Here is a 218331-nt window from a genome sequence, read left to right as displayed (position 1 = left end):
GCTCTGACTTCTATCCGTCACTTTGGCTCTTCTTTCCGTCGCTTTTGTCTTTCTTTCCGTCGTTTGGACGACTCTTTCCGTCACTCTGGCAATTCGATCCGTCGCTCTGATTTCTATCCGTCACTTTGGCTCTTCCTCTTCCATCCCTCGCTTCTGTCTTTCATTCCGTCGTTCGGACGACTCTATCCATCGCTCGAACTACACTATCCATTAGTCAAACTACGCTCAATAAAAAAACTACACTAGATTAAATCTCTAGTGTAGTCTTCCCATTAAATATTCTTCAGCGGAATTGTTTTTTTGATTTTTATAAATTGAATAAGCATTGCGATTCGCCAAGGAAGTAACATCGCGAACGCTAGAATCCAAAACATTCCTGCTAATTCACCAACGTCAATGGAGCTACTTAATATCATTTTTGCAATTACACGGAACACTAACAGTCCGATTAGTATAAAAACGAATGCTTTTGAACGTTTTAAATAAATATCTTGACCTTTTACTTCAAATTTAGAAGTGGCTATTAAGATTGTCGAAAACACAATGCCGACTGCTACTGCTTCTAGAATTTGCATGGGTGGCACTCGAAATTGTTCGAATAAAAACATTAACGCACCTGAAGACATCGCAATAGGTGGAATGATAATTTTCTTCTCATTTGTCGGTTTCTTAGATGCTCGCATACGTATAACCATGACAAAGGTACCCATAAAAATGGCCATTATGGTCGAACCTATTACATAATAGTGAGAAGGGATATTGCTAAACATAAAAAGTCCTCCTCTAATGTCATTAACAATTTTGTCCAAGTAATTGATCAACTACAGCTCTTAATCTTTCTGGTTCGAAAGGCTTTGTTATAAAATCTTTCGCACCACTTTCAATTGCTTCCACAATTAACTTCTGTTGCCCTAAAGCTGTAATCATAATAATTTTTGCATCTGGAAATTCAGGGATGATTTCTTTTACTGCTGCAATACCTGTCATAACGGGCATTGTTACATCCATCGTTACAAGATCTGGTTGTAACTCACGATACATCGCCACAGCTTCTTTACCATTTGCTGCCTTACCGACTACCTCATAACCCCATTCAGTAAACATATTACTTATTGCAACACGCATAAAGAGCGTATCATCCACTACTAAAACTGTAGGCACATGTTCATCTCCCTCCACGTTAAGGTACGGTATGCCTCTTTAGTTTAGCAGATTAGAAGCCTGTAAATCCACCGAAAATAGGCTCTAAAATGCGTGTTATATACGTTAATCCATCAAAGAATAACAATACACCAACGACAATCATAATATAACCGCCGATTTTCACAATTTTTTGGCTGTGTGTACGAATCCAAGTCATACGTGCTATAAAGAAAGATAACAAGAAGAACGGAATCGCAAAGCCTAAATAATAAGCTAACATATAGCTAAATCCTGCACTTGGATTTGTTCCAGCCAACATGATAATTGACATTAAGATCGGGCCTGTACACGGCGTCCATCCTGCCGCAAAAGCGATTCCGATTAATAGTGATCCCAAATAACCAGATGGTCGGTTTTTAAATTGGAATTTTCGGTCCTTCATTAAAAAGTCAATTTGTAGTAATCCCACAATCATTAATCCAAATACAACGATTAAGATGGCACCAATCTGACGTAATAATGTTTGATAATTAAGGAAAAACTCTTTTGCAAAAGATGCGCCTAGTCCAATCATAATAAAAATAATTGAAAATCCTAGTAAAAAGAAGAGGGTGTGCATAATAGCACGCTTTTGCATCATGCCTCGTTCCGATTTTAGCTCATCTAATGTCATACCTGTTATGTATGATAAAAATGCGGGATATAGCGGTAGGGTACATGGTGAAATAAAGCTTAAAAACCCTGCACCTAAAGCTAAAAATAAGTTAATATCAGTTTCCATATTTTCTCACTCGCTCCTTACAGTTACTGCCTCCATCGTACCAAAAAACACTGTAAATTGCGCCCTTCCTGTTTGTGAACGTTTCATGTCAAAAAGGTGTTTAAAAAGTGAAGTATTATCATATTAGCATACAAATTTATTGTTCAAACTTTAGTACATCAACGTGTATTTGTTCATGTACTTTTGCATTATGCGCCCCCCTTATATTATCTGTCAACAAAATTTATCATTATTCTGCATTCCAAGTTATGTAATTCTAAGCAGATCTACAAGACACTAGCGACAGACCTAGAGCCGTGTGCATTTATTGACAGGGTCCTGTTGTAAAGGCGTTACCTGCAGCTTCTTGTAGAGTTGTAGTACCTGTTTTATTTATATAAAGTATTTTAGTGAGTAAATTTCTTTTCTTCATGTATAATAAAAAACAATAGAACCATTGATAGAGATAAATGGGGTGTAGTCCTTGGAATTAAGAAAAATCAAACCAAAAAAAATATATGAGGAAGTATCCGAAATCCTCTATGAAAAAATTAGAGCTGGCGAGTTGAAGCCGGGTGACCGACTTGATTCAGTAGAACAACTTGCTGAACAATTACAAGTAAGCAGATCTGCCATCCGAGAAGCTCTTTCCGCTTTAAAAGCAATGGGGCTTATTGATATAAAACAAGGTTCAGGTACATTTGTTAAAAGTAATCAATCCAATCAGCTCGATTTCCCCTTATCAACTGCCATTTTAACAAATAAGCAAGATATCTCACATTTGTTAGAAGTACGTAAAATTATCGAAGTAGGTACAGCGGCTAGCGCAGCCATTCATCGAACAGAAGAAGACATACAGTCAATGATGCAAATTTTAGATGAGATGAAACAAGTACAAGGAGATGGAGAGCTAGGAGAAAAAGTGGATTTTCAATTTCACGCTGCCATTTCTGCAGCATCTCAAAACCCCCTACTTACAACTATATTGGACCAGGTTTCAGGTTTAATGATCGAAACGATGAAAGAGACACGCCGTATTTGGTTGTACTCTAAAAAAATTACAAGTGAAAAGCTGTATGATGAACATATGCAAATTTTCCTCGCGATTAAACAGCAAAATGAAGAGCTCGCAAAACATGCTATGACTTCGCATTTAAGTAATGTGGAGAAGGTTTTAATGCAATATTTTGAAACAACTGAATCTATGAAATAACAGCAGCTGCCTAATTAAAAAATAGGCAGCTTTTGAATTTTTTGAAAATTAATAATAAACACCTTTTATTCATCTGAACAGTTGTAGTATTATAAAAACTAAGTCATCAGATGACCTGTTGAATTTCGGGTAATAGAGATGAAAAGGAGCGATTGTCATGAAAGTAACACTTTTTGCTACTTGTTTAGTTGATATGTTTCAAGGTGATGTAGGAAAAGCCGTTGTTGAAGTTCTCGAAAGGCTCGGCTGTGACCTAGACTTTCCTGAAAATCAAATTTGTTGCGGGCAGCCTGCATACAATAGTGGCTATGTAAAAGAATCTAAAAATGCTATGAAAAAAATGATCACAGCTTTTGAACATGCTGAATACGTCGTCTCCCCTTCTGGTTCCTGCGCTTATATGTTTAAGGAATATCCAGAAGTGTTTAAGGGAGATCCTGTTTGGGAGCCAAAAGCGCAAGCATTGGCAGATAAAACATATGAATTTACAGAGTTTATCGTAGATGTATTAAAGGTCGAGGATGTAGGTGCACATTTAGAGGGCAAGGCTACTTATCATACCTCCTGTCATATGACACGTCTACTTGGTGTTACAGATGCACCTTTTAAATTATTAAATCAAGTTAAAGGCTTACAGTATGTAGAACTCCCAGGAAAAGATCGATGTTGTGGATTTGGCGGAACATTTTCAGTAAAAATGGGCAATATTTCAGGAGAAATGGTCAATGAAAAAGTACAAAATGTTGAAGAAACGGGGGCTGACATTTTAATCGGTGCCGATGCTGGTTGCTTAATCAATATTGGCGGCCGAATTAACCGTCAAGGTAAGCCTATTAAAGTCATGCATATTGCGGAAGTATTAAATTGCCACTAGGAGGGGGTAAAAGAAATGTCCATGAAAACAAGTGATGAACGCTTTAACCATCGAGTATCGAAAGAATTAGAAAATACGTTTATGCGCGGAGCTGTGTCAAGCGCACAGGAGCGCTTTCAAACACGTCGGCTAAAACAAGCTGATGAGCTCGGACATTGGGAGGAATGGCGCTCTCACGGAGAAGAAATTCGAAAGCATGTGTTAGCGAACTTAGATTATTACTTATATCAGCTAAGTGAAAACGTCTCTAAAAGAGGTGGACATGTTTACTTTGCGCAAACAGCGAAAGAAGCGACAGACTATATTCAAAGTATCGCTAAAAAGAAAAATGCTGCTAAAATTGTGAAATCAAAATCTATGGTGACAGAGGAAATTGATTTAAACGCTGCTTTAGAAAAGCTCGGGTGTGAGGTCATTGAAACAGATCTTGGAGAGTACATTTTGCAAGTAGATGATCACGAGCCACCCTCTCATATCGTTGCTCCAGCTTTGCATAAAAATAAGGAGCAGATTCGTGACATTTTTAAAGAAAAACAAGGTTATGAGAAAACCGAAAAGCCTGAAGAACTAGCTCTATATGTCCGTGAAAAGTTAAGAAATGAATATTTAACAGCAGACATTGGCATCACAGGCTGTAACTTTGCTATTGCCGAGAGCGGCTCGATTACGCTCGTGACAAATGAAGGGAACGCAGATCTAGTAACAGCCTTGCCGAAAACGCAAATTACGGTAATGGGGATGGAAAGAATTGTTCCTACATTTGAAGAGATGGAAGTGCTAGTAAGCTTATTAACAAGAAGCGCAGTTGGGCAAAAGCTAACAAGCTATATTACTACATTAACGGGGATCAAAGATGAAGGTGACACAGATGGACCAGAGGAATTCCATTTAGTAATCGTCGATAATGGACGTTCTGATATTTTAGGCAGTGAGTTCCAGCCTATTTTACAATGTATTCGCTGTGCAGCCTGTGTTAATGCTTGTCCTGTTTATCGTCATGTTGGTGGGCATGCTTATGGTTCTATCTATTCTGGGCCAGTAGGTGTCGTTCTTTCACCATTATTAGGGGGCTATGAGGATTTTAAAGAGTTACCATATGCCTCCACATTATGTGGTGCCTGCACTGATGCTTGTCCTGTTAAAATACCGTTACATCAGCTTATTCATAGACATCGACAAGTAATTGTTGAAAATGAAGGTAAAGCTCCTGTATCAGAAAAGTTATTAATGAAGGCCTTTGGTTTAGGTGCTTCCTCCCCTACCCTATATAAAATGGCGACAAAAATGGCTTCACCAGCAATGGCTCCATTTACAAAAGATCAGAAAATTTCAAATGGCCCAGGCCCACTAAAAGCATGGACGGAAGCAAGGGATTTTCCAGCCCCAAATAAAGATAATTTCCGCGACTGGTTTAAACACCGCCAAAGAGGAGGCGATGAAAAATGACAGGTACTATTGAAAATAGAGATGTATTTTTATCAAACATTGCGAAACAACTTGGACGTGAACCAAAAACAGAACTTGCACGACCTACATGGCAGTATCAACCACAAGATCGAGTTCTAAAAGAAGCAACAAAAGATGAGTTAGTAGAGGTTTTAGTTGAACAATGCAAAAATATTCATACGGATATTGTCATTTCAAATACAACTAACCTTCCTGCAGATTTACAAAAAGTAGTTAAAAATTATGGAGGTCATTCTGTTATAACATGGAAAGACGAGCGTTTCCAAAGCTATGGCCTATCATCATTGATGACCGAGCAATGGCCTAAAGAAAATATTCAGCTGTATGAATGGAACTCGGAGCAGCAAGAGGAAAATATTCGACAGGCTGAAAAAGCGAACATTGGCATTACAATTAGTGAAATAACATTAGCAGAATCAGGAACTGCTGTACTTTTTAGTGATACGGATAAAGGTAGATCGGTTAGCTTTTTACCAGAGAAGTCTATTATTTTAATTCCTAAAAGCACCATCGTTCCACGAATGACTCAAGCAGCTCGTTGGATTAGCGAAAAGGTCAGAAATGGCGAGCAAATTGCATCCTGCATCAACTTTATAACAGGACCAAGTAATTCTGCAGATATCGAAATGATTCTTATTGTTGGTGTACACGGACCAGTTAAAGCCACTTATATTGTGATTGAGGATCAGTAGATCAATTTCTCCTTGGCTGAATGAAGATAAACCAGGCATACTTCGCGCTGAAGAAATGCCTGGTTTTCTATGTTGCAACTGATAATCTCGCTGATGGATGGTTACGGAATCGCTGATAAAACTACAACTATCGCTGATAAACTCTCACTAATCGCCGATAAAACTGCTATTATCGCTGATAAACCCTCACTAATCGCTGATAAAACAGCGCTTTTCGCCGATACATTAATTTGCTACACTCTCAGCTACTATCTTTTGTTCATAAAACTCTGGATGTGCTTCTTTTAAGACAGATGTTCGTAGCATAACTAGTGATATCGTCACGATAATTACACTCGTGATAAGTAAAATAATCGTTGCTGGGAAAGTATCGTACAAGATGCCGTAAACGACCATACCAATCGGCATCATTGACATTGCCATTGTTTCCATTAATCCTAATACGCGTCCACGGTATTCTTCGGAAATCAGCCTTTGCATATAAACCCCAATTGGCATGTTAATCCCCATTTCAAAAATAGCGAAAATAAAGTAGACTACAATATAAAAGATAACGATGGCTAAATAGGATAAATTCGTTACTAATGGAACAACAGCTAGACCTAAGCTGCTAGCCAACAGCAATAAGCTGACTTTAGAAAAACGTAGTGGCGCCTTAACCTCTTTCCGTGTAGCGAAAACGAGGGAAGCAACAAGCATTCCAAGCGCACCCGAAGCCTCTATAAAACCAAAATGAGTTGATTTTACTTTTAGTAATTCAATAATAATATAGGTCCCCCCAACAACGATGGCAGAGAAAAACAAATTAATCCATAGTGAAAGCCACATTACTGTTTTAACAACTTTTTGTTGCTTAATATAACGAAAGCCGCTAGCAAGCCCAGCCCATATCTTTTCCTTTTCTACAGTCTGTTCTCTTGTACTATAGAGAGTAAAATTCATAGTTGCTTCTAAGCAAAACGCAATCACATAGGCCACTAAATGTACAAGTAAAAATGCTTCCATGGAGAAAAATCCATACATCATTCCCCCGATGACTGGCCCCCCAATTGCTGCAATCGACACTGACATTTGATTGAATGACATTGCTTTCTGTAGGCGTTCTGGATTTACTAGTGTTGCGATAGAGGAAGAAAATGTTACACCTGAAAAGGCTGAGCATATTGTATTAAAAACTGTTGCTATATAAATGGCATAAATCGACAAACCGACTATTTCTGTATAGAGGAGTAACCCACTAACAGTCAATATTGTACCTGCTTGAGCTAATAAAATTGTGCGTTTCTTTGAATAATTATCAGCTACATAACCTGCCAGTGGTGCGACTAATGCTCGAGGCAAAATGGAACATATCATTGTTGTCGCAAAACTCATCGCTGACCCTGTCAATGCCAAAATATATAAACCTATCCCAAACGACAGTACATTAGACCCTAACAACGAGATCATTTTACTGGCTGTAAATGTCCATAAATGATACGTCGCCTTTTTATATTTTGCCGCTTCATTCATCTAAAAATCCCCCTATACTTTAATTAGGTTAAAAAGTTTAATTTAATTAAACAAAATATAACATACCTTCCTCTTTTCACGCAACAAAAAGTTTAATATAATTAAACAAAGGACATGTTTTAATAAGGAGGCAAGGCAGTGGACTCTTTAGGCACACGAATTCGCAAATTAAGGAAGGAACGAAAATTAACATTAGAGGCACTTGCTGGTGATCGTCTAACAAAAGGTATGTTAAGCCAAATTGAAAATGATAAGGCCAAGCCTTCGATGGAAAGTCTTGATTATATAGCGGAACGTTTAGGCGTAAAAGCTAGTGAATTGCTTGAACAAGTAACCCCCTCTTCCATACGTCATCTTTTAGAGCATGTAGAAATTTTATTTGCTGAATTAAAACTTGGTAATACAGATAATGTACAGCAAATTGTAGAGATGATTAAGCCTTATGTAGAAGAGCTTTCGCTTAGTTATGAGGCAGGGCGTTTACTGTATATATATGCAGCAGCACAACATCATGCGAGATTAACGACCTGGGAATCACCGCTTCAACAGGCACGCATTATGTTTAAAGAAATTAATTTACTAAGTCATTGGTTTGAAACCTATATTTTACAGTTGGGCATATTATCGGAAGAACGAAAGTACAAAATGGCTTATTCTTGTATTTTGCATGCGAAAGAAGAAGTTGAGCAGGAAAATTACCAATTAGATTCGAGAGATACTGTGAAAATGGCTTATTATATTAGCGTTTTTCAGTTAGCAATTGGCGAATATGAAGAAGGTAAACAGCTTATATATGAGACCATTACCAATGCACATAAAAATCAATTTTACTCTTATATAGATGATATGTATCGTATTGGGGCGTTTTGTGCCATGATTGACCATGATTTCGAGCAAGTAGAGCATATGCTGAAGAAGCTAGAGCAGTATCGGATTTTTGCCGAACAAATGAGTGTGGATGCTTTGATTTTCGTATTAAGAGCGCATTATTATAACAATTACACGCACGATTATCAGCAGGCACTAGAAGAAATAGAGCGTTTTGGTACACTTATGCATGATAGCTCGGTTATTTTCGAAAAAAACTTTTACTATTCAGAAAAAGGAAAATCCTTATATTTACTAGGTCAATATGAAGAAGCTAAGGAAGCATTTGAACAGTTTACAAACAATCCTCCATTCATCTTACATCCCTTTGACATATTAAGTTTAAATGAGAGCTTTTCCTATAAAGCTCTTTGCTATGCACACTTCGGTGAGTTAACAACAGCCTACGAAATCGCAAAAATGGCCTATATGGATTCTCAGGATTTAATCAATCTGCCCTATAAAGAAAAAATTGAGGAAACATATTATTCAATTAAAGCACAAATTAATTCGGTTCAATAGATAAAAGGGAATGCACATTTAAAAATTTATGTGCATTCCCTTCAGACTTTTAGCTCGATTTATCTCTCTTTATTTCCTTCTGAATCTTGCGAAGAGCTTTTTTCGAACCGCGCTCTATATCATGCTGAAGCTTTCGTTCTTTATAGTCCACAAACAATGTCTCTACATCATATCCTTCAGGGTATAATTCTGTTGCCGGTAGCTCTAATGCCAGACGCTTGACATTTACCTTTATGAATTCTTCCTCATAGAACACAACAATATTATAGAAATTATCCATCTCTTGATAAACAATTCCAACGTCATCATGGTCTAACAGCTTCACACGATCTCCCTTTTTAAAATCATACTTTACTTTTGTTCTCTCTTGCTCAATCTTAGGCTTCTTGATTTTACTATCATTTACTCGCTCTAGTAGGTAATCCTTATTGTCAATATAGCCCTTCGCTCTTTGTAATACAGTTTCACGTATATTCATTTTCTTAGAAATCCATAGGGCGTTACTTTCTCCAGATGTTCCGATCACTAATTTATACAAAGGTTCTAATGTTTCACTATTAAAACGCATAGCCGCATTCATAAAATCACTATGCATTTCAGAGAAACGCTTAATTTCTCCATAGTGAGTAGTTGCCACTGTCATACAGCCCATATGATAGAACTCCTCTAAAATGGAAATCGCCAGTGCTGCTCCTTCATTTGGTTCCGTACCGCTTCCTATTTCATCAAATAGCAAAAGAGTATTATTATTGGATGCCCTCATAATATCTGAAAGATTTTTCATATGGGATGAAAACGTACTAAGTGCATTTTCAATACTTTGATTGTCCCCAATGTCTACAAAAATATGATCAAATACAGCTATTTCAGTACCTTTATCTGCAACAATATGGAAGCCTGACATAGTAGCCAATGTTAACAAGCCAATGGTTTTTAGGACAACGGTTTTACCACCAGCATTCGGTCCTGTAATGATTAAGCTGCGATAGTCTTTACCAATTTCAAAATGAAGTGGCACCGCCTCACCTGTTAACAGTGGATGCTTACAATTAACAAGCTTAATATAGCCATAATCATTTAAGTTCGGTTCTATGCCTCCAATATGCTTGCTAAACTTAGCTTTGGCAAACACCATATCATACTGGCTAATTAACTCCATGTTGATATTGATTTCACGGATATTTTCCATTAGTAGCCCAGATAATGTCGCCAAAATTTGATATTCCTCTACCGCTTCTTCTGCTTTCAAAGTGGCCAATTCCACATTTAATTTAGTTACTGTACTTGGCTCCATAAAGACCGTTGCACCTTTAGACGAAACCTCCACAATTGTCCCTTGCACATGATTTTTATAGGAAGCTTTAATGGGAATCGTGTATCGATCATCCTTTTTACTTATAAAAAATTCCTGGATATATGTTTTATTTGCACTATTATTCAAAAATTTAGTTAAGCGGTCTTTAATTTTTTCCTCTGTTGTTTCAATATGAATTCGGATACGCTTTAACTCTCTACTAGCAGCTGAATCAACACGATTAGCTTTTATAGCAAAGTTAATTTCCTCTTCCACACTTTTAAATTCAGACATCGAATTAGCATAGGATGCAAGTACTGGCGCAAAAAATTCCTTTTCCAGCATAAACTTTTTAATTCTTCTACAGCCTCTTAAAAAGTCTGAGATGCTAACCAATTCACTAGGGTCTAAAATAATTCCCTTTTCAAGTTTTTTAATCGTATTGTCAATATTTGATACCCCTAAAAACGGAACATGACCTTCCGCATCTAAAATTGCTCGTGCCTCTGTCGTTTCATTCAAACGATTTTTAACTACTGTCAAGTTTGGGCTCGGCGTTAATTTATCTAATAACTGTTTACCTAATCCACTGACACAGTATGATTTAACGATTTCCTTCAATTCATTGTATTGTAACTTCTCAAAAGTAGTATGATTCATTTTAAATTCTCCTCACTATGATTTTTCCATAATCATTCATGAAGATACCTACTCATTAGATATCAATGATTTTTTATTCAATTAAAAAAGACAAAAAAGCTGTGGGGATCCCACAGCTTTTTACATTACAAGGCATGTGTAAGAAGCATCGTGAAAAAGACCTCATCAAAATGAAGTACATTCAGAGCATTACACGCTTTATAAAGTATTGTAGGTATCTTCATAGGTATCGAAATAAATCCACGACTAAATAAGGGGTCACTTTATGACACAAATCCCCTGTCGTCATTAAATTTATTTCATTAAGTTGTTCCTATTTAGAACCTACCGCACTCATCAAAAAGCACCTCTCATTAATTTATAATATTCATCATTGTTATCTAATTGATTGACATAATATTACTATATGCTGACAAAAAAGTAAAGTTGCTTATTTTTGTCTAACATGGACTAGCGATTTGCTTATGTTCGTTTTTTCTTTGGATATTCAAAAAATAAGATACAAATTGCTATGATAATTTGTTAATAACAAACAAAAAAACTACAAATAAGCAGCCTAGACCAATCATTATGTAAATTATTTTAGTAACCTCATAAGGTAATTTATCTAACCAAAGTGCTAAAAAGTCCCAAAGAATAGAGCCACTTCCACCAACACCTACATCATCATGTACTTTCGGATTATGTCGGATTCCAAAAATTAAGAAACCTATTCCTAAGATTAACAATACAATACTCATACTTTCCAAAGCATTTTGCCTCTCTAATAGTCTAAAAATTACCTCTTCTTTAAATAAGAATTTAGATGACCTAATCTTTTAAACTTTTTATCGTACGATTTTCTTCTATTTAAATTATCTAGCCAGAAAGTCGCTTTTTCCAAGTCACCATTCTTAATAAAAGCTTTTATAATTTTATTAAAATTGGGGCTGTATCGAAATTCTTCACGCTCTACGATACTCAATCCTTTATGAAAATTATCTGAAGCCTCTTTATACTCCTTTAACTCTGAGTATAATAGCCCGATATAAATATATGCACTTGATATTTCCCTACGAGTCAATGGCTGTTTCAGAGCATTCGTCATTATATCAATCGCTTTATTTTTCATAAGAAAAACATCATATAGATTGGCTTTTCTGACTATACGAATATACTTTCTTGACGCTTTATCTTTTGATGAATTATTTATCTTTATTTCCCCCAGTTACTTTCCCAGCAATATAAACAAAATTGAATCTAAAGCCGTCATCAAATATTTCTTCTCAAGTTGTATTATATAGCTATCCGTTCCATGCACCATCTTCTTCCACATGACTTATTTTTGCACAAAGATAACCAACTATATATTCTCTACTTGTCATTTCTTCAACATCTTGATTAGCAACTAGTTCTTCTATAGCTTCCGAAATAATGTGCCATAATTCTGTGGTTTCATATATGGATGAATCATTTTATTCACTACTTTCTATTTTTGACCGAATTTGTTTTCTTTTTTATTTGACCCCCCTGGAATTCCTTACTGTATAATCTCCCTAGTTTGAATACCAGAAATATATTACCATACATATATTTCATAGTTATATGGCAATTTTTAGGAGGGGTTTTATTACAATCTCCAAAAGGTTAATCCATACAAAAAGGACCTGTAGAAAATTTCTACAAGTCCTTTTTTAGGCAGATTTATGATGTGCTCTTCTCACTTCAATGATTTTCGAACCTGAAAACAGTAGTAAGGCTGCCCAAATAATGCTAAATGCTAATAGCTCTATTTGACTAAACGGTTCTTTGTAAAGCACGATCCCTAAAACTAACACAATCGTTGGGGATACGTATTGAATAAAGCCTAATAAATAGAGTGGAATATTTTGTGCACCTTTTGCAAATAAAATTAATGGCACTGCTGTCACTATACCACTCACAATCATGAGGATGTCTGTTTGCACATCAACATGTAAAAATGAGGCTTGATTCGTTGTAAAAAGGTAAATATAGTAGCCTAATGCAAACGGTAGAATAAATAACGTTTCTATGGCTAGACCTCTTGTCGCATCAAGCGTAATTTTCTTTTTCAAAACACCGTAAATGGCGAAGGATAAAGCAATAAGAAGTGCTACCCATGGGATTGACCCATAATTAATCGTTAAAATAATTACTGCGATAAAGGCAATTCCTGTAGCTGCCCATTGCGCACGACTAAGTGCTTCTTTAAAGAAAATAACCCCAAAAATAACTGACAGTAAAGGATTAATATAATAGCCTAAGCTCGTTTCAATTAAGTGGTTATGAGTAACTGCCCAAATATATAAATACCAGTTCATTGAAATAACAAATGAAGCTCCAGCAAGCTGCCAAAAATGCTTTTGGTGTGACCACAAATATTTTAAGTCTGCGAGAAGATCCTTGCGCATTCCAAATACTATTACTGTTAGTACTGTAAAGACAAAGGACCAAATGACGCGCGATAATAAAATTTCCATACTCGGCACATGCTCAAGCAACTTCCAATAAAGCGGAAACGCCCCCCAAAAAGCATAGGCTAAAAATGCCGACAAAACCCCTTTTTTCTCATTTGACATTGCCTCAAACTCTCCTACTCCGTAAGAATCTATACGACTTTGCGTAATCACCATTTAAAGAATAGACTAATTATAGGACTTTGATTGGAAAGTGTAAATGCCAAATTTTAATAAATTGGTAGTAATGAACGTTACTCTTTATGTTCAGATTCAAGCTCAGAAATATATTTACGCACCATACTATAGCTGATATCAGGATTAATTTGACGTTTAATACGAATATGAATTTCTTTAATACCAACACCCTGCTCTCGCATATCGCGAATCATAGATTTTAACGGTCCAGACAGTGATTCCTTAGATAAAGCAGTATGTTTACTTAATTCAATTAAAAGCACTGTATTTTGTCGGCGAATTTCCTTCAGCTCTTCAACGACACAATTATATTCCATTAACTTTTTTTGCAAGACCGCATTTTGCTGCTTCATTTTTTGCATATCATCTATAAGCTGTACATTTTGTTTTTTAAAATTTTTTTGATCCTGCTCCAAATCATGTTGCTTCTCATCTAAATTTTTATGTAAAGTATGATATAGCTCTTCTATATGCATCAATTCTTGATAGCGACTTTGCGATAACAGCATCAGTGTTTCTGTTATATCAATAGAAAGTGTTCCATCTTTTAACGTTGCACACGATAATGTAGTTGGATTTATTTTGTTCATAGACTTTTCTTCACTCCATCACTAATTAGTTCGTGTAATGGCATAGCTTTGTTTAACATTTTTCCGCTTCCTTTGAAAAAAATTTTCATTGGTCTAATTATCATATTAATTTCTATTTTGTCAATATAAAAAAGCTTCTTGCAAAAAGAGATGCAAGAAGCTTCAAGATTACATTTTTTTCAGTTTTTCGTATTCAAGTTGCAGACGTTCGATACGTTTACGGCCTTCCTCACGATTTCTCGCTGTTTCGGCTTGAATTTGCTTCGTTTCTTGAATACCAGACATAATTGTTTGCCAAGTCGTTTCAATTGTTTCGATTTTAATGCTTGGGCTACCAGCCGCACGCGCGATATTAACACTGTTTTTACTAATATTTTCGGCATTACGTACAAGCATTTCATTCGTACGTCGGTCTAATTCAATCATTGAATCTGAAATAAGCTTTTGGCGCTTTAACGTCACCGCATGAATAAGTCCTTGCTTGAATATAGGAATTGTCGTCACAAACGCAGAGTTAATTTTAGCAATTAAATGGTTATTCCCTTGCTGCATTAATCGAATTTGTGGGGCAGACTGGAATGAAACTTGTTGCGCCATTTCTAAATCATAACGGCGTTGTTCTAGTAAATCTACCGCACGTAGCATCGTTTCGTATTCCATTGCCGCTAATTGATCGCCTGTTTGTGCTTTTTGTTCTAGTGCTGGTAATGATGAACGTACTTCATCTGTTTTCACTTCAATTGCCGCAATAAATTTACTTAAAGTTTGGAAATAGTTTAAGTTTTGATCATATAAGTTTTCAAGATCAATTGTATTACGTTTCATTTCACCTTCGTATTTTTGAACTTCATGGAAAATGACATCCACTTCTTTATTCATGCTGTCATATTTGGATAGAAACTTTTCTAATTGTTCCTTTCCCTTACTGAACAGCTTCGTAAGGAAGCCTCCTTTTTTGTCCTCTGCAAAATCTTGAGGATCAAATTTATCCATTATTCTATTTAAATTATTTAATAATACACTTGATTCCTCAAGCTTACTTGTTTTCATCGTTGCTAGCATTTTATCTGAAAAAGTAGAAATACCATTCGCAGTTTCTTTTCCTAGCTCTAGCATAGCAATTTGGTCTTTGACATCAATTTTTTGTGCTAATGCATGGACCTCAGGATCTTGCTTTAACGCAAGTTGATTTTGAGCAATTTGTGATAGCTCTTGCTCAGAAACAAGTACTGGTTTTTTTGGCTCTTGCTCCACCTGTAATAATGGATTAGGCTGTAATAATGGATTTTCTGATGCGAATGGATCCTTTGATTTTAATAGGTCGTTGTCGAATTCAGACATAAAAGTTTTACCCCCTGCGATTTATCTCTTTTATTTACATACGATTTCAAGCTGAAAAAGTTTCATTTTAGTCAAGCCTTACAAAATAAGAGTCACTATATATATAAGAACCCTCTTGAAGTTCTAGTTGAAAGCTATAATGAGCTGTGTTACTACTATTGACAAAAAGCTTTAAATGCTCACGATTATTTAAGATTTTTGCCAATTCATCACTCATAGGTAGCTGCTGCTCAAGCTTCACAAAGAACTGTTCTTTCTCCTCGTGTGTTGCTAGGCGTTGAATTGGTGATTTTTTTAATAAAGATTCAATCTTTGCTTGAGATAACATAGCTTCACCCTCTTATATAAATTATAGCTTGTTTCATTAGGAAATTCGACTGAATCCACGAAATACTTTACATTGTTTTCTATTATTAGCATATTTGGGTTGCAGACCATAACATGGGCTTGATTTTATGTGTGAAAACAAAGCGACACAACATCATGAAGATTTCCTTGACCATTCAATACTATAAAAAAAGCAGCTACTTTATGTAGCTGCTTTCCACATCATGTTGTCACTTTTAACACGGTTTTAATTTTCTTAATAACGCCACCTGAACTATAAGTTAGCACACTGCGTTTATAGAATGATATGCTGAATAAATAAGCTACAATAATTGTCGCTATTAAAATACCTAGCGATATAAGTGGTACCATTACTCCTATATCAGTAGCCCCGATACGCATCGGCATGACCATTCCTGACGTAAATGGAATATAAGAGAATATCTTAATCAAAATTGTATCTGGATTGCCAATCCCTGAGATCATAACATAGAAACCTATTAATGTAATCATCATGGCTGGCATTAATACTTGACCTGCTTCTTCAACTTTAGACACTAAAGAACCGAATAATGCCCCAACAATTAAATAAAGAATAATTGTTAATAGCAGGAATAGAATTGCATATATCACGTAACTTATCGATAATTCTTTAACAATGCTAGCTGCCATATCCCAAATAACGCCGTTCTTCGCAAATTTTGCATAGATTAGGAAGACAACTGCAATAATACCCATCTGTGTTAATGCGAGTAATAGTACACCAGCAATTTTTGCTTTAAAATGGGTAGCTGGCTTTACACTTACTAGTAGCATTTCCATTGCACGTGAACCTTTTTCAGATGCAATTTCCGTTGTAATCATAGACAGGAATGTAGAAATAAAGAAATAGATTAAAATACCAACTGCATAAGATACCCATAATCCTGATTGTTTTTCTTCTTCGCTTTTACCGTCAGCAGTTTGTTTATTTAAGTTTTTATTAGAAATAATCGTTTTTGCACCAATAATTTGAGTTGCTTGGTCTGGTGTTAGTGATAACTGTTGTACGGTATAATTTTGGCCAGCAAGTTGCAGTATCGAATTTAACGCTGCTTGATCATTTAATTTCAACGGCGTGAAAGTGGCAATTTCAGCATTTAGCTGACCATTTTGATCTGTTATTTTAATGATTGCATCTAGCTTTTCGTCCTTGACCTTTTTCTCTAGCGCCGATATATTTGATTCATTTTGTATAAATTTCATATCGCCATTTGATACAAAGAGACCGCTTAAATCGGCTGTTGTTTCATTGACGATTGCAATTTGTTGTGCATGATCACTGCCTGTAAAAAGCTCTTTAATATCCGACCAGAAAATTGCGACAGACATCCCCAGTATATAAATGCATGTCATTACAACAAAGGATTTTGATTTTAATTTTGATTTGTAAAGCTGTTTCATTAATAAATTAAACTTCGACAATGTTGCCACCTACCTTATCCTTAAAGATCTCATCTAACGATAAGTAATCTAAACTAAATTTTTCAATATATTTACCATTCGAAAGCTGTTCGAAAATGCTTTGCGCAAAGCTCTCATCCTCTAGAGTGAGCACTGTTTGCTCTTTCTCTTCTCGAACATCCTTGACACCTTCTAGTGCCAATAATTGAGTTGTCGACCACTCTGTACGTACTGCTAATCTTGTTTTTCCGTATTGTTTCTTTAAATCTACTAGACTACCTGAGAATAACGAGACTCCACGTTTTAATAGACAAAGATGATCGCATAGTTCCTCTACGTTATCCATTTGGTGACTGGAGAACAAAATCGTCGTACCCTGGTCTTTTAAAAGCAAGATGGCATCCTTTAGTAAATCTTTATTCACGGGATCAAGTCCACTGAATGGTTCGTCTAGAATTAAGAACTGCGGTTTATGAATAAAGCTAGCAATCAGTTGTACTTTTTGCTGATTCCCTTTTGATAAAGTTTCAGCCTTATCTTTCCGTCTATCTTCGAGCTCAAATCGGCTAATCCAGAAGTCAATGTCCTTCTTTAACTCCGACTTTTTCATTCCACGTAGCTCGCCAAAAAAGTGAAGCTGATCCTCTACCTTCATCGTCGGAAAAATGCCTCGCTCCTCTGGTAAATAGCCAAGTATATCACGGTTGATGGCATTAACGGGTTTGCCATCCCATGTAATAGTGCCAGCCGTTGTCTCCTGTAAATCTAAAATCATTCGGAACGTCGTTGTCTTACCGGCTCCGTTTTGTCCAATCAGCCCAAAAATCTCCCCTTTTTTAATAGTAAAGTTAAGATTATCGACCGCTGTGAAATCTTTGTATTTCTTTGTGACACGCTCTAATTGTAATGTCATCTTTTTTCCTCCTTAGCCTTCAAATATATGTAATTCTCGTTGTAGTCCTTTTTTACGTTTTTCAACCTTCAAAATCTGCATACACATAATCATTACGACTACAAAATTTAAGAACGAAACTCCCGTGTTTAAGAATCTTTCTGTTGATTCACCAAGTCCAATATAAAGATTGATAAATCCAATTGATAGATTAAGAAATGTTACTGCTATAAAAAGACGGCTTATTGATTTTAAGTATTTTATTTTTGTAGAACTATCTGAAAATAATTCAAATGGACCTTCAGATTTCTTTTTGCGGTAATAAGCCCATACTCCAAATTTTGAAACAAACTCAATATTCATCGTTTCTAAAAAATCAAAGTAGTCCTGACCTTTACCTTTGACTAGTTCATTGCGATAAATGTATTGTCCAGGTTCCCCTTTTTCAAAAATGAAGTAACCCAACATTGTACGATTTAGATGCCAACCTTGTTCCGCCATTTCATTAACCCACGCTTCTTCTTGTTCATAATCAAGAAAAAAACGATACACTCTTTTTTTCATAAAGTACCACCTCCATTCTATTAATCTTATAAAACTGATACGAACTCCTGGTTAAATATGCGCCTTAAAAGTAGTTTTTATAACTATGCATTTAAATTAATCGATTTTTCTGATTTCCCGGAAAATAATTTTGAAGCAAATACGAAATCCCATACTAATGAAGCTTTCTTATTAAGTACTATAAGCACATTAGTTTATGCAACTATTTTTCAGCCATGCCTTCTCCTATATTAATCTGTAAACAGATACAAATCCTTCTTCAATTTATTGCGCACACGCACAAGTTTTAATAATGGAATAGAAAATAACACGACTACAAGAATATTAGTGATATTCATTGATAATTTAATCCAATCTATTGCCTGTGCTGAAAAAATCCCACTTAGACCAATTACACCTATAATCAAATTTAGAAGGATGAGCGATATTAGCAGAGAAATTTTTTGAGAAAGCTTACTAATTTTATTTTTCTTATCAGAGTAAAGTTCAAAAGGTCCATCATTTGCTGGCTTTCTAAAGAATACGAAATTGCCAGAACGATCTACCTGTTCAATTCCCGAGGACTTTAGAAATTCTAAGTATTCGTCTTCATATGAGGCACCAAATCGCTCCAATTCATCATACCGATAAATATAGCTACTTGGATCCCCACGTTCGAACGTAAAACGTATCCAAGTGAACTTTTTTAAATGCCAACCTTGGCTTGCCATATCGTTAACCCATTTCTCAATATCATAGGGGTTAACGACAAATCGATATTTATCCATTTGTTCCATCCCCCTTTGTTATACGGATGCCATTGTCAAAAAGTTCCCTTAATCTCAAAATTTCGTATTCAATTACTTTTTTTCCACTATCTGTAATGATATATTCCTTCTTTCGTCCATCACCATCTAGCGCCTCAATCCATCCTCGCTCGAGTAATGTTTTGATTGCTCCATATATCGTCCCCGCTCCAAGCCGAACGCGACCATTGCTCATTTCCTCTACCAGTTGCATGATGCCGTAACCATGCCTTGCATCAAATAAAGCTAATAAAATATAATAAACGCCTTCTGTTAATGGCGGATGCTCTTGAGTCATATAATTCCCCCTTTTTATATCGCCAAACAATATATCGTCTAACGATATACTTAAAATATATCAGCAGACGATATAGTTGTCAATACTGTTTTTTCCATAAAAAGTTACTAAAGATTTTCATATACGCAGTGTGACACTATGTTGTTGATTTGATTCACCTTGAGTGATTTTCGTGGCAACCCGAGCAGTTCTTCTTGTCCCCAAACGTTATTTGATTTCCAATGTCTGTTAATATTTTTATTGCATAAGGAATTGCTCTATGCTAGCATGTAAGTAATTACTTGCATGAAAGGAAGAATACTATTGTCAACAAAAAGCACCGCAGAAAGAATCCTTGATGCAGCTTTACAACTCGTTAGTGAGAAGGGCTATACTGCGGCAACAACTAAAGCAATAGCTGATTTAGCTGGGGTCAATGAAGTAACAATTTTTCGCCATTTCGGTAACAAGCGTGGTATTTTGAAAGCCATTATTGAGCAATTTTCCTATTTTCCTCTTTTGCAGGAAGAGATCAATAAAAATGTTACATGGGAATTGGAAACGGATTTACTAAATTTCTCTGTAAAGCATTTTAATTTTTTAATGTCTATTAAGGACTTTGTGATGATTGGCTTTAAGGAAGCGATGCAGTTCCCTGAAATTAATGAAGAGATTGCTAATATCCCTCTCCATATTAAAAATGAGCTAATTCATTATCTGCAGGAAATGCATGAAAGAGGGAAAATTAGAGAGATTGATTTTGAAGCAGCAGCGTTATCCCTTATCGCTGTTAATTTTGGTCATTTTATTTCACGGGCACGTTTAGGAACAATCGTTTCTGATATGCCAACTGAAATATTGTTAAAAACGAGCATTTCAATTTTTTCTAGGGGATTGGCTCCCTAGAAAAAATTTTTCCTTTCGATGCAAGTAAGTACTTACTTATATAGGAGGTCAATAATGAAAGGTTTACAAGCTTTATTTAAAATTCGAGAGACTTATATTGGCATTGTCATTACAATTGCATTTCAGGTAATTTTCTTTTCCGTATGGATGACTGCCTATGATGGTGTAAATGACAGAACAGAAAATTTAAAGATTGGACTAATTAGTGAAGATACTGGGATGGGTCAACAAGTAGTAAATGAAATAAAAGGAAAACTACCTTTTACAATAGAAAATTACACCTCTCTAGACAAAGCTGAGCAAGAATTAAATCAACGTGATATCCATATGATTATTCATATTCCAGGCAACTTTACGAGTCAATTAAAAGCAGGTAAAGAGGCTGAAATTATTTACTCTATCAATCAAGCAAATCCAAGTATCGCCAAAAATATGATGGACGGCGTAGCCAAGCAACTAACTGAGGAAATTAACCATAATATTTATCCTTTACAGCAAGGCAAGACCATTGAGGTATTTTCTCAAAAGTTCTCACAGCTTCCACTAGAGCAAAATACAGCACAACAAATTAACGAAGCCGTTGCTACAACAATTATGAGTTTAAAGGATCATACGATAGGTTCTACTATTATTAAAACGAATAATGTTGAAGAGTTTGCAGCGAATTTTGTGCCATTGATGGTTATTATTTCGTCGTTCGTTGGTGCAATGGTAATGATTATGCAGCATCAGCAGGCTGCACAACTTGTACAAGATTCAATTTCGAAATGGCAATTGTTCCTAGCAAGACAGCTTATTAATATCGGTGTAGCCTTCACCCTACCGCTTTTAACTATTGGCTTAATGCATCTATTTAATATTTCAAGTAAAGCAAACTTTTTAACAGTTTATCTTTTTCAAGCATTAATGTTTTGGGCTTTCCTCTGCTTGGCACAAGCCTTTATTATAATTTTTGGTAATTTGGGTATGATTTTTAATATTTGTGCTCTTTCGATTCAGCTTGTTACTTCAGGTGCTCTTGTTCCACAAGCAATGTTATCTGATTTTTACAATAAACTAGCGTCACTACTTCCAGCTACTTATGGAGCAGATGGCTATTACACAATTATCTTTGGTGGAAGCACAGATAATTTAATGAGTAATAGTAGTTCGTTAGGAATGATCATTGCTGTAACATTGGGCATTTCTGCAATGGCTGTTGCTTTTAGAAGATCAAAAGTAAAAAGAGAAAGTGAGCAAATCTCCCCTGCCACTGTTCAATAATATTGTCAAAAAGCGATGTACTAATGATGAGTTAGTACATCGCTTTTAAAGTTTAATCACAAAGCGGTCATGATATTTTTTAGTATGATGTGGAACTTTAAATAAAGGTGATTTTCGTTCAAGACTAGTCGAAAATTAGAGTCGCCTCCTCCGTTTATATTGTTGCTGTCGCACAGAAATCATTTGTTGCCTGTCGCTATATCAGAACGAAGAATCCAGTAGCTAATAGACTTTTTTCTTATTTTTGGAACTAAAAGTTTAAAGGGATAGCTTTATGCTCTCCCTTTTTGATACCATATTTTTTAATAAGAGAAAGAGCAGGAGGAAAAAGTGCCTCTAAAATTAGTTGTAGGGTTAGGTAGAGCCAACTTATGTTTGGAATCTTCCAACGGATCGATATCACTTAAACTAAAAGAGGCAGGCTCAAAATGAAGTGGACTTTTTAAGTTGGAAGGGAAATGTATGATGAAAAAAATAGAAATTGGTTTGTTTGCAATTGGTATAGTAATGGCGTTAATAGGTATGCCTTATTTATTGGGATATTCAACAAATGAATTTTTAAAGTATCCTTTGTATTTAGGATTGATATTAATGGTTGTCCCTATTCCTATAAAAATATCAAAAAGAAAGTAATTTGAATTAATGAATAGCACCGACAAATGATAGATTTTGTTCGAAATTTAGTTTGTCGACATTCTGAACACAAATCCAAGAGAGTCTGTACGTGCTTGATAGAGATTTTTTAAACGAGTATTAAGATTATTTTTTTGATCTGACGACTGCTTAGTAGACGTCTTTATATCTTTTAATAATTTTATTTTGGTTATTGTTAAGAGTCGAATTTGAGTCATTTGTCGTTGATATGACAGCGTTTCGAGTCTAATCCTGATGTTGATTTTAATGTTTACTTAGACTATTTTGTTCCACTCTTCTATCCTATTCTCCATCACTTTTCACCAATTCGCAAAATAGCCGCAAGTTGTTTATTCAAGGTACTTACGCTATCCGCAAAATCTTGGCGATACCATTGAATGATTAGGCCGATGATTGCGTTTGCTTGATAAGCACTATAATACTCAATGGATATCTCATCATGTATTTTATTATGGACTGTGATATCCCTTTTTAGCAGAGAGAAAATTCCATCAAATAACATGTAATAGTATGTCAAAGGCACATTTTTTGAAAAAACAATGCGATAGAACATTTTGAAGCGCTCAATATGATGAAAAATACGAATTGTCTTTGGATCTATTTGGTTTTTATCCAATGTTGTGACTGCACGGTACGGTTCCTCATAGGAATTATGCAAGTCCTCCATGATTTCATGAAAATATTCCTCAAATAGCCCTTCCTTTTGCTCATAGTGCAAGTAGAAGGTACCCCTGTTCACCTTTGCCACCCGACAAAGTTCTGCGATTGTTATATTTTCTAAAGGTTTCTCACTTAATAAAGTTAGTAAAGCATTATGTAATGCTTGCTTCGTTTTGACAACCCTTAAATCGTTAGCGCTCATATTTTTTATCCCCTTACTAAACAGATTTTTTCATATGTGTTGATTATTGAACAGTTCTGAGTTTTTTGCGCATTGAAATCGCTTACAAATCTATTATATTATTTTAATGAACACATGTTCAATATCTAACATAATATATAAATCGAAACAATCATAAATAATAGGAGGTTTTTGTGATGAGATTAGAAGGTAAAGTAGCAATCGTAACAGGCGCGGCGTCAGGTATGGGTAAAGCAATCGCAGAAGGTTATGCAAAAGAAGGAGCAAAGGTCGTAGTTTCTGACTTAAATTTAGAAGGTGCACAAGCAGTTGTTGAAGGTATCGAAGCAACTGGTGGCACAGCGATCGCTGTTCAAACAAATGTCGCTTCAACAGAAGACTTACAACGCTTATTTGATGAAACAAAAGATGCTTATGGCAAATTAGATATTTTAGTGAATAATGCTGGTATTATGGATGGTATGGAGCCAGTTGGTGAAGTTTCTGATGAACGATGGGACAAATTATTCGCGGTAAACACTACTGCTGTTATGCGTTCAATGCGTATGGCGACAGAGATTTTCCTTGCTCAAGGACATGGTGTCTTTGTTAACAATATTTCTGCTGGCGGTCTATATGGAGCACGTGCTGGGGCTGCCTACACTGCTTCTAAGCATGCTGTTGTTGGTCTCACTAAAAACACGGCATTTATGTATGCAGATAAAAATATTCGCTGTAATGGTATCGCTCCAGGTGCAGTTATCACAAACATTGCTTCTACTATGACAAATGTGAGTCAAACAGGTGCAGCTCGCCAAGCACTAGGTTTATCCATTAACCCTCGTGCTGGACAACCTGAGGAAATCGCTCAGCTTGCTATTTTCCTTGGCTCAGATGAAGCAAGCTTTGTCAACGGACAAGTAATTGCTGTTGATGGTGGTTGGACAGCTTACTAAGTTTTAACATACGAAAAAGCACGCACATGAAATTCAATTGTGCGTGCTTTTTTTTCATTTTAAATTAAATCTTTTACACTCTTTTTGCTGGAATTAAATAGCCAATCAAAGCACCAATTAACGCTGGTAATATCCATCCTAAGCCTATATCGTATAAAGGTAAAAAGTTCGAATAAGCTTTCTCAATCGCATCAAAAATACTTAATTTCGTTGTAGGAATGCTAACTACTAATGCTTTATAGCCATCAATGAAACTAATAAAAATTGTAAAAATCATAGTAATCGCATATACCGTTTGCTTATTTTTAAATAGTGATGAACATAATGCAAGGACAATTAAGACAATTGCTAGCGGATATAAGAACATCAGCACTGGAATGGCAAACTTAATAATATTCGTTAATCCGAAGTTGGCAATTGTAAATGATACAGCGCACAATAACAAAACAAACCATTTATAGCTTATTTTTGGGAACACTTCGTGAAAAAACTCACTACAAGATGTGATTAAGCCAATACTTGTTTTTAAACAAGCAAGGACAATAATAACTGCCAATAAAATAGCCCCAAATGAGCCAAAATAGTGATCTGCCACTGCAGCAAATATTAAACCACCGTTATCAAATGTACCAACAGCATCAATACTCGATGCCCCCATATACGTTATTAAACCGTATATTAACATCATTAATACCATGGCAAAAATACCAGATTTCCACGTTGTTTTAGCAATTCCCTTTCTATCAGTTATTCCTGCGCTTTTAATCGCGTTAATAACGACAATACCAAAAGCTAATGAGGCTAACGCATCCATTGTGTTATAGCCTTCTTTAAAGCCTGTCATAAATGCCGAATCAATATAGTCTCCCATAGGCTGCTGGAAATGCCCCATTGGTTTTACAATACTAATAATAATTAAAATAAATAACACAATCAAAAATGCTGGTGTTAAATATTTTCCGATATAATCCATAATTTTCGCTGGATTCAATGAGAAATAAAAAACGATGGCAAAAAATACGAAGCTAAATAAAGCAAGGAAAAGTGTTGTATGCTCAGCTTGTATATATGGTTCAAAGCCGACAACAAACGGAACTGTTGCTGTACGTGGGATCGCAAAAAAAGGACCGATCGTTAAATAGAGAGCTAATGAAAAGATGACACCGAATATAGGGTGAACACGATTCGCTAAGTCACGCAAACCGTTACTACCTGATAAACCAATAGCTAAAATACCTAGAAACGGTAAACCGATAGCTGTTACTAAAAATCCAATTAGGCCAAACCAAAAGTTGGTTCCTGCTAATTGTCCAAGCTGAATTGGAAAAATAAGATTCCCCGCTCCAAAAAACAGTCCGAAAAGCATCGTACCAATGACTGCATATGTTGAAAAAGGTATTTTCTGTTGCATTTTGATGTACTCCTTAGATGTATTTAACCATTGCAAATAATTTAAATAGAGATTTCCTTGCTACAATTCCACTATGGTATCAGGCATTTATTTTAAAAACAATAGTTTTTTCTTTTATAATCGTTAATTGTACAGTTCTTAGCTTTTAGTAGACAAAACTAAAAGAGCTGTCTGCTGACAGCCCCTTAGTTTGCTACTGACCACTCTACATGATCTAAAAACTTGTATACGTCCTCGTACACTTTGTCACGCTCTTTGTCTAATGTAATAATATGACCAGAATTTTCATACCAAATGATCTCTTTATCATCTGTTTCCACAGTGTTTAGAATGAATGGTGCACTTTCTTGATAAAGTTCATCATCTAATGAACCTTGTAATACTAATGTAGGTGCTTTGATTGTAGATAATTCATCGCGTGTTTCTGTAGTTAAACGTGTCACACCATCCAATGAATCCTTAGGTGTAATACGTAATTCATGTAATTCTGAAATAATTTGATCTTTTGATTTATTTTCAAAATGTTTATATAAACGAGCGTAATGATATAAACGTGTAAATAAGCCTTTTGAGTTATCGCGTGTGATTGGTGCACACATGGCAACACATGCTTTCACAGGAAACGTCTCTGCTACTTTTAACGAAAATACGCCGCCAAGTGAAATTCCTACTACCGCGATTTCTTCATGACCATTACTTTTTAGGAAGTTATAACCTTCCACAACATCGTTCCACCAGTCTTCTGGTCTTGTTTCAAGTAATGCTTCTGGCTCTACGCCATGCCCACTATAAATCGGTGCATGAACTGTATAACCACGTTTTGATAAAAATTCACCTAGCTTTTTTACATCTTTTGTGCTACCTGTGAATCCATGCAGTAATAGTACGGCTTTTTTGCCTCCCTCAATTGTTAGAGGTTGTGGCTTTGATAAATTCATTTTATAATATCCCCTTCACGGAAACTTGTAATTGTGTAATTTATGTGTCTATCTTAACACCCTTTATTCATAATGTACAATTTATAGTTTTTATCATATTAATGTCTTTTGTGCATTAATGATGTGAGGTTAATGGCTGTTATATCACACTTTCTGCTACTTTCATTGTGCATTCTTCATTTTACGTACTCCGTTTTTTAAAAATTTTTTATCCCGCATTAACGGGCAGTATTTTATCTGTACTGAAAATGAAGCAAAACTCAGCGAAAGCAAAGAAGTTAGGTGGGAGATAACTGCCCGTAAATGCCCGATTGGTGAAGACTAATAATCAGTGGGAAAAACCCCCACTGATTAAGTTTCACTTTATCCCGCATTAACGGGCAGTATTTTATCTGTACTGAAAATGAAGCAAAACTCAGCGAAAGTAAAAAAGTTATGCGAGAGATAAACTGCCCGTAAATGCCCGATTGGTGAAGACTTATAATCAGTGGGAAAAACCCCCGCTGATTAAGTTTCACTTGATGTGCCTATACTTCCTATTCTTTTACCGTTATAATGCAGTTAACTCAAAAATAACGGGAATTGAGGTAAAAAAATGGAATGGCAGCAATTAGAATATTTCGTAGCAGTAGCAAAGCTTGAGCATATGACTCGTGCTGCTGAAGCATTAGCTATTTCTCAACCTGCATTAAGTCGTTCGATTTCAAAGCTTGAAGAAGAATTAGGAGTACCCTTGTTCGACCGACAAGGACGTTCGATTATGCTCAACCGATATGGCGAGCTTTTTTTGTATCGTGTCCAACGCATGCGTAAGGAATACGAAAAAGCAGTTCTAGAATTACAGGAGCTTAATAACCCAGAGCTAGGAGATGTATCACTCGGCTTTTTACATACACTAGGGACTAGCATCGTACCTGATTTGATCCGCGCTTTCCGTCAGAACCATCCGCATATACGCTTTCACTTTACACAAAATTACTCACATTCCCAGCTTAAGCAATTGCTCGCGGGAGAGTTAGACCTTTGCTTACTTGCAGCGATTGACACAGAGCCACCTGTTTGCTGGAAGGAGCTGTGGCGTGATGAGCTTTATATTATGGTGCCTGTCGACCATCCCTTCGCCAATCGGAAAAGCATTAAAATGAAGGAACTTGAACATGAGAATTTTGTTCTTCTAAAAAAGGGTTACGCATTGCGCCGTACAGCTGATAGATTATTAAATGATGCAGGTATCAAACCGAAGATTACTTTTGAAGGTGATGAGGTATCAACAGTAGCTGGTTTTGTAGGTGCTGGCCTCGGCGTGTCGTTACTGCCTGTTGACGAAGACTTGAATCCAAATAAATTGGCGAAAATTCGTGTGGAGGATATGGTTTGTGAACGGATAATAGGTATGGCTTGGATTGAAAATCGATACCTTCCACCATCAGCACGACAATTTCAGCAATTTGTATTCGATTTTTACGATAAAAAATAATGGAAAGCTTCTATCATTCATAAAAATGGTCTATAGCAGAAAAGTGAGTAAGATTGTTACTCACTTTTCTTAATATGTTCAAATGGATTTGGGAAAAGTCAGTGTAACTGATGTCCCCTCATCTAATTGGCTTTCAATAGATAATTTGCCATGATAGTTGTCCATCAATTTTTGTGCAATGGATAACCCAATTCCATATCCCCCCTTTTTTCGATTACGTGATTTTTCCACTCGATAAAAACGGTTTGTAACAAAAGGTATATCTTCTTCAGGAATACCGATTCCAAAATCTTGCACAGTCAATTCATGCTGATGATAATAGATGTTTACTTTTTTTTCATCATTTGAATACTTAATAGCGTTATCGATTAATATTGTAAGTACTTGTTCAAGATGCCCTTCTGTTATGGCCAATGCTTCACTTTTAGTTATTTGAAGCGAAAAAGAGAAATCTGCATGGGTAATTTGAAAATCATTGATAACTTTTTCTATAATATATTGAGGATTCTCCAATATAATTGAGACATTCTTGATTTTTTCTGAATCTAGTCTAGATAATTCTAATAAATCCTTTACCAGTTTTTCCATTCGATTCACTTCTTTTAAAGATGAATTCAATGATTTATCTAACACTTCAGGATCATTTTTTCCCCAACGATTTAACATCATTAAATTTCCATTCAACACCGAAATCGGCGTTCTTAATTCATGTGAAGCATCTTCCACGAACTGTTTTTGTTGATTAAATGAAGTTTCTAATTGATCCATCAGTTCATTAAAGTGATTTGCTAATTCTGCAATTTCATCTTGCGCAGGCTGTACTTGCACCCTTTCTTTTAAACCAAACTTTTTAATTCTAGTAAGCGTTTGGGAAATATCTTGTATCGATCTAACGATTTGTTTCGAAATGAATAGCGCCCCTACTAAACTTAAGAAAACTGCACCAATCCCTGACAAAAACATAACTAGTCCAAATTGTGCTAATAAATTATCGAAAATCTCCATATTACGAATAATTTCAACTACAAAATTTGTACCATTTATAGGCTCGCGATACACTAACAGTCGGTCGTCACCTGTTTTGATTAATTCAAAGTGTCCGTTTTGAACTGAGTGAGAAGGTACTTGCAATAATTCTTCTTCACTAACAGCGATAATACTTTTCCCGTTTTTATCCAATATACGAATGGTCTCTGATTTTTCATTAATGGAATGAATGAACGATTTATTTTCCTTAATAAACTGGCTAGAGAGCTTTTGGTCATCATAAAGATTTTGTATAGCTATCATCTTATTTTCAATCGACTGTTCTTCATAATGAACCATCCAACTGTTCATCACAAAATATTGCAATATATTATAGGAAACGAATAAGCCAATCATCATTACCGTTGTCCATAAAATAACTTTTGTTTTTAGCTTTAACGATTTCATCATTTCATTACATACCCGACGCCACGAACCGAATGAATATAAAGATCTTCATCATTTTGAAGTTTATTGCGCAAATATCTAACATAGACATCTACAACATTCGTTTCCACTTCCGTCTCATATCCCCAGATTTTTTCCAATATCAATTCTCGAGAAAGTACGTGATTTACATTTTGTAAAAATATTAAGAGGAGTTCATATTCTCTTTTTGTCAAAGGTATTTCTTCAGTCTCTTTCATAACCGTTCGAGACATCGTATCAACTTGTATTTCTTTAAATTTTAAGTGCTTGATAACATTCTTTTCATATCGTTCATTTCGACGAAAAATCACGCGCATTCTCGCTAATAGTTCTTCAATTGAAAAAGGCTTAGACATATAATCGTCAGCTCCTACATCCAAGCCCATCACACGATCCATAATGCTATCTCTCGCAGTAAGCATAATTATTGGCGTTTCTTTCACAAGCCGAATTCTTCTACAAATTTCTGTACCATTTAAATGAGGTAGCATTAAATCTAAGAGAATAAGGTCGAAATGTTGATTCAGTGCTGTTTCCAGCCCTTTACGTCCATCATGGATAACCGTCACATCGAAGCCTTCGTGTGTAAGTTCTAATTCTAAAAATTCCGTAATTCTTTCCTCGTCCTCTATGATTAATACTTTCTTCAAATGTGAACCCTCCTAAGATTTATACTATTTACATGTTACCGGATTATAGAAAAACTAACAATTCCCGAAGTTCTGTGTTTAATACGTTTGATTTATAGCTAGGATCATTTTCCGATACCTATTGCGAGTAGACTAACTGGTTGCATAATAAAGAGCAGGAGTTCATCTATTTTCCATCCTATAATCTCCATTTTAAAGAGATATTATTGCAACTACCTACAAAAAGTGACAAAAGAAAAAAGGAAGGGTCTTCACCCATTCCTTTAATTGATACGATTAATCGTTTTCTTCTGCTCCATCATCTTCATTTTCCGCTTCCACTTTCACTACTTTACCTGAAGCAGCATCGATTTTTACATCTTTCACATCGCCAGATGAAGTTTTTATTTCAAAACCGTAAACCACAACACCGTCTTCATCTTCTAATTCAGATTTTTGCACTGTTCCTGTAACATTTTCAAGAGCAATCTCTTGGGCTTTTTCTACTGATAATTTTGCTTTTGCTTGCAGTTCAGCAATGTTATCGTCATCCTTTTCAGTTTCTACCTGACTAGTTTCCACTTTATCGCTACTAGCAAATGCAGAAGTGATGACATAATTACCTGCAAACGCGCCTCCAATAAATGTTGCTGCTAAAACTGGAATCATTAATTTCTTTATCATTTTGAGTTCCTCCTAAAAATTATTGTAAAGTTTTCTTACAGTCCCTATTCTGACAGGTCGTTATGAAAAGTTTAGGAGAATGCTTTAAGAGTTCAATAAATTTTTAATGAGTATTTTCTCATTTTGAGGTTCACTACAAGACAATTTTCTGCAACATCAAAAACCACCTTCTCCATAAGAAAGGTGGTTGCTGCAAAGAAATTTATTTTCCTACATATTTTACTTGATAAGAATGCATATCTTTTGTATCTCCATTAATCTCAAAAAGCCCCTGATTTGCAAGGGTCATTAAGCGTTTTTCCACAAACTCTTCACTTAAATAATCATCAATTGCACCAATTGTTTCACCGATGATACGCATCGGTATTAGCCATTCCTCATTTAGTTCGGCATGTGCTCTTTCCGCACATTCCAAAATGATAGGATCCAATGCATCTTCCGCTACATGTACTATTCCATCTTGCCAAACTCGCAGTGTACTAGGGTTTTGTTTCAGCTCTTCCCATTCCTTTGCAAGTTGCTGACACTCATCAATAGAAAACCGCTTTGCCTCTGAACGGAGCTTCATTAACAAGTCTGACGCAAGTTCACCTGTTTGACGAATCATCATGTTTGGCTGTACACGTTTCAAGCCCTCTGTAACATCAATCCCATATACCATACTACATTTATTAATCAACTCGCTCATGACAAAACGTAACCCAATCTCTTCATGAGTACTTTGGCTGTACCAAACCCAGACATCAACATCGCACGGTAAACCTGCAATTCTTTTCTTCCAAGCATTCTGAAGATCCTCGTACAATTCACGTTCTTCATTGTCCCTAAAAATATAGGATTCTAACCAGCTTTTTCGTTCTTCTGGGCTGCTTAATGGACCAATCGAAAAAATCTCATTGACAGAAAGCACAGTCTCATCTCGTTGTAAATGATGTTGTCGTATCGCATGTTTTATCGAACCTTGTGTAGATAAGCTAAACGTTATATGTAAAATCGCCATGAAAATCCCCCTCTTTTACTGTTTACTCAGCGCTATTTGTATTCCAATAAAAGTAAAAAGCACACCTTGAATCATATTTAATCGTTTAGCAATTGCAGGCTTCCCAATAATTACTTTTCTTACTTTACCTGCAAAAACACTAAATAATGAGAATAGTATAAGCGCTTGTACTAAAAATACAATACCCAAAATTAACATCTGTAAACCTACATGGCCATTAGAAGGATTTACAAACTGTGGCAATAGTGCTAAGAAAAATAAAGAAACTTTTGGATTTAAAATATTCATGAAAATACCTTTTCGATATAACGTCACATAGGCATGTACATTTTGCTGTTCCAATGTGAATGGATCGCCTTTCGCACGAAACGATTGCCATGCTAAATACAATAGATACGCTGCTCCTGCAAACTTAACAATGGAAAAAATAACTGTTGATTGATAAATAATAGCCGAGATACCGAGAACAGCCGCACCTATATGAACGAGCAAACCTGTACACAGACCAAGTGATGTCGCTATACCAGCCTTTTTATCCTGTGTAATGCTTTGTGCAAGAACAAATAAATTATCTGGTCCTGGCATTAGTGTTAAAATAATTGCTGCTCCTAAAAACGCCAATATCGTTGAAAATGCCAATACTACCCCTTCTTTCCATTACTTTTAAATAGGTTCAACTAAATACATGACATACGTTTTAACAAAATATCATACCCTGATTTCGGTAATGAACAATTACTTTTAGAAAAGAACCATTATAAAATATTTTTTCCATTATACTACACGACGACGCACTCTTCTAAATTTTTACAAGAAAAATTATTCATTTCAATTAAGCTCGTTTAAACAACACTTTTCTCCTTTAATACCTTATAATGAATAATATCATAACGTAAAAGTCGTATTGTTTTGGAGAAAGAGGTGTTTGTCGGTGGCAGTAAGTGATATTGTAAAGCAATATGAAGACGAGCAAGGACATGTCTATTATAAAATGAAAACACATGATATCGAGGTACAGGCTGCACAAAATTCAGGGTTAGCGCCAGTTATTACTTATTTTATGGGTGAAAAAGAGATTACTGATGATATTCGAAGTTTGCGTTTTAGCCCTCGCCCTCCCTCAAGTTATATTCAAGATTACGATGAGTTTCAAACAATGCTTTATGCAAAAGAACAAAGTGCCATCAACGAACTATATGAACAAATAAGTATAAAACCGAAAAATATGTCTTCAGGAAAACAAATATTATGGAGCTTTTTTGTGATTGTTATGGCAATGCTCCCACTATTAGTCGCAATCTGGTGGTACAAGTAAACAAAGTTTCGTTAATTTCCCACTCATACTTTACCCTCGATTGTTCAGTATTACATCTTCCTATTAACATTCCTAATTAGCTTGACATACTTGCTAAAGTAGTGCATTCTTTATTCAATTACTTTTTGAGAAATGGAACATCAACTAAAATGGGCCATTCAAAAAAGATGTTGAATTATATAATAAAAGCGAACGAAGACTAATACCTAGAAACTACTTGATCAGAGAGCGATGCCCATCGGCTGTAAGGCATTGTACAAGAAAGACTAAAGAACCTACTTCGTAAAAACGTCCTAGCTAAACTAGGCGCAGTCTCAAGCGTTATGAGCAAAGTGGAATGTCAATGACGTTCAATGTAGGTGGTACCACGGAAAGCAAACCTTTTCGTCCTAATTTATTAGGATGAAAAGGTTTTTTTATTTTTAACTTCTTTCAGCAATCAAACATCCGCTGAAATAGAGGAACTCAGTCTAAGAACGCCACGTCATGTGGCAATTTATCTGTGCGAAAGCGTAGCGACAGCGGCAATTATGCCGAGGCATAATTGCTTATGGAAGTGTAATGGTGAATTGGAGGTATTGCTATGGAAAGAAAAAGGATCGTCGTCAAAATTGGGAGTAGCTCCTTAACAAATGCAAAAGGTGAAATTGATAAAATTCGTTTAATGGACCATGTTCAAGCGATAGCTGAATTAAAAAAATACGGTCATGAAGTATTGCTTGTTTCATCAGGTGCAGTTGCAGCAGGCTTTAAGCAGCTAGGGTACCCTTCTCGACCCGTTACAGTAAAAGGTAAACAGGCTGCAGCGGCGGTTGGGCAAAGTTTACTTATTCAAACCTACAATGCTTTGTTTAGCATTTATGATATTGTACCTGCACAAATTTTACTAACACGCACTGATTTTTCAAAAAAAGAGCGCTATAAAAATGCTTATGCCACATTTGAGGAATTATTAGAGCGCTCCATACTGCCAATCATTAACGAAAATGATACGGTATCTGTCAGCGAATTAACCTTTGGAGATAACGACATGTTATCGGCACTAGTAAGTGGTCTTGTTCATGCCGATCAGCTCATTATCTTAACTGACATCAATGGCTTGTATAACGCCAATCCAAATAAAAACCCAGATGCCAAACGTATTGATCGTTTAACAGAGGTATCTGATGAGATGCTAGGCTTCGCAGATGGTGCAGGTTCGAAGGTCGGTACAGGTGGTATGGAATCAAAATTATTGGCAGCTCGAGCAGCTTTAAATGCAGGTGTTAAGGTGTTTATCGGAACTGGTCACGGTGCGAATAAGCTTGTTGACATCGCAGAAGGACGTGGTGATGGTACGTATGTTGAGCATGACGCGCTTGCTATTTTAACAAATAATAAACAGTGGATTGCACTCACGGAAGTATCTGGTAAAATTTTTATAGATAGCGGTGCTGAACATGCATTATTAGCAAATGGGAAAAGCTTGTTGCCTGCTGGTGTATATCGTGTCGAAGGCGACTTCGCAAATGGCGACGTTGTCGAGGTCTATAGTGACAATGGACTGCTGGGCCGCGGTGAAGTCTTATATTCTTCCCTCGAGTTAGCACATGCGATGGGAAAACGTACAGATGAGTTAGCGAACTATCCAATCGAGGTCATTCACCGAGATAAATGGCTAAAAATCCAAACAAATTAAGGAGGAAATCACATGACTAGTGAAGTGCAACAAAAGGGAAAGCTAGCAAAGGCCGCAAGTTATATTTTAAATATTAAAACAACTTGTGAAAAAAATGAGGCTCTCACAAAAATTGCCGAACAATTAATAATTGACCAAGATACTATCATTGCTGAAAATGCAAAGGATTTAGCTCATGGCGAGAAACAAGGAATGCCCGCTTCTACACTTGATCGCATCATGCTAAACAAAGAACGAGTAGAAGCTATGTCAAGTGCCATTCAGTTACTTGTTGAATTAAATGATCCAGTAGGCAGTCTCTTAGAGCGAATAGAAAAAGATAATGGATTACTGATTGAAAAGCGTCTAGTGCCAATTGGCGTTATCGGTATGATTTACGAGGCACGACCTAATGTAACAGTGGATGCGGCAACATTATCATTGAAAACAGGCAATGCAGTCATTTTACGTGGTAGCTCTTCTGCCAAATTTTCTAATGTAGCTCTTGTGGCAAGTATTCATCGTGCCCTTAGCAAAACGTCTATCCCTGTGAACGCTGTACAATTAATCGAGGATACAAATCGTGAAACTGTTAAAGAATTATTCCATTTAAAAAAATACTTAGATGTATTGATTCCTCGTGGCGGAAAGGCACTTATTGACTTAGTAGTGAATGAAGCCACTGTACCAGTACTAGAAACAGGTGCTGGTAACTGTCATATTTATGTGGACCAAACGGCCGATTACATAAAAACAGAAAAAATTTGTATCAATGCGAAAACACAACGTCCTTCGGTTTGTAATGCAGCAGAAAGCTTACTTATCCATCCTGATTGGTTTAGTAAGCACGGCAAACAGCTACTAAGTGCATTGCATCGAGCCGGTGTGACAATTATCGGTGATGATACCGTTTGTCAAGCTCTTGATTTCGCTCAACTAGCGACAGCAGAAGACTATGCAACTGAATATTTAGATTTAAAAATAAGCGTTAAAATTGTGGAAAACGTTTATGAAGCAATCGAACATATTAATCAATACGGCACGAACCACTCTGAAGCCATCATGACAGAGGATCAGTTAGTAGCAGATACTTTCTTAAATAGCGTGGATGCTTCAGCTGTTTATCACAATGCCTCCACTCGCTTCACAGACGGCTTTGAATTTGGCTACGGTGCAGAAATCGGCATTAGTACGCAAAAATTACACGCTCGCGGACCAATGGGTTTACCTGCGTTAACATCTACAAAGTATTACATTCACGGTAACGGCCAAATCCGAGAATAATTGTAGACTATGAATGAAAAGCCGACAGCGTATGTCAACTGTCGGCTTTCTTTCCTTATTTTTTTGCAGAGACGGGAGCGGCTTCTATCTGATTAGATTCTACTGTTAGCTGAGCGGATTCAGATTCTACCTGAGCAAATTCTTCTCCTAGCTGAGGGTTCCAAACTCTACCTGAGCGAAAAACTTTGAGAACGGAGCGAAATAACGTTAAGTCTCCCCTACTTTCACAAGCGACAAGAATGATAATAATTTTATAGAAAGGAGGTTTTGGATGAACATATCAGCGATTATCAAACTAACTGTTTCAATGGCCCTTTTTGGCTCTATTGGATTTTTTACCGTTCATACTGGCGTACCTGCTACCGAACTAGTATTTATTAGATGTATTTGCGCTACCATCTTTCTAGGAGGAATGTGGCTTATCACAGGTGGTCATAAAACAGAGATATGGGATAAAAAAGAAATATTACGTACACTTCTATGCGGTGTCTTTATTGTCTTAAACTGGGTATTTTTATTTAAAGCCTTTGAAGAAATGTCAATTTCCATTGCCATTTCTATCTATAATTTAGCACCAATATTCGTATTAATATTTGGGGCATTGTTTTTAAAAGAAAAGATGACTATTCAAGCATTGTTAGCAACATTAACTTGTTTTATTGGCAGTATGTTCATTATTGGCTTAAATAATTTTATTACACTCTCTGAATTTATGAAATCCGGCTTTATTTGGGCATTACTGTCTGCATTGTTTTACGCGTTTACGATGCTTACAAGTAAAACAATCACAAAGCTTAGCTCCTATGCATTAACATATATCCAAACTACAGTCGGAATTATCATACTATTGCCATTTGTCAATTTTTCGCTATTTGAAGGCTTAACGACAACAAACTGGCTATATATTTTAGGAACAGGCTTTATTCATACAGGATTTGTTTACTATTTATTTTTTGATAGTATTCGGAGCCTCTCTACTATTCTAGTTTCAGTATTAGTATTTGTAGACCCAGTTGTGGCTATATTGCTTGATATGCTGTTGCTTGATTTTATGCCGAGCTTCATGCAAACAATTGGTATTGTATTAATTTTTGGTGGCATTTTTAACACAATTTACGTACCAAAGAAAAAGCGTGTGTCTCAGGCCTAATCCTTATTTATCTTCATTCAGCGGATGTTTTTTGTGGCGAAAGCGACGCGTCAGCTACAAATGTCTTTTGTACCGAAAGCGTAGCGACAGGTACAGAAGACTCCCACCTTTAAAGGTGAAGAGATGAATGTGGGTGTACTTCCTTTTCAGTGGATATATTCTCACACAGACTGGAATAGAGGAACTCAGTCTAAGAACGCAAAGGGCAAGGTGACGGATAGGTCGAGCAGATCGACGGATAGAAATGAAGGCGACGGAACAGACTGGCAGAACGACGGATGCAAAGTGCTTAGTGACGGAAAGGTTGGACAGAGCGACGGATAGAAAAGACAAAACGACGGAAAGCCCACGTCATGTGGCAATTTTTCTGTGCGAAAGCGAAGCGACAGCAACATTTTATTTATAGGAGGTTTTTCCGTGAGTAAACTTTTCGCAATTGGTGAATTATTAATTGATTTTACACCTACTGAACAAAATGCTTCCCTTGCTACAGTTGAGCAATTTACTAAAAATGCTGGTGGGGCCCCTGCTAATGTTGCAGCTGTTTGCGCAAAGCTTGGGCAACAGGCGGCCCTCATTACACAGGTAGGTCAGGATGCTTTTGGAGATTTTCTCGTAGAAACATTAAAAAAAGCCGAAGTCGATACGAACTATATTGTTCAAACTGTTGAGGGTGAAACGAGTCTAGCCTTTGTTTCCCTGACAAGTGATGGAGGCCGTGACTTTTTATTTTATCGCCGCCACGCAGCAGATTTACTTTACAGCAAAGAGCAACTCCCACCTAATCTATTAACAGATAAAGATATTCTTCATTTTTGTTCAGTTAATTTAGTGGCAAGCCCAATGAAACATGCACATGAGGCCTTTATTGAACAGGCTCATCAGGCAGGTAGTCTTGTTTCATTTGATCCAAATGTTCGCTTGCCACTATGGCATGATGAGAATGCATGTCGTCAAACCATTTTAGAATTTTTACCGAAGACCCATATCGTTAAATTGTCCGAGGAGGAACTTTTATTTTTAACAGCGATTGAGGATGAGGAAACAGCAGTCCATTCATTATTTCAAGGGAAAGTACAAGTACTCATAATTACTCGTGGCGCAGAAGGTGCAAGTCTTTATACTAAAAAGCTTCATGTCAAAGTGCCAGCTGACAAAGTTCATGCGATTGATACTACTGGAGCGGGTGATGCCTTTATTGGAGCATTGTTAGCTATTCTCCTAAGCAAGCAGGTTACAGCAATCAATCTAATAGACTTTTTTCAGCAGCAGGCTATCCCCCTCCTTACATTCGCGAATCGCTATGCAGGAGCTTCGACAGAAAAACATGGGGCCATTGCATCTTACCTTACCAAGAAAGAATTGACATTTAAAAATAATATGTTCTTTTAAATATTTGAGGAGGCGCTTCGATGAAATCTATTACAAAAAAACGAACTAAAGCATTTCTAATTGATTTGGCAATTTCAACGGCTGTCACGGCTGGAGTGGAATATGTCCTGCGAAAAAAAGTAAAAAACGAGGCCGTTCATGCCATTATCACACCGACTGTCGTTATGTGGTCACTTGAATTTGCACAATTACGTAAAAAAGGCCAAACAGTTGGCTACAAAAAAATGGGGCTAGTTCTTGAAAATGAAACTGGGAGTAAGCTGACTTCCACTCAAATTATGAAACGAATGGCTTACCGTGACTCAATTAGCACATTCGATTACTTGAAAAATCCAAAAGCATTCGAACAACAAAATGGACAACTTCTTCCTCACGATAGCTTCTCATGTACTGTTGTTAAGGAGGTCTAGCAAAATAGGGCTGCTCAAAAAATAACTTGGGTAGCCTGTTTTTATTGAAGGAGAGGATACTCTTGAAATTAGATCATGTTGTTGAGGTTTTACTTGAAAGTTTAAAAGATGATCACTATATTGAAGCTGTATTTTTACGAGGATCAATGGCTAGAGAAGAGCAAGATGAATTTTCAGATATCGATATTTATTGTGTTGTGAATGAAGAAAATATCAAAGCATTTTTGCCCAACCGCAACCAACATATTGAAGCTTATAAGAAAACATTATTCGTTGATGACATCTATATTATAGCCCCTCAGCTATTAGTCGTATATGAAGATATGATTCATATTGATTTATTTACAGTAACTCCCTCTGAAATAAGTAATAAAGATGCAATTAAAATATTATTTGATCCAAATAGAATCCTTACAGCTAAACAGAAAAATACAACGTTGGCATTAACTCCACTTGAATTTCAAGATGCTGTAGATGATACGGTTTGGTATTTGTATCAATATTATTGGAGTACAAAACGCGGAAATGAGATTTGGTGTGTTCACTTACTGCGGAATAGCTTAGAACACTTCGCTAAAGTACTGCTGTATAAATATTGTCCTGAGCGGGCTTTACTTGGACTTAAAGCGTTATATAATTCATTACCCACTGACCCATTAAATGAGATAGACGATATCATGAATTGTATGAGCCTTGTAACACATGAGATGGCAGTAATGAAATTAGTGAACTTCTTCGAAAACGAATCAGATTGGATATTTGAAAATGTGCCGAATAAAGAAAAAATTAAGCCATTATGGGAGAAAACAAAAGAGCTATTGCACTAAAAGAAAAATAGCAAACTAATATTATATCTAGTTTGCTATTTTTCAAGAATAAAACGTTGAATGTCACCTGACAAAATCGCTGTATCTGACGGGTACCAAAAATATGTATTTCCGTCATATTGTAAACTGTATTTATAAGCAATAGATTCATCCGTGTATAAGATAATAGCGTAGCTAATTGGATCTCTAGTACTTGTATCTGGTTCAAATGTTGGAGCCTTCTTACTGTTTGAAAGGATTTCCAGAAAGTCGTCTATTTCAGTTTTATCCACAAAAGCAGCAATTTGCTTTTTTCCCTCTGGTGTAAAAAATTTATATAGTTCAATCTTTTTTACTTGATCTAAAGGTACATGATCAAAGTACCATTTATACTCTGTACTTTCTCTAGTGAAATAAATTCGATAACCATTAATAGCTGATTGATCCTTTACTGCTATAACATCATCTTCTCCTTTAACAGAGTAAAGTTTAGTTCCTTTTTCTTGAAATGCAGCATCTCCATCTTTTAGCTTATAAGATGAATTAGAAACATTATCTGCTACTTTAAATTGAACTTCTCCTAATTCTTTTTCTATTAATGATTTATCTGCTAATATACCATTGTTAATACCATCATATTCAATACCGTTCCATTTGATAAAATCTACCCAGTCAATTACTATTTGACTGCCTCCAAACGGTATTGATTGACAGCCCATAAGGAAAATTAAGAAAAAGCTAAGCGTTACCCATTTCTTCACTTTATCACCCCTTTTAGAATATTAGACTTTCCATATCCTAAAAAATTACAATTCTAACTAGAATGATGATAATTTGATGTAGCCTTTCTTCTAATATTTTCTCAATACTCGGCATAAAACCGGACTTCTTAAACTCATACATCTAACTCCCTATTCAATTACTTTTTCATTAAAATATGTGGGATACCACAATCCATAAATTCTTCTCCCGCACGTTTATAGCCTAATTTTTCATAAAAGCCTTCTGCATAAGATTGAGCATTTAATTTAAATTTTGATAACCCTTTTTCAAGTGCAATCTCCTCTAACTTTTGGATAATGACTTTACCAAGGCCAAATTTACGGAAGTCCTTCAGTAAACAAATACGCTCTAGTTTGCCGTAACCATCAACAACTCGCAGTCTACCAGTACCAACAGGTTGATCGTTATAGTACACAAGAATATGATCACATGCTGCATCTAGTGTATCGAATTCATCAAATTCTTCTTCCTCTGGTACCTTTTGCTCCTCTATAAAAACTTTTTGACGAATGGCAAATGCTGTTTGTAAATCTTGTTCATCTGTAATTTTTTTCGTGTTCATTTTTATATTCCTCCTCGTTTTTTGCTGTTAGGAGCGTACTCTCCGTTGATAGAACTTTGTTTTCCGCCGGTAGAGCCGTATGCTTCGCCGCTAAAACTGCTTTTTCCGCCGCTAAAGCCGTCCTCTTCGCCGCTAAAGACGCTTTGCGGAACCTCCACCTGTAGATATGAAGTGAAATTTCCTTGCATGGATGATAATATATAGTATAGAGCATTTTTTATTGCAAATACAATAATTTTTTCGGAGGCAATCAATGAAGGAAATTTTGCGAGATATTGGTGCGATTGCGCGGGCACTTGATTCCATTAGTAATATTGAGTTTAAAGAACTCGATTTAACAAAGGGACAATATTTGTATGTCACTCGCATCTGTGAAAACCCTGGTATTATTCAGGAAAAGGTTGCGGAACTATTGAAGGTAGATCGCACAACTGCCTCCCGAGCGATTCAAAAGTTAGAAACAAAAGGCTTTGTAGAAAAGCGTAATGAAATTGGTAACAAGAAAAACAAACAGCTTTTCCCAACAGAAAAAAGTCTAAAGATTTATCCATTGTTAAAGCGAGAAGGAGACTATTCGAATGCTAGAGCATTAGATGGTTTTTCTCCTGAAGAAATTGACAGTATTCACGACTTATTAATTCGTATTCGTCAAAACATTGAAACTGATTGGGAATATGTAAAAAAAGGTCATAAACGAAATTATTAAAGGCGATTCCTTGCGCTTCTGAGCATTTGGAATCGCCTTTCTTTGTGAAGAATACCTTTTTAAATACAGCGACCATAAAAATTGTCAAAGTGAACTCCTTCCCTTCACTATTTTAATGATGATATAGCAAGCCTACGTTCATTGTCTTTAATTGTAATATGATCGCTCCACGCCATACATCTGTCCGCCTCTATCCCCGAGAACCCTTATTCAACTAATTTACTCTATTATTCTAGTTAATGTTGAAAATTTCTGATTAATCTAACATAATTATTAAAGTACATTCGAAGGGTAGGTGCTTATTTATGTCGAAACATCCTCTACTTGTACGTGATGTATTAAAGCGAAAGCATTTTGAATCTGCCAAGCTAATCGCAGGACAACAAGGCCTAAATCGACAAGTACTATGGACACATATTTTAGAAATAAAAGATTTTGATACTTTAATAAATGGCGGTGAGCTCATATTAACAACCGGTGTAGGTTTACAGTTAGAGCGTGAAACACAAATTGCTTACTTACAAAACCTTATTCGTAACGGTGCTGCAGCTCTTTGTATTGAGATTGGTGATTATTTTAATTATGTCCCTGCAGAACTAGTTGCAATGGCTAATGCTCATGATTTTCCTATCATCATTTTTGAAGAGGTTGTAAGATTTATCGATATTACGCAGGATCTACATACTTACATTATTAATCAGCATCAGCAAGCATTAACACAGCTTGATACGATATCAAGGACTTTTATGGAATTGTCGTTAATGCCAAATGGGATTTTAAAAATTTTACAGGTGCTTCATCAAGATACAGATGCATTATTTTTATTTGTCTCTGAAGATACAAAAAGCTTTTATTATCCAATAGAAGCCAAAAAGTATTTACAACTTATGGAGGACCACTGTCAGCAACTAGAATTACATGAACCCATACAACTACTGTCCATTGATAAAGATCATTTCGTCATCATTCCAGTCAACGGACTTGGACAAGTATGGGGCTATTTATGTATGCGTTCTGCACTGCCGAAACCAAGTGATTATACATTGTTAAACCTTGAACGTGCAACGATGTCTATTGCCCAAATATTAATGCGTAATCGAATGCTACAGGAACGGCAGCAAAGTCGTGAGGATGAATTTATCCTCGCCTTAATACAAGGAGAACCCATTGATCTTCAGTATTATCAAAGTTATTTGCCGATGGAAAGTCGCAACTTATTTTATCGCGTAGTCGTGTTTAATATGCTTGATTATGTCAATACCTTTTCAGAGGAAGACTGGCAAGAAATACAGCTACAAAATGTCATGTTTGTTCGCTCCATCCTAAAAAAACTTGGCTTTTTCCCTACCGTTTCGGTTCGCCAGCATGAAATTATTATCCTTGCATTTTACATTGCTGCAGATGATATTAAGATAAATATTGACTCTTTTAAACAAGCTATACAGCAGATTATTACTCGAAAAACACCACAGCTTTTCGAGCAAATAACCCTTACCTTTGGTATTAGCAATGTTTATCAATCCATTAACAGCGTACAGCAAGGCTATAAAGAGGCAAAAACAACCATTCAAATGCAACACAATGAACTTGCTTCTTCTATTTACTACAAGGATTTAGGTGTTTACAGATTGTTATTACATCAGGATCATGCTGCCCTTTTGCAATACGTTAAAGATTATTTACAAGAAATACTGTTGATTGATCAAAAGAATGGTAATGACCTTTATCAAACGCTCTGTGTTTATTTAGCATGCAATGGTGCTAAAAATGATACAGCTGAACAATTATTTATTGTCCGTCAAACACTCTATAAACGAATTGAACGACTAGAAAATATTTTAGGAGCTGACTTTTTACAGGCCCCTCACCGTCTCAATATAGAAATAGCGGTGAAGGCCTATGAATTATTGAAAAAAACAGCACCAGATATTTTACGCTTTTGAACGTGGATCCATAAAATCACGTAACGCATTGCTAAGCATATACAAGCCTAATACAAGTACTGTAATGGCTCCACCTGGCGCATAAGTGTACCAAGGGGCTCCAACTAAATAAGCTTGTGAATCTTTTAACATTCGTCCCCAACTAGGGTTTGGTGGCTGCACGCCAAGCCCTAAATAACTCAGTGCTGCCTCCGCAAGCATCGCAGTTGCAAAGGTTACAGTTGCGGCGACGATAATCTGCGATGAAATATTGGGTAAAATATGACGAAACATAATGCTATAAGGTTTTACGCCGATTAGCTTTGCTGCTAAGACATATTCAGTGTCACGATGTTGGACGAATCCACTACGTGCAATTCTAGCAATGGCCGGTATGGCAATAATGCCTAATGCAATAGCTGTATTAACAATCCCTGGTCCAAATACCGCAACGAGCATTAAAGCTAATATAATTCCTGGAAAGGCCATTAATGCATCCATCATGCGCATAAAAATTTCATCGATCCAGCCTCCTACATACCCCGCTATACCCCCAATTAAAATACCAAAAATTGTTCCGATAAATACTGTCAGTAGACCGACTGTAAAGGCCGTTTGTGTTCCTTTCATAATACGGCTAAAAATATCACGACCAAATTCATCCGTACCAAAAAAATAATCACTACTTGGGCTACGTAATTTTTGAGGTATATTCATCGAGTTCACATCATGCGGTGTATAAAAAAAGCTGATAATCATTACGATTAGAAAACCGACAATGACTAGTAGACCAATGATTAAATTGATATTTTTCATGTACCTTTGTATATTTTTCATCGTATCCACCTCGCTCATCGTAATCGGATTCTAGGATCTAACACAGAATATAAAATATCGACCATAAAATTGATCATGACCACTGCAACAGTAATATACATTACGATTCCCTGTACTAATGGAAAATCACGATTACTAATAGCCGTGATGAGGAGTTGACCAACACCTGGGAGTGAAAATACTTGCTCCACAATAATCGTTCCAGCAACAACTTCAGCCATGATTAATCCAAATACCGTTAATATTGGAATCATCGAATTTTTTAAGACATGCTTATACATAACATTTTGCTCAGACATCCCTTTACTGCGAACCGTACGAACATAATCGAGCTGAACTTGCTCTAAAATAGCCGTACGAACATAGCGGAAATTGACCGCAATTTGTGGAATCGCAATTGTTAACGCTGGTAGAACGAGCGTACTTAACGCTCCTGCTACACTTTGCGTCCACGGAATATACCCACTTATTTTAAAGAAGCTGAACTGCATGCCAATATATAAAATGAGTATCATGCCAAGCCAGAAAGAAGGAATGGCCATGCCAACTTGCGTCACTGTCGACAACGACACATCACTGAGCTTATTTTGTCTTCTCGCCGCAAACATCCCCAAGGGTAAGGAAATGAGTAACACGATTAATAGGGTGAGCCCAGCCAATGACATCGTTACAGGTAGTCTGTCAAACAGTAATTCTTTTACTGGCATTGAAAAACGAATGGAATTTCCTAATTCCCCTGTCAATAATCCCTTCATCCAATCTGTATATTGCTCATAAAGGGGGCGATTCAAGCCAAGCTCTGATCGCAAATTTTCAATTTGTGTGGGATCCGCTTCAGTGCCTAACATTGTCCGAACCGGATCACCAGGTAAAATTTGAAAAACACCGAATGTAATTATCGACACTAGAAGGATGGTTATTATTAACAGGATGAATCGACGTAATATATACATCATCTAGCGCTCATCCCTTTCTAGTCAGAAAATTTAACCTCAGACATATCATGGAACCAGAACGGGTAGCTCTTTAATCCAGTAACTTTTTTATTGGAACCCCAAACAATCTGATAATCTGCGATGTAAACCGCTGCTGCTTGCTCAGCTAAAATTTCCTGTGCACGATGGTAATAATCAATTTGTTTTGCCTGATCTTTTTCCTTTAAAACGTCTGCCATAATTTTGTCGTATTCATCATTTTTAAATTTGAAGAAGTTTTCACCATCATTTGTTGAAATGTAATCATTTAAAATTTCATAGGCAGATGCACGACCTGTTAAATCGATCGTTGTCATTTGATAGTCGCGACCAAAGTAAACTCGATCTAGCCAAATGCCCCATTCTACAACCTCAATTTCCACATCAATACCGATTTCCTTTAAATTAGCCGCTACGATTTGCGCGATATTTGAATACATATCATTATGCGAAGACACTGTAATTTTTGTTTTAAAGCCATTAGGATAGCCCGCTTCTGCTAATAATGCTTTGGCTTTTTCCACATCACGCTTATACATATTTTCTAAGCCTTTCTTTTGATAGTCCCCCATCGCTGGACTCATATTTGAACCAAGTGGTACCGCATAGCCTGCAAACACTGAGTCAATAATATCGGACTTACTAATAGCGTAGTTCATTGCTTGACGTACCTTTACATTATCAAAAGGTGCTTTCGTTTCATTAAATGTCACGATTAATGATGAGTTATTGTTTTGATGAGATAAGCTATAGTTATTTTCTACTTCACTTACGCGCTGCCAAGGTACACTCGTTAAATCGACTTCATTGGCCATTAAACTCATAATCGCCGCTTGATCATCCGATTGGAAGGTAAACGTCACTTTATTCAAGTATGGTAACCCTTCCTTCCAGTAGTGTTCATTTTTCTTCAATTCTAAATTAGTACCTGGAGAGTATTTTACATAAGCAAATGGTCCAGTACCTATTGGGTTTTCATTATGCTTTCCATCATTGCTTTTTGGTAAGATGGCTGATTGTCGAGCAGTTAATGAATATAAGAAGTTGGAATTCGGCTCCTTTAGCTTGATCACAAATGTATTGGCATCTGGTGCTTCCGTTGACGCAACATTATCAAAGCTGTTTGACATCTTTTCGCCACCGCTTTTCCCCATTAAACGATCAAATGAATACTGAATATCCTCAACAGTTAAATCCTCACCATTATGAAATTTCACACCTGGACGAATTTTGAATGTATATGTTAAACCATCCTCAGATATGTCATAGCTTTCGGCTAGCCCTTCTTTTAAAGTACCATCAGTTTCTGGTGCCATCAGTCCTTCAAAAATATTGAGAATCATTTGGTACGATATAGATGCTGTTGCTTTATGTGGATCTAAAAAATCTGGATCATCATTCACACGTACTACGATTTCTTGAGGTAAATCTGCTACTGACTTTCCACCAGAACTTGCATCTTTTCCGTCATCACTTGAACAGGCACTTATTAGTAAACCTACTATCAATATCAACAACAGCATCAACCAATTGTTCTTCAGCCTCATGTCATTTCCCCCTATCCCCTATGTGTTCATTATTTGAATGCTTTTAAAGCTTTCTATTTCAGCTAATTTATCAGCAGCTTTAATGCCAGCAATGATTGCTTCCTCCATAGCTCTTGTAGCCAAATGGCCCAAATAGTCAACTGGATATGTTTTATCTCCTGTACCTAGCACGAAAATCGTATCTCCATCCAGCATTGTGTGAACAGGATAAATCGTCCGTGCGAGAGCATTTTGTGTAAGCTGGGCTATTTTTTTCGCCTCTGCTTTTGTCAGCCTGGCATTCACTGCAATGACACCGATTGTCGTATTCGTACCCGACAATCCTTCCGATTGCACATACTCCTCTAAATAAGTACAGCAATCAATCCATTCCCCTGTTTTTAGATCCCTTGCACCTGCTAGCGTTTCTCTTGTATTAGGATCTTTTACATCCCCAACAGCGTTGACAGCAACTATGGCGCCAACTACAACACCCTCTTTGCCAGCTATAGAGGCACTACCTAGCCCCCCTTTCATACAAAATTGAGGACCTGCCAATTTCCCTACAGTCGCTCCATAACCAGCTCCTGTATTACCATTTGCAAATGGACCAACAACCGCACTCCTAGCCGCTTCATAGCCCATTGGAGCAGTAGGTCTTGTCTTTGGATCACCGATAAATAGATCGAACAGTACAGCACTAGGAACAATTGGAATGGTAGCAACACCTGCATCCACACCAATACCCTGTTCCTCTAAAAATTGCATTACTCCTGTCGCAGCATCCAATCCGAATGCACTTCCTCCGGACAAGCAAATCCCATGTACATGATCAATTTCATTAATAGGATCAAGTGCATCAGTCTCTCGAGTGCCTGGTGCTGAGCCTCTTACATCGACACCGCAAACTGCACCATCTTCCACTAAAATCGCTGTACATCCAGTAATGCCTTCACTATTTTCTGCATGCCCAACCTTAACTCCTGGCACATCTGTAATATTTCCAAACATAATACACACCTCACAGAAGACTAAATTTTCAGTTTATTTATCATATAAAAAGCATGCTACCCGTTGATGTTTATTTTCTTCCTGAAGTACAGGTCGTTCCTGATGGCATCTTTCCATCACATATGGACAACGTGTATGAAACACACAGCCTACAGGAGGATTCATAGGGCTTGGCAATTCTCCCTGTAACGATATTTCTTGTTTCGGTTTATCAAAATCGATAACTGGAATGGCTGATAGCAGTGCCTGCGTATATGGATGCAGGGGATTCGCATATAATTCTTTCTTCGCACCAATTTCCACTACCCTCCCTAAATACAACACAGCCACTCGATCGCTAATATGTTTCACAACACTTAAATCATGTGAAATAAATAAATAGGTCAAATGAAATTCATCCTGTAAATCCATCATTAAGTTCAAGACCTGTGACTGCACCGAAACATCTAGTGCAGACACAGGCTCATCCGCAATAATGAACTCTGGATGAATAGCAAGAGCCCGCGCAATCCCGATTCGTTGTCTTTGGCCGCCGGAAAATTCATGCGGGAACTTTTGCATAGCATCTTCTGGTAGACCAACCTTTTGTAAAAGCTCCTTTACACGTTCTTTGCGTTGCTCTTTCGTTAATGTTAGTTGCAGCTTCATCGGCTCTTCGATTATGGCACCTATTCGCATACGAGGATTGAGTGATGCAAAAGGATCCTGAAAAATCATTTGCATTTGATTACGATAGGTTTGCAGCTTACTTCCCTTTAACTGCTGAATGGGCTGTCCTTTATAGAAAATTTCTCCCTCGGTCGGTTCTATGAGTTTTAAAATAGTTCGCCCAAACGTAGATTTTCCGGAGCCGGATTCTCCTACGATCCCAAGCGTCTCGCCACGGAAAATTTCAAGAGAAATATCATCGACTGCTTTAATGACCTTTTTCTCTTCCTTCATTGACTTACGTTTCACAGGAAAGTAGGCTTTTAAATGATTAATTTCAAGCAAAACTTCTTTCTTCGTCATGATCAAGCGCCCCCTTCTCCGTAAATAAATGACAGCGCACTTTATGCTCGTCTTGAATATGGATTACCTCTGGCTGCACCTCATGGCATTGTTCCATCGCAAATGGACAGCGTGGTGCAAAGCGACAGCCCTCTGGTAACGCATAAGCTGGTGGAACAGTGCCTGGGATTGACGGCAATCTTTTAACATCTGCGTCTAGATTAGGCATTGTTTTTAAAAGAGCAGTTGTATACGGATGCTTTGGATTCATAAAAAGCTCTCGCACGGGTGCTTCTTCTACGATTTGTCCAGCATACATGACCATAACGCGATCTGCCGTTTCTGCTACAACGCTCATATCATGCGTAATAAATAATATAGCCGAATGATGTTCTTCCTTCATCTTCATCATAAGATTTAAAATTTGTGCCTGTACGGTTACATCAAGTGCCGTTGTCGGCTCATCCGCAATCAGCAGCTGAGGATTATTGGACATTGCAATCGCAATCATGACACGCTGGCGCATACCACCTGATAATTGGTGCGGATATTCAATAATCACCTTTTCTGCATTGGCAATACCAACTTCTTTTAAAAGCTGTAGTGATTTCTCCCACGCTTCTTTTTTTGAAATCCTTTGGTGTCTACGAATTCCTTCCATCATTTGATTACCGATTGTAAAAACTGGATCTAATGATGTCATTGGCTCTTGAAAAATCATACTAATTTCATTGCCTCTTATAGTGCTCATCTCTTTATTTTTATAGTCTAAGAGATTTTTACCATTCAATTTAATCGTACCAGCTGAAATTTCTCCTGGAGGTATGGGCAATAATCGCATAATTGATAACGATGTAATACTTTTACCGCTTCCAGACTCACCTACAAGCGCAACCGTCTCTCCCTTACGAATCGCAAAGCTCACATCATCAACAACTTTCGCCTGCTGACCATTTTTTAAATGGAATTTTATTTTTAAATGACTTACCTCTAGGAGCACTTGTTTTTCTTTTGGCTGTTCCATATGCATACCTCCATCTCATATTTGATTTGGTAGTGCATAGCGAATTGCGATATTTTTCATTTGCGTATAATTTCTCAACGCGACAAAACCTTTTTCTCGACCAATGCCGCTCTTTTTATAGCCACCAAACGGCATTTGAATTCCGCCTGCTGCTCCATAGTTATTAATAAACACTTGTCCTGCTTGCACTCGACTTGCGACATAATGAGCAGTATCTATATCCTTTGACCATACACCTGCAACTAAACCGTAGTTTGTACTATTCGCTAAGGCAATTGCTTCCTCAACCGTCGTAAATGTCAATACAGTCAACACCGGTCCGAAAATTTCCTCTTGTGCTAGTGCATCATTAGCTTCTACCCCTGCAAGTATTGTTGGTTCAACATAATAGCCTTTTTCATAGCCTTCAATCGTCAGTGTTTCACCACCAGTGACCACATAACCATCTTCCTTCGCCTTTTGCAGCAGTGTTGAAATCTTCGTATATTGTCGTTCATTTAGAAGTGGACCCATATCAACGTCTGCCTCACCCGGACCAACTTTCAATGCTTGGAATTTTTGCACTAATCGTGTCATAAATTTTTCTTTGGCACTCTCTTCAATTAGGAGTCTGGCCCCTGCCGAGCATGTTTGTCCGGCATTCTGAATAATGGCGCGTACAACTCCATCAAGCGATTGCTCCATGTTGGCATCCGCAAAAACAATATTCGGAGATTTTCCACCAAGCTCTAACGTTACAGGTACAACATTTTCAGCAGCTGATTTCATCACCGCAATGCCTGTTGGAACAGAGCCTGTGAACGTAATATGATTGATATCAGGATGAGATGTTAAATACGGCCCAACATCACGACCTAAACCTGTAATATGCTGAAAAATACCTCTTGGCAATTTATCCGCAAACCATTCCGTTATGGCATGTGTAGTTAATGGCGTATCCTCAGCACTTTTGACAATTACTGCATTGCCAGTAGCAATTGCAGCTGCTACACTTCTTGCCGTAATTTGAATAGGATAATTCCAAGGCACGATATGTACGGTAATTCCGACAGGCTCTAATACTACCGCATTTAAAATACCGTCTTCAATGGGAATCGTATCTCCCATTACTTTATCAGCAGCTCCACCATAAAACTCAAAATAGCGTGCTGCCGCTTCAATATCCGCTCTCGCTTGTGTTAACGGCTTTCCAACATCACGACATTCTAATAAACTCCATTCCTCTGCATGCTTGCGTATATAATGGGCGAATTCAACAAGTAGCTGTCCTCGTTCATAGGCCTTTATTTTCCGCCACTCTTCACTTTCAAACGCTACACGTGCAGCACGTACAGCCTCGTCGACATGAGTTTTACTCGCATTCGTAATCTGGGCAATGACTTCACCAGTAGAGGGGTTCATAACATCTACTACTGCCTCCATACTAGCGTGAACCCACTCACCATTTATAAACATCGGAATTTTTTTCACCTTATCCCTCCTAAAGTCCACGACCACCGTCTACATGTAATGTCGTTCCTGTAACCATACTCGCTGCATCAGAGAGTAAATAACTTACTGCTCCTGCAATGTCTGATGGATCTACTAAGCGTCCAAGGGGGACCGATTGAACAAAGACACTTTGCTTTGTTTGCTCGATGTCTGCTCCTTGTGCCGTAAATTGACCGAGCATCTGTGTATCAGCTGGCCCTGGATGAATCGTGTTAACACGTATTTGGAACGGTGCTAGCTCTATAGCCAAACCACGTGTAAAGCTCTCTGCCGCCCCTTTAGAAGCAATATAAGACTGCAAACCTGGGCGTGGACGTACAGCAGAAATGGATGCGATTGTTACAATTGAGCCCTTTTGGCGCTCTTTCATATAAGGAACGACTGCCTTTGTTGTAATAAATAAGCTTTTAACATTGACATCCATTAACCGATTCCACTCGTTCATCGTTACTTGCTCAATCGGTGTTGCTGCCTGTGCTATACCAAGTGCATTAACAAGTCCATCAATCCGTCCATACTTGTCAAAAACCTGCTTGAATACTTCGTTCACACGCTCCTCTTGCAAGACATTAACTTCAAAGCATTGCAAGGCATCCTGCGCTAAATTGCTTAGAGAAGCTACAGATAAATCGAGCCCTACTGCAATATTGCCCTTTGCGAGCTGCTCCTGAATAATGGCTTTTCCCATACCACCGCCAGCACCTGTGACGATGATGACCTGTTGTTCTACTGCCATGCTATACACCCCTTGCCGCTAAATTCATTTTGATAATTTCCTGACAAATCGCATCACCCATTTGTGCCGTTGTCGCCTGTCCACCAATATCTGCGGTTTTCACGATACCTTCTCGAAGTACCGTCTCAATCGCATGAACAATTAGCTCTTCTAAATCCGATCTCCCAATATGTCCAAGTAACAAAGCAAGTGACCAAATTTGTGCGATTGGATTTGCTATGCCCTTTCCTGCAATATCTGGTGCTGACCCATGCACAGGCTCAAACATAGACGGGAATTCCTTTTCTGGATTTAAATTAGCTGACGGTGACAACCCAAGACCACCAACAATGGCTGACCCTAAATCTGATAAAATATCTCCGAATAAATTGGAGGCAACAACAACCTGAAAATCTTGCGGTCGCTCCACGAAATAGGCTACTAAAGCGTCGATATAGATAGATTCTAGCTCTAATGCTGGTGAGCTTTGTACAAGAATTCTCTTAGCATGCTCATCCCAGAACTTCATTGAATGAATAATAGCATTCGATTTTGTCGCACTCGTAATTTTTGTTTTGCCATTTTCATAGGCATAATCACAGGCGGCTTGGACAATTTTTTCAATTCCGATACGTGTCATAATCGTGTTTTGAATCGTCATTTCCTGCGGTTGATTATGATAAATTCGACCACCACTATCGGAATATTCACCCTCGGCATTTTCCCGGAAGATAACAAAATCAATATCCCTTCCGTTGGCAAGCGGTGAAGCTATGCCAGGTAGAGATTTAATCGGCCGGAAATTAACATATTGCTGGAAGCTTTTTCGTATCGGCATAATTAATTCCCATACTGTCACGTCATCTGGAACACGAGCATCTCCAATAGCCCCGAATAATATCGCATCATATTCATTCAATATCTCTAATGCATTGTCTGGCATCATCCGACCGTGCTTGAGGTAATAATCTGAACTCCACGGAAAAATTGTTGTTGCTAATTGTAAAGATGAATCATGTTCCTGAAGAGAATTTAGTACCTTTAGTGCTTCCTCCATAACTTCCTTTCCAATGCCATCGCCAGGAATGACTGCGATCTTTGTGAGAGTCATAGTACATCACCTGCTAAAAACTTTAATGCTGCTAAACGATAAATGGCTGTTGTTTCTGCTAATTCTTCGATATCGACATATTCGTCAATTTGATGGGGAATATCACGATCCCCCGCTCCAACGGTAACTATCGGTACTCCATGCACATGAAGGAACGTTCCATCAGTAGCCCCTGGGACGCCGTTATATTTCGGCTCTTTTTCCGTTACCTCAGCGACTGCCTCATAAATGGCTTGTACAACAGGATCCTCCTTCGCTGTTGCTGTTGCAGGACGGTTATCAAGCACTGTTAGCTCCACTTTAAAATCCGGATCATCTGCTTGCAGACGCTTAATAATTGCCTCGATTTTACCGAGAAGCTCATCATGATCCTGTGCAGGTACAGTACGAATATCAAGCGTCGTCATACAATGATCAGGAATCACATTAATTTGTGCATCCCCTTTTACGGGTGCTCGTAAAATCGTTGGTGTAATAGATGGCCAATTAAGCATCGGATCACGCCCTAAACGTGTTTGCTCTTCTTTTTCCAACTTTTCAAGCTCCACGATAAAGCGTGCCATGCGCCAGTTCGGGTTAATGCCACTCCAAGAAATTGCACCGTGCGCCATTTTACCAAAGATATCTACTTTCAAGCGTATTGCCCCACGTTGTGCGATACAAACATTATTTTCCTCTGGCTCACAGATAATCGCCCCGTCCACATCATCTGCCCAGCCATTTTTTATAAAATGTTTAATACCAAGCATCAGTCCTTCTTCATCACATGGAATACATAAAATAATCTTGCCTGTAAATTCTTCCTGATCCAGTAACAACGACTGACAAGCTGTAATCATACACGCAAGATTTCCTTTTGTATCATTTGTGCCTCGGCCATACATTCGACCATTAATAATTTCTGCACCGAATGGATCGTACGTCCATGATTCCCGATTTCCTTCAGTAACGACATCTGTGTGTCCTTCAAAGAGCAGTGTTTTTCCTGGCTTACCCGAATCAATAATACCAATGACATTCGGCCTACCTGGCACTACCTCCTCTATATGTGTTTCAATCCCGATATCACGTAAATATTGAGCGACAAAATTCGCGACTTCTTGTTCATTGCCATTTGGATCATCTTCTCGGTAAACGCTTTCTATCCGTACTAGCTTTTGTGTAAGCATAATAACTGCTTCTCGGTCACGCATATAAGATTCAGTTATCTTTAAATTCGTTACTGTCATTCAAATGCCTCCTTGTTTTATAGAATATTCTAAAGATCAATTATGCCTCGGCATAATTGCGTCCGGAATCGGCTTTGTGCTTAGGCCTGCAGGATGCAGGTCAGTTAGCCGTTATCGCATGGATGCGATGATTTTAGGCTAACATCCTTTAAGAACTCCTTTCCGATTCCATGACATCCGCCGGAGGCTTTGGGCCAACATGATGTTGGTCACTCAGTCGTTGCCACAGGACGTGGCGTTCTTAGACTGAGTTCCTCTATTTTAGCAGGTGTTTGGACACCTGCTAAAAGAAGTTAAATCATTTTAACATTGTCCTATTAGATAAGTATTTGACACTTTGTTAATAATATATAGAATGCTATTAACTTTTTGTTTAGTAGTAAAAAACTAGAAAACAACAAAATTATCTACTTTATGTTATTTTTTGATAAAAGGAGGAGCTATATTAACAAACACACTTCTTTTTTGAAAAATATACTAAAATGGAATAACTGTCCCATTATCATAACGTGGGGTTGATTTCCGTTCCGGCTGGGCGCTTTGTTGTTGCTGTCGCTACGCTTTCGCACAGAGCAAAGCTTACTGGGGGCGTCCGATGAGCCGCTTGGGCAACAGGATGTTGGTCACGAAGGCGTTATCACAGGATGTGATGGTTTTAGCCTTCGTTCCTCTACCGCTGATCCCCGAGGAGTCGCCCAGCCTCCACTACAATCAACTTATTCGCATGACATAGGTTTTATCAAAATGTCATCTCATTTTTCGGTGATAAAAAATAAATAACTTTTAGTTTTAAGCTGTTTTCGAAAAGATTGTTGCTATTCAACTGACGGAGCAGGTTAGTACAGCGAGGAAGTATGATAAAATCAAACATACTATGCATTTAAGGTGGTTAAAATGAATAAAGTTTTTGTCGTAGATGGAAATAATTTTTCAAGATTTAAGGAATTTTGTAAGGAGTTTTCGAGAGTTGTTCTTTCTGGAAAGTATGAGTGGAGCGGAAACCTCGATGCATTTAATGATATTTTGTTTGGTGGTTTTGGTGAAATTGAAGTCGAGGAAAAATATACAATTATTTGGAGAAATTCCGATAAATCTAAAAGTGATTTAGGATATGAAGAAACAATAATTAAACTTAATGAAAAGTTGAAAAAATGCCATCCAAGTAATGAAAAATATGTACTACAAGAAATAAAGGATGCGAAAATGAACAAGGGTCCAGCTATATTTGACTCAATAAAAGAAATAATCCTTGATAACGAAAATGGAACATTGATATTAGAATAATCCTTATTAAAGTAAACGGTGCTTTAGTACAAGATTGGTAGAGCTTTCAGGTAGCTCTTTTTTCTTATTCAACTCCCATGAAAGAACTTAATCATCTTTCATTATCTGTGGTGAAGTGCTGATTTTAGCGATTCATGGATGGCTAACGGTGCAGTTTAGTTGAAGAATGTTTTTTAACTTGTTGTTCAACAATCGGGCCATTTTGCTGAACAAATTATGCTAAAGTTGAAATAATTGTAAGGCAAAAGAAGGGAGATTCTAATATGGGTTTAGCTTCGGAAATCGCTCGCACTTTACTACCTCTTGCAATAGTAGGTGGAATTGCGGTATTCGTAATTAAAAGAATGGAACGTAAATATAAGAAAGGCTCCTTGGGTAAGAAAAAATCAAAAGGCGCTCAAAATTTATTAGATAGTTTAATACCATTGGGAATGTTGAGTGGTTGTGTTGTTGGTATACTCCTTAGCATATTTTCCCCAATCTCTTTACTTTCTGCAATTACTTTAGGAGCTGGAATAGGTTTCTTATTTGGATACTTTGCTTATGAAATTTATAGCAAAAAAGAATAAAGATTTATAAAGTATACAAAATAAACGTTAATAACGTTCCCAAATGAAAGTTTGGGCGCACATTAAAAAGCCACGAATGTTGTGAAATGAACGTTCGTGGCTTATCTTATGAACATTGTTTATGTGTTGTTTTATGCACTTTTGTTAAAAGTCAGTCATAGCAAAGGTTTTGAAGCATTTGAATTAATGTTGCACCATCGTCTTTGATGAATAAAATCGTGTATAAAAATTGAAGTCTTATCGTTGTAAATCCGCATAAATCTGACGAGCCCCCTTATTGAAGTAACGTAGTGCTTTACTTGAAGATCATTGAGTTGCATAGGTAGCTCTTTTTTTCTTTATTGAACTCCCATGAAAGAACTTAATCATCTTTCATTTTCTGTGGTGTAGCGCTGGTTTTTGCGCTACATGGATGGCTAACGGGGGCAGTTTAGTTTCAGAAGAATAGAGGTTTTGATAACCTTAATGTCGAAAAGAATGTATAACCGCATAAAACAGAAGGAGAGGTACTTTGAAAAAAATTAGGGAAGCAACAAAAGAGGATATGATAGAAATTTATAAGATGGGCTATGATGTTTGGGGAGATAATCTGCCATATGAAGAATATATAACTTTGTGCCAGGCTTCCAATAAGTATAAAAAGGGAAAGTGGTACGTTCTTGAAGCAACAGATACAAAGCAACTATTAAGCTCCCTCATCGTATATGAACTAAATCTTTCTGAAGACCAAATTGTAAAAGGGATTGGTTCAATCGCTACTCCTTTATATTTAAGAAAAAAAGGATATGCTTCTTTATTGGTCAAAGAAACGATAAATAAACTAGAACAGGAAGAAAACTGTAACAACTTTTTCCTTTATAGTGATATTGGGATAGAATTTTACAAAGGATTAGGTTTTATTGTACTACCTAATGATAGTCAAAAATATAAAGACAGTGTTTGTATGTATTACTCAAAAGAAAATGATATCGACTCCATATCACTTGATATCCCCGATTACTTTTAAAGCACTTCCTTATTAAAGTAACGGGTGCTTTACTTAAATAAGGGGAAATGAAATTATGAAAAAACATTGTTGTGAGGATATGACTTTTCATGCAAGTTTCAAGTGTGAAATACATGAGAATCCGTTTGAATGTCCTGATAAAATAATCATTTTTTATGAACAGAATAATGACTACGGTTTGATAATACATGATGGTGGGAAGTCGATTATTAGCATTGATTTTTGTCCTTGGTGTGGTTCGAAACTTTGAATTTTAAATACTTCCTTCTTCAACTATCGGGTGCTTTTATTGAAGAAGAAGATAGCCAAACCAGAAGTAACAAACTTTGAGAAAACAGTCTAGTTTTAAAAACATTGTGCTGCTACTACATTTGAAAGATTTAAGACAAATTGGAACTTCCTAAAGAAATGAAGTCATGCAAGCGACTTCCTTATCGTCATTTTGCCAGCTGGAAAAGGAAGCCATATAGAAATAAGATTTGCACTTGTACAAGGGAAAAAAGTGTATCTTTATTCACTAAATGAAGATGTATACAATTTCGAAACAACAAGTTTGTTTTATCATTTATCAGAGGTTGATATTTTTATTGGAACATTAGTAGAGAATTTTACTTTTTACCAAAAGCAACAATAAAAGAAAACCAGCGTCTCTGTTGAACTACATTCATAGCAGAGAGCTGGTTTATTTCTTTATCCCCATTTACGGGTCACTGATTAAAGTTTCAATTTATTGCTGGCGAGACTCTGTCATTTGCTTCCAAACAGAACCTTTTGCTTCTTCACCCTGTTCGATGCGGGCAATCGCCATTTTTACTTGTAGCTTCACTTCAAACTCTTTATCTTCTGCAGCAGCCTTTAATGCTGCTAATGATTTCTCAGTACCGACCTCATATAAGTACATGGCTGCACGCCAACGAACAAGTTTGTTTTTATCCTGTAATGCCTTCTGCATCGCATCTTCAAACTCCACGAAGCCAAGATCACTCATACAATCTCCTGCAGTTCGACGTACCGCTGCACTTTTGTCCTGTAATGCCTTTTCCAAATATGGAACAACTGCCACATCTTCAATCATTCCTAAATAAACGGTTGCCAGTCGACGGATAGACATTTGCTCATCTTGTAACGCCAATTCTAAAAGTGGTAAATCATCTAGCTCTGGATCTGCCATTTTGTCAAGCAGTTGGAAACGTTTTTCCCATTCCGGTTGCTTAAACTGTTCAACAGTAATTTTTAGCTTAGTTTGCTTCTCAATAGTTTTCTCAGAATCATTAATCATTGCGACAATCTCTGCTAAACGTTCTTCAGAATATGTTACATCGATTTCCTCTTTTACTGCTTCCGCAATTTCCTCAAGCTCTCCATAACGTACGCCATAGTCAATCCACTTACGTTGGAAAATATAATTTTCATCAACTACTGTCTCGATAATTTTATTGAAAGCTTCCACAAAGCGCTCACCACAGCTTACACGGTGCTCACGTTGATTATCAAATACCTTTACTTGAAGTGGTACTTGCTTATAAAACTGCACATGAACGTACACTTCACCATAAAATTCATTGGCTACTTGTTCTGTGTTTACTTCATGTACATCTTCACCTAACACTTGACGAATGCTTGCTAAAATACCTTCCCATGCATACTTTGCGTTACGCTCAACAGCGAAGAAATCTGCTACATGATAAACACCTTTAACACCTTCGATTGCTAAAATCGCTGCTACTTCACCAGTTGCTTCATCTTTATTATCCTTTGTAAAATTATAGCTTTTGCCAAAAGGTAACTCTGTATCAACGACAATCTTCATAGAATTAGGGCTTGGTGTCGGTTCAATTGTAATAATCTTCATGTCTATCGCTCCTTATCCATTTACGATTTCATCTAAATATGACCATCTTTCAATAAGGTGTTCATATTGTGCATTTAGCTCATCTAGCTTCGCCGTTAATTCCTGTAGCTTTGTAAAATCAGCACCAGCGTTGGCAATACCTTCTTCTGTCTCCATAATCGCTGTTTCCGTCTTTTCTATTTCATCAGCAATCGATTCCCATTCTTTTTGCTCTTTAAAGGATAATTTTTTCTTGTCCGATTTAGGCTTTTCGGTCTTAGGTTTTTCGACTTTTGGCGCTTCTACCTTTACAGCGACTTCCTGTTCACGCTTTTGTAAATATTCACTGTAAATATCAAGCGTCTCATTAACATGTCCAAGACCATCTAAAATCCACAGCTTTTTCGCAATTCGATCTAAGAAAAAGCGATCGTGGGATATAGTTATAACGACTCCAGGGAAATGCTCAATGAAATCCTCGAGCACACCTAATGTTTCAATATCCAAATCATTTGTAGGCTCATCTAGTAACAGTACGTTTGGTTGCTCCATTAATAATCGTAATAAATGCAGACGTTTACGCTCACCACCCGATAATTTACCGATAGGTGTACCGTGCGAATGAAGTGGGAATAAGAAACGTTCGAGCATTTGAGCAGCAGAATAACGTACACCCTCTGCATCTGTGATATCATTTGAAGCTTCGCGGATATATTCAATCATGCGCTCATTTTCATTCATTTTTGGTAGAGTTTGTTTAAAATGCGCTAACTTCACTGTCGAACCAACAAGAATTTCACCAGCATCAGGTGGAAGCTCACCTGCTAGCATGTTCAATAATGTTGATTTTCCTACACCATTTGCTCCGATAATACCGATACGATCGCCCTGCTGTAGTAAAAATGAAAAGTGATCCAGGATTTTTTGATGACCAAAAGCCTTTGAAATATTTTCAGCCTCTAAAACCTTCCGACCGAGACGTGTTGTTGCAAGGCCAATTTCAAGAGAAACATCCTCAGATTTACGCTCCAAGTTATCCTCTAAATGCTCGAAGCGCTGGATACGTGCCTTTTGCTTCGTAGAACGCGCTTTCGCTCCACGACGAATCCATTTTAATTCTGAGCGATAGCGGTTACGGTCTTTTTGTGCGGAGGCTGCTTTCATTTCCTCACGAATAGCACGTGCTTCTAAATAATCCCCATAATTCCCAGTATGTCGGTATAATGTTTGATCAGCTAGCTCGTAAATATGAGTAGACAGCTCATCTAAGAAATAACGATCATGGGTAATAAATATAACTGCTCCCTTTAATCGTAACACCATTTCCTGCAGCCACTCCGTTGACTGCACATCCAAATGGTTGGTAGGCTCGTCCAATAAATAAAGATCTGCCGGCTCAATTAATACTTTAGCTAAAGCAACGCGCTTTTGCTGACCACCTGACAGTGTTAATACTTCTTTATCAAACATTTCAATTCCAAACTTCGTAAGTGCTGTCTTAGCGAGTGCATTGACATCCCATGCCTGCTCCTCATCCATACGATGCTGTAAGCTAAATAAAGTTTTTTGTAAACTTTCTGAAGTCGGATTTAATGCAAGTGCAGCAACCGTTTCCTCATATTCACGATTAAGTTTTAAAATAGGTGAATCCCCTGCAAACACTGCTTGTAACACAGTTTCTCCGCTTTCAAAAGTAGGATCCTGTGGTAAATAAGCTACACGGTATTTATTTGGGCGGTCAACATTCATTGAATCCGCTTCGATTTCACCAGCTAAAATAGAAAGCAATGTGGATTTACCAGTACCATTAATACCAATTAGTCCAGCTCGCTCCCCCTCATAAATCGTAAATTCAATATTTTGAAAGAGCGTTTTATCGCCCACTGTTTTCGTTAGATTTTGTACTATTAAATGACTCATTACACTTGTCCATCTCTTTCATTAGGTGTTGTTTGTGTCCATACTACTTTTAATATGTAGTTTATTATTGATATCCATTTTTATCATAACACCAAATGACAGGTAAACAAAGGACAACAAACTCAGCTTAGCTTTCTAAAAACAGGCCTCCTCCATTAACTGCAAAATGAAGACGAGCGAGGGAATAAACTTTCTACTTCACCTATACTTTTGGTTCATTACCAAAAATCGGGATTTAATGTTGGACTTTCCCTCTTCAAGCTCAATTAAAAATCACAAAAAAATATCCGGATAGAAATTATTTCTATCCGGATACAGAAGCAAATTATTTCACCAATAACCAAGAAGCTTCCACCATAGTCCTCCTACTATAACAAAAATTAGGATAGTAACAACGGAAACTACAAATCCAACTGTCCACCATTTTTTTTGATCAATATAACCTGCACCAAAGAAGACCGGTGCTGGACCAGAACCATAATGAGTAGTGGCGCCAAATAAATTACTAAATGCCGCTAATAATATAGCTGCCAACATGGCAGGTGCTCCTGCTTGCAGCATAACAGATAAAAATGCCGCATACATCGCACTAATATGGGCAGTGGAACTCGCAAAGAAATAATGAGAATAGAAATAGACTAATGCTAATATTAAAACAGCCCATATCCAGCTATACCCGGATACAAGTCCACCAACTTCATTACTAAACCACGGAATCAGTCCTAGTTTGTTCATAAAAGATGCCATCATAAATAGTGTTGCAAACCAGATTAGCGTATCCCATGCTCCTTCTTCCTTTTTAATATCTGCCCATGTTAACACATTTAACAATAACAGCAATGAAAGACCTATAAGAGCTGCTGTAGTGGCACTAATGCCTAGGTAGTCTCCGCCAATCCATAACGACAACACAGCTACAAATACTACAATCATTCGTTTTTCAGAACTTTTCAGTGGACCAAATTCATCCAGTTTCTTTTTAGCGATAGCTGCTGCCTCTGGTGTTTCCTTGATTTGAGGCGGATAGATTTTATAAATAACATAAGGAACAACGATTAAAGCCGTTAATCCAGGGACTATCATGGCTACTGCCCAACCAAACCAAGTAATAGTTACTCCAGCTGAATCACTTGCTAACTTAACAATTAGAGGATTTGCTGCCATGGCTGTCATAAACATAGCAGACGTTATTAAATTCCCTTGAAAGCCTACCTTCAAAAGAAAGGCACCCATCTTACGCTCTGTCCCGTCTTCTGGTCTAGATCCGAAAGTATGAGATAGTGATTGGATGATTGGAAATATTACACCACCAGCACGAGCTGTATTACTAGGAATAGCTGGCGCTAATATCAGGTCACTAGCTAGTAAAGAGTAAGACAGACTTAAAGTTTTTTTCCCAAAAAGACGAACAAATACATAGGCAATTCGTTCTCCTAGTCCCGTTTTAATAAATCCACGAGAAATAAAGAAGGCAATAACAATTAGCCAAATCGTTGAATTGCCAAAACCGCTTAATGTCTCTTCAATGGTTAATGTATTCGTTATGGCAATCATAGCCATAGCAATAAAGGATATAGCTCCCATTGGCAATGGTTTCGTTATAAACCCTATAATTGTCGCAACAAAAATAGCAAACAGATGCCACGCTTTTTCCTCTACTCCTGAAGGTACTGGACAAAACCAGATAGCTACGCCAACAGCAAGGGTAATGAAGAAAGGAACCCATTTGACTGCGCTTTTTGCTTCTTCTTTCATGATGTTAAAACTCCTTTGACGGTTACCCCAATGTATTTAAAAGGAGATTTCTCCCACGATCTAATATGTGAATGAAAAATAGACCTAATTCAAGATCCCCATTGTCGAAAAAACATAAGTAATTATATATGCTTTATGTAATGGATGAAAAGAGTTTTAGCTTATTTCTAAGAAAAAAATGATCTCGATTCAGAAATATTCCCCATTTTGTTAATATTATTGAAAAAAAGATACTTTTTTTATAGCATTTTTAACTATATCAAATACATTAAGGTTAGCATTTGCACTTTCCACGGAAAAGATACTCATATCGTTTAAATTAACTTATATGTGAGAATCAATAATCAATCCTCCTACATTCAGACAGTAAAAAAAGTGAAATCACCTCACTTTCTGTCCTGCAAATACAATGTAATAATCTTACAAAGTTCAATTACTCCTTGTTCAAGCTCTTGATGATTTGGAAAGGAATAACTAATTCTCATATGATTATATTGAGGTTCTCCCGGATAACATGCAGAGCTTGGTAAAAAAGAAATGTTGGATTGCTGTGCTTTGAAAAGTACTTCATCTGTATTTCTATCGTTAGGCAAAGACACCCAAATATTTAAACCTCCTTTAGGCATTACCCAAGTAACCCCTTCAGGCGCATACTTTTCCAACAACTTAATCGTTTGATCTCTTCTTACTTCAAGAGCAATACGTAACTTTTCTAAATGTGTGTTCATTCTATTTGAACTTAAAAAAGGAATAAGCGCCTTTTGTGTTAAAAGTGGGCTCCCTAAATCAGCACTAGATTTTGCCGATAATAGCCGTTGGTGAACTGTCCCATTCGATATAATTGCACCAATTCTACAACTAGGCGCTAAAGCTTTACTAAAACCTTTTAAATAGATAACATGACCATTCATATCTAATGATTTGATAGTTGTTGGTGGTGGATTATCATCAAAATAAATTTCATTCCATGAATCATCCTCAATAATAAGGAAGCTATTGTGTTGAGCGAGTTCTAATAACTCGTTTCTTCTAGCTTCGCTTAAAACAGTACCTGTTGGATTATGAAATGTAGGATTTGTATAAACAAGCTTTGGTTTTTTTGTTAAACATAATGAAGCTAAAATATCGGTCTGCATACCTTCTTCATCCATAGGAATAGGAATAATATGTGCTCCCCGATTTCTAAAAACATCAATTGCCGCTGTATATGTGGGCGCTTCCGTAATAACAATGTCTCCTGGCCCAATAAATGTTCTCGCAACTAAATCAATTCCTTGCTGAACACCATTTGTAATGATGATCTCTTGAGGTCTCGTTTGGATTTGACAATATTGTTGTACATGGTTCCGAATTGCCTCTCGAACTGCGTGGTCTCCTTGGACAGGGCCATAGCGTGCTACAATTTGCGGATCTTCCTGTAAAACCTGAAAAATTTCTTTCGATAGGTATGTTGACGGTAATAGTCCTGGATGAATTGTAGCACTAGATAATTTAATCGAATTTTCAGTTCCCAAATTTAACATGTATTGAGAGCGATGAATATAATCTGGGATAGCTAGTTGCCAATTATAATCGGTCTTACTTTTAGTACCAGTTCTCTGTTTCTTCTCTCTAACAAAAGCGCCCTTCCCATGCTTCAATTGAATATAGCCGTTTTTCTCTAACAATGCATAAGCTTTACTTACAGTAACAAGACTAACTTGATTTTCTTTTGAAAAGTTCCGAATTGACGGCAATTGACTACCTTCCTCTAACAAGCCTGCTCGTATCTTTTCCGATAAATTGTCCGAAATCTGATGAATTAACGATTGATCTGATTGACGATTCAGCTTTATTTTCATAGGTCCTCCCACTGTTATACTCGTTGATTGACTGTTATATATATCACTATATATTGTAAAAAGCGTAAGGCAAGCAAAATGATAAGACAAGGAGATTGGTCAAGTATGAACATAATGAAACATGATCAAGAAATTTTTGACAGTATTTTAAATGAAGTCGTACATCATGCTACTAATTTTTTTAATGACCTTGAAGATAGGGCTGTATCTACTCATTCCTACAATCTACCTAAAAATGAACTTCCCGAAATAGGAAGTGGTTCAAGGGCAGCTCTTGATTTTTTCACTCAAAATTATGCGAAAAGCTTAAGTGGCAGTGCTGGTTCAAGATATTTAGGATTTGTAACGGGCGGTGCTACTCCTGCATCCATCATAGGGGATTGGTTAGTTAGTGTTTATGATCAAAACCTATCAAACTCGAAAGATTCAATCGCTGGATACATTGAATTAGAAACGATTGATATGTTAAAAGAATTATTTTTGTTAAGTAATGACTATAGTGGTACCTTCGTAAGTGGGGCCACAATGGCTAATTTCGTAGGTCTTGCTCAAGCAAGAGAATGGATTGCACAACACTATGGAAAAAGCACTTCTATTGATGGTTTATACGATATTCCCCAGATTAAAATAGTGAGTGGTACACCACATTCAAGTATTTTCAAAGCAACCGCTATGCTAGGTATAGGTAGGAAATCTATTCATCAAATTCCCTGTCAGGAAAATCGTGAAGCTATTGATATAACTAAATTACAGGAATATCTTGAACTCCATAAAAATGAACCATGTATTATCGTAGCGAATGCTGGAACGGTTAATACTGTAGACTTTGATGATTTAGTTGCCATCGGAAAATTAAAAACTCAATATAACTTCTGGTTACATGTCGATGCTGCATTTGGCGGTTTTGCAGCTTGTTCTCCACTATATAGAGAATTAATAGAAGGAATGAACTATGCTGACTCAATTACGATTGATGCACATAAATGGCTAAATGTGCCCTACGACTCTGCTATGCAATTTACTCGTCATCAACAGCTGCAGGTGGCAGTGTTTCAAAATAATGCTGCCTATTTAGGAGGCTCGATTGAAAATCCAGATTTTTTTGATCTGACACCCGAAAACTCTCGACGATTCCGTGCTCTACCTGCATGGTTTACGTTAAAAGCATATGGCAAAAAGGGGTACCAACATCTTATTGAGGAAAATGTAAAGCTAGCTAAACAGCTTGGACAAAAAATAGACGATAGTCAATACTTTAAGCTTCTTTCTCCAGTAAGATTAAATGTCGTATGCTTTTCTTTAAATAAAGAATCCATAACGACTGAAATGAACAATCATTTTCTTTCTAATTTAAATCAGCAAGGAAATGTCTTCATGACACCAACTATTTATAATGGAGTTCCTGCAATCCGTGCTGCCTTTAGCAATTGGCGTACAGAAGAAAAAGATATAGCTATTATATGGGAAGCGTTATTATCAACTGTTCAAGATTTCGAATCACAGCTTATAGAAGACGTATAGAGCTTTCCGATTATGATTTTCTTCAATTAATAACAACGTTAGAGAGTAAGATGAAAGCTGGAGAACATTTTTTCTATAGGAAGGGATGATTTTGAAGATTTCACAGTATGTTTTGTTATCAAAATACTAATACCTTAAAGGTCAGTAATAAAGTAGCGGTAGGGTTTTATAGTTATGGTACCATTGCAGACTCATATCCTTCTCGAGCGGTAGCCGAAAAAATTGAAGTAAAAACAACGTACATGTTTTGTTATTTATTCTCCTTCCATAGTAAATGAATCAACATTTTTCAGCCCTAAAAAACCGTTGTCTATTGAAATAGACAACGGTTTTTTTAGTAGCATGAGTAGTTACTCACCTATTTCATTTTGTAATTGCTCTAAAAACTGTACCATAAATTGATGGCGCTCTTCAGCCATTTGCTTGCCCTTTTCTGTAATCATTAAATCCTTCAGCAATAATAACTTCTCATAAAAATGTGTAACTGAGGATGTATTTTTACGACGATACTCCTCCTCTGTCATATCCGTACGTGCATCCTCTTCCTTATCGTAAAGTTTTCGACCCTTAGCCCCACCATAAGCAAACGTGCGTGCAATACCGATTGCCCCAATCGCATCTAAGCGATCTGCATCTCGCACTATTTTTGCTTCGGTAGAAGTTGCTTCTAGCTCATTGCCACCATTAAACGATACTTGTGCGATGCAATCTCGAATATGTTGCTTTTTCTCCTCGCTTAAAGACAGCTCGGCAATTAGTTTATTTTCTTGCTCTTTGCTATCGGTATACTTTTTATCACTTACATCATGCAAAAGCACAGCAATTTTCACGACTTCTGCATCGGCTTCCGGCTCTGTAAATAATATCATTAATGCATTTTGATAAACACGTTCAATGTGTTGAAAATCATGACTAGCATCAAATTGCTCATAAATATCTCGTACTTTGTTCATTAAATTGTTCATATTCTTTGTTCAGTCCCTTCATATTTTATTATACTGTATTGCTTAGAATAGTTAGTAGTTATGTAATCTCTTCGCTCACAAAAAAAAACACACGGAAAGGTGTTTTCAATTGACTAATTTTTCAGAATATTGTAAGATGAATATACAGAACAACTATCTTTGTTCTGTAAGCTCACTATTTCAGTGTTGTACAAGAACTATGTTTTGACAAATTTAACAACTTCAGCGGGATTACAATTGAATATTGTGTTGAAAGATGACGTGCTTATAGAGTAAAGCAATCATCTAAAAAAAACAAATAAAAGTGAACACTTTCCCTTAGAAATTCTTTGTTTTAATCCGCATAGTGAATGTACATGACGAAATAAGTGAACAAACAGTTAGCCTGTTTTCACGACCAAGAAGGCTTTGACCAAATGTCGCAAACGTGTGATATTTTTATCATTAATTGTTGTTACCTTCTTTTATTCATTATCTTGAATATGTGTGAACGTAACTCCTCCCATTAGTGGCAAATAGTACACCAATTTCTTGCCAACATATGCGAAAAGCTGAATCATTAGAGTCGTGCTAACAAAACTAGAGAATTCTTTTTTAGGCAATATTTTTTCCGAATTTCATTTAAGCCGTATATGAAGTATTAAGTTATGAAGGAAGTAGGAACGATAGTTATGTTATGTAATACCAACCCGCTGAAGAAACAATAAAAGCTGCCCATCTTATTTATTGTAGATGATGGCAGCTTTTATTGTTTTTTCAATTTCCATATTAAAGACATATATCTCCTATCTCCCTTTTCCCTACTTTATTCTCCATTTTCCTTCTAAGACACACCTAAGGAAAAAATTATTCTGAACACGGGATAAGGACATGACGAGGCTTGTTAACCTTATCGTTATTTATCATCATGCTTTTGAATTAGCCTTTCTTTAATTTCTTCAATACGCTCCACAGATAAGTTTGTTATTTTACGAATAAAATCAATATCCATACCATTCGCTAAAAGTTTGTTAGCAACATCCTCCTTCACTTCTTTTCTTCCTTTTTCTTTTGCTTTTCCTTTTTCTATCCCCTTTTTCTCTGCCATATACTTCACATCCTCTAACTTCGCCGCTTCATCGAGGATATACTTTAAGCGTGATAGATAGGCAATTACTTCTTCCTGTGATAAACTTAGCTCTTCCCAAACAGCGATAGCCTTGTCAACCTTTTCGTTATTTATCTTCACGACTTTGAATTAGCCTTTCTTTGATTTCTTCAATACGCTCCGTAGATAAGCCTGTTATTGTTATTTTACAAATAAAATCAATATCCATTCCATTCGCTAAAAGTTTGTTAGCGGTTTCTTCTTTTTCTTTTTCTATCCCTTTTTCTACTCCCTGTTGCTCTGCCATATACTTTACATCCTCTATCTTTGCCTCTTCGTCAAGGATATACTTTAAGCGAGATTGATAGGCAATAACATCTTCCTGTGATAAACTTAGCTCTTCCCAAACATTAAATGACTGTAATAAATGTTCGTCCTTCATCGCTAGTTCCTCCAATTCACGATAAACATCATTGTACTCGCCACCAACTTCTTGTTTCATAAAAGCCACTTCTTGGATGGTATTTCGACCAGTTCGATTTAAAATCGCATTAAGAAAAATAATGGTTATATGTTTATTTTTTCACTATTTATAGTCGTACATCAGCTACTTTTTATAGAACAGTTCCAATAACCTCCTCCACTTCCTGCAACAATGCCTTATTTTTCATTGTCGTGCTTAAGTTTAAATTACACTGGTCAACTTGAATAACGGCAACACGCATACCTTCTTTAATGCTTGCGCTAGGGACAGGAATCATTTTGTCCACATCGAAAGTCATGATAAGATCCGGAAATTTGGATTGTATGTTACCCTCTTTCGATAAAGTCATATACTCGTTCCAGAAAGTTAAATGAAAATCCTCAACAGTTAATTTGCCTACATCAAAGCCGTTTTCCTTTGTTAATTTATAATCTTTCACTAGGCCAGATACGATGTGAATCCCATTCAATTGACGCATGACATTTTCCAATTTTTCTTCGCTTGTTTGTCCATTTAGGAAGCAATAGCCGAGCTCGATTGCCTCTGAAATTGCATTCGGGGCTCCATGTTCTTTTAAATAGCCAATTGTTACAGGGTTTCGAGTTACCCCTACCAACCCTCCTGCTAATATAGAAGCATTACGAGCTGTCTTTGCTGTGTTTTGTAAATCACCTTCAACAAAGCCACAAATCGCAAAATCATTTTTTCCACCTGCATAAAATTGAACAGTTTTATAATCTTCTAGCTCATGTAAATTTAAGGAGCCCATAATTCCAGTTGGATGGGCTCGTCCATTACAAGGAGCATCAACGACCGGTACGTTCAATAAAACCGATTGTAGCCAGCCGTTAATGGTCGTAATAGCTCCATTTTCGTTCGTAATAACTCCTTTTAATCGATTATCAGTATACACATTCATATTTCTATAGCTCCAGCATAGTTGTTCATTAGAAATATATTGATCGGCCGCTGAAGGGGCTCCAACCATCGCCACACAAGCGACCAAATCTTCATTATTTAATTCCTTTATATCGATTAACTGAGGTGCACCAGTCGCGAATATTTCCTCAACCAGTTTTAAACCTTCCTCTAGAAGGCCTCCTCCACCGCCTCCGAGTATTGCACCCCCATAGACAGCGGCAATACCATCCTCATAAGATAGAACTTTTACCATCATCCATTACTCCTTTCTATTTTCCTATTTTTAAAATTGAAGAGAAGAAACTATATAAAGCATCTCCAGCAATCACCCCAGCTGCAAATACAGTCATTTCAGATTCTCTCTTACCTTTCGTTACATAAGTGAAAATTACGCGAAGTAAAATACCTAGTAAAACAGCCCATCCAGCAATAGGATTGATCAGTAATAAACCCGTCGCAAACAGGATACCCATTTGTCTCTTTGAACCACCGATCAGTTGAATTAATGCGCCTGGTATCGCCCAAATCAATAATTGTTGAGCAACGTTACCTGTCACACCAGATTGAATTGTAGCAGCATACACATGATTTACAGGTGCCACTAAATCTTGTGCAAAATAAGATTGATAAGAAAGTAAAACAACAATGGCAGAAATAGAGAAGGCTAAAATACCAGCGATCATTTGTTGCTTACGACCTTCTTTTTCTAATGCGGGGTCACTACCATGACCACGTAAAATAAAACCCGTTTTCAAATCATAACCCATATCCGCAAAGGCAACTCCTGTTGCTGCACTATATCCAGCTAATAAAGCAAGTGCTGAAGGCGGAAAACCAATCAAAATTCCGACAATAAGCGTTATAAACGCTACTGCAAATGCTGGGAACCAGCCTGCATGCATGGCTGCAATCCCAACAATCAATTCATGTACAAATGCAGCAATTGTTGCGAAAACAACGAAGCCTATCAACATGCCGAAAGACATATGTGATATCAATCCACTCAAAAGTGCGATTAATACAGCAATCAATAAATAAGCAATAAACCCTGCGCCAAAGCCCTGTCTAATTTCCTTTGAATCTTTAGAATATACAAACTTTTCAGTCTTTTTAGCAGATTTCTTATTTAATAAAGTAAAGCCTACTTGGAATAGCGCCACGATTCCGGCTCCAATCATTACACCATGTGGAATATAATATTCGTTTAAATCTACATTAAATAGTTGAAAAGAATAGCCTCTAAGTAAAAGACCAATCCCAAACATTGTAAGCGCCCAAATATTCCCGATAAACGCTACCCCAAAAGCTGACATTGGAATTTTAAGTACAGCTCCCACAATACCAACAAAAACACCACCGATTAGAACCTTTGCATTATTACCGCCTTTATCTCCAGCTTTAATCGCTTCTGCAGTTGCAACCCCTGGCGGCCAAGTACCTGTGGCTGGGAAAATCTTCGTATCGAAAAATTTATATAATAATAAAGCATCAACAAACATCGCTAAAATAACACCAATAAACAATGGTAATACTAAGTTTTCATAACCTAAAACATACGGAATACCAATTGGCAACATTAAACTATTCGCTGCACTAAAGGTTGCAGATGATATCGCCGTTTGAATAATATTTTGTCTATGAACGGATTTGAACTCGATCAGCTTCCCAATAGGAATCCTTCCTAAAATCATCGCAAATATAGCACCAACAATCGATGTATTAGCAGAAATCCCCAAAGTAGTAATCAGTTGTATCCCAATTATTGCACCAATCACAGATGTTAAAACTACCATTAATAGAGTCACAGGTTCTAAAGTTCTAGGATGTAATACTTTATTATTCATTGAGTCAACTCCTATATATTTATAGTTTTGAGATATGGGATTGAAATTGATGAGTAATTTTTATTAACTCTTCAGATAAATATTTTTCCTTTTAAGCATTTTTATAGCCATAGTGCTTTTCTGCTACTTCAAAAGAAATATATTCATTAAACAAGTCTTTTTCTATCGCTTGAATACTGCGCTCTTTTGGATTGCCATACCCTCCACCTGTGGCTGTAACAAGTTCTATTTTGTCTCCTTTTTGCAACTCATAGTTAGCTAGTACACCAACTGGTCCAAGCTTTGTACCATCTTTTTTATGAATCACTAAATAGTTATGTGAGCCTTCCTTTCCACCATTTAAGCCAAATGGTGAAAATTGATGTCTGCCTAAGTTGACAGAGACCTTTTGTCCATCATGATTAACAGTATACACACGACGTACACCTAAACCGCCTCTAAATTTTCCCGCTCCTGCTCCATCGGAATTTAAGCTATATTCATCAATATGAATACCGTATTTTGTCTCCGCAATCTCAACAGGGAGGTTATACGTTTCTCCATCTCCCATACAATATTGTCCACTTTGTCCATCTTTATCATTTGAGGCTCCCCAACCGCCAACAGATGGCTCTACAATTAAGAATGACTCGTCGTTGTCTGGGTTTTTACCTGTTAAAATAAATGTACAAACAGACTGTAAATGTCCCGCTGAAAGTCTTTCTGGTAAGTGAGGTGCAAGTGCTTTCCAGATTAAATCTGCTGCTCCAATGCGTGCCTCAAAATTCATCGAGACTGGGTGTGGTCGTTTGGCAGAAACAATGGAATTCTCATCTGTAATGATTGTTAACCGTTTAAATATACCTTCATTAATCACATCAATATCATCAAGTAACGCTAAAAACATAACTCTCACACTAGCCATTAATCCAAACTCTGAACAATTTACAGGTACATGAACTGCAGGATGTGAGCCTCTAAAGTCACAAATGAATTTCCCATCATTTATCGTCACCTTTACTTTGATAGGGTAAGGTCCGCCTTTTACTGGATCTCCTTCAATAAAGTCTTCTGCATAAAACTCTCCTTTGGGTAATTGTTGTAGCTCATGCTCGACAATCTTTTCACCCTTGTCCAATAATTTTTCAATTGACAACTTAACAGATTCAGCACCGAATTTCTGACAAAGTTCAGTGATTCGTTTTTCACCAGTTTTTAATGCAGCGACTTGTGCGAACATATCTCCGATTGACAGCTCTGGTAAACGAACATTCGTAGATATAATTTCATAGATTGCTTCATTCAACTCCCCTTTCTGATATAGTTTCACTCCTGGCAACTGTAAGCCTTCTTGATAAATTTCATTGGAATTACTCGTAAACGAACCTGGATCCATTCCACCAACTTCTGTCCAATGAGCTTTATTGGCGGAATAAGCGATAATTTCCCCGTTATGGAAGATCGGTAATACTAAACCAACATCTGATAAATGCGATCCTCCTCCTACATATGGATCATTAATAATGATGACATCGCCTTCGTGTAAATTTTCTCCCCACTTAAACTTTTCAATAACATGTTGAACCATTGGACTTAGCATTCCGATAAAGCTTGTCACACCGTTTCCTTGGCTAATTAAATTACCTTGTGCATCTGTTAAACCACAGGCATAATCTAATACCTCATATATCACTGGACTCATTGATGAACGAGCTAAGGCGACAAACATTTCATCTCCAATGGCTAGCAATGAATCCTGAATAATTTCTACTGCAAAAACGTCTTTTTTCATCACTTACTTCCCCTCCATCTCCACAATCATATTTCCATAAGTATCTATTTCAATAGATTGTTTTTCACTTATAACGACCGTAGATGTAGGATTTTCGACAATTGCAGGCCCAAAAATCACATATCCAGGTACTAACTTTTGTTGATCATAAACATTTACTTCTATCCATCCAGTTCCCTTGACATATAGTTGACGTTTCGATTTTATACATGTAGTTACGTCAACGTTAGAGAAATCTAACTCCTTAAATTGAACTGCTTCATCTTTCCCATAAATAGTGAGATGTAAATTTACTAACTCAATTGGAGTATCTAGTAAATCAAAAGAAAACTCCTGTTTATGTTTAAAATGGAATGCTTCCGCTAAATGACTAAGCTCAGCTTCAGTGATTGTGATATTGGATGCGTTCAATTTTACAGCGTGTTCTTGGCCTTTATAGCGTAAATCGTAATTAATCTCAAAAAGATAATGATCTTTTGATAAGGGAGCCTCTGAATAGGCACTTTCAATAGCTATATCGATATTTTTTTGAATATCAGCTATACGATTGTTATCAAAGTCCATTAAATTTGTTTGAATATAATCTTGTCGGTATTCCGTCATCATCATACCTAATGCTGAAAAAACGGATGACCCGTATGGAATAATCACTTTTTTCATGTTCAGTTCTTCCGCTAAATTAATAGCATGTAGTGGACCACCACCACCAAAGGCAACCATTGTAAAATCCTCTGGATTATATCCTTTACGAATAGAAATTAATTTTAGGGCATTTAACATATTAGAATTTGCAATATCTAGAATTCCTTGCGCTGCCTCTTCAGCTGTAACATGAAATGGTTTAGCAATTGATGCAATAAGTGCCTCTTCAATTTTGTTAATAGAAGCCGGATTATCAAAGTTTTCTAATGACAATCTTCCTAAATAGACATTAGCGTCCGTTATGGTCGGTTGCATGTTTCCTAAGTCATAGGCGACAGGTCCTGGGTTAGCTCCGGCAGAATCTGGGCCGACTTTTAATGAGCCAAATTGATCTACTCTAGCGATGGAACCGCCACCATTTCCAATTTCCACAATATCTACGACAGGTGTTTTAATAGGATAGCCTGCAAATTTTTCATTTCTTTCAATATAGTAATCTGTTGTTACATTTACTTTTCCATTTGTTATGAGGGAACATTTCGCAGTCGTTCCACCAACATCAAAAGCGATAATATTGGATTCATTTAAAAGCTCTCCTAGCTTAGCCGCTCCGAACATCCCTGCAACAGGACCAGATTCCACTAGGTTGATTGGCAGCTCCATTGCTTTTTCAAAACTTGTCGTTCCTCCATTCGATTGCATAATATTTAAATGCTCTGTAATGCCGATCGTACTTAATTTTTCTTTTAAGCTTTTTAAATAAGCGTGAGCAATCGGTTTTACATACGAATTTAAGACAGTAGTATTGGTTCTTTCATATTCTCTATATTCTTTAATCGTTTCGCTTGAAAGTGTTATATACACCTCTGGCCAAATTTTTAGAATCTCTTCTTTTAGTTGTGTTTCATGCATAGGGTTTTTGTAGCCATGAATTAATGAAATGGCGATTGCTTCTACACCTATTTCCTTAAATTTATTTACTATTTGACTTACTTCTTCAATGTTTAATGCTTTCAAAACATTTCCTTTATAATCGATTCGCTCATCGATCTCTTGTCTTAAATAGCGCTCCACAAATGGTGTCGGCTTTTTATATTTAAAATTGTATAAATCTGGTCTATTCCCACGAGCAATTTCTAAAACATCACGGAAGCCTTTCGTCGTTATTAATCCGACTTTGCCTCCTTTTCTTTCTGTTAACGTGTTAATAATGACCGTAGAACCATGAATAAAAGATTCGACCAATGAATCTTCCGTTACATGCCTTTCTAATACATTCAGTATGCCATCCTCAAAATGACCTGGAGTCGTATGCCCTTTGTCAAAATGAAGATTCCCTTTTTCATCCGTATACACTAAATCGGTAAAAGTACCGCCAATATCTGTTGCTATTTTCAAGTCTCCACCCTCTTTGTTTCTATTATAGGTACAGTGTTTCCTTTTAAAATTAAATAAATTATATTCAAAGAAGAAAGAAAATTCAATATATTTTTAAATAAATATTAATTTAACAATACATTCATAGTAAAAATCTACAAAACAGATTGGTGTTCCTACTGTTTCTTTAATAAGATTATGAAAAAGATTCTAGCTATTAATCAGAGTCCTAGATATCACAATTTAGATTAACTAAATAGCCTATTTAACCTACTATTCCACTAAAGGATCAGCATACTAAAAAAAGATAACTCATATATTCTAGGATGAGAGGATGATCATGTTGAAAAGTCTGTTAGAAAATGTGGACTTTTTAGAGAACGTATATCAAATATCTATAGCAGTTCTACTCTTATATTCTGTTTTTTCTGTAAGACTTTTTAAAAAATTAAAACGTGAAAGAAAACTTTCTTTTTTTGAATATACAATGTATATAATCATTCGAATTGCAATTTTTTTATGGTTAGCTGCTTTTTCCTTATTGAATATGGCGGATATTAATTAAAAAAGCTGCCCTTTATAATTTAAAGGAGCAGCTTTGTATGTTGTATTTATTTTTTTCTTTTTTTAGAACAATCCTACCGCATGTCCTTCATTATCAACACCCATACGCAAAGCAGCAGGTGCTTTTGGTAAACCTGGCATTGTCATAATATCCCCAGTTAAGCAAACTAGGAAGCCTGCACCAAGTTTAGGAATGACTTCGCGAATAGTGATTGTAAAGCCTTCTGGACGTCCTAACAATTTCGGTTGGTCCGATAATGAGTATTGTGTTTTGGCCATACAAATCGGTAGTACATCCCAGCCGAATTTTTCGATTTGGGCGATTTGCTTTTTCGCTTGGTCGGTAAATTGCACATCTTTCCCACCATAAACTTTTTGCACAATTGTACGTACTTTTTCCTCAATAGATTCAGTTACATCATATAAAGGTGAGAAATTGTTTTCTTCATCAAGAACAGCTAGCACTTGTTCTGCTAAGGCTAAACCACCTTTTCCGCCTTCCTCCCAGACGTTCGTACGAGCAATGCGAACATGCTTCTCTTGACACCAATTTAATACAGCATCAAGTTCTGCCTCTGTATCTGTTATAAAGCGATTAAGCGCAATAATTGGCTCCACACCAAATGTACGAATCGTCTCGACATGCTTCTCTAGGTTTTCAATTCCTTGTAAAAGTGCCTCTACATTTTCGCCAACTAATTCTGTTTTCTCTACACCGCCATGCATTTTTAATGCACGAATCGTCGCTACGATCACAACTGCACTTGGTTTAAAGCCAGCTTTACGCGCTTTAATGTTCATGAATTTTTCAGCGCCTAAATCTGAACCAAAGCCCGCTTCTGTCACAACAATATCGGCTAATTTACGTGCAGTTTGCGTCGCCATAATCGAGTTACAGCCGTGTGCGATGTTGGCAAATGGCCCACCGTGAATAATGGCAGGTGTCCCCTCAAGTGTTTGCACTAAGTTTGGTTTGAAGGCATCTTTTAATAATAATGTTAAGGCACCTTCTACTTGAAGATCACGCACAAATACAGGCTCACGCTCAAATGTATAGCCGATTACGATACTTGCTAAACGTTCACGTAAATCTTCAATACTTGTAGCTAAACAGAAAACTGCCATAATTTCTGATGCAACAGTAATGTCAAAGCCGTCCTCACGTGGCATCCCTTGAACAGGACCACCGAGACCCACAACAACTTTACGAAGGGCGCGATCATTTAAATCCATTACACGCTTCCAAATAATACGGCGAGGGTCAATGTTTAAAGCATTTCCTTGGTGGATATGATTATCAATAAAGGCTGATAATGCATTATTTGCAGTCGTAATTGCATGAAGGTCACCAGTGAAGTGCAAGTTAATATCCTCCATCGGTACAACCTGTGCGTATCCACCACCTGTTGCTCCACCCTTCACACCCATTACAGGGCCGAGTGATGGCTCACGTAAAGCAACAACAACATTTTTATTCAATTGATGAAGTGCATCAGAAAGTCCAACCGTTACAGTTGATTTCCCTTCACCTGCTGGAGTTGGACTAATGGCTGTAACTAATACAACTTTTGCGTCCTCACCATGTGCTGTTATTTTTAATGGATCTATTTTTGCTTTGTAGCCACCATATTGCTCAAGCGCATCCTCAGGGATACCTGCAGCTTTCGCTATTTCTGTAATAGGCTTCATAACTGCTTGACTAGCGATTTCTAGATCTGTTAAAGGTTGTTTTTTCTTTGTCATTTGGCATCCTACTTTCTATGTTGTTATTTTCCATTATAGACTTTTTTGTGAAAGAAATCATAGTTAGTTATACAAGCATTTCGACAATCAATTGACAACTTTGCTCAATTCATGTATGTTCTTAATGGAAATGCATTTTTTCACATTTTCGCAGGTTATGTCACGACTTAATTGATTTAATTCTACATTTCAAGCGCATGGGAGGCGAATGCTTATGCAACAGGGAATCGTAAAGTGGTTCAATAATGAAAAAGGTTATGGCTTTATTGAATGTGATGATGGAGAAGATGTATTTGTACATTTTACGGGAATCCAAGAGGAAGGCTTCCGTACACTTGAAGAAGGTCAAAAGGTATCATTTGATGTAGTGGAAGGTAATCGAGGACCACAGGCATCAAATGTTGTGAAATTTTAATAACAAAGGAGCTGTTCGTTGGATGAACGGCTCCTTTTTTTCAAATGCTCTTAATTGTATTAGCGTTGCTTTATCTTCTAAATACGATAATTTCAGCGATTGATCCAATAAAATGCTCCTGGAAAAACTAGCGTTTCCTTCGTTCTGTCAGTATCCGTAAGTGTAACCCCAAACGGTCCTTCATTTAAATGGCCAAGCGTCATAGTAGCTGCCGCGACTTCGTCATAAAAATCTAGTCGTATATTTGGCAACTGTAAAGAAATAAACTGTTCTTGTTGTTCAGGCTCTGGTAGTTGTAATACTTCCCTCCACAAATTCACAGTAGCTTGCACATCTTTTACATAAAATTGTACAGATTCCATCGCTATTGATTGATTCGTATCAATAGCTCCGTTTACTTTTAATTGTGCAATACGTTCCTCATCTGTATCAGCCCACTCAATCAAAAATGGAAAATCAATTACCTGCTCTGGCATGCCAAAATGCAATAGCTTCCATTCGACTACGGAGCCATCTGGTCTAGTACGACTACAAGCATCAGGTCCATATACATCAAAGCCAAGTGCACGTAAACGTTGTGCCTCTTCCTCGATTTTTTTTGTACGTAATGCAATTCTTGAAAAACCATAGCGCTCGTTTGCACGTTTAAACGTATAATGTAGGGAATAAGGTAGTTTCACTGCATTTTCAAATAAATTACGATCATAAATTGCTATTTGCTCAATATAGTTTAATCCAAAATAGCTTAACGTATTGTACGTCCCCCACATTGTATGTTGACCACCGTTAACTGTATGGATATTACGTTTATTTAAGAAAATCTTTGTATTCTCTGGCGATTGAACTTGATGAACTAGATGGTCAAAATATAAAGTCATGACTAAATCTCCTTTTTTTCTTTATTATATACTTTACCTGTTAGTTTTGTTGGTTTAAAATAAAATTAAGAATATTATAATTATTGAGAAGTTACTATATTTTATGATATCTATTTTTAACTTCTTTCAGCAAATGTCTTTTGTACCGAAAGCGTAGCGACAGGTACAGAAGTCTCCCACCTCTAAAAGTGGTGAGATGAATACGGTTTTAAGTCACTTTTCAGCGGGTGTCAAACATCCACTGAAATAGAGGAACTCAGTCTAAGAACGCCACGTCCTGTGGCAACGACTGAGTGACCAACATCATGGTGGCCCAAAGCCCGCGGATGTCACAGAATCGGAAAGGAGTTCTTAAAGGATGTTAGCCTAAAATCATCGCATCCATGCGATAACGGCTAACTGACCTGCGTCACGCAGGCCTAAGCACAAAGTCGATTCCGGACGCAATTAGCCGAGGCATAATTGATATGCTCGGCAACGAAATGATTTCGGTGCTGATGGTTCATCAAAAAAGATTTTTCATTTCCGTAAATCAATGAAGAGGTGATTAGAATGACAGACAAAGTAGCTGCTTTTAAACTTGTATTAGGTAATTATCCAACAGGCGTTACAGTTGTCACTGCTTGTAATGACGTAAATGAACCTATTGGCTTAACTGTCAATTCCTTTACGTCAATTTCCATAGATCCACTCCTTATTTTATGGTCGCTCGATAAAAAATCACAGCTGCATCCATATTTTACTGCAGCTCAGAAGTTCGCTGTTAATATTTTAGCGAGCAATCAAGAACACTTATGTACGCTATTTTCAAGTAAAATCCCAGATCGATTCGCCCAGGCTAACTGGTCAACCTCTGCTTTAGGTCTACCAGTTTTGCATGATACTGCAGCCATTTTACAATGCAAAATATCTCAGCAAATTGATGCTGGAGATCATACGATATTTATTGGGCAGGTCCTAGAAATTGATGATTCACAGAAGGAACCCTTACTGTATCATCGCAGACATATTGGTGAAATCCCAAAAAGTTTTTATGAATAGGCTATTGCAAGGAAAATATACGCAAAAACAGGGTGATTCATCGTAATCATCCTGTTTTTTGTCGTATTTTCCAGCCCTTTATCGAAATACTAAGTTTGGTTGATGAAAAAGTAATTCTAGGAGTAATCTAATGAAAAGCCCCTTCAAATTCAGTATAAAGGATAGCCTGCTCAGCAGTACCTAAACAAAAAAATGTCCACAAGGAAATAATTTCTGTGGCCTCCAAACATCCGTTCAACTATCGTCATATCGGTTACTTTTTCTGTGGAAATCTTTGCTTTTCAAGTCTGTTAATTTGCACAATGACACCATCTTGAATCGTAACGTGTACTTCTCCAAATTCCAAATTTTGAATTGCCTTTGCAATTGCCTCTAGTTTTTTGTCATCTACCTTTACCTGTTGAGTCATCCGATACACACCTTCTTTTACCATATTTTTTGTACAAAAGAGACCAACACGTCAATCATAGCTCCCTTATCTCTTAGGTAGCTCTGTTGGACTTGACCTACACTATTTGTTATCGAAGCTTCATTTTGGACCAAGTCCTGCACCTCTTTAGATAAGAATATTACGTTTCTTGGAAATAATTCTATAATTCTGAAAACCTATTGTCAATATAAATATTACAAAACCTAGTTGAATACTATGTAATTAAGAAAAAGGAAGTATTTTTTCGTTTAATTTAGTTATAGCAATATGTATCAATATCGTCTTCATGGTACAAAAAAACAAAAACTGTGCAGATAATATTTACCTCTACACAGTTTTTGTTTTAATCATTTTGCAAAACATCCATCAATGCTTTCGCTGTCTTTTGCTTGCCCATAATCTTTATCGGTTCGCCTTGAGCCGGTACAATCCAATGTGGTTCTTCCCCACCATATAAAGACTGTGAGCTATTAGCTACCATAAACTGAGCGTTGGCCGATTCCATTCGTAGACGTGCACGGGACAGTAAAAATTCCTCATCATCTGTTGCCTCAAGTTTAAAGCCCACTAAAGTAACTTTCGGCTGCCACCCTTTTATTTGACCTAAAACTTTAGGTGCCTTTTTAAAGTGAATGATAGGTGGCTCGTCAGATGGCATTTTACCTGTTTCCTCCATTAAGTTCCCCGATTGGTCATATACTTTGTCAATGAGCCAATCAGAACCTGCCGCTGCCATGATAACGATATCCACCTGTTCTTCCTGAACAGCGTGTCGAACTTTCTCGCCTAAATCTTCAATGCCTTCAAATCGAATGGTACGCATTTTATCTTTATTCGTCGGAAGCTGCGCGAAATAACCATGCATATACAAAACGTTTGCCCCAGCCGCTAGAGCCGCTTCAGCTAAATAACAGCCCATCGACCCTTTCGATAAATTCGTATGCCCACGCACACGATCCCATTTTTCAAGTGTTCCCCCACTTGTAATGAGTACAGTCTTACCTCGCAATGTCCCCATACACTCACCTTTTTTCTAATCAATTTCGCCTTGGCGTAATTGTAGCTGTCGCTTTGCTTTCGCTACAGATAAACAATGCGTCCGGATTTTGAATTGTGCCTAGGCCTGCACGAGGGCCGACACGATGTCGGTCATTTCGGTAATGCCACAGGACGTGGCGTTTTTACCGATGCAGGTCAGTTAGCCGTTTTCGCAGGATGCGAAGGTTTTAGGCTAACATCCTTGTATTCATTCCTTTGAAAATCCGTGACATCCGCCGGAGGCTTTGGGCCAACATGATGTTTTTTGCGTGAAAGCGTAGTGCTAACGCAGCGTCAGCAGCAAATGTTTTCTGTGCGAAAGCGCAGTGCTAACGTAGCGTCAGCAACATGATGTTGGTCACTCAGTCGTGTGTTGCTGTCGCTACGCTTTCGCACAGATAAATTGCCACAGGACGTGGCGTTCTTAGACTGAGTTCCTCTATTTCAGTAGGTGTTTGGACACCCACTGAAAAAGTAATCAAAATTGCATTCATCTCACCATCTTTAGAGGTGGGAATCTTCTGTAGCTGCCGCTTTGCTTTCGCTACAAAATACATTTGCTGAATGAAGATAAATATACAAATACTATTTTAACGTAATGCTATGTGATGCTTCAATGTTGTTTTTATAGAGCTTGTTGCTCTCCACTATAAATTATTTCATATTTTGCTCTTTTAACCAGGAACTTAATATCTCCGCAAATTTCTTCGTTACTGGTGATGCTTGGTGATTCATAGCTAATCCAATTGTGCGATAGCCTCCTTGTTTTAAAGGTATGGCTTTTATCGTAGGTGGTAAGTTATTTATCACTAATTTCGGTAAAATACTAATTCCAAGCTGATGAGAAATCATCGAAATAATCCCTACCTCTTCCGATAATTCAAAGCGAATATTTGGCTTCACGTGATATTGCTCTAACAGTACTTTCACATCATTTGTCCCTTTATATGAAGTCATGATAAATGGCAAATCTTCTAGTTCAACAATATCAATTTCTGCTTTATCATAAAGCGGACTTTTATCGGAGACAATACACAGCAATGGATCCTGCTGTAGTTCAGTATACCGAAATTGCTTAGACTTTTGACCATTTAAAAATCCTGCATCAACCTCTCCACTTAATAGCCATTGTTCAATTTCATAATAATCTCCCTCACGCAATTCAACTTGAATACCAGGAAATTGATTGTCCATAATACGAACAATTTCAGGCATCCAGTTTGAAGAAATACTTGAAATTACACCTATTCGCACTTTTCCACGAGTAACACCAAGTATATGTGCTGCTTCTTGCTCTAACAGTTCCTCTGCATCGAGGACATGTCTCATTGCCCTTAGCATTGCATCTCCTTCACTCGTTAACGTGACACCTGCTCGACTTCTGTGAATGAGTGCAAAGCCGAACTCCTTTTCTAAGCTTGAAACAGCATGACTTACAGCAGATTGGGTTAATCCTAATGCATCTGCTGCTTTTGTAAAGCTAGCTACCTCAGCCACTTTATTCAAAATCTCATATTTGACTAAACTCATTGGCTTGTCCTCTATATACATGAATTTTTTTAATACTAATCATTATAAACATTCGTTTTACTAATCACAATACAAGATATATAGTAAATTTTAGTATGAAAACTGTTTTAGTACACAGAATGTAGGTGAGCATAATGAGTGTCCAAGGAAAAGCAAATTTATTAATGGTTATAGTGACAATGTTTTGGGGATTATCTTATACCTTTATGGTCATGGGGCTTGAAACATTGGCGGTTTATAATGTGGTGGCATTGCGTTGTATCATCGCATTTTTCGCAGCAGGCATCATCTTTTATAAACGCATAATTAAGGTCAATGCTAAAACTTTAAAATATGCAGCTATTCAAGGGTTTCTACTATTCATTGTGTTCGCTCTAAGCTTATTTGGACTAGAAACAACATCTGTATCGAATGCTGGATTTATTTTAAGTCTAACAGTTGTCTTAGTACCTATTTTCAGCAGTTTTATTGAAAAGAAACTACCTTCAAGAGCAGTTAGCTTTGCGATTGTTTGCACAATGCTCGGGATTACAGTGTTAACTGCTCATGGCTCATTTACCTTTCAAAAAGGGGATATTCTAGTAGCCATCGCTGCACTATGTTATTCGATTTACTTACTGTTAAACAGTACATTTACACGGAGCGTTGAATCAATTTCCTATGGCATTTACCAGCTCGGTTTTGCTGGACTTTATGCACTCGTTTTAACATTAATTTTCGAAACACCAACACTTCCAAATTCAACGACTTCTTGGATTGCTATTATAGGACTCGGTGTCATTTGTAGTGCGTTTTGCTTCGTAGGTCAAACTGTTGCACAACAGTTCACTTCCGCTACACATACAGGACTAATATTTTCCTTAGAACCAATTTTTGCAGCGATGTTTGCCATGATGTTTATCGGGGAAGGAATAACGGTAAAATTAATTATAGGTGGTAGCTTTATTCTAATGGGTAACCTTGTTGCTCAATTAGAGCATCTCCATGTATTACGCTTTATTAAAAAACAAGAACATGAAAAAGCTATACATTAATCAGCTTTGAATCCTCCCTATGCAAAAACAGAGTGATGCACGTGCACTCACTCTGTTTTATATAGTTTCTGCGCTTAAATGATGTTCAAGAGGAAACTCTCCCTGTTACACGTGAATCAAGACGACTAGCAATCATCTGATTATGTTGTCATGGATGCAGTTGACTGCTCAGCTAATAATACAATAACACCTTGTTCTACGAGATGAGCATAGTAAGCTGTTTGTCCTTCTGTAAGATCAAATCGCTTTATTCCTTCTGTTACTGCCGATTCACCGGTAAACCATGATTTAAATTGATCTATCCAATTCCCTACCTCATGTGTTTTTACATTAGCATCCCATTTTACATCCTCAAAATGACTTGGATCCTTTGCAATAACGTGAATGTCCTCTATTTGATATGCTTCTAATCGCACACTTTCTAAAATATGAAGCATTTCTTCCCTTGTATGGGCCACTTCAATTTGTGGATTTTGTTCATTTATCATGCTCAATTCCTCCTAATCTGTATGGCTTACTAGGTATCTACCCTTCCTATATAAAAATAAAACTCATTTTGCCCATTCTTTATAGAACTGTAATATATGTTATCTCTTTGCGATACATGTTCACGTTTTGAAACATTGGTTATGTACTTTTATGAAACGTCAAAAAAATAGACAATGGGAACTCACTAAAGAGTTCCCATTGCCTATCATTTACTTGCGGTTATTTGTGCCCAAGGAAGGCTTTCAACATCCATGTATGCTTTTCAAGGGACTGGAACATAGCATTTAGTAAATCCTCTGTTCGATCGTCCCCTTCTTCTGCCGCAAGCTCCATTGTTGAATTTAAAGCTTTCATAAGTTTTTGGAAATCGGCAATAGTTGTAACCACCATTTCCTCTGTCGTCTCATTCCCTGTCGCTTCCTCTACACAGGATAGCTCAAGATGTTCTTTTAATGTAGCAACTGGTTTTCCATCTTTCGAAAGAATGCGCTCTGCAATTTCATCTAAATTTAACGTTGTTTCATTATATAATTCTTCAAATTTTGCATGTAGTGTAAAGAAGGAATTTCCCGTAACATACCAATGATAATTGTGCAATTTCGTATAAAGTACAGACCATGTAGCGACAAGCTTATTCAATTGTTTGTTTAAGTTTTGTGTCATTATTTCTCCTCCAATGTGCCAGTTGTTCTAGCCTTTAGTATGCGTTGCAAAGTATACTGGCTATACACACATTTTTCTCATTAACACAAACAATTTTTAAGGACATTTGTAAATACAAAAACCATCACATTTCCACTACAAAGCCATTCCTAAAAAACAGATGTATTCCATCAATTAGACGTTAAAAACTTACAACAAACCTAATAATGGATTGTCATTTTTATCTTTCTACACAATTAGATTATTTTAGTTCCTTACGAATTTCCTTTATCTTTGTCACTGGAAGCTTTGAAACTTCAGCAATCCAATCATCGTCAGCACCCGTTTCAATCAAACCACTGATTATTTGTTTAATGGTTTGTTCGATTCCTTGCTCAAATCCTTCTTGCCTTTCTAATTCCAAAACTGCAGCAAGTGTCGGCGGTAGATCTCCTTTATATAGATGCAAAACTTCTTCCTCCTCTAATTTCCTCTTTTACATCTCTTACAAACTTTTCAGACATAGCTCTTGGTAGTTTCAATAAATAATCAATAAAATAAAGCAACGCACTTACTTCTGTTCGTTTATCATTATTTAATGACCACTCTTTTCTTAACAAAGCTCTTTTGTAAGTACTACGATGGCTCATTTCGTTTTTTGTTCTATTCAAATAAATAGATGCTAGTAACGCTTTACTAAGTAGCTTCGGGGATTTTTTCAATTCTTCTTCATCAAAATCTGAAACAACAAATTTATTAAAAGTATACATAATTTCTGTACCATAAAACTTTTCAAGATACTGATTCGTGCTTTTAGTACTCTTACCTGTAAAAATAGCAATTGCTACAATCTTCTTACCATAGCGATCACTGATACGATAAAAGTATTCAAACATACGCTTCGCAAAATGCACTTCATCAATAGTTTGGACTTCTGTATGGACGAGAATCCATTGTTCTTTCCCATTTTTCAGATGAACCTTCGCAATTTGATCAGCTACCTTGCGCCCTTGACGATGCTCAATAATTTCTTTGAAAAGCTCTTGCTGTAAAAACTCAACTTGCTTTGAAAAATCTACTTCTTCATGTAAATCTGGCAAAAAGAACAACAAAAAATCTTCAAACAAATCCGCAATTAACTTTTTCCATAAATTATCTTGATTCACGTGACTAAGCTTATACACATCTGGTTTCTCACAAACTAACTGCATTATAATTACATCCCCCCCTTTACCTTAAATCCATTATAGCTAACACGAACATAAGTTTCTATATTATTTTTATATTTTTATGAACATTAAAACTATTCTCTATTATTATTTCACTTTCCGAAATAGTTTCGTTATAATGGAATCACTTACTTAAAAAGGGGTGTTAATTAATGGAGGTATTACCATTACGAAAAGATGTACCAGTGGAACAAACATGGGATTTAACAAATTTACTTGAAAATGACGCGGATTTTGAGCCTGCTTTAGCGCAGCTTGTGGAAGATGCAAGAAATTTTGAACGTACGTATCAAGGTACAATTACGGATGCCCAAAAGGTAATTGATGTTTTAACAGCCTATGAAGCACTATATGAAAGCATAGTTCCTATTGGTACTTATGCAAGCTTGAATAATCAAGCTGATCATACAGATAACGAAGCCCAAATGCGTGCTGCAAAATATGGTACGGCAGTCGGAAAAATAAGTAGTACATTTTCTTTCGTACGCAGTGAATTACTAGCACTAGATGAGTCTATTTTAGAGGAAGCTGCTACATTGAGCCCTAATTATAAAGTCTATTTAGAGGAATTATTAAAACAAAAGCCTCATCAGCTGCATCCAGAGGTAGAAAAAGCACTAGCTGCATTTAGCTCTACTTTTGATGCACCATATGAAACGTATAATACAACAAAGCTTGTAGATATGCATTTTGGAGAGTTTGAGGCCAATGGCGAAAAACATCCACTTAGTTTTGTATTATACGAAAATGACTGGGAGTTTGACGCTGATACAAAAGTACGCCATGCTGCATTCCAAGCATTTTCGAATAAATTACGCGATTATCAGCACACAACTGCGAAAATCTATAACACACACATTCAACAGGAAAAAACAATGGCTGATTTACGAGGTTTTGATTCTGTCATTGACTATTTATTATTTGATCAAGATGTTGATCGTACGCTTTATAATCGTCAAATAGATCTGATTACGAAAGAGCTTGCACCTCATATGCGCCGTTACGCAAAGCTTATTCAACAAGCAAATGGCATTGAAAAAATGACATTTGCTGATTTAAAGATCGCCCTTGATCCAGACTATGATCCGAAATTAACAATGGCTGAAGCAAAAGAATATGTTGAAAAAGCATTAGACGTTATGGGTGAGGATTACAAAGAGATGATCGAAAAGGCGTTTAACGAACGCTGGATTGATTATGCACCAAACAAAGGAAAATCGACTGGGGCATTCTGTTCAAGTCCATATGGTAGTCATCCGTATATTTTAATGTCTTGGAATGAACGTATGAATGAGGTATTCACTTTAATTCATGAGCTTGGGCACGCAGGTCATTTTGTGAATGCACATGCCCATCAATCTTATTTTAACAGTCGTCCTTCGTTATACTTCATCGAGGCACCATCGACAATGAATGAAATGCTACTAGCTAATTATTTATTAACTCATAACGATGATCTTCGCTTCAAACGTTGGGTTATTTCAAACATTGTGTCTAAAACGTATTATCATAACTTCGTCACACACTTACTAGAGGCAGCTTATCAACGAAAAGTGTATGAATTAATCGACGCTGGAGAAGCTGTGAATGCTACCGTTTTAAATCAATTAAAACGCTCAGTATTAGAAGATTTCTGGGGTGACACTGTCGATATTACTGAGGGAGCCGAGCTTACTTGGATGCGTCAACCACACTATTATATGGGCCTATATCCATACACATATAGCGCTGGCTTAACAATTTCTACACAAGTATCCAAGCGGATCTTAAAAGAAGGTAAGACGGCTGTAGATGAATGGTTAGCAGTCCTTCAAGCTGGAGGTACGAAATCGCCTGTAGAGCTAGCTCAAATGGCGGGTGTCGATGTTACAACAGACCAGCCGCTTCGAGATACGATTGCTTACATTGGTCACCTTATTGAAGAGCTTGAACGATTAACGACAGAAATGGAAGCTATCAAAGGCTAAACATTGCGATAACCATCTATGCTATTTCTAAAGCGTAGATGGTTTTCTTTTTTTAGTTCTAAGCTGGTAATTTCGTACATATACTAGAATCAGGGCGTCCATCCACATTTTTTGATTTTTCTAAATAGACTATCATTTTCCTTCGTACAAATGTACCGTTATTATTAAATGTATGCAATTTATTTAGCAATATTCGACTAACAATTTTCAAAGGAAGTGTTTCTAATTATGGTAAAACGTAATGATCCATGCCCATGCGGTAGCGGCAAAAAATATAAAAAATGTTGTGAAGGTAAACAGCAGGTTACAGTAGAAGCTGTAGCAATCGAAGAATTAGAGCGTGTACTACAAACATTTTACTTAGAATATCCAGAACGCAAAGATGTTCGTGCCTATATCGAACATGTAGGTACATGGCAGCCTAAATTAGAGAGCGTACTACAAAGAGAGCTAATTGAGGCGATCGCGTTAGACGACTTCTTCTTCCATCAAGAGCCATCTATTTGGAAAGGTTACTTAAAGAAAACAAAGAAAAAAACGGTAAGACCTTCTACAGTAAAAGTGTTAGAAGAATGGTCACAACCCCAACTATTTATTGGTTCCGTGTCAATTGTAGAAGAAAAATATTTCAAAGCTACACATGTGTTAACAAATGAAGAAATTTATATTCGTCGTGAAAATGACAAACCAATCCCTGAAGGTATGCATGTTTTTGCATTCATCTTACCAGATGGTACCAAAAAATCAGAGTATTATTTAGCTGTTTCAACGCTTATCTTCTTCCCGGAAGATCATGCAAAGGTATTTGAGCAGTTTAAGCAAAATTTTGAGGCTTCTGAGAAGAAGGTTGGTGCATTCTTAAAAGAAGAGCATTTATCCTTCTGGGAGTTACTTGTGTCGAACGGTTATAAAGGCGAGGAATTCACAAACTTTGAGAGCAATGTAATCACACAAGTTAAAGATTTCCTTGAGCAAAATGAGCGAGAAACAGCTCCTATGTTAGAGCTTTTAGAGGACTATTTAATTGAAGGACAACCATCTGCGCGCAAAGAGGCTGCCATTGCTGCTGGCGCGATTCGATATGGTCAAGAAAAAGAGCTATTCGAGTCGCTATCAATGACAGTAAAAGAAATTGCAGCGACGTTCGATATTTCAGCTTCCTCTCTCACAAAATACTACCAAGATTTAAGTAACTATGCTTCAGCTAAATAATGATTAAAATAGCGCCACACGCTCTAAGCAATCTTTGGAGTGTGCGGCGCATTTTAGTCTACATAGAAAAAAGCTACAGTTGTTATCGGCAGTGAGCCGACAACAAAGTAGCTTTTTCTATGGTAACCAACCAATACTATTTTTTCCGAACATATTGTTATTTATGCATCGAATTTAGTAAATATGATTATTTATTGATCAAAAATGAAACTTTTATCATTAAGCTTTACTTTATTTAAACATAGTCCGTTTAGACCTATGATTGCTTTGCCACAGTTGAAAAGACATTTCTGTTATATGTTAAAAACATTATTTACTATATACCTTCAAGAGCTCTTCTCCGAGAAATTGTAGTCGCTCTCCTACTGAGCAGGCTTTAATACAGAAACGATGAGCTCCAGGTTTCCCACGCTCTTTTCGTAATTGCTTTATCACTAAGCAATCAGCACAATACGTATCATGCAGTTCATCAATATCTTTCATAACCGTCACTTTATCCAAATTGAACTCTCACTCCTTTCACGTCCAAATTTCGCTTCTTACTATTATGAAGTGAACATTTTGAACAAGCAACTATTTTGTTTTTCCATTTAACATCTACTTAGATATTGTGAAAAAGCACTATTGATGTACAATTAAAGTAAAATCTAAATCAAAAAGTAGGGATTTTATGTTAGAAGTATATATAGATGCTGCTAGTGCAGGAAATCCTGGCCCCAGTGGTATTGGCATATTTATTAAAGGCGAAGGCCATCATATACAAATCAGTGAGTATATAGGGCAAGCCAATAATCATATTGCTGAGTTTACTGCCTTAGTACGTGGCCTTGAAGAAGCACTAAAGCTAAGTTCAAACCTAGTCTCAGTGCGCTCTGATTCAAAAATTGTTGTTGCCTCTATGGAAAAAGAATATGTGAAAAATGAGGAATTTAAACCTTATCTTGAGCAGGCACTTACACTTGCGAGTAGCTTCGATTTATTTTTCATCAAATGGATTCCAGATACGCAAAATAAAGCTGCAGATGCACTTGCACGTAAAGCAATTCAAAAAGAAAAAAATTAAACTATGGGGACTGTCCCTTGCCTTACCAAGAGTCGGTCTCCCCCCTTCACTTCATTCAGATACTTAATATCCCCCAATATTTCATTTTTATCATCTTCGTTTTCATATATAAACAAAATATATGCTCATAAAGAACCGCATAGAAATCGCCAAGTCCTCATCCATTTAACTTACACACATGGTATATATATACAAATATCACCCCTGATTTTTGATGATGAGCCATAAAGTAATATATTTCCCAATTATTATTAGTATAATTTGTATCCTTAATGTTATTTTATTGACATACTATTGTAATATTACAATGTTAATATCATATATATATTAAGCTTTTAAAGTTTTTAGGAGGATACATATTATGAAAAAGAATAAAAAGTATAGATGGGGATTGAAATTAGCTACATTGGCTTTAAGTTCATCTGTACTTTTTTCAACAATTGACACAGCATCAGCGGCAACTTATACAGTAAAATCTGGTGATTCTTTATGGAAGATTGCCAATCAGTACGGTGTTACTTATCAAACATTGATGAAATGGAATAACTTATCTTCTTCAACAATTCGCGTTGGACAAAAGTTAAACCTTAATACCCCACTCACATCATCAACAATATCAACACCTACACCTAAACCAACAGCTGCAGCTAAACCTAAACCAACAGTTACAGTTACACCTAAACCAACAACTAACCTAGTGCAAGTTGCTAAACAACAATTAGGCGTAAAATACACATTTGGTGGAAGCAAACCGAGTACAGGTTTTGATTGCTCAGGCTATGTTACTTACGTATATAATAATGCTGGTATTTCGACAGCTCGTAAGTCAGCAGCTGGTTTTTACAGTACAGCTAAAAAAGTAAGTTCACCTCAAGTAGGCGATTTAGTATTTTTCTCTAATACATATAAAGCTGGTATCTCACATGTAGGCATTTATATAGGAAATAATCAAATGATTAGCGCAAGTGACGGTGGTGTTTCAGTTGCTAACATCAATAGCACTTATTGGAAAAAGCACTTTACTGGATATGGTCGTATATAGTGAATAACAAAAACAGTTGGGATGTCCCAACTGTTTTTTTCTTTATACATGTGCTACTTTTTTCGATTTTATTTTTATCAATTATGCCTCGGCATAATTGCGTCCGGAATCGGCTTTGTGCTTAGGCCTGCGTGATGCAGTTCAGTTAGCCGTTATCGCATGGATGCGATGATTTTAGGCTAACATCCTTTAAGAACTCCTTTCCGATTCCGTGATATCCGCCGGAGGCTTTAATTTCTTTCAGCAGGTTTTTGGACACCCGCTGAAAAGTAACTTAAACCAACATTCACCTCACCCCCTATAGAGGTGGGAGACTTCTGCTGAAAGAAATTAAACGTATTAAATAAATGATAAAGACAACAACTAGTAAGCCTGCTCCAGCTAGATATACAGAAGAATAGCCTGCTTGCACTGCCACCATTCCTAAAATATAAGAGCCTAGTGCAATGCCAATGTCAAACATCGTAAAGTACGTTGCGGTTGCATAACCACTGCGTGTATGTGACGCAGACTGTACAGCTAATGCTTGTAAGCTTGTAGTCACTGCTCCGTAGCCAAATCCAATAAAGATGGCTGCAAATAAAAATAATGCCGGACCTGAGACAAATGCAAGCATAACAAGACCGATAGCAAAGAGTATAATACCAGGTATAATAACAAACTGCGGCCCTTTTGTATCATAAAGTTTTCCTGTATATGGACGTGTAATAAGCATTGCTGCTGCAAAAACTGCATAAAATAGACTCGCTACAGCCATTAAATCTTTTTGCTGTGCGTAGACAGATAAAAACGATAGAACACTCGCATATGAAAAGGCTACTAAACTAGCAATAGCCGCTACCGGAAGTGCGCGACGTTCAAATAAATCATCAAATTTAAACGTCAATTTACCCTGATGTTCAGGCTTAAGCAAATCATCAGTATTTATCGTTACAGCTAGGATGCCTCCTGCTAATATACAAATACTCATAACAATAAATAGTACATTAAAGCTACTATATTGAATAAGCAGTAAACCGATAAATGGCCCAATAACTACTGCTAAGTTAGTAGACATTGTGAAATAGCCTAGACCTGCACCTTTACGATTAGCTGGCACAATATCCGCTGCTAAAGAGCCAGCTGCTGTTGTAATAATACTAAAAAAGATCCCTTGAACAAAACGGAGTCCTAGTAAAAGTCCAAAAGGATGAATGAATAAATATAAAACTGTACATAAAAAATAACCGATAATTGAAATAACTAAAAGCTTTTTCTTCCCGAAAACATCTAATAGTTTACCCGAAAAGGGACGAACGATAATGGCTGATAATAAAAATCCTGACAGTAACAATCCCGCTTCCTTTTCTGTCTGGTGCAACTCACCAATCGCATAAAGTGGCAAAGTCGTTACCAATCCATAGAAAACAAAAAATACCGAAATATTTGTTAAAAAGAGACTAATAAACCGCTTCGTCCATATTTTTGTATTCCCCTCTTGCTGCATGTCAATCAACCTTTCATTTTTTCCAGTAAAATTATAAATTGCTGCTGTTCCTCAACAGTCAATGCCCCTACCATTTCTTCCTCAAAAGCTAAAATGGTTTTAGTAATAGCCGGCAAATGTTCCTCTGCATATGGTGATAAGGCAACGATTTTTTCTCGTTTATCTTCACCATCAATTCTTAGTACCCAACCTAAAGTCTCGAGTCGAGTAATTGCTCTAGTTATACTCGGTGCCTCAACGTTTAAATACTTCCAGATTTGTGTTAATGTCATGGGCCCGTGATTATGTAAGCAATATAAAATAGCCCATTGTGAGCTATACAAGTTGTGCTGTTTCAGTACTTCATTTAAACAATTCGTTAAATAACGACTTTTTTGGAATAAAGCATGAAATATAGGATTCATGTTGTTGTCCTCCCAAACATTTATTTACCTAGCTAAATAAATACTATACGCTTCATTTTTTCCGTTGTAAAGCAAGTTGTTTGAAGTTTTGATGGCATGCATTTTAGGAGCAATGATCCTCAGCCGACTGACGTTTGATCCATTATTAACAGCGATTCTCTTGCATTTATCAGCGATTTTCTCCGTCGTACTAAAAATATAGAAGGGAAATTTTTGAAAATGTCGAATTAATCTAATAGATTACAAATAAAAGGAGATGGAAGCATGGGGAAAAAGGTATTAATACTTGCAGGAGACGCAGTTGAAGCTTTAGAAATTTTTTATCCTTATTACCGTTGTCTTGAGGCTGGCTATGATGTAACGATTGCGGCACCATCCGTAAAGAAATTACAGACGGTATTGCACGATTTTGTCGATGGAGTCGATACATACATCGAGCGTACAGCATATGGATTAGAAGCACACGCATCCTTTGCAGAGGTAGATCCAGCACAATTTGACGGACTCATCATTCCTGGTGGACGAGCGCCAGAATACATTCGTTTAAATGAGCATGTTCCAGCACTAGTGAGCCATTTCTTTGAATCAAATAAACCAATCGCTGCTGTATGTCACGCAGCTCAAATTTTTGCGACCATTCCTGAGGTTCTGAAAGGTCGTGAGCTAACCGCTTATATTGCCTGCAAGCCCGAAGTTCAAGTAGCCGGAGCGACGTATATCGAGGCTAATCTTCACACAGATGGCAATTTAATTAGTGGTCATGCATGGCCAGATTTACCTGGATTAATGCGAGAATTTATTAACAAGATAGAAAGCTAACGGAATGAGGATGCCTGAAATTAGGCATCCTCTTATTTTATGGAGTGGTTTCTTGGAATTCGATTTTCACTACTTTATTTGTATTTGTTTCATATTCGATTCGAACATGTACACCGAATTCCTTGTCACTTTGTTTTAGCCAAAGTTTAAATTTTTCAATAGTGGAATCTTCAATAACCTCGCTTCCCTCATGCAAATAATCGAGGATTTTTGCTTGAGGGTATTTTGCATGTGTCTCTTTTATCGCTACTTTTCCCCATTGAGCATGGGCTGGTATTCCTTGTTGAGCATAAGTAATTGTTGGGGTGTTTATAAATACAGCAAACAATACAAGAAAAATGCCAAGTTTCACACAAAATTTTCGCAAGTGAATCAACCTTTCCTATTCTTTTGGCATAAAATCGCCAAAACAGCAAAAAATAAATGCTCCTTAAGTATTTTCTCACTTTCTTAAGGAGCAGTTTTTCGTTATCTTTTACTGGATTGTTTTGGTTGTTGAGGATTGTTATGAATTACTTGATTAAATTCTGCTGAATATTCCTCACGATCATTTCTTTTATGTGTATCTTCTTTCTTTTTCTTTTTGAAGCTTGTTTTATTCTTCTTTGCCATTATTTAAGCCTCCAATATTTCAGTTATTTGTTTTTGTTGGACTGTTGATTTTTCTTATGGTTCGTTTTATTATCTTTATTTTTGGCTTTCGCATCAAATTCTGCAGCGAATTCTTCATTTAGATTGTCATTCGGGTTATTGTTATTACTATTTGATTTATCGAGGTCTATTTTTTTGTAGGTATCAAAAGGATTATGCGTTCTAACATTCATTGTTTTATTGTTGTTTTTGTTGATTCCATTGGTGTTTCTATTGCCCATGGATATTCACCTCCTACATGTAATGTGCTCAGGATAGAAGGTTTTATGCTTTGGGGATTACTACTGACATTGCTAAAACTTTTCAGTCCAATCAATTTCGCCTTGGCGTAATTGTTAAGCGAGAAATGAATGAAAGCAATAAGGATGCCCTCATTGCATCCCTAAAAAGAAAAAATCAGAAGTCGTAAGGGGAAAACAGGAAATTAAAGGAATAACTGAAAGTAGCTTACGCGGATGTTTACAAAAAAATATAACGGATAACATTGTTTTCCCCTTCTTCTCCTACTAACGGTGCTGGATAGTCGAAGAAGGAATTAATGTAACTGAACAGGACACACTAACCCTAAATATAATTTTTTAGGGTGATGATATTGAATAAAAGTATTAAGTATATTTATTTGTGGGTTGTATTACGGAACAGTGAATGCAAATCCAAACGACACTCCACCTTCTTTTGAGGAAGGGTTCACAAAAGCTGGATATAAATCTGTAAAAGCAGCAGTAATGGAATTTGAAAATCATTTTAAATGTGAAGTAAAGTTGCCCGAAATGTTGCCTTCAATTTCTTTCACACATCAATTTGGAAGGTTTTTTGAAGATAAGAACTATAATGTGAATGATTCCTTAGAAATTAGGTTTGTTAATAAAGAAATAAGAGAAAATATCTTTAAAATTGACATTCGTCCTTCAAAAAATAAATTGAACTTCAAAAATAAACTGAACTTAAATGGTAAGGAGTATACACTTCAAGATGGTACCAAAGGTATTTATTTCGAAGACCGATTATTTAATTTTTTTGTCTTTGAAAAAAATAATTTGCAGTATATGATGGGGATATATAATAAAGTAGCCAATACAGAAACACCTGACATATTAGTCAGAATAGCTAATTCAATTGACTAACTTCTTCAGTTAAAGTCCAGACCTCTTAAGCCCCCTTTGATATAGGGGGTTGCCTTTGTATGTAGCCCGAATTTATGCTTAAAAATATAATTGGCTATCTTATTATTTCAATTTATTAGAAATTTATATTCTACAATTATATTTCAACCTCTGTTTCAGACAAATTCAATGCTTTTCCGCCCACCTTTACCTCAATAATTTCTTTCCCTTGAGTGGTTAACGCTATAACTATTTCTGAAGGTTTTTTCATAGAGTAACCTTGCTCAACAGATATATTAATAACATGTTCAGGTTTGATTTTACCATATTTATATAGATAACATGAAAGGGCACCATTGGATGTACCAGTTGCAGATTCTTCTGGAATTCCATATAAAGGTGCCAAATTTCTACAGTGAGCATTTGAACCCTTTAGTGATTCAAGGGTAAAAATATGATAACCAATGGTATTATATTTACTGCTGATATTTGTTACTTTTTCAAAATCTGGCTTTATAGAATTTAATATATCTAAGTTTCTAATCGGTACAAGTATATCCCTAAGGCCAGTAGATACAATTTGCACTGGTAGATCCCCCAACATTTCATCTATAGTAATATTTAAGGAATCTGCAATTTCCTCCTTGTCTATTATTTCATAATAGCTTGGAGCATTTTGATCCATCATAATTGATAGGTCTTCCATTACTTCTACATTTAAAATTCCAGCCTTTGTTTCTTGAGAATATTTTCCTGGTTTAATATATCCTTGGCTTGAAAGTGTATAGAACGCTGCTATCGTTGCATGGCCACAAAGATCAACCTCTTCATTAGGTGTAAAGAATCTAACCTTGAAGTCAGCAAGGTCTGACTTCATGACAAAAGCAGTCTCACTAAAACCGATGATACCTGCTATTTTTTTCATGTCCTCATCTGATAGATAATCAGCGCTAAGTACCACTCCGGCAGGGTTCCCTCCCTCAATGGATTTTGCAAATGAATTTAATGTATAAATTTTTAACTTCATAATATGATCCCTCCAAATTGTATATCGATTTTATATTTGCACGATTGTCCCAACATTCATTTCTTCTGCTTTTGATACAATATATTTTGAAACTGCAAGATCCTGCAATGCTATGCCAGTACTATCAAAAATCGTAATTTCTTCATCACTTGTACGTCCTTTCGCATTTCCAAGTATGAATTGTCCGATTTCAGTCAAATTGTTTTTGCCTAATATACCAGCCCTTATAGCACTTTGTGTTTCTCCGACTGTCGATGCTTGTGTAATATCATCTACATATACAGAAGCTACCTCAAAGATCTTTTCATCTATTTCCTGTTTTCCAGTCATGTCTGCCCCCACACAGCTGAAATGTATGCCTGGCTTAATCCACTCCTTAAAAATCAGTGGTTTTCGCGAAGGCGTTATCGTAATTACTGCATCGGTTTCTTCCAAAGCTTTCACTGGATTTTCTACAGCTACAAACTGAACTGACTCAATTCTTTGTTTCCAGCTCTTATTATAAGTATCGTTGATATCATTTATGATTTTATCTAGTTCCGTCTTTACTGAATACTGGAATTTTGATGCATTTTCATATTTTACGGGGTCATATATATATACCTTGTTGATTGTCTGAACTTGAGATAGAGTGGCTGCTATTTGAAAAATCGCCTGAACTCCTGTACCTACAATCATTAGTGTTTTTGAATCTTGTTTTGACAGGTGTTTCACGCCTATTGAACCTGCTGCTCCAGTACGCATTCCTGTCAAATAACTTGCGTTGATCATTGCCTTAGGAAACCCATTCTTCAAATCAAATAACATAGTCAGCCCAGTTATAGCTGGAAGCCCTTGATTTTTATTATCACCAAACCATGAAACGAGTTTTAATCCAAACACATCTTCTTCATTAAGCATCCCTGATTTAATATCCATTTCTGCCCTACCCTCAAAAATCACCTCAGATACCATGGAGAATAGTCTCACCTGATTGTTGGCTTTAAGTGCATAGGCTTTTTCTACACATGCTACTGTATTCTTGATATCAAGAATGTTCTTAACATCTTTATCACTTAGAATTCTTATTGGTACCATAGTTATCATTCCCCTTTAAAATTTTAATATCTGTTAATGTAATTGTATTTGAACAACAACAAAAAGTCTCCAACCATTCTTGGTTGTTATTTAACCAACCAAATGATATTGTAAAAGCACTATGATTTTGGAGGAATTTTATGTTGGATATCAACTGGAGACCTGATAGAAATAATCCTGATCGATTGAATATACAGATTGTTAACTTCATAAAAGATAAAATAGCAACTGGAGAATGGCCAGTTGGTTTCAAATTGCCAAGTCAGCGGACACTTTCTGAAATTTTCTGTGTAAACAGAAGTACCGTAGTATCTGCCCTTGAAGAGCTGGCAGCTGAAGGCATTATTAGCGGTAATGCTGGTGGAGGTACAAAAGTAATAAACAATACATGGACATTAATGTCCATTAATCATTCATATAATTGGCTTCCCTATATATCTTCGGGATTACATCAAACAAATCAAAAAATAATGCAGCAGATCAATCAGGCTGAATTCCAACCTGATATCATCCGAATGGGCTCCTGCGAACCTTCCCCTGAATTAATACCTAACAAAATGATTCAGGGCGTACTAAAAAAACTGTCTAAGTCTATGGCATCGCTGGGTTATGAAGAACCAAACGGAAATATCCATCTAAGAAGAGAGGTATGCACATACCTTAAAACAATAGGAATAGGAGCTGATCCATCCTCAGTTTTGATTACCTCTGGTGTTTCGCAGGCACTGCAGCTTATTTCCCTTGGCCTTTTGCACACGAACTCAGTAGTATATGTTGAAAAGCCATCCTACCTATACTCTCTTAGAACCTTTCAATCGTTCGGAATGCAGCTTTCGGGAATTAAGCTGGATGAAGAAGGTATAGAAATAAAAGAATTGGTTGATCGACATAGGCGGAGAAAAGGAGCAATGCTTTTTACAATACCTACTTTTCAAAATCCTACCGGGAGTGTCATGTCACTTGAAAGAAGAAAAACGCTTGTTGATGCGTGTGATAGGGAACGTTTGCCTATTATCGAGGATGATGTATATAGGGAGCTTTGGTTTGATGAACAACCTCCACAGCCAATAAAGGCATTTGATAACAATGGACTTGTATTATATATTGGTGGAATATCGAAGAATTTAAGTCCTGGTCTCAGGATTGGATGGATTGTTGGATCAGAAAAAGTCATTGAAAGATTGGCAGATATAAAAATGCAAACTGATTATGGAACCAGCTCACTCTCCCAGAATGTAACCACAGAACTATTCTCTAGTGGTCTTTATTATCAGCATAACGATATAATGAGGAAAAATGTTAAGATCCGAAGAGATGTTGCTCTTGAAGCATTAAAGAAATATTTTACCGGCATCGGTACATGGAATATCCCTAGGGGCGGATATTTCATCTGGCTTAAGTTAAATGAAGGTATGTCCATGTACCAGCTTTTTACTAAAGCCTTAAGTCGGAAAATACTTGTTCACCCTGGAGATTTGTATGAGTTTCACTCTAATCAATATTTAAGAATTTCTTATTCTTATGCATCCTTAAATGAAATTGACTATGGAATTAAAACTCTTTCAGAATTGGTAGCAGAACAAATTTTTTAAGTTTCATATAGAGATTTAAATATGGCAGATAATTATAAAAATGAGTATTGAATAAACACTGTATGAGATTCGAAAGCATCATCAACTCCTCTAGTTCCTGAAGTTTTGAATCATTAATCTATCTAATTTTCTAAAAAACCAATTGTCTTATAACTCAAATAACCTATGCGCAGAACCCGAACTTTAACACAAATATCCATAGTTCTGCGTATTTGTTCGGCCGCCTAAAGAAAACTTCCCCCAAAATAATTAGTCTGAGGGAACACAAAACACACTTCAATTTTTACTCAAAAACCTCCTAAGCCTTTAATATGAGACTATTTCTTCTCTATCAATACTATGCACTCCACATGGGCTGTCAGAATAAACATATAAAAGACCTCTATCATTAATTGTACGTTTCACCGTAGTTATTCCTAAACAAATTTAATTAAATAATATATCATGTAAAAATCCTAAGAAGTCAATATTTATCCTATCTTTTTAGTCACACGACTATTAATAGTATGACAATTTTTTAATTCATGTGCCAAGTAATAAATACTGCATAAATGTTATGTTAAAATTTGTTCCCATTGATGGTGATTGGCTTTTCCAAATTTAAAGGTTCAATCATATCTATGATGATGATTTTCCGAGATAATAAATGATAAAACAACGTTACAGCACTTCCAAAAGGTAAATGCGTGTCTCTATCAAATTCATTTGTGATTTTACGGATGCTTTCATTAGTGCCTAATAGTCTTTGCATTAAAGAAATCGATAAATCTTCAATATACTGCACATTAATTTCACGAAATACATCATAATCTCGAATGTCATAGTAATCGTGGATATAACTGATGTTTCTTGCCATTGTTTTAGGTATTTCTTCTTCTGTTACAATGCCCCAAACAATTTCTTTTCGATGCCAATACTCACGTTCAATCTCAAACTTTTCAAGTATACGCTCTTTTAATAATTCATCCTTCATTTTAATTGTATGAGCTACTTCAAATACGCTTTGTCCATTACTAATCGTTAATAAAAAATCCGTTGTCATCACAATCGGTTCTCCTGTTTTAGGATCAGTAGGATGTTTAATACCTAACTCATCTGCAATAACAAGTGTTTCTTCCAATGGTAATAAAGGGAATTGCTCACGAATATCAATAAAAAAATCAGAAAATTCAGTTATATAAAAGTAGTTTCGTTCTAAATCTGATAAAAACTCATGCTGCCTGTTTGTTTTTATTCCTTTCAAGCGAGTAGATCTACCTAACGAAGATACATCTTGAATCTTTAGCCATGGTTTATATTCTGAACCAGTACCTGTGCGACCTTCTTTAATCCACTTTTCAATTTTAGATGCTCTTTTTCTTTTAGACATAAAAACACCCCTTTAGACAATCATATCTAAGGGGGAAAGCTTCGCAACTTTCTTATAAACATCGCAACTTTCTTTCAAATCTACATATTGAACTAACGGCGCAGATTAGTCCAAGAAGTTGCGAACTACGGAAGAATAAAATATGGTAGAAAATCTGTCAGCTAAAAGGGATTTGTACCACAAGAAAATGGAACAGGTTTCTTATATAAAAGAAAAATAATTGTTAAAAAAAGATTGCATTTCTGTTATAAGCAGGAATGCTTTTTCTAATGGGGTATGTTAATTGAATAACAAAGGACATAACATATTAGTCATATATAATATGTTATGTCCTTTAATTTATTTCACTTTTTTAATACTAAGTCTTGATAAATCTCATTAGTAATGTACATTGTAGTTAGACAATTGTATATTCAGTTATATTTAATAATGCACCGACTGCACCTGAAAAACCGTGGTCATTTATAAAGACTGGTGTATGTTTTTTCGTACGTGTGTAATTGGCAATAACACGTGTAAGATGATCATTATTACTTAAAGTTGAACCGATATAAACGATATGTTGTGCATTTTTTTCTTCAGCATATTGAATACTAAGTGTAGTAATAACCTCACCTACAAGCCCTTGTACAGTTGCAATAATATCTTCTGTTGGATGTTTTACAGACTCTGTAATACCAACTTTCCCAAAATTACTAGCTGTCAATTGCCCATCAATAGGTGTGTCCATCCCTTGATAAATATCCTTTACTAGTAAATCAATTTCTTCTCGATTACCTTTAGAGGCCAGTTCTCTTATTTTATTATAATCCGTGATGCCAGTTGTAAGCGCTGACAATCCAATCAATGTTCCACCACCAACGCCTGTCCCACCAACACGAACATGCGTATTATCTTCCATATAATGAATTGAAGTACCAGTACCAATATTAGTAATCATACTTCGCTCAAAGAAGTAACCCTCTTTATGCAACAAAAATCGAACGCCCTTCAATGTGGCTTCAAACTCTACTATATAATGAATCGATTTCATTGTTTTGATGACATCCAGTAATTGTTCTGTACGCCCTCCCGTAACACCAATATCCTCAATATCTGGATGATTAATAATCCAATTCTGCACAGCTAGCAAATCATTTGACGGGAAAGTTGTTAAAACGAGCTCATTATGCTCATCTAAATAAGCAACTTTTGTCAATGTTCCGCCTGCATCAATACCTATAGCCTTTGGCATACCATTCTCCTTTGACTTTACGTACAATCTCTATTTCAAATGGTGAGATATATACTAGATTTTGCTTGTATTCAAGAGGCGTTTAGAAGCCAGTTGAATAACGTTCATGCCTCCACAAATATCACGGATTTTGCAATGAGTTATTGTGCCAAAATCCGATGTATTGTATTTCAGTACCGAAAGCAAATCAACAGCTACAATTGTTTACTGCGCGAAAGCGAAGCGTCAGCAGCAATTACTCGAAAAGTGAAGTTGTATCTTTGTCCTTCCTAAACTTTAACGCTGTTGAAATAAATGTGCAATAACTTAGCAAACTTTCATGAAAAAAAGACGAAAAATATCAAATTTTTTCTATTAATCACGCGATTTTCGTCGCATTTTTATAACTTTAACATTATTCTACTATAAAAACAAAAGAAGTGAAAATGCAATGACACTCGATGCATTATCACTTCTTTTGCAATTCTAGCTGATATCCACCATCATTTACTAGCTCGCTTATCGAAATCAATTTTGCTATTGCTGTGTCCGTCCCTACCTATAAAAATTGCAACCGCGTTATCTACATTCTCTTTGTCTTAATCTATACCATTTGAAAATAGTTGATTATAAATTGAACAATCTGTTTTATCTTTCATCACTTTTACGATACGATATACTATAGAGGTGTTACCATTTGAACGGAGGAATACAAGTGAAAGATCAAAAGAAACTTTATAAAGAAGCGATGCAAGTTTTAAAGGAAACTAGTCGCACTTTTTATATACCGATTACTTTTTTAAAAAATGATTTAAAATTGTCAGTGGCAGCCGCATATTTAGCAATGCGTGCTATAGATGAAATTGAGGACCATGAAAACCTTCCCAATGATGTAAAATTCGATTTGCTTAATGTAACAAGCGAGTTATTAAAGGAACCATTCAATGCTGAAGCCTATGAAGCATTATTAGCGCCATATGCAGATCAGCTACCTGAAGTATCTCTTCGTTTAACAGATTGGCTAACGTTTTGTCCTGAGGGCTCACGTAAAATTGTCCAAGCTTCAACGAGTGAAATGGCGTTTGGGATGGCAAAATGGGCAAAAGCAAACTGGCAGGTGCATACGCGAGAGGATTTAGATGATTATACATACTATGTTGCAGGGCTTGTTGGGACAATGCTGTCCGAGCTTTGGGCATGGGGTGCAGACATTCAAACAGATCGCGATTTAGCGATTGGCTATGGCCGAGGTCTCCAAGCAGTCAATATTTTACGCAATCAGCATGAGGATATGGACGAGCGCGGAGTAAGTTTCGTTCCTGATGGCTGGACACGCGAAGATTTATTTGCATACGCAGAGGAAAATCTTGCGAAAGCTGATCTTTATATGAAAGATATTAATAAACGAGCGGTATTATTATTCTGTCGATTACCACTTGCATTAGCCCACAAAACATTGAAGGCAATGCAAGAAGGTCGTGAAAAAATGTCACGAACAGAAGTAGAACAAACGGTAGAAGAGGTACAGGGTGACTAAAACCGTTGTTTTAACTTGTAATTATTAATACGATTAGAAAAAATGCTCCCCTTAGTAAACAGATTTTTACCTGTCTAACTAATGGGGAGCATTTCACTCTCTTACTGAGTCTCTTTGCTTATACGGTATCAATAAGCTTAACAATCATTTCATAGCTAAAAAAGACTGAAAGCATCGTTAACAACATAAACACTATCTTTTCAGCTTTACTGCCCGTTTTTGTAGTAAGGGGTAGACGCACTGAAATGGATATTGGGTAAAACAGCTTAACACCTTTTTTCGTCCCCATATCAAGTAAAACATGACTTGCCATCCCTAATAAAATACCTAGCGAAATGGATTCGTAAGGTATAAATGTATGTAGGAGCACCCCAACCAAAAATAAAAAAAGCAAACTATGTGTAAAGGAACGATGTCCAAACAGCGAATTTACAGTTTTTGATATGATAGGAAATTTCCTTCCGATTTTACTACCTCCATGACAAATATCTGGAAGTAATGCACCGATAACGCCTGCTCCTACTAAAACAAGCGGATTATCATTAGAAATTTGTGCAAAAGCAAGGCTAGCCGTGATGCCCCCGATAATATGTGTATTCCCTTGCATTATTTGCTCCTTATGTCTCTATATTTTCACCCTTCTTAATTTAACACACTCCAGCGCAAAAGGGAACGTATATTCCGAACACACAATCCCTTTTTTATACCTACTCACAAAATCTCTCATATAAAATTAAAAATATCAGAAACATTTCAGGTTCTCATTGTATATGTAAGATGATTAGAGATAAAAATGAATATTGGAGGTTATTTATGAAATCTATCAAAGGAATTTTGTTTATCATACTAATAATGAGTAGTAGCGCTTTACTGTGGTATTTTGCTACACCTATAGAGCCTATCCAGGCAGTTAACAGGCTCAGTCACATCATTGGAGGCATGGCCATTACAGGCTTCTTTCTTGTATTTTTGTTAGCAACAAGAATGAAAATTTTTGAGCGTTGGTTCCATGGTCTAGAAAATGTTTATTTTTATCATAAATATTTAGCAATACTTTCACTAGCATTAGTGGTTATTCATGGGCAATTACAAGGTCTGGTCCCCCACTGGGATAAAGTACAAAGAACTTCACTCAGCGAATTTGCGAAAGAACTGGGATCACTTGGCCAATATGGTTTCATAGCACTAATTTTGATTGCGCTTTTGGCTAAATTTCTAAAATATGAGCACTGGCGGATCTTTCATCGGTTATTGCTTATCCCTTATACATTTGGAATTTATCATGCCTATTTTTCAAGCAGATACGATTTATTACAGCCTACACCTTTAGGCATTTTTACCGCAATAACTGCGACTATTGGATTTATGTCAGCATTATATATGTTGACGATGTATCAGGATATGTTTTTTAAATATAAAGGCAACATTACAGGAATCAAAAAATTGGGCTCCAATGTTATTGAACTGGAGCTAACACTTGATAAAAAAATACCATATCGTCATGGACAATTTATTTTTATCAAGATTTTGCAGGATGGCATAGAAAAGGCGCCTCATCCCTTTTCAATTTCAGGTGGCGACGGAAAAAAAGTATTTGTCTCTATTAAGGCACTTGGTGATTTCACAAAAAAAGTATATGATTCAGTTCAACTAAATACACCAGTCACACTTGATGGTCCTTATGGTCATTTAAACTTTGAAAATGGCACACAACAACAAGTTTGGATAGCAGGTGGTATAGGCATTACTCCTTTTTTATCTTATTTGCAATCACAGGCCATCAATCGTGATATTGAATTATTTTACACTTATCAAGGTCAAGACAATGCTATTTATAAAGAATTTTTACAGGAGTATGCAAAATCTAATCAACAATTCAGAGTGAACTTTATTGATACTACTCAAATGGACAGGCTTTCATTTGAAAACTTTTCAGTACCAGCGCAAACAAGTATTTTTATGTGCGGCCCTGAAAAAATGCTAAAACATTTTGCCAAGCAATTGAAATCCCGCAATAAAGATATAAGCATTAACTTCGAAGCATTTAAATTTAAGTAACAAGGCAAACCAATCTAATTCGAGCAATTTACTTGGAATTTTAAAAAGTATATCGTATAGTAAAATATCATAAATACAAAGGAGATTTTTTTAACGATGACTACAACTAAAAGTTATATAAATAATGTAATGCACGATCGTAAATCTGTTCGTAAGTATGAGGCAAATTTTAAAATTCCTCAAGCTGAATTAGAGGAATTACTTGTAGAGGCAACAACCGCTCCATCATCAAGTAATTTACAACCTTGGCGCTTTTTAGTGATCCAAGATGAGGCAGTAAAAAAAGAACTACGTTTAATTGCTAATAACCAGGAGCAAGTAGAAACTGCGTCTGCCATCATTGCGGTATTAGGTGATACTAAAATGTACAATCATGTAGAGGAAGTCTATACAAAAAACTTCGAGCTTGGCTATATGGATGAAGCAACAAAAAATATGATGATTGAAAATTCATTAAAGATTTATTCAAACCTTCCTAAAGAAGTTCTTAAAAATATAGCTACCTTTGATGCGGGCTTAATTTCCATGCAAATCATGCTTTTAGCAAAGGATATGGGCTATGATACGGTTACAATGGGTGGCTTCAATAAAGAGGCTTTTGCGCAGCGCTTTGAATTAACAGATAATCTAGTGCCGATTGTCTTAATCGCCATCGGAAAAGCAGCATCACCAGCTTACGGCTCTTCTCGTTTAGCGCTAAATGACATCGCAAAATTCATTTAATCGAGAGATAAAGACTTTACAAAATGTTCTTTTTAGAATAAATATGATACACTAAATATAGAATAAAAAAGACTGGATGCGTTAACATCCAGTCAAAGCAACAATCATGCCGCAACCATAGCGGCTGACCAAGTTAAAGTTGTAGAAATAGTCACCTTACTTAGCCGGCAGGGTGGCTATTTCTTTTTATTTTGAGAGACAATAATGCTAAACATCAGTGTCAGTACTGCAATTAGCAAAAGACTACACTGTACAATCAATTATGCCTCGGCATAATTGCGTCGGGAATCGGCTTTGTGCTTAGGCCTGCACGATGCAGGTCAGTTAGCCGTTATCGCATGGATGCAATGGTTTTAGGCTAACATCCCCTAAGAACTCCTTGCCGATTCCGTGACATCCGGCCGGAGGCTTTAACTTCTTTCAGCGAGTGCTTGGACACACGCTGAAAGAAGTTAAACTGAATGCTTCAAATACTGTCAACCGCCTCACCCCCTTTCAAAAGGGAGTTCAGCCGCCACCTGCTTTATGAATTGTTGCTATTGTTAGTCTAACAATTTTACGAGATATATTCTATGGAAAATCTTCAGAAAATTAAAAATCGCTACTTATGTTTTTTCCACCTGTATCGTTAGTCAGATGAAGAAGGCTATTATACCTATCACTTCATGAGTATGAATCGACCATTTAAATCAGGCTTACGTAATTAGCTTTAAAGAGTAGCTCTGTACATTAATCTAAGTCTGACAATTTAGCTAATGACTCTTTCAAAAGCTGTATTTCAGACAGTGACAACGTAACACCCTTCCCCATCTTTGTGTGATCCTCCGACCAATCTCTAATATCGTATTTCGGTTCACGACCATTCCAGCTAATTAAATTCAATTCTTTTTTCCAGCCTTTATTGCCTTCCGATAATACCGCAATTGTTTCAACAATTTCATATTTAATTTCTGCCATATGCTTTCCTCCTTACTGTATCTGTAATTAGAACTATATCTTGAAATAATAGGATTATCAAACGTGACAACGCTTGAAATAATTACACTCCGTTTCCTCCTACTCCTTCACCTCAATTAAATATATTCCTTTCGAAAATCCTCCGCGTTCCTTCCACTTTTGAGTACGTTTTTGTTCTAATTGTTCGTAGGACACGTCGTACATTTGTATAGCTGTATGTATTAATTCTAAAATATCTGCAAGTTCCTCAATGGCCTCTTTTGGAGAGGCTGCCTCTAGAAATTCTATAGCTTCTTCTTGCATTTTCACTTTTATTTCCTCTAAGTGTTCTCCTTGTTCTAATACTCTTATGCTACATGTTTTACCCCTTGCTTCAATTACTTGTGGAATTAAATCACGTACTAATTTATTGTATACTGGCATGTCTATTTTCCCCTTTTAACTTATTTCAGCGGGTGTACAAACATCCGCTGAAATAAGTTAAAGCCTCCGGCGGATGTCACGGAAATCGGAAAGGAGTTCTTTGTGCGAGCACAAAGCCGATTCCGTACGCAATTATGCCGAGGCATAATTGATCAGACGATTATTTCCCGTATTTCTGCTGAATCGTTTGAATATGTTGCTTTTTGATTTCATTGGATACTTGCATTTGAGGCACAAGCTTATTGTAAATTGTTTGAATATCGTCTTGAGAGAAAAGCTGTTTTGCAGTTTGCTTTTGTGTTTGGATAAAACTCCTTAAATTCTCGCGTTTTATAACATGAACATTTTGGGAAGTTACTCCCACTTTTTTCAATGTACAGCGTTCACTAAAGACAATGACTGAATGAATTGCTTCATTTGGAAGTTCTAAGAAAGCTTGAATTGCACGGATATGCGTAGCATTTTGACGGATTGGATTGAAAAATTTATATTTTTTCTTATTCGGCATCGTTTGTGTCCATTGCTGTTGTGTTTCATTGCCAAAAATCCAACCACTATAGTTTTTTGACTCAATTACATATAGACCAGTTCGATCAATATAAAGCAAATCAATTTCCGTTAATTCATCTGAATTTCTCTTTGGAATATATACATTTATTAATTGCCTATGACTTTGTAAGGCATGCCTCTCAATAATTTTCGATGTTAAGTACTCACCATTTCTCCCTATATTGAGTTTAACTGCAAAGAAATTATTTTTTGTCTGTTTATAATAGACACTTTTCCGATAATTTTTTTCCATGAGGTAAAAGCTTAAAACTATCAATACCAAAAAAATAATTAGCAACACAAACTCCCCTATCTCATTATTCTATCACTTAATAAAAAACAATAATTCCCAAAACCATTATAACAATATTACTAAGTATATTATTTTTTACATTTTTATATTAATTCTCAAAGATTGATCAAGGAGATTTCTTATAGATTTACTAAACAGTCTTGTTCAAGCACGGATTAGTTGATTCCAATGTTAAAGAAATAAATTTACTAGTTTGCCAATCCCATTTTTTAATTCAATCATTCTTTTATCAAAAATCACCATAAATATAATATTTATATCTAACAAAATAGCACTAAAATATTATTAACAATAAATACCGGATATTATTAACTGTAGATTTATGACTTTAGTATTGTTATTATTATGAAGAATTTTCATAGAAAGGGGGTTATCTTATGTACGATTCTTATTATTACGATGATTTCGATGCGGCCTTCGGTAGTTTATTTCTCATTATTATGTTAATTTGCCTTGTGTTGAGTATTGCAAGCTATGTTATTAATTCACTCATTTATTATAAGGCATCTAAAATAAATGGTTTTAGCGATTTAGCTTATATTGCTTGGATTCCAATTATTAACGTTTATAGCTTTTTCTTATTAACGGCAAAGGGTGAAGATAACGCAACTGTTCGTGCAGCAACGAAAAAGAATGTTCTTATTTACGTTGGATTAATACTTGTTTCATTTATTCCTTTTCTAGGTATTATTGCTTCATTAGGTCTTATTGGCTTTACTTTGTATTTCACATATCGCCTCTTCTATCGTTGGACTGGTGAAACTGGGAAAGCTGTACTTTATATCATTTTATCGTTCATTACATTCGGACTTTTCTTTTATATCTACGGCTTAATGAAAATGAATAAACCTTTCGTTGCATAATACATATGCAAGTACAAAAACCTCTTTAAACCTTCTAATAGGTTAAAGAGGTTTTGAACTTATACACCTATGCTATATGTTCTACCCTCTGCTTCAACTCACGTTATTCACCATTCTATAATTTAAGTGCTATCCATTTACTCCGTTAATACAAGCTACATCCATACATTAATAACTTAATTTCAGCATATGATGTACTCTCCAGTACTTCCATTACAGTATTAGTAAAATCTAGAATAGAAAAATTTTCATAAAATGATTCTTCACCACTACATTACCAATAATCCCAAGTTTATTTTTACAATTCGATCAACCTTATATCAAAAAAACATCATGAAAACTATACAAATATTTCATAAAAATGGTATATTTGTACGATTACCTACAACTACCAATATTTACCGCTATAGATTTAAAACTTTAGTATTGTTATTATTATGAAGTATTTTTTTGAAAGGAGGTTTTCCAATGTATAATTCTAATGATTTTGATGCATTTTTTAGTAGTTTGTTACTTATCATTATTTTATTTTGTCTTGTGATGGGTATTGCAGGCTATATTATTAGTTCACTTATTTATTATCAGGCATCTAAAACAAATGGCTTTGATGATCTTGCCTATGTTGCTTGGATTCCTATTATTAACGTTTATAGCCTTTTCTTATTAACAGCAAAGGGTGATGATGACGCAACCGTTCGTGCCGAAGCCTTAAAGAATGTTTTAATTTATGGTGGATTATTACTTGTATCATTCATCATTCCATTTATAGGTATATTCGCTTCCTTTGGTATTTGTATTTATGTTATGTATTTCACATATCGCCTTTTTTATCGTTGGTCTGGTGAGCCTGGGAGAGCTGTACTTTATATTATTTTATCGTTCATTACATTCGGACTATTCTATTTTATATACGGCTTAATAAAAATGAATAAACCTTTCGTTGCATAATACATATGCAAGTACAAAAACCTCTTCACACCTTTAAAAGGTGTAAGAGGTTTTCTAGTTATTCACGTAATTTTAACACTATAGTGTCTCATAGACTTAGGAATACCTTTTAATGCAAGTACCCCACTATAAACTAAAAATCTTATTCTACATTCTAAAAAGAAGACACTAGGAAGCTCTTCTATTAAAGGTAAGAGTTCCGTAATCACTGCCCCTGTCTTGATAAAATCTTTTGTTGTTTGTTCATTATGTAGCCTTTCTATCGTCTCTATAATAAGTGAATCAAAATAATTTTCTGGAACCCCTTTTATTTCATTATTAATCCATAAGCGCAGAATATCGTTAGTTTGCGATAATGTTTCCCATTCATTTTGGAAAATTCGACGGTCCTGGATAGTTAATGGTCTTTTTTCTTTTATGTTCATAAAAAGCTGTGCTAATTGCTGTGAACTAAGATGACTTGTCGCACAATTGGCATTACTATGTTCTGTTGTATTAATAAGAAAAATCTCATTTGATTTATCTCGCAATAAATAGAGGAAAAAACGAAGCCCACATTGTTCATCGGCATTATTACCATACCAAATATAGATCGGAACATGATTAGAAATATCTTCTATTTCACGCAAAGTATTTGTAAACTTATTTTGATAAACATCTTCCTGTCCATCATTAATATTTTCAAATAACCAATTATTTCGGAATGTTTGACCTCTTTTCTCCTCTAGCTTCCACAATGGTCCAATTGAGAAGCAATCAGGGAATCCAATCACATGTTTAGGTGGTGCAAGCGCTACTCTCACTGAACCAGCAGCAGATTCAGAGCTCACAATATGAACTGCCTGCGTTGTTAATCGTCGGTCTACAGAACGCTGTTTCTGAATGCAGTCATTTATAATTTCTACTATGTCGTTTAATTTATCGTGTTCTAGCCAGAACCTCAAATCCTCAATTGATTTACTATCTTCATGGTTGAATGTTTCAAATAGAGTTTGATGCTGTAATTCATATGCCTCCCATTCATTACTATCTATCAAATCCGATGCGTTTAGATAATTAAGTGTTCTAATTCTATAGACAAAAACCATGTTTGATTCCAACAAAAAATAAATAAATGGATAATTTACTTTCGATTCCATAACTCAGCCTTCCTTTATATAAAAATTTTATCATATAAAAATTAGGAACTATTCGTTGTATTTTCTACTCTCTTTGAAAAAGAAGTTAGATAGCAGAAAAAATATGCTATATTATAGTTAGAAAATTTAGAATTTCTAATTTTTAATTACAAAGGGGTTTGATGATTGTGTATGAAAATATTTTAAGACATCCAGGACCAACGCCTATTCCGAAAAAGGTTCAGCTTGCGATGAATCGCGATATTATTAGTCATCGCAGTAATGAATTTGTGGAGCTTTACCGTGAAACAATTGAATTAGTAAAACCTGTCTTCGGGACAAAACAGGATATTTTACTCCTTCCATCAGGTGGTACGGCTGCTTTAGAGGCTGCGGCGGTTAACACTGTTTCTGCTGGCGAAAATGTTGTTGTAATTACTGTTGGCGCGTTCGGAGACTATTTTGTTTCGATTTGTGAGAAATACGGCTTTCATGTACATAAGCTTGAAAAAGAATGGGGACAAGCATGCACAGCTAAGGAGTTACGAAAATTCTTGCAGCCGTTGAAAGATATTAAAGCTGTTTTTATCACATACAATGAAACTTCGACTGGTATCCTAAACCCAATTGCTGAATTAGCACAAGTTGTTCGTGAGGAAACGGATGCACTATGTATTGTAGATGGTGTAAGTTGCATAGGTGGGGCTCCTGCTGAAATGGATGCCTGGGGAATCGATATTCTTGTTACTGGATCTCAAAAATCGATGATGCTACCTCCAGGTCTTTCTCTTGTCAGCGTTAGTGATAGAGCTTGGCACGTTATTGAAGAAAATAATACACCATCCTATTATTTAAACTTATTAAGCTATCGTAACTGGGCAGAAAAAGGGATGACGCCAAACACGCCTACTGTAACACTTATTTATGGACTCCACGAGGTTTGTAAACTTATAGAGGAAGAAGGAGGCTTTGAAAAGACTGTTGCCCGCCATGAGCTATTGAAAAACATGGTTCGTCATGCAATGAATGCCCTTAATATTGAACTTCTTACTTCTGATGAGCATGCTTCTCCGACCATTACAGCGATTATGGCACCAAAAGGGATTGCACTCGGTGACTTCTTGTCACATTTAAAGCAGCAATATCATTTAGATTTCGCTGGAGGACTCGGGGATTTGCAGGGGAAAATTTTCAGATTCGGACATATGGGCTATTGTTTCCCAAGTGATATTTTACAGGCTGTTTCTTTAATGGAAGCAGCACTTCAAGACTTTGAATATGACTTTGAGCCAGGTGCAGGTGTGCGGGCAGCACAGGAAGTATTTTTAACCGCTCAGCGAAAACAATGCCACGATAAAGTGAAACTTTAATCAGCGAGATCTTCTTCATCTCCACCGATGATTTGTCTTAACCAATCTTGCTTATATGAGTAGTTATCCTACATTTTACTGCTAGTTAATGTGGGATAAAGTTTTAAACCTCCAAATCTATGCATGGATTTGGAGGTTTGATTATTTATTTGAGTTAATTTCATAAATTTAATCCTTTTAATCCCTTTAGTTTCAATGGGTCCGAAACAAACTTTTCATTATGGCTTTTTATATTGAGGCTGGGACATAAATAGTCTCGAGAAGAAGTAAAAAAAGTGAAATCGCGTCGTCGATTTCACTTTTTTTGAAAGATGTTAATAGTTTACAAAATTTATTTAAGTAATGTGAGAGTTGTTGCGATTGCATTGTCAATAAATGATTTTTGTGGTTGAGATTTCATCATGACCGTTAATCCAATTAACGCCACAATTAGAGCCTGTGCTAAAGACTTTGCATCCGTTTCTTCCTCTAACTCACCCGATTGGATTCCTCGTTCAATTGTCTCCTGAAAAATGACAGCTAGATAAAGTTGATGTTCTCTCGTTAAGATTTCAAATCTCTCATCATGAGGAGCTACTTCAACCATTGTATTGATGCAAAAACAGCCATTACTAAGATCTTTCGTATATTCAGCAGCAATCACTTCTTCAAAAAAAATAGCAAATGCCTGTTTTACAGAGGTATGACCTTGAAGTCTAGCTCGTATATCAGCTGCACGAGATGTCGTATATCTACGAAGTGCTGCTTCGAATAGTTCCTTCTTATCACCAAAGGTTGAATAAATACTCGGACGTTGAATCCCCATTCTAGCAGTGAGATCACTTAAAGAAGTAGCTTCATAGCCCTTCTCCCAAAATAACTGCATGGCAGCCTCTAAAACTTTTTCCTCATCAAATTCACGGGTTCTTGCCATAAAAAATCCACCTCCATTGTTTAAGAGTTATTGAGTTCGTCACTTTAAAATTTTAAATACCAAACAGTATGTAAACATTGTATAATCAGCTGCTTTTATTGTCAATTTTCATTGTATTAGGTAAATGCGGAGTAAAATAATTTCAAATAAACCCTTGACATTATAAACAACACTAAGATATATTTACCAATAATTATATTGTACCGAACGGTATGTTATAATTAAAATCCAATAACGAACGGAGGATATGGTGTGGACAATGATCTGAGGCAAGAAGTGGATGCATCTGTGATGAATCTACAACCTTCTATGTCTAGAACTGTAACTTTATTATTCGCAACAGCCTGTGGAATGTCTGTCGCCAATATTTATTTCGCACAGCCGTTGCTTGATCAATTGTCTAATGAATTTAATATTGATCACTCGACAATAGGTGTTGTAATTACCATCACGCAGATCTTTTATGGGTTGGGCTTATTACTTCTGGTGCCTCTTGGAGATTTACTAAACCAACGACGCTTGATTATCGGACAGATGCTATTATCCACAACGGCTTTGTTTATAGTTAGTACTGCTTCTTTTAGCGTGGTGCTTTTTACAGGTATGGCCTTAGTAGGTCTACTTGCAGTTGTGACGCAGACACTTGTGGCGTTTGCAGCAACTATGGCTTCCCCTACAGAACGTGGACGTGTTGTTGGTATTGTTACAAGCGGGATCGTCATCGGCATTCTGCTTGCTCGAACCTTCGCTGGTCTATTAACAGACCTTGCAGGATGGCGTTCCGTCTATCTAGTCTCTGCCGTCCTCATGCTTGTAATGGTTTGTATGTTTCTGAAGGTGTTACCAAAGGTGGAGCGTGAAGTAAAATCACTCCCCTATCATCAGCTAATTAAATCCGTGTTCACTCTGTTTATACAAGAAAGAACATTACGCATCCGCTCAGTTCTAGCCATGCTAATTTTTGCTGATTTCAGTATTTTGTGGACTGCACTTGTTCTGCCACTTAGTGCGCCACCATTAGCTCTTTCACATAGTGTAATTGGCGCATTTGGTCTCGTTGGAGTGGCTGGTGCACTAGCTGCAGCACAGGCCGGGAAACTGGCCGATCGAGGTTACGGACAAAGAACGACAGGTATTGCTTTAGTTCTATTACTCATTTCATGGTTGTTTATCAACTATCTAGAACTGTCGTTATTGGCATTAATTGTAGGTATTGTGTTGCTTGATTTGGCCGTACAGGCAGTACATGTCACTAATCAGACGATGATTCTTCCATTACGTACAGAGGCACGGAGTCGACTTACTGCTGGATATATGATGTTTTATTCCATCGGCAGTGCTGGCGGCTCAATTGCTTCTACACAGATGTATGCACACTTTGGTTGGGAAGGGGTTTGTTTCCTCGGAGCTTTAATCAGTGCACTTGCTCTTATTTTTTGGGTTACGACTAAACGGTTTACAAAATATTAGATTTGATTAGGAGAGATAACAAATGGAAATAGGAATTACCTCTTTTGTAGAAACAAAACCAGATGTTCATAGCGGTGAAGTGATTAGTCATGCACAACGTTTGCGTGAAGTGGTTGAAGAAATCATTCTTGCAGATCAAGTGGGGCTGGATGTGTTTGGTGTTGGCGAGCACCATCGAGAAGATTATGCTGCATCCTCTCCAGCAATGGTACTATCTGCTGCAGCTCCACAAACAAAAAAGATTCGGCTTACAAGTGCAGTAACAGTTCTATCTTCAGCTGATCCTGTACGTGTCTTTCAGGATTTTTCCACATTAGATGGACTATCAAATGGGCGTGCTGAGATTATGGCAGGTCGTGGTTCCTTTATCGAATCCTTCCCCTTGTTTGGCTACAATTTAAATGATTATGATGAACTATTTGAGGAACATTTGGACTTACTTCTCAAAATTCGAGAGTCAGAAAAAGTAGTATGGGAAGGTAGACATCGACCAGCAATCAATAATTTAGGTGTGTATCCAAGACCTATTCAAAACTCCTTACCAATATGGGTTGGTAGTGGAGGAAATCAACAATCTGCCATACGTGCAGGACTTTTAGGATTACCACTTATGCTAGCAATCATTGGTGGCAATCCAATGCAGTTTGCACCTATAGTACAGCTCTATAAAAAGGCAGCTGCTCAAGCAGGGCATGATTTATCAAAACTTCAGGTGGGATCTCATTCAATAGGTTTTGTTGGCCCGAATACTGAGTGGGCAGCGAATACATTTTTCCCATCAACAAAGGCGGGCATGAATAGATTGGGTAAAGAACGGGGTTGGCGATATTATGATCGCTCTAGCTATGATGCTGCACGAAGTTTGGAAGGGGCTTTATATGTAGGTGATCCAGATACAGTTGCTGAAAAAATCATCCATCTTCGTAAACACGTAGGGATTACACGTTTTATGCTGTACGTACCATTAAGTACAATGCCGCATGATCAAGTTATGCAAGCTATAGAATTGCTCGGAACAAAAGTTGCTCCTCTTGTACGTGAGGAAGTTGCCAAATGGGAGAAGGAAATGGCACTAGAAGGACACCCATTTCTTTAAGATATCATTATTTAACAGGAGGAATTTATATGACGATCAATAACCGAGTCTTGCCAGAATTAAGACAGACTTACTCCCAATTTCCAGGCTTTCGGTTGGAGAAAGATTTAGAGTGGAGTCGAAGTCACTTGTCCAACCCACCTTCGGAGAAGTCAGAACTTGTACACACATCAAATCGTATGATTCCCAGAGGTGATGGAAACGAGATGTTGGTTAAAATTTATGAACCAGTTGAACGAAATATTAATCAACTTCCAGCGATGCTTTGGATTCATGGCGGTGGTTTCGTTATGGGACACCCTGATATGGATGATATTTTATGTGAACGCTTTGTTCAGACTGCTAATTGCGTTGTCGTTTCGGTTGATTATCGACTTGCTCCTGAGCATCCCTACCCGGCGGCTATAGAAGATTGTTATGCAGGGTTAGTATGGATGACAACCGAGGCACCATCCCTTGGCATCGATGTCAAACGGGTGGCGATTGCAGGCGCAAGTGGTGGCGGAGGGCTAACAGCAGCTCTAGCATTAATGGCTCGCGATAAAGGAGGACCCTCAATTATATTCCAGATGCCACTGTATCCAATGCTTGATAACCGAAATGAAACACCTTCCAGCTACGAGATTACCGAGGATCATGCAATATGGAGTAGAACTAACAATTTGACCGCTTGGGGTATGTACTTAGGTGAGGAAAAGGACACCCATGAGCTATCTCCGTATGCGGTCCCTTCAAGAGCAGATAACTTAGCAGGATTACCTCCAACTTATACATGTATAGGTCAACTCGATTTATTCCGAGATGAAACCATTGATTACGTGACACGTCTTGCCCAAGCAGGAGTAGATGTTGAATTCCAACTCTACCCTGGTAGCTTCCATTGCTTTGAAGTCTTTGTGCCAGATGCGAAAGTAAGTCAACGAGCTAGTCAGAATTATTTAGATGCTATGACACGCGCTCTTTATTCTTAATATCGGATAGCCCTAAACTTCAAATGAAGCCCTCTCCCCCACTGACTGATTTGAAAAAGTCGGACTGTGTAAGAGCACGATACACCTAAGTAAAATTGCAATTTAGGTAAATACTTCACGGCATGATCGCCTGAATAACCTTTTACAGCCAGAATTATGAATATGGGTGCATTTTCTAAAGCTAAAAGTGTTATACTAATAAGCACGTTATAAATTGAGGAGTTAGACAGTATGAAATATTTTAAACCACAAATGCAGCAACTTGTGAAAGAAAACCGTGAATTACATGATCGCCTAAAAGAGTTAATGTCCGAAATGGATTTGCAAAAAAATTATGCTTTAAAAGCTCTATATCACGCTGAAGTAGCGGACGGTGGACGCTATCAGCAAGATTATCAAGCGTTGGACTATTTATATAAATAACTCTAAATGAGCAAAAGTACTTCTAATAATTTCCATTAAACAAAATAAAAAGACAGAATCCACTCTTTTGGTTAAAATGAAAGCTCTCACACAACCATCCACCAAAGGAGCGCATCTGTCTGATGAATAGATTAACACATCACCAAATTCAACAAAGGGTTTCTTGATTGGCAATTGCCTCTCATCTTCTAATGAATAAATATTTGAAATTAAACACGATGTGATGTTTTAAATAAATTTGTGATTAAATTTTTAAAAGTAATAAACGCAAGAATGTTGATTCCAAATAGCATTCTTGCGTTTTTTCATTAACTAACTACCTTAATCATTAATTCTTGCTACTTGCACTACCTTTGCCATGTATTCCTCACGCATTTCCACCGGCACCATACTTCCACCTGTTGCCCATACAAGATGGGTAGCTTGCTCCATCTTATCAACTAAATCATGCTTTTCTAAATAACTTTGTCCATTTTTCATTAACTGTATCGGTCCAAACATCCCCGCATGCGCAGATGGTTCTAAAAATAATCCTTCTACCTCCATAGCTAATGCTAGTGATTTAAATAATTCCTCATCTTTTACTGTGTAGCAGCCACTAATATAAGTTTCCATTACCTTGCCAACAAATTTCGATGCACGACCTACAGCAAGGCCGTCTGCTTCGGTTTTATTATTAAGACCAATATCTTCTACACTGATGGCGTCATGTAAACCAGTCATCAAGCCAATTGTCATACAAGGGGATGCTACGGGCTCCGCGAAGAAGATATGGGCATGCTCTCCAAAAATTTCACGTATGCCGTACGCAACTCCCCCCGGTCCTCCACCTACACCACACGGCAAATATACGAACAATGGATGGGCTTCATCCACAGTAATGTTCGTCTTTTCAAACTGAGCTTTTAAACGCTTTGCCGCCACTGCATAGCCAGCAAATAAGTCTTTCGAATTTTCATCATCAATGAAATGACACATAGGATCTTGTTCAGCCTCTCGACGACCTTGTTCTACAGCAACGCTATAATCAGCTTCATATTCAATAACTGTCGCACCTTTTTCACGCAGCAATGCTTTTTTCCACTCTTTTGCATCACTCGACATATGTACAACGACATTAAAGCCGAGTTTTTTGCCCATAATGCCGATACTCAATCCTAAATTACCTGTAGAACCTACGGCAATTGTGTATTGCTGGAAGAATGTTTGAAAGTCCTCTGTTGCCAACACTGCATAATTATCCTCTTTTGTAAGTTTACCACTAGCGATTGCAAGCCGCTCTGCATGCCTTAATACTTCAAAAATACCACCACGGGCTTTAATAGAGCCGGAAATCGGCAAGGTATGATCGCATTTTAAGATAAATTGACCTGGTATTAAAACATCATATTCCTTTTCAAGAACTTTCTTCATCGTAGGTATTTCTTGTAAAGATGATTCAATAAGTCCTTTGCTTTCCAAAAGCTCTGGAAATGCTACGGTTAAATAATAAGAAAAGCGTTGAAGTGTTTCTTCTGCCTCCTCAACCTCCTCCATTGAAAAAAGATTTGTCTTCGCCTGATTTTTTCGATTTGTATTTTCCCAAAGTACTGTATTATGATTTGCTAGTTCTTTTAGTCTTGGAAATTGATTTAATAGTTCGTGTTTAAGCTCATTTTTCACCTTCAGAACCCTCCATTTTTTGAGCTAAAATCGCTCGTTCACAAATTTGTCGAAATTTCAATTCGAACGAAATATTGTTTTCTTGTGTTCGTTTTTTAGGTCCTCTCGTACGTCCACCAGCACGTCTTATTTTTTGTCCAACATGGCGCATATCGAGCAAACGTTCGATATTTTCATTGGACATCTCTCGCCCATTTTGATCGATTGGATAACCTCCTCTTGCCAAAACCATAGCTGCTAAACCGTAATCCTGTGTAATGACAATATCATGCTTTGAAAGCGCATTCACTAGCGTAAAATCAACCGAATCCGGACCCTTTGGAACCATAATTGTTATTACATTATCACGTTCGATACGGTGGGATGTATCGCAAAACAAGATTGTTTCAATCTCAAACTCAGATGATATAGATAGCGCTAAATCCACGACTGGACAGGCATCAGCGTCAATTAAAACCTTTACAATAAAGCATCATTCCTTTCTCATAATTAGATAGATCATTCACGTAATTATTATTTCAATATAACAAATTCTCCCCTTCACTTGTTCAATTTTTCACAAACTTAAGACTGTTGGAAAAAGTATTTTATTGAATAGTGCGAAAAATAGATATACGATACAAATATCAAATAACTGGAGGTTTTTTACTATGACAACTACAACTGTAAGCAACGAACAATTAGCAAAAGAATACGTTGATGGCGTATTTGAGCAACTAAAACAACAAAATAGTTATCAAGCGGAGTTCTTACAAGCAGCTGAAGAAATTTTCATTTCATTAGTGCCTGTATTTGCACAACACCCTGAATATATTAAAGCCAATATCTTATCTCGTATCGTTGAGCCAGATCGTATCATTTCTTTCCGTGTAGCTTGGCAAGATGATAACAATCAAGTTCAAGTAAACCGTGGTTACCGTGTTCAATACAGCAACGTAATGGGGCCATACAAAGGCGGTCTTCGCTTCCACCCTTCCGTAAATGAATCAATTATCAAATTCTTAGGCTTTGAACAAATCTTTAAAAATGCTTTAACTGGCCAACCAATCGGTGGTGGTAAAGGTGGTTCAAACTTCGATCCTAAAGGTAAATCAGATTCAGAAATCATGCGTTTCTGTCAAGCATTCATGACTGAATTATACCGCCATATTGGTCCAGATGTCGATGTTCCAGCAGGTGATATCGGTGTTGGAGCTCGTGAAGTAGGCTATTTATGGGGCCAATATAAGCGTTTAACAAAAGCAAACGAATCTGGTGTATTAACTGGTAAAACTCCTGGATATGGTGGTTCTTTAGCCCGTAAAGAGGCAACTGGTTATGGTACTGTATATTTTGTAAATGAAATGCTAAAAGATGCCAACGATTCATTCGAGGGTAAAACAGTTGTAGTTTCTGGCTCTGGTAACGTTTCAACATATGCAATTGAAAAAGCACAAGCTTATGGTGCAAAAGTTGTTGCTTGTTCTGACTCTTCAGGCTATATTTACGACCCAGAAGGTTTAGAGCTTGATGCAATTAAAGAAATTAAAGAAGTAAAAGGCGATCGTATCTCCACTTACTTAAACTATCGTCCAAATGCTACATTTACAGAAGGTTGTACTGGTATCTGGACGATCCCTTGTGACATCGCGCTTCCATGTGCTACTCAAAATGAAATTAATGGTGATTCAGCTCGTACTTTAATTTCTAACGGCGTGAAAGCTATTGGTGAAGGTGCAAACATGCCATCAGATCTTGAAGCAATTAACGAATTCTTAAATGCGGGCGTATTATTCGGTCCTGCTAAAGCTGCTAATGCCGGTGGTGTTGCTGTATCTGCTCTTGAAATGGCGCAAGATTCTAGTCGCGTATTCTGGTCATTTGAAAAAGTAGATGCTAAATTACATGAAATTATGAAAAACATTTACGCGGACAGTAAAGCGGCTGCTGAAAAATATGGTTACCCTGGGAATCTCGTAGTTGGCGCGAATATCGCTGGTTTCATAAAAGTTGCTGATGGTATGCTAGCTGAAGGCGTTTATTAATAACAATTTAGAATCCTCTTAATCTACCCTAAGATGATAATGAACATTCGTTATCATCTTATTTTTTATCAAAAAATAAGTTAAAAACCATAACAATTATCGCTTAAAACGAACATTTTTATTATTAAACATTTAAAACATTCGTGTTATAATGATGAAGTACTACGAAATATTGGAGGGTTTTTTGTGGAATTATTGTATACAGGTAAAACGAAAAATGTGTTCAAATTAGAAGATGGTCATTACTTATTAAAATTTAAAGATGATGTAACTGGTGAAAATGGCGTATTCGACCCAGGTGCTAATACTGTTGGATTAACAATCGACGGCGCTGGTTTAGCTGGACTTCGTTTAACTTCTTATTTCTACTCAAAACTAAACGAAAAAGGTGTTCCTACTCACTATGTTGATGCAAACTTCAACGATGCAACAATGACAGTAAAGCCTGCAACTGTTTTCGGTAAAGGCTTAGAGGTCATTTGCCGCTTCAAGGCAGTAGGCTCTTTCCTACGTCGCTATTGTGCTTACGTGAAAGAAGGACAAGACTTAGATTCTTTCGTAGAAGTTACCATCAAAGATGATGATCGACTAGATCCTCCTATTTCTGAAGATGCTTTAGCCATGTTAAACCTGTTAACACACGAAGAATACGAAATTTTAAAGCAACGTACAATTGAAATTTCTAAATTTATTGCTGCAGAGCTTGACAAAAAAGGGTTAACACTTTATGATATTAAATTAGAGTTTGGCCGCGATGCTAAAACAAATGAAATTTTATTAATAGATGAAATTTCAGGTGGTAATATGCGCGCTTACAAAGGCGAACAATACATAGAACCATTAGAGCTTGAAAAAATTATGTTAGCTGAATAAAAAATCCATTCTATTAATATGCCACGTCTGACTAGATACGAATAATCAAGAAGAGTCGCTTTGTTGCGGCTCTTTTTCGTTAGTAAGATCATTTTTTCTTTCTTTCGAAACTTTTCATTGGATCACTCGTATACTAATTATACGCTTAACGCATTTATACTATTATTTTGGAGGTAATTTGATGGATAACTTTAATGAAACACCACGAGAAAGGCTGAAGGTTAATCCATTTTTGTCTATTTGGTTGCATCCAAAGCAAACAACCCGTTACATGATAGAAGAAAAATCAATAGGTTTTGCGATTCTTCTCATGTCAATTGGTTATCTAGGTGTTACACTTTCAGACCTTATTGATAGTACATTTTTGTCAGACTGGTCTCCTTGGTTTATCGTGATTTTTTGTGTTATTGCAGCACCGATTTCAGGGATAATTGGTACGGCTTTTTCTGCACTAATCGCTTGGCTGTTCGGTAAACTTTTTAAAGGAACAGGTACGTACTCACACTTATTCAAAGGGCTAAGTTTAACTGCTATCCCATTTACAGTACTTATTCCTTTTTATTTAATTTGGTTATTTACATCACCTGAGTCTTTAATGAATTCTGACTTCGCTGGACCTTACCCATGGTTTTTTTGGCTAGCAATTTTATTAACCATTGTGGTTGTAATTTGGTCCATCGTCATTACTGTAGGGGTTATTGCAGAGGCACATCAAATATCCAATTGGATGGCCTTCTTTACACTCTTAATTCCAAGCATTATTTTCTTTATCTTAATCATTATTCTGATTATTGTTCTCTTTGTCGTTTTGGGTATTTTTATGATGTAAAAAAATCTCCCCTCTCTCTATGAGAGTGGGAGATTTTTTAGATTCACTGTATGGACGATTTTTCATTTTAAACTGAAAGCACTGTATTTTGTTGGAATAGCTCCGACACACCTGACTCAACAGCTGCACCACTTACAGCTTGCGAAACAATTTCAACAACCCGCTCATCTAATGATTTAGGTACAATATATTCCTCCGTTAATTCCTCATCACTTACAAGAGCGGCTATTGCTTCCACTGCAGCTATTTTCATCGCCTCATTAATATCTGTTGCTCGAACATCCAATGCCCCGCGGAAAATACCAGGGAAAGCAAGCACATTGTTAATTTGATTTGGATAATCGGAGCGTCCTGTCCCCATAATACGTACACCCCATGCTTTGGCATTTTCATACGTAATTTCAGGATTTGGATTTGCTAGTGCAAACACGACCGGATCCTCATTCATTGAAGCAATATGTGCTTCTGTTAATAAATTGGCAACCGATACGCCGATAAAGACGTCAGCACCTTTAATGGCATCGTCCAATGTTCCATGTAATTTTTCTGGATTTGTTAAATGGGCCACCGTTTCTTTAATTGGATTCATACCTTCAGCGCGCCCTTCATAAATGAGACCTTTTGTATCGCACATATAAATATTTTTATAGCCCATTTGCACAAGAATACGCAAAATAGCAATACCGGCTGCTCCTGCACCATTAATTACGACCTTCATTGTTGCCACGTCTTTCTTCACAATACGATTGGCATTAATCATCCCTGCACCTACTACAATCGCCGTTCCATGCTGATCATCATGGAATACAGGAATATCACATTCTTGGCGCAGACGATCTTCAATTTCAAAGCATCTTGGCGCTGAAATATCTTCTAAATTTACAGCACCAAAAGTGGGAGCAAGCGCCTTCACAATGCTGACGATTTCATCCGTATTCTTCGTATCTAAACAAATAGGAAAAGCATCAACATTGGCAAAACGCTTTAATAAAATAGCCTTCCCCTCCATTACTGGTAATGCTGCCTTCGGACCAATATCCCCTAGCCCTAATACCGCCGTACCATCCGAAACAACCGCTACCATGTTTCCTTTCATTGTATAGTCGTAAACAAGTGATGGATTTCTTTCAATCTCTATACAAGGCGCAGCTACCCCTGGCGAATATGCCAGACTTAGATCATATGAATCTTGCACAGGTACTTTAGAAATCACCTCTAATTTCCCGCTATAATACTCGTGCATTTCTAAAGCCTTTTTCATAATATCCATTCAATCCCATCCTTTTCTTTTGAATTATTATATATTCCAGAATCATAATACTTTGTGAAAGTAAAGTCAATGAATTTTCTGTCAATTTAAAATTTTCTACGAAATAGCGCCATTTATTATCTTTTAAATCACTTCTTCGTTTTGTTATTAACTTCACAATCAATTATTTTAATATAATATTCATATCAATTTGCTTTATAAAAAATGTACAAATACCGCCATTAAGCCTGCTCAACTTTTCACATAGTATTTTTCTTGTGTAAATGAGAAATTTTTCACAAACGAATGTAAGCGTATCCATTATTTCATCTACTTCCGTCACATTTTCTTCACATTTTTTCACAAAGTTTTTTATTATGGTTCTTCAAGTATTCTTTTTTTACTTTCTGCATTCCTCGATTTCAAAGCAAAAAAGAGCCCTTATTTTAAGGACTCTTGCGTAAATTGATTGATAAAAGCGGTGATAATATGCTTGGAAGACCACTGTTCCCCTGATACTTTTGTAATCGGGTAATCACGAGAAAAGATTGATTTTGTCATTTCTTCTACCGAATAACCTTTATCAAATAATTGCCTTATATTGCTCTCCATTTCTTCTAAATAAGCAATTTTTTCTTGTATTTTCACTCGACCATCCGCTAGAAAGCCAGCATGACAGCAATATACTACCTCGAAATCATAGTTTAATATTTTTTTCAAAGACGCCAAGGTATGTACGATATTTTCTTCATCAAGGACAACCTTAGTTTTCGTCTGTATATACAAATCACCTGTAAACATAGCACCTGTTTCTCGATTGTAAAATGATAGATGATCTGTCGTATGCCCTGGTGTGTCTATAACATCCCATGCAGCTGATTTCGTTTGCAATGTATCGCCAAATGGTTGAGCATTAAACGCCGGTCGCTCACCCCATAATGCCTGGCGATAAAAAGGATACTCTCCATCCTTTGCACAAAGACTTACCGAATCATGATGAATATAGATAGGTACACCTTTATGTTGCTGAATCCATGCTGCATTTCCTGAGTGATCCTCATGAGAATGAGTGAGCGCCAATTGTTCAATCGGTATTTCATTAAAAAAGGATTGGAACTCTTGCGAAAGTGAATATGAGCCTGCATCAATTAGTAATCCATCCACAAAAAAACTATAGACACTCATTCCTATCCCCTGAACTGCCACTTTACCGTGAGCACATTGCACATCACGATTTTGTTGAATCTCTATACTTTTCTCTCGTTTAAACATCCTTTTCCCCCCTTTGTAAAAAGAGTGTAGCACAAAATGAATCGCGAGTCATTTTATGAATACATCACAACATGCATCGTTGATTTAATAACCTTTTTCAAGCTACGCAAATGGAAAAGTAAACGTAAATTGACGATTAATATCAAAACAGCTCCAATTATTAATAGAGAGATCATCGCATCGTATTCTATATTCATTAGAAAAGTCCAGCTTGTGGTAACGCAAAGTACAATCCACATATATTGTTTCATCATTCTTCGCTCTGGCGGATTTTGGCGGGGCTATCCATCATTTTGACGGTTCTATCCACGATTTGGGCGGGGCTATCCATCATTTTGACGGTTCTATCCACGATTTGGGCGGGGCTATCCACGACTTTGGCTTCTCTATCCGTCACCTTGGCTCTGCTTTCCGTCGCTTCGACTATTCTTTCCGTCGCTCTGACCATACTTTCCGTCGCTTCTGCCACTCTATCCGTCACTTCGTCCGCTTTCCGTCGCTTCGACTATTCTATCCGTCGCTCTGACCATGCTTTCCATCGCTTCTGCCACTCTATCCGTCGCTTCGACTGCTTTCCGTCGCTTCCACTATTCTATCCGTCGCTTTGACCATGCTTTCCGTCGCTTCCACTGCTCTATCCGTCGCTCTGACCATGCTTTCCGTCGCTTCAACAATGCTAGCCTTTCCACTCCAATAAAAGTAAAAAAACGCCCACCAAAGTGAGCGTTTCTTCCTCAATCATTTATTCATTTGTTCCTTTTTCTACATCATATTCTGTAATCCAGTCACTAAAGCTACCTACATACAGTTGAATATTTTCATAACCTTCATCTGCTAACACTGCATACAATGGTGATGCTGTAACACCGCTTCCACAATACACAACAACATGCTCGTCTTGAGCAACCTTGCTGCGTAATGCATCATTTGCTTGCAGACGGCCATCTGACTTTAATTGCTCCCAGTCAAAGTTTTTCGCTGTTGGAATATGCCCAGCTACCATATCAAGAGGCTCCACGTCACCACGGTAGCGAGCTGCGGCACGTGCATCTAGCAATGTCGCATTGACTTCTCCATCTACAATGGCTTTAACTGCTTCACGTGGAGCATATAGTTCATCTCGCCAAACAAATTCAATCGTAGTCGGTGGATATTTTATAATGTCTTTTGTGAAAGATATTTTTTCCTCGAGAGCAGGTGCACCACCATTCACAATCACTACATTTGGAAAGCCCGCATATGTCAGCATCCACCAAGCACGTGGTGCAAATGGCGCAGCCCCTTGATCGTAAATGACAATTTGATCCTCATAGCTTAATCCTAACCCTTGAAATACTGCCGATAGCTTTTCCTTATTTGGCATAGGATGACGACCATGGCTAGACCCCATATCTGATAGATCTTGCTCTAGATCGATATAAATCGCTCCTGGTGCATGCCCCTCTTCAAATACTTTATTGCCTGCTTCTTTTTTTTGTAAATCAAAGCGGGCATCTAAGAAACGGACTCCATCTAACTGAATTTCCTCAACTGATTTGAATACTTTTCCCAAATGAATCACCTCATGCGTATTGTAATTGAGCGTAAATAGCTTTCCAAGAAGCTAAACGACTTTCTTCCTGAAGCGCAAGTCTTTCTGTTGCAATTTGTTCAAGTGCCTGATGGAAAATATGCAGACGTAATTTTTCTGCTTCCTCAGCAATATAGGTAATAGCCCATGCCATGAGAGATACTTTCTGTGAATCTAAATAATTTTGGGCATCTGGTTTTGTTAATACCTCAAGCGCCTCACTTAGTTTCACTTTTTCATTCTTCTCAAAGAATGCTTTCTGATTACGGAAATGTGATTTCACACCCGAATATTTCGCGATATCTGTAAATGGTCCTTCAAAATCAAGTAAATCAGGCTCAGAAGAATCAAACGCTAAGAATGAGAAGCTACGGTTTAATTCTTTTAGCTCACGTACTTCATCTTTAAAGCGCAGTTGCATTTTTTTACTAATAAATTGTGATAAACGGAAGTTTGTTACACGCATTTCTTGTGTAAAGTCAAAGCGTAAACTTTGCATTACTTCTTTTAAAGCATGCTCTAATGCTTGTTGAGCCGGCATTGCTGCAAATGTTGACGGATTGTAGCCTTCCTTAAAGAACTCTGGGTAACGATAATACACACGCTGAAGAACATAATACAGTAATTCATCAAGCTCTTGCTTCGTTTCACTTTCTAACATACTTGTATTAAGCGAATTGTACTTCGATTTTATATGCTGTTCAAGAGTTGTTAATTCCTCTAAACGCTCATCCTTACGCTTTAAGTTATCTTCTGTCTGCGCAATTAAGTCACCTAAACGTTGCTCCGTTTTATCGACTTCCTCTGCAAGTGCCTGGACAGCCAATGCACTTAATTCGTCATTTAAGAATGTGTGGAAGGCATCTTCGAAAGGTGGCATACCTGATGTTAAATCAGCACCCTCTACTTTTTCCTTTAAAGCCAATAAGCTCGACACACCGTAAAGTCGAGGGAAGCGAATGCCAAAGCGTTGTAATTCTGAACGTACATAGCCTTTTACATCTTCCTGCTCTTCTTCTGTTGTCGCTAAATCAATCGCATTGACGATAAAGAACATCTTATCAAGTTCGAAAGCATCCTTCACACGCCCTAGCTGGATTAAAAACTCGCGGTCAGCTTTAGCAAAAGCATGATTATAATAAGTAATAAACAAGATTGCATCCGCATTACGAATATATTCAAACGCAACACCTGTATGACGTGCATTAATAGAATCTGCTCCTGGTGTGTCAACAAGTGTCACACCCATCCGTGTTAACGGACTATCATAATAGAAATCAATATTATCGACAAAGCATGATTTATTTTCCTGCGCAACAAATTTTTCGAATTCTTCACGGTTAACTCGTAATACTTTTCCAAGCTCAGACTTAAATGTTGGGAATCCTTCTTTATATGCACGAATAAATGATTTATGCACATTTAAGCGTTCGTCCGATAGCTGTACCGCAAGTCCCTCATCTGCACGACTAAATGCTTCTTCTAAAGAAGATACTGATAAACCAACTGCTGCGTATGAAGCTTGAATATCCTCTAGCATTTGGTCAGCTGTTTTTAACAGTACATCTGCTGTTTCATGCGGATGCTCTGGTGTCACAGGACGAATTTTATTAATAGCCGCTGTTGTAGGGTTTGGTGATACAGGTAAAACTTTGGCACCCATTAACGCATTAGAGAACGAGGATTTTCCTGCACTAAATGCACCGAAAAGCGCGATTGTGAAATCCTTTTTCTGTAATCGTTCTACTTTATTTTCTAAGTAAGTTGCTACTTCCGCAAAACCTTGTACATCTTTTACCGAGTTTGCCGTATGAAGTGCACGCTTAACTACACCTTCAATAGGAAGGCTTGTTGCACTAACTGCTTGCTGTGACTCTTCCTGTTGTAACGCTACCTCTTTTGGCTTTAACATCGATTCATCAAACAATCGAATATCTGCTAAATCTTGCTTAAAGGCATGATTCCAATTTGTAAGCTGTTGATTTGCTAGTTGACGTATTTCATTGCTTGCCTGGTGCATAATACTTGCACTATATTGCTGATAGCCCTCGATTTCAAGCACTGCATGAATGGCATCAACTTTCTCTTGCATCCCTGCCATTTTTAATTTAGATGGAGCAGCTGTTTCAGTAGCTACCGCTTCTAAAGTTGTTGCTTGTTCATCCTTCCAATTATCTGTTTCTTGGATATAGTAACGTTTAGTCGCTTCTGCCACACGGTTGGCAAAATTCAACACAGCATCTCCCGTTAAAAGTGCACCAACTTGTATTTGCTGCTCAATAAGTGAGAATGGTAATTCAAAGGCGTAGTCATCAATAGCTGTAGCACGTTCTTCATTTAATGCACCTACATCCTTTATCACCTTTTTCATTAACCCTTTTAAATGTCCTGTAATCTGTGCATGCACAACATTTTGATAGGCGCTATAGACATCCTCTTTGCGGCGGTTACGCTCTTCCTCTGTTTTTTTCTTAGCGGTAAACAGGCCACCTACCTTGAAACCATCCTGCTGACTTTCTAAATACAGACGTAATTTATCGCGTAAATCTGCTGGCATAATGGCTGCATTCGCAAGAAGTTCTTTACGTTGATCTTCAAACGTTTCATTCCATGCCTCAACTGAGAACAATTCAACTTGACGATTTAACTTATTATACTGCTCTAAAATATCTTTATGGTTTGCCCAGTCATCGGCACTTAATACATCTTCATCAATGTCTAAACGATCTTGTCTTTCTTCCGTTAAATAATTGTCATGCTCACTTTGTAATAAACGCAGCGTATTTGATGCAGTCTGTACAAGTTGATCCTGCCAATCATTCATACTATCCATAACGATTTTCTTTACGACTTCAAAATCGTTATTAGGGTGCTCAGGCTCTCTTAATGAAGTGAAAAATACGCCCTTAGGTACTACGCCCCAAGCTGCAAAGGAATTGTGAACTGTTGTTTTAAATTCCTCAAAGCTTAATTCATTTTCATTATGCTTATCAATCATGTTAACGATTAAATAAACGTTTGGATTGTATTTCATTAATTGCTTTGTAAATTGAAAATTCAATTCTGATTGCACGTGATTGTAGTCCATTGTATAAAATACGATATCAGCAATATGAAGGGCTGACTCTGTTGACATACGGTGTGCATCATCTGTCGAGTCGACACCTGGCGTATCCATAACAGTAACGCCTAGTGGTAATGTCGATGTGCTATGACCGATTTCAATTTGCGATACTAGCTCACCATTTTTACTAAGCTCTTTAACTGTTTTAAAATCATAGCCTGCTTCAAATTTTACCGGCTTTTCATTGTGCATATGGACAATCGCAAAATCTTCGTCTGATTTATGGACTTTGACGATATTGGCACTCGTTGGAATAGGACTTGCCGCAAGTAAATCTTCACCTGATAGCGCGTTAATCATACTCGACTTACCAGCAGAGAAATGGCCAGCAAAGCCAATAACATATTCTTTTTGCTGTATTTTACGTGCAAAAAGTGATGTCTTATCCATACGCTCTGTATCACCATTATGCTGATAAATTATGTATTGTAACGAGGCTTGCTTTAATAGCGCCTCCAGCTGTTGTTCAAAATCTTTCATAAAACCAGTAACCCCTTTATTTTTAATCAATTTTGCCTTGGCGTAATTGTAGCTGTCGCTTTGCTTTCGCTACAGATAAACAATGCGTCCGGATTTTGAATTGTGCGGGCACAATTCACTACTTTAAAAATCCGTGACATCCGCCGGAGGCTTTAGGCCAACAAATGTTTTCTGTGCGAAAGCGCAGTGCTAACGTAGCGTCAGCAACACGATGTTGGTCACTCAGTCGTTGCCACAGGACGTGGCGTTCTTAGACTGAGTTCCTCTATTTCAGTGGTGTTTGGATACCCACTGAGAAGGAACCACATCCGCATTCCTCTCACCATCTTCAGAGGTGGGAGTTTTTCTGAATGAAGATAATTGTTCATATTTAGTATTCTACCTTATTCGACAAACAAAGTATAACACTAATTTACTTAAAAAAGCATATATATCAGGGTTTTAGACGCCATATTCATCCATATCGTCCTGTTTAATCAAAAAAAACAAAGCTATATGCTGGCTTCTTATCAATAGGGAATGATGTTTGTTAAACCCTATGTTGTGTATATTAGTTGATTGTAGTGGAGACTGGGCGACTCCTTGGGGATCAGCAATATAGGAACGAAGGCTAAAACCATCACGTCCTGTGATAACGCCTTCGTGACCAACATCGTGTTGGCCCGAGACCCTGGAGCGAGCAACGCGAGTGAAGCGGTTCATCTGACGCCCCCAGGAAGCTTTGCTCTGTGCGAAAGCGTAGCGACAGCAACAACAAAGCGCCCAGTCGGAACGGAAATCAACCCCACGTTATGATCATTATTTTTCTAAAAAACTACTAATTTCTATTCCAAAATGGTTGCACAACTAAGCAAATAATAATTTTCTTCATATTTTAAGGTAAGGCAAATTAAGTTTTAAAAAAGTTTGATGTGTGATTGCAATACTAATAATAGTGAAAAATATAAGCACAAAGCTAACTGGGGGAAACAATAATTAAATGGAGTGATAAAAATATGGTGAACTTTAGGAATCACCGAAAAATCGAGCAAGAATGTGAATGTGGGTGTGAAGATCGGTTTATTTGGCCACGTATAAAAGCTAGTACCATTCCTTCGGTAGACCCTCCCCCAGTCATTGAACCTACTGGAAATATTATTCCTACTATATATAGATATTTCTATATTGCTACATCAGATATTAATTTAACTAATGGGGCGACTCTAGCTGCTAGCCAATTTTGGGATGATGATGGGGACCCAGTAACTGAATTTAAGATTTTTAATCCTAATGGCTACGTTAATCTTTATATCAATGCCGTAATGCAGGAAGGTGGAATTTACACCTTAACTCCAACCTCGTTAACCTTAAGTCCAGATAATTCAACAATTTATAGAGGTACTCCAATCATCATAGAATCATTAGGATTTTCTACAAAGTAAGAAACAAACCTGAAAGGGGGTGAAAATAAGTGGCACTTTCTATAATTAATATTCATGTAAATGTTACAGGTACTTCGGCGAGATTTTTCAATGTTTTAGCTACACCCTTAACGATCACTAATGGTACAAAGGTTGCTGCTACTTCCTTTTTGAAAGATAACGGTACTGCTGCAACTACTTTTCCAATCGTAACAAACGGATACTATAATTTATATATAAATGGGGTGCTTCAGGAAGGTGATTCTTATTCAGTTTCTGCAACGGATTTAACGTTTAATACCGTTACAGGTGCTATATCCGCTGGAACACCAATTATTGTTGAGGCTGTTGAATTAGTGACTACACTTTAATCGCCTTAAGCAAATTAGATAGAGAGTATATTGTTATTCGAATCAGAGATACTTTGTTTTATGAGTAAAAGAATAAACTTCATATAAATAAAAAAATGGGTGCCTTAAAATATTTTAGGGCATCCATTTTACTTTTCTATTTTTTCTATTTGACATCTAAACACATAATTTTTTTGGCATAGTCCAATGCATGTGGGCCGTCTCCGTGTATACATAGTGTTTGCGCGGAAATTTTGATTTTCTTTTGCTGCACTGCCATCACCGCATTCGATGTCAAAATACCTTTGACATGTACAAGCATCTCTTCTTCTGTTTGAATCAATGCATTTGATTGTAGTCTACTTACTAACGTACCATCATCATTGTATTTACGATCCGAAAAAACTTCCTCATATACATGTAAGCCTTTTTCTTTGGCGATTTTAGCCATCTCACTACCAGCCAAACAATATAAAATATACGCTGGATTTACATCATATATTGCATTGGCAATAGCTGTCGCCTTTTTTTGATCATTAGCACTTTGATTATAGAGGGCTCCGTGAACTTGATTGTCCATCCATTTTTTTATTTACAGGTGCTGATACTATAACCTGAATGATTACCTGATTAAGGGAATCCATCACTTACTATATTGTATTGATCTACTGTTTTGTTTAATTCTACAAAAAAAACAATTCTAATTTATATTATATTCCAGAAAAGACAAACAACTCTTTTCTTTTATTACAATGAAAGTATTCAAGATAACTATTATTCAAAAAAAAGCATGATCCAAAGTTACTCGGACCATGCTCTACCTGTATAAAAATTGATATCCTCTTATTTTAAATGTGCAGTCGTCTGTTTCATGACGTGTGTTCCCACTCCAATATAGATAACCACTGCTGCACCAATAAATACGAATGTCATACTGACCGCTCCTTTTTAATATAAATATTTGTATTCGAAAAGACTTAAACGTCTATTTATTGATTTTGAAAATCATTCTCATTAATATGATATAAAATTCCCATTAATTCGTCAAGACATACTTTCATCTTACCCATTTAACATGGTAAGATGTAGAAAAGTCGGAAAAAGGATGCGGTAATGATGAGTAATTCGAAGTACTTTCAAACTATTTTAAACGGGACAATTCACGCTTTAAAATCGATCTTACCTATGGATATAGAGGTAAAAACGCCTAGTATTATTTCTGAACCATTTCAACAACAGCAAATGGGTGTTTTAATTGGTTTAATAGGAGATTTAAAGGGCCGTGTAATCATTGATTCCTCTCCTGAAATATTTAGTGGCATCGGTAATACGATGTTTGGTATGCCTCTTGAAGGAGAAATGTTGGAATCCTTTACAGGAGAATTTGGAAATATGATTGCAGGGAATTTATGTACTACCGTAGGACAAGAAAGCTTAGAAATTGATATCACACCGCCAACAGTGATGGTTGGCAACACAAAGCTATACGGCTTTGAAAAAGCATTTGTACTCCCTGTTACAATTCCAAACGTTGGTCCGCTGACAGTTCTTTTAACAATTGAAGAAGAATAGAGTACTAGAATATCGAACTGTTCCAAATGATATATCCTATGCTAATACATCAAACATTTATGAACACTCTTTTTCATTCTCTTTAATTAACAGAGGATGCCCCATTAGGCTCAAGTCTAAATTTCAATTAGTAAAATTTCTTGAAAAATAAGAGATTTTAATAAAAATTACTCTAATTCTAGCCAATAAGTGGCCATCTCAATGACTATTGAGGTGGCTATTTTTTATTTCCTCCTCAATTTTTCACATTTTTTTCACATATTTCGCTAAGATGTGTGATTTTTTTCACATCAAAAAGAAATTTATTTATATATCATGACAATAAGAAAGACACAATAAAAGCGTAGGAGGAGCAAAAATGGCAAATAAAAAAAAGTCAGATGAAAATTTAAAAGGTTCACTCTATGCAGTATTTGGAGTAGGAATCATCATTATCTTACTTTGGGCGTACTGCTTCGATTTGTTCATCAATCGTTTTTAACTTCTTTCAGCGGGTTTCCACTGAAAGAAATTAAAGCCTCCGGCGGATGACACGGAATCGGAAAGGAGTTCTTTGTGCAAGCACAAAGCCGATTCCGGACGCAATTATGCCGAGGCATAATTGATTCTACTAAGAAAGGACAGAGACATATGCACTTACATAAGTATGAGAAATATTGGCTTGTGTTCGGAGTTGCTACTTTAGTAGCATTCCTTATCATTCTAGGCATCGGTGCATTCCATCAAGGCTCACATCCGAACAATGGTAAAAAAACACTAGATTATGAGAAAGTAAATGAATTTCCTCCCTTCGATAATCCTGGTGTTCATAAAGTAGAAGGTAAGGATTGGGACTATGAAGTGGTTGTTTTAGCATCAGCATTTAATTACAATCCACCAGAAATTGAAGTTCCACTAGGAGCTAAGGTGAAATTTATCGCAACAAGTGCGGATGTTATGCACGGTTTTGAAGTTGCAGGTACAAATATTAATATGATGCTTGAACCTGGTTACATTTCTGAATATGTGACAGAAGTAAATAAAGTAGGAGAGTTTTTAATCGTATGTAATGAGTACTGTGGTACAGGACATACGATGATGCACTCTATGCTAAAGGTGGTGGATCCAAATGAGTCTAAATAATAATTTGACAAAAGTGGATCGTCGTGATGCGAAGCTAGCAATGGCACATATTTACGTGGCATTCATCGCATTATTATTAGGGGGTCTTGCAGGTTTATTACAAGTTTTCGTTCGTTCTGGTCAATTTACATTACCAGCAGGCATTGGTTACTATCAAGTTTTAACTGTACATGGTATTTTACTCGGTCTTATTTTAACAACATTCTTTATTTTCGGTTTCCAAATTGCCAGTGTTAGTCGTACGTCAGGGACTTTTTCAGATGGTCAACGTCGCCTTGGCTGGATTGGCTTCTGGTTAATGACTGTTGGTACAGCAGCTGCTGCAGTAATGGTTCTACTGAACGAAGCATCTGTTTTATATACGTTCTATGCTCCACTGAAAGCTCACTGGATATTCTATTTAGGCCTTACATTAGTCGTTGTTGGTTCTTGGGTTGGCGGCGCAGGTCAAATTTTACGATATGCACAGTGGCGTAAAGAAAACAAAGGTAGCGGACAACGAAGCCCATTACTGTCATTTATGGTTGTTGTCAATAATTTAATGTGGTTCGTAGCAACTCTAGGTGTAGCTGTTTCTGTTCTATTCCAGCTACTTCCATGGTCCTTAGGCTTTATCGAACGTGTTGATGTAGCACTATCCCGTACATTGTTCTGGTATTTCGGTCATGCTCTTGTGTACTTCTGGTTATTACCAGCATACATGGTTTGGTATGTCATTATTCCGAAGGTTATTGGAGGAAAAATTTTCTCTGATTCTTTAGCAAGACTGTCGTTTATGCTGTTCTTAATTTTTTCTGTACCAGTTGGGATCCATCACCAATTAACAGAGCCCGGTATTGATGGTACATGGAAATTCATACAAGTTGTTTTAACATTTGCCGTAATCGTACCATCCTTAATGACTGCCTTCTCGATGTTTGCAATGTTTGAATTACGTGGTCGTGAATTAGGTGGGAAAGGTCTTTACGGCTGGTTTAAAAAATTACCATGGAAAGATGCTCGTTTCTTCGTGCCATTTATCGGTATGGTAGTATTTATTCCTGGTGGCGCAGGCGGTATCATCAATGCTTCTTACCAGATGAACCAATTAATTCATAATACCATTTGGGTTACAGGACATTTCCATTTAACAATTGCAACAACAGTCGTATTAACTTATTTCAGTGCGGCATTCTGGTTAATTCCACATTTAACAGGTCGCACACTGACTAAATCTTTAAACAATCTTGGTAATTTTGCAGCTATTTTATGGGCTATTGGTATGACAATTATGTCTTCCGCTATGCATATCGCTGGTCTGATCGGTGCACCTCGTCGATCCGATTACTCTGAGTATGGCGGTGCTCAACAAGCTTATGATTGGATTCCTTATCAAATCGCTCAAGCTGTTGGTGGCACAATCCTGTTCATCGCTATCATAATCATACTTTATATTGTGGTGAAATTAGCATGGTTTGCACCAAAAGGCGAAGAGGAATTCCCAGTTGGTGAAGCACATGAAAATGGTGGTACGACACCAGCTATCTTAGAAAACTTTAAAGTATGGCTAGTTATTTTAGTAGCATTAATTTTATTTGCTTATACTATTCCAATTATCGATATTATTTCTAATTCTCCTCCTGGCTCTAAAGGCTATAAGCTTTGGTAACAATGTTTTGCATCTTCATAAAAAAGCGATTTCTCTAGCTGAGAAATCGCTTTTTACTTTGCTGAAAAAAAATGTAATTAAGGTGTCATAATAAAGTATAGCTTTTCGGCAAAACGAGGGGTTGATTTCCGTTCCGACTGGGCGTTTTCCTGGGGGCGTGGGCTTCTTAGACCTCGTTGACTCGTTCTCATCTTTCCACTTGAGGTGGGCGTCTTACTGACCGTTAATGCGGGATAAAATCATGGATAGACCTTACTCAGTACATTCACTTTACTTCTTTCATAAATTCTCTGAAGTTTTCAACGATTTCCTTTGATCTGGTATGGTGTAAATAATGTCCTCCTTCAAATGTTATCACTTTTCCATGTACAGAATCTTTGACTTGCTCTTCATGCAGTGGTATCCATCCTTCCGTTTCGGTATCATTCGCTTGTAAATAGAAAATAACAGGAAGATTCTTGGGGAAGGTCAAGTTTTCAGCAGCTTTAAAATTAGGGCTAAAATGTTCGCCTTCACTTAGGATGTTCGGATTAAACATGTTTTTGAGCGTGAGGATTCTGATTTGTTCTCTTGTTTCATCATCTACGGTTGGTGCAACCAATTGATCAGGGCTCAGTTTCATTAACAATCGGAAGAAACCTGAGTTTTTGAGTAGTTTATATGTTCCTGATGGGAATGGATCATCTGTATCACCCTGTGTTGGAACACTGCTATCGATCCCGACAAATGCACTTACTTCGTTTTCATATTTGTTCACATAATCCAGACCGTAAATGCCTGAAATGGAGTGACCCATTAGAATATATCGGTCAATGTTTAGACTCTGCAATGCTTCATGAATTTCATTTACCATATTCTCTAGGATTCGTTCCTTGTCCGTTACATCACTTAGTCCATAACCAAAAGGCTCGATCACGATGACCTTGTAATAAGGAGACAACTCTTTCACTAACGGCTCAAAATCAAGTGCTGGAGCCGCTGTTCCATAACCAGGTAGGAGCACGACGGTTTCTTCGCCTTCTCCTTGAATTAACACATTCATATTTTTTCCGTCTACTGTTACAGACTGACCATAATATTCTATTTTTCTTTGTTCCGATTTGTTGCTAACCTTATTCACTATAAAAACAATAGCTAGAAAAAGTACTATTGCTATAGCTAAAACTCCTAATAATTTAACTATAATGTTAAACGCTTTTTTCATTATTTTTGCACGAGTGGTGTAGAGCGGCAATTGTAGCTCGTTTTCTACCTGTACTCGTGCCTCCCCTCCCTTTCATTCTCTATTCGTATCTTCTATCCACATCAGTGTATTCCGGCTACCTTCACAAACCGTTAAGAACAGCTTATATAACGAAGATGTACCCCCTATGACAACAATATGAACAGAGTATGAACAAGAAAAAAATGCTACGGTAGGCAATATGAATTTCGAACGGGTTCGCTTTGATAAATAAAAAGTGAAAAAACCGTCCTAAAGGGCGGTCTTTATATCACTAATGCGGGATAATATCAGGGACCTTTCTCGCACTCACTTTAATTCTTTCATAAATTCTCTAAAGTTTTCAGCGATTTCTTTGAATTTGCTATGGTGTAAATAATGTGATCCATCCAATGTTATTACTTTTCCAAGCATTGACTCTTTAGCTTGCTCTTCATGCAGTGATACCCAATTTTCCCTGTCCGTATTATTTGCTTGTACATATAAAAGAAGCGGAAGATCTTTAGGGAATGTTAAATTTTGAGCCTTTTTAAAATTAGAAGAAATATGTTCCATCTCATTCAAGGTAGTGGCATTATACGAGTTTTTATTTGAAATCATTTTCATTTGCTCTTTGGCTTGATCATCAAATACTAGTTCAGCATAGGGGTCTGTACCTACTTTCTTGATTAATCTCAAAAGACCTGATTTTTCGAGAAACGCGAATGTTTTTAATGGAAATTTGACATCCATACCGCCTTGTGTAGAAACACTAGTATCAATGCCTACAAATGCACTCACTTCGTTTGGATATTTGTTGACATAATCAAGGCCGTAGATACCTGCAATGGAGTGGCCCATTAGCGTAAAATGGTCAATATTAAGCTGCTGTAAAGCTTCATGCATTTCACTGACAATATTCTCAGTACTTCGTTCTTTATCGGTTTCATCACTTAATCCATATCCGAAAGGCTCAATCGCGACAACTTTGTAAAATGGAGATAATTCATCGATGAGCAGCTTAAAATCAAGTGCTGGTGCCGCTGTTCCATAGCCAGGTAGGAGCACGATGGTTTCTTCGCCTTCTCCTTGAATTAACACATTCATATTTTTTCCGTCTACTGTTACAGACTGACCATAAGTTTCTATTTTTTCTTGCTCCGATTTGTTACAGACAATATTAACAATAAAAACAATGACCAGAAAAAGTACTATTGCAATAGCTATAACTCCTATTGCTTTAAGTATAAAGATAAGTGGTTTACCCATCCTCATTTTCATTACCTCTTCTTTTAGTTTCACTCTCATCTTCTCCTTTTCTTATCTATTTACTAGACATCTTATATGGGCCATTAAGGATAGCTTATAGGACGAAGATGTACTCCCTATGACAACAATATGAACGGAATATGAACAAACAAAAAAAGTTACGGCGTCACATGGGAATTAGGAGGACGTTTAAATAATTCGAATGTACAACATGAATCTAATTACTCTGTTGGTGTTGTGATTGGCAACGTGACAATGACAGTCGTTCCTCGGCCAGGCTCGCTTTCCACTCGGATGTCGCCTTGATGAAGCGATACGATCTGTTTAACGATGGCGAGTCCCATACCACTGCCATCATACTTACGACTATGGGAACGATCAGCCTTAAAAAACCGCTCGAATATACGCTTCTGATCCTCTAAGGAAATACCAATGCCAGTGTCAGATACTCGGACTGTCACATTTTTGATATCTTGTTTGATGCTAATGTTAATAACTCCGCCATCTTTGGAAAATTTGATACTATTGCCGATTATGTTCGTCCATACCTGGTTTAATTGATCATGATCAGCCATTAGGCGAACAGCGTTCAAATTGAGCTCGAAACGGATGTTGCGAGCCGACCATTGCGGCTGGATAGCGACGATGACTCGTCTGATCTGTTCATCAAGGCTGAACGTGACCAGCCGCAGTTGCTGTGACTGCGATTCAAGCAAACTCAGCTTTAGCAGGCTATCACTCATCTTGGACATCCGATCTGCTTCAGCAATGATAATATCGAGATAACGGCTCCGCTCGTTATCTGCGAGGTTTACTTGCTTGAGCGCTAAAGCATAACCTGATATCGAGGTAAGCGGCGACTGAACTTCATGCGACACATTCGATACGAAATCCCTACGCATCTGCTCAAGTTGCTGTAGATCGTGCATCATTTCTTCGAAGCTGCGAGCTAAAGTACCTAGCTCACCCTTTTGCTTAATATTCAGTTTAACGTTAAAATCTCCACCTGCTATATGTCTAGTCGCTTTTGTCAGCTTTTTGATTGGTTTGACTAGGAACATGGCAGCAACCAGAATCAATAGGCTTCCTGCTATCAACGAATAGGTTGAAAAGTTCAAAATCCACTTTATTACAAAAGAGGTGGAAGGGAGGGAGATCGGTTCTACAAACATCGCTTTCGTTCCCATTTCAGTTGTCAACGGCATCCCTAAGAGAACAGTAGAAACACCACTCGGATTGACTTGAACAATTTCCCCACCCAGTACTTTTGTCACCTGTTCCATCGTCACAGTGGCAGGTTTGTCTCCGTTAAGCGCTCCGTAAGACTGGAACTGACCCGTTTCTTCATAAATTCGAATATGATAGGATTTGAGCTGATTCATTCCACTTACGAATGTGTTCGCTTCACTTAACGGTAATGTCTCATAAATCCGGGCGATGTCCTGACCAAAGTTAAGTAAGGGGATTTGCAGGTTCTCGTTTAATTTATCTTCAAATACCCAAGTTGCTACAAAAAAAGCAATGATCGTGCCCCCGATTACGGAGACTAGAAATATCAGGACTACGCGTGTATATAAAGATTTGATCATTCGTGCACCTCAAGGCGGTAACCAAGCCCACGTACCGTTTCGATACGAAAATCGGCTGTAGTCGCGAATCGTTCGCGCAAGCGTTTAATATGTACGTCTATCGTTCGATCATCTCCAGCGTAATCAATCCCCCAAATTTGATCGATCAACTGCACTCGCGTATAGACTTGCCCGGGTGTTCCGGCGAGCTTATAAAGTAATTCGAACTCCTTGAGCGGTAACGTGAGCGACTCCGTCCCCCTCATCACCTTATAGGTCTGTCGATCAAGGATGACGTTGCCGAACTGGATTTTCTGCGTGGAGCCAATTCGGAATCGTTTCAATAGTGCCTTAACACGAACCGACAACTCCAACGGATCGAATGGTTTAGTCAAATAATCATCCGCTCCAAGTTCAAATCCTTTCACTTTTTCCCATGTTTCGCCCCTTGCAGTCAGCATAAGTAACGGAAGATCAGGATTGGCCCTTCGGAGCTCCTTGCATAACGTCCAACCATCCATAATCGGCATCATAATGTCAAGCACGACAAGATCGACTTGCGTTGATGTGTAGATGGCCAGTGCTTCCTTGCCGTCCGCGGCTTCGACTGTAGCGAATCCGTCGTTGCGTAGAAATAAACAGACGAGTTCGCGAATGTTCGCGTCGTCGTCAGCAACCAGTATAGTAGGCATCCGTTCCCTCTTTTCCATCGAATTATTGAAATAATCATTATACTATAAATTAAATTGAATTACCCCTATTCTTCCTATAATTAAGGACAGGAATATCATTAAATGCATCCTCGTTTGCTTATTCGATTACCGGAACGCCGAACTTGATATGGATGGAAATACTAAATGGACACAAACTGCCTACGTGGTGATCCTTCCGTTTAAGCCATTGCCCAGACGTGATAATTCCCAGATAACTACTACAACTTATGATATCGACATTTATGCAACGCTACTAAAGAAGAACAAAAGCGCTAAAGTGCCTCTGTCCACGTCCCAAGTGTAAACAATTCACTTGCATAAGACCCACACTTATAGCTAAAATTTTGCAGGAACAGGGTTTTGCCTGAGCGAAAGCGAGTAGCCTGGAACAAAAATCACATTCATTGAAAGCGACACAACATTCATAGTAATTTTCTTGACCATTTTGCTTTTAGAAAAGCGATTTCTCTGTTACTTTTATTAAAAGTCAAGAGTTAAAGTAATGCACTTGTTACATCAGTATTCTTTATGAAATGTGCAACATTATAAATAGTTATTTTCAAGCTGAACTAATTTTTTATTGGTTCAGCTTTTATTTGTGATTAAAAGTAAATTTAGATATATTTGCGAAATTAAAGTGTAGTACAATTAAGATGTTAAATTATACCTTATTAAACTAACGAAGCAGTTTAGTTCAATAAGCACTACCATAGTATTTGTGTATTTTTACATATACTGTATAATTTAGAATTAGAATATTTAACTTTGAGTATTTCTAAAGAATTACTTTGGGAGTGGAGAATTTGTTATATTTAGCTTTATTTATTGGTGTCGTTTCAATTGTAATTACGGATAAGCTTACTCAAGCTTTTAAATTATCAAGCATTTGGGGGATGCTTGGTCAAATCAGTGCGTCACTTGTAATCATAATGGTCGGAAACCTCGAGGTTAATCATATTAGTCTAGGTAATAACTTTGAATTAGGATATTTGACGGTTCCATTTACTTTATTACTTCTTGTAAGTTTTACAAATGTAATGAATATAGAAAAAGTGCAAAATCCTTCAATATTGCTGTTGCCATTCGTTTCTTTAGTTTTTTTCTCAATAGCAGCTTTCGTCATAGGTCATCCATTTGTTTTAATAACGGGGATTTGTTCCAGTTTAACGCTTATGTTTATTCTGCTATACGGCTATTTTACTGGTAAAGTATTTGTGGGAAGAACGCTTACTACGTCAATAGGTTTCATAATAGCCGTGCTTTCAATATCCCTCATTAAATCATCTATTGTAACAATTTATATTCCGTTATTTACTTTAGCACTACCATTCACTTTATATTATTTAATTCAAGATAAAATTACGAATGTACAATCAATTACAGTTAGCTTTTTAACAGCTATTTTATTTGGTGTATTAATGTACATAGTTCCTTTTAATATAATATGGTATCTCGTTGTTGGGTTAACGAGTATTTTGGTTATCACGCAATTTTCACGTAAATATCGCTTTATTTAGAAACTAAACTTCTTGTTCAACTCCCATGAAAGAACTTAATCATCTTTCATTTTCTGTGGTGTAGCGCTGGTTTTTGCGCTACATGGATGGCTAACGGAGCAGTTTAGCTCAATAAGTAATTTGGTCAATCATGGTAAAGTAATATTAGGTATGGGAGAGATGATAATGGACCAATTAAAAGGGAAAGTTGCGATTGTTACGGGTGTAAGCCGTCTGAAAGGGATAGGAGCAGCTATTTGTAAGGAGTTAGCTGATTCGGGTTATCATATATTTTTTACTTATTGGACGGAATATGATAAAAAAATGCCTTGGAGCATTGAATTAGATGAACCCGTTAAATTAAAAGAAGAATTAATAAAAAAAGGTATTAAGGTATCATTTATGGAGTTGGATTTAACTCAACATGATGCACCTGAACAACTTATAAATAAAGTTTCTGAACAACTTGGTAGTCCTGATATCTTGATTAATAACGCAGCATACTCAACCAACAACGATTTTTCTAATTTAACTGCCGAAGAATTAGATAAACATTACATGGTAAATGTGCGTGCAACGACACTATTAAGTAGTAGATTTGCTCAAATGTTTGATAAGAAATCAGGTGGAAGAATAGTCAATATTACTTCAGGTCAGTTTCAAGGACCAATGCCTGGCGAATTAGCATATGCAACAACAAAAGGAGCAGTTGATGCTTTAACTATTACGTTGTCGGCTGAACTAGCCCCTTTAGGAATAACGGTTAATGCATTAAATCCAGGTCCAACTGATACAGGTTGGATGACAGAAGAAATAAAAAGTGAATTAAAACCGATGTTTCCTTTCGGTAGAATAGGAAAACCAAGAGATGTTGCAAAAACTATTAAATTTCTAGTGAGCGATGAAGCAGATTGGATTACAGGTCAGATTATTCATTCAGAGGGTGGATTTAAAAGGTAAATTTAACTAAAAAGGCTTTGGTTTTAGAACCTTTTTGTTGTATTAAATTCCAAGGAAGTTATCAATTTGTGAAACATTGTACTTAAACTAACAGGGTGCTTTAGTTGAACAAAAAAGTAAAGGTAGCCTTGTTAAAACAATCTAACAAGGCTATTTTGGTATCTCAATTAACTTTCTATTTAAACTCCTCAAAATGATTAGCAACCCATCGCTTCTGATTTTCTGCAACATATTGTTCAACTGCTATCAATCTATTTACCATTATTATTAAGATATTTAATATTTCGTTCTTCAACATTGTCGATTAAAAATTCACCTCTGCTGTTTTGTAGACACATTAATTTTGCATCCATTTTCCCAATCCATTTTTCGTAATATTCTGTTGATGGTAATTCCTGAGTCATATCATTCAATTTTATTCCAACCCTTCAAATAATTCTTGTAAATCTGGATCAAATATTTCTTGATTTATTGTTTCGATAACTTGTAGTTTGGGCTTTGATTTCTTCGAAGTTTTACGCTGTTTTTCGTATTCTTTCTCTTCTTTCGCCATATTCTCAAGCATTCGGTCGTGTGCTTCCCGATGTTTCGCTTCATCAAAATGATGTTCATAAGCCTTCATTGTGTCAGGATTTTTCCATTTCATATATTTAACCAATTCATTTTTACGTTGTTCAATTTCAGCTTCACTGTTTGAAATATTATGAATTTCTCGCAATCGTGAAGTGACAAACCAATGTCTTACTTTATGTGGATTTAAACTTAATTTGTTTGCTGTCATTGCTCGATTCCAGTGATAGTACCAAGCTTGATAAGTTAAAGCTGTTCCATTTACTGATAAAAAAATTGGAGCATCGTCTGGTAATTGATGAAAATCGAAATGGTTTTTATCAAACGATTTTCGCTCGGTGTCTATATAGTGAAATAATCGTTTGACCGTATCTTTACTAAAGCGTAGAAACTTTATCTTTTTACCATAACTACCTTTGTTAAATGTGTTGACTTCTTGATGACTTTTACGCTCTCGGTAATCCCCAACAGTTAACTCTATAACTTCTGATGCCCTTGCTCCTGTTTCAAATAACATGCGAGCTATAATCATTTCACGTTGTGACCAATTTATTTTTTTCCTGCTTGATATACCTGATAAGGTAAATCTATATCATCAATAATGTGTGGCTGCCATTCTTCATTGATGATTTTAAAATAGGAATCTGTTAATCTTCGGTGAATGGTAGGTTCTTCTGTTCCTGACACCGAAGGCATTCTTGGTTTGCCATCTCGAACACCTTTTAATTCTTCTTTATAATTATGCAAGATAGCTTGACTATCCTTTAATGGATTGCTATATGTATATTGTTTTAAATGAATCATAGACTTATAAAAGGATTTTAACGCTGATAAAAAACGGCTAATTGTGTTTGGGCTTTTATTTGTTAAACTTACCAAACGAAACGAATCTTTATCACGAACCTTACACTTCATTTCATGCCTCAAATATTCCTCAACAACTACTCGTATCTTTTCCTCTGAATCATTCCATTCCACTCGTTGCCCTTGATAATTACTTTCTACCTCTAACCACTTGAAAAAGGGAAGTAAACATTTCAAATAAGAAGTTGCAGAACTCTTATCGATTCTCCCTACACAATCAAAGTAATAATCCGACAAGGGAAGGAACGGTTGGTTATCTCTAAATACCAATAATTCATATTTGCTTTCAATATGTTTTGGACAATACTCATACCAATACAATTACTAACACCTCCGAAAGAACATGTGTTCTATATTAACTTTTTTTCTTGTAATTGTAAATGTTAACCCTTTTATTAAATCCTAGTAGAAATGTTAAGCAAAATAAAAATGTACACTACTAAAATTGAATTTAGTAATGTACATTTTTATAACATATTTATATAATGTGCAACATTATAAACAAGTTATGATGTAAGAAATCATCATGTACAATTACTTGTCTTTAATATTACAGAGTAGAGAAATCGCTTTGGGCTTTAGAGCTGATACAGCTTCGTATATTTTTCTTGTAAATAATTTGCTAAATATTTAGCGTTTAAGCCTTCCCCTGTCGCCTCATGGAGCAATTCGAATGGCTTCTTCAGTGCACCGTATTGATGGACTTTGTCTGTTAACCATTCTCGAATTGGAAGAAGCTCTCCCTTTTCTAACAGCTCATCAAAGTTTGGAATATCTTTATCCATTGAATGCTTCCATTGTGCAGCGTAAATCATTCCTAGAGCATAGGATGGGAAATAGCCAAACATGCCCCCTGACCAGTGCATATCTTGTAGTACCCCTTTTGCATCTGTCTCAGGACGAATTCCTAAATATTCCTCGTATTTATCATTCCATACTTGTGGAAGATCCTTCGCTTGAAGATCGCCATTGAATAAGTCACGTTCAATTTCATAGCGAATCATAATATGTAGTGGATATGTTAACTCATCTGCTTCAATGCGAATAAACGATGGTTCCACCATATTAATTGCTCGTAGGAAATCGGCTAATGCTACACCACCAAATTGCTCAGGTGAATATTTTTGCAGTCGCTCGTAATTATGCTCCCAGAACTTTTCGTTTCGACCAACAAAATTTTCATAAAATAAAGATTGGGATTCGTGTATACCCATGGATGTACCTGTTGCTAACGGTAAACCATCAAGCTTCACATCGATATTTTGTTCGTACATGGCATGTCCACACTCATGGATTGTTCCAAAAATTGCTGAGCGGAAATCGTTTTCATCATATTTCGTTGTAATACGATTATCTCCATGATTTAAGCCAATCATAAATGGATGGACACTCTCGTCTAAGCGACCTGCATCAAAATCATAGCCAAGTTGTGCTAATATTTCTAATGATAATGCACGCTGAGATTCACGTGGGAAATGCTTAAATAATATGCTTGTATCTGGTTTATTTGGTGATGCTGCGATTTTTTGCACAAGAGAAACGATTGTTTCACGTAATTCACCAAAAACTTGATCTAAAACATCAGTCGTCATATCAGGTTCATATAAATCTAGTAATGTATTGTACGGAGAACCGTTTTTAATACCCCAATATTGAATGAATTTCTTCTGCCAGCTTATAATTTCCTCTAAATAAGGTAGGAATAAAGCAAAATTATTAGCTTCCTTTGCTTCTTCCCATGCTGTTTCTGCTTTAGATTGTAGAATAACGAATTCCTTATATTCATCAGCCGGAATTTTTTTATTTTGATCATACTCTTTACGTACTTCCTCTACTACACGCAGCGTAACATAATCGAGATCTGCCTTTTGCCCCTCTAGATCTGTTAGTAATTCCCCTAACTCTTCACTAGTTTGCATGTCAAATAAGGAGGCAGATAATGTTCCAACTACCTCTGAACGCTGAGCTAACCCTTTCTTAGGTGCACCCGTACGCATGTCCCAATAAATCACACTTAATGCTTCTCCGTAGTGCTGCATCTTTTTCACATAATCAGTAAATTGTTGAACAGACATACTTCATCCTCCTTTTCACGCTATTAGTTTATCATATTTTCGAAAATTTTGTATATTATGGACTTTATAGTATTTTTTATCGAATAGTAGTTGTTCAAGTTTTTAATTTGTTATATCTACAGCCTTAGCTTAGCAAGACTATTCTATTGCGAATAGCATATACAACCGCTTGCGTTCGATCTTCTGCACCAATTTTTTGTAGAATACGATGAACATGTGTCTTAACTGTGCTCTCACTAATATGAAGCACATTGGAAATTTCTTCGTTTTTTAATCCGTACGCCATTTGTTGGAGAACTTCATGCTCACGCTCGGAGAACATCTCAAACATCTCTATTTTTGCTTTATTCGTTTCAATGCCCTCATTCGCTGATTTAATCTCTTTGGCCATAACCTTTGCTGCTATGGAGGTGCGAAAAATTGCTTCTTCACGGTATGCGGCTCTTATTGCATCAATAAGTTCATCTGGTGTTGCGAAAGAAACATTTTATATCCATATTTTTCCACCCCATAAGTTGTTTGTATCTCATATAAATAATATACCGACGAGCACATACACTACCAAGCGGTATAAACATAAGAGCATTCGTTAATGATATTACAGCATGCTCTTTTCCCCATTTTGCTGCAAGTAGACGCAAAAGAAGAATGCCTAGAAATACAATAACTCCCGCGACAGAGCTTTGTGTAGTTACGATTCCTCTTTCATGATTAACACGAATTTTTTCTAATTTTCCTCTCCATATCCCGATACCTATGCCAATTATTAAACAAATGAAATACAAGATAAAGCTTTTCGGCGTTAATTTATCTGAACTTAAAATAGAAGTACACGTTATCCAAATTAACAAAATCGGTATTATCCACATTCGAGTTGGTCTAACTTTTTTCTCCCTTAACATAAGAAGAATAATGACTATAAGGATAACCAAGTAGCTACTCATTTCTTTCCCTCTCTTTATTTAATAAATTCTTAATAAAAGTATAATTTAAAAGAAAATAAAAATAGTCCATTTTTTTAGATTAATTTTTTGAACTACTATCCATCTGTAGATGTAGTGTCAAAGAAGTACCTGAGAAATGACTAAATTGTTAGTTCAATAATAAAACCTCTCCAGTTAGGAATGTAAATGACTTTTGCCACCTTTTCATTCTACTCAGAGAGGATAAACTTAATTGTAAGATTGGGTATAAGAAGTTGTTATTTGGATAATTTATATATCTTCTTTTATGTACAACATAAAATTTATATTACCGCTGGGATTATATACTCTTTAATTAATGGCCATCTATCTCGTGGATTCATGATGAATTCTGAACTAATTGCCACAACCATATTCATTTTTGGTATACAACAAATCATATTGCCTCCATCCCCTATAGCTGAATATGTAGAAAGCTCATCTTCTTGTCGTAGCCACCATAAATAACCGTAATTATTATGGTTCATTTCCGTTGATTCACGAATCCATGTCTCTGAGAGAATCCTTTTATGATCCCAAATGCCCTTATTTAAATAGAGGTAGCCAAATCGTGCCATATCACGAGTAGTTAATGTTAGCCCCCATCCACCTGTCGAATGACCGTTTGCATCATGAACCCACCCCTTAACGTTTTTCCCGAATAAATCATCAAACCCATATGCGTTCATTTTATAGTCAGGAATTTCTTTCATGCCAAGCGGTGTAAACAAATATTCATTAGCGAACGCTCGTGCACTCTTGCCTGTACTTTTAGTAAGAATAGCCGACAATAAATGTGCTCCAGCTGTAGAATATTTAAAAGCACCTAAATCCCCATTTTGGCCCATTATATCAAGTGTATACCTTACCCAGTCCTGTTGCTGACATAAAATATCTAGCGGCTCATGCCAATCCTCAAATGGATATGGTACTGTCATCGAAAGTAAATGACGTATAGAAATTTGCTGTTTTTGTTTATCAGCGGCATCAGGAATATATTCAGGAAAAAAATCTAACACCTTCTGTTCAACACTTTTAATATATTCTTTATCAATAGCTATGCCTATAAGTGCAGATAGTACACTTTTGGTTACAGATGCTACATGGTGACAATCATCAGGACCTTTGCCATTAAAATATTTTTCAGAGGCTAAATGACCATTTCTAATAATAACAATGCCATTTATATTGTTATAATCACTTTTTACCGTTTGCTCTAGCTTGGAAAGCTTTTCATTGTTCATATATATGCTTTCTGGCTTTACCGTGTGCCAATTTATTGTTGTTTGCATAGGAACCTCCAAATTGTAGTTTAGTCATTTTTTCTTTACAGGAAAATATACCTCAGTAACATAATCCTCAGGGGCGTTTGCTTGATGTGGATCTGTTACATATATTTCATATGGTGGCGATATCAGTTCATAACCCTCGTTTTCAATCCACTTCATCAAATTAGCATAGACAGCTGTTAATTCTGGATAAGCCCCCTTTAAAACGGATTTAGCACAAAGGCTACCAGGCAAATCTCTCGTTCCTTTGATAGACTCAACTATTGGAATGGCGAACTCAGTATCATTGCCAGCAGGATTAAATTCTGGGCTATGGTAAATCGTCATCGGCTTACCAAGTAAAGTGAGCTGCTTCGTCGCAATCTTTTCATATAGCTTGCTAAAATAGTTACCGTATCCCGATGAATAGTCATCACTGCTCATTATTAGACGCTTAAAAAGGATATTTATTGGCTTTGTTTCAACTAGTTGTACTTCGATATCGTCAAGGTACGACATGATTGGCACCCCTTTTTCTAAGTTTGCAATATCATGACTTAGTTGTTTTACAAGATATTCAAAAGCCTTTAGTCTTTCTTGCATTTCATTTCTCTTATGGTTAAGCGCAGAAAAAAGCTTTTCTTTGGATTGATCCTCTTCTAATTCAAGCATAGTTTTAATTTCTTTCAGCGGATGTTCAAACATCTGCTAAAAGAAGTTAAAGCCTCCGGCGGATGTCACGGAAATCGGAAAGGAGTTCTTTGTGCAAGCACAAAGCCGATTCCGGACGCAATTATGCCGAGGCATAATTGATTTTCTTCAAGAGAAAAATGATAGGATTTTAAACGGTTGATATAAAGCATCCTTTTTAGTTGTTCGATAGAATAATACCTATAACCGCTTTCAGCATTAATCTCATCTGGGTTAATTAATCCAATCTCATCGTAATATCGAAGTGTTTTTGTCGAGACACCACATATTTTTGAGAATTCTCCAATTGATAGCACAAAACCACCTCACTTATAGATTTGTTACTTGCTACAATTCATTTATACACCTTCCCCTAAGGACAAAGTCAACCAAGACTTATGCTTTAATCTCTTTATCTTTAACTTTCCTTGACTGAAAACTTTTATTGACCGTTTAGTACAAAAAAGATATTCTATTAATGTAAATGGGAGGTGGATAAATTTGAATAAACGAGGCAGACCCCGAGAGTTTGATTATTCCTCAATTGTAGATGTCGCCATGAAAACTTTTTGGATAAGAGGGTATGTGGGTTGTTCTACACAGGATTTATGCAATGATACTGGACTTGGGAAAGGAAGCTTATACAATACTTTTGGTAGTAAACATGAACTGTATCAACAAGTATTAGAACGCTATCATGAAACTGGGATTAGGGAACAAATGAAATTGCTAGATGCTCCAATCCTAGTTAAAGAACGGTTAAGTAATTTTTTTCAATGGGCATTGAAAGAAGACTTTGAGAACAGTGATCAAAAAGGATGTTTATTAATCAATGCCGGCGTGGAACGAGCTCAAAACGATTCAGCAGTTCAAGAAATTTTCTCACGACATGTCGAGCTTCTTAAACAAGCTATTGAAAAAGTAATGGGGGAAGGATTGCAAACTGGCGAAATTTCAAAAAAACAAACAGCTGAGGAATTAGCTAGTCTATTTTTAAGTAGTTATTACGGGTTCCGTGTTCTTAATGTTTCGATGCAAAATCGGATGTTGTCTGAGCAGATTATGAAAGGAACATTGGAATCTATTTTTGGCGCTTAGTGCGCTCTTTTTTAGCATCATTTTTGTACCGAACGTTACAATAATAAATTAAGGAGTGTTTTTATGCCATCGATTATTTATTTACTAGCTTTAGCTATTTTTTGTATGACTACATCTGAATTTATGGTTGCAGGTATGATGAACGAGCTTGCTCTTGCATTTCAGGTTTCTGTATCTTCAATCGGGTATTTAATTACAGCTTATGCTGGAGCAATGGTAGTAGGAGGACCTATTTTAACTGCAACCCTTCTACGAATACGCAGTAAACAAGCATTATTATTTTTAATGTTTGTATTTTTAATCGGCCAGTCGCTTGGAACTATGATATTATGATGGTTTCACGCATTATTACCGGTATTGCTTCATCTTCAGCATTTGGTGTTGCCATATCCTTTTCTGCAACATTGGTTCCCCCTAATTCAAGGGGAAAAGCTGCATCTATTGTTCTTGCAGGTTTAATGATTGCAACAGTCCTAGGCTTACCTATAACAACAGTTATCTCGCAAAATTTTGGCTGGCGTACGAGTTTTTGGTTTGTTTCTATTCTCGTACTAGTTTCCGGGATTATGATTCAATTGTTACTACCATCATCGCCAAACAAAGAACTATTAAACTGGAAAGACGAGATCATGCGCTTTAAAAATATTCATCTTTGGGCAGCGTACATAACAAGTATGTTTATTATAGGTGGTACGTTTGCAGCATTTAGTTATTTCACGCCTATCTTTACAAATATCACAGGCTTTTCAAGCGCAAGTATTCCATATTTACTTGCTCTCTATGGTAGTGCAACAGTCATTGGGAATATAGTGATTGGCAAGTTTGCTGATAAATATACAATGGAAACACTGTTGAGTGGCTTGATTATTTTAATCGTAGCATTGTCTTTATTTGCTTTAGGCGCTGAAAATAAATATATTGCAGTTATTACTACTATTTTTATTGGCTTTACTGGTGTAGCAATGAATCCAGCTATGGTGGCGAGAGTGATGAAAACAGCTAATAATGGCACGATGATAAATACCATACATAGTTCTTTTATTACGCTTGGTATTGTTATTGGTTCATCATTAGGCGGCCTTGGTATTAGTAAAGGCTATGGCTATATATCACCACTATGGATTGGCGTTTGTTTAGCTACCCTAGGGTTACTATCATTATTCCCATATTTACAAAAAAGGAAGGATAAATAATGTTTCTAAATAGTTGGAGTGTAGCTTTGTGACGCTTCTTCTTCAAACGTTCCAGCGACAACGCCTCCCTTTATGATGCTCTATCCCTCTCTTCTGTTTCTATGGGCTCGACTCGTAGTTTCTTGTCCGTATGCCCAAGAAATATTTAATATGAGTAAACTAAAGAAGCTCTCCTCATCGTTTTCACGATCAAAGAGAGCTTCTTATTCTATATAAATTCGGGGGAATTTTAACTAGCTTTCAAGTGCAATGTTCGGTTTCCAATCAAACATTTTCAAGAGCTAAATGTTATAACAACAAATATATAGTTGGGGATCCTACATATCTTATTGTTGTATAGAGTCTGATTACCCTATGTTTTGACAAATTGTTAATACTTGTTTGACGGCTTCTGCCGATTGATGGAGCGCCGTTTGTTCTTCATTTGTAAGGTGCAATTCAATGACCGATTCAATGCCATTGCCACCTAATATTGTCGGCACCCCTAAAAATAATTCGTGGTAACCGTACTCTCCTTCTAAAAGGGCGATAGAAGGAATTATTTTACGTTGATCTTTCATGATGATTTCGACCATCTGTGCACATGCAGCAGCTGGCGCATAATAAGCACTACCATTACCTAACAAACCAACAATTTCTCCGCCACCTTTACGTGTACGTTCTACGATTTGCTGTAGTCTGTCTTGAGGAATCAGTTTTTCTAATGGGATACCTCCAGCATAGGAATATCGAATTAAAGGGACCATTTCGTCACCATGTCCACCTAAGACGAATCCTGACACATCTTCCGGTGCAATTTGCAGCTCTTGCGCTACAAATGTATTGAAACGCGCGGTATCTAACACACCTGATTGACCAATGACACGATTTTTAGGAAATCCTGTTTCCTTATAGCAAACATAGGTCATGGCATCAACTGGATTGCTTAATATAAGGACTATGCTGTTCGGAGCATAGTGTTTTATTTGTCTAGAAACTTGTTGAATAATTTTTGCATTCGTCGTCACTAAGTCATCTCGGCTCATGCCTGGTTTACGGGGAATACCAGCTGTAATAATGACAATACTTGCTCCAGCTATATCCTCATAATTGCTCGTTCCTTTAATAGAAACATTAAACTTTTCGATGGGTCCTGTTTGTAATAAATCCAGCGCTTTTCCCTTTGTTGGATTTTCTGCTTCTGGAATATCTAACAGCACAACATCGCCTAGCTCTTTTTGTGCCAAAAACAAGCTTAAAGTTGCACCTGTATGACCAGCTCCGATTACAGCGATTTTACTTTTTCGAAATGTCATTATGCCTCACCTCGATTTTCTGTAGCTGCTGTTTCTGTCGTTTTTTTAGCACGCGTTGATGTTGATGTTGAAGCTGATACTGGCTTTTTCTTTGGTGCTTCTGGTCCTTTAATCATTTGAAAAACATCTTCATCTGGTCTCGGAATTACGTGAGCACCTAATAGTTCTCCAACGCGCATAGCCGCCTCTTTACCAGCTTCTACAGCTGCTTGAACTGAACCAACATCACCTTTGACAACTACAGTAACGATGCCACCATCAACAAATTCCTGTTTCACAATGGTTACATCTGAAGACTTTATCATTGCATCGGCCGCCTCATATGAACCAACTAATCCCTTTGTCTCAATCATTCCAATTGCACTACTCATTATTCTCACCTCGCATAACTTCAGTAGAATCAATAATACCTATAACGACCGCATCGATAGGCAACGGATTTTCTTTCATAATATATCGGGATGATCCACCACTTGTAATGAGCACATCATCTCCGATTCCTGCCCCGATACGGTCAGCTGCTACAAATTCTGTACGAATCGGCTGTTGATTGGAATCGATTGGTTGAATAATTAATAATTTCAAGCCATTCAACCCTTCTTCTTTACGTGTTGCCCATACACTACCTATCACTCTTCCCATCTGCATGAACTTCACCTCTTTATCCCGTATGGACTATAATTAGTCCGAGCGAATTGTTAACGTCTTATTCAGCTCACGTATTTTGTCATACGCCAATGCTGTCACAATTGTTTTTTTAGGAACAACAATTTCCTGCGCCTCTATTTCAAGCACTTCTACTTGCGAAAGTAGTTTCTTATCAAATTGATAGCTTAATGGTTTTTCAGCCTGACTTACGACTGGCGAAAGTTCTTGAACATTTATTTGTCCCTTAGCTTGAGCATTGACAATTTCCGCAAATGCACCTTGCTGGATTAAACCGGCATTTGCCTCATCTGTATCGATATGCATCTCCAAGCGATAACGCTCTGAAACGCGAATCGTTACATTTGATAAAATAATCGGTCTTAAACCTTCTACTTTAATTTGTACCGATTGTCCGTCCACTACTTGGAACCGAGCACTGTCAGCTGGTGACATATGAATATGTGCTTGTGCAATAATGAGTCCCTCATTTAGCACCACACTACCCTTTGGACCAATAAGTGTAACGGGGCTAGAGCCTTTTATATCTCCTGAAATTCTTAGTGGTGGTTTAACCCCTAATTTCATCGCGTCTGTCCAGCTAATTTCCACTTGGGATAATGAACGAGCTGGGCCTAAAATGCGCACTCGCTCAATGGAACCCTTTGGACCAGCAATAACAACTGTTTCCTCAGCAGCAAACTGTCCTGGCTGCGAAAGCTCAAACTTAGGTGTTAATTGATAGTCCTCACCAAAAAGCTGTTCCACTTCCGTTTGAGCAAGATGAACATGTCGTGCTGATACACCAACAGGGATTTTACCGTCATGTTGAGAGGAAGGCTGATTTTTTAAAACTTGTTGCAATACTTCTTCGACGATTTTTTGTACTAAATTTTCCTGCATCTAACCTCCTCCTTATGTCAATGATCTGATCATTCTTCCTTGGGCTTGCTGTTCAATAAAGCCCGCATTCGCTTCATCTGTGTCGATATGCATCTCTAAACTAAAATCATTTGACACACGAACTACAACCCCACGAAACGTCACAGGTCGTTCACTATCAACTTCAACAGATACTAATTCATTATTTTGCACGTCTAATGCTAACGCATCTTCTTCCGTCATATGAATATGTGCCTGTGCAATAATGACTCCCTGCTTAATGATTATTTCTTGTTCTTGATTGATTAATTTGATGCCAGCTGAACTTTCGATATCACCCGATTGTCTCAAAGGAGGGGTTAATCCTAATTTCATTGCATCTGTTCGACTAATTTCCACCTGTGTTGCCGCTCTTACAGGACCTAATACACGTACATTGTGAAGAACACCTTTTGGTCCCTCAATAGAGACACGCTCCTTGGCTGCAAACTGTCCTGGCTGCGAAAGATCAAAATCCTTCGTTAATGCTGCATTCGGACCAAAAAGTGCCTGTAAATCCTCTTCACTGACATGTATATGACGAGCTGAAATGGCAACAGGAAATGTTTTTGTCGCTGTATTCAAGTTAGCCACCTCTATATCTTTTTAGCTATATTTTTATAGGGAATAAAGCAGGATAAGAAATGTGTAACATCCTGCCCTTCCCTTTATGATGTTCTTTCCGTCACTTTGGAGATTCTTTCCGTCGTTTCGGACCCTCTTTCCGTCACTTCAACTTTTCTATCCGTCGCCCTTGTTTGGACTGTAAATAAAATTAAGCTTCTGCTTTTGGTAAAATTAATTCTAATTCATGGTGTGGGCGTGGGATTACATGAACAGATAGAAGCTCTCCAACACGTTGGGCCGCTGCTGCACCTGCATCAGTAGCTGCTTTTACTGCGCCTACATCACCACGAACTAATACAGTGACAATACCGCCACCAACATGTACTTTTCCTACTAAATTAACGCTAGCAGCCTTCACCATTGCATCCGCTGCTTCAATTGCTCCTACTAATCCTTTTGTTTCTACCATTCCTAATGCTGTACTCATTTGTCATTCCTCCAAATTATTTATTTTGTAATGTGATTTGTTTTAATACTTGATCAACAATTTGTTGAACTACTGCTGTATCCAAAGATGGATCTTGTGCCTTAATAGTCTCTACTACTGGTTGTACTAAGAATTTTGGTTTTGGCACATCTACATCTTTAATGCCATAAGCCATACGTTTAATATTCAATAAATGTCTCGCTGTAATGTTATCGGACGTAATATTGCCACCAAACGTACCACATCCTAATGTAAAGGATGGTGCCAATCCAGTAGTTCCACCAACAGCGCCAATAGATGATAATGTATTGACAACAATTCGGGACACTGGTAAATCGATTGAAAACTGCTCAGCTAAAGCTGTATTCTCTGTATGAATCGAGCATGTATGCCCGCGTCCACCAATGTTTAGTAAATCAATCATCACCTGTTTTGCCTCTGTACTGTCCTCGACTGTATATAACGCAAATATCGGTGATAGTTTTTCAAGTGAAAATGGAATGTTCTTGCCGATCATTGTTTCCATACCAACAAGTACTTTTGTGTCTTCCGGCACGGTAATACCGATAGAATCTGCTAAGCAAGCTGCTGATTTACCTACAATTTGAGGATTTACTTTCCCAGGAACAGGAGAGATCAACTTCTCCATCTTCATCTTCTCTTCATCACTCAAAATATACGCATTGTTTTTCTTTAACTCTGTTAAAACTTGCTCTGCAATGACTTTATCTACGATAATTGATTGCTCTGTCGCACAAATTGTGCCGTTATCAAAAGACTTACTTTGTACAAGCTGGCGAACTGATTTGGAGATGTTCGCTGATTTTTCAATGTAAGCTGGAACATTTCCTGGTCCTACACCATAAGCTGGCTTGCCTGAGCTATAGGCTGCTTTTACTAGCGCACCGCCACCAGTCGCTAAAATTAAGTGAATATCTGGGTGCTTCATTAATTGCTGCGTAGCTTCCATAGAAGACATTGTTAAACAGTGTAGCAATCCTTCTGGCGCTCCTGCTTTTTCTGCAGCTACTCTACAAATCTCTAAAGCTTCCTTTGTACAACCAACCGCATATGGGTGTGGGCTTAGTACGAGACCATTTCTAGTTTTCAATGAGATAAGTGTTTTAAAGATTGCTGTTGATGTTGGATTTGTCGTTGGTACAATGCCCGCGATTACTCCAAACGGACTAGCAATCTCTGTCACTTTCTTCATTCGATCGAAACCAACGACACCAACAGTCTTCAAATCTTTAATATCTTCATAGACATCTCTAGAGGCTACCTCATTTTTCATTTTTTTATGATTAGGTATGCCCATCCCTGTTTCCTGAACGGCCATATTTGCCAAACGTTCTGCCTCTTTAAAAGCGGCATCCGCAACAGCCTTGACGATATTATCTACTTGCTGCTGTGAATACTGCATGTAAGCAGCCTGTGCAATGTTGGCACGTCTCACGGCGTCTCTCATTTCTTGAATTGCTAATAAATCTTTATCTAGTGTGGCCATAAAGCCCCTCCTTTCTAAACAACTGGATTTCTTGCTAAATTCTCAATAGCTTCTCTAAAAGCATCGGCAGCAGCTTGGCAGGAAGATTGGCTACCACTTACTAAACCGCCACCAAAATTGGTTTCAGATGGTGGACCAAAGAAAACCTTTAGCTCTACATCTGCCGCCTTTAATGCAGCATCTAAACCAACGACTGCCTCAAGGGGCGGTGCTATTAAATAAGCAAGGGCTGTTCCAACCTTAACGTTTGCTAGCTCTGCCAAATACGTACCGCAGCTAGCTACAGTATGTGCAAAAAGAGCGTGGCTTTCATTTTGAAGAATGGCTTCAAAATACGTATCAAACTGGATTTTCTGCTGTATCGCATCGAAACCACTGCGTATTTCATCAGGCGAGCTACCAGCAATGATGCCAATGACCTCACCGGATAATGGCCCAGATGCATGTGCAGCTCCAGCATAGAAGCTTTTTGCATAAACAACATCAACATCTGCTTTTTTCGTAGCTTCGTCCAACGCTACATATCCAACATCATCTATTGTTAGAGTTACCAGTCCAATACTATTGTGATATGGCTTTAAATCTAATTGCTCCGCTAATTCACTATTCACTCTTGGAATGATTTGCATTGCCAAAATTTCTGCCATAATTTTTTGAGGATTCATTGTTTGGCCCCCTAACCTTCTTTTGCCACAAGACCTACTCCACTTGCCTTGTAATGCAATATTTTTTGAACGACTGTTCCTAAATAAGCACCTGCCTCTAATGGCGGGATACCACCTTTATGAATGTTCGAAACGACCATTCGATCAGCTTCTACTGTGCCCATTCTAGGTTGATAGCATATATAGGCACTCATTGACTCAGCCGATACAAGTCCAGGACGCTCACCGATTAAATAAACGATCACTTCTGCTTGTAAAAGCTCGCCAATTTCATCCATAAGAGCAACACGCCCTTTATCAATATAGAAAGTAGTTCCTATTTCAATATTCAAATTACGAAGGCTTTGCTGTAACGCTAAGAAAACATCTTGCACATTTTCTTCAATCGCACTTGCACTTAATCCGTTAGAAATAATGATTTGTACCTTTGGATTTTTTTTACACTTTGATTGAATAAGTGTCTTTGCTTCATCTGATAAACGACGACCTAAATCCGGTCTAGTAATGTATTCTTCCTTATCTGTCACTCTTGATGTTACTTGAAAGACATCGAGCTTTTGTAGTAGCCCTTCTGTCACTTCACCATAAACTGCATCTACTGCCGCTGCATGATCGAGTCGGAACTTTAGCCAAGTTTTTGTTTTAGGCCTTGTCCCGGCTCTTCCAACACCTATTCTTGCTGGTGTATACTTTTTAGCAGCTTGTACACTTTCAGACACTTCATCCTCTTCAAATTTAAAAGCTTTAATAGATGTCGTAGTGTAAGTCGATTCATCATTACTTGCGCTGTAATACGATTGTTCATGATTATATGATTCAGAATGATAAAGCTTAATTAATGGTTCATTTGATTGTTCTGTTGTGCTCGGACTTGCTACTTCATCAGCATAATTAGCATTAGCTACCGTATCGTGAAACTTAATAAGTGTTTCTTTTTGTTCTTCTACTGGTACAGCTTTGTCATGAGAAGATTTGTCTGACGCATTAGTGCCCATCTTTTCCATAACGAGCTGTGTAATCATCGATACTAGTTGTTCATTCAATGGACTCACCTACCTTTCAAATATAGATAAATCGCCAGCTCTTGCAGATAGACGACCATTTTCATAAATGCCCATTTTTTCTAACCACGCTAGATATGCAGGTGCTGGTTTTTTACCAAACGTTTGAAGTAATGTAGCGACATCATGGAAGCTCATTGACTGATAGTTCAGCATAATATCGTCGCCCATAGGTGCAGCGATAATAAAGTTGACACCAGCTGCTGTTAGTAAAACACTTAAATCTTCAACATCATTTTGGTCTGCCTTAATATGGTTTGTGTAACAAATATCAACGCCCATTGGGATGCCGTGCATTTTGCCCATAAAGTGATCTTCTAGTCCTGCACGTATAACCTGTTTGTTATTGTATAAATACTCAGGTCCAATAAAGCCAACAACCGTATTCACAATATACGGATTAAAATGTCTAGCAAAGCCGTAATTGCGCGATTCAAGTGTTACTTGGTCAATACCCATATGTGCCTCAGCAGATAGCTCCGAACCTTGTCCAGTTTCAAAATAGAATAAGTTCGGGCCAGTTCCTGTTCCTTGCTTTTTCACAAGCTCTTCTGCTTCTCTTATTAGGTCAGCAGAAATGCCGAACGAGCGATTAGCAATTTCTGTTCCAGCAATACTTTGGAAAATCATATCGGCTGGCGCGCCTTGTTTAATGGCTTTCATTTGTGTTGTAATATGCGCTAACACACAGTTTTGTGTAGGAATCGACCAATCATTGATAAACTCCTTTGTGGCTTGCAATACTTTTTTCACACTTTCAACTGAGTCATCTACTGGGTTAATTCCAATGACCGCATCGCCAATACCATAGGACAATCCCTCTTTTAATGAAGCAATAATCCCGTCAATATTGTCTGTTGGATGATTCGGCTGCAATCTTGAGGAAAGTGTGCCCTTTTGTCCGATCGTAATATTACAAGTCGACAGAATTTCCACTTTATTGGCAGCATGGACAAGATCTAAGTTGGACATCAGCTTTGTAACGGCCGCAATAATTTCTGAATTCATGCCCTTGCTTAATCGTTTTAATTCCCGATCGCCTGTTTCATTTGATAAAATGTATTCTCTTAGTTGCTCGATACTCCAGTTTTTAATTTCTCCATAAATTTGCTCATTAATATCACCTTCAATAATGCGTGACACTTCATCATTTTCAGTAGGAACTAATGGATGTTCTCTTATATCTTTAACTAACAACTCACTTAAAACGGCCTTTGCCGCAATTCGTTGCTGTACAGATTCAGCCGCAATTCCAGCTAGCTGATCTCCTGATTTTTCTTCATTGGCCTTGGCCATTACATCTTTTAATGATTTAAAATTATATTTCTCTCCACCAAATATCACCGATAGATTCACATTCATCCTCCTTACTTTGAGTGGAAAGCAAGTGTTTTTACAACAACTGGGACAACACCAGATGGTAGTACTTCCCCAATGTCAATATAATCACCTGTTTCAACTTTAATTTGATCGATGCAAATGATGGGAACTGTTTGATTGATCGCTCGTATCGTTTGCCCAATAACCTTTGCATAATCTGATTGAATGACTATGATAATTGGTATTTCCTTGGAGCTTCTCGTCGCTAAGTGCTTCAAAATTGCCTCACATAATGTATGGACATCCTGGAAGCTTAAATATGGTAAATGACTAAAATAAAGTGCAAACGGAGAGCGATTCCCTTGTATAGAGAATAGAGCATCAGCTCGTTCAACAGCTGTTTTCACCGCATAGTCGAATTCTTTGATGTTCGTATCCATATAGCAATTGAAAACAGGCACATTTTTTAAAGGCAATACTTCCGCATCTACTTGAATCGTTGCACCGCTAATTTCAGTTGTTTGCGTACCCGCACCAGTCACAGTTGCCCGCGCTGTTTCCTCTGGTTTTAACCATAAAAAGGATTGTAGCTGTTCATGCTGGAAAAGGCTTTTTGCCAATTTTTCACCAATATCATCATACTGACGGTTTGTACATTCATTTTCATAAATACAGGCAGCTACTCCACCGGAAAAAACGACTGCTTCGACTGGTTTGTCCCAAGTTGGCAAATGTCCTAGCAATAATGGATGCTGTTCATCTGTTAATTGTCCGCTTAGTGTCATCGTTACTAAATCCACCATTTCTTGGATTAGTTGTGTAACACGAACATCCTCTGCTGAATCACCAACCTTTAATGGCTTTGACCATTTTTCCATAAGTTTCATAATGGGTGGTGAAATAGATTGGACAATTCCGTTATGAAATTCTATAAGTCTTCCACCGACATGCAATGTACACGTACCAATTACTTCTCCGAATTGCATTACCGCAATATTTGCTGTACCACCACCGATATCGATGTTCGCGATAACTTTGGCAGTATTTTTAGATTGCTGTAAGGTACCTGCGCCCTTTGCTGCAATAATACTTTCCAAATCGGGTCCAGCAGTAGCAACTAAAAAGTGCCCGGCTGTATCTGCAATCGCATGAACAACCTCGCTGGCATTTTCCTTGGTTGCAGATTCGCCTGTAATGATAATGGCACCTGTTGAAATATCTGCTGGTGAAATGTGGGCCAATTGATATTGCTGAAAAATAAATTGCTCGATTTTTTCCATGTCGATAATTTCTTTATTGATAAACGGTGTTTTAATAATTGGACTTTGATGCAAAACCGTTTTTTCTATAATTTCTATTCGTGGCACATGCGTTACACCTGCAACGTTTTTCAACAGAAAACTACTGACAACCATCTTTGTTGTACTTGTACCAATATCAATGCCCGCACTATAAATTTTTTCTGTCTTCAATTTACTCTCCCCTCTCGCCACTACGGGCAATACATGAGATAAGGACTATCACGATCCTTCACAAATTGACGAATTTCTTCGTCAGAATTGAGCTGTATAAGTGGTGCAATAAATTCAATACCTAGCTTTTGCCACGAAGAGGATTTCACAATAGGACCATGCGTCATGACATTTTGTAATAGCGTTATTGCCCTTTCTACATCTGCAAGGGGTGCATCAATTTTTGTAATGACACCAATTTGTATTTTAGGAATTCCTAAACTAAATTGCGGAGGAAAAACACTCTTTGATGAGGTGGCATCCTGCAAATAAATCACATGTGTCACTTCAAGCGATGTTGCCATAATGTTTCTGTAATACATCGGATTTTCTATATATTCTCCAGGTGTATCAACTATCCAGTCATCATAAACGAGCGCCTGTGTTTTATTGGCTTGTCTATCTTTCCCCAATAACGCATTCATCAGTGTCGACTTACCTGCTTGCACACCACCTATGATCATTACTCGATTTTTCATACGGCACATCCTATGACTTAGTTATTTTTGATGGCGTATAGCCTAGCATCTCTGATAGAAAACGATTAATCTCTAACATCGCCATTTCAACCTCGGAGATACTACCAACAATAACGAGACTGCCAGTAAAGCGATCTAAAAATCCTAGTCTTACATTGGCTGCCTTTGTTGCTAAATCCCCTGCGATAATAACTGTCTCACTCGGTGTACATGTCATGATGCCTAGTGCACCTGCTTCTTGAATGCCCAGCTTTTGAAACATCTCAGGATCAGGATTTGCTATTAGATGACTCAATGTTAGTTGCTTACCTGGCACAAACTCCTGAATAAACCGTTTCTTTTCTTCACTCACACGTTATCACCTCTTTCAAGTTTTTTATCTAATCAAGATTCTTATCTAGATATTCACCTTCTTTAATTATTCCTGCCTTGCGATCCTCTTGTTCTAGCCTTAAAGCTGTTGGAACAGATAGTTTATAGGCTAAAATAATAGCGATAACACCCGCTAAAAACTTACCAGTAATAACAGGTAAAATAATTGTTGGCTGGAAGTTAGCCGTAAACGATAAATGATCTCCTAGAAGGAATGCTGAACAAACACCAAAGGCAATGTTAATAACCTTATCTTTAGGTGGCATATGTCGAACGAGTGTAAACATGGCTAAAATATTAGCAATAGTCGCTAAAATACCTGCGCTTCCTACTGACGATAAGCCTAATTTATTCCCTACCGCTTCTAGAGGTTTCGATGCATATTTTCTTATTAAGTACACCATTGGGAATGCACCCGAAAGCATAATACCGATATACCCTGCTGTTTCTAATGCTCGGAATTGATCGACTTTATCTGCCATGATCGGATCAAAGCCCCACGCACCGAAAATTTTTGTAAAAACACCAGTGAAAATTTCTACAATCGAGAACACTAGCACAAGCTTGATAGCAGCATCCATCACTCGTCCAAAAATCATGAAACCTTTGATCATGCCATTTGGAATTAACTTAAGACCTAACGCAATTAACACTACGAAAATAAATAAAGGCAATAAATTTATTAATATTTGTAAAATAGAAATGGCAAATACATATGTTGGTGCAGCTGTTGTACTAATCACTTCACGAACGTCTGTATTAAATATCACAATCATGATGGAAGAAATAAATGCTCCAATCGGAATTGTTAAAACACCCGCCATAATACCTAAAGCCATATATTTATGATCACGCTTATCTAACATGGCAAGACCCATTGGAATAGAGAACACGATTGTTGCGCCTGACATAAATCCGACAACTAGAGCCATGACCCATCCTTCATAGGACTCTTTTAACGCATTCGCTAATTGGTATCCTCCCATGTCCGAGGCTAAAATTGTCGTTGCTGCAATTGCTGGATCAGCACCAATCAATTCAAAAATCGGACTAATAAAATGACTTATAAACCACGTTAAGTAAGGTATAGCAGCCATGATCCCTGCAGCAGGTACAAAAATATGTCCGACCGTATGAATACCATTCATAAACTCTTTACCGATTCCATATTCAGCATCTCGAATTGCTCCGATTGCCCCTAAAACTGCACAAATCATAATAATATAAACGATAACCGTTCCTATCATTGCCATCCTTCTCATCACCCCTTAATTGTTATATATATCTATTTCGCCTTGGCTTGATTGTCGCTTTCGCACAGTCAAAACATTGTTGTTGCTGTCGCTTCGCTTTCGCACAGTCAAAACATTGTTGCTGTCGCTTCGCTTTCGATAAACAATGCGTCTAGATTTTGAATTGTGTAGACACAATTCATTCCTTTCAAAATCCGTGACACCCGCCAGAGGCTTTTATATTTAATCAGTAGATGTTGAACACCCACCGTAAAGGAACAATAATCGCATTCATCTCACCACCTTTAGAGGTGAGAGCTGAATGAAAATAAAAAAGACGCATTAAAGAAGAAATCTCTTTAAAGCGTCTTTGCTTTAACTATTTACTTGTAAGGTATTGATAATACGCCTTGCAATAAGTGCCATTTCCTGTTGAGTCTGCATACTCTCACTGCGAATTTTTTTATAAGCTTCGTCCTCACTTAGGTTCTCCGACTGCATTAGCAAACCTTTTGCTCGTTCGACTATTTTTCGCTTTTCTAATTCTGTTTGTTTATGCAACAATTCCCCGTTCAGACGGTTGAACTTATCAATCTGGTGAAATGCCACTTCCAACGCTGGAAGAACATTCTTCTCAGAAAACGGTTTCATAACATAGCCTAAAATATTGTCCTGCTTCACGTACAGTAACAATTCTTTTTCACTATAAGCTGATATAAATAGTACCGGTATACCGAGCTGCTGTTCAATAATTTTGCTTGCCTTTAAACCATCTAGCTTAGGCATTTTAATGTCCATTAAGATTAACTGTGGCTTATGTGTAAAAGCCAACTCAATTGCTGATTCTCCATTATTCGCTTGTGCTACCACTTCGTAGCCATTATCCTCAAGCATAAACTTCAAATCAATTGCAATGAGCGACTCATCTTCGACAATCATAACTTTCCTAGTCATTTAGGATAAATACCTCCTCACTTACAGGGAACTGAATTTGAGTATGTGTACCTTGTTCACTAGGGATAATTGAAAATGTGCCAGCTAAATCATATTCAACAAGTCTTGTAATAATCTCCATTCCAAATGATGCCTTCACCTCTTGCATTCCAACGCCGTTGTCAGAAATATGAAGTGATATAGTTGAAGCATCCTGTTGAAATTGTATATCGATTGTACCCTCCTCACGATCAATGAAAGCATATTTCAGTGCATTTTGCAGTAGCTCACAAATGATTAACGCGAGCGAAACAGCTTTTTTAGAATGACAAAATAACTGTACATTATCGTGATGAAAGGTTAACTGAATAGATGATGTATTGGATGTCCCAACCATTTTATGTCCGATCTTTTTAGACAACGCGATAACGTCTACTTTCTCCTCAGCGTTATCGTCATTTTCTAAAATAAGTTCATAAACAGATGAAATACTATATATTCGATTTAATGCCTCTTGAAAAGCACTTGCACTGGAAGCTGACAAGTCATTTCGCATTTGCAAGCGCAATAGACTTGTAACTGTCTGTAAATTATTTTTCACTCGATGGTGAATTTCTCGTATAGCAAATGTTTTCATCATTAGTTCATTTTCTTTCAGCTTAAGCTCTGTAAGATCATGAATAATGAGGAGTGTCACTTTATCGTTTTGATCACGAATAGGAATTTTCTTCACAATAAAGGATTTACGATCAATCGTAATTTCTAAAAAAAAGACATCATCGCCTTTATCATAGACCTCCTGTAAAAATGGTAAAATCTTATTCAATGCAACGTTGTCAAAACGTTCTAGCCCCGATAGCTCCGATATAAATCGGTAGCCTGCAGGATTGCTATAGATAACTTTGTTTTCATGATTTGTGAGAATAATTGATTCCACTAGTAAATCAGAAACTACTGGAATCGGTTGAGAATTCGGCTCTACAATATGCTCAATTAATGCAAAAGGCATATGTCGAAAATCATCTTTAGGTGTTGTTTGCATATCCACCTTTTTTTCCTGGATTAACACTGCCATAACTTGTTGTTGGTCATTAAAGAGAGGGACAACGTTTTGTTCAACCGTTATACCTTCCTGTGTGATTGCTCTAGTAATTGACGATTTTTCTTTATTTCTAAAAGCAGAAAATACTGCTGGTTCAAAGCTTTCAAATACAAATTTGCCAATTACAGATTTTTCGTATAAGCCGCTTTCTGTTTTTGGGAAAGCCTCTGCCACAACAATTGCATGTGGTAAGTTTTCCAACATACAATCTATGAACATATAACAATCTGTCAATTCAGCATAATACGATAATGTTGCTTCTATTTCTTTTAACTTTTCTATATCTGTTGCAGATAAGTTCGTATATTTTCGACACAACGATTGAATGTTCGACAGGCTCAAACCCCCTATCACGGAATAATCAAAAATTAATGTTGATTATTCTTAAAATTTCTTGTCATCATTATAAACCTTTTGCAAAATTATTTTCAATATAAAAAATAAATTATTTTAATAATTTTCGTTGCATTACAAAGAACTATAAAGCTTAAAAGAGAAATATTCAACACTTTTTTTCAAACTCATCATTATCTCACGATAAAAATATTATTTTAATATACAAAAAAAGCGAGATTGCAACAGGTGCAATCTCGCTTTTTGTTACTTTATTTCTGGTGTAACAGCTAATATATTTTCAAATGTTTCACGCTGCTTTGCTTCTTCTTCATTCAACAAAATATGGATATCTCCTTGGTCGTTTGAAGTACGAATTAAACGCCCCATTCCTTGCTGTAAACGAAGCTGCATAAACGGTAATTCCACTTCTTCATATGGATTTTCTGCAAATGTACGTTTCGCATCAAATAATGGATCATGTGGAGGGAAGGGTAAATCATAAATAATAACTCGTGTTAATGCCTCCTCCGGCAAATCTAGACCTTCCCATAAATGATAGGAGCATAATGTTTTGATTGTGCCTTCTTGGAAATCACGAACAATTCCTGATAGTTCACGGTCCCCCTCAAACGCTACATACATCCGTTCCATAAGAGGTAGTTCCGCTTTGAAATCTAACATTGCTTGTTTTGATTTAAATAAAATTAATGTTTTTTCACCATCACGTAATAGCTGTTGAACACGCGCCGTTTTCCCCTTTTGAGATAGCTCATGTAAATAAATTCGCATAACTTCTTCATAATCAAATGGAGATGGAACAGAAAACGATTGATAATTACGAATTCCTAAACTATAGGCAATATACGAAAAATCTTTATTGACTGATAAAGTTGCTGAAGAGAATACTATTGGAAGTTTTTTAGAGAATAATTTTTCTGCTAAAACTTCTGTGATGAGACGCGGCATAATTACGAGCGTTTCCTCCCCATCCGTTTCCTCTAACCAATCGACTGCATCTCCCTGTGCTATGAAAATACGCAAAGATGCCTCGTATTGTTCTAAATACTCCTCTGCCATATTTAATTCATACTCTGGAATCATATACATTTCAGATTCAAAGACAAATTCCTCGAGTAATGTTTCGACATCCTCAATAAGTTGTTTACCGTATTTCAACAGATTTGGCGATTTATTAATACGTTTACGCTCTTCTTTAGAAGCTACTAGATCATCTCGTAGCTGGTCAAAAAATAGCTCGTGGTCATCTTGTAATTTTTCCATCGCATATAATGTACGTTCTCGCACACCATCCACCATTAAACGCTCTAACAATGTCACAATTGTTGTCGCCTGTACTTTATACGTCATTGCTTTTTGCGCAGCATATTCTAATAAATGACCTTCGTCTAGCACCATCATTGATACTTCAGGCAATAAAGCTAGTTGCCCTTCACGTTCACGAGACTCCTTTGTTGCTAAATGCTCCATCAAAAAATCTTGCGAACAAATGATTAAGTCCGTCGATTTACGATAATGTGCACGATGTAATGTTTGACCACATCGATTACGTAGATCACATACTGAACACTGCATAATCGAGTTGTAGTTTACTTTTTGCCAATCTTCATCACTGACAGTTGGATAATCGCTGCGTTCACCATAAGGTTGTATAGCAATCATCGAGCCCTGTGCATATACTCCATCAGGTATAGAAAATGCAATATCATCGATCCATTCATCGGTTTCCACTTTTTCAGCTTCCTCAAAACGCTTTAAACATAGGTATTGGTCTCGTGACTTTGCTAGGCGAACATCAATTTCAAGACCTAACGTTTTCTGTAGCTTATAAATATCGCCGCCCTCTTTTACTAGCTGGTCGATTAAAGTTTCATCTGCACATGCGATAAGGGCTGGTTTGCCAGTATAGCGTGCATAGGATACAGCTGGTAGTAAATAGGCAATTGTTTTCCCAGTCCCTACACCTGCCTCCGCAAAAAGCACGTTTTTTTCTTTTAGGGCTTGCTCAATTTGATAGGCCATAAAAATTTGCTCATCACGGCATTCAAAGCCCTTTTCAGGTAATTCATCGTAAAGGACGTCCCCCATCCAGTCACCTAATGACTCAAAAAATGAGCGGTCCTTTGTTAATACAAATGGTAAAGATTTACGCAATTGACGTTCCCCCTCTAACTATCTGGTCCTATTATACGCGACGAAACGGAAGATAAGAAAAAATCTTATCTTCCGTTATCGTTCGTTAATCTCTTTTAGACTTTTGTCCCCAGAACTGGTAATAATTCGTTTCAATAAAGCCATTGAATAATTTACGCTTCTTCGTCGATTGACGACCGTACAATTCCTCAAAGTTTTTCATTGAGGACAACATGTACACAGACCAAGTCGGATAGTTTTTCATGACTTTTCCTAAATCACGAATTACCTGCTCCATGACTTCGACATCACCAATACGCTCTCCGTATGGTGGATTACCAATCATAACACCATCTGTTAGCAGTGTTGTAAAATCACGTGCTTGCATTTGCTTGAACGTAATCATATCACCAAAGCCCGCTTCTAGTGCATTTTCTTGTGCAATACTCACCATGCGATGATCTATATCAGATCCGAAAATTTCTAATGGTTGATCATAGTTCGCTAAGCTATCCGCTTCATCTCGCGCTGCATCCCAAATTTTTGCCTTCATCCATGGCCAATTCTCTGAAATAAATTCACGATTATAGCCCGGTGCAATATTTTGTCCAAACATTGCTGCTTCTAACGCAATTGTGCCAGAACCACAGAATGGATCAACGAACGGACGATTCGGATTCCACTTTGAAATTTGTACGAGTGCCGCTGCTAATGTTTCTTTTAAAGGTGCTTCGCCTTGTACTTGACGATAACCACGCTTATGCAAGCCCGCACCCGATGTATCAATAGTAAGTGTAGCCACATCTTTTAAAATTGAAACTTCAATTTTATAGGTTGCACCGGATTCATCTAAAAATCCTAAACGTTTATAATGCTGTTTCATGCGCTCTACAATTGCTTTTTTAGTAATTGCCTGACAATCTGGCACACTAAATAATTGGGATTTAACAGACTTCCCTGATACTGGGAAAGCTGCATCAACTGGTAAGTATTTTTCCCACGGTAAAGCTTTTACACTTTCAAACAACTGTTCAAAAGATTTAGCAGGAAACTGTCCTACAACAATTTTTACTCGGTCTGCTACACGTAGCCATAAGTTTGTTCGTGCAATGGCCGTTTCGTCACCTTCAAAATACACTTTGCCGTTTTCGACTGTTGTTTCATAGCCTAGTTCCTTTACCTCTTGTGCCACAATCGACTCTAGTCCCATTGCAGCAGTTGCTACTAATTTATAGTTTGCCATACACTAATTCCTTCCTTGATGCTCAATTTCCCAATACTCCATAAACTCAATAAGTTCGTGAAGTGGCAACGGTTTGCTGTAATAATAGCCTTGAATTATATCACAGTTCATTTTACGTAGTATATCCACTTGTTGTGCTTGTTCTACACCTTCAGCAACAACTTTCATTTTTAAGCGATGCGACATTTGAATAATCGCATCCACTACTGCCTGTTTTTCATCGAGCGAGCCAATATGTTGAATGAAGCTTCGATCGATTTTTAAATAATCAAGGGGGAAGCGAACTAAATAACTAAGAGACGAATAGCCTGTCCCAAAATCGTCAATAGAAATTTTAAAGCCCATTTTCTTCAGTCGCACAAGCTTGCTAACTGTTTCATTTGCACTGTTCATCACAGTACGTTCTGTAACTTCGATTTCAAAATTGTTAGCAGGCGTGTTATAACGCTCTAATATCGCTTGAACAGAGTCTAAAAAATTTTGTTGTTTAAAGTGAATGCTTGAAATATTGATGGCAACCGGAGTCTTGTAGCCAGATCGACGCATCTCTATAACTGCCTTACAAGCTTTTTCGATAATCACTTCGCTTAAAGGAATGATTAATCCTGTTTCCTCAGCATAAGGAATAAATTCTGCTGGCGAGACAAATCCCAATCTTTCACTATTCCAACGTACAAGTGCCTCTAACCCTTGAATCTCTTCATTTTCCACAGATATTTTTGGCTGGAAATGAAGCTCAAATTCCCGATTTTCAATTGCTCTCCGTAGTTCCGAATCTAATAATAAAACACGCTGAGAGTCAGTCTTCAATTCCTCAAAATAAAATGCATAGTCGTTTAGGCCATTCTTTTTTGAATAAGTCATTGCCTTGTCAGCACAATGAATCAATTGCTCGGTCGTATCACCTTCTGATGGATACATGCTGATACCAATACTCGTAGAAATAAAAATATCTTGACCATTAACATCCAAAGGCTGTTCAATAATCCCAATAATTTGTTCAGCAAAATTTGCGGCTTCTTTGGCATTCTTCACGTTTGTTAACGTAATAATAAACTCATCACCGCCATATCTTGCAATGATATCTTTATTTTTTAACAATGTTTTTAAACGCTTTGCCACTTCTACTAGAATAGTATCTCCGACTGCATGACCTAACGTATCATTAATTTGTTTAAATCGATCTAAATCTAAAAAATAGACTGCATGCTGTACTGAATGAGAAATAGTAGAAGATGATTCTAATAGATTATCCATTCTTTCAATATATGCAAATCGATTCGATACTTCCGTTAAAGAGTCCGTTAATAAACTCTTTTCTAGTTCATTTTCTACTATTTTTCTTTCAGACAAATCTGTGAAAATACCACAGTAATTTGTAATCTCTCCCTCATCGTTGGCTACACCTACAATTGTTAACCATTCTGGATATACGTCTCCGGTTTTTCGACGATTCCATATTTCCCCCTGCCAAATGCCTTCTTGTCGTATCTTTTCCCACATATCTAAATAAAATTGCAATTCATGTACACCTGACTGTAGAACGGCTGGTGTTTTTCCAATTACTTCATCACGTTTATAGCCAGTTACAAATTCAAATGCAGGATTGACCAATTCTATTCTTTTATCTTTATCTGTGATCATGATGCCTTCAGATACATTTTCGAAGGTTTTTGTTATTAAGGCAGTAGGATAATTGGAAATCGAATTTAGCTTCCCCAGACTATCGTTCACTCGGTTCATGTTTCCGCTCCATCCTATCTCTCTTTACTACCCTCATTTTTTAGAAAAGCGCTTTTGCGCCAGTCTACTCGTATGTAGACAATATGTATATCGTTGCGATAACAGTTTATTAGATGTTTTTTTCGAATCGTAGCGACAGAGGCATGACCAACAGTGTACAGCCTTATTCTCAAACGTATATCGCGCATGTCTAGACATGATTAACAAGTAACTTTTTCTTACTATAGTCAAAAGAAAAGCTCTCCACCAAATTGGAGAGCGCTTGTCATTTCATAAATAAGCATCAAAAAATTCCATAAGCCATGTTTTGTTCCCGAGTACTCAAACAGCTATCACCTCGTACGGCCGGGTAGTAATCATCTATCTACAGAGTTAACTCTGTCCCTCTATCCGTTCAATTCCTTTTAGAGAGTGCCCCTACCATAATTTGGGTTTCTCACTCGTGGGGTTTACCTCGTTCCACCTTGCATGTTTCCAAGCAAGCTACGTCACTGTGGCACTTTCAGGAAGTTTCAACCATATCATTAAGACTTAGGTTTTCCTTCCGCCGTCAGCCATTACAGCTGCCTTACCTTATTTTTTCAGTAAGCACGAACACTACGGTCATCTCAGAACCGTGCGAGCATGGACTTTCCTCTACGACGTCTAGCGCCGCAGCGATTACCAGAATTTCATGATGATAAAAAGATTATACTAGAGTTTTATGATAAATACAATATAATTGACAAAAATTATTCGTATAACTTACTGCCGAATACGTGTTTCTCTAAATTTGAAAGACGTTTTAAAATATCAAAGTTTGTCGTACCAGCTGCCGATGCGACAGGTTGTCTCTTAGGCGTATTATCAATTTCTTCTTTTAACTGTTTATTTTCTTCACGAAGTTGGGCCACCACTTTTTCGAACGTTTCATAGTCTTGTATTATTTCATCAAGAAATGAATCGACTTCTTCTACATTGTAGCCTTTAAAATTTTTCTTAAATTCCTTTTCAAGGATCATTTTTGACGTTAATTTAATATCCATACACATCGCCCTTCCTCACACTACATGCGTTACATTATAGCATACTTCATCACATTATATCGTCTGAAAACATCAAATGTAAGGCTAAACTTGTCGTTTCTTGCGCTTACCCGGGAAATTATTTCTTATTTCCTAACCTGAGTAACCTCTTTTCCCAAGAAATTCCCCATTTCTGCTTTTGTTCTACTCTCCATTGCTCATTCTTTTTTATTAATTTTATGCCCTCTTGCGTATAATAAAAGGCCTGGTCATAATCTTTCATTTGATGCTCATATATCATCGCTAGCTGTTCTAATACATGCAACTTTTTTCGTTGCTCAACGAAATGTAGAGCAGCCACAAATGCATCGATCGCTTCACTAAACTTTTTATTTTTTTTATGCTGTATTGCTAAATAATATTGTGCATTTCCCGCTTCAAGTGCATCAAATTGGGTCGTAACCTTTTCTAAAACCTTAACACTCTGTGAACTCTCTTTTAAATCAGCATACCACTTCCCAATATTTGTAAACGTTTTTGCCGATTCTTCGCTCGTCTCTTCAAATAGCAAATTTGTAGAATGGACATAAAGCGTAATCAGTGAAAGTAAATCCCATTCATTATGAAGAAGGACTTTCATAAGAGCATCTGGAACACCGCTTTTGATTGCATCTAAATAAATAATAGGTGCAAGAAATCCAGGTATATCTCCAATGCGAGAAAAGCCAAGCTTCTCTTCTTCCACAGCTTTTAATTTCATTCTTTCCATATCATTTTTCCATAAACGCTTTGAACTATGCAATAAATCGATTTGCCGTTGTGTACGCAGTTTAGGTAATTCTTTTTGGTTGAGTGTCCAACGTGTTTCAAGTTGCGGCCAGTCAAAGCTTTTTCCATTGTAGGTAATAACCGTCGCGTTTTTTTGCCAAAGCTTGGATTCAAAAAGTAACGCTGCCTCATGTGCAGGATCAGCTAAAATATATTGAGTTAAAATAAAGCTTTCATTTTCCTCTGATACTTCTAAAAAGCCTAGAAGAAAAATTTGTGTGCCTACACCCTTTAAGCCAGTAGTTTCCGTATCAAAAAACAATACCTTTTCATTCATTTCTAGGGCATATGGATGTTCGAACTTTGCCTCTTGCCATTTTACTAATGCATCAAAAAATGATTGCAACTTATAATGACCATGCTGATAACTAAACGGATAACGCACCTGTCGTTTAAAAACGATGCCGAATTCATTTTCTACAATTGTTAGTCCAGCTTTCCCCCACTGCTCAGTATAGCTTGGAGCAACAGGTTTTTGATAAGCAGGTTTATCCTCTTTTTTTAGAGTTGTTGTCGTTTTTTTACCGAGCATTTTTTTCATTTGCAAAATTTTATTTTCGTAAGACATTTACTTCACCATTTTCTGCATGTAAGATTGCTAAAACTTATAGTACTTTTTTTGGTTCTTGTAAACTATCTTGATGGAAAGACTGAATCACAATCACAGCTAACTACATGCTACTGCCATTACCATCAGAGTGCTCATCCAAAAATTGTGAAATCCCCCGAATGAATAGTGGATAAAACACTTGTTATAACATGATTATCACACTTTCAAAATTAAGGATTATCCTTATTTTTTCACCACAAGTATAACCTATATTAATCATAGCGTATCTTTTAGCTTCTGCACAAAGAGAAGATGTGCTATTTTGGTTAAAATATAGAACTTGATAGCAAGGTGTTATATTGTTCACATGTGATAGGTTCAATAGGTTAAGATTAATTAACTATTTAAAATCGAATAAGAATATCCAAAAATAACAACGGAAGAATATACATAAAGAGTTGGCTAGTAATAACCGTAAAATGATTTATATAATAATGAAAAAAGGGCTTGTAGGAATAGTTTTTTAGACTTTTTCCTCTTGAAGCCCTCTGTGTATTCTAATATCAATTATGCCTCGGCATAATTGCGTCCGGAATCGGCTTTGTGCTTAGGCCTGCGTGAGGGCCGACACGATGTCGGTCATTTCGGTAATGCCACAGGACGTGGCGTTTTTACCGATGAAGGTCAGTTAGCCGTTATCGCATGGATGCGATGATTTTAGGCTAACATCCTCTAAGAACTCCTTTCCGATTCCGTGACATCCGCCGGAGGCTTTAGGCCAACATGAAGTTGGTCACTCAGTCATTGCCACAGGACGTGGCGTTCTTAGACTGAGTTCCTCTATTTCAGCGTATGTTTGGACACCCGCTAAAAAGTGACTTAAACCCGCATTCATCTCACCACCTATAGAGGTGGGAGACTTCTGTACCTGTCGCTACGCTTTCGGTACAAAAGACATTTGCTGAAAGAAGTTAAAATTTGAAGAAGTTCTATTACTTTTTTCTTCGCTTGCTGTAAGCTATCTTGAGCTCCTATACATGATGGACAGCCTGATTCACAAGCACAGCCCGTTACATGCTCCCTCGTCTTAGTTAATAAATCTTCCCATAAATCATATACCTTTTCACTTAATCCAATACCGCCAGGATACTTATCATAAACAAAAAATGTCGGTTGCTCATTATGAGTTGCCTTTACCTGTGGGACAACTGCTACATCGCTACTATCACATTGAATAAACAATGGTATGAACGCATTCATCGCATATGCAGCTCCTGTCATGGCGTCTGTTAATTCCGCCTCCGACCATTTTTCTAGCGCAGAGAATGATAGCCACGAAGAGCTTGTGTGCATTTCATCTGGTGGTAAATGAATCGGTCCAGAACCGATATTATCGTGTGTACCGAAGCGTATTTTATTTAACGTCAGTAAAACACCATATAAATACCGTTAAGTCACCACAGTTAGAATTAGCTCGATTACAGTTAAGGGCAACAAATTTCCACTCACTTATATAGTATATACGTATTAGGCGTATTAGACATATATTATATATGTTGAGACGATCGTATCTGCAACTACAGGCACAAAGAAACTAACGTATTTTTTATACGTACTCACTTTAGATAAAATAGAAAACATATTCGGCATCCCTGAAAAAGTAACCCCTCAAAAGAAAGTAAAAGGGCCAAAAGCTATTAAGCTAAACTTGACTGTCTTGAATGGAAAAGAACAGCTAAAGGAACGTGGTTATAATTACATTTTGAAGCAAACTGAACATGGTTATGTAGATATTGTGGTTGACAATAAAGCACCTGAAACTTTTAAGTTAGTTAAATGGGAACGTGTTGAAAACATCCAAAAGAGTGCTCTTGATATTGCTGGATGGACAATAATCAGAAGTAAATTCGGTAATGCTGGAACTATCACCGGTGCTATGGGAGTAAATACGGGGAAGGATAAATCAGTAGCAACTCTTTTTCTTAGCGAGAAAATGGAGATAAGGTACCTTTAGTTATTAAATGTGATAAGAAGGATCTTGAAAAGCTTTCACTTTTAATTGTTGCTGAAGAGGAAGAGACTACACAATCAACTGTCACTCCATCTTCCGTAACAGCAGTCCCTACTGATGATCTAATTAAGTTAAAAGAACTAATGGATGTTGGTGTTTTAACTCAAGAAGAATTTGAGGCTAAGAAAAAAACAACTATTAGGAATATAAAATGTAAAACCACTCAACTAAGAGTGGTTTTCTTCATTAAAAATTAAAGTTTTACGATGTTTGCAGCTTGTGGTCCACGTTGGCCATCTTCTACTGAGAATTCAACTTTTTGACCTTCTTCAAGTGATTTGAATCCGTCACCTTGGATAGCTGAGAAGTGAGCGAATACATCATTCCCGCCTTCCATTTCGATGAAACCAAAACCTTTGTCTGCGTTAAACCATTTCACTGTACCTTGTGCCATTTAAATGACCTCCATTAATTGTATTAAATAAAATCATACTACTTCAAAAGAAAAAAATTCACATATTACAAAAAGTATCAAACAAAACACGATTACTCTTTGTAATATGTGAATTCATTGTTCCCTTGCAAACGATTTTATTACATTAACTATATGTTAAAAAATCATATTTGTCTAGTGTAAAAGCGAACTTATTAACTATCAACTAAGCTAAATGACCTCCAACAAGTTTTTCACGTTGTTTAAGGGGCTGTTCCAGCATCAGTAAAAGACATAGCTCTTAAAAGCGAAGTCGGACCGAACTTAGCCCTAATGGCATCTACCGTATGCCCTAGAACTTGCCGTTTATCCTTTCGATCATCAAATATATCTAGTTGAATGCTTCGCTCAGGTTCTAGGTTAGTCAATCGAACTGATAATTAACGCGCTGGTTCCCTCTCAAAAATAAAATCAAACGTTTATTCGTGTTTATTTCACGCGCAAACGTTCGGTTCTGCAAGAGGTAAAATGCAATATGTACATAATTTTATAAAGGAGTAAGGCAACATGTATTCATTTTTAATTAATGATAAAGTATGTAATATTAACATCATTCCTTATGAAGACAAGTGCGGACTAAGAGACGATGGAACTTATTTAATTTGTTATAGAGGATGGAATGTCGATTTTCACTACGATGATAAAGAAATACTATACGCTGATATACCTGATTATGGTCCAGAATTAATAAGATTCGGAAACTCTCCATTTCTAATCTTCGGTAAAGATATAGAGATTGTAAAAGAATACTTACAAGAAAAACATGGGATAAGAGAATTCCAATATTATGACCCAGACAGAGATGAAGATTGTTATGTAAATTTTTAATCATAAATTAGAAAATGACCAAGACGACAATTAAGCTATCTTGGTCATTGGTTTATATGACTTGAAAATATTATAATTACAATATTCTAGTTTAACACACTGACAGTAAAATCAAATGCTCCTGCTCCGCCATTATTTGAAATAATCGATATCTTATATCCACCCATTGGGATATCATGTAGATCCCAAAATGCTGTATAAGTTTTAGATTCACCAGGTTTTTAAGTACCCTTATTCCATATTTCCCCTTTAGGATTATAAATTTTCCATGTGGAAGTCTTAGACCCTCTATTTGCTATGTTATATCTTACTTCATGATCATTTGTGGCAATAAGGAATTCATTTTTAAATTCCCCATTTATTAACGGCTGATTACTGTAACTAGCTACTAATGTTTTTACATACTTCCAAAATAACCAGGTACTCAAATTTTAATGAGTGCCTGGTTATTTTGCTGACTTAATAGTAATCTCTATAATCGTATTTAATGGAAATATATTTACAAAGATTAATTTAATTCGAGTTCTGGTCGATATTAGGATAAGCATGGTAAATACTTGAAAAATCAATTAACTAGAAAGGTGGAAATCTTTTATGATTACTACAAGAAATTCAACAACTATGCAATATTTAATGTCACGTAGATCCTATAAACAATATGGGTTGACTCAACAAAACAGTAACGAAATTAACCGCACTTCTAAAGAGAATCAAGTAAGATTAAACAATGTTAATAAAATTATCGAAGAAAGTAAAACAACTAAACTCTCTACTAAACAGATTGAAACACTTAAAAGTGCTGCTAAGGATGGTTTATTAGGCTCTAGTACTAATAAATTAGGACCATGGGGGAAACACAACCTCCAAAAATTTTTATCAAACTCTAAGTACAATTCAACATTAAATGCTTATCGAAATTCAATATAAAATTATTAAAATCAAAACACCCTTTAACACTAAAGTGTACCCTTTGTAAAGGACATTTCGAAAAAAAGCTAGGCAACTTTTTGAAGCTGCTGCCTGTATTTTGCAGGCGGCAGCTTTTTCAAGTTCCATTGCCCTCGATAATGTTTTATCTGCCAACTCATATGCTGCACGCTTTTGTGCTGATTTTTCTGTGAAATAATTATAGTAACCTGAACGAGAGACGCCCATGATTTCACATAGATAGCTTACTAAACGTTTTAGTTTATATTTTTGAATCGTTTTACTGATTAATTCAAACTTTAGTTCCGTTGCGATTGCTATCTCTTCTTTAACATCTGCCTTTCGAGTAGATCGAGCTTTTTTAAAAGTTCATTCTCCGCTTGTAATAATCGATTTTCGCTTCTAATCGTGCAATTTTTTCTTCTAAACTTATTTCCCGTTCTATTGGACGACCTGAATTCGTTTTACGTGTATCTTGTAGACCAGCTACTACAAGAATATCTGAATGAACACCCTGGAACTACACTGTACCGACTTTCCGAGATTATGCATTCAAATGTTTCGACGCTTGAATCAGATCAAAAACGTTTCAGGAAATTTAAAAATGTAGCTTTAGCAAAAGGCAGTAACGCACTGAGAACAGAAAGACTTAAGTTACTACGTTCGACGTTGAAAAAACACCCTAACGCTTCTGGCCGTCAACTAGAAGAGTTTACAGGTATTAACCGTAAGATGATTTATAAGTTAATCAAAGAAGAGGGCTTGATGGAATAGTGCTAGACTTTTCCCTCTCATGCCCTCTTTTATCTTTAATTTAAAATTCGAAGTAACTCTACTACTTTTTTCTTTGCTTGTTCCAAGCTATCCTGAGCCCCTATACATGATGGGCATCCTGATTCACAAGCACAGCCTGCTACATGCTCCAATGTCTTAGTTAATAAATCTTCCCATAAATCATATACCTTTTCACTTAAGCCGATGCCACCAGGGTACTTATCATAAACAAAAAATGTCGGTTGCTCATTATGAGTTGCCTTTAACTGTGGGACAACTGCTACATCGCTACTGTCACATTGAATGAATATTGGAATGAATGCGTTCATCGCATAAGCAGCTCCAGTCATGGCGTCCGTAAGCTCCGCCTCCGACCATTTCTCTAGCGCAGAGAATGATAGCCATGATGAATTTGTATGCATTTCATCTGGTGGTAATTGAATAGGGCCAGAACCGATATTATCGTGTGTACCAAAGCGTATTTTTTTAAATATCGTTGCCTGTGCGACTAAGCCAACATCACCGAAGCCAATAATACCACCTTTATAATCTCGGCTCCGATCTTCCTCTAGCACCTTCATCTCGACCGCTAAATTAGCGTCAGTATAGTAATCGACATCTACTTCTCGTACATACGCTTTCTTTTCGTCCCAATCTAGCTTTTCGACTTGAAATTGAATACCCTGATGCAAATAAATGGCCTCTTCATGTAGCAATGTCATCGCACTATGACGATCCATTTCACCAATAACCTTTGTTTGTGCAGGGACAGTCATATCAATAATAACAACATTTTCTTGTGAAGCAGAACGAAGACTAATATCATGTGCCGGAAAACGATCACTCATCCAATGCCACTTCTCACTCGTTTTAAACACAACGCCTTCCTCCGCTAAATATTCAAGTAACTCTTGAATTTCATATTCACCATACGTATCATGCGTGGAAAATGGTAACTCAAACGCTGCACATTTCAAATGATCCATTAAAATCAGCATATTTTCAGGATAAATACGCGCTTCCTCTGGAGCACTGCCAAGTAAAAAGAGTGGATGGTTCACTACGTATTGGTCAAGTGCTGCCGATTGCGCTACATAAATGATTAACGCCTCGTCCTGGCGACGGCCAGCACGACCTGCTTGCTGCCAAGCACTTGCGATATTTCCTGGGTACCCTGTCATGATACATGCTTGTAATTGGCCAATATCGACGCCTAATTCCAGTGCATTTGTACTAACCACTGTTTGAATAGTACCGTCACGAAGTCCTCGTTCAATAACACGTCGCTCAGAGGGTAAATAGCCACCACGATAACCTCGCACCGATTCATCTAAAAGCTTATTGCGTGTAAGTTCCTTTAAATACGTCACAATCATTTCTACTCGTACACGACTTTTAGCAAAAATAATGGTTTGAATACCTGCTGTATATAATCTTTTCGCGAGGTCACTCACCTCTAAAACCGCACTTCGACGCACGCCAAATGTTTTATGGACGATAGGTGGGTTATAAAAAAGAAATGTCTTTTTCCCAACTGGTGCTCCGGAATCGCTGATTAAGGCATGGCTTTCATTCGTTAGAGATTCCGCTAACTCTTTTGGATTTTTAATAGTTGCTGATGTACAAATAAAAATCGGCTTACTGCCATAAAACTCACAAATACGTTTTAACCTTCGAATAACATGCGCAACATGTGAACCGAACACACCTTTATATGTATGCAACTCATCAATGACGATATACTGCAAATTTTCAAATAGTGAAACCCATTTCGTATGATGTGGCAAAATCCCCGAATGAAGCATATCAGGGTTTGTCATCACAATATGCCCTGCCTTCCGAACCTTTTGGCGAATACCAGGGGCAGTATCCCCATCATACGTATAGCTTAAAATTTCCTCACCGCTTTGTTCGATTAATTCATTTAAATCATTTTTTTGATCCTGCGCTAAAGCTTTCGTTGGAAATAAATAAATAGCGCGTGAATTTTTATCTTCTAATATTTTTTGAAGTACCGGTAAATGGTAGCAATATGATTTTCCAGACGCTGTTGGTGTGACGGCAGTAAAAGAAACACCCTCCATTGCGTAATCAAACGCCTGACGTTGATGGGTATACAATTGTTCTATCCCTCTAGTTCGAAGAGCCTTTACAAGTGAAGGATGTAAATTTTCTGGGAAAGGTGCATATTTAGCTTCACGCCCTTCAAGCGTTTGCCAATGTAAAATGCGTTCCTTCAATTCCTCATCATATCTCCACTCGTTTAATAGTTCACTGATGGTCCTTTTTTTCGATAACATCTGTTTCTATCTCCTTCACTAGCCGTTCAAAAATTTTTAACGTATACGAAGTTGAATGATTCGCATCTAAAAAACGCTTTTTACTCGTTTCTTTATAAAAGGATTGCACAACAAATTGCTCCATCGATTCTACCGCTGAAGCAATTTGTTGTGTATGCATATATTTTGGTTGATTTTTTTGAATCCACTCATTCGCCTCTTGCTGCCATTCCTTTAAAAGCTGGTGAATGACATCAGCGTATGGCTTAACCTCAACAAAAAAGTCGGGCGTCCGATTCTCCTCACGCATTTGCCAGAAGCGTGAAACACATTTATCACATTCATCTATTAATTTGGAAGTTTGCTGTATTAACAACAATTTTGCACCTCTTCTCATCAATGAAGGTTCATCACCATAACGTAGGATTGACTCCGTTCCGTCTGTGCACTTTCCTGAGGGCGTCCGATAAGTCGCTCAGGAACAACAGGGGTTCTTCTGTGCGAAAACCTTAACCTATTACATGTCACACGTTTCAACACAACTTTTGGTGATGAACCTTAAAATTTTATCGTATTTAGGTTGAATCCATTCTTTAAATGAAGATTCATCTGCATTTACGTTAACGCATAGTATCATTTTAAGCTAATTTTCCGAACCTATTAACATTCGTTCTAAAAAAATAGTCTACAAAATTATTTATGTTATATGAGTAATTTTACTCCCAATGATGTATAAAAGCTTTATTTATGGTTCATCACCATAACTTGGGATTGATTTCCGTTTCGACTGTGCGAAAGTGCAACGACAGCGCACAGTGTTGGCCACAAAAGAATTATCACAGGAAGTGATGCTTTTAGCCTTCGTCCCACTACAGGCTCGTTCTCGGGTCTCGCCTGTGACTAAGGCGTTGCCCAGTCTTCACACCAATCAGACCATATAAATGGCATATCTTTCAAGAAAATGACATCCCTAGCTTTTGGTGATGAGTCCTATTCAAGGTACATCACTCAACATGGTAGATAATGTATGAAAAATACTCATATTGGGTTATTTAAATTGCATATGAGATAAGTGTACCAAAGTCTATCATTTTTCACTACTAATAGGCGAACAAGCATTCTTTACTTGCCAGTTCTTTTCTGCTAAGCTTACTTTCTGGCTAACAGCTTTGAGCTGCATAAAAAATTGCATGCTCTGTGCATTGTTTTCCAAAGACACTCTCGTTAACAGTAATTGATTGACCAGATCCAACTGCGCAACTAATTGTTTTAACTTGTTCAAAATAACGCCCCCTTTGCTTTAATTTATGTATTCCCCGCATGTATAAAATTACCTTCATGCGTGACAAAATAAGCGTAAGTTAGCTGAAAGAAGAAGTATTTCGATAAAATTTAATTGAACTAGTCTATTAAATTTCGTCCTCTACAAAATCGTCTATCAAGTAGAGTAGCTAACGTGGAGTACAGTTTTTTCTATAAATTTGCTTGGGGATTTCATCAGTTATTTTGACGATTCGCGTGAAAGAACTAGTTATATTACATGATATTTTTCGACTTTAAGAGGCGAAAATTGCCCAAAGACCGATTTTTCATTGGTAATTTCAACCATCGTAAATCTAGCATCAATCATACTATTAATGGAACTGGAGAACTGCTACTTAATCATGGTAAACTATTGTATAATAGCAGTATTATAGAGGGTGAACTAAGTGACAATTCGTTATCCGAACGGGAAATTGTATTCCCCTAATCCAACTGTTCAAAAAACAGCAAAAAAGGGAAAGGACAAGGATTTTTCTTTTAGTAATCGAGGAAAAACACTAGAAGATGAAATTAATGAAGCAAACGATTATTATGTAAAAAGGCGACTTGCTATCATTCATAAGAAACCTGTTCCCGTGCAAATCGTCAAAGTAGAGTACCCATCACGAAGTGCTGCAGTTATTCGTGAGGCTTATTTCCGAACACCCTCGACAACAGATTTCAATGGTGTTTGGAACGGGCATTATATTGATTTTGATGCAAAGGAAACTGCTTCAAAAACCAGTTTTCCCCTAAAGAATATTCACTTACATCAAATGACACATATGCAGCAAGTGACGGAACAAAATGGTGTGGCTTTTATTATCGTTCGTTTCTCAGCTTTTGAACGATATTTTATTGTGCCATACGATGTTTTACAAAAGGCCTGGCTAGCGATGGAAAACGGTGAACGTAAATCGATTCCCTTTTCAACTATAGAAAAGGAAGCTTTTGAAATTCCTACAAGCTATTATCCACGTATCGATTATTTACCGATTGTCCAAAAGCTAATTGAAGCAAAAAGCCACGGTTCTGAAAGTGAGGAGATAGTAGAATGACTGAACGTCGTCCGACACGCGGTGAGCATCAAAAGGCTCTCGCTCAAAAAAATAAAAAAAGCGATCCGAAACCATCGAAGAAAAAATGGTTCAAGCGCATTTCGTTAACACTTGTAGCTGTTGTAGCCGCATGTTTTATTGGAGGTGCTGGGTTATTCGCTTATTATGCAAGTTCCGCACCTGAACTAGATGAAAACTTACTGAAGGACCCCGTTTCCTCAGAGTTCTATGATAAAAACGGTGATTTATTTGCAACGATTGGTGCAGAAAACCGTAAATATGTAAAATATGAAGATATACCACAGGATATGATTAACGCTATCCTTGCAACGGAAGATGTACGCTTTTTTGAACACGGTGGTATGGATTTTTATCGTCTCGGTGGAGCCATACTTGCAAACTTCCGTGATGGCTTCGGGGCACAAGGGGCCTCGACATTAACACAACAAGTTGTTAAAAACTCATTTTTACAAAATGAGAAAAAATTAAAACGGAAGGCACAGGAAGCTTGGCTTTCCTTCAAATTAGAACGTAAATATACAAAAGAAGAAATTTTTGAAATGTACTTTAACAAAATGCTGATGTCAGGTCGTGTTTATGGCTTCGGTACAGCAGCCCAGTATTTCTATGGTAAAGAACTAAAAGATTTAACTTTAGATGAAGAAGCATTACTTGCAGGTTTAGTACAACGTCCAAATGCTTACAATCCATTGAAAAATCCTGAACTTGCAGAAAAACGTCGTAATACAGTTTTAGGATTAATGTATCAGCATGGTAAAATTACAAAAGCTCAGATGGAAGAAGCTAAGAAAGTAAACGTTCAAGCTGGCCTAGCTGACGATGCAACACGTCAAAAATTTTCTGGCTCTAAATACGATGCCTTCCTTGATGTCGTTATAAATGAGCTCGAGAAAAACGGTGATGGTAGTGCAATGGCTGAAGGAATTAAAGTCTATACAACACTTGATCCAAAAGCACAACAAATTGTTGAAAACATTATGAACGATGACAGTAACTTCCCAACAGAAAAAATCCAATCGGGTGTGTCTGTCGTTGATACGAAAACTGGTCAAATTCAAGCAATCGGTGGCGGACGCAATTACGGGGCTGAACGCGGTTGGAACTATGCATATGACTTAAAACATCAACCAGGTTCAACAATGAAACCATTACTAGATTATGGACCAGCAATCGAAAATTTAAAATGGTCAACAGGTCAAACACTTGTAGATGAACCTATGAACTACACAGGAACGAAACAAACCATTACAAACTGGGATAATAAATATATGGGTGCCATTACAGCACGTAAAGCTTTATATGCTTCACGTAACGTTCCAGCTGTTAAAGCATTACAAGAAGTTGGTATTGATAAGGCTAAAGAGTTTGTTGGTCGTTTAGGTATTAATGCTAAAAATGTTTATGAATCTGATGCGATCGGTGGTGGGGATATTACGATGTCTCCTACGCAAATGGCTGCTTCCTTTGCAGCATTTGGGAATAATGGTGTTTACACTGATCCTTATGCAATTACAAAAATCGTTTACCGTGACGGTAAAACAACAAAAGACTACACACCAGAGTCTAATGTAGCAATGAGCGATTATACAGCTTATATGGTGACAGATATGTTACGTGATGTTGTCGGCAATAAGCCGGATGCATCAGGTACTGCTGCCAATGTATCTGGATTAGATATCGCAGGTAAAACAGGTACAACAAACTACGCAGCTGCTGATTTTAGCAAGCATAATTTACCGGATACAAGTGTACCGGATTCATGGTTTGCTGGTTACACTACAAACTATTCAATCGCTATTTGGAGTGGTTATGAAGAACACTTTGATCCAATCACAACTTGGGATGAGCGTCGTTTACCACAACATTTATTTAAACAAATTATGAAAGAGATTTCGGCGAACGTTGAAACACCACGTTTCAAAAAACCAAACTCAGTTGTGGAAGCTACAATTGAAGCAGGCACAAAGCCACTTAAATTAGCAAGTAATTTTACTCCAAGTGAGAAACGTCGAACAGAGCTATTTGTACGTGGTACAGAGCCTAATGAAGTTTCAGATGAATACGCAATGCCAGAACTTTCAACACCTTACAATGTAAGTGCAAGCCTTGATTTAGAAGGTCAATCAATCAATATTTCTTGGGAGCATGATGCAATGCTTAATCCGGAAACAAATGAACCGCTACCAACTACATTCGAGGTATCCGCTAAAAAAGAAGGTGGAGAGACTATTTCTCTTGGTAAATCGGAAAGCAAAGGCTTAACAATTAGCAACAAACAACTGGAAGATGGCAAATACACGATTTCTGTCGTAGCAGTTGTAGATGGTACACGTAGTAAACCAGGGACAACTTCCTTCCAAGTAACAGGTACGACTGATGAAGATAAAGAGCCAGATACTCCGGATCAGCCTGATGTTGAGGAACCAACGGCACCTGATCAAAATGGCAATAACGGAGACAACGGTAACGAAAATGGTAACAATGGCAACAGTGGTAATAACGGCAACAGTGGCAACAATGGCAACAATGGCAACAATGGCAATGGTAATGCTGGGAATGGTAACAACGGCAATACAGGAAATAACGGTACCCCCCCAGGTAACAATGGCAACAATAATGGTAGCAAGCCACCAACAACGCCAACTGAACCAACCGCACCGGATGATGGTACCGGTAGTACTGAATAAAAAAAGCAGAGTAGCGTAACGCTACTCTGCTTTTTTGTGTTGAAGAACTATATGTCAATGAAATTAAAGTGTCATATTAAATCTTCTGCAAAACGAGGGGGTGATTTCCGTTCCGATGTTCATTTTTATAGGAATACTTTGAAGATTTATCGGAACATAATCTGATTTTATCGGAACAATTTTAACTTTTATCGGAATATTATCTCGTTTTATCGGAACAACTTCAGTTTCTATCAAAAAAAGACGACTTGATCACTATGGAGTGAGTCGTCTAGAGATTTTACAACCCCAAAAATTTAGGAGCGCGTTATCAGATTTCATTGCCCATTCTAATTTTCAACGCTACTCTGCTTTTTTATGTCTTTCAATTTGCTGAGTCTATCCGTTCTGTATTACTTTTTTGCAGTCTGCAACCGTAACCGTGCTGCACGTTTTTTTGTTTCCTTAAATAATTCATCGAGCTGACGATAACAGGCATATTGACCAGGCTTTGCTTTTATAAAGGTTAATCGTTCAATACCGTTGATGGGCAACACTTCATCGCCTGCTTCTTGCACTAAGCGGTCAAACAATAAAGTGGCCATTTCCATCAATCCTTTTGCTTCACCATTCCTTGCATCATGAGCTGCATGAATTTTGCCTTCTAGTTCTGTCCACTCTGCAAACCAAGCATCTATTTTTTCCTTCGCAATTGCCTCTACATTCACGCTTCCTTCACCAGCCCTTTTTTTAAACGCTTCTGTCCTTCTCTACAATCATCAAGTAAAGGGCATGTGTGACAGTTAGGGTTTTGAGATTTACAATGATAACGACCGAAGAAAATTAACTGATGATGTGTTTTCGACCACTTGTCCATCGGTGTTTTTTTCATAATTGTTTCTTCGACTTCTAGCACTGTATCCTTCCAGCGACAAAGCCCTAATCGTTTAGACACGCGCTCTACATGTGTATCCACTGCAAGTGCAGGAATATCAAAAGCTACAGACAACACGACATTAGCCGTCTTACGACCAACACCGGGCAATGTGACTAGTGCTTCTCGGCTTGCTGGTATTTCACCGTCATACTCTTCTAGTAGTCGTTGACATAATGCTTGAATATTCTTCGCCTTATTTCGATACAAGCCGATGGAACGAATATCCTGTTGCAGTTCCTCTAGGGATACAGCTAAATAATCTTCTGGCTTTTTATATTTTTGAAACAATGTTTTCGTTACTTTGTTTACAAGTACATCCGTACACTGTGCCGATAATAACGTAGCAATAGTCAGCTCAAACGGATTGTCATGCACTAGCTCACAATGTGCATCAGGAAACATACGATCCATTTCCGCTAGACAATGCTCCCATTGTGTTTTTGTTAACATATCGGAAGCCCCCTATTCTCTTTCTTCTAACCAATTATAAAATGGTACTTTATTTGTCGACTGCGTTTCTTGCTGCATTGTACGGACTGGTGGTCTGTTAAATGTTTGTTTTTCACGGAACTGCTCGCTTTGCTTCTGTGCAGCCTTTGGTGTCGTAATATTTTTCTTTTTCCACTCTAATAATATTCGATCAATATAACGAATACTTAGCTTGTCAGCAAACACAGCCTCTTTAAGCGCCTCCTTAATAAGCGCTGGACTGTGCTTATCCTCATCTAGCCAAGACCCGATTTTTTCTAGCTCTAAAGGAGATAAAAGACGCCCCATTTCCTCTTCAAATAACCGGAAAATTTCACCCTCTTCTTGTCGAAGTGATGCTGCTGATTTTTGATGTTCCTTCATTTCAATCATCTGCATAATGCGCTCCCAAAGTGGATACACCGAATATTTTTCACATAATTTGCCACTTGCATCAACGTCGCTTGTTATTTCAAGGAAACCTTTTTGCATTAATCGCTGTAGACGTGAAGTAATGTCATTGCCAGGCATTGTGAGACGACTCATCAAATCATTAGGCGTTGGAAAATCATTACCCTCCATATGGAACGCAAGTAAATGCATAACAATAAGTGCCTCATCATCCTCAATATTTAACTCCTTATAAAACTGAAAAAAAAGCTGAGGAATTTGAATCATTCTCTGCTCAGTCCATGTACGGAGTCGATTGTTATTTGTGCTCATATTATACTTGACTCCTTTTTCCATCGTAAGTAGAAAAGCCGCGTAGACATATAACTACGCGACTTTTAATTTTAACTGCTTTAACGGGCAGTAATTTATCTGTACCGAAAGCGAAGCGTCAGGTACAAGTCTCCCGCTTCAACTTTCAGCGAGAATTGTTGCTTATGGATATAAGCGGTTTAGTAAACGTGGGAATGGAATCGTTTCACGGATATGCTCCGTGCCAGAAATCCATGCCACTGTACGCTCCAATCCTAGACCGAAGCCTGAATGTGGTACAGAGCCTTGTTTACGTAGCTCTAAATACCATGCATAAGCATCTAAAGATAAATGATGTTCTTCAAGACGAGATTTTAATAAATCAAAGTCATGGATACGCTCAGAACCACCAATTATTTCACCATAACCTTCTGGTGCAATTAAATCTGCACATAATACTACATCATCGCGGTCAGGATGTGGTTGCATGTAGAACGGCTTAATGCCTACTGGGTAGCAAGTGATGAATACAGGTTTGTCATATGAATTAGCAATTGCTGTTTCATGTGGTGCACCGAAATCATCGCCCCATTCAATATCGTCAAATCCTTGTTCATGTAATAATTTAATGGCATCGTCATAAGAAATACGAGGGAATGGTGCTTTAATATTTTCAAGTTTAGATGTATCACGGCCAAGACGCTCTAAATCTAATTTGCAATTTGCCAGCACTGATTGCACAATATGCTCCACGTATTGTTCTTGCACTTCTAGGTTTTCTTCAAATTCAACAAACGCCATTTCCAGCTCAATCATCCAAAACTCGATTAAGTGACGGCGTGTTTTAGATTTTTCAGCACGGAATGTTGGGCCGAATGAGAACACTTTACCTAAAGCCATCGCAGCTGCTTCCAAGTAAAGCTGACCAGATTGAGAAAGGAAAGCATCTTCATCAAAATATTTTGTATGGAATAGCTCAGAAGTACCTTCAGGAGATGATCCAGTTAAAATTGGCGGGTCCATTTTTGTAAAGCCAGTGTTGTTAAGAAACTCATAAGTTGCACGAATAATTTCGTTACGGATTTTCATGATCGCATGTTGCTTACGAGAACGCAGCCATAAGTGACGGTTATCCATTAAAAACTCAGGACCGTGTTCTTTTGGCGTAATCGGAAAATCAGTTGCAGCATGTAGTACCTCAATACCAGTTACAACAAGCTCACAGCCAAAGCTTGAACGCTCATCTGCTTTTACCTCTCCTGTAATGTACATAGAAGTTTCTTGGGACATACCTTTTGCAATGGCAAAAATTTCTTCCCCTACTTCTTCTTTTACAACAACGCCCTGTACAAAGCCAGAACCATCACGTAATTGTAAGAAGGCAATTTTACCACTTGATCGTTTGTTCGCTAGCCAAGCACCTAGCTTGACGGTTTCACCGATATGCTTTGGCATATCTTGAATCATAATTTTTTTCATAGAAATCCTCCAAAGTTGGTTAAAAGGATTAGTCTTGCCATTTTGATTTTACAAATGTATCAATTCGACGGACTGCCTCTTCTAATAAGTCTAAAGATGTAGCATAAGATAATCGCATTGTAGTTGGTGCACCAAAGCCAGAACCTGGAATCACTGCTACGTTTGCTTCTGTTAAAATATCCGCAGCGAATGCATCTACTGAATCATAGCCAGTATGAGCCATAGCTTCTGCTACATCTGGTAATAAGTAGAATGCACCCTGAGGTTTTAAAACATTGAAGCCAGGAATTGCACTTACCTGTGGGTAAATTTTTTCAAGACGAGATTCGAATGCTTGACGCATTTCTTCTACAGCGTCTTGTGGTCCATTATACGCTTCCACTGTTGCATATTGTGCAGTTGTTGTTGCGTTTGATGTAGAGTGTGATGCAAGGTCAGTCATTGATTTAATAATGTCTGCATCCCCTGCAGCATACCCGATACGCCAGCCTGTCATAGAGTGAGATTTTGCAACACCATTTACAACGATTGTACGTGCTTTCACTGCATCAGATAACTGTGCAATTGAAAAATGCTCAATACCATTGTATACAAGCTTCTCATAAATTTCATCTGACACGATTAAAATATCTTTTTCTTCTGCAACCGCAGCAATTTCAGCAAGCTCTTCACGAGAATAAATCATACCTGATGGGTTGCTAGGAGAGTTAATAATAACTGCTTTTGTTTTATCTGTCACAGCAGCTCTTAATTGATCCGCAGTAATTTTATAGCCTTGCTCACGTGTGCCTTCTACATAAACAGGTACTCCGCCCGCTAATTTTACTTGCTCAGGATAAGATACCCAATAAGGAATCGGAATAATAACTTCATCGCCCTCGTTTAAAATAACTTGGAATAAAGTATAAAGAATATGTTTTGCTCCAACACCTACAATTACTTCATTCGGCTTGTATGTAAGATTGTTGTCGCGTTGAAGTTTATCGATAATCGCTTTCTTAAGTACAGGAAGACCGCCAGCAGGTGTATATTTTGTTAAACCTTTTTCCATTGAGTCAATGGCAGCGTTTAAAATATTTTGTGGCGTGTTGAAGTCTGGCTCACCAGCACCTAGACCAATAACATCAATACCTTGCTCTTTTAATGCCTTTGCTTTCGCAGTAATCGCTAAAGTTGAAGAAGGTGTTAAAGTTTTTACACGGTTTGCTAATAAATTTTTCATACGGGATCTACTCCTCTTATAAATTCGTAATGCGCTTCCACCAGTCGCCGTCCTTAAACATAATATAGACATAGTTGAGCTTATCGTGATCGTTTAGGTATGTAATTTCCCAAACAGCACCTGGCTCCTCATAGCCTAATTTGATATTGAGGACTTTTTGTACATTGCCTTCTTTTTTTAAAACCGATAATGCCTGCTTTTCCGTAATACCATCTTTTAAAAGTACTTCCTTAATTGAATCAGCTTCTAGATTCGTCGGAACAAAGACAGCTTTTTTATCACCATATTCATCTACCCCGAACACAGTGACATACGAATGTTTGCCATTATATGTGTAAGACTCCGAAACAATTGCGAGGGCTTTGGCATCGAGTGCCAACTGTTCAGCCTGCTCTTCAATTGAACGGAATGGAGCCTCGGCTTTCCAGAGTACTAAAATACTAATGACAAGTGACAATGAGACCATAAAGACAGAAATGAAAATCAACCAGTTTTTCATATATTCACCTTATGTTTCACATCTAGCGTATTCTTTAACACGAACGCCTGATGCTTTTGCATGTCTATAACTGCGTATACATTCATTTTGCTTTCCATTTTTGTCAACCTGCTTTCTTTCCTCATACCACAACATTATACAACAATTTTGTGCTGTCGTGTCTCTTAATTTCATATATTGTACGTTGATAGAATAACGTTTTCAAATGATTCGAGTAGTAATTTTTTTCTTTTTGGTTCAGCCCTTAAAAATGTTAACCCTTTCAATGTAAAAATCCCTATTCACAATTGCGAATAGGAAGTAAAATTTCCGCTAAAAACTAACGATAATTCACATATAATACAGTTCGTACGACTGTCCTGGTTTGCCCGGTACCACCAACAATCTACTTGCTCAATTTGTAATTGCTCAAACACCCCTGTTTTGCTTTGAATATCGAACTCCTGCATGTGATTAAATGTCGATATTTTTTATTCGCACAATTTTCTCCATTATTGTCCTTGTTGCCCAGTGTTTTTACCCATATGATGAGGTAATTAGCAATTTTTAAGAATTGAAAAAGGGACGTGATGTTTTGACTAAAGAAGTTAATCCTACAGATCCAGCAACAATACCAAAATTTGTGGATGAGCTGCCAAAACCGGTTACCGCTAAACCTAAATACTATAAGGGCCAACAGAGAAAAGATTATTATGAACTTAAAATGATGCAAGCAGAGCATTGTTTCCATAAAGATTTCCCAACATCAATCATTTGGGGCTATAACGGGCTTTATCCCGGACCGACAATTGAAGCTACAAAAGACAAAAGCATTTATGTTAGATATACAAACCAATTGCCCTTAAAGCACTTCTTACCCGTCGATTTTACACTTCATGCAGCAAACGATTCAAAGGAAGTAAGAACTGTTACACATTTACATGGCGCAAATGTAGATTGGGAAAGTGACGGCCACCCCGAGGCATGGTATACAAGAGATTATGCGCAAACAGGTCCAAAATTCAGTAAAGAAATACATGAATATACCAATCATCAACCCGGCACTACACTGTGGTATCATGATCATGCAATGGCGCTAACTCGTTTAAATGTGTATGCGGGATTAGCCGGTTTTTATTTGCTTCGGGATACACTTGAGGAGCGTTCTAACCTACCTTGTGGACACTATGAGTACCCTATCTTAATTCAAGATAAATCGTTTAATGAAGACGGCTCTCTTTTCTATCCTGATGAACCACCATTCCCAGTTCCCGTACACCCCTCTATTACACCTGGCTTTGTTGGTAATACCATCGTTGTAAACGGGAAGGTCTGGCCTTATTTAAATGTCGAACCTCGTAAATATAGATTTCGTTTTCTTAATGGCTCCAATAGAAGAGGTTATGTCATTAGCCTTTCAAATGGTGAGCCTATGATACAAATTGGAACAGACGGGGGCTTTTTAACGGCTCCTCAAGAAATTCAATCTGTAGCGTTATTGCCGGCAGAACGAACAGATATCATTGTCGATTTTTCAAAATATGAAGGTCAGGAAATAACGTTAGTCAATTCTGATGAAGATTTCATAGATGAACATACAAGAGAAATCATGCAGTTTAAAGTGTGTCTTTCTCTAAAGTGTGAGGACACTAGTGAAATACCTGAAAGGCTTGCAGTATCAATGGATTTACATTCACACGATGCACATATCGAGAGACATTTACCATTAACGGCTACGACAGATGATTTTGGTCGGCCAATGTTATTATTAAATAATCGTATGTATCATGACCCTGCTACTGAAAAGCCTGCACTTGATAGCATAGAAATATGGAATTTTATGAATGCCACACAGTTTGATCACCCTATTCATCTACATTTAATTCAATTTAAAATACTAGAACGGCGCCCTTTCGATATGGAGCTATATCAAAATGAAGGTAGACTGGAATTTACAGGTCCCCCTGAAAAACCACATAACTATGAGCAGGGTTGGAAGGATACTGTAAAAGCAGAAGCAGGGAAAGTTACGAAAATTATTATGCATTGGAAAGATCATGTCGGCCATTATATGTGGCATTGTCATTTCCTAGAACATGAAGATCATGACATGATGCGACCAATACTCGTCATGAAGGATGTTCACCCCGTGCAAGAGCCACATGCTGAAATCCAGCACCAGGAAATAGAGCATTCGCCAGAACAGCATAACGAAGACCCGACTATTGTTATGGGCAATAATGAGCATACTGTACCACTCTTGAACAATACTCAATACATCACTACAACAGAAGAAAAAATAGAATATTCTCATGCTTCACCCTTACAAACAGCTAAATTAGAAGAAGCAATAGACTACATTCCGCAAACTATTCCCCTCTTAACTAGTACTCAAAACATTACTCACTCTACTGAAACAACTTATTTAGAAGACGAAATAGACTATAATCCGCAAACTATTCCTCTCTTAACTAGTACCCAAAACATTACTCGCTCTCCTGATACAGCTTATTTAGAAGACAATGTGGAATATAATCAGCTATCTGCACCGCTCTTGAACAATACTCAAAATATCACTTTTTCAAAAGTAGAACTCCCGGAACACCAAATTGTTCGTTCCGATATTGAAAGCATTCCTCAACCAATCTTCCCGTCTACTGAGTTTCAATCTCGACAAAGAATACCTGCGAGGCGTCGGAGAAGATGGTACTAATATTACAAATATAAAACCACCTTTTAAATGAACTGCCCCGTAAAAGTTAGATACAAAATCTAATTATTACGGGGTGGTTTTTATAATTTTTTAATTCTTTTTAAATAGACTATAAAGAATAGGGACGATAAATAATGTTAAAAAAGTAGAAGTAGATAGTCCACCTATAACTACAACAGAAAGAGACTTTGATATCATCCCAGTTTCATTCGAAATAGCCATTGGGATTAATGCGCCCATTGTGGCAATAGCAGTCATCAAAATCGGACGAATACGTACGACCCCTGCTTCAATTAAAGCTTTTTGCTTGGGCATTCCACATCTTTCAAACTGCTTCACCTTATCAACTAGAACGATAGCATTCGTTACGACAATTCCATTTAACATGAGTAAACCGATCATTGCTGGCATACCGATTGGTTCCTTCATTATATAAAGTCCAATTAATGCACCAATAATAGAAAATGGAATAGCGAACAAAATAACAAACGGTGCTTTTCCTTCTTTGAAGGTAAAAACCATAGTCAAATAAACTAAGAAAACACTAATTCCAATGGCAATCGACAAATCTTTGAAACCATCATCCATTGAAGCAGATACACCTTCCTTATAATAGCTAATATTTTCAGGAAGTCGTAAATTATTAATTACTTTATCTGCTTGAGCAGTCACATCTCCTACTTTTTCATCAGTGATAGTTCCATACACCATGATATATTCATTGCCATTTAAATGAGTAATTGAAGTTATATTATTAACCCTCTTTAGCTCTCCCAATTCATGAAGAAAGACAGGCATTCCCATTGCATTACTGATTTGAAGCTGTCCTAAATCTTTAAGAGATGTAACCTCACCCATTTTCAATCCTAGGTTCACTTCTCTCGTTTCCTCTTCAACTCTCATGGTCGTTACTACATCCCGATTAATGAGTGTTCGAAGACTTTGTGCAACTATAGCTGGAGTGATTCCTTTTTCAGCAAGTTTTTTATCATCCAAATCGAAAACGATTTCAGGTACTTCTCCTTCTAAAGATGTTGTCACATCCTCCATTCCTTGTACTTCTTTTAAAGCAGCTGTAATCTGCTCACTTGCTTTTTTTATATCCTCATAATTCGCTCCATTTACAACTAGTGTGTATCTGCTTTCTGCCCCTCCTATAATTCCACCAGTACCCGAGACTGTCATTTCTTCTGGTTCAGTGATCGTTGTTAATTGTAGTCGCACGTCATTTACATATTCGTTCAAATTTCCAACAGAATCATTGACAACGAACGCAATCGTCGCACTTTCAGAGTGTCCGTCAATATTAGTATTTATAAGGTTGATGTCCTTTCGTTCTAATAATATATTTTCTACTCTACTTACGACATCAGCTGTTTTCTTTAAAGCAGTTCCTTTTGCCATTGTCATTTCAATCTTGAAATCATTCACTTTCTCTTGTGGCAGGAAGGTTGTCCCTAACCTCGGTGCAATAATGCCAATAGAACCTATCAAAATTAATAATGCCACGGTTAAAGTAACTAAACGATGGTGTAAAACCCAAGTCAAACTGTTGCGATACCAAGTTTGAAGTCTATTTTCATGTGATTCTTTAGGAGTAATTTTTAATAAAAAGATCTTCGATAATATTGGAACAATAGTTACTGCAACAATTAATGAAATCAACAATGAAATAACAATGGTCCATGCAAGTGGCTTAAAAAAACCTCCTACAATTCCTGGCACAAAGGCAAGTGGTAAAAAAACAGCAACAGTTGTTATCGTTGAGGAAGTAATCGCAGATGCTACTTCACTTGTAGCCTGCTCTATTAATTCTACATTTCTTTCTTTTGAAGCTCTTACTCTTCTAAATATATTTTCAATGACGACAATTGAATCATCTACCACTCGTCCCACTGCTACTGCAATACCAGCCAGTGTCATAATATTTAATGTATATCCCATTGCTTTCAACAAAAGAAAAGATGCAAAAATTGAGACAGGGATGGAAATGACGGCAATAATAGTTGAACGAATATTTTTTAAAAATAATAAGGTGATGATGATTGTCATTAATGCCCCTAAAAATACTTCACGTAACATAGAATGGACCGATTGATTAATTTCGATGGATTGATCACGTAAGATTTCGACTTTATAACCTTCGGGAATAGCTAAATTATTTATTTCTTTTTTCACTTGATCAACAATTGCTACTGCATTAGCACCACCTTCAGGAATAATACTGAAACTTACACCCTGTTTTCCGTTAATGCGTGTCATATTGTTTGTGTATTCACTTTCATATGAAACTTCAGCAATTCCGCCTAAATTCGTGGTTGTAATATTTTGCGAATTTTCTTCTTTAGTAAAAAGCTTTATGTCTTTAATTTCCTCAATAGATTTTAGCTCGCTATTTATTCGCACTGGCAATACTTCATTTGAAATGGAGATGTCTCCAGTCGGCATCGAAAGATTATTTGCCAAAATAGCTTCTCGAACATCGTTTAAAGTAATTCCACTTGCCATCAATTGATGTGGCAGGAGTCGAATAGAAACAAACTTTTCAGTTGTTCCACTGATTTCTATATCACTTATACCTTCTATTTCAGAAAGTTGTGGAATTATAGTATTCTTTACAAAGGTTTGAACTTCGTCATTTTTTTCTGTAGCATATATACCCATTGAGAAAATTATTGGGTTTCCACCAGGTTTAGTTAATTCATACCTCGGTTCCCCTGCAAATTTAGGCAACTGTAATTTATCTAAACTTCTCCTTACGAGCTGCTCTGCTTCCTTCATATCCATTGCCATTTCAAATTCAATAGTTGAATATACGGCATTGGCGACACCGTTTGTATATACATTTTTTCTCCCCTCCAGTTTCATAAATTCCCTTTCCATTTGCTCCCCTATATCATTCATCGCTTGTTCGGGTGAGGCACCTTGATAAGGAATAACTACTGTTAAATATGGAATATCAATATTCGGATATTTCTCACTATGCAATGTTTGTAATGAATAAATTCCTCCAACAATAATCAGAGGTATTACTAATATCATTGTTAAAGCATTTTTCATACTAAAGCGGATGAATCGTTTCATATTGCCCCTCCCTCAAACTATCCCCAGTCCTTTTATCCCTGTTCAATCTGCATTACAGGTAACAATAAATCTAGTTGAGTAAAATCATCACCTCGATACCACTCAAGAATGGAGCGTGACGGCACCCATTTATGTTGAAGCGCGTATTGAAGTAATTTTATGTATCCGTCCTTGATCGTTGACATTTGTTCTTTAAATGGTAATGCCAGACATATACAAGAAGGCATATGTTCAATAAATTCACTATCAGCTATATCATTTATGTTTGTATTTGCTGGAACACCAAAGCCGATTTGAGCTTTGATTACATCTTGGCCTGATAAATAATTCAAATAATAACTTTTAATGCTAATATTTAATTGTTTTAATTCGCTTGCTCTGTTTTCAAAATGGGCTCCAAATTTACCCGTTGTAGATTGAGCTGTATACCAAATAATTTTTTCATCATTTTTATCAATCAAATAGATATCATCTCGAATGGAATTACTTTCTAAGTAACGTAAGCTAATATCCAACAGATTTCGTTTTTGTTTCATATTTTGAATCCATACTTTCATCATTTCTTGGCGAGTCGTTTCATCCTGCTCGTGTAAATAATTTTGAATTTCATGAATAGATACATCTGCTAATCGCAAAGTGGATATTAACTTTACTGTTGCAATTTGACTATCCGAATACACCCGATAGCCATTTGAACTTCTTTCCTCCGGTAACAGTAAATTTTTGGTTTCATAAAAGCGTAATGTACTTTTGGCTATACCTGTTCTTTCAGAGAACTCTTGAATTGTCATATATTTTTTCAAATCATCACACCTCTCTTAATTTCAATGTAAACCTTCAACTAACTTGAAGGTCAAGAATTATTTACCATATCAATGAATTATCAGGTGTGTTGATTAACCATTTTTATCTATTTAAATTAATTAGAAGACACTGATTTCCGCTAAAAGACGTTTATTACGCAAGTTGGATAGAAGTCGTAGAAGTACCAATCCTAACAATTTCAAAAAGGATGGTACTATAAAACATGGCGTCAAACTCCGTTGGACATATAGTAAAAACTATCAAAAAACAAAAAAACAAATAAAAGAATTATATAGAAAGAAAGCTTCCTACATCAAAGAAAAACATGGTGCGTTAGCAAATAAAATCTTGTCTCTTGGCGATGAGGTGTACATCGAAACCATGCATTTTAAAGGATTGGCAAAACGTACAAAAGAAACCAAAACAAATATACAGGGCAAAATCCAATCCAAAAAGCGTTTTGGAAAAAGCATTGGGAATCATGCCCCTGCCATGCTAGTGGAAATCATCCATCAAAAAACTTATTCGCAGTTTGCTTAGTTGTACCATTAGTATGAGTAGACAAGCTGATTAAAAAGGATCCAACATACAGTTTAAAGAAGGCGACTCGCTCAACATTTTATCATCTGAGGAATTTACATTAATTTCACTGTATAATCTAAAATGCCCTTCTTCATTAGACCGACTGTCGGTTTATAATATTGTATGATATTTCTCCAAAAAAGGAACTTGTTTGAACTTCCACTAAAAAATTTAGAATAGATCGAATTTATCTCAATCACAATCATCATCTCTTACCCATTTCATATTCAGTTCATAAAGACATGCTATAGTTAGTAACATAAAAGATTCATATTTTATTGTTGATGAAATTGAAGGAGGATTTACTTTGCAGGAGGCATCAAAAGATACGAAAAAACTTACGGATTGGCGACGTTTTATTCGCCTAGTGAAACAAGCTGAGCCACCAGTATCGCTATTAATTATTGCATTAATCATGAGTTTAGCAACTACAGGTGTAGGCTTTATCGTACCGTTATTTACAAAAAAATTAGTCGATGGCTTTTCATTAGCATCCCTTGATTATTGGCAAATACTTTTGTTAGGTATTGCTTTTATCGCGCAGGCAATTGCAAGTGGCCTTTCTATTTATTATTTAAATCGTGTCGGACATCATGTCGTCGCGACATTACGAGATCAGCTTTGGAGAAAGCTACTTCATTTACCAATTCCTTATTACGATGAGAACGATACAGGTGAAACATTAAGTCGTGTTACGAATGACACAGCTGTTGTCAAGGAGCTCATTACAGAACATCTTGCGAACTGTTTATCTGGTGTTATTTCCATTATTGGATCAATTATTATTCTATTAATCTTAGATTGGAGAATGACCTTAGTCATGCTGATCGCTGTTCCGCTAGCTATGGTTATTTTAATGCTTTTAGGAAGACGTATGTTTGTCATTTCAAAAGGAATGCAAGATGAGACAGCAAAATTTACGTCCGTACTAAATCAAGTGTTGCCTGAGACACGATTAGTAAAAGCTTCAAATGCCGAAAGTATAGAATATGAGCGTGGTAAGAAAGGCATTACAAACCTCTTTACGTTTGGCTTAAAAGAAGCTAAAATCCATGCGCTTATTTCGCCACTCATTTCGTTTGTCTTAATGTCAGTCCTTGTAGCCATTATTGGTTATGGCGGTGTACGAGTTTCTTCAGGCGAGCTTACAGCTGGAGACATGGTAGCATTTATTTTATATTTAATCCAAATCATCATGCCGATGACCCAATTAACAATGTTTTTTACACAGCTTCAAAAAGCAATGGGTGCTACAGAGCGAATTAGTGCATTACTTGAGCATGAAGAAGAAAATATTTTCGAAGGAAAAACATTAGAAATAGCGGATCAGCCTATTTATGTAAAAAATGTTGACTTTGCTTATGGAGAAGACCTAATTTTATCGAATATTAATTTCACCATTGAACCAGGTAAAGTTACGGCCATCGTAGGGCCTAGTGGCGGAGGGAAAACAACAACATTTTCTCTGTTAGAAAGATATTATCAGCCTACTAACGGAAGTATTACACTTGGAGAAACCCCTATCAACACGTACTCCTTACACTCTTGGAGAAGTCAAATCGGCTATGTTGCTCAGGAGAGTGCACTTCTATCTGGGACGATTCGTGAAAATATTTGCTATGGTATTGACAGAGAAGTGCAGGATGAAGAGCTTGAGCGAGTTGCCAAAATGGCCTATGCCGATCAATTTATCAATGAACTACCAGACCAATTTGATACAGAGGTAGGAGAACGAGGCATTAAGCTTTCTGGCGGTCAACGACAACGAATCTCTATCGCCAGAGCACTTTTACGCGACCCTCAAATATTAATGCTAGATGAAGCAACATCTAGTCTAGATAGTAAATCAGAAATCTATGTTCAAAAAGCATTAGATAATTTAATGCAAGGTAGAACAACGCTTGTAATTGCACACCGCCTTTCTACAGTAGTAGATGCCGATCAAATACTTTTTGTGGAGAAAGGACATATTACGGGCAGCGGCACACATGATTCTCTATTTGAGACTCATGACATGTATCGAGAGTTTGCCAAGCAACAATTACGTATTAAAGAAGAATAACGAAGGGATTTGTTAGCGTGACAAAACTATTAGTTGTAGATGATGATGCCCATATTCGAGAATTAGTTAAGGTATTTTTACAAAATGAAGGTTTAGAGGTAATTGAAGCTACGGACGGTGTAGATGCACTGTCCAAATTGGATTCTGATAAGGTGGATATGATTATTATGGACATTATGATGCCAAATATGGACGGCTGGGAATTATGCGAAGAAATACGTTCATTTAATGATAATCTACCAATCTTAATGCTAACCGCAAAGGGAGAAACCTCACAAAAGGTAAAGGGCTTTCATCTTGGAACAGATGATTATCTTGTTAAACCATTTGAGCCTGTAGAGCTGATCGTCCGTGTGAAATCAATACTTAAAAGATACCATATTTCCCTATCTCAATTTGTGGAAGCTGGCAATATTAAGTTAAATCGTAATACACATGAAGTCTTGTATAACGGTGAATCTTTAACACTTCGTTTAAAGGAATTTGAACTATTATTTACGTTAGCAAGCTATGCTGGAAAAACTTTTTCACGTGAACAGCTAATCGAAGAAATTTGGGGATACGACTATGAAGGTGATGAACGTACAGTCGATGTTCACATTAAAAGACTTCGTCAACGTTTTCCTCAAGAAACAAGTGGATTTTCTATTCGTACAATTCGCGGCCTAGGCTATCGATTGGAACTTGTTTCATGAGAAGACTAAAAAATTTTTTAAAGCTTTTTTTAACTTTAATGCTTCTTCTTATCATTAGCATCGTATTTGCTTTTATTTCCTACCACATAACGTCCTGGCTTTATGATTGGTTAGGCAAACATCCACAAGGTTTCTGGCTTCAATTATGGACCGTAGTTGGTGTTTTTGTTCTCTTTGCTTGCTCAGTCATCATCACCTTTTTAATTGGGCTAAAAAGACAACGGAACTACTGGAATACGATTGTAGATGCATTAAGCCGGATTTCAAAAGGTGATTTTACTGTCAAATTAGATCTTAAAGCAGATGACGAAGATCAATTTGGTCAATTAATACATGGCATCAATCATATGGCAGTCGAATTAGGTGAAATGGAAAGAATGCGCCAAGAATTTATCTCGAATGTATCTCATGAAATTCAGTCGCCTCTAACATCTATTAATGGCTTTGCTAAAGCTTTGAAAAACATTGACCTCTCTGAGGATAAGCGACAGCATTATTTAGCAATCATTGAGATGGAAAGTAATCGACTATCAAAAATTAGTGACAATTTACTAAAGCTAACGTCGTTAGAATCACAACACCACCCCTTCGAGCCAAGGCATTTCCGACTTGATAAGCAATTGCGCACTGTCGTACTAACGCTTGAACCTAATTGGCTAGCTAAAAATATCGACATGGATTTGCAATTAGAAAGCATTTCGGTAATAGCGGATGAAGATTTAATGAATCAAGTATGGATGAATTTACTAAGCAACAGCATTAAATTCACGCCAGCTGCTGGCATCATTACGATATCTATGACAATGCAAATGGATACGATCACTATTGCCATTTGTGATAGCGGTATCGGTTTAACAGCGGAACAACAAAAGCATGTATTCGAGCGATTTTATAAGGCTGACCAATCAAGGACGGCTGAGAATGGCGGAAGTGGCTTAGGACTATCTATCGTAAAGAAAATCATCGATATGCATAACGGAACCATTACTGTTGAAAGCAAGCCTGCTGAATTTACAACGTTTTTTGTAACTCTGCCATTAAATCATACTCGTGCAAACGAATAACAGATTCTTTTTTCGTCTGCACGAGTCTATTAGGCAGATGAACTAGTAAGCTACTTTTCTAAAATATTGATAAATTTTTTCGAGTTTTCTGCTATGTCCCCCCTTCTTACTTTCCATATTGCCGAATTCAAAAAACTTCACTTGTTTAATGCCAACAAAATTAAATAACGCTCTTTTCATTAATATTTTATGAGCATTATTTAGCCATAACAGTGGATATTTTGTTGGACCCTTCATTGTCGAAATACACACTACTGATTTTCCTTTTAGTAGCCCCTCAGGAAATAGTCCCTTTTTATCTTTATAAGCAAAGTTGGCCGCAAACAATTGATCGATATACCCTAGAAGCATTGCTGGTGGTCTTCCCCACCAAATCGGATATACAAAAACGATTTTATCAGCCCACCTAATTTGTTCTCGATATTTCTCAAGCTTTGGATCACGAAACATATCACGACGTCGTTTCTGTTCATGAAAAACTAAAAGCGGATCAAATTGCTCCTCGTATAAATCTAATACTTGAATCTCCTTTACGAAAGGATTGTCATTACAGCCCTTCATAACCTTCTGTAAAAAAGCATAATTCAAACTTTTATGATTGGGATATGTATAAATAATTAATGTGTTCATCATGCATCCTCCATTACTTATCATTTGATAATAAAATAATAAATCACATAATTTTAGTTGTCAAATGATAATTGTTTTAAGATAAGTTTTTTGTTATCTTGTCAGTAAGAGGTGAACACGTTTGGACAAAAAAGAATTATTTAATCAGTTCGTAGCATTTACAACAGCGGTACATCAAGTAACACATGAACTAACTCAAAACGTTAAAATCGATAATATTACACCTGTACAATATAAAATTCTAGAATATATAAAAGTAAGCCAGCCAGTTACTCCTACTGAAATTAGTGATTGTCAGCATATGTCCTTACCTAATACAAGCCGTGAATTACGCAAATTACAGGAAAGAAAGTTTATTGAAAAAATTAGCGATACCGAAGATCGAAGAAAGCACTATGTTTGCCTTACAGAAGATGGGGAAAAAGTAATGGAGGAAGCATTCGCCTGTATAGAAGAGCGCTTTCTACAACTTATTCAACATGCATCAAAGAAAGATTTAGAGGATATTCATCATGCATTAAACATTCTTGACGAAAAGGTCTTTAATCCAAAATCATAAAAGAGAACCTGCATGCTTTTCATTATCAGACAAGCATTGCGGGTTCTTTTACTGTTTATTATATTGACATAGAAAGCGTTCCACACCTGGGTATTTCTCTCCTAGACTAGTTATAAAAAACCCATAACGACGATAAAAATCTACAGCCTCATAATCCGTTTCAGCAACAATTGTTGGGTACTTACTCGCTATAAAATTAATCATTTTACTACCAATACCCTTTCCTCGTTGATCAGCTAATACAGCAATATGCTTAATCTCACACTCTGATAAGCTGAGTTGTTCTATACCAATACAACCAGCTATTTCACCTTCGAATTCAACGCTATATAATGTCCTATTCGATAAAAGTATATATTTTTCATACTCTTGTTGAACTTTTTCATCCGAAGTTGCAAAAGAAAGTAGTTTTCTAATAGCTGGAGAAATAGTGTTTGCTTGAACTATATTCATAACTTACCTCCTTAAATGTTGGAAGCAGGAATGACAACAGCATGACAAGCTTTTTCATAAAATTCAATTGGACCTGCTCCTCCTATAATTGCATATTCATACCCAATCTCATGCATATCTTTTAAACAATGATGGAGAAGGGAATATCCTATCCCCTTTACTCGATTAGATTTCACTACACCCATTGGGCCAAAATAACATTTTTTATTTTGATAAACGTCGAATCCAGCAAATCCAACAAGCTCTCCCTTATTATCAAAAGCTACATATATGGAAGGCACAGTACTTAAAAATGCACTTTTAATTGTTTCTGACCACTCTTGCGAAAAATGACTTTCTACAAAATGAATTAGCTTGTTTTTATCATCACGATTGACTCTACGAATATTACTATAAATCAAATCTGGGAAATTGTAATTGTGAAGATGAGCAACCATATCCCGCGAAGTCGTACCAAGTTTTAAAATCATTTTCTTGTCTTTTTCTGAAACGAATTCCTCAAGCATATTCGCCTTTATTAATGCTTTAAGTAAGTGTCCTTCATTTATATAAACCTGGTTATAGTTTTGCATATAACAAGTTGCTTGTTCCAATACTGTTAAAACATCATTTGTTATTGGAACATTAAATGAATTATGGCTTTGTATATTCTTGTCTGATTTTAGATCAAGTTCATTAATCAAATTTCTTATAGAAGCTTCATCTATAGTACATTTTAATACTATTTCGCCAAGGACCCCCTCTTTTTCTTTTAGACAAGCAAGTAAAAAATGAATAGGCTGTAACACTTTATGTTGTGAAGAGGAAGCTTCTTTTTCCGCATTCTTTATGATCCTTAACATACGATTTGTTAATTTATCTGAATTCAAATGCTTGTCATCCTTTCATTGATTTTTTTCAACTTCTCAATTTTTAACACTTAATAAATAATCTTTATGTTAAATAATTGAAATATTAGGACTTTATCATACCATTAATTATGTTTTCTATTATAAAAAAATTGAAACTATTAATTTGCTTTTCACCAAAAATTAGGAATGACATTTATTAAAAAGAATGTTGATTGGAGTGGAGGCTGGGCGACTCCTTGGGGATTAGCGTCACAGATGGGACCCTGGAGCGAGCAACGCGAGTGAAGCGGCTCATCGGACGCCCCCAGGAAGCTTTGCTCTATGCGAAAGCGAAGCGACAGTAACAAAGCGCCTAGCCGGAATGGAAATCACCCCCACGTTATGGTAATAAGCCTGTTTAGTGTAAATTCCCCTTATTTTCGCTATTTAGAAATCGTTAATGCCTATACATCGTCACCCATTTGCTTTTTCTTTAATAGTATAAAGATGTATAGAAGGAGGAGACATAAGTGGAAGTAGCAGTGTTAGACAAGAAGTGGATAGAAGAACATTTTGAAACACTTCCATTATGGCAACAGTCAGCATATACCGACTTCGCTGCCATGGTTGCAGATGAAGCAAATACGTTTCCCTGTATTCCAGCTAGAAAAGGTTTTTTATCGAACCATCTTCGCTATAGTTTTATCGGAGATCCACGAGAGGAACAATCGATAAAGACGTTAGCACGATGCTTAAAGGAATACGATAAGTACTCTCAAACATTCGGAAACTATACAACACATACCATTTTCTTCAAAACCCCTAATGATATGCATAAAAACTTCGATGTTGCGGATTATAGAAATTTATTTTGGTCAGTTTTAAACAATTTAACTAAATTTGATGATGTCGATTGGCCAAAGGAAATTCCAACCGATCCATCACATCATGAATGGGAATTTTGTTTTAACGGTGAGCCTTATTTTGTGTCTTGTGCAACGCCCGCACACAAATTAAGAAAGAGTCGTAATTTCTCTACTTTATTAATGGCATTCCAGCCACGCTGGATATTTGAAGAAATGAACGACTCTACTGTATTTGGTCGAAAATTAAAGAAGCTTATCCGTCAACGCATTACCGAATACGATGCTATTCCAGCTCATCGTGATTTAAAATGGTATGGGCAAGAAGGTAGTTATGAATGGAAGCAGTATTTTTTAAGTGATGATAATAGTAGTCCATCGAAATGTCCTTTTTTACGTATGCAAAATTCTCTGCAGAACAAAGAACAATAATCAATTATGCCTCGGCATAATTGCGTCCGGAATCGGCTTTGTGCTAGCACAAAGAATTCCTTTCCGATTCCGTGACATCCGCCGGAGGCTTTGGGCCAACAGATGTTTTTTGCGCGAAAGCGAAGCGTCAGCAGCATGATGTTGGTCACTCAGTCGTTGCCACAGGACGTGGCGTTCTTAGATTGAGTTCCTCTATTTCAGCGGATGTTTTTTGTACCGAAAGCGTAGCGACAGGTACGGATGTTTGGACACCTGCTGAAAGAAGTTAAACATGTTTACTCTGTTTTTGCCTTCTCATTACAATCCAAGTCGCAATTCCTATAATGATGATAAAAAGCAGGCTCACGAAAAATCCGAGTCTGCTTGTTTTTTCTCCTAACGTCCCAGACACCGTCACCACAATGAGCAACATTCCGATACCATTCTTCACATGCTCCCACTTCGTCAGCTCCATTAGCTTTCTATATGTCACTAATATAAAGAGCCAGTTATAAATCAGCATTAAGCCTGCAGCTGTAACCAAATATTCAAAAATCTTTTCTGGCATAAGGAAGCCTATAACAATAGTGATGATTAAACCACTAGCTAAAAAGAGAAATGCAGGAAATGGAATCTTCATCTTCCCTTTTTTCGCCAAAGCCGTTGGAGCATCATGATCCTCTGCCAATGTAACGAGAATCGTTATGACCGCGTATAAAGAGGCTACCATTGTTGAAAAGCCTGCCATAATTAAAACGCCATTAAAAATGTCTGCAAAAAAAGGTATGTGATAACCATTAAGCGCTGTAATAAATGGGCTTTCCTCAATATTAAAGTCCTTCCAAGAAACAAGCGCCAAGGCAAGCATAATAGCCATTAGAAAAATGACAGTTATAGCAATAAGCATCACTTTTCCAGCTTTCGGTGCTTCTTTAGGATTTTTTAAATCAATGACCATTAATCCCATAACCTCAATTCCACCAAATGCATAAAAGGCATATAGCAGTCCAAGCCATATTCCTTTCAAACCTTGTGAGAAAAATTCTTCATAATTTGCATGCAGTGCAGCGAGTGTAGTGGATTCTGAATTAAATCCTTTTATTATTAAAATAGCCGCTACTATAATAAACATCAAAACCGCCGCTGCCTTTATCGCACCAAAAATATTTTGAAATTTTTCAAAGCCCTTCATACCAGTAAGAATAACGACTAACGCAAGTGCTGCATAAATAGTTGCAGCAACCCATAATGGAAGCTTAGGAAACCAAAGCTTTGTAAAAATACCAAGCGCCATCAATTGGCTGCCCATAATAAGCATCTCAGAAATCAAGTAAATCCAGCCATTACTGAATCCAGCCCATTTACCAAAAGCTTGCTTTGCATAAGTACGGAATGAACCCTTATCTGGATTGTCAACTGACATCTTAACAAGAGCATCATAGACAATGTACGTAGCAATCGCCGCTAACAAAAAAGGAATTAAAACAGCAGGACCACTTTTATGAATGGCCATACTTGTCCCAAGAAAAAATCCTGTACCTAGTGTACAACCTATGCCGAGAAGCGAAAGCTGCCACCAAGACAACCGTCCTTTACTTGTTTTAGATGTCATTTTGATCAACCCTCCTACCTTTTTGCTTACTTTCTTACCAATGGTAATGTCATACAACGAATGCCACCACCGCCTTTTTCAAGCTCTGTGACATCAATTTCTATCAAATTCTTTTTTTGCAATAGTGGATGCTTCGTCCATTGCTGCTTCGTTGCTTGCTTACTAATCAACAGTGTTTCGGGATTAAGATTTATAAAATTGATATCAGGGATTGTATTATATTTTTCAAGCCAGTAAACGTCAAAGCCATGGTGATTTAAAAATTGCTCAGTCATTTCAAAACGACTTGTTTGAGCTGTGAATACATGTACAGGAAAATAGCGCATAAAGTTTTTAGCTATTAGCAGATTAGCGTTCGTAACATTACAATTCATATCTAAATGAAGTGTATCGGAGCGTCTTGGCAAATCAATGATCGCAATTTCCGAAAATCCTTCTTGGAAGATACGATCCTTGATACTTTCCACAGCCTCTAACGTTGTTCTCATTCCAATATTAATAAGTACGGCATCCTTATTTAAAATCAGCACGTCTCCACATTCTAAAGCAGTAGAAGGAGGTTGTTTAAATTTTAAAAACTTCTCCGGAAACCACTTTTCTAATAATGAGTGTGCATGTGGATACTCTGGACGCCTTAGCGAACTACCTGCCTCTCCAAGGAAAATACTATTTCCTATAACACAGGCAAGATCGCGTACAAAGTACCTATTAATAAGCTGCTCACTTACTGTTTTCTCATCATTTGTTAGCTCTTTCGAATAGTCAATTATATGGACACCCGCATTTTCTAGCGTTGTCTTAAATTCCATAAAATTCTCCATTGCTTTCACATGATTGACAGCAGCACTCCATCCTACATTTTCAGCTATTGTTAAATCTGTTACATCTAAATTTGAAGGTGCACAAAGCATAACAACCTTTAGTTCATCATGCTCCGACCAACAATTCGGTTGAAACGAGTACATATTGTCTCTCCCCTTCTTGGATTATGATCTCTGCTTAGCGTTACCATCAAGATTGGGATTATACAAATTCAAGGAGGACTTTTTTGTAATTTAGATAATTCATATATAAGGATAAAAATAATTACAGAAATGAGTGTAATCATGGAATACTATAAATTTTTAAGACAATATGTAGGACACCAGCCCATCATTTTACCTGGTTCAGTTGTATTAATTCTCAATAAAGCAAATGAAGTGTTATTGCAAAAAAGATACGATGGAGGTTGGGGGCTTCCAGGTGGTTTAATGGAATTAGGAGAAAGCTTAGAAGATACCGCAAAAAGAGAAGTGTTAGAAGAAACAGGTTTAGTTATAGAGGACCTAAAGTTATTAGGTATTTTTTCAGGTCCAGATTACTATCTTAAAGTTTCGAATGGGGATGAACTATACTCAGTTACGGCAGTCTATTATACAAGAAATGTTAAGGGCGATTTAGTTATTGATTATAAAGAATCAGAAAAAATGCAATATTTCTCACTCTTAAAGTTACCGGATGGATTAGATAGTAGATATATTGAACCATACTTAACTCAGTTAGTTATAGAATAAGATTTAGAGAGAAAACTTATTACGTCTTCTCTCATTAGAGTGTTGAAAATGCTACTTTTTAATGTAGGAAAATCAACGTTAAATGGACTACATATTTTCAGCCTCTATCAATAAAAATATTGGTGATAAGCTTGCTCAGCATCCATTTCGCTTGTAAATATTAAAATATCGTTTGTTAGCGGATAATACGACTCAAAGAGAAATAGCGACAGCTCATTCGGATTATCTGGATTGTGCACTACCGCCACTTCCTGTATGTTTACTACTTCCTCAATAGACGGATGTCGATAAAAAATATAAACAATATCCCCTGCACTATATTGATGTTGCTTCATTCCATCACCTTCCTATGCCTTTCCACTAGTTTGGTGTAAGAAGATGTTAAATATAATTAATTTTTGATTCTCATGTAGATATTTATTGGAGATATTCCCCTATTCACAACACTCCCTATCATAAAACGTCACAAATAGAATATATATAATCATGTGATATACTTCACAAATACAGAATTTTTGAATTATTTGGTATACTTGAGAAAAGGAGGAGAAAATATGATTAAACAATCAGTTATTGAAAATGTACTTGAAGCAGCTCTTTCTACAGGTGGCGATTTTTCCGAAGTTTTCATCGAGGATAAGTTTGTCAATGAATTAACATTACAAAGTGAAAAAATTGAACAAAGTATTTCAGGGCGTGATTTCGGCATTGGTATACGCATTTTTTCTGGACTTCAAAGCATCTATACGTACACAAATGATTTTTCAGAGGAAGGCCTACTAGCAGCAGCAAAACGAGCAGCACTTGCCATTAAAGGAGGTACTACTGGAACGATTCAACCACTGAAAAAAGAAATTATTACGCCTATTCATAACATTATCATTCTACCAAACAGTGTGGAGCATGCTAGAAAGGTATCAGTCATGCGACAGGCTAATGACATTGCTAGAAATTATGATGAACGCATCAGTCAAGTTAAAGTAAGGTATCTTGACGAAGAGCAGCATGTTTTAATCGCCAACTCAGAAGGAAAATTTGTAGAAGACAAGCGTATTCATAGTCGACTTGCCATCCAGGCAACTGCCTCCGAGGGCAAAGAAATGCAAACGGGCTTCTATGGTCCTGGTGCTCATGCAGGCTTTGAATTTATCGAAAATCTAGATCTAGAGCACTATGCTGGTGAAGCTGCACGTATTGCGGTCACTATGCTTCATGCCGATGAATGTCCTAGCGGTAAATTCCCAGTCATCATTGATAATGAATTTGGTGGCGTTATATTTCACGAGGCTTGTGGTCATGGACTTGAAGCAACAGCCGTCGCGAAAAACAATTCCGTTTTTGCAAATCGTATTGGTGAAAAAGTTGCCCCTGATATTGTTACATATATTGATGATGGCACACTTCCAAACGAATGGGGTTCCCTTAACATTGATGATGAAGGGGAAAAAACGCGAAAAAACATCTTAATTGAAAATGGTATTTTAAAAGGCTACTTGATTGATAAATTTAATGGTCGCCGTATGAATGCTGAACCAACAGGCTCTTCACGTCGCCAATCCTATCGTTTCAATCCAACATCCCGGATGACGAACACATATATCGCTCCAGGCACTTCTACACCTGAAGAAATTATTGCATCTACCGAATATGGTATTTATGCAAAATATATGGGTGGCGGGCAAGTAAATCCATCGACTGGAGATTATAACTTCGCGGTTATGGAGGCTTATATCGTAAAGGATGGAAAAATTGATCGTCCTGTACGTGGTGCAACACTTATAGGTAACGGGGCAAAAACGTTACAGCTAGTTGATCGTGTTGGTAATAATCTTGCGCACGGTGCTGGTATGTGCGGATCTATTAGTGGTAGTCTTCCTGTCAATGTTGGCCAGCCAATGATTCGCGTAAGTGAAATAACAGTTGGAGGAACGAAGGGGGAATAATTATGAACATTGCTGAATATCAAGAAAAACTACTAAATAAGGCGATAGAAGCCGGTTTTATAGAGGCTGAAGTTTATTATGAACGAAAAAACTCTTTTCAATGTATGCTATACGAAGGTCAGATTGATAGCTATGAAACGTCTGAAGATGGGGGCCTAAGTCTACGTGGGCTGCATAACGGAAAAATGGGTTACGCCTATACAGAAAAACTAGACGATGAATCGATGTCCTTTTTAATCAACAGTGCAAAAGAAAATGCGGACGTTCTAGATGAAGATGAGGGCATAGATATTTTTGAAGGCAGTAATGAATACACGCCGTATGAATTTTACAATGAAGAATTAGAGACTATCGGAATTCCTGAAAAAATTGAGCTACTTCGTTCAATTGAACAAAAAATTCGTGCATACGATTCGCGCATTGTAACGCTTGATTACTGTTTTCTTCAAGAATATACTACTGAACGTTCATTAGCGAATAGTAAAAACCTTTCCTTATCACATAAGGAGAACGGTTTAGTCATCTTCCTTTCTACAGTTGTAAAAGAAGGTGAGGAACTGAAAACAGGTGGGTATTTGAAAATGACACGTGATTTTCATTCACTCAATGCTGAAGAAATTGCCAAAGCAGCAGCCGAGGAAGCACTTGTGAATCTAGGTGAGAAGTCGATTCCATCTGGAAAATACCCAATCATCCTACGCTCTGATGCGACAGCTTCTTTACTAAGTACTTTTATGCCTATATTGTCAGCTGAAAATGCACAAAAGGACCAATCTCTCTTAAAAGGGAAAGTCGGACAAAAAGTGGCGTCAGATGCCTTTACATTACTGAACGCCCCATTCCATCCTGAAGCTTTGTCTGGAGCAAGCTTTGACGGTGAAGGTGTTGCAACAAAAGAGCAGGCGATCATTTTAGATGGGACACTGCAAACACTATTGCATAATAGAAAAACGGCAAAAAAGGAAGGCCGCGAAACGAGTGGGCATGCACATAAAGATTCGTACAAAGGTACTTTATCAATCGCACCTCAAAATTTATATATTTCACCAGGTAAGCGATCACAAGAGGAGTTAATGGCCTCCGTTTCTGAAGGAGTACTTATTACTGAATTATCTGGTCTTCACTCTGGTACGAATACGGTTTCTGGTGATTTTTCAGTCGCAGCAAAAGGATTCCATATTCAAGATGGCAAAATTGCATCACCTGTGAAGCAAATGACAATCGCCGGAAACTTCTTTGAGTTTTTAAATAATATCGAAGAAATCAGCTCAGAGCTTTACTTCCTGCCAGATGGGTATGGCTCTTCATCTCTCCTTGTGAAGGAATTATCTGTTACAGTAGAATAATATGGCAAAGGATTTATTGAGGGAGACATGATGTGAGGGTTCTCCAAATATTCAGGTGCTCCCCCTCCTTTTCCGCCGACTGATCGCAAACTAGGTTTCTAATAGAGTCAAAAAAGCAAGTCTCCTTTTAATGGTGACTTGCTTTTTTGACTTCAATTTATTTCGTCAAATCAATTTTTTTATTTAATAAATAAATAGTCATACCACCAACAGTCATGGATAGCAATTCTCCAACACCTACTGTAAACCAGGTTGCCCAAAACGGAAGATCATTGAGAATTGTTAATTGTCCTGCAACGGTGAACATTGATATAGCGAAAATCAATGCAGTTATAACCATTTTCACAATATCATTTGTTATATTTTTCGTTACTCTTCGGCAAAGAATTAAAACGAGAAATGTCGCAATTCCACCAATAGGTACATCTAATACCCACGTTGGTGACATGAAATTTGCTAGTACTACTCCTAGAGTCACTGCTAACACATAGCGCTTGTTATATAGGGCCAGGTAGTTAAACATCTCCGACAAACGAAGTTGAACTGCCCCAAAACTTATGACTGACAATAAAACAGTTACAGCCACATATAAAGCTGCAACAAGTGCCGTCTTTGTAAGTTCAGTTACAGAAGTACGGCTAGAATCTTTTACAATAGATGTATGCAATTTTATTCTCCTTTGTAAAATAGCATATCCGCTATTTTAGTAATAACTACGGCCAAAGGAAGAGAGCTTTTCGCCCTATCTGAAGTGCCGCAGTGCAAGCTGAATTTTGCTTACTTGCGTATTATAGCAGAAGAATTTACGATTGAACAATACTATTTAGTAAGCCATCCGCCATCAATCGGTATAATGGCTCCGTGTATATAATCAGCTGATTGACTAGCCAAATAAAGTGTTAAACTCGCCACTTCACTTGGTTGGGCCCAACGTCCAGCAGGTGTTTCATCGGCGACCCATTTTGCGATTGCACCATCACCTTCAAAATCTGCCTTGTTCATTGGTGTTTGAATGGCTCCAGGTGCAATGGCATTGGCACGAATTCCTTCACGACAATAATCTAAGTCTAACTGCTTCGTATAGCCTACAATCGCATGTTTAGACGCTGTATACGCCGCGCCACCACCGCCTGCAACAAGTCCTGCAATAGATGCCATATTAACGATTACGCCTGATTTTCTTTTTACCATATGAGGTAATATCGTATTTGTCACAAAAAATGTACCCTTTACATTGGTATTCATAATTTTATCCCAAAGCGCCTCATCTGTATCAAGCGTTTTTGCAAAGCCATCTAAAACGCCAGCTGTATTTAATAAAATATCTACTTGCTTAAATATTGAAATCGCAGCTTCAAATGCTTGCTCTACATCGTTCTTATTACATACACTACCTACTCCATAGACAAATTGTTCAGGATATTGCTGATGTAAATTTACTAACCCTTGCTCATCTAAATCAAACCCGAATACACTCGCCCCATTTTTTAAAAATGCAATAGCTTGGGCTTGACCAATGCCTGAAGCTGCTCCCGTTACAAATACCGTCTTGCCCTTATATTCTTCAAACTTCATATATATCTCTCCTCAAAAAACAAAGAAACCACCTCATTTGAGATGGCACTTTCGATTAATTGACAATTATCCAATCTTCCGCTAATAAATCACAGACTGTCGGTGTGAACATTGTATAGCCCTCACCACGTACATTAATTAAAAAATAAGGATTCAAAGCCTCGCCATCATGTTCGCTTTGTCCAACAAGCTTCACATACAATTCGGCACCGCCCCAACCTTTACGAATTACTTTTTCTCCCGCTTTTAAGCGTGGTAATATCTCTTCAAACGTCATTTAAATTCATCCTTTATTTACATTCTTTATCGGATTAGTATACTGGAATTCTTGGATGTTTACAACCTGTTAAAACAAGCCCTCAAGCAAAAAAGTTAAAGTATTTGTTACCCATCAATGTCTGCAATGATTATATAAGTATTATTATCATTCGTAGAGAAAATCTCTGTTCCACTTTCCAGTTTAGAGTTTGATTTAAATTTATCTAAGTTGTTGTTCAGCTTAACGTTGACATTTCAAACCATCCCTAATTTTCTCTACTCATCTCGCAAACATGTTCCTCTTCATTTGCACTTGCTCTGTCTTCACCTCTAGCCCATTTTCCATCAAATAGCTCGTCGCTGGATTACTTGCTAAAAAGTTAACTGTGGCTAAATTTACTTTATGATTTGTAATGCTTGCGATAAAGTGTGGAATATGTTTTACATTGCCATTCTCCAATAGCTCTAATTGATAAAGTACTATGTGGTCGATGGCTCCATCCTTATCCCATACTATTTTATATAACATATAGCCAATCGCTTCATTATTCTCGTTGTAAAAAACTTTAGCTTCACCTTGTTTATTACTTTGCCAGCTACATTGCCAAGGAACATCTTCCTGATAAAAAGATAAATGCGATAGCTGCTCTGGTCTAATAGTTTCCACATGAATTGTGGCTTGCTTTTCTACTTTAGCTTCATATTCGCCACTTAAAAATAGCAATTGATTTGTAATTGTATAGCCATACTTCTCATATAACGCAATTGCTACTTTATTCTCTTTTATAGCTTCAAGCGCTGCAACTTCCACATTCTCTCTTTCATAGATGGCGATGGTTTCTTCCATTAAAACACGAGAAACACCTTTACCGCGATAGTCTGGAGAAATGCCTGTTCCGCCATTCCAAGAGGTTTTCTTACCATCTATTTGTCTGAATCCATTTAATACAATACCCACAGGACTATTATGATCAAATGCGACGATTGAAAGCTCTGGCGATAGCCCTTCTCCAACGATTCGGTTTAAAAACATCTCTTCATTCATTTCTATTTGTACAAAATACCCCTCAAAGCCTTTATTCCAAGTTTTTAAAGTTTCCTCTAAAGTGCACTGTGAGACCGTTTTTATGTCCATGCTTTTCTCCCACCCTTATGTTAATTTGAGCTACTACCTAAAAGTGATAAATCTTCTAAAGTTAATTTTTTTATTATTTCATAACCGTTTCCAGGACCGTTTGGCTTAACAATAACCATTCCGATGTTTGAAATTCTCCCTAATCCAACACCTTCAGGAAAGCTATGAGCAATGATCACTTGATTCATCCCCTGTGGTGGCTTTCTTTCTAGCACTGATTGTAGATTTGATAATATATTTGTTTTTTCAACGATTGGAATGTTTCCACCCAATTTATAAATTTCATATCCAAGTGGATCAATTTGGATATAGGCATAAGGAAATGCGAGCTTTGCCGTTTCAATTGTTCGACAAAAAGGACTTGCGACAATTAGTGAACTGATTGGAATTTGTAGATAGCGTAGCATTTGTCCAAAGTAAATGGCTTCCCTTCGCCCAACTTCAGACAAATTTCTTTGAGTAGAACAATCTTGAAAATTTAAATACGGCTGATCTACCCCGACAGTTGCCTCGCCATGCCTTGCATACAAAATGAATCCACCCTTTTTCAATAAATCCAGGATTGATTTATCCAAATATTTCATCTCCTCCTAATAGAATACCATGTTGATTATTAGAAATATATGAAATGAATTGCTCAAAAAATGTAAATATGAAAGTTGAAACAGCTTTTAGCAGCGAAGGAGTTACTTCATCGAAAGAGCAACTAAATTTGCCGGAGTAATTCCTTTACTTCGCCGGTAAAATTTCCTATTTAGCCGGTAAACCCCCTTTACTTCGCCGCTAAAACTCCCTCTTTCGCCGGTAAACCCTTTTACTTCGCCGCTAAAACTCCCTCTTTCGCCGGTAAACCCTTTTACTTCGCC

Annotated in this window: 213 protein-coding genes, 1 other RNA gene and 7 pseudogenes; 77 read left to right on the top strand and 144 right to left on the bottom strand. The window is 37.1% G+C overall.

The genetic code is table 11. The features are described from left to right. Window positions 1-272: 272 nt before the first annotated feature. Genes ABH968_RS08740 through ABH968_RS08730 form a run of 3 tightly spaced genes read right to left on the bottom strand, consistent with a single transcriptional unit; the run spans window position 273 to window position 1924 of the window. On the bottom strand, window positions 273-770 hold the full coding sequence (locus tag ABH968_RS08740; RefSeq protein WP_370043658.1) for a CcdC family protein: 498 nt from the start codon (window positions 768-770) through the stop codon (window positions 273-275). Window positions 771-792: 22 nt separating this feature from the next. Further along, the gene (locus ABH968_RS08735) at window positions 793-1179 is read right to left on the bottom strand and encodes a response regulator (protein WP_370043657.1); all 387 of its coding nucleotides are present in this window, start codon (window positions 1177-1179) and stop codon (window positions 793-795) included. A 34-nt stretch (window positions 1180-1213) separates the two neighbouring features. Then, on the bottom strand, window positions 1214-1924 hold the full coding sequence (locus ABH968_RS08730) for a cytochrome c biogenesis CcdA family protein (RefSeq protein ID WP_370043656.1): 711 nt from the start codon (window positions 1922-1924) through the stop codon (window positions 1214-1216). A gap of 463 nt (window positions 1925-2387) precedes the next feature. Between ABH968_RS08730 and ABH968_RS08725 the strand changes: the two genes are divergently transcribed. The 4 genes from ABH968_RS08725 (at window position 2388) to ABH968_RS08710 (ending at window position 6149) form a co-directional block, all read left to right on the top strand. Further along, window positions 2388-3116 carry a FadR/GntR family transcriptional regulator gene (locus ABH968_RS08725; protein ID WP_370043655.1) on the top strand — a complete coding sequence of 243 codons (729 nt, stop codon included), beginning with the start codon at window positions 2388-2390 and terminating at the stop codon, window positions 3114-3116. A 157-nt stretch (window positions 3117-3273) separates the two neighbouring features. Then, window positions 3274-3990, top strand: coding sequence for a (Fe-S)-binding protein (locus tag ABH968_RS08720; protein WP_370043653.1), 717 nt, complete (start codon window positions 3274-3276; stop codon window positions 3988-3990). A 15-nt stretch (window positions 3991-4005) separates the two neighbouring features. After that, window positions 4006-5436: a LutB/LldF family L-lactate oxidation iron-sulfur protein gene (locus ABH968_RS08715; protein ID WP_370043651.1), complete on the top strand. Its 1431-nt coding sequence runs from the start codon at window positions 4006-4008 to the stop codon at window positions 5434-5436. After that, window positions 5433-6149: a LutC/YkgG family protein gene (locus ABH968_RS08710; RefSeq protein ID WP_370043649.1), complete on the top strand. Its 717-nt coding sequence runs from the start codon at window positions 5433-5435 to the stop codon at window positions 6147-6149. Before ABH968_RS08715 ends, ABH968_RS08710 begins: the two co-directional genes overlap by 4 nt. A gap of 225 nt (window positions 6150-6374) precedes the next feature. Here ABH968_RS08710 and ABH968_RS08705 read toward each other — a convergent pair whose 3' ends face one another. Continuing rightward, window positions 6375-7661: an MFS transporter gene (locus tag ABH968_RS08705; protein WP_370043647.1), complete on the bottom strand. Its 1287-nt coding sequence runs from the start codon at window positions 7659-7661 to the stop codon at window positions 6375-6377. A 138-nt stretch (window positions 7662-7799) separates the two neighbouring features. Here ABH968_RS08705 and ABH968_RS08700 point away from each other — a divergent pair, with 138 nt between their 5' ends. After that, the gene (locus ABH968_RS08700) at window positions 7800-9050 is read left to right on the top strand and encodes a helix-turn-helix domain-containing protein (protein ID WP_370043646.1); all 1251 of its coding nucleotides are present in this window, start codon (window positions 7800-7802) and stop codon (window positions 9048-9050) included. A 49-nt stretch (window positions 9051-9099) separates the two neighbouring features. Here the strand turns inward: ABH968_RS08700 and ABH968_RS08695 are convergent, their stop codons facing one another. The 12 genes from ABH968_RS08695 to ABH968_RS08640 form a co-directional block, all read right to left on the bottom strand. After that, complete coding sequence (locus ABH968_RS08695) at window positions 9100-11004, bottom strand: endonuclease MutS2 (protein ID WP_370043645.1); 1905 nt, start codon at window positions 11002-11004, stop codon at window positions 9100-9102. Between the two features lie 509 nt (window positions 11005-11513). Next, window positions 11514-11753 carry a hypothetical protein gene (locus ABH968_RS08690; protein ID WP_370043643.1) on the bottom strand — a complete coding sequence of 80 codons (240 nt, stop codon included), beginning with the start codon at window positions 11751-11753 and terminating at the stop codon, window positions 11514-11516. Between the two features lie 29 nt (window positions 11754-11782). Further along, entirely contained in the window at window positions 11783-12115 is a 333-nt protein-coding gene (locus ABH968_RS08685) for a hypothetical protein (protein WP_370043642.1), read from the bottom strand. 562 nt (window positions 12116-12677) lie between these two features. Then, window positions 12678-13583, bottom strand: a complete 906-nt coding sequence (gene rarD / locus ABH968_RS08680) for an EamA family transporter RarD (protein WP_370043641.1) — start codon at window positions 13581-13583, stop codon at window positions 12678-12680. A 131-nt stretch (window positions 13584-13714) separates the two neighbouring features. Then, window positions 13715-14248: a hypothetical protein gene (locus ABH968_RS08675; protein WP_370043640.1), complete on the bottom strand. Its 534-nt coding sequence runs from the start codon at window positions 14246-14248 to the stop codon at window positions 13715-13717. A gap of 168 nt (window positions 14249-14416) precedes the next feature. Then, window positions 14417-15589: a toxic anion resistance protein gene (locus ABH968_RS08670; RefSeq protein WP_370043639.1), complete on the bottom strand. Its 1173-nt coding sequence runs from the start codon at window positions 15587-15589 to the stop codon at window positions 14417-14419. A gap of 67 nt (window positions 15590-15656) precedes the next feature. Next, complete coding sequence (locus ABH968_RS08665; protein ID WP_370043637.1) at window positions 15657-15917, bottom strand: hypothetical protein; 261 nt, start codon at window positions 15915-15917, stop codon at window positions 15657-15659. 221 nt (window positions 15918-16138) lie between these two features. Beyond that, the gene (locus tag ABH968_RS08660) at window positions 16139-17389 is read right to left on the bottom strand and encodes an ABC transporter permease (RefSeq protein ID WP_370043636.1); all 1251 of its coding nucleotides are present in this window, start codon (window positions 17387-17389) and stop codon (window positions 16139-16141) included. Then, complete coding sequence (locus ABH968_RS08655; protein WP_370043635.1) at window positions 17367-18272, bottom strand: ABC transporter ATP-binding protein; 906 nt, start codon at window positions 18270-18272, stop codon at window positions 17367-17369. Before ABH968_RS08655 ends, ABH968_RS08660 begins: the two co-directional genes overlap by 23 nt. A 12-nt stretch (window positions 18273-18284) precedes the next feature. Then, complete coding sequence (locus tag ABH968_RS08650) at window positions 18285-18815, bottom strand: DUF2812 domain-containing protein (RefSeq protein WP_370043634.1); 531 nt, start codon at window positions 18813-18815, stop codon at window positions 18285-18287. 230 nt (window positions 18816-19045) lie between these two features. Further along, window positions 19046-19582 carry a DUF2812 domain-containing protein gene (locus ABH968_RS08645; RefSeq protein ID WP_370043633.1) on the bottom strand — a complete coding sequence of 179 codons (537 nt, stop codon included), beginning with the start codon at window positions 19580-19582 and terminating at the stop codon, window positions 19046-19048. Continuing rightward, window positions 19575-19898, bottom strand: a complete 324-nt coding sequence (locus ABH968_RS08640; RefSeq protein WP_370043632.1) for a PadR family transcriptional regulator — start codon at window positions 19896-19898, stop codon at window positions 19575-19577. Before ABH968_RS08640 ends, ABH968_RS08645 begins: the two co-directional genes overlap by 8 nt. A gap of 303 nt (window positions 19899-20201) precedes the next feature. Between ABH968_RS08640 and ABH968_RS08635 the strand changes: the two genes are divergently transcribed. From ABH968_RS08635 to ABH968_RS08625, 3 genes are all read left to right on the top strand, one after another. Then, entirely contained in the window at window positions 20202-20783 is a 582-nt protein-coding gene (locus tag ABH968_RS08635; RefSeq protein WP_370043631.1) for a TetR/AcrR family transcriptional regulator, read from the top strand. 54 nt (window positions 20784-20837) lie between these two features. Then, window positions 20838-22046, top strand: coding sequence for a YhgE/Pip domain-containing protein (locus ABH968_RS08630; protein WP_370043630.1), 1209 nt, complete (start codon window positions 20838-20840; stop codon window positions 22044-22046). A 462-nt stretch (window positions 22047-22508) separates the two neighbouring features. Further along, window positions 22509-22679 carry a hypothetical protein gene (locus ABH968_RS08625; RefSeq protein WP_370043629.1) on the top strand — a complete coding sequence of 57 codons (171 nt, stop codon included), beginning with the start codon at window positions 22509-22511 and terminating at the stop codon, window positions 22677-22679. Window positions 22680-22992: 313 nt separating this feature from the next. On the opposite strand, the gene ABH968_RS08620 is transcribed toward ABH968_RS08625, so the two are convergent. After that, window positions 22993-23562 carry a TetR/AcrR family transcriptional regulator gene (locus tag ABH968_RS08620; protein WP_370043628.1) on the bottom strand — a complete coding sequence of 190 codons (570 nt, stop codon included), beginning with the start codon at window positions 23560-23562 and terminating at the stop codon, window positions 22993-22995. A 176-nt stretch (window positions 23563-23738) separates the two neighbouring features. Here ABH968_RS08620 and ABH968_RS08615 point away from each other — a divergent pair, with 176 nt between their 5' ends. After that, window positions 23739-24497, top strand: coding sequence for an SDR family oxidoreductase (locus tag ABH968_RS08615; protein WP_370043627.1), 759 nt, complete (start codon window positions 23739-23741; stop codon window positions 24495-24497). A gap of 73 nt (window positions 24498-24570) precedes the next feature. Here the strand turns inward: ABH968_RS08615 and brnQ are convergent, their stop codons facing one another. Together brnQ and ABH968_RS08605 are read right to left on the bottom strand one after the other, a co-directional pair. Beyond that, entirely contained in the window at window positions 24571-25908 is a 1338-nt protein-coding gene (gene brnQ, locus ABH968_RS08610) for a branched-chain amino acid transport system II carrier protein (protein ID WP_370043625.1), read from the bottom strand. A 185-nt stretch (window positions 25909-26093) separates the two neighbouring features. Next, window positions 26094-26846 carry an alpha/beta hydrolase gene (locus tag ABH968_RS08605; protein ID WP_370043624.1) on the bottom strand — a complete coding sequence of 251 codons (753 nt, stop codon included), beginning with the start codon at window positions 26844-26846 and terminating at the stop codon, window positions 26094-26096. Between the two features lie 595 nt (window positions 26847-27441). On the opposite strand from ABH968_RS08605, the gene ABH968_RS08600 reads away from it, so the two are divergent. Then, a complete protein-coding gene (locus tag ABH968_RS08600; protein WP_370043623.1) occupies window positions 27442-28323 on the top strand; it encodes a LysR family transcriptional regulator in 882 nt (293 codons plus the stop codon). Window positions 28324-28401: 78 nt separating this feature from the next. On the opposite strand, the gene ABH968_RS08595 is transcribed toward ABH968_RS08600, so the two are convergent. From ABH968_RS08595 to ABH968_RS08575, 5 genes are all read right to left on the bottom strand, one after another. Beyond that, window positions 28402-29760 carry a sensor histidine kinase gene (locus tag ABH968_RS08595; RefSeq protein ID WP_370043622.1) on the bottom strand — a complete coding sequence of 453 codons (1359 nt, stop codon included), beginning with the start codon at window positions 29758-29760 and terminating at the stop codon, window positions 28402-28404. Then, window positions 29757-30428: a response regulator transcription factor gene (locus tag ABH968_RS08590; protein WP_370043621.1), complete on the bottom strand. Its 672-nt coding sequence runs from the start codon at window positions 30426-30428 to the stop codon at window positions 29757-29759. The genes ABH968_RS08595 and ABH968_RS08590 overlap by 4 nt, the downstream gene beginning before the upstream one ends. A 276-nt stretch (window positions 30429-30704) precedes the next feature. Beyond that, window positions 30705-31091 (bottom strand): PepSY domain-containing protein, encoded by a 387-nt coding sequence (locus ABH968_RS08585; protein WP_370043619.1) that lies wholly within the window; start codon window positions 31089-31091, stop codon window positions 30705-30707. A 202-nt stretch (window positions 31092-31293) separates the two neighbouring features. Continuing rightward, a complete protein-coding gene (locus ABH968_RS08580) occupies window positions 31294-32091 on the bottom strand; it encodes a DUF1835 domain-containing protein (protein ID WP_370043618.1) in 798 nt (265 codons plus the stop codon). A gap of 15 nt (window positions 32092-32106) precedes the next feature. Beyond that, window positions 32107-32730, bottom strand: a complete 624-nt coding sequence (locus ABH968_RS08575) for a LysE family translocator (protein ID WP_370043616.1) — start codon at window positions 32728-32730, stop codon at window positions 32107-32109. A gap of 292 nt (window positions 32731-33022) precedes the next feature. Here ABH968_RS08575 and ABH968_RS08570 point away from each other — a divergent pair, with 292 nt between their 5' ends. The 7 genes from ABH968_RS08570 to ABH968_RS08540 all read left to right on the top strand — a co-directional run bounded on the left by ABH968_RS08570 (window position 33023) and on the right by ABH968_RS08540 (window position 40126). Beyond that, window positions 33023-33406: a sodium:proton antiporter gene (locus ABH968_RS08570; RefSeq protein WP_370043614.1), complete on the top strand. Its 384-nt coding sequence runs from the start codon at window positions 33023-33025 to the stop codon at window positions 33404-33406. 583 nt (window positions 33407-33989) lie between these two features. Further along, entirely contained in the window at window positions 33990-35084 is a 1095-nt protein-coding gene (gene proB / locus ABH968_RS08565; RefSeq protein ID WP_370043613.1) for a glutamate 5-kinase, read from the top strand. A 12-nt stretch (window positions 35085-35096) separates the two neighbouring features. Next, window positions 35097-36347, top strand: a complete 1251-nt coding sequence (locus ABH968_RS08560; RefSeq protein WP_370043612.1) for a glutamate-5-semialdehyde dehydrogenase — start codon at window positions 35097-35099, stop codon at window positions 36345-36347. 271 nt (window positions 36348-36618) lie between these two features. Continuing rightward, window positions 36619-37497 (top strand): DMT family transporter, encoded by an 879-nt coding sequence (locus tag ABH968_RS08555; protein ID WP_370043611.1) that lies wholly within the window; start codon window positions 36619-36621, stop codon window positions 37495-37497. A gap of 417 nt (window positions 37498-37914) precedes the next feature. After that, window positions 37915-38889 (top strand): carbohydrate kinase family protein, encoded by a 975-nt coding sequence (locus ABH968_RS08550; RefSeq protein ID WP_370043610.1) that lies wholly within the window; start codon window positions 37915-37917, stop codon window positions 38887-38889. A gap of 20 nt (window positions 38890-38909) precedes the next feature. Further along, window positions 38910-39299: an RDD family protein gene (locus ABH968_RS08545; protein WP_370043608.1), complete on the top strand. Its 390-nt coding sequence runs from the start codon at window positions 38910-38912 to the stop codon at window positions 39297-39299. A 62-nt stretch (window positions 39300-39361) separates the two neighbouring features. Beyond that, complete coding sequence (locus ABH968_RS08540) at window positions 39362-40126, top strand: aminoglycoside 6-adenylyltransferase (RefSeq protein ID WP_370043606.1); 765 nt, start codon at window positions 39362-39364, stop codon at window positions 40124-40126. Window positions 40127-40161: 35 nt separating this feature from the next. Here ABH968_RS08540 and ABH968_RS08535 read toward each other — a convergent pair whose 3' ends face one another. After that, the gene (locus tag ABH968_RS08535) at window positions 40162-40866 is read right to left on the bottom strand and encodes a hypothetical protein (protein ID WP_370043605.1); all 705 of its coding nucleotides are present in this window, start codon (window positions 40864-40866) and stop codon (window positions 40162-40164) included. A gap of 158 nt (window positions 40867-41024) precedes the next feature. After that, entirely contained in the window at window positions 41025-41450 is a 426-nt protein-coding gene (locus ABH968_RS08530) for a GNAT family N-acetyltransferase (protein WP_370043604.1), read from the bottom strand. A gap of 253 nt (window positions 41451-41703) precedes the next feature. On the opposite strand from ABH968_RS08530, the gene ABH968_RS08525 reads away from it, so the two are divergent. Both ABH968_RS08525 and ABH968_RS08520 read left to right on the top strand, forming a co-directional pair. Next, complete coding sequence (locus tag ABH968_RS08525; protein WP_370043603.1) at window positions 41704-42156, top strand: MarR family winged helix-turn-helix transcriptional regulator; 453 nt, start codon at window positions 41704-41706, stop codon at window positions 42154-42156. A 305-nt stretch (window positions 42157-42461) separates the two neighbouring features. Beyond that, on the top strand, window positions 42462-44099 hold the full coding sequence (locus ABH968_RS08520; protein WP_370043601.1) for a PucR family transcriptional regulator: 1638 nt from the start codon (window positions 42462-42464) through the stop codon (window positions 44097-44099). On the opposite strand, the gene ABH968_RS08515 is transcribed toward ABH968_RS08520, so the two are convergent. The 10 genes from ABH968_RS08515 to ABH968_RS08470 are packed head-to-tail and all read right to left on the bottom strand — an operon-like array spanning window position 44088 to window position 54986. Further along, window positions 44088-44915: an ABC transporter permease gene (locus ABH968_RS08515; RefSeq protein ID WP_370043599.1), complete on the bottom strand. Its 828-nt coding sequence runs from the start codon at window positions 44913-44915 to the stop codon at window positions 44088-44090. The two genes, ABH968_RS08520 and ABH968_RS08515, sit on opposite strands and share 12 nt — an antisense overlap. A gap of 14 nt (window positions 44916-44929) precedes the next feature. Continuing rightward, entirely contained in the window at window positions 44930-45871 is a 942-nt protein-coding gene (locus ABH968_RS08510) for an ABC transporter permease (protein ID WP_370043598.1), read from the bottom strand. Window positions 45872-45888: 17 nt separating this feature from the next. Beyond that, window positions 45889-47436, bottom strand: coding sequence for an ABC transporter substrate-binding protein (locus tag ABH968_RS08505; protein ID WP_370043597.1), 1548 nt, complete (start codon window positions 47434-47436; stop codon window positions 45889-45891). Window positions 47437-47454: 18 nt separating this feature from the next. Then, window positions 47455-48426 carry a P1 family peptidase gene (locus ABH968_RS08500; RefSeq protein WP_370043596.1) on the bottom strand — a complete coding sequence of 324 codons (972 nt, stop codon included), beginning with the start codon at window positions 48424-48426 and terminating at the stop codon, window positions 47455-47457. Between the two features lie 33 nt (window positions 48427-48459). Next, a complete protein-coding gene (locus ABH968_RS08495; protein ID WP_370043595.1) occupies window positions 48460-49437 on the bottom strand; it encodes an ABC transporter ATP-binding protein in 978 nt (325 codons plus the stop codon). Next, window positions 49412-50440 (bottom strand): ABC transporter ATP-binding protein, encoded by a 1029-nt coding sequence (locus tag ABH968_RS08490; RefSeq protein ID WP_370043594.1) that lies wholly within the window; start codon window positions 50438-50440, stop codon window positions 49412-49414. The genes ABH968_RS08495 and ABH968_RS08490 overlap by 26 nt, the downstream gene beginning before the upstream one ends. Window positions 50441-50455: 15 nt before the next feature. Then, entirely contained in the window at window positions 50456-51910 is a 1455-nt protein-coding gene (locus tag ABH968_RS08485; RefSeq protein WP_370043593.1) for an aldehyde dehydrogenase family protein, read from the bottom strand. Window positions 51911-51920: 10 nt separating this feature from the next. After that, window positions 51921-52667 (bottom strand): SDR family NAD(P)-dependent oxidoreductase, encoded by a 747-nt coding sequence (locus ABH968_RS08480; RefSeq protein WP_370043592.1) that lies wholly within the window; start codon window positions 52665-52667, stop codon window positions 51921-51923. Window position 52668: 1 nt separating this feature from the next. Further along, window positions 52669-53757, bottom strand: coding sequence for a tartrate dehydrogenase (locus tag ABH968_RS08475; RefSeq protein WP_370043591.1), 1089 nt, complete (start codon window positions 53755-53757; stop codon window positions 52669-52671). Continuing rightward, window positions 53754-54986 (bottom strand): M20 family metallopeptidase, encoded by a 1233-nt coding sequence (locus ABH968_RS08470; RefSeq protein WP_370043590.1) that lies wholly within the window; start codon window positions 54984-54986, stop codon window positions 53754-53756. Before ABH968_RS08470 ends, ABH968_RS08475 begins: the two co-directional genes overlap by 4 nt. Window positions 54987-55880: 894 nt before the next feature. Here ABH968_RS08470 and ABH968_RS08465 point away from each other — a divergent pair. The 4 genes from ABH968_RS08465 (at window position 55881) to ABH968_RS27835 (ending at window position 58095) form a co-directional block, all read left to right on the top strand. Further along, entirely contained in the window at window positions 55881-56270 is a 390-nt protein-coding gene (locus ABH968_RS08465; protein ID WP_370043589.1) for a barstar family protein, read from the top strand. A 263-nt stretch (window positions 56271-56533) separates the two neighbouring features. Next, complete coding sequence (locus ABH968_RS08460) at window positions 56534-56839, top strand: hypothetical protein (RefSeq protein ID WP_370043588.1); 306 nt, start codon at window positions 56534-56536, stop codon at window positions 56837-56839. Between the two features lie 511 nt (window positions 56840-57350). Continuing rightward, window positions 57351-57845, top strand: coding sequence for a GNAT family N-acetyltransferase (locus ABH968_RS08455; RefSeq protein ID WP_370043587.1), 495 nt, complete (start codon window positions 57351-57353; stop codon window positions 57843-57845). 55 nt (window positions 57846-57900) lie between these two features. Next, window positions 57901-58095, top strand: coding sequence for a DUF6980 family protein (locus ABH968_RS27835; protein WP_483308121.1), 195 nt, complete (start codon window positions 57901-57903; stop codon window positions 58093-58095). 477 nt (window positions 58096-58572) lie between these two features. On the opposite strand, the gene ABH968_RS08450 is transcribed toward ABH968_RS27835, so the two are convergent. From ABH968_RS08450 to pdxR, 4 genes are all read right to left on the bottom strand, one after another. Further along, window positions 58573-59697, bottom strand: a complete 1125-nt coding sequence (locus ABH968_RS08450) for a conserved virulence factor C family protein (protein WP_370043585.1) — start codon at window positions 59695-59697, stop codon at window positions 58573-58575. 12 nt (window positions 59698-59709) lie between these two features. Next, window positions 59710-61596, bottom strand: coding sequence for an ABC-F family ATP-binding cassette domain-containing protein (locus tag ABH968_RS08445; protein WP_370043584.1), 1887 nt, complete (start codon window positions 61594-61596; stop codon window positions 59710-59712). Window positions 61597-61926: 330 nt separating this feature from the next. After that, window positions 61927-63351, bottom strand: coding sequence for an anion permease (locus ABH968_RS08440; RefSeq protein WP_370043583.1), 1425 nt, complete (start codon window positions 63349-63351; stop codon window positions 61927-61929). A 386-nt stretch (window positions 63352-63737) separates the two neighbouring features. Further along, window positions 63738-65192 (bottom strand): MocR-like pyridoxine biosynthesis transcription factor PdxR, encoded by a 1455-nt coding sequence (pdxR, locus tag ABH968_RS08435; RefSeq protein WP_370043582.1) that lies wholly within the window; start codon window positions 65190-65192, stop codon window positions 63738-63740. Between the two features lie 105 nt (window positions 65193-65297). On the opposite strand from pdxR, the gene ABH968_RS08430 reads away from it, so the two are divergent. Then, on the top strand, window positions 65298-66713 hold the full coding sequence (locus tag ABH968_RS08430) for a pyridoxal phosphate-dependent decarboxylase family protein (protein ID WP_370043580.1): 1416 nt from the start codon (window positions 65298-65300) through the stop codon (window positions 66711-66713). A gap of 350 nt (window positions 66714-67063) precedes the next feature. Here ABH968_RS08430 and ABH968_RS08425 read toward each other — a convergent pair whose 3' ends face one another. The 7 genes from ABH968_RS08425 to ABH968_RS08395 form a co-directional block, all read right to left on the bottom strand. Further along, the gene (locus ABH968_RS08425) at window positions 67064-67678 is read right to left on the bottom strand and encodes an HD domain-containing protein (protein ID WP_370043579.1); all 615 of its coding nucleotides are present in this window, start codon (window positions 67676-67678) and stop codon (window positions 67064-67066) included. An 895-nt stretch (window positions 67679-68573) separates the two neighbouring features. Continuing rightward, complete coding sequence (locus ABH968_RS08420) at window positions 68574-68906, bottom strand: RpnC/YadD family protein (RefSeq protein ID WP_370043578.1); 333 nt, start codon at window positions 68904-68906, stop codon at window positions 68574-68576. Continuing rightward, on the bottom strand, window positions 68893-69267 hold the full coding sequence (locus tag ABH968_RS08415) for a hypothetical protein (protein WP_370043577.1): 375 nt from the start codon (window positions 69265-69267) through the stop codon (window positions 68893-68895). The genes ABH968_RS08420 and ABH968_RS08415 overlap by 14 nt, the downstream gene beginning before the upstream one ends. Before the next feature lie 112 nt (window positions 69268-69379). Continuing rightward, complete coding sequence (locus ABH968_RS08410; RefSeq protein WP_370043575.1) at window positions 69380-70426, bottom strand: S-methyl thiohydantoin desulfurase domain-containing protein; 1047 nt, start codon at window positions 70424-70426, stop codon at window positions 69380-69382. Between the two features lie 13 nt (window positions 70427-70439). Then, complete coding sequence (locus tag ABH968_RS08405; RefSeq protein ID WP_370043573.1) at window positions 70440-72014, bottom strand: OPT/YSL family transporter; 1575 nt, start codon at window positions 72012-72014, stop codon at window positions 70440-70442. Window positions 72015-72105: 91 nt separating this feature from the next. After that, on the bottom strand, window positions 72106-73785 hold the full coding sequence (locus ABH968_RS08400) for a hydantoinase B/oxoprolinase family protein (RefSeq protein ID WP_370043572.1): 1680 nt from the start codon (window positions 73783-73785) through the stop codon (window positions 72106-72108). A gap of 3 nt (window positions 73786-73788) precedes the next feature. Next, entirely contained in the window at window positions 73789-75825 is a 2037-nt protein-coding gene (locus ABH968_RS08395; protein ID WP_370043571.1) for a hydantoinase/oxoprolinase family protein, read from the bottom strand. Between the two features lie 319 nt (window positions 75826-76144). Between ABH968_RS08395 and ABH968_RS08390 the strand changes: the two genes are divergently transcribed. After that, window positions 76145-76369: a hypothetical protein gene (locus tag ABH968_RS08390; protein WP_370043570.1), complete on the top strand. Its 225-nt coding sequence runs from the start codon at window positions 76145-76147 to the stop codon at window positions 76367-76369. Window positions 76370-76431: 62 nt separating this feature from the next. Here the strand turns inward: ABH968_RS08390 and ABH968_RS08385 are convergent, their stop codons facing one another. After that, the gene (locus tag ABH968_RS08385) at window positions 76432-78111 is read right to left on the bottom strand and encodes a formate--tetrahydrofolate ligase (RefSeq protein WP_370043569.1); all 1680 of its coding nucleotides are present in this window, start codon (window positions 78109-78111) and stop codon (window positions 76432-76434) included. A gap of 214 nt (window positions 78112-78325) precedes the next feature. Between ABH968_RS08385 and ABH968_RS08380 the strand changes: the two genes are divergently transcribed. Then, window positions 78326-78526 carry a cold-shock protein gene (locus ABH968_RS08380; protein WP_079560081.1) on the top strand — a complete coding sequence of 67 codons (201 nt, stop codon included), beginning with the start codon at window positions 78326-78328 and terminating at the stop codon, window positions 78524-78526. Window positions 78527-78618: 92 nt separating this feature from the next. On the opposite strand, the gene ABH968_RS08375 is transcribed toward ABH968_RS08380, so the two are convergent. Then, a complete protein-coding gene (locus tag ABH968_RS08375) occupies window positions 78619-79404 on the bottom strand; it encodes a VOC family protein (RefSeq protein ID WP_370043568.1) in 786 nt (261 codons plus the stop codon). A gap of 552 nt (window positions 79405-79956) precedes the next feature. Between ABH968_RS08375 and ABH968_RS08370 the strand changes: the two genes are divergently transcribed. Next, complete coding sequence (locus ABH968_RS08370; RefSeq protein ID WP_370043567.1) at window positions 79957-80445, top strand: flavin reductase family protein; 489 nt, start codon at window positions 79957-79959, stop codon at window positions 80443-80445. 253 nt (window positions 80446-80698) lie between these two features. On the opposite strand, the gene ABH968_RS08365 is transcribed toward ABH968_RS08370, so the two are convergent. The 4 genes from ABH968_RS08365 to ABH968_RS08350 all read right to left on the bottom strand — a co-directional run bounded on the left by ABH968_RS08365 (window position 80699) and on the right by ABH968_RS08350 (window position 83443). Continuing rightward, entirely contained in the window at window positions 80699-80854 is a 156-nt protein-coding gene (locus ABH968_RS08365; RefSeq protein ID WP_370043566.1) for a YezD family protein, read from the bottom strand. Between the two features lie 364 nt (window positions 80855-81218). Further along, a complete protein-coding gene (locus tag ABH968_RS08360) occupies window positions 81219-81893 on the bottom strand; it encodes a phosphopantothenoylcysteine decarboxylase domain-containing protein (protein ID WP_370043565.1) in 675 nt (224 codons plus the stop codon). Window positions 81894-82275: 382 nt separating this feature from the next. After that, window positions 82276-82407, bottom strand: a complete 132-nt coding sequence (locus tag ABH968_RS08355) for a hypothetical protein (protein ID WP_370043563.1) — start codon at window positions 82405-82407, stop codon at window positions 82276-82278. Between the two features lie 160 nt (window positions 82408-82567). After that, window positions 82568-83443 (bottom strand): LysR family transcriptional regulator, encoded by an 876-nt coding sequence (locus tag ABH968_RS08350; RefSeq protein ID WP_370043562.1) that lies wholly within the window; start codon window positions 83441-83443, stop codon window positions 82568-82570. A gap of 134 nt (window positions 83444-83577) precedes the next feature. Between ABH968_RS08350 and ABH968_RS08345 the strand changes: the two genes are divergently transcribed. Then, window positions 83578-84477 (top strand): DMT family transporter, encoded by a 900-nt coding sequence (locus tag ABH968_RS08345; protein WP_370043561.1) that lies wholly within the window; start codon window positions 83578-83580, stop codon window positions 84475-84477. 140 nt (window positions 84478-84617) lie between these two features. Here ABH968_RS08345 and ABH968_RS08340 read toward each other — a convergent pair whose 3' ends face one another. The 4 genes from ABH968_RS08340 to ABH968_RS08325 all read right to left on the bottom strand — a co-directional run bounded on the left by ABH968_RS08340 (window position 84618) and on the right by ABH968_RS08325 (window position 86819). Then, entirely contained in the window at window positions 84618-84965 is a 348-nt protein-coding gene (locus tag ABH968_RS08340; RefSeq protein WP_370043559.1) for a general stress protein, read from the bottom strand. Between the two features lie 220 nt (window positions 84966-85185). Continuing rightward, window positions 85186-85629: a Dps family protein gene (locus tag ABH968_RS08335; protein ID WP_370043558.1), complete on the bottom strand. Its 444-nt coding sequence runs from the start codon at window positions 85627-85629 to the stop codon at window positions 85186-85188. 241 nt (window positions 85630-85870) lie between these two features. Continuing rightward, a complete protein-coding gene (locus ABH968_RS08330; RefSeq protein ID WP_370043557.1) occupies window positions 85871-86077 on the bottom strand; it encodes a hypothetical protein in 207 nt (68 codons plus the stop codon). Further along, on the bottom strand, window positions 86064-86819 hold the full coding sequence (locus tag ABH968_RS08325) for an RpnC/YadD family protein (RefSeq protein ID WP_370043556.1): 756 nt from the start codon (window positions 86817-86819) through the stop codon (window positions 86064-86066). The genes ABH968_RS08330 and ABH968_RS08325 overlap by 14 nt, the downstream gene beginning before the upstream one ends. 170 nt (window positions 86820-86989) lie before the next feature. Between ABH968_RS08325 and pepF the strand changes: the two genes are divergently transcribed. Then, window positions 86990-88804, top strand: coding sequence for an oligoendopeptidase F (gene pepF, locus ABH968_RS08320; RefSeq protein WP_370043555.1), 1815 nt, complete (start codon window positions 86990-86992; stop codon window positions 88802-88804). A 228-nt stretch (window positions 88805-89032) separates the two neighbouring features. Beyond that, the gene (locus ABH968_RS08315) at window positions 89033-90016 is read left to right on the top strand and encodes an SEC-C domain-containing protein (RefSeq protein ID WP_370043554.1); all 984 of its coding nucleotides are present in this window, start codon (window positions 89033-89035) and stop codon (window positions 90014-90016) included. 309 nt (window positions 90017-90325) lie between these two features. Here the strand turns inward: ABH968_RS08315 and ABH968_RS08310 are convergent, their stop codons facing one another. Then, a complete protein-coding gene (locus ABH968_RS08310) occupies window positions 90326-90517 on the bottom strand; it encodes a zinc-finger domain-containing protein (RefSeq protein ID WP_370043553.1) in 192 nt (63 codons plus the stop codon). Between the two features lie 169 nt (window positions 90518-90686). Here ABH968_RS08310 and ABH968_RS08305 point away from each other — a divergent pair, with 169 nt between their 5' ends. Beyond that, on the top strand, window positions 90687-91079 hold the full coding sequence (locus ABH968_RS08305; protein WP_370043552.1) for a ribonuclease HI family protein: 393 nt from the start codon (window positions 90687-90689) through the stop codon (window positions 91077-91079). Between the two features lie 361 nt (window positions 91080-91440). Beyond that, complete coding sequence (locus ABH968_RS08300; protein ID WP_370043551.1) at window positions 91441-92121, top strand: C40 family peptidase; 681 nt, start codon at window positions 91441-91443, stop codon at window positions 92119-92121. 298 nt (window positions 92122-92419) lie between these two features. On the opposite strand, the gene ABH968_RS08295 is transcribed toward ABH968_RS08300, so the two are convergent. Together ABH968_RS08295 and ABH968_RS08290 are read right to left on the bottom strand one after the other, a co-directional pair. After that, a complete protein-coding gene (locus ABH968_RS08295) occupies window positions 92420-93607 on the bottom strand; it encodes an MFS transporter (RefSeq protein ID WP_370043550.1) in 1188 nt (395 codons plus the stop codon). Window positions 93608-93612: 5 nt separating this feature from the next. Beyond that, entirely contained in the window at window positions 93613-94011 is a 399-nt protein-coding gene (locus ABH968_RS08290; RefSeq protein WP_370043549.1) for a MarR family winged helix-turn-helix transcriptional regulator, read from the bottom strand. Window positions 94012-94275: 264 nt separating this feature from the next. Between ABH968_RS08290 and ABH968_RS08285 the strand changes: the two genes are divergently transcribed. Beyond that, window positions 94276-94830 (top strand): DJ-1/PfpI family protein, encoded by a 555-nt coding sequence (locus ABH968_RS08285; protein ID WP_370043548.1) that lies wholly within the window; start codon window positions 94276-94278, stop codon window positions 94828-94830. A gap of 37 nt (window positions 94831-94867) precedes the next feature. On the opposite strand, the gene ABH968_RS08280 is transcribed toward ABH968_RS08285, so the two are convergent. From ABH968_RS08280 to ABH968_RS08270, 3 genes are all read right to left on the bottom strand, one after another. Then, complete coding sequence (locus tag ABH968_RS08280) at window positions 94868-95197, bottom strand: DUF3889 domain-containing protein (RefSeq protein WP_370043547.1); 330 nt, start codon at window positions 95195-95197, stop codon at window positions 94868-94870. Between the two features lie 101 nt (window positions 95198-95298). After that, a complete protein-coding gene (locus tag ABH968_RS08275; RefSeq protein WP_185903432.1) occupies window positions 95299-95442 on the bottom strand; it encodes a hypothetical protein in 144 nt (47 codons plus the stop codon). Between the two features lie 23 nt (window positions 95443-95465). Continuing rightward, on the bottom strand, window positions 95466-95702 hold the full coding sequence (locus tag ABH968_RS08270; protein WP_370043546.1) for a hypothetical protein: 237 nt from the start codon (window positions 95700-95702) through the stop codon (window positions 95466-95468). Between the two features lie 113 nt (window positions 95703-95815). Between ABH968_RS08270 and ABH968_RS08265 the strand changes: the two are divergent. Then, window positions 95816-95917, top strand: a pseudogene (locus ABH968_RS08265) (DUF6262 family protein); the annotation flags it as partial. A gap of 205 nt (window positions 95918-96122) precedes the next feature. Then, window positions 96123-96605 (top strand): carbon monoxide dehydrogenase, encoded by a 483-nt coding sequence (locus ABH968_RS08260; RefSeq protein WP_370043545.1) that lies wholly within the window; start codon window positions 96123-96125, stop codon window positions 96603-96605. A gap of 136 nt (window positions 96606-96741) precedes the next feature. Here the strand turns inward: ABH968_RS08260 and ABH968_RS08255 are convergent, their stop codons facing one another. Further along, entirely contained in the window at window positions 96742-97611 is an 870-nt protein-coding gene (locus ABH968_RS08255) for a PhzF family phenazine biosynthesis protein (RefSeq protein ID WP_370043544.1), read from the bottom strand. Window positions 97612-97641: 30 nt separating this feature from the next. Next, window positions 97642-98688 (bottom strand): ornithine cyclodeaminase family protein, encoded by a 1047-nt coding sequence (locus ABH968_RS08250; protein ID WP_370043543.1) that lies wholly within the window; start codon window positions 98686-98688, stop codon window positions 97642-97644. Between the two features lie 140 nt (window positions 98689-98828). Between ABH968_RS08250 and ABH968_RS08245 the strand changes: the two genes are divergently transcribed. Continuing rightward, window positions 98829-100280 (top strand): aminotransferase-like domain-containing protein, encoded by a 1452-nt coding sequence (locus ABH968_RS08245; protein WP_370043542.1) that lies wholly within the window; start codon window positions 98829-98831, stop codon window positions 100278-100280. A gap of 559 nt (window positions 100281-100839) precedes the next feature. Here ABH968_RS08245 and ABH968_RS08240 read toward each other — a convergent pair. Continuing rightward, on the bottom strand, window positions 100840-101649 hold the full coding sequence (locus tag ABH968_RS08240; protein WP_370043541.1) for a TnsA endonuclease N-terminal domain-containing protein: 810 nt from the start codon (window positions 101647-101649) through the stop codon (window positions 100840-100842). A 397-nt stretch (window positions 101650-102046) separates the two neighbouring features. Then, a complete protein-coding gene (coaW, locus tag ABH968_RS08235; RefSeq protein WP_370043540.1) occupies window positions 102047-102883 on the bottom strand; it encodes a type II pantothenate kinase in 837 nt (278 codons plus the stop codon). A 694-nt stretch (window positions 102884-103577) separates the two neighbouring features. Here coaW and ABH968_RS08230 point away from each other — a divergent pair. Next, on the top strand, window positions 103578-104399 hold the full coding sequence (locus tag ABH968_RS08230) for a squalene/phytoene synthase family protein (protein WP_370043539.1): 822 nt from the start codon (window positions 103578-103580) through the stop codon (window positions 104397-104399). A 118-nt stretch (window positions 104400-104517) separates the two neighbouring features. Here ABH968_RS08230 and ABH968_RS08225 read toward each other — a convergent pair whose 3' ends face one another. Then, window positions 104518-105006 carry a metal-dependent hydrolase gene (locus ABH968_RS08225; RefSeq protein ID WP_370043538.1) on the bottom strand — a complete coding sequence of 163 codons (489 nt, stop codon included), beginning with the start codon at window positions 105004-105006 and terminating at the stop codon, window positions 104518-104520. A 206-nt stretch (window positions 105007-105212) separates the two neighbouring features. Between ABH968_RS08225 and ABH968_RS08220 the strand changes: the two genes are divergently transcribed. Further along, entirely contained in the window at window positions 105213-106457 is a 1245-nt protein-coding gene (locus ABH968_RS08220; RefSeq protein WP_370043537.1) for a ferredoxin reductase family protein, read from the top strand. 96 nt (window positions 106458-106553) lie between these two features. Beyond that, a complete protein-coding gene (locus ABH968_RS08215; protein WP_370043536.1) occupies window positions 106554-107180 on the top strand; it encodes a nitroreductase family protein in 627 nt (208 codons plus the stop codon). Window positions 107181-107909: 729 nt separating this feature from the next. Here ABH968_RS08215 and ABH968_RS08210 read toward each other — a convergent pair. The 3 genes from ABH968_RS08210 to ABH968_RS08200 form a co-directional block, all read right to left on the bottom strand. Continuing rightward, entirely contained in the window at window positions 107910-108137 is a 228-nt protein-coding gene (locus ABH968_RS08210; protein WP_370043535.1) for a YdbC family protein, read from the bottom strand. 99 nt (window positions 108138-108236) lie between these two features. Further along, entirely contained in the window at window positions 108237-108560 is a 324-nt protein-coding gene (locus ABH968_RS08205; protein WP_370043534.1) for a pyrophosphohydrolase domain-containing protein, read from the bottom strand. A gap of 160 nt (window positions 108561-108720) precedes the next feature. Further along, window positions 108721-109407, bottom strand: a complete 687-nt coding sequence (locus tag ABH968_RS08200) for an NERD domain-containing protein (RefSeq protein WP_370043532.1) — start codon at window positions 109405-109407, stop codon at window positions 108721-108723. Window positions 109408-109799: 392 nt separating this feature from the next. Here ABH968_RS08200 and ABH968_RS08195 point away from each other — a divergent pair, with 392 nt between their 5' ends. Both ABH968_RS08195 and ABH968_RS08190 read left to right on the top strand, forming a co-directional pair. Continuing rightward, window positions 109800-110285 (top strand): hypothetical protein, encoded by a 486-nt coding sequence (locus ABH968_RS08195; RefSeq protein WP_370043531.1) that lies wholly within the window; start codon window positions 109800-109802, stop codon window positions 110283-110285. A 468-nt stretch (window positions 110286-110753) separates the two neighbouring features. Continuing rightward, window positions 110754-111233, top strand: coding sequence for a hypothetical protein (locus tag ABH968_RS08190; RefSeq protein ID WP_370043530.1), 480 nt, complete (start codon window positions 110754-110756; stop codon window positions 111231-111233). 62 nt (window positions 111234-111295) lie between these two features. Here the strand turns inward: ABH968_RS08190 and ABH968_RS08185 are convergent, their stop codons facing one another. Beyond that, window positions 111296-112372: a DUF1835 domain-containing protein gene (locus tag ABH968_RS08185; RefSeq protein ID WP_370043529.1), complete on the bottom strand. Its 1077-nt coding sequence runs from the start codon at window positions 112370-112372 to the stop codon at window positions 111296-111298. 167 nt (window positions 112373-112539) lie between these two features. Here ABH968_RS08185 and ABH968_RS08180 point away from each other — a divergent pair, with 167 nt between their 5' ends. After that, window positions 112540-113721, top strand: coding sequence for a pyridoxal-phosphate-dependent aminotransferase family protein (locus ABH968_RS08180; protein WP_370043528.1), 1182 nt, complete (start codon window positions 112540-112542; stop codon window positions 113719-113721). 331 nt (window positions 113722-114052) lie between these two features. On the opposite strand, the gene ABH968_RS08175 is transcribed toward ABH968_RS08180, so the two are convergent. After that, window positions 114053-114634, bottom strand: a complete 582-nt coding sequence (locus ABH968_RS08175; RefSeq protein WP_370043527.1) for a TetR/AcrR family transcriptional regulator — start codon at window positions 114632-114634, stop codon at window positions 114053-114055. Between the two features lie 291 nt (window positions 114635-114925). Between ABH968_RS08175 and ABH968_RS08170 the strand changes: the two genes are divergently transcribed. The 4 genes from ABH968_RS08170 to ABH968_RS08155 all read left to right on the top strand — a co-directional run bounded on the left by ABH968_RS08170 (window position 114926) and on the right by ABH968_RS08155 (window position 118594). Beyond that, window positions 114926-116104, top strand: a complete 1179-nt coding sequence (locus ABH968_RS08170) for an MFS transporter (RefSeq protein ID WP_370043662.1) — start codon at window positions 114926-114928, stop codon at window positions 116102-116104. Window positions 116105-116126: 22 nt separating this feature from the next. Continuing rightward, window positions 116127-117200 carry an LLM class flavin-dependent oxidoreductase gene (locus ABH968_RS08165; protein WP_370043526.1) on the top strand — a complete coding sequence of 358 codons (1074 nt, stop codon included), beginning with the start codon at window positions 116127-116129 and terminating at the stop codon, window positions 117198-117200. A 29-nt stretch (window positions 117201-117229) separates the two neighbouring features. Then, entirely contained in the window at window positions 117230-118171 is a 942-nt protein-coding gene (locus ABH968_RS08160; protein ID WP_370043525.1) for an alpha/beta hydrolase, read from the top strand. 231 nt (window positions 118172-118402) lie between these two features. Then, window positions 118403-118594: a hypothetical protein gene (locus ABH968_RS08155; protein ID WP_049666523.1), complete on the top strand. Its 192-nt coding sequence runs from the start codon at window positions 118403-118405 to the stop codon at window positions 118592-118594. A gap of 321 nt (window positions 118595-118915) precedes the next feature. Here ABH968_RS08155 and ABH968_RS08150 read toward each other — a convergent pair whose 3' ends face one another. Together ABH968_RS08150 and ABH968_RS08145 are read right to left on the bottom strand one after the other, a co-directional pair. After that, window positions 118916-120256: a D-serine ammonia-lyase gene (locus ABH968_RS08150; protein ID WP_370043524.1), complete on the bottom strand. Its 1341-nt coding sequence runs from the start codon at window positions 120254-120256 to the stop codon at window positions 118916-118918. Next, window positions 120246-120722, bottom strand: coding sequence for a YaiI/YqxD family protein (locus ABH968_RS08145; protein ID WP_370043661.1), 477 nt, complete (start codon window positions 120720-120722; stop codon window positions 120246-120248). Before ABH968_RS08145 ends, ABH968_RS08150 begins: the two co-directional genes overlap by 11 nt. Before the next feature lie 184 nt (window positions 120723-120906). Between ABH968_RS08145 and gdhA the strand changes: the two genes are divergently transcribed. The 3 genes from gdhA to ABH968_RS08130 all read left to right on the top strand — a co-directional run bounded on the left by gdhA (window position 120907) and on the right by ABH968_RS08130 (window position 123982). Next, window positions 120907-122280 carry an NADP-specific glutamate dehydrogenase gene (gene gdhA / locus ABH968_RS08140; RefSeq protein WP_370043523.1) on the top strand — a complete coding sequence of 458 codons (1374 nt, stop codon included), beginning with the start codon at window positions 120907-120909 and terminating at the stop codon, window positions 122278-122280. A gap of 186 nt (window positions 122281-122466) precedes the next feature. Next, complete coding sequence (locus tag ABH968_RS08135) at window positions 122467-123153, top strand: phosphoribosylaminoimidazolesuccinocarboxamide synthase (protein ID WP_370043521.1); 687 nt, start codon at window positions 122467-122469, stop codon at window positions 123151-123153. Window positions 123154-123334: 181 nt separating this feature from the next. After that, the gene (locus tag ABH968_RS08130; RefSeq protein WP_370043520.1) at window positions 123335-123982 is read left to right on the top strand and encodes a YIP1 family protein; all 648 of its coding nucleotides are present in this window, start codon (window positions 123335-123337) and stop codon (window positions 123980-123982) included. 67 nt (window positions 123983-124049) lie between these two features. Here ABH968_RS08130 and ABH968_RS08125 read toward each other — a convergent pair whose 3' ends face one another. The 7 genes from ABH968_RS08125 to ABH968_RS08095 all read right to left on the bottom strand — a co-directional run bounded on the left by ABH968_RS08125 (window position 124050) and on the right by ABH968_RS08095 (window position 132379). Next, entirely contained in the window at window positions 124050-125252 is a 1203-nt protein-coding gene (locus tag ABH968_RS08125; protein WP_370043519.1) for an NAD(P)-dependent malic enzyme, read from the bottom strand. Window positions 125253-125672: 420 nt separating this feature from the next. Then, a complete protein-coding gene (locus ABH968_RS08120; protein ID WP_370043518.1) occupies window positions 125673-126503 on the bottom strand; it encodes an MBL fold metallo-hydrolase in 831 nt (276 codons plus the stop codon). Between the two features lie 53 nt (window positions 126504-126556). Next, on the bottom strand, window positions 126557-126700 hold the full coding sequence (locus tag ABH968_RS08115) for a hypothetical protein (protein WP_370043517.1): 144 nt from the start codon (window positions 126698-126700) through the stop codon (window positions 126557-126559). A gap of 53 nt (window positions 126701-126753) precedes the next feature. Then, window positions 126754-126972, bottom strand: coding sequence for a hypothetical protein (locus tag ABH968_RS08110; RefSeq protein WP_370043516.1), 219 nt, complete (start codon window positions 126970-126972; stop codon window positions 126754-126756). A 273-nt stretch (window positions 126973-127245) separates the two neighbouring features. Continuing rightward, the gene (locus ABH968_RS08105; protein WP_370043515.1) at window positions 127246-128055 is read right to left on the bottom strand and encodes a sulfurtransferase; all 810 of its coding nucleotides are present in this window, start codon (window positions 128053-128055) and stop codon (window positions 127246-127248) included. Window positions 128056-128065: 10 nt separating this feature from the next. Continuing rightward, entirely contained in the window at window positions 128066-131677 is a 3612-nt protein-coding gene (locus ABH968_RS08100) for a dynamin family protein (RefSeq protein WP_370043514.1), read from the bottom strand. A 441-nt stretch (window positions 131678-132118) separates the two neighbouring features. Continuing rightward, window positions 132119-132379, bottom strand: coding sequence for a hypothetical protein (locus tag ABH968_RS08095; protein ID WP_370043513.1), 261 nt, complete (start codon window positions 132377-132379; stop codon window positions 132119-132121). 293 nt (window positions 132380-132672) lie between these two features. Here ABH968_RS08095 and ABH968_RS08090 point away from each other — a divergent pair, with 293 nt between their 5' ends. Together ABH968_RS08090 and ABH968_RS08085 are read left to right on the top strand one after the other, a co-directional pair. Next, the gene (locus tag ABH968_RS08090) at window positions 132673-133098 is read left to right on the top strand and encodes a DUF4183 domain-containing protein (protein ID WP_370043512.1); all 426 of its coding nucleotides are present in this window, start codon (window positions 132673-132675) and stop codon (window positions 133096-133098) included. Window positions 133099-133127: 29 nt separating this feature from the next. Then, a complete protein-coding gene (locus ABH968_RS08085; protein WP_370043511.1) occupies window positions 133128-133448 on the top strand; it encodes a DUF4183 domain-containing protein in 321 nt (106 codons plus the stop codon). Window positions 133449-133593: 145 nt separating this feature from the next. On the opposite strand, the gene ABH968_RS08080 is transcribed toward ABH968_RS08085, so the two are convergent. Next, window positions 133594-134007 (bottom strand): LamB/YcsF family protein, encoded by a 414-nt coding sequence (locus tag ABH968_RS08080; protein WP_370043509.1) that lies wholly within the window; start codon window positions 134005-134007, stop codon window positions 133594-133596. A 536-nt stretch (window positions 134008-134543) separates the two neighbouring features. On the opposite strand from ABH968_RS08080, the gene ABH968_RS08075 reads away from it, so the two are divergent. From ABH968_RS08075 to ABH968_RS08060, 4 genes are all read left to right on the top strand, one after another. Next, window positions 134544-134999, top strand: a complete 456-nt coding sequence (locus tag ABH968_RS08075; RefSeq protein ID WP_049666545.1) for a chemotaxis protein CheX — start codon at window positions 134544-134546, stop codon at window positions 134997-134999. A 358-nt stretch (window positions 135000-135357) separates the two neighbouring features. Continuing rightward, complete coding sequence (locus tag ABH968_RS08070) at window positions 135358-135480, top strand: hypothetical protein (protein WP_255349996.1); 123 nt, start codon at window positions 135358-135360, stop codon at window positions 135478-135480. 149 nt (window positions 135481-135629) lie between these two features. Beyond that, window positions 135630-136121: a cupredoxin domain-containing protein gene (locus ABH968_RS08065; RefSeq protein WP_370043508.1), complete on the top strand. Its 492-nt coding sequence runs from the start codon at window positions 135630-135632 to the stop codon at window positions 136119-136121. After that, complete coding sequence (locus ABH968_RS08060) at window positions 136108-137769, top strand: b(o/a)3-type cytochrome-c oxidase subunit 1 (protein WP_370043507.1); 1662 nt, start codon at window positions 136108-136110, stop codon at window positions 137767-137769. Before ABH968_RS08065 ends, ABH968_RS08060 begins: the two co-directional genes overlap by 14 nt. Window positions 137770-138034: 265 nt before the next feature. Here ABH968_RS08060 and ABH968_RS08055 read toward each other — a convergent pair whose 3' ends face one another. From ABH968_RS08055 to ABH968_RS08040, 4 genes are all read right to left on the bottom strand, one after another. Beyond that, complete coding sequence (locus ABH968_RS08055; RefSeq protein ID WP_370043505.1) at window positions 138035-138973, bottom strand: alpha/beta hydrolase; 939 nt, start codon at window positions 138971-138973, stop codon at window positions 138035-138037. 327 nt (window positions 138974-139300) lie between these two features. Beyond that, on the bottom strand, window positions 139301-140251 hold the full coding sequence (locus ABH968_RS08050; protein ID WP_370043660.1) for an alpha/beta hydrolase: 951 nt from the start codon (window positions 140249-140251) through the stop codon (window positions 139301-139303). 209 nt (window positions 140252-140460) lie between these two features. Then, window positions 140461-141828, bottom strand: coding sequence for a sensor histidine kinase (locus tag ABH968_RS08045; RefSeq protein WP_370043504.1), 1368 nt, complete (start codon window positions 141826-141828; stop codon window positions 140461-140463). Beyond that, window positions 141825-142499, bottom strand: a complete 675-nt coding sequence (locus ABH968_RS08040) for a response regulator transcription factor (protein WP_049666553.1) — start codon at window positions 142497-142499, stop codon at window positions 141825-141827. Before ABH968_RS08040 ends, ABH968_RS08045 begins: the two co-directional genes overlap by 4 nt. An 815-nt stretch (window positions 142500-143314) precedes the next feature. Here ABH968_RS08040 and ABH968_RS08035 point away from each other — a divergent pair. Together ABH968_RS08035 and ABH968_RS08030 are read left to right on the top strand one after the other, a co-directional pair. Further along, window positions 143315-144037, top strand: coding sequence for an MraY family glycosyltransferase (locus ABH968_RS08035; protein ID WP_370043502.1), 723 nt, complete (start codon window positions 143315-143317; stop codon window positions 144035-144037). 165 nt (window positions 144038-144202) lie between these two features. After that, window positions 144203-144976: an SDR family oxidoreductase gene (locus ABH968_RS08030; protein ID WP_370043501.1), complete on the top strand. Its 774-nt coding sequence runs from the start codon at window positions 144203-144205 to the stop codon at window positions 144974-144976. 251 nt (window positions 144977-145227) lie between these two features. Here the strand turns inward: ABH968_RS08030 and ABH968_RS08025 are convergent, their stop codons facing one another. The 9 genes and pseudogenes from ABH968_RS08025 to ABH968_RS07985 form a co-directional block, all read right to left on the bottom strand. Further along, complete coding sequence (locus tag ABH968_RS08025; RefSeq protein ID WP_370043500.1) at window positions 145228-145389, bottom strand: hypothetical protein; 162 nt, start codon at window positions 145387-145389, stop codon at window positions 145228-145230. Window positions 145390-145391: 2 nt separating this feature from the next. Next, a complete protein-coding gene (locus ABH968_RS08020) occupies window positions 145392-146078 on the bottom strand; it encodes a tyrosine-type recombinase/integrase (protein WP_370043499.1) in 687 nt (228 codons plus the stop codon). A 17-nt stretch (window positions 146079-146095) separates the two neighbouring features. Further along, window positions 146096-146731 carry a hypothetical protein gene (locus tag ABH968_RS08015; RefSeq protein WP_370043498.1) on the bottom strand — a complete coding sequence of 212 codons (636 nt, stop codon included), beginning with the start codon at window positions 146729-146731 and terminating at the stop codon, window positions 146096-146098. Window positions 146732-146988: 257 nt separating this feature from the next. Continuing rightward, window positions 146989-148485 (bottom strand): carboxypeptidase M32, encoded by a 1497-nt coding sequence (locus ABH968_RS08010; RefSeq protein WP_370043497.1) that lies wholly within the window; start codon window positions 148483-148485, stop codon window positions 146989-146991. Between the two features lie 124 nt (window positions 148486-148609). After that, a pseudogene (locus ABH968_RS08005) lies at window positions 148610-148954 on the bottom strand (LuxR C-terminal-related transcriptional regulator); the annotation flags it as partial. Continuing rightward, a complete protein-coding gene (locus ABH968_RS08000; RefSeq protein WP_370043496.1) occupies window positions 148947-149429 on the bottom strand; it encodes a CcdC protein domain-containing protein in 483 nt (160 codons plus the stop codon). The pseudogene ABH968_RS08005 and the gene ABH968_RS08000, both read right to left, overlap by 8 nt. 302 nt (window positions 149430-149731) lie before the next feature. Then, window positions 149732-150739, bottom strand: coding sequence for a serine hydrolase domain-containing protein (locus tag ABH968_RS07995; protein WP_370043495.1), 1008 nt, complete (start codon window positions 150737-150739; stop codon window positions 149732-149734). Window positions 150740-150763: 24 nt separating this feature from the next. Continuing rightward, window positions 150764-151399 (bottom strand): annotated as a pseudogene (locus ABH968_RS07990) (GyrI-like domain-containing protein); the annotation flags it as partial. 134 nt (window positions 151400-151533) lie between these two features. Then, a pseudogene (locus tag ABH968_RS07985) lies at window positions 151534-151722 on the bottom strand (MerR family transcriptional regulator); the annotation flags it as partial. Between the two features lie 184 nt (window positions 151723-151906). On the opposite strand from ABH968_RS07985, the gene ABH968_RS07980 reads away from it, so the two are divergent. After that, window positions 151907-152503, top strand: coding sequence for a TetR/AcrR family transcriptional regulator (locus tag ABH968_RS07980; protein ID WP_370043494.1), 597 nt, complete (start codon window positions 151907-151909; stop codon window positions 152501-152503). 63 nt (window positions 152504-152566) lie between these two features. Further along, a pseudogene (locus ABH968_RS07975) lies at window positions 152567-153696 on the top strand (MFS transporter). 347 nt (window positions 153697-154043) lie between these two features. Here ABH968_RS07975 and mdh read toward each other — a convergent pair. From mdh to ABH968_RS07860, 23 genes and pseudogenes are all read right to left on the bottom strand, one after another. Then, window positions 154044-154991, bottom strand: a complete 948-nt coding sequence (mdh, locus tag ABH968_RS07970) for a malate dehydrogenase (RefSeq protein ID WP_370043493.1) — start codon at window positions 154989-154991, stop codon at window positions 154044-154046. Beyond that, window positions 154991-155362, bottom strand: coding sequence for a BMC domain-containing protein (locus ABH968_RS07965; RefSeq protein WP_370043492.1), 372 nt, complete (start codon window positions 155360-155362; stop codon window positions 154991-154993). Before ABH968_RS07965 ends, mdh begins: the two co-directional genes overlap by 1 nt. Continuing rightward, window positions 155355-155639 (bottom strand): EutN/CcmL family microcompartment protein, encoded by a 285-nt coding sequence (locus ABH968_RS07960; RefSeq protein WP_370043491.1) that lies wholly within the window; start codon window positions 155637-155639, stop codon window positions 155355-155357. Before ABH968_RS07960 ends, ABH968_RS07965 begins: the two co-directional genes overlap by 8 nt. A 33-nt stretch (window positions 155640-155672) precedes the next feature. After that, window positions 155673-156539, bottom strand: a complete 867-nt coding sequence (locus ABH968_RS07955; RefSeq protein ID WP_370043490.1) for a phosphate propanoyltransferase — start codon at window positions 156537-156539, stop codon at window positions 155673-155675. Between the two features lie 12 nt (window positions 156540-156551). After that, window positions 156552-157142 carry a phosphate propanoyltransferase gene (locus ABH968_RS07950; RefSeq protein WP_370043488.1) on the bottom strand — a complete coding sequence of 197 codons (591 nt, stop codon included), beginning with the start codon at window positions 157140-157142 and terminating at the stop codon, window positions 156552-156554. Window positions 157143-157332: 190 nt separating this feature from the next. Then, window positions 157333-157611, bottom strand: a complete 279-nt coding sequence (locus ABH968_RS07945; protein ID WP_053482447.1) for a BMC domain-containing protein — start codon at window positions 157609-157611, stop codon at window positions 157333-157335. 16 nt (window positions 157612-157627) lie between these two features. Continuing rightward, complete coding sequence (locus ABH968_RS07940) at window positions 157628-159118, bottom strand: aldehyde dehydrogenase family protein (RefSeq protein WP_370043487.1); 1491 nt, start codon at window positions 159116-159118, stop codon at window positions 157628-157630. Window positions 159119-159132: 14 nt separating this feature from the next. Then, a complete protein-coding gene (gene eutL, locus ABH968_RS07935; protein WP_370043486.1) occupies window positions 159133-159783 on the bottom strand; it encodes an ethanolamine utilization microcompartment protein EutL in 651 nt (216 codons plus the stop codon). A gap of 11 nt (window positions 159784-159794) precedes the next feature. Further along, window positions 159795-160826: an ethanolamine ammonia-lyase subunit EutC gene (eutC, locus tag ABH968_RS07930; protein WP_370043485.1), complete on the bottom strand. Its 1032-nt coding sequence runs from the start codon at window positions 160824-160826 to the stop codon at window positions 159795-159797. Window positions 160827-160835: 9 nt separating this feature from the next. Further along, window positions 160836-162206 carry an ethanolamine ammonia-lyase subunit EutB gene (locus tag ABH968_RS07925; RefSeq protein ID WP_370043484.1) on the bottom strand — a complete coding sequence of 457 codons (1371 nt, stop codon included), beginning with the start codon at window positions 162204-162206 and terminating at the stop codon, window positions 160836-160838. A gap of 5 nt (window positions 162207-162211) precedes the next feature. Continuing rightward, entirely contained in the window at window positions 162212-163636 is a 1425-nt protein-coding gene (locus tag ABH968_RS07920; RefSeq protein ID WP_370043483.1) for an ethanolamine ammonia-lyase reactivating factor EutA, read from the bottom strand. A 20-nt stretch (window positions 163637-163656) separates the two neighbouring features. Beyond that, entirely contained in the window at window positions 163657-164154 is a 498-nt protein-coding gene (locus tag ABH968_RS07915) for a EutP/PduV family microcompartment system protein (protein WP_370043482.1), read from the bottom strand. A gap of 10 nt (window positions 164155-164164) precedes the next feature. Continuing rightward, window positions 164165-164506, bottom strand: a complete 342-nt coding sequence (gene eutS / locus ABH968_RS07910) for an ethanolamine utilization microcompartment protein EutS (protein WP_370043481.1) — start codon at window positions 164504-164506, stop codon at window positions 164165-164167. A 28-nt stretch (window positions 164507-164534) separates the two neighbouring features. Further along, window positions 164535-165779: an ethanolamine utilization protein EutH gene (eutH, locus tag ABH968_RS07905; protein WP_370043480.1), complete on the bottom strand. Its 1245-nt coding sequence runs from the start codon at window positions 165777-165779 to the stop codon at window positions 164535-164537. 354 nt (window positions 165780-166133) lie between these two features. Next, window positions 166134-166712, bottom strand: a complete 579-nt coding sequence (locus ABH968_RS07900) for an ANTAR domain-containing response regulator (protein ID WP_370043479.1) — start codon at window positions 166710-166712, stop codon at window positions 166134-166136. Beyond that, the gene (locus ABH968_RS07895; RefSeq protein WP_370043478.1) at window positions 166705-168135 is read right to left on the bottom strand and encodes a sensor histidine kinase; all 1431 of its coding nucleotides are present in this window, start codon (window positions 168133-168135) and stop codon (window positions 166705-166707) included. The genes ABH968_RS07900 and ABH968_RS07895 overlap by 8 nt, the downstream gene beginning before the upstream one ends. A 258-nt stretch (window positions 168136-168393) precedes the next feature. After that, on the bottom strand, window positions 168394-170301 hold the full coding sequence (locus tag ABH968_RS07890; RefSeq protein ID WP_370043477.1) for an ATP-dependent DNA helicase: 1908 nt from the start codon (window positions 170299-170301) through the stop codon (window positions 168394-168396). An 85-nt stretch (window positions 170302-170386) separates the two neighbouring features. After that, window positions 170387-171523 (bottom strand): THUMP domain-containing class I SAM-dependent RNA methyltransferase, encoded by a 1137-nt coding sequence (locus tag ABH968_RS07885; protein ID WP_370043476.1) that lies wholly within the window; start codon window positions 171521-171523, stop codon window positions 170387-170389. 3 nt (window positions 171524-171526) lie between these two features. Then, entirely contained in the window at window positions 171527-173266 is a 1740-nt protein-coding gene (locus ABH968_RS07880) for a sensor domain-containing protein (RefSeq protein ID WP_370043474.1), read from the bottom strand. 291 nt (window positions 173267-173557) lie between these two features. Beyond that, window positions 173558-173938: RNase P RNA component class B (gene rnpB / locus ABH968_RS07875), an RNA gene on the bottom strand. Between the two features lie 59 nt (window positions 173939-173997). Continuing rightward, window positions 173998-174291 carry a cell division regulator GpsB gene (gene gpsB / locus ABH968_RS07870; RefSeq protein ID WP_370043473.1) on the bottom strand — a complete coding sequence of 98 codons (294 nt, stop codon included), beginning with the start codon at window positions 174289-174291 and terminating at the stop codon, window positions 173998-174000. Between the two features lie 118 nt (window positions 174292-174409). Next, window positions 174410-175666, bottom strand: a complete 1257-nt coding sequence (locus ABH968_RS07865) for a ribonuclease H-like domain-containing protein (protein WP_370043471.1) — start codon at window positions 175664-175666, stop codon at window positions 174410-174412. 885 nt (window positions 175667-176551) lie between these two features. Next, window positions 176552-177064, bottom strand: a pseudogene (locus ABH968_RS07860) (Zn-binding domain-containing protein); the annotation flags it as partial. Window positions 177065-177365: 301 nt separating this feature from the next. On the opposite strand from ABH968_RS07860, the gene ABH968_RS07855 reads away from it, so the two are divergent. Further along, the gene (locus ABH968_RS07855) at window positions 177366-177662 is read left to right on the top strand and encodes a hypothetical protein (RefSeq protein ID WP_370043470.1); all 297 of its coding nucleotides are present in this window, start codon (window positions 177366-177368) and stop codon (window positions 177660-177662) included. 2 nt (window positions 177663-177664) lie between these two features. Next, window positions 177665-177916 (top strand): SHOCT domain-containing protein, encoded by a 252-nt coding sequence (locus tag ABH968_RS07850; protein WP_370043659.1) that lies wholly within the window; start codon window positions 177665-177667, stop codon window positions 177914-177916. On the opposite strand, the gene ABH968_RS07845 is transcribed toward ABH968_RS07850, so the two are convergent. Next, window positions 177913-178113, bottom strand: a complete 201-nt coding sequence (locus ABH968_RS07845) for a cold-shock protein (RefSeq protein ID WP_370043469.1) — start codon at window positions 178111-178113, stop codon at window positions 177913-177915. The two genes, ABH968_RS07850 and ABH968_RS07845, sit on opposite strands and share 4 nt — an antisense overlap. A 546-nt stretch (window positions 178114-178659) precedes the next feature. Between ABH968_RS07845 and ABH968_RS07840 the strand changes: the two genes are divergently transcribed. Together ABH968_RS07840 and ABH968_RS07835 are read left to right on the top strand one after the other, a co-directional pair. After that, window positions 178660-178980 carry a hypothetical protein gene (locus ABH968_RS07840; RefSeq protein ID WP_370043467.1) on the top strand — a complete coding sequence of 107 codons (321 nt, stop codon included), beginning with the start codon at window positions 178660-178662 and terminating at the stop codon, window positions 178978-178980. Window positions 178981-179574: 594 nt separating this feature from the next. Beyond that, window positions 179575-179907 (top strand): hypothetical protein, encoded by a 333-nt coding sequence (locus tag ABH968_RS07835; RefSeq protein WP_370043465.1) that lies wholly within the window; start codon window positions 179575-179577, stop codon window positions 179905-179907. 168 nt (window positions 179908-180075) lie between these two features. Here ABH968_RS07835 and ABH968_RS07830 read toward each other — a convergent pair. Further along, window positions 180076-180388 (bottom strand): annotated as a pseudogene (locus ABH968_RS07830) (IS3 family transposase); the annotation flags it as partial. Here ABH968_RS07830 and ABH968_RS07825 point away from each other — a divergent pair. Beyond that, window positions 180376-180681: a hypothetical protein gene (locus ABH968_RS07825; protein WP_370043464.1), complete on the top strand. Its 306-nt coding sequence runs from the start codon at window positions 180376-180378 to the stop codon at window positions 180679-180681. The pseudogene ABH968_RS07830 and the gene ABH968_RS07825 sit on opposite strands and share 13 nt — an antisense overlap. Before the next feature lie 35 nt (window positions 180682-180716). Here the strand turns inward: ABH968_RS07825 and ABH968_RS07820 are convergent, their stop codons facing one another. The 3 genes from ABH968_RS07820 to ABH968_RS07810 all read right to left on the bottom strand — a co-directional run bounded on the left by ABH968_RS07820 (window position 180717) and on the right by ABH968_RS07810 (window position 184242). Next, on the bottom strand, window positions 180717-182981 hold the full coding sequence (locus ABH968_RS07820; protein ID WP_370043463.1) for a DEAD/DEAH box helicase: 2265 nt from the start codon (window positions 182979-182981) through the stop codon (window positions 180717-180719). Next, complete coding sequence (locus tag ABH968_RS07815; protein WP_370043462.1) at window positions 182953-183339, bottom strand: YppE family protein; 387 nt, start codon at window positions 183337-183339, stop codon at window positions 182953-182955. Before ABH968_RS07815 ends, ABH968_RS07820 begins: the two co-directional genes overlap by 29 nt. A 708-nt stretch (window positions 183340-184047) precedes the next feature. Beyond that, the gene (locus tag ABH968_RS07810) at window positions 184048-184242 is read right to left on the bottom strand and encodes an endonuclease (RefSeq protein ID WP_370043460.1); all 195 of its coding nucleotides are present in this window, start codon (window positions 184240-184242) and stop codon (window positions 184048-184050) included. A gap of 427 nt (window positions 184243-184669) precedes the next feature. Between ABH968_RS07810 and recU the strand changes: the two genes are divergently transcribed. Beyond that, window positions 184670-185320, top strand: coding sequence for a Holliday junction resolvase RecU (gene recU, locus ABH968_RS07805; protein WP_370043459.1), 651 nt, complete (start codon window positions 184670-184672; stop codon window positions 185318-185320). After that, on the top strand, window positions 185317-188028 hold the full coding sequence (locus ABH968_RS07800) for a PBP1A family penicillin-binding protein (protein WP_370043458.1): 2712 nt from the start codon (window positions 185317-185319) through the stop codon (window positions 188026-188028). Before recU ends, ABH968_RS07800 begins: the two co-directional genes overlap by 4 nt. A gap of 392 nt (window positions 188029-188420) precedes the next feature. On the opposite strand, the gene ABH968_RS07795 is transcribed toward ABH968_RS07800, so the two are convergent. The 6 genes from ABH968_RS07795 to ABH968_RS07770 form a co-directional block, all read right to left on the bottom strand. Then, the gene (locus ABH968_RS07795) at window positions 188421-188735 is read right to left on the bottom strand and encodes a YpoC family protein (protein ID WP_370043457.1); all 315 of its coding nucleotides are present in this window, start codon (window positions 188733-188735) and stop codon (window positions 188421-188423) included. Further along, entirely contained in the window at window positions 188732-189394 is a 663-nt protein-coding gene (gene nth, locus ABH968_RS07790; protein WP_370043456.1) for an endonuclease III, read from the bottom strand. The genes ABH968_RS07795 and nth overlap by 4 nt, the downstream gene beginning before the upstream one ends. A 12-nt stretch (window positions 189395-189406) precedes the next feature. Beyond that, window positions 189407-190135 carry a DnaD domain-containing protein gene (locus ABH968_RS07785; protein WP_370043455.1) on the bottom strand — a complete coding sequence of 243 codons (729 nt, stop codon included), beginning with the start codon at window positions 190133-190135 and terminating at the stop codon, window positions 189407-189409. Between the two features lie 162 nt (window positions 190136-190297). Beyond that, entirely contained in the window at window positions 190298-191593 is a 1296-nt protein-coding gene (asnS, locus tag ABH968_RS07780) for an asparagine--tRNA ligase (RefSeq protein WP_370043454.1), read from the bottom strand. A 28-nt stretch (window positions 191594-191621) separates the two neighbouring features. Beyond that, window positions 191622-192815, bottom strand: coding sequence for a pyridoxal phosphate-dependent aminotransferase (locus tag ABH968_RS07775; protein ID WP_370043453.1), 1194 nt, complete (start codon window positions 192813-192815; stop codon window positions 191622-191624). Between the two features lie 16 nt (window positions 192816-192831). Then, window positions 192832-193314, bottom strand: coding sequence for a cell wall elongation regulator TseB-like domain-containing protein (locus ABH968_RS07770; protein WP_370043452.1), 483 nt, complete (start codon window positions 193312-193314; stop codon window positions 192832-192834). A gap of 574 nt (window positions 193315-193888) precedes the next feature. On the opposite strand from ABH968_RS07770, the gene ABH968_RS07765 reads away from it, so the two are divergent. Beyond that, the gene (locus tag ABH968_RS07765) at window positions 193889-196006 is read left to right on the top strand and encodes a multicopper oxidase family protein (protein WP_370043451.1); all 2118 of its coding nucleotides are present in this window, start codon (window positions 193889-193891) and stop codon (window positions 196004-196006) included. A gap of 90 nt (window positions 196007-196096) precedes the next feature. On the opposite strand, the gene ABH968_RS07760 is transcribed toward ABH968_RS07765, so the two are convergent. Together ABH968_RS07760 and ABH968_RS07755 are read right to left on the bottom strand one after the other, a co-directional pair. Then, the gene (locus tag ABH968_RS07760; RefSeq protein ID WP_370043450.1) at window positions 196097-199090 is read right to left on the bottom strand and encodes an efflux RND transporter permease subunit; all 2994 of its coding nucleotides are present in this window, start codon (window positions 199088-199090) and stop codon (window positions 196097-196099) included. Window positions 199091-199122: 32 nt separating this feature from the next. Beyond that, a complete protein-coding gene (locus ABH968_RS07755) occupies window positions 199123-199893 on the bottom strand; it encodes a helix-turn-helix domain-containing protein (RefSeq protein ID WP_370043449.1) in 771 nt (256 codons plus the stop codon). Between the two features lie 163 nt (window positions 199894-200056). Here ABH968_RS07755 and ABH968_RS07750 point away from each other — a divergent pair, with 163 nt between their 5' ends. The 4 genes from ABH968_RS07750 to ABH968_RS07735 all read left to right on the top strand — a co-directional run bounded on the left by ABH968_RS07750 (window position 200057) and on the right by ABH968_RS07735 (window position 204297). Further along, window positions 200057-200434: a hypothetical protein gene (locus ABH968_RS07750; RefSeq protein ID WP_370043448.1), complete on the top strand. Its 378-nt coding sequence runs from the start codon at window positions 200057-200059 to the stop codon at window positions 200432-200434. A gap of 349 nt (window positions 200435-200783) precedes the next feature. Further along, window positions 200784-202538 carry an ABC transporter ATP-binding protein gene (locus ABH968_RS07745; RefSeq protein ID WP_370043447.1) on the top strand — a complete coding sequence of 585 codons (1755 nt, stop codon included), beginning with the start codon at window positions 200784-200786 and terminating at the stop codon, window positions 202536-202538. 17 nt (window positions 202539-202555) lie between these two features. After that, a complete protein-coding gene (locus tag ABH968_RS07740; protein ID WP_370043446.1) occupies window positions 202556-203233 on the top strand; it encodes a response regulator transcription factor in 678 nt (225 codons plus the stop codon). Further along, window positions 203230-204297 carry a HAMP domain-containing sensor histidine kinase gene (locus ABH968_RS07735; protein ID WP_370043445.1) on the top strand — a complete coding sequence of 356 codons (1068 nt, stop codon included), beginning with the start codon at window positions 203230-203232 and terminating at the stop codon, window positions 204295-204297. Before ABH968_RS07740 ends, ABH968_RS07735 begins: the two co-directional genes overlap by 4 nt. A 42-nt stretch (window positions 204298-204339) precedes the next feature. On the opposite strand, the gene ABH968_RS07730 is transcribed toward ABH968_RS07735, so the two are convergent. After that, complete coding sequence (locus tag ABH968_RS07730) at window positions 204340-204927, bottom strand: NAD(P)H-dependent oxidoreductase (protein ID WP_370043444.1); 588 nt, start codon at window positions 204925-204927, stop codon at window positions 204340-204342. A gap of 121 nt (window positions 204928-205048) precedes the next feature. Between ABH968_RS07730 and ABH968_RS07725 the strand changes: the two genes are divergently transcribed. After that, window positions 205049-205486 carry a MarR family winged helix-turn-helix transcriptional regulator gene (locus ABH968_RS07725; protein WP_370043443.1) on the top strand — a complete coding sequence of 146 codons (438 nt, stop codon included), beginning with the start codon at window positions 205049-205051 and terminating at the stop codon, window positions 205484-205486. A gap of 48 nt (window positions 205487-205534) precedes the next feature. Here the strand turns inward: ABH968_RS07725 and ABH968_RS07720 are convergent, their stop codons facing one another. Both ABH968_RS07720 and ABH968_RS07715 read right to left on the bottom strand, forming a co-directional pair. After that, complete coding sequence (locus ABH968_RS07720; protein WP_370043442.1) at window positions 205535-205939, bottom strand: GNAT family N-acetyltransferase; 405 nt, start codon at window positions 205937-205939, stop codon at window positions 205535-205537. A gap of 11 nt (window positions 205940-205950) precedes the next feature. Next, window positions 205951-206808: a GNAT family N-acetyltransferase gene (locus ABH968_RS07715; protein ID WP_370043441.1), complete on the bottom strand. Its 858-nt coding sequence runs from the start codon at window positions 206806-206808 to the stop codon at window positions 205951-205953. A gap of 491 nt (window positions 206809-207299) precedes the next feature. Between ABH968_RS07715 and ABH968_RS07710 the strand changes: the two genes are divergently transcribed. Continuing rightward, window positions 207300-208064: a YqcI/YcgG family protein gene (locus ABH968_RS07710; RefSeq protein WP_370043440.1), complete on the top strand. Its 765-nt coding sequence runs from the start codon at window positions 207300-207302 to the stop codon at window positions 208062-208064. A 71-nt stretch (window positions 208065-208135) separates the two neighbouring features. Beyond that, window positions 208136-208333 (top strand): hypothetical protein, encoded by a 198-nt coding sequence (locus ABH968_RS07705; RefSeq protein WP_370043439.1) that lies wholly within the window; start codon window positions 208136-208138, stop codon window positions 208331-208333. Here the strand turns inward: ABH968_RS07705 and ABH968_RS07700 are convergent. Continuing rightward, window positions 208330-209655: an amino acid permease gene (locus ABH968_RS07700; protein ID WP_370043438.1), complete on the bottom strand. Its 1326-nt coding sequence runs from the start codon at window positions 209653-209655 to the stop codon at window positions 208330-208332. The genes ABH968_RS07705 and ABH968_RS07700 overlap by 4 nt on opposite strands. 26 nt (window positions 209656-209681) lie before the next feature. Beyond that, on the bottom strand, window positions 209682-210620 hold the full coding sequence (locus ABH968_RS07695; RefSeq protein ID WP_370043437.1) for an arginine deiminase family protein: 939 nt from the start codon (window positions 210618-210620) through the stop codon (window positions 209682-209684). 141 nt (window positions 210621-210761) lie between these two features. Here ABH968_RS07695 and ABH968_RS07690 point away from each other — a divergent pair, with 141 nt between their 5' ends. Next, window positions 210762-211208 (top strand): NUDIX hydrolase, encoded by a 447-nt coding sequence (locus tag ABH968_RS07690; protein ID WP_370043436.1) that lies wholly within the window; start codon window positions 210762-210764, stop codon window positions 211206-211208. A 107-nt stretch (window positions 211209-211315) separates the two neighbouring features. Here the strand turns inward: ABH968_RS07690 and ABH968_RS07685 are convergent, their stop codons facing one another. Beyond that, window positions 211316-211543, bottom strand: coding sequence for a transcriptional regulator SplA domain-containing protein (locus tag ABH968_RS07685; protein WP_370043435.1), 228 nt, complete (start codon window positions 211541-211543; stop codon window positions 211316-211318). A gap of 219 nt (window positions 211544-211762) precedes the next feature. Between ABH968_RS07685 and ABH968_RS07680 the strand changes: the two genes are divergently transcribed. Continuing rightward, a complete protein-coding gene (locus ABH968_RS07680) occupies window positions 211763-213151 on the top strand; it encodes a TldD/PmbA family protein (protein WP_370043434.1) in 1389 nt (462 codons plus the stop codon). A gap of 2 nt (window positions 213152-213153) precedes the next feature. Continuing rightward, entirely contained in the window at window positions 213154-214497 is a 1344-nt protein-coding gene (locus tag ABH968_RS07675) for a TldD/PmbA family protein (protein WP_370043433.1), read from the top strand. A 157-nt stretch (window positions 214498-214654) separates the two neighbouring features. On the opposite strand, the gene ABH968_RS07670 is transcribed toward ABH968_RS07675, so the two are convergent. The 6 genes from ABH968_RS07670 to ABH968_RS07645 all read right to left on the bottom strand — a co-directional run. After that, entirely contained in the window at window positions 214655-215164 is a 510-nt protein-coding gene (locus ABH968_RS07670) for a QueT transporter family protein (RefSeq protein WP_370043432.1), read from the bottom strand. A gap of 152 nt (window positions 215165-215316) precedes the next feature. After that, window positions 215317-216072, bottom strand: a complete 756-nt coding sequence (locus tag ABH968_RS07665) for a 3-oxoacyl-ACP reductase (protein ID WP_370043431.1) — start codon at window positions 216070-216072, stop codon at window positions 215317-215319. A 55-nt stretch (window positions 216073-216127) separates the two neighbouring features. Further along, entirely contained in the window at window positions 216128-216349 is a 222-nt protein-coding gene (locus tag ABH968_RS07660; protein WP_049666662.1) for a DUF2829 domain-containing protein, read from the bottom strand. 261 nt (window positions 216350-216610) lie between these two features. After that, the gene (locus tag ABH968_RS07655; protein ID WP_370043430.1) at window positions 216611-217465 is read right to left on the bottom strand and encodes a GNAT family N-acetyltransferase; all 855 of its coding nucleotides are present in this window, start codon (window positions 217463-217465) and stop codon (window positions 216611-216613) included. A 20-nt stretch (window positions 217466-217485) separates the two neighbouring features. Beyond that, complete coding sequence (locus ABH968_RS07650) at window positions 217486-218049, bottom strand: histidine phosphatase family protein (RefSeq protein ID WP_370043429.1); 564 nt, start codon at window positions 218047-218049, stop codon at window positions 217486-217488. A gap of 102 nt (window positions 218050-218151) precedes the next feature. Then, window positions 218152-218331, bottom strand: a 180-nt coding sequence (locus ABH968_RS07645; RefSeq protein ID WP_370043428.1) for a hypothetical protein, incomplete at its 5' end; no start/stop codon positions are given.

It is taken from the genome of Lysinibacillus sp. RC79 (assembly GCF_041262405.1).
GTDB lineage: Bacteria > Bacillota > Bacilli > Bacillales_A > Planococcaceae > Lysinibacillus.
Note: the sequence above shows the minus strand (reverse complement) of the source record. Positions and strands in the feature narration are given on the sequence as shown.

Excerpts from the sequence above, each read along its gene's own strand:
- ABH968_RS08740 (WP_370043658.1), bottom strand. The coding sequence starts at position 770 with ATGTTTAGCAATATCCCTTCTCACTATTATGTAATAGGTTCGACCATA.
- ABH968_RS08730 (WP_370043656.1), bottom strand. The coding sequence starts at position 1,924 with ATGGAAACTGATATTAACTTATTTTTAGCTTTAGGTGCAGGGTTTTTA.
- ABH968_RS08720 (WP_370043653.1), top strand. The coding sequence starts at position 3,274 with ATGAAAGTAACACTTTTTGCTACTTGTTTAGTTGATATGTTTCAAGGT.
- ABH968_RS08715 (WP_370043651.1), top strand. The coding sequence starts at position 4,006 with ATGTCCATGAAAACAAGTGATGAACGCTTTAACCATCGAGTATCGAAA.
- ABH968_RS08710 (WP_370043649.1), top strand. The coding sequence starts at position 5,433 with ATGACAGGTACTATTGAAAATAGAGATGTATTTTTATCAAACATTGCG.
- ABH968_RS08705 (WP_370043647.1), bottom strand. The coding sequence starts at position 7,661 with ATGAATGAAGCGGCAAAATATAAAAAGGCGACGTATCATTTATGGACA.
- ABH968_RS08695 (WP_370043645.1), bottom strand. The coding sequence starts at position 11,004 with ATGAATCATACTACTTTTGAGAAGTTACAATACAATGAATTGAAGGAA.
- ABH968_RS08685 (WP_370043642.1), bottom strand. The coding sequence starts at position 12,115 with ATGAAAAATAAAGCGATTGATATAATGACGAATGCTCTGAAACAGCCA.
- rarD (WP_370043641.1), bottom strand. The coding sequence starts at position 13,583 with ATGTCAAATGAGAAAAAAGGGGTTTTGTCGGCATTTTTAGCCTATGCT.
- ABH968_RS08675 (WP_370043640.1), bottom strand. The coding sequence starts at position 14,248 with ATGAACAAAATAAATCCAACTACATTATCGTGTGCAACGTTAAAAGAT.
- ABH968_RS08670 (WP_370043639.1), bottom strand. The coding sequence starts at position 15,589 with ATGTCTGAATTCGACAACGACCTATTAAAATCAAAGGATCCATTCGCA.
- ABH968_RS08665 (WP_370043637.1), bottom strand. The coding sequence starts at position 15,917 with ATGTTATCTCAAGCAAAGATTGAATCTTTATTAAAAAAATCACCAATT.
- ABH968_RS08655 (WP_370043635.1), bottom strand. The coding sequence starts at position 18,272 with ATGACATTACAATTAGAGCGTGTCACAAAGAAATACAAAGATTTCACA.
- ABH968_RS08650 (WP_370043634.1), bottom strand. The coding sequence starts at position 18,815 with ATGAAAAAAAGAGTGTATCGTTTTTTTCTTGATTATGAACAAGAAGAA.
- ABH968_RS08645 (WP_370043633.1), bottom strand. The coding sequence starts at position 19,582 with ATGGATAAATATCGATTTGTCGTTAACCCCTATGATATTGAGAAATGG.
- ABH968_RS08640 (WP_370043632.1), bottom strand. The coding sequence starts at position 19,898 with ATGACTCAAGAGCATCCGCCATTAACAGAAGGCGTTTATTATATTTTA.
- ABH968_RS08630 (WP_370043630.1), top strand. The coding sequence starts at position 20,838 with ATGAAAGGTTTACAAGCTTTATTTAAAATTCGAGAGACTTATATTGGC.
- ABH968_RS08625 (WP_370043629.1), top strand. The coding sequence starts at position 22,509 with ATGATGAAAAAAATAGAAATTGGTTTGTTTGCAATTGGTATAGTAATG.
- ABH968_RS08620 (WP_370043628.1), bottom strand. The coding sequence starts at position 23,562 with ATGAGCGCTAACGATTTAAGGGTTGTCAAAACGAAGCAAGCATTACAT.
- ABH968_RS08615 (WP_370043627.1), top strand. The coding sequence starts at position 23,739 with ATGAGATTAGAAGGTAAAGTAGCAATCGTAACAGGCGCGGCGTCAGGT.
- brnQ (WP_370043625.1), bottom strand. The coding sequence starts at position 25,908 with ATGCAACAGAAAATACCTTTTTCAACATATGCAGTCATTGGTACGATG.
- ABH968_RS08605 (WP_370043624.1), bottom strand. The coding sequence starts at position 26,846 with ATGAATTTATCAAAGCCACAACCTCTAACAATTGAGGGAGGCAAAAAA.
- ABH968_RS08600 (WP_370043623.1), top strand. The coding sequence starts at position 27,442 with ATGGAATGGCAGCAATTAGAATATTTCGTAGCAGTAGCAAAGCTTGAG.
- ABH968_RS08595 (WP_370043622.1), bottom strand. The coding sequence starts at position 29,760 with ATGATGAAATCGTTAAAGCTAAAAACAAAAGTTATTTTATGGACAACG.
- ABH968_RS08585 (WP_370043619.1), bottom strand. The coding sequence starts at position 31,091 with ATGATAAAGAAATTAATGATTCCAGTTTTAGCAGCAACATTTATTGGA.
- ABH968_RS08580 (WP_370043618.1), bottom strand. The coding sequence starts at position 32,091 with ATGGCGATTTTACATATAACGTTTAGCTTATCTACACAAGGTTCGATA.
- proB (WP_370043613.1), top strand. The coding sequence starts at position 33,990 with ATGGAAAGAAAAAGGATCGTCGTCAAAATTGGGAGTAGCTCCTTAACA.
- ABH968_RS08560 (WP_370043612.1), top strand. The coding sequence starts at position 35,097 with ATGACTAGTGAAGTGCAACAAAAGGGAAAGCTAGCAAAGGCCGCAAGT.
- ABH968_RS08555 (WP_370043611.1), top strand. The coding sequence starts at position 36,619 with ATGAACATATCAGCGATTATCAAACTAACTGTTTCAATGGCCCTTTTT.
- ABH968_RS08545 (WP_370043608.1), top strand. The coding sequence starts at position 38,910 with ATGAAATCTATTACAAAAAAACGAACTAAAGCATTTCTAATTGATTTG.
- ABH968_RS08530 (WP_370043604.1), bottom strand. The coding sequence starts at position 41,450 with ATGAACACGAAAAAAATTACAGATGAACAAGATTTACAAACAGCATTT.
- ABH968_RS08525 (WP_370043603.1), top strand. The coding sequence starts at position 41,704 with ATGAAGGAAATTTTGCGAGATATTGGTGCGATTGCGCGGGCACTTGAT.
- ABH968_RS08520 (WP_370043601.1), top strand. The coding sequence starts at position 42,462 with ATGTCGAAACATCCTCTACTTGTACGTGATGTATTAAAGCGAAAGCAT.
- ABH968_RS08515 (WP_370043599.1), bottom strand. The coding sequence starts at position 44,915 with ATGAAAAATATACAAAGGTACATGAAAAATATCAATTTAATCATTGGT.
- ABH968_RS08510 (WP_370043598.1), bottom strand. The coding sequence starts at position 45,871 with ATGATGTATATATTACGTCGATTCATCCTGTTAATAATAACCATCCTT.
- ABH968_RS08505 (WP_370043597.1), bottom strand. The coding sequence starts at position 47,436 with ATGAGGCTGAAGAACAATTGGTTGATGCTGTTGTTGATATTGATAGTA.
- ABH968_RS08500 (WP_370043596.1), bottom strand. The coding sequence starts at position 48,426 with ATGTTTGGAAATATTACAGATGTGCCAGGAGTTAAGGTTGGGCATGCA.
- ABH968_RS08495 (WP_370043595.1), bottom strand. The coding sequence starts at position 49,437 with ATGACGAAGAAAGAAGTTTTGCTTGAAATTAATCATTTAAAAGCCTAC.
- ABH968_RS08490 (WP_370043594.1), bottom strand. The coding sequence starts at position 50,440 with ATGGAACAGCCAAAAGAAAAACAAGTGCTCCTAGAGGTAAGTCATTTA.
- ABH968_RS08480 (WP_370043592.1), bottom strand. The coding sequence starts at position 52,667 with ATGGCAGTAGAACAACAGGTCATCATCGTCACAGGTGCTGGCGGTGGT.
- ABH968_RS08475 (WP_370043591.1), bottom strand. The coding sequence starts at position 53,757 with ATGACTCTCACAAAGATCGCAGTCATTCCTGGCGATGGCATTGGAAAG.
- ABH968_RS08470 (WP_370043590.1), bottom strand. The coding sequence starts at position 54,986 with ATGACAGTAACGAATTTAAAGATAACTGAATCTTATATGCGTGACCGA.
- ABH968_RS08465 (WP_370043589.1), top strand. The coding sequence starts at position 55,881 with ATGAATAAAGTTTTTGTCGTAGATGGAAATAATTTTTCAAGATTTAAG.
- ABH968_RS08460 (WP_370043588.1), top strand. The coding sequence starts at position 56,534 with ATGGGTTTAGCTTCGGAAATCGCTCGCACTTTACTACCTCTTGCAATA.
- ABH968_RS27835 (WP_483308121.1), top strand. The coding sequence starts at position 57,901 with ATGAAAAAACATTGTTGTGAGGATATGACTTTTCATGCAAGTTTCAAG.
- ABH968_RS08450 (WP_370043585.1), bottom strand. The coding sequence starts at position 59,697 with ATGAAGATTATTACAATTGAACCGACACCAAGCCCTAATTCTATGAAG.
- ABH968_RS08445 (WP_370043584.1), bottom strand. The coding sequence starts at position 61,596 with ATGAGTCATTTAATAGTACAAAATCTAACGAAAACAGTGGGCGATAAA.
- ABH968_RS08440 (WP_370043583.1), bottom strand. The coding sequence starts at position 63,351 with ATGAAAGAAGAAGCAAAAAGCGCAGTCAAATGGGTTCCTTTCTTCATT.
- pdxR (WP_370043582.1), bottom strand. The coding sequence starts at position 65,192 with ATGAAAATAAAGCTGAATCGTCAATCAGATCAATCGTTAATTCATCAG.
- ABH968_RS08430 (WP_370043580.1), top strand. The coding sequence starts at position 65,298 with ATGAACATAATGAAACATGATCAAGAAATTTTTGACAGTATTTTAAAT.
- ABH968_RS08425 (WP_370043579.1), bottom strand. The coding sequence starts at position 67,678 with ATGAACAATTTAATGAACAAAGTACGAGATATTTATGAGCAATTTGAT.
- ABH968_RS08415 (WP_370043577.1), bottom strand. The coding sequence starts at position 69,267 with ATGAAACAAGAAGTTGGTGGCGAGTACAATGATGTTTATCGTGAATTG.
- ABH968_RS08410 (WP_370043575.1), bottom strand. The coding sequence starts at position 70,426 with ATGATGGTAAAAGTTCTATCTTATGAGGATGGTATTGCCGCTGTCTAT.
- ABH968_RS08405 (WP_370043573.1), bottom strand. The coding sequence starts at position 72,014 with ATGAATAATAAAGTATTACATCCTAGAACTTTAGAACCTGTGACTCTA.
- ABH968_RS08400 (WP_370043572.1), bottom strand. The coding sequence starts at position 73,785 with ATGAAAAAAGACGTTTTTGCAGTAGAAATTATTCAGGATTCATTGCTA.
- ABH968_RS08390 (WP_370043570.1), top strand. The coding sequence starts at position 76,145 with ATGTTGAAAAGTCTGTTAGAAAATGTGGACTTTTTAGAGAACGTATAT.
- ABH968_RS08385 (WP_370043569.1), bottom strand. The coding sequence starts at position 78,111 with ATGACAAAGAAAAAACAACCTTTAACAGATCTAGAAATCGCTAGTCAA.
- ABH968_RS08380 (WP_079560081.1), top strand. The coding sequence starts at position 78,326 with ATGCAACAGGGAATCGTAAAGTGGTTCAATAATGAAAAAGGTTATGGC.
- ABH968_RS08375 (WP_370043568.1), bottom strand. The coding sequence starts at position 79,404 with ATGACTTTATATTTTGACCATCTAGTTCATCAAGTTCAATCGCCAGAG.
- ABH968_RS08370 (WP_370043567.1), top strand. The coding sequence starts at position 79,957 with ATGACAGACAAAGTAGCTGCTTTTAAACTTGTATTAGGTAATTATCCA.
- ABH968_RS08365 (WP_370043566.1), bottom strand. The coding sequence starts at position 80,854 with ATGACTCAACAGGTAAAGGTAGATGACAAAAAACTAGAGGCAATTGCA.
- ABH968_RS08360 (WP_370043565.1), bottom strand. The coding sequence starts at position 81,893 with ATGGGGACATTGCGAGGTAAGACTGTACTCATTACAAGTGGGGGAACA.
- ABH968_RS08355 (WP_370043563.1), bottom strand. The coding sequence starts at position 82,407 with ATGAATGCAATTTTGATTACTTTTTCAGTGGGTGTCCAAACACCTACT.
- ABH968_RS08350 (WP_370043562.1), bottom strand. The coding sequence starts at position 83,443 with ATGAGTTTAGTCAAATATGAGATTTTGAATAAAGTGGCTGAGGTAGCT.
- ABH968_RS08345 (WP_370043561.1), top strand. The coding sequence starts at position 83,578 with ATGAGTGTCCAAGGAAAAGCAAATTTATTAATGGTTATAGTGACAATG.
- ABH968_RS08340 (WP_370043559.1), bottom strand. The coding sequence starts at position 84,965 with ATGATAAATGAACAAAATCCACAAATTGAAGTGGCCCATACAAGGGAA.
- ABH968_RS08335 (WP_370043558.1), bottom strand. The coding sequence starts at position 85,629 with ATGACACAAAACTTAAACAAACAATTGAATAAGCTTGTCGCTACATGG.
- ABH968_RS08325 (WP_370043556.1), bottom strand. The coding sequence starts at position 86,819 with ATGCAGTTAGTTTGTGAGAAACCAGATGTGTATAAGCTTAGTCACGTG.
- pepF (WP_370043555.1), top strand. The coding sequence starts at position 86,990 with ATGGAGGTATTACCATTACGAAAAGATGTACCAGTGGAACAAACATGG.
- ABH968_RS08315 (WP_370043554.1), top strand. The coding sequence starts at position 89,033 with ATGGTAAAACGTAATGATCCATGCCCATGCGGTAGCGGCAAAAAATAT.
- ABH968_RS08305 (WP_370043552.1), top strand. The coding sequence starts at position 90,687 with ATGTTAGAAGTATATATAGATGCTGCTAGTGCAGGAAATCCTGGCCCC.
- ABH968_RS08300 (WP_370043551.1), top strand. The coding sequence starts at position 91,441 with ATGAAAAAGAATAAAAAGTATAGATGGGGATTGAAATTAGCTACATTG.
- ABH968_RS08295 (WP_370043550.1), bottom strand. The coding sequence starts at position 93,607 with ATGCAGCAAGAGGGGAATACAAAAATATGGACGAAGCGGTTTATTAGT.
- ABH968_RS08290 (WP_370043549.1), bottom strand. The coding sequence starts at position 94,011 with ATGAATCCTATATTTCATGCTTTATTCCAAAAAAGTCGTTATTTAACG.
- ABH968_RS08285 (WP_370043548.1), top strand. The coding sequence starts at position 94,276 with ATGGGGAAAAAGGTATTAATACTTGCAGGAGACGCAGTTGAAGCTTTA.
- ABH968_RS08275 (WP_185903432.1), bottom strand. The coding sequence starts at position 95,442 with ATGGCAAAGAAGAATAAAACAAGCTTCAAAAAGAAAAAGAAAGAAGAT.
- ABH968_RS08270 (WP_370043546.1), bottom strand. The coding sequence starts at position 95,702 with ATGGGCAATAGAAACACCAATGGAATCAACAAAAACAACAATAAAACA.
- ABH968_RS08255 (WP_370043544.1), bottom strand. The coding sequence starts at position 97,611 with ATGAAGTTAAAAATTTATACATTAAATTCATTTGCAAAATCCATTGAG.
- ABH968_RS08250 (WP_370043543.1), bottom strand. The coding sequence starts at position 98,688 with ATGGTACCAATAAGAATTCTAAGTGATAAAGATGTTAAGAACATTCTT.
- ABH968_RS08245 (WP_370043542.1), top strand. The coding sequence starts at position 98,829 with ATGTTGGATATCAACTGGAGACCTGATAGAAATAATCCTGATCGATTG.
- ABH968_RS08240 (WP_370043541.1), bottom strand. The coding sequence starts at position 101,649 with ATGTCTAAAAGAAAAAGAGCATCTAAAATTGAAAAGTGGATTAAAGAA.
- coaW (WP_370043540.1), bottom strand. The coding sequence starts at position 102,883 with ATGCCAAAGGCTATAGGTATTGATGCAGGCGGAACATTGACAAAAGTT.
- ABH968_RS08225 (WP_370043538.1), bottom strand. The coding sequence starts at position 105,006 with ATGCAAGGGAATACACATATTATCGGGGGCATCACGGCTAGCCTTGCT.
- ABH968_RS08220 (WP_370043537.1), top strand. The coding sequence starts at position 105,213 with ATGAAATCTATCAAAGGAATTTTGTTTATCATACTAATAATGAGTAGT.
- ABH968_RS08215 (WP_370043536.1), top strand. The coding sequence starts at position 106,554 with ATGACTACAACTAAAAGTTATATAAATAATGTAATGCACGATCGTAAA.
- ABH968_RS08210 (WP_370043535.1), bottom strand. The coding sequence starts at position 108,137 with ATGGCAGAAATTAAATATGAAATTGTTGAAACAATTGCGGTATTATCG.
- ABH968_RS08205 (WP_370043534.1), bottom strand. The coding sequence starts at position 108,560 with ATGCCAGTATACAATAAATTAGTACGTGATTTAATTCCACAAGTAATT.
- ABH968_RS08195 (WP_370043531.1), top strand. The coding sequence starts at position 109,800 with ATGTACGATTCTTATTATTACGATGATTTCGATGCGGCCTTCGGTAGT.
- ABH968_RS08190 (WP_370043530.1), top strand. The coding sequence starts at position 110,754 with ATGTATAATTCTAATGATTTTGATGCATTTTTTAGTAGTTTGTTACTT.
- ABH968_RS08185 (WP_370043529.1), bottom strand. The coding sequence starts at position 112,372 with ATGGAATCGAAAGTAAATTATCCATTTATTTATTTTTTGTTGGAATCA.
- ABH968_RS08175 (WP_370043527.1), bottom strand. The coding sequence starts at position 114,634 with ATGGCAAGAACCCGTGAATTTGATGAGGAAAAAGTTTTAGAGGCTGCC.
- ABH968_RS08170 (WP_370043662.1), top strand. The coding sequence starts at position 114,926 with ATGAATCTACAACCTTCTATGTCTAGAACTGTAACTTTATTATTCGCA.
- ABH968_RS08165 (WP_370043526.1), top strand. The coding sequence starts at position 116,127 with ATGGAAATAGGAATTACCTCTTTTGTAGAAACAAAACCAGATGTTCAT.
- ABH968_RS08160 (WP_370043525.1), top strand. The coding sequence starts at position 117,230 with ATGACGATCAATAACCGAGTCTTGCCAGAATTAAGACAGACTTACTCC.
- ABH968_RS08155 (WP_049666523.1), top strand. The coding sequence starts at position 118,403 with ATGAAATATTTTAAACCACAAATGCAGCAACTTGTGAAAGAAAACCGT.
- gdhA (WP_370043523.1), top strand. The coding sequence starts at position 120,907 with ATGACAACTACAACTGTAAGCAACGAACAATTAGCAAAAGAATACGTT.
- ABH968_RS08130 (WP_370043520.1), top strand. The coding sequence starts at position 123,335 with ATGGATAACTTTAATGAAACACCACGAGAAAGGCTGAAGGTTAATCCA.
- ABH968_RS08125 (WP_370043519.1), bottom strand. The coding sequence starts at position 125,252 with ATGGATATTATGAAAAAGGCTTTAGAAATGCACGAGTATTATAGCGGG.
- ABH968_RS08120 (WP_370043518.1), bottom strand. The coding sequence starts at position 126,503 with ATGTTTAAACGAGAGAAAAGTATAGAGATTCAACAAAATCGTGATGTG.
- ABH968_RS08115 (WP_370043517.1), bottom strand. The coding sequence starts at position 126,700 with ATGAATATAGAATACGATGCGATGATCTCTCTATTAATAATTGGAGCT.
- ABH968_RS08100 (WP_370043514.1), bottom strand. The coding sequence starts at position 131,677 with ATGAAAGATTTTGAACAACAGCTGGAGGCGCTATTAAAGCAAGCCTCG.
- ABH968_RS08095 (WP_370043513.1), bottom strand. The coding sequence starts at position 132,379 with ATGAACCGCTTCACTCGCGTTGCTCGCTCCAGGGTCTCGGGCCAACAC.
- ABH968_RS08090 (WP_370043512.1), top strand. The coding sequence starts at position 132,673 with ATGGTGAACTTTAGGAATCACCGAAAAATCGAGCAAGAATGTGAATGT.
- ABH968_RS08080 (WP_370043509.1), bottom strand. The coding sequence starts at position 134,007 with ATGGACAATCAAGTTCACGGAGCCCTCTATAATCAAAGTGCTAATGAT.
- ABH968_RS08075 (WP_049666545.1), top strand. The coding sequence starts at position 134,544 with ATGAGTAATTCGAAGTACTTTCAAACTATTTTAAACGGGACAATTCAC.
- ABH968_RS08070 (WP_255349996.1), top strand. The coding sequence starts at position 135,358 with ATGGCAAATAAAAAAAAGTCAGATGAAAATTTAAAAGGTTCACTCTAT.
- ABH968_RS08065 (WP_370043508.1), top strand. The coding sequence starts at position 135,630 with ATGCACTTACATAAGTATGAGAAATATTGGCTTGTGTTCGGAGTTGCT.
- ABH968_RS08060 (WP_370043507.1), top strand. The coding sequence starts at position 136,108 with ATGAGTCTAAATAATAATTTGACAAAAGTGGATCGTCGTGATGCGAAG.
- ABH968_RS08055 (WP_370043505.1), bottom strand. The coding sequence starts at position 138,973 with ATGAAAAAAGCGTTTAACATTATAGTTAAATTATTAGGAGTTTTAGCT.
- ABH968_RS08050 (WP_370043660.1), bottom strand. The coding sequence starts at position 140,251 with ATGAAAATGAGGATGGGTAAACCACTTATCTTTATACTTAAAGCAATA.
- ABH968_RS08045 (WP_370043504.1), bottom strand. The coding sequence starts at position 141,828 with ATGATCAAATCTTTATATACACGCGTAGTCCTGATATTTCTAGTCTCC.
- ABH968_RS08040 (WP_049666553.1), bottom strand. The coding sequence starts at position 142,499 with ATGCCTACTATACTGGTTGCTGACGACGACGCGAACATTCGCGAACTC.
- ABH968_RS08030 (WP_370043501.1), top strand. The coding sequence starts at position 144,203 with ATGGACCAATTAAAAGGGAAAGTTGCGATTGTTACGGGTGTAAGCCGT.
- ABH968_RS08020 (WP_370043499.1), bottom strand. The coding sequence starts at position 146,078 with ATGATTATAGCTCGCATGTTATTTGAAACAGGAGCAAGGGCATCAGAA.
- ABH968_RS08010 (WP_370043497.1), bottom strand. The coding sequence starts at position 148,485 with ATGTCTGTTCAACAATTTACTGATTATGTGAAAAAGATGCAGCACTAC.
- ABH968_RS08000 (WP_370043496.1), bottom strand. The coding sequence starts at position 149,429 with ATGAGTAGCTACTTGGTTATCCTTATAGTCATTATTCTTCTTATGTTA.
- ABH968_RS07995 (WP_370043495.1), bottom strand. The coding sequence starts at position 150,739 with ATGCAAACAACAATAAATTGGCACACGGTAAAGCCAGAAAGCATATAT.
- mdh (WP_370043493.1), bottom strand. The coding sequence starts at position 154,991 with ATGACATTTCGAAAAAGTAAAATCGCTGTAATCGGAGCTGGTCATACA.
- ABH968_RS07965 (WP_370043492.1), bottom strand. The coding sequence starts at position 155,362 with ATGAGTAGTGCAATTGGAATGATTGAGACAAAGGGATTAGTTGGTTCA.
- ABH968_RS07960 (WP_370043491.1), bottom strand. The coding sequence starts at position 155,639 with ATGCAGATGGGAAGAGTGATAGGTAGTGTATGGGCAACACGTAAAGAA.
- ABH968_RS07955 (WP_370043490.1), bottom strand. The coding sequence starts at position 156,539 with ATGCAGGAAAATTTAGTACAAAAAATCGTCGAAGAAGTATTGCAACAA.
- ABH968_RS07945 (WP_053482447.1), bottom strand. The coding sequence starts at position 157,611 with ATGAGTACAGCATTAGGAATGGTAGAAACAAAAGGATTAGTAGGAGCA.
- ABH968_RS07940 (WP_370043487.1), bottom strand. The coding sequence starts at position 159,118 with ATGGCCACACTAGATAAAGATTTATTAGCAATTCAAGAAATGAGAGAC.
- eutL (WP_370043486.1), bottom strand. The coding sequence starts at position 159,783 with ATGAATCCTCAAAAAATTATGGCAGAAATTTTGGCAATGCAAATCATT.
- ABH968_RS07925 (WP_370043484.1), bottom strand. The coding sequence starts at position 162,206 with ATGAATGTGAATCTATCGGTGATATTTGGTGGAGAGAAATATAATTTT.
- ABH968_RS07915 (WP_370043482.1), bottom strand. The coding sequence starts at position 164,154 with ATGAAAAATCGAGTAATGATCATAGGTGGTGTGCAAGCAGGTAAGTCG.
- eutH (WP_370043480.1), bottom strand. The coding sequence starts at position 165,779 with ATGGCAATGATAGGAACGGTTATCGTTTATATTATTATGATTTGTGCA.
- ABH968_RS07900 (WP_370043479.1), bottom strand. The coding sequence starts at position 166,712 with ATGACTAGGAAAGTTATGATTGTCGAAGATGAGTCGCTCATTGCAATT.
- ABH968_RS07885 (WP_370043476.1), bottom strand. The coding sequence starts at position 171,523 with ATGGCAAACTATAAATTAGTAGCAACTGCTGCAATGGGACTAGAGTCG.
- ABH968_RS07880 (WP_370043474.1), bottom strand. The coding sequence starts at position 173,266 with ATGAACCGAGTGAACGATAGTCTGGGGAAGCTAAATTCGATTTCCAAT.
- gpsB (WP_370043473.1), bottom strand. The coding sequence starts at position 174,291 with ATGGATATTAAATTAACGTCAAAAATGATCCTTGAAAAGGAATTTAAG.
- ABH968_RS07865 (WP_370043471.1), bottom strand. The coding sequence starts at position 175,666 with ATGTCTTACGAAAATAAAATTTTGCAAATGAAAAAAATGCTCGGTAAA.
- ABH968_RS07845 (WP_370043469.1), bottom strand. The coding sequence starts at position 178,113 with ATGGCACAAGGTACAGTGAAATGGTTTAACGCAGACAAAGGTTTTGGT.
- ABH968_RS07840 (WP_370043467.1), top strand. The coding sequence starts at position 178,660 with ATGTATTCATTTTTAATTAATGATAAAGTATGTAATATTAACATCATT.
- ABH968_RS07835 (WP_370043465.1), top strand. The coding sequence starts at position 179,575 with ATGATTACTACAAGAAATTCAACAACTATGCAATATTTAATGTCACGT.
- ABH968_RS07820 (WP_370043463.1), bottom strand. The coding sequence starts at position 182,981 with ATGTTATCGAAAAAAAGGACCATCAGTGAACTATTAAACGAGTGGAGA.
- ABH968_RS07800 (WP_370043458.1), top strand. The coding sequence starts at position 185,317 with ATGACTGAACGTCGTCCGACACGCGGTGAGCATCAAAAGGCTCTCGCT.
- nth (WP_370043456.1), bottom strand. The coding sequence starts at position 189,394 with ATGTTAACAAAAACACAATGGGAGCATTGTCTAGCGGAAATGGATCGT.
- ABH968_RS07785 (WP_370043455.1), bottom strand. The coding sequence starts at position 190,135 with ATGAGCACAAATAACAATCGACTCCGTACATGGACTGAGCAGAGAATG.
- asnS (WP_370043454.1), bottom strand. The coding sequence starts at position 191,593 with ATGAAAAAAATTATGATTCAAGATATGCCAAAGCATATCGGTGAAACC.
- ABH968_RS07775 (WP_370043453.1), bottom strand. The coding sequence starts at position 192,815 with ATGAAAAATTTATTAGCAAACCGTGTAAAAACTTTAACACCTTCTTCA.
- ABH968_RS07770 (WP_370043452.1), bottom strand. The coding sequence starts at position 193,314 with ATGAAAAACTGGTTGATTTTCATTTCTGTCTTTATGGTCTCATTGTCA.
- ABH968_RS07760 (WP_370043450.1), bottom strand. The coding sequence starts at position 199,090 with ATGAAACGATTCATCCGCTTTAGTATGAAAAATGCTTTAACAATGATA.
- ABH968_RS07735 (WP_370043445.1), top strand. The coding sequence starts at position 203,230 with ATGAGAAGACTAAAAAATTTTTTAAAGCTTTTTTTAACTTTAATGCTT.
- ABH968_RS07730 (WP_370043444.1), bottom strand. The coding sequence starts at position 204,927 with ATGAACACATTAATTATTTATACATATCCCAATCATAAAAGTTTGAAT.
- ABH968_RS07720 (WP_370043442.1), bottom strand. The coding sequence starts at position 205,939 with ATGAATATAGTTCAAGCAAACACTATTTCTCCAGCTATTAGAAAACTA.
- ABH968_RS07700 (WP_370043438.1), bottom strand. The coding sequence starts at position 209,655 with ATGACATCTAAAACAAGTAAAGGACGGTTGTCTTGGTGGCAGCTTTCG.
- ABH968_RS07695 (WP_370043437.1), bottom strand. The coding sequence starts at position 210,620 with ATGTACTCGTTTCAACCGAATTGTTGGTCGGAGCATGATGAACTAAAG.
- ABH968_RS07690 (WP_370043436.1), top strand. The coding sequence starts at position 210,762 with ATGGAATACTATAAATTTTTAAGACAATATGTAGGACACCAGCCCATC.
- ABH968_RS07685 (WP_370043435.1), bottom strand. The coding sequence starts at position 211,543 with ATGAAGCAACATCAATATAGTGCAGGGGATATTGTTTATATTTTTTAT.
- ABH968_RS07680 (WP_370043434.1), top strand. The coding sequence starts at position 211,763 with ATGATTAAACAATCAGTTATTGAAAATGTACTTGAAGCAGCTCTTTCT.
- ABH968_RS07675 (WP_370043433.1), top strand. The coding sequence starts at position 213,154 with ATGAACATTGCTGAATATCAAGAAAAACTACTAAATAAGGCGATAGAA.
- ABH968_RS07665 (WP_370043431.1), bottom strand. The coding sequence starts at position 216,072 with ATGAAGTTTGAAGAATATAAGGGCAAGACGGTATTTGTAACGGGAGCA.
- ABH968_RS07660 (WP_049666662.1), bottom strand. The coding sequence starts at position 216,349 with ATGACGTTTGAAGAGATATTACCACGCTTAAAAGCGGGAGAAAAAGTA.
- ABH968_RS07655 (WP_370043430.1), bottom strand. The coding sequence starts at position 217,465 with ATGGACATAAAAACGGTCTCACAGTGCACTTTAGAGGAAACTTTAAAA.
- ABH968_RS07650 (WP_370043429.1), bottom strand. The coding sequence starts at position 218,049 with ATGAAATATTTGGATAAATCAATCCTGGATTTATTGAAAAAGGGTGGA.